This is a genomic window from Cerasicoccus frondis (assembly GCA_031296915.1).
In the GTDB taxonomy this organism is placed as follows: Bacteria; Verrucomicrobiota; Verrucomicrobiia; order Opitutales; family Cerasicoccaceae; genus Cerasicoccus; species Cerasicoccus frondis.
Map to the genome: position 1 here is coordinate 1 of JAVDPC010000013.1, position 170,725 is coordinate 170,725.

110 protein-coding genes and 2 tRNA genes are annotated in these 170,725 nt (G+C 54.3%); 54 read left to right on the forward strand and 58 right to left on the reverse strand.

Annotation, left to right across the window (positions count from 1 at the left end):
- The first annotated feature begins 1 nt into the window (after position 1).
- Both RBB63_RS11485 and RBB63_RS11490 read left to right on the forward strand, forming a co-directional pair.
- Positions 2–73 (forward strand) — tRNA-Glu (locus tag RBB63_RS11485).
- A 108-nt stretch (positions 74–181) separates the two neighbouring features.
- Positions 182–259: transfer RNA gene (locus RBB63_RS11490), tRNA-Glu, on the forward strand.
- Positions 260–1,317: 1,058 nt separating this feature from the next.
- Here RBB63_RS11490 and clpX read toward each other — a convergent pair.
- From clpX to tig, 3 genes are all read right to left on the reverse strand, one after another.
- Complete coding sequence (clpX, locus tag RBB63_RS11495) at positions 1,318–2,655, reverse strand: ATP-dependent Clp protease ATP-binding subunit ClpX (RefSeq protein ID WP_309384308.1); 1,338 nt, start codon at positions 2,653–2,655, stop codon at positions 1,318–1,320.
- Positions 2,656–2,729: 74 nt separating this feature from the next.
- Complete coding sequence (locus RBB63_RS11500) at positions 2,730–3,326, reverse strand: ATP-dependent Clp protease proteolytic subunit (RefSeq protein WP_309384310.1); 597 nt, start codon at positions 3,324–3,326, stop codon at positions 2,730–2,732.
- Between the two features lie 26 nt (positions 3,327–3,352).
- On the reverse strand, positions 3,353–4,696 hold the full coding sequence (gene tig / locus RBB63_RS11505) for a trigger factor (RefSeq protein ID WP_309384311.1): 1,344 nt from the start codon (positions 4,694–4,696) through the stop codon (positions 3,353–3,355).
- A 438-nt stretch (positions 4,697–5,134) separates the two neighbouring features.
- On the opposite strand from tig, the gene RBB63_RS11510 reads away from it, so the two are divergent.
- Complete coding sequence (locus tag RBB63_RS11510) at positions 5,135–6,100, forward strand: acetyl-CoA carboxylase carboxyltransferase subunit alpha (RefSeq protein WP_309384313.1); 966 nt, start codon at positions 5,135–5,137, stop codon at positions 6,098–6,100.
- 56 nt (positions 6,101–6,156) lie between these two features.
- Positions 6,157–6,903 carry a class I SAM-dependent methyltransferase gene (locus tag RBB63_RS11515; RefSeq protein ID WP_309384315.1) on the forward strand — a complete coding sequence of 249 codons (747 nt, stop codon included), beginning with the start codon at positions 6,157–6,159 and terminating at the stop codon, positions 6,901–6,903.
- Between the two features lie 7 nt (positions 6,904–6,910).
- Here the strand turns inward: RBB63_RS11515 and RBB63_RS11520 are convergent, their stop codons facing one another.
- Genes RBB63_RS11520 through RBB63_RS11530 form a run of 3 tightly spaced genes read right to left on the reverse strand, consistent with a single transcriptional unit; the run spans position 6,911 to position 10,794 of the window.
- On the reverse strand, positions 6,911–9,268 hold the full coding sequence (locus RBB63_RS11520; RefSeq protein WP_309384317.1) for an alkaline phosphatase family protein: 2,358 nt from the start codon (positions 9,266–9,268) through the stop codon (positions 6,911–6,913).
- Complete coding sequence (locus RBB63_RS11525) at positions 9,265–10,143, reverse strand: hypothetical protein (protein ID WP_309384319.1); 879 nt, start codon at positions 10,141–10,143, stop codon at positions 9,265–9,267. The genes RBB63_RS11520 and RBB63_RS11525 overlap by 4 nt, the downstream gene beginning before the upstream one ends.
- 21 nt (positions 10,144–10,164) lie before the next feature.
- Positions 10,165–10,794 (reverse strand): hypothetical protein, encoded by a 630-nt coding sequence (locus tag RBB63_RS11530; RefSeq protein ID WP_309384321.1) that lies wholly within the window; start codon positions 10,792–10,794, stop codon positions 10,165–10,167.
- A 176-nt stretch (positions 10,795–10,970) separates the two neighbouring features.
- On the opposite strand from RBB63_RS11530, the gene RBB63_RS11535 reads away from it, so the two are divergent.
- The 4 genes from RBB63_RS11535 to RBB63_RS11550 all read left to right on the forward strand — a co-directional run bounded on the left by RBB63_RS11535 (position 10,971) and on the right by RBB63_RS11550 (position 16,364).
- The gene (locus RBB63_RS11535) at positions 10,971–13,523 is read left to right on the forward strand and encodes a DEAD/DEAH box helicase (RefSeq protein ID WP_309384323.1); all 2,553 of its coding nucleotides are present in this window, start codon (positions 10,971–10,973) and stop codon (positions 13,521–13,523) included.
- 134 nt (positions 13,524–13,657) lie between these two features.
- On the forward strand, positions 13,658–14,398 hold the full coding sequence (locus RBB63_RS11540; protein WP_309384325.1) for a DUF2062 domain-containing protein: 741 nt from the start codon (positions 13,658–13,660) through the stop codon (positions 14,396–14,398).
- Positions 14,399–14,403: 5 nt separating this feature from the next.
- Entirely contained in the window at positions 14,404–15,651 is a 1,248-nt protein-coding gene (locus tag RBB63_RS11545) for a DUF1343 domain-containing protein (protein WP_309384327.1), read from the forward strand.
- A 131-nt stretch (positions 15,652–15,782) separates the two neighbouring features.
- On the forward strand, positions 15,783–16,364 hold the full coding sequence (locus RBB63_RS11550; protein WP_309384329.1) for a response regulator: 582 nt from the start codon (positions 15,783–15,785) through the stop codon (positions 16,362–16,364).
- Between the two features lie 108 nt (positions 16,365–16,472).
- Here RBB63_RS11550 and RBB63_RS11555 read toward each other — a convergent pair whose 3' ends face one another.
- The 4 genes from RBB63_RS11555 to RBB63_RS11570 form a co-directional block, all read right to left on the reverse strand.
- Complete coding sequence (locus RBB63_RS11555) at positions 16,473–18,164, reverse strand: ABC1 kinase family protein (protein WP_309384331.1); 1,692 nt, start codon at positions 18,162–18,164, stop codon at positions 16,473–16,475.
- 3 nt (positions 18,165–18,167) lie between these two features.
- Positions 18,168–18,470, reverse strand: a complete 303-nt coding sequence (locus tag RBB63_RS11560) for a phasin family protein (protein ID WP_309384333.1) — start codon at positions 18,468–18,470, stop codon at positions 18,168–18,170.
- A gap of 61 nt (positions 18,471–18,531) precedes the next feature.
- The gene (locus RBB63_RS11565; protein WP_309384335.1) at positions 18,532–19,395 is read right to left on the reverse strand and encodes a hypothetical protein; all 864 of its coding nucleotides are present in this window, start codon (positions 19,393–19,395) and stop codon (positions 18,532–18,534) included.
- A 5-nt stretch (positions 19,396–19,400) separates the two neighbouring features.
- Positions 19,401–20,237, reverse strand: a complete 837-nt coding sequence (locus RBB63_RS11570; RefSeq protein WP_309384336.1) for an SCO family protein — start codon at positions 20,235–20,237, stop codon at positions 19,401–19,403.
- 44 nt (positions 20,238–20,281) lie between these two features.
- On the opposite strand from RBB63_RS11570, the gene RBB63_RS11575 reads away from it, so the two are divergent.
- A complete protein-coding gene (locus tag RBB63_RS11575) occupies positions 20,282–21,334 on the forward strand; it encodes a COX15/CtaA family protein (protein WP_309384338.1) in 1,053 nt (350 codons plus the stop codon).
- Positions 21,331–22,263, forward strand: coding sequence for a heme o synthase (gene cyoE, locus RBB63_RS11580; RefSeq protein WP_309384340.1), 933 nt, complete (start codon positions 21,331–21,333; stop codon positions 22,261–22,263). The genes RBB63_RS11575 and cyoE overlap by 4 nt, the downstream gene beginning before the upstream one ends.
- Before the next feature lie 22 nt (positions 22,264–22,285).
- On the opposite strand, the gene RBB63_RS11585 is transcribed toward cyoE, so the two are convergent.
- Together RBB63_RS11585 and RBB63_RS11590 are read right to left on the reverse strand one after the other, a co-directional pair.
- Positions 22,286–22,504, reverse strand: a complete 219-nt coding sequence (locus RBB63_RS11585; RefSeq protein ID WP_309384342.1) for a hypothetical protein — start codon at positions 22,502–22,504, stop codon at positions 22,286–22,288.
- 18 nt (positions 22,505–22,522) lie between these two features.
- Positions 22,523–23,320 (reverse strand): PEP-CTERM sorting domain-containing protein, encoded by a 798-nt coding sequence (locus tag RBB63_RS11590; protein WP_309384344.1) that lies wholly within the window; start codon positions 23,318–23,320, stop codon positions 22,523–22,525.
- Positions 23,321–24,006: 686 nt separating this feature from the next.
- On the opposite strand from RBB63_RS11590, the gene RBB63_RS11595 reads away from it, so the two are divergent.
- The 4 genes from RBB63_RS11595 to RBB63_RS11610 all read left to right on the forward strand — a co-directional run bounded on the left by RBB63_RS11595 (position 24,007) and on the right by RBB63_RS11610 (position 38,965).
- On the forward strand, positions 24,007–33,564 hold the full coding sequence (locus RBB63_RS11595; protein WP_309384346.1) for an Ig-like domain-containing protein: 9,558 nt from the start codon (positions 24,007–24,009) through the stop codon (positions 33,562–33,564).
- A 98-nt stretch (positions 33,565–33,662) separates the two neighbouring features.
- Positions 33,663–37,301, forward strand: coding sequence for a malectin domain-containing carbohydrate-binding protein (locus RBB63_RS11600; protein ID WP_309384348.1), 3,639 nt, complete (start codon positions 33,663–33,665; stop codon positions 37,299–37,301).
- A 149-nt stretch (positions 37,302–37,450) separates the two neighbouring features.
- Positions 37,451–38,605, forward strand: coding sequence for a glycoside hydrolase family 172 protein (locus tag RBB63_RS11605; protein WP_309384350.1), 1,155 nt, complete (start codon positions 37,451–37,453; stop codon positions 38,603–38,605).
- A gap of 219 nt (positions 38,606–38,824) precedes the next feature.
- Positions 38,825–38,965, forward strand: coding sequence for a hypothetical protein (locus RBB63_RS11610; RefSeq protein ID WP_309384352.1), 141 nt, complete (start codon positions 38,825–38,827; stop codon positions 38,963–38,965).
- 213 nt (positions 38,966–39,178) lie between these two features.
- On the opposite strand, the gene RBB63_RS11615 is transcribed toward RBB63_RS11610, so the two are convergent.
- From RBB63_RS11615 to RBB63_RS11650, 8 genes are all read right to left on the reverse strand, one after another.
- Complete coding sequence (locus tag RBB63_RS11615) at positions 39,179–41,899, reverse strand: hypothetical protein (RefSeq protein ID WP_309384354.1); 2,721 nt, start codon at positions 41,897–41,899, stop codon at positions 39,179–39,181.
- Between the two features lie 198 nt (positions 41,900–42,097).
- Positions 42,098–42,889, reverse strand: coding sequence for an SDR family NAD(P)-dependent oxidoreductase (locus tag RBB63_RS11620; RefSeq protein ID WP_309384355.1), 792 nt, complete (start codon positions 42,887–42,889; stop codon positions 42,098–42,100).
- Positions 42,879–43,997: a mandelate racemase/muconate lactonizing enzyme family protein gene (locus tag RBB63_RS11625; RefSeq protein ID WP_309384357.1), complete on the reverse strand. Its 1,119-nt coding sequence runs from the start codon at positions 43,995–43,997 to the stop codon at positions 42,879–42,881. Before RBB63_RS11625 ends, RBB63_RS11620 begins: the two co-directional genes overlap by 11 nt.
- A 1-nt stretch (position 43,998) precedes the next feature.
- Entirely contained in the window at positions 43,999–44,802 is an 804-nt protein-coding gene (locus tag RBB63_RS11630) for an SDR family NAD(P)-dependent oxidoreductase (RefSeq protein ID WP_309384359.1), read from the reverse strand.
- A gap of 1 nt (position 44,803) precedes the next feature.
- Positions 44,804–45,745 carry an MBL fold metallo-hydrolase gene (locus RBB63_RS11635; protein ID WP_309384361.1) on the reverse strand — a complete coding sequence of 314 codons (942 nt, stop codon included), beginning with the start codon at positions 45,743–45,745 and terminating at the stop codon, positions 44,804–44,806.
- Positions 45,738–46,901: an extracellular solute-binding protein gene (locus RBB63_RS11640; RefSeq protein WP_309384363.1), complete on the reverse strand. Its 1,164-nt coding sequence runs from the start codon at positions 46,899–46,901 to the stop codon at positions 45,738–45,740. Before RBB63_RS11640 ends, RBB63_RS11635 begins: the two co-directional genes overlap by 8 nt.
- 141 nt (positions 46,902–47,042) lie before the next feature.
- Complete coding sequence (locus RBB63_RS11645; protein WP_309384364.1) at positions 47,043–47,354, reverse strand: NIPSNAP family protein; 312 nt, start codon at positions 47,352–47,354, stop codon at positions 47,043–47,045.
- Between the two features lie 8 nt (positions 47,355–47,362).
- Positions 47,363–49,519, reverse strand: a complete 2,157-nt coding sequence (locus RBB63_RS11650; protein ID WP_309384365.1) for an alpha-galactosidase — start codon at positions 49,517–49,519, stop codon at positions 47,363–47,365.
- A gap of 146 nt (positions 49,520–49,665) precedes the next feature.
- Here RBB63_RS11650 and RBB63_RS11655 point away from each other — a divergent pair, with 146 nt between their 5' ends.
- From RBB63_RS11655 to RBB63_RS11675, 5 genes are read left to right on the forward strand one after another with little or no spacing between them, the layout of a single operon-like run.
- Entirely contained in the window at positions 49,666–50,694 is a 1,029-nt protein-coding gene (locus tag RBB63_RS11655) for a LacI family DNA-binding transcriptional regulator (protein WP_309384367.1), read from the forward strand.
- Positions 50,695–50,710: 16 nt separating this feature from the next.
- A complete protein-coding gene (locus RBB63_RS11660) occupies positions 50,711–51,412 on the forward strand; it encodes an RraA family protein (protein WP_309384369.1) in 702 nt (233 codons plus the stop codon).
- Positions 51,413–51,432: 20 nt separating this feature from the next.
- Positions 51,433–52,203: an SDR family NAD(P)-dependent oxidoreductase gene (locus tag RBB63_RS11665; RefSeq protein WP_309384371.1), complete on the forward strand. Its 771-nt coding sequence runs from the start codon at positions 51,433–51,435 to the stop codon at positions 52,201–52,203.
- 22 nt (positions 52,204–52,225) lie between these two features.
- On the forward strand, positions 52,226–53,053 hold the full coding sequence (locus RBB63_RS11670; RefSeq protein WP_309384373.1) for an SGNH/GDSL hydrolase family protein: 828 nt from the start codon (positions 52,226–52,228) through the stop codon (positions 53,051–53,053).
- 51 nt (positions 53,054–53,104) lie between these two features.
- A complete protein-coding gene (locus RBB63_RS11675; RefSeq protein ID WP_309384375.1) occupies positions 53,105–55,309 on the forward strand; it encodes an alpha-L-rhamnosidase-related protein in 2,205 nt (734 codons plus the stop codon).
- A gap of 62 nt (positions 55,310–55,371) precedes the next feature.
- Here the strand turns inward: RBB63_RS11675 and RBB63_RS11680 are convergent, their stop codons facing one another.
- Positions 55,372–58,635: a malectin domain-containing carbohydrate-binding protein gene (locus RBB63_RS11680; protein ID WP_309384377.1), complete on the reverse strand. Its 3,264-nt coding sequence runs from the start codon at positions 58,633–58,635 to the stop codon at positions 55,372–55,374.
- Between the two features lie 353 nt (positions 58,636–58,988).
- On the opposite strand from RBB63_RS11680, the gene RBB63_RS11685 reads away from it, so the two are divergent.
- The 3 genes from RBB63_RS11685 (at position 58,989) to RBB63_RS11695 (ending at position 64,783) form a co-directional block, all read left to right on the forward strand.
- On the forward strand, positions 58,989–60,353 hold the full coding sequence (locus tag RBB63_RS11685; protein WP_309384379.1) for a sialate O-acetylesterase: 1,365 nt from the start codon (positions 58,989–58,991) through the stop codon (positions 60,351–60,353).
- A gap of 130 nt (positions 60,354–60,483) precedes the next feature.
- Entirely contained in the window at positions 60,484–64,065 is a 3,582-nt protein-coding gene (locus RBB63_RS11690) for a hypothetical protein (RefSeq protein WP_309384381.1), read from the forward strand.
- 10 nt (positions 64,066–64,075) lie between these two features.
- Positions 64,076–64,783, forward strand: coding sequence for a hypothetical protein (locus RBB63_RS11695; protein ID WP_309384383.1), 708 nt, complete (start codon positions 64,076–64,078; stop codon positions 64,781–64,783).
- Between the two features lie 29 nt (positions 64,784–64,812).
- On the opposite strand, the gene RBB63_RS11700 is transcribed toward RBB63_RS11695, so the two are convergent.
- Positions 64,813–65,832, reverse strand: a complete 1,020-nt coding sequence (locus RBB63_RS11700) for a LacI family DNA-binding transcriptional regulator (RefSeq protein ID WP_309384385.1) — start codon at positions 65,830–65,832, stop codon at positions 64,813–64,815.
- 192 nt (positions 65,833–66,024) lie between these two features.
- Between RBB63_RS11700 and RBB63_RS11705 the strand changes: the two genes are divergently transcribed.
- Together RBB63_RS11705 and RBB63_RS11710 are read left to right on the forward strand one after the other, a co-directional pair.
- Complete coding sequence (locus tag RBB63_RS11705; RefSeq protein WP_309384387.1) at positions 66,025–68,334, forward strand: GH36-type glycosyl hydrolase domain-containing protein; 2,310 nt, start codon at positions 66,025–66,027, stop codon at positions 68,332–68,334.
- A gap of 30 nt (positions 68,335–68,364) precedes the next feature.
- Positions 68,365–70,938 carry a GH116 family glycosyl hydrolase gene (locus RBB63_RS11710; protein ID WP_309384389.1) on the forward strand — a complete coding sequence of 858 codons (2,574 nt, stop codon included), beginning with the start codon at positions 68,365–68,367 and terminating at the stop codon, positions 70,936–70,938.
- A 210-nt stretch (positions 70,939–71,148) separates the two neighbouring features.
- Here the strand turns inward: RBB63_RS11710 and RBB63_RS11715 are convergent, their stop codons facing one another.
- Complete coding sequence (locus tag RBB63_RS11715; protein WP_309384391.1) at positions 71,149–76,965, reverse strand: Ig-like domain-containing protein; 5,817 nt, start codon at positions 76,963–76,965, stop codon at positions 71,149–71,151.
- Positions 76,966–77,044: 79 nt separating this feature from the next.
- On the opposite strand from RBB63_RS11715, the gene RBB63_RS11720 reads away from it, so the two are divergent.
- Positions 77,045–77,776, forward strand: a complete 732-nt coding sequence (locus RBB63_RS11720) for an RNA polymerase sigma factor (RefSeq protein WP_309384393.1) — start codon at positions 77,045–77,047, stop codon at positions 77,774–77,776.
- Between the two features lie 9 nt (positions 77,777–77,785).
- Positions 77,786–79,357, forward strand: a complete 1,572-nt coding sequence (locus RBB63_RS11725; protein ID WP_309384395.1) for a serine/threonine-protein kinase — start codon at positions 77,786–77,788, stop codon at positions 79,355–79,357.
- A gap of 84 nt (positions 79,358–79,441) precedes the next feature.
- On the opposite strand, the gene RBB63_RS11730 is transcribed toward RBB63_RS11725, so the two are convergent.
- The 4 genes from RBB63_RS11730 to RBB63_RS11745 all read right to left on the reverse strand — a co-directional run bounded on the left by RBB63_RS11730 (position 79,442) and on the right by RBB63_RS11745 (position 84,510).
- Positions 79,442–80,545, reverse strand: coding sequence for a M20/M25/M40 family metallo-hydrolase (locus tag RBB63_RS11730; protein ID WP_309384397.1), 1,104 nt, complete (start codon positions 80,543–80,545; stop codon positions 79,442–79,444).
- A gap of 154 nt (positions 80,546–80,699) precedes the next feature.
- On the reverse strand, positions 80,700–81,395 hold the full coding sequence (gene araD, locus RBB63_RS11735; protein ID WP_309384399.1) for an L-ribulose-5-phosphate 4-epimerase AraD: 696 nt from the start codon (positions 81,393–81,395) through the stop codon (positions 80,700–80,702).
- Between the two features lie 3 nt (positions 81,396–81,398).
- Positions 81,399–82,892: an L-arabinose isomerase gene (araA, locus tag RBB63_RS11740; protein ID WP_309384401.1), complete on the reverse strand. Its 1,494-nt coding sequence runs from the start codon at positions 82,890–82,892 to the stop codon at positions 81,399–81,401.
- A 25-nt stretch (positions 82,893–82,917) separates the two neighbouring features.
- Positions 82,918–84,510, reverse strand: coding sequence for a xylulokinase (locus tag RBB63_RS11745; RefSeq protein ID WP_309384403.1), 1,593 nt, complete (start codon positions 84,508–84,510; stop codon positions 82,918–82,920).
- Positions 84,511–84,882: 372 nt separating this feature from the next.
- On the opposite strand from RBB63_RS11745, the gene RBB63_RS11750 reads away from it, so the two are divergent.
- Positions 84,883–87,651 (forward strand): bifunctional aconitate hydratase 2/2-methylisocitrate dehydratase, encoded by a 2,769-nt coding sequence (locus RBB63_RS11750; protein ID WP_309384405.1) that lies wholly within the window; start codon positions 84,883–84,885, stop codon positions 87,649–87,651.
- A 105-nt stretch (positions 87,652–87,756) separates the two neighbouring features.
- Here RBB63_RS11750 and RBB63_RS11755 read toward each other — a convergent pair whose 3' ends face one another.
- Together RBB63_RS11755 and RBB63_RS11760 are read right to left on the reverse strand one after the other, a co-directional pair.
- Positions 87,757–89,649: an FAD-dependent oxidoreductase gene (locus tag RBB63_RS11755; protein WP_309384407.1), complete on the reverse strand. Its 1,893-nt coding sequence runs from the start codon at positions 89,647–89,649 to the stop codon at positions 87,757–87,759.
- 157 nt (positions 89,650–89,806) lie between these two features.
- Positions 89,807–91,411, reverse strand: coding sequence for a sulfatase family protein (locus RBB63_RS11760; RefSeq protein WP_309384409.1), 1,605 nt, complete (start codon positions 91,409–91,411; stop codon positions 89,807–89,809).
- Positions 91,412–91,583: 172 nt separating this feature from the next.
- On the opposite strand from RBB63_RS11760, the gene RBB63_RS11765 reads away from it, so the two are divergent.
- Entirely contained in the window at positions 91,584–92,354 is a 771-nt protein-coding gene (locus RBB63_RS11765; RefSeq protein WP_309384411.1) for an SGNH/GDSL hydrolase family protein, read from the forward strand.
- 14 nt (positions 92,355–92,368) lie between these two features.
- Here RBB63_RS11765 and RBB63_RS11770 read toward each other — a convergent pair whose 3' ends face one another.
- From RBB63_RS11770 to RBB63_RS11785, 4 genes are all read right to left on the reverse strand, one after another.
- Positions 92,369–93,892 carry a sulfatase family protein gene (locus RBB63_RS11770; RefSeq protein WP_309384412.1) on the reverse strand — a complete coding sequence of 508 codons (1,524 nt, stop codon included), beginning with the start codon at positions 93,890–93,892 and terminating at the stop codon, positions 92,369–92,371.
- A gap of 23 nt (positions 93,893–93,915) precedes the next feature.
- Complete coding sequence (locus tag RBB63_RS11775) at positions 93,916–97,263, reverse strand: sugar-binding protein (RefSeq protein ID WP_309384414.1); 3,348 nt, start codon at positions 97,261–97,263, stop codon at positions 93,916–93,918.
- A gap of 10 nt (positions 97,264–97,273) precedes the next feature.
- Positions 97,274–98,617, reverse strand: a complete 1,344-nt coding sequence (locus tag RBB63_RS11780) for a sulfatase family protein (protein ID WP_309384416.1) — start codon at positions 98,615–98,617, stop codon at positions 97,274–97,276.
- A 161-nt stretch (positions 98,618–98,778) separates the two neighbouring features.
- Positions 98,779–101,727, reverse strand: coding sequence for a glycoside hydrolase family 5 protein (locus RBB63_RS11785; protein WP_309384418.1), 2,949 nt, complete (start codon positions 101,725–101,727; stop codon positions 98,779–98,781).
- A gap of 223 nt (positions 101,728–101,950) precedes the next feature.
- On the opposite strand from RBB63_RS11785, the gene RBB63_RS11790 reads away from it, so the two are divergent.
- The 5 genes from RBB63_RS11790 to RBB63_RS11810 are packed head-to-tail and all read left to right on the forward strand — an operon-like array spanning position 101,951 to position 107,875.
- Positions 101,951–102,943 carry an AAA family ATPase gene (locus tag RBB63_RS11790; RefSeq protein WP_309384420.1) on the forward strand — a complete coding sequence of 331 codons (993 nt, stop codon included), beginning with the start codon at positions 101,951–101,953 and terminating at the stop codon, positions 102,941–102,943.
- Positions 102,940–103,821, forward strand: coding sequence for a DUF58 domain-containing protein (locus tag RBB63_RS11795; RefSeq protein WP_309384422.1), 882 nt, complete (start codon positions 102,940–102,942; stop codon positions 103,819–103,821). Before RBB63_RS11790 ends, RBB63_RS11795 begins: the two co-directional genes overlap by 4 nt.
- A complete protein-coding gene (locus RBB63_RS11800) occupies positions 103,822–104,322 on the forward strand; it encodes a hypothetical protein (RefSeq protein ID WP_309384424.1) in 501 nt (166 codons plus the stop codon).
- Complete coding sequence (locus RBB63_RS11805; protein ID WP_309384426.1) at positions 104,322–105,284, forward strand: vWA domain-containing protein; 963 nt, start codon at positions 104,322–104,324, stop codon at positions 105,282–105,284. Before RBB63_RS11800 ends, RBB63_RS11805 begins: the two co-directional genes overlap by 1 nt.
- Complete coding sequence (locus RBB63_RS11810; RefSeq protein ID WP_309384428.1) at positions 105,281–107,875, forward strand: VWA domain-containing protein; 2,595 nt, start codon at positions 105,281–105,283, stop codon at positions 107,873–107,875. The genes RBB63_RS11805 and RBB63_RS11810 overlap by 4 nt, the downstream gene beginning before the upstream one ends.
- A 145-nt stretch (positions 107,876–108,020) precedes the next feature.
- Here the strand turns inward: RBB63_RS11810 and RBB63_RS11815 are convergent, their stop codons facing one another.
- Positions 108,021–109,463, reverse strand: a complete 1,443-nt coding sequence (locus tag RBB63_RS11815; RefSeq protein WP_309384430.1) for an arylsulfatase — start codon at positions 109,461–109,463, stop codon at positions 108,021–108,023.
- Positions 109,464–109,569: 106 nt separating this feature from the next.
- Positions 109,570–110,355, reverse strand: coding sequence for a PEP-CTERM sorting domain-containing protein (locus RBB63_RS11820; protein WP_309384431.1), 786 nt, complete (start codon positions 110,353–110,355; stop codon positions 109,570–109,572).
- Between the two features lie 389 nt (positions 110,356–110,744).
- Here RBB63_RS11820 and RBB63_RS11825 point away from each other — a divergent pair, with 389 nt between their 5' ends.
- On the forward strand, positions 110,745–112,352 hold the full coding sequence (locus RBB63_RS11825; protein WP_309384433.1) for an alpha-amylase family glycosyl hydrolase: 1,608 nt from the start codon (positions 110,745–110,747) through the stop codon (positions 112,350–112,352).
- 41 nt (positions 112,353–112,393) lie between these two features.
- Here the strand turns inward: RBB63_RS11825 and RBB63_RS11830 are convergent, their stop codons facing one another.
- The 10 genes from RBB63_RS11830 to nifE all read right to left on the reverse strand — a co-directional run bounded on the left by RBB63_RS11830 (position 112,394) and on the right by nifE (position 124,608).
- Entirely contained in the window at positions 112,394–113,317 is a 924-nt protein-coding gene (locus RBB63_RS11830; RefSeq protein ID WP_309384435.1) for an ADP-ribosylglycohydrolase family protein, read from the reverse strand.
- Positions 113,317–114,144 (reverse strand): NAD(+)--dinitrogen-reductase ADP-D-ribosyltransferase, encoded by an 828-nt coding sequence (locus tag RBB63_RS11835; protein WP_309384437.1) that lies wholly within the window; start codon positions 114,142–114,144, stop codon positions 113,317–113,319. Before RBB63_RS11835 ends, RBB63_RS11830 begins: the two co-directional genes overlap by 1 nt.
- 3 nt (positions 114,145–114,147) lie before the next feature.
- Positions 114,148–117,726 (reverse strand): pyruvate:ferredoxin (flavodoxin) oxidoreductase, encoded by a 3,579-nt coding sequence (gene nifJ / locus RBB63_RS11840; protein WP_309384439.1) that lies wholly within the window; start codon positions 117,724–117,726, stop codon positions 114,148–114,150.
- Between the two features lie 33 nt (positions 117,727–117,759).
- Positions 117,760–118,218, reverse strand: a complete 459-nt coding sequence (locus RBB63_RS11845) for a flavodoxin domain-containing protein (RefSeq protein ID WP_309384441.1) — start codon at positions 118,216–118,218, stop codon at positions 117,760–117,762.
- 12 nt (positions 118,219–118,230) lie between these two features.
- The gene (locus RBB63_RS11850; protein WP_309384443.1) at positions 118,231–118,749 is read right to left on the reverse strand and encodes a hypothetical protein; all 519 of its coding nucleotides are present in this window, start codon (positions 118,747–118,749) and stop codon (positions 118,231–118,233) included.
- Complete coding sequence (locus RBB63_RS11855) at positions 118,746–119,900, reverse strand: homocitrate synthase/isopropylmalate synthase family protein (protein ID WP_309384445.1); 1,155 nt, start codon at positions 119,898–119,900, stop codon at positions 118,746–118,748. Before RBB63_RS11855 ends, RBB63_RS11850 begins: the two co-directional genes overlap by 4 nt.
- Positions 119,901–119,907: 7 nt before the next feature.
- Positions 119,908–120,216, reverse strand: coding sequence for a (2Fe-2S) ferredoxin domain-containing protein (locus RBB63_RS11860; RefSeq protein ID WP_309384447.1), 309 nt, complete (start codon positions 120,214–120,216; stop codon positions 119,908–119,910).
- Between the two features lie 97 nt (positions 120,217–120,313).
- On the reverse strand, positions 120,314–121,630 hold the full coding sequence (locus RBB63_RS11865; protein ID WP_309384449.1) for a radical SAM protein: 1,317 nt from the start codon (positions 121,628–121,630) through the stop codon (positions 120,314–120,316).
- A 129-nt stretch (positions 121,631–121,759) separates the two neighbouring features.
- Positions 121,760–123,175, reverse strand: coding sequence for a nitrogenase component 1 (locus RBB63_RS11870; RefSeq protein WP_309384451.1), 1,416 nt, complete (start codon positions 123,173–123,175; stop codon positions 121,760–121,762).
- Positions 123,172–124,608 carry a nitrogenase iron-molybdenum cofactor biosynthesis protein NifE gene (gene nifE, locus RBB63_RS11875; RefSeq protein ID WP_309384453.1) on the reverse strand — a complete coding sequence of 479 codons (1,437 nt, stop codon included), beginning with the start codon at positions 124,606–124,608 and terminating at the stop codon, positions 123,172–123,174. The genes RBB63_RS11870 and nifE overlap by 4 nt, the downstream gene beginning before the upstream one ends.
- A gap of 82 nt (positions 124,609–124,690) precedes the next feature.
- Between nifE and RBB63_RS11880 the strand changes: the two genes are divergently transcribed.
- Positions 124,691–125,047, forward strand: a complete 357-nt coding sequence (locus RBB63_RS11880) for a four helix bundle protein (protein ID WP_309384455.1) — start codon at positions 124,691–124,693, stop codon at positions 125,045–125,047.
- 66 nt (positions 125,048–125,113) lie between these two features.
- Here RBB63_RS11880 and RBB63_RS11885 read toward each other — a convergent pair whose 3' ends face one another.
- The 4 genes from RBB63_RS11885 to nifH all read right to left on the reverse strand — a co-directional run bounded on the left by RBB63_RS11885 (position 125,114) and on the right by nifH (position 129,823).
- Entirely contained in the window at positions 125,114–125,626 is a 513-nt protein-coding gene (locus tag RBB63_RS11885) for a ferritin (protein WP_309384457.1), read from the reverse strand.
- A 129-nt stretch (positions 125,627–125,755) separates the two neighbouring features.
- Positions 125,756–127,129 (reverse strand): nitrogenase molybdenum-iron protein subunit beta, encoded by a 1,374-nt coding sequence (nifK, locus tag RBB63_RS11890; RefSeq protein ID WP_309384459.1) that lies wholly within the window; start codon positions 127,127–127,129, stop codon positions 125,756–125,758.
- 108 nt (positions 127,130–127,237) lie between these two features.
- Entirely contained in the window at positions 127,238–128,893 is a 1,656-nt protein-coding gene (gene nifD, locus RBB63_RS11895) for a nitrogenase molybdenum-iron protein alpha chain (RefSeq protein ID WP_309384461.1), read from the reverse strand.
- Positions 128,894–128,998: 105 nt separating this feature from the next.
- The gene (gene nifH / locus RBB63_RS11900; RefSeq protein ID WP_343219129.1) at positions 128,999–129,823 is read right to left on the reverse strand and encodes a nitrogenase iron protein; all 825 of its coding nucleotides are present in this window, start codon (positions 129,821–129,823) and stop codon (positions 128,999–129,001) included.
- Positions 129,824–130,282: 459 nt separating this feature from the next.
- Between nifH and RBB63_RS11905 the strand changes: the two genes are divergently transcribed.
- The 5 genes from RBB63_RS11905 to RBB63_RS11925 all read left to right on the forward strand — a co-directional run bounded on the left by RBB63_RS11905 (position 130,283) and on the right by RBB63_RS11925 (position 138,732).
- Positions 130,283–131,914, forward strand: coding sequence for a sigma-54 interaction domain-containing protein (locus tag RBB63_RS11905; protein WP_309384465.1), 1,632 nt, complete (start codon positions 130,283–130,285; stop codon positions 131,912–131,914).
- Positions 131,915–132,110: 196 nt separating this feature from the next.
- Positions 132,111–132,998: an NAD(P)-dependent oxidoreductase gene (locus RBB63_RS11910; RefSeq protein WP_309384467.1), complete on the forward strand. Its 888-nt coding sequence runs from the start codon at positions 132,111–132,113 to the stop codon at positions 132,996–132,998.
- A gap of 4 nt (positions 132,999–133,002) precedes the next feature.
- Positions 133,003–133,746 (forward strand): alpha/beta hydrolase family protein, encoded by a 744-nt coding sequence (locus RBB63_RS11915; RefSeq protein ID WP_309384469.1) that lies wholly within the window; start codon positions 133,003–133,005, stop codon positions 133,744–133,746.
- 224 nt (positions 133,747–133,970) lie between these two features.
- The gene (locus tag RBB63_RS11920) at positions 133,971–138,020 is read left to right on the forward strand and encodes a hypothetical protein (RefSeq protein ID WP_309384471.1); all 4,050 of its coding nucleotides are present in this window, start codon (positions 133,971–133,973) and stop codon (positions 138,018–138,020) included.
- Positions 138,021–138,024: 4 nt separating this feature from the next.
- On the forward strand, positions 138,025–138,732 hold the full coding sequence (locus tag RBB63_RS11925; RefSeq protein ID WP_309384473.1) for a hypothetical protein: 708 nt from the start codon (positions 138,025–138,027) through the stop codon (positions 138,730–138,732).
- 67 nt (positions 138,733–138,799) lie between these two features.
- On the opposite strand, the gene RBB63_RS11930 is transcribed toward RBB63_RS11925, so the two are convergent.
- Together RBB63_RS11930 and uvrA are read right to left on the reverse strand one after the other, a co-directional pair.
- Entirely contained in the window at positions 138,800–140,383 is a 1,584-nt protein-coding gene (locus RBB63_RS11930; RefSeq protein ID WP_309384475.1) for a sialate O-acetylesterase, read from the reverse strand.
- 46 nt (positions 140,384–140,429) lie between these two features.
- Positions 140,430–143,249 (reverse strand): excinuclease ABC subunit UvrA, encoded by a 2,820-nt coding sequence (gene uvrA / locus RBB63_RS11935; RefSeq protein WP_309384477.1) that lies wholly within the window; start codon positions 143,247–143,249, stop codon positions 140,430–140,432.
- Positions 143,250–143,372: 123 nt separating this feature from the next.
- Between uvrA and RBB63_RS11940 the strand changes: the two genes are divergently transcribed.
- Together RBB63_RS11940 and RBB63_RS11945 are read left to right on the forward strand one after the other, a co-directional pair.
- A complete protein-coding gene (locus RBB63_RS11940) occupies positions 143,373–143,654 on the forward strand; it encodes a glutaredoxin family protein (RefSeq protein ID WP_309384480.1) in 282 nt (93 codons plus the stop codon).
- A gap of 566 nt (positions 143,655–144,220) precedes the next feature.
- On the forward strand, positions 144,221–145,414 hold the full coding sequence (locus tag RBB63_RS11945; RefSeq protein ID WP_309384482.1) for an AI-2E family transporter: 1,194 nt from the start codon (positions 144,221–144,223) through the stop codon (positions 145,412–145,414).
- A 159-nt stretch (positions 145,415–145,573) separates the two neighbouring features.
- On the opposite strand, the gene pheA is transcribed toward RBB63_RS11945, so the two are convergent.
- The 5 genes from pheA to lpdA all read right to left on the reverse strand — a co-directional run bounded on the left by pheA (position 145,574) and on the right by lpdA (position 150,930).
- Positions 145,574–146,638, reverse strand: a complete 1,065-nt coding sequence (gene pheA, locus RBB63_RS11950; protein ID WP_309384484.1) for a prephenate dehydratase — start codon at positions 146,636–146,638, stop codon at positions 145,574–145,576.
- 83 nt (positions 146,639–146,721) lie between these two features.
- Complete coding sequence (locus tag RBB63_RS11955) at positions 146,722–148,140, reverse strand: cryptochrome/photolyase family protein (RefSeq protein ID WP_309384485.1); 1,419 nt, start codon at positions 148,138–148,140, stop codon at positions 146,722–146,724.
- 375 nt (positions 148,141–148,515) lie between these two features.
- On the reverse strand, positions 148,516–148,752 hold the full coding sequence (locus RBB63_RS11960; protein WP_309384487.1) for a ferredoxin: 237 nt from the start codon (positions 148,750–148,752) through the stop codon (positions 148,516–148,518).
- Between the two features lie 75 nt (positions 148,753–148,827).
- Positions 148,828–149,457, reverse strand: coding sequence for a histidine phosphatase family protein (locus RBB63_RS11965; protein ID WP_309384489.1), 630 nt, complete (start codon positions 149,455–149,457; stop codon positions 148,828–148,830).
- A 75-nt stretch (positions 149,458–149,532) separates the two neighbouring features.
- Positions 149,533–150,930 carry a dihydrolipoyl dehydrogenase gene (lpdA, locus tag RBB63_RS11970; RefSeq protein WP_309384491.1) on the reverse strand — a complete coding sequence of 466 codons (1,398 nt, stop codon included), beginning with the start codon at positions 150,928–150,930 and terminating at the stop codon, positions 149,533–149,535.
- A 190-nt stretch (positions 150,931–151,120) separates the two neighbouring features.
- Between lpdA and RBB63_RS11975 the strand changes: the two genes are divergently transcribed.
- The 6 genes from RBB63_RS11975 to RBB63_RS12000 all read left to right on the forward strand — a co-directional run bounded on the left by RBB63_RS11975 (position 151,121) and on the right by RBB63_RS12000 (position 156,199).
- A complete protein-coding gene (locus tag RBB63_RS11975; RefSeq protein ID WP_309384493.1) occupies positions 151,121–152,152 on the forward strand; it encodes a DUF481 domain-containing protein in 1,032 nt (343 codons plus the stop codon).
- Positions 152,153–152,244: 92 nt separating this feature from the next.
- The gene (rph, locus tag RBB63_RS11980) at positions 152,245–152,976 is read left to right on the forward strand and encodes a ribonuclease PH (RefSeq protein WP_309384495.1); all 732 of its coding nucleotides are present in this window, start codon (positions 152,245–152,247) and stop codon (positions 152,974–152,976) included.
- Positions 152,977–153,149: 173 nt separating this feature from the next.
- Positions 153,150–154,337, forward strand: a complete 1,188-nt coding sequence (gene sucC / locus RBB63_RS11985; protein WP_309384497.1) for an ADP-forming succinate--CoA ligase subunit beta — start codon at positions 153,150–153,152, stop codon at positions 154,335–154,337.
- 36 nt (positions 154,338–154,373) lie between these two features.
- A complete protein-coding gene (gene sucD, locus RBB63_RS11990) occupies positions 154,374–155,252 on the forward strand; it encodes a succinate--CoA ligase subunit alpha (protein WP_309384499.1) in 879 nt (292 codons plus the stop codon).
- 232 nt (positions 155,253–155,484) lie between these two features.
- Positions 155,485–155,694: a ribbon-helix-helix domain-containing protein gene (locus RBB63_RS11995; RefSeq protein WP_309384501.1), complete on the forward strand. Its 210-nt coding sequence runs from the start codon at positions 155,485–155,487 to the stop codon at positions 155,692–155,694.
- Positions 155,695–155,806: 112 nt separating this feature from the next.
- Entirely contained in the window at positions 155,807–156,199 is a 393-nt protein-coding gene (locus RBB63_RS12000) for a lycopene cyclase domain-containing protein (protein ID WP_309384503.1), read from the forward strand.
- Positions 156,200–156,365: 166 nt separating this feature from the next.
- Here the strand turns inward: RBB63_RS12000 and uvrB are convergent, their stop codons facing one another.
- On the reverse strand, positions 156,366–158,408 hold the full coding sequence (gene uvrB, locus RBB63_RS12005; protein ID WP_309384505.1) for an excinuclease ABC subunit UvrB: 2,043 nt from the start codon (positions 158,406–158,408) through the stop codon (positions 156,366–156,368).
- 870 nt (positions 158,409–159,278) lie between these two features.
- On the opposite strand from uvrB, the gene RBB63_RS12010 reads away from it, so the two are divergent.
- From RBB63_RS12010 to smc, 5 genes are all read left to right on the forward strand, one after another.
- Complete coding sequence (locus RBB63_RS12010; RefSeq protein WP_309384507.1) at positions 159,279–160,523, forward strand: beta-ketoacyl-[acyl-carrier-protein] synthase family protein; 1,245 nt, start codon at positions 159,279–159,281, stop codon at positions 160,521–160,523.
- A gap of 30 nt (positions 160,524–160,553) precedes the next feature.
- Complete coding sequence (locus RBB63_RS12015) at positions 160,554–160,814, forward strand: acyl carrier protein (RefSeq protein ID WP_309384509.1); 261 nt, start codon at positions 160,554–160,556, stop codon at positions 160,812–160,814.
- 50 nt (positions 160,815–160,864) lie between these two features.
- Positions 160,865–162,346, forward strand: a complete 1,482-nt coding sequence (locus RBB63_RS12020) for a phytoene desaturase family protein (RefSeq protein ID WP_309384511.1) — start codon at positions 160,865–160,867, stop codon at positions 162,344–162,346.
- A gap of 66 nt (positions 162,347–162,412) precedes the next feature.
- Complete coding sequence (locus RBB63_RS12025; RefSeq protein ID WP_309384513.1) at positions 162,413–163,051, forward strand: hypothetical protein; 639 nt, start codon at positions 162,413–162,415, stop codon at positions 163,049–163,051.
- A 172-nt stretch (positions 163,052–163,223) separates the two neighbouring features.
- A complete protein-coding gene (gene smc, locus RBB63_RS12030) occupies positions 163,224–166,970 on the forward strand; it encodes a chromosome segregation protein SMC (protein WP_309384514.1) in 3,747 nt (1,248 codons plus the stop codon).
- A gap of 162 nt (positions 166,971–167,132) precedes the next feature.
- Here smc and RBB63_RS12035 read toward each other — a convergent pair whose 3' ends face one another.
- Positions 167,133–167,768: a response regulator transcription factor gene (locus RBB63_RS12035; RefSeq protein WP_309384516.1), complete on the reverse strand. Its 636-nt coding sequence runs from the start codon at positions 167,766–167,768 to the stop codon at positions 167,133–167,135.
- 137 nt (positions 167,769–167,905) lie between these two features.
- Here RBB63_RS12035 and RBB63_RS12040 point away from each other — a divergent pair, with 137 nt between their 5' ends.
- The gene (locus tag RBB63_RS12040; protein ID WP_309384518.1) at positions 167,906–170,602 is read left to right on the forward strand and encodes a TonB-dependent receptor domain-containing protein; all 2,697 of its coding nucleotides are present in this window, start codon (positions 167,906–167,908) and stop codon (positions 170,600–170,602) included.
- The last annotated feature ends 123 nt before the right edge of the window (positions 170,603–170,725 follow it).

The following is a 170,725-nucleotide window of genomic DNA, read 5'->3' on the forward strand; positions in this document are numbered from 1 at the left end:
CATCGTCTAGTCAGGTCTAGGACACTGGATTTTCATTCCAGCGACCGGGGTTCGAATCCCCGTGGGGACGCCACTTCCAAAACGCATGTTTTGGAGACGTGGTTTGCTTCCATGCTCAGGCTTCAGGAACTCAAATTTCTCATACAAGTGCAAGTTGCACGCGACAACCTTTTACAGGTCTGTCCCCATCGTCTAGTCAGGTCTAGGACACTGGATTTTCATTCCAGCGACCGGGGTTCGAATCCCCGTGGGGACGCCACTTCTGACTTGTGTCAGAATGCGCAAGAGCAAGAGTAAATCACTCCAAGTCAGTGACTCTGCTCAATTCGAGGTCTATTACAAGATGCCAAGATGCTTCTGGAAAAAGCCTACCTCAAGTGGGGCTATAAGCGGGAAATTCGGAACGTTTCATCCCACTGCTATTAGCGCTGAGGGCAAATTCACCGCATCGAAGATCGGTAACTGGCTCGTATCGGTGTAAATGTAGGCTGTTAGCTTTGAATTACAGTTCTCCATGAGTCCTACGCGCGTTGCGGTGTGCCCTCCACGAATCTGTGTTGTCAATTGTATAACAAGCTATTGAAGTCCAGCCAGCGCCTATCGCGCCGATGCAAACAAGGCCAATCCCACTCAGCATCAAGAAAAAAGCCATATTCGTTGCCTGTAAAGGCCCTGTGCTGAGCCTGACAGCCACGCTAATCAGCTTTCTTGACTTTGTGCACTCATTGGACGCGTGACGTTCACGCTCCGACCACTCATGTAAATCGCTCGCTGATCGCGTCTAGGTGGTCATTTAGCCTTTTTGCGACGTATTTGGAGAATCATCCGTCATGGCATCTGCAGCGAAGCCACAGCGGCATTTTTTGACAAATCGCTAAATGCGTAAGTTCTAAGCCTACGACGGCATTAATCGTCACGGCTCAGCAACTTCTCAATAATCCAGATAATCCCGCCCATGGTTCATGTAATGCCTTGCTCCAACTACGCAAACCGGGCCCATCACATTCTGAGTCTGGCTGCGCAGATTGGACCATACAGCGCACTAAGAAAGTCAGGCCAGAACGGAGAGTGGCCGCACGCCTAAGGCATTCTGCGGTCCAATTAAAGATACGGAACCGCCATGCAGCTCAAAACGGTGGCCATGCGAAAGCAGAGTGGTTCAACTCCATGCTATACCCAGCGGAATCCAAGTTGCCGGCAAATCCATAGCCCTTAGGTAGCCCACCCCAAGGCGCGGGTCACGCAAAGTAATTAACTTGGCCAAGTACGCCCATAGCCTTCAGTCAGAAAACAGACCACAGGGCCTACTGAATGACTTTAAGCAGCGTCGTTGTTCTGCGTTGTCGGCGTAGAATTCGACTCTGAGGCGCCCTCGCCTGTCGCTTCACCCCGCTTAAGCTGTGGACGATGTCCGTGGCGAACTGTGGCGGCGGTGACGAGGCATTCTTCAATGGAATCGTCCTGCGGGATCTCATACATCACATCGAGCATGAGCTTTTCCATGATGGAGCGCAGGGCGCGAGCGCCGGTTTTCAGCTCCAGGGCTTTTTCCGCCAAGGCGCTGATCGCATCGCGCGAGAAGCGTAGCTTAACGCCCTCCATGGCCAGCAGCTTGGAGTATTGTTTGACCATCGCGTTCTTGGGCTCGGTCAAAATAAATTCGAGGTCCTCCTGCGTCAGTTCGTTGAGCACGGAGACGATCGGCAAGCGGCCAATGAACTCGGGGATCATGCCAAACTTGACCAAATCTTCCGGCTGCACTTCACGCATGATCTCGTCACGCTGCGGCACGTGAGCCTTTTCGCCAGTGATGTCGAAACCGAGCACCTTCTTACCAGCGCGATCAGAAATCAGTTTGTCGAGCCCCACGAAGGCGCCACCACAAACAAACAGGATGTTCGCGGTGTTGACCTGGATGTATTCCTGGTTCGGATGCTTGCGACCACCCTGTGGCGGCACGTTACACACGGTACCTTCGATGATCTTGAGCAATGCCTGTTGGACGCCTTCCCCAGACACGTCACGGGTGATGGATACATTGTCAGTCTTACGACCGATCTTATCAATTTCGTCGACGTAAATGATGCCACGTTCGGCGCTTTTGACGTCGAAATTAGCGGACTGCAAGAGGCGCAAGACGATGTTTTCGACATCTTCGCCCACGTAGCCAGCCTCAGTTAGCGTGGTGGCGTCGGCGATGGCAAAAGGCACTTCGAGCATCTCCGCCAACGTGCGTGCAAGCAAAGTCTTACCCGAACCAGTTGGGCCAACTAAGAGAACATTGCTCTTTTCGATGGAAACTTCGCTGAACTCGGCAATCGCCACGTCCTCCGAGACTTCCTCGTTTTGCAAACGCTTATAGTGGTTATAAACCGCAACCGCCAATACCTTTTTGGCGTGTTCCTGGCCAACAATATGCTCATCAAGCCGTGCCTTAATCTCATACGGCTTGACCAGCTTGACGGCAAAATCGTTGTTTGGCGGCGGCGTCCCTTTCGATGGCTCATCCCGCAACTCCCTGTCAATGATAGTCTTACAAACATTAACACAAGAGTCACAAATGTAGACTCCCGCAGGCCCAGCAATCATCTTGCGGACTTCATTCTGCGATTTGCCGCAGAAAGAGCAGAAAGTCATTTTGGTGGATTTAGCCATATTGATAGGGTCTATTGCTACTATTTATCGACTGATCAGGCAAGTAACAAAGCCTGATACCTAAAAAACGCGAATTATTCCTTCGGTTTCTGCTTTATCACTTTATCAACAATGCCGTAGTCGCAGGCCTCATCCGCCGTCATGTAGTAATCACGATCGCTGTCTTTCTCGATTTGCTCGACGGTTTTCCCGGTCTGCTCAGCAAGAATTTGGTTGATCGTATTGCGCCAGCGGATGATTTCCTTGGCGGCAATGGAGATATCGGACGTTTGGCCGGTGGCGCCGCCCGTGGGCTGGTGAATCATCACCCGGCTGTTCGGCAAGGCGTAACGCTTACCCTTGGTGCCGGCGGAGAGCAGGACTGTGCCCATACTTGCCGCCATGCCCAGGCAATAGGTTACCACATCGCAGTGCATGAAGTTAATCGTGTCATAGATGGCCATGCCATCGGTGACGCTGCCCCCTGGCGAATTGATGTAGAGGTGGATGTCCTTCTTCGGATCCTCCATCTGCAGGAACAACAACTGCGCCACCACTGCATTGGCGACAAAATCATTAATCGGCGTGCCGATAAAGACAATGCGGTCGCGCATGAGACGGCTGTAGATGTCCCATTGACGCTCACCGCGACCATCTCGCTCAAATACAGTTGGAACTGGGTAATAACTCATCGCAAATATATATCACGTTACAGAATTTAAGCTTCGGCCGTTGCGGCCTCTGCCTCAGGTTCGACTTCTGTAACGTTCGCCGCTTCGATCAGAAAATCAAGTGTCTTCTCAAAAAGAACTGCACGTTGCAGTTCGCGAAGCTGATCCTGGTTCTTCTGAAGCTCCTTCACGATCTTGTCTGGCTGGGTGCGGGTCTGCATCGCCTGATTCATGATCGCGCGTTGCATGTCTTCGTTTTCGACCTTAATTTCTTCGGTTTCCGCAATGCGGCCGAGGATGATCTGGGTCTTCACACGCTTGACTGCGGCTTCGCCTGCCTGACCAAAGAGAGACTCCTTGTGCTCTTCAAGCTGCTCCTCGGTTGCGCCTTGCTGCATGGCCTGCTGGACATGCTGGCGGAGGATGGTTTCGCGCTCGTTATCGATAGCGCTTTCGGGCACAGGAATGTCGATGAGGCCGATCAGGTGGTCAATGAGCTGCTGGCGCTTCTGGCCGTGAGCATGCTGCATTTTCTGGCTCTTGATGTCGTCCTTGATGCGGTCTTCCCACTGCTCAACGGTCTGAACCTGGAATCCTTTGAGGAATTCTTCGTCGAGCTCAGGCAGCTTCTTTTCGCGCACTTCGTGCACTTCGATGGCATAAGCAGCCGTCTTGCCCTGAAGCTCTTCGACTTCGAAATCGTCCGCGAAGGTTTGCTCGACGTCCTTCTTGTCGCCCGCAGACATGCCAACCAGGGCGTCTACTACCGCACGCACGCCGGGTGACATTTCGTCGCCCGCCTGTTCCCAGGTATTGGTTTGGGTGCCGTAAATTTTCTTTTCCGGAACGAGGTCAGCAATGCGCTCTTCGCCGATTTTGCCTTCATAGGAGACCTTCACGTAGTCGCCCTGTTCGGCAGCCTTTTCGCACACATTGTATTCGGCGCGCTGATTGAGGATGTAGTCCTTGGTCTGCTTGAACTCGTCTTCAGTCACCTCTGCCTTGGGCACGGAAATATCGACGCCCTTATATTCAGGGAGTTCGAAGGTCGGGCGGATATCGAAGGTGAAGGCCAGCTCTGCGCCGGGTGCGCCGGGCTCGATGTCGCCACCGTCCATTTCGACTACAGCGTAAACGTCGAGGCCGGATTCTTTTACGCCCTGCTGATAGGCTTCGCCGGCGAGCTTACGGTTGAGCTCGCTCTTGATCTCGTTCTTGAACTTGCCCTGGATGAGGTTGACGGGCGCTTTGCCGGGGCGGAAGCCCGGAAGCTTGGCGTTCTTGGCAAACTGGCCCAGGAGGCTCTTGGACTCGGCGGCAATTTCGTCAGCATCAATGCTAACGTGGACTTTCTTGCGCGTATCGTTGACGTCTTCGACGGTAACTTTCACGTGGATTGGGTGGTTTCGGTGTTGAGGGCCGATCGCTTCGAAGCGGCCATAAAGGAGTTTGGTGCGGATTCCCGCGGTGAAAAGCCTTCCAACCAAACGAAAGCAGCGGGCAAGATCAAGCCCGGATTCTAAGTTTCGCCCGGAGCCATATGTGGCGATTTTATCCACGAAGCACACGAAGGCCTGCAATGCAGAATAATATCTCACACAAAGACGCAAAGGCGCAAAGTTGGTATGATTTAAATCCTACGTTCTCTGCGCCTTTGCGTGATACATCGCCTGCCGCCAATCTTCGGGCGCTTCGTGTCCTTCGTGGTTGTAATGAATCGCAAGAGTGGAAAATGAGCACTCGCAGCCAACGCCGCAAAGACGTTTCAAACAACCACCTTTGGATTTGACCTATGGCCCATGCACCGAAATAGTCCCCCGCTTAACGCTATGGAAAAACCGAAGCACACCCTCGATTTTGAAAAGCCAATTCACGAGCTGCAAGTCCAGCTCGAGAACCTGCAACGCATGTCCGAGGAAAGCGATCTCGACGTGACCGACGAAATCAAGGCGATTAAAGCCAAGATTGAGGATACCCGTAAGCGCATTCACGCCAACCTCACTCCCTGGCAGAAGATCCAGCTCGCGCGCCACCCGCAGCGGCCCTACTCGCTCGATTACATCGACGCCATTTTCGAAGATTTTCAAGAGCTGCACGGTGACCGCCGTTATATGGATGACCAAGCCATCATTGGCGGCCCGGCATTCCTCAGCGGCGAGCCCGTCATGATCATCGCTCAGCAAAAGGGCCGCTCGACCAAGGAAAACCTCAAGCGCAATTTTGGCTGCCCGAACCCGGAAGGTTATCGCAAAGCCCTACGCCTGATGGAAATGGCTGAAAAGTTCAAGATGCCGATCATTGCCTTGATCGACACCCCCGGGGCCTACCCCGGCATTGGCGCGGAGGAGCGTCACGTCGCCGAGGCCATTGCGGTCAATATCCGCGAAATGAGCGCGTTGACGGTGCCGATCATCGCCACGGTGATTGGCGAAGGCGGCTCAGGCGGCGCACTTGGCATCGCCGTAGCGGACCACATTTTGATTTTGGACAACGCCTACTACTCGGTCATTTCGCCCGAAGGCTGCGCCGCGATTCTCTGGAAAGACCGCGTGCATGCGCCCCGCGCCGCTGAAGCATTGAAAATTACCGCAGACAAGCTCGTCTCGCTCGGCGTCGTCGATGAAATCGTCGAAGAGCCTTTGGGCGGCGCCCATGTGGCCCCGGAAACAGCCGCAACGAACTTGAAAGCCGCACTGGAAAAGAACCTCGCCAAGCTCAAAAAGAAGTCGACCAAAGAGCTTCTGGATGGCCGCTACGCAAAGTTCCGCGCCATGGGTCAATTTGCCGAAGCTTAGCTTTCCGGCAAAAGTAAACATTGACCGTGCTTGAATTTGTTTTCCAATACTAGGCGATGTCTTCAAAGCCACCTCGAATAGTAGATTATGTCGCCCACGCGATATTGAGTGAGTCGGATGATTCTCCTAAGAGACACTTAGATGTGTCTGCTGGCTGGGGTCACCTGATACGAAGCCTGAATGAGGAACGACCTAATTGGAAATCCGAAGCCTGTGATTTTGAGCTAATGCCTGAGTTGGGCGACATCCCGGGCAAAACCGCAAATCTCAACACCGATGCGCTTCCTTACGAGGACCAAACGTTCGACATCGTTACGTGCACCGAGGCTTTCGAGCACATTGAGAACTATCACCGCGTTGTTCGTGAAGTAAACCGCATCCTAAAACCCGGGGGCATCTTCTTTGTGTCCGTCCCCAACATGCTGAGTTTACGCTCCCGGTGGATATTTTTTACGCGGGGCCTGTTCCTCTTCTACGATGCATTGTCAACCGCAGAAGACATGGGTAAAAACGCTTGGATGCGACACATATCGCCAATCACCTTTTTCCACTTAGCCTTGGCTTTTCTGGACAACGGCTTTGAAGACGTACGCCATTACCCCGGAAAATTGCAGAAGTTTTCCGCAGCGTTTTACTGGCTCGTTGCCCCTATCGCCAAATTAGCCACCAACAGCGCGAAAAAACGCCGAGACCGAAAGGGACGGTCAATTTCCGCCATCAGTGACGAACTCGCCGCCCAGCATCATTCCTGGAACGTAATGACTAGCCGCACACTGATCGTTTCTGCGCGCAAAAAGGCTTAAGTTGCACCTAAATCAGTAACGCGCTCAAGGCAGAATCAATGTCTTCGGGCGCGTCCTTCAGCAATGTGGCGCTAACGTTGGGCATCCGATCAAGCAACGTTAACATTTGCTGCTGACGGCTCAGTAGTAAGCATGTTAACTCCGCAGCATCTATTGCGGGGCTTAAACCATCCATGCATGACACAGCGTATTCGCCAGTGATCATCTCAGCCTTGAGCAAACAGACTATCAGGCGGTATTCGTGCTCGCGCGGCAGGCAATCGAGCAGGCCAAGCGGGAAATCGTAGACCAAACCAGGCTCCAACTGTCGGGATTCGTCGCTGGCGCCACAGAATGCTGGCCAGTCTACTGCTTCGATCTTTGCCAGCGGGTGACCGTTTTCAGCCAGCCTCTGTAAAATCTTATTTTGCCCGGCTCCTGGCAACCCCGTCACCCCGATGATGTTGGCTGGTCGCTGTCGGCGTCGGACTGACGTCCGTTGAGGCGCTGATCTGGGTTCGAAACCCTCCTTGCGATAGCGTGCGACCGCGTCCCGGTAATCTGCGACCAATTGGCGCTCTTTATCCTGAGCAAGCTCCGCCTGCAACTGCCAGTAGTCGACATCATGTGGATCGCTGCCAGCCTGCGGGCCATACTGCGTCAACCGCTGAAATGGCCATGCTCGGTTCGGCGCCTGGCAGACACAGGTCGAAAACGCCGTCATTGCCGCCGGACGATCATTCAACTTCCACAAGGCTTGCCCAAGAATTTCGTGGGCATGCGGATTGGCGTAATTCAACTCAATGGCTTCCAACGCTTCATCGCGCGCGGTCTCCCAGTGTCCCAAGCCAAAGTTCGCACGTGCGGATAGATAATGACGCTGGTCAGCCAGCATGCTCTCTCCATACGTCTCCAGGCATTTCAACACTGCCGGCCAATCCTCGAGCCACTCAAACAAGCGCGCAATACGCAGGGGGTCCGTGGGCCGACCAGAGAGCTTACCCGCCTGCGTCAGCAGCTCACGAGCGGACTGCTCATTGCCCATTGCCGCGCGCGCTGACGCCGCCAGAATGAGCGGATCCGGGTCATCTGCAGGGAATACCTCACCTGCCTCTTCAGCCGCCGCCAAGGCCTCCTGAGGCAACTCCGCGCGCAAAAGACATTCCGCGAGAATTTTGATGAGATCGGTTTCCTCGGGAAAATCCCGCGTGCGGGCGTCCGCTATCGGTAAAACCTCCAAGTACGCGCTACGCGCCACGAAAGAGCGAATCAGCGTCAGATTCCAATCCGCCTGCCAACGTTGCAAACGATGCGCCGTAAAGAGTCGCGCCGATTCCAGACCAGGCGGCGACAACATCGCGATCACTTCCTGCTCAGCCGCGAACGGATCACGCCCATCACCAGGACGCCACGACGCCTTAAACTTCCGCACGCGCGACATCACCTCTGGCTTCAGCGCTTCCATGATGGGGCGGCCCGGATAACGCATTTCCACAAAGCCAGCCAGCGCCCAAACTGTGGGCGCCAAATCCAACACACTCACGCCCAGCGTTTGGGATTGGGCGACGAAATCCACCCCCTGAAATACGATACGTCCAGGCGCATCACTAGCATGCATCGGAATGCCAGCCAGAATCACATTTGCGCTACCTGGAAGGATTTGAAATATCGCCGCCAGAAAGTCCCCCATCAGGGCAAGCAAGCCATCTGGAACCTCCCCCGCCACAGCCAATGACTGGAACTGCGCCAATAAATCCAGATGCAGCGTGGCGACGCGGTAATCGCCATCGGAAATCAGTTCCAGAAACGCCGCATGACGAGAAACGTTTTCTGCAACCATCGTGGCAACACGGACTTGGGTTTCCCGGTTATCAGACGCCATGAGCGTCGGCGCCAGCGACGCCAAAAAGTCCGCGGGCAATTCATCAGGCTGCAACCAGGCCTCGAATAAAGACTCAGCGCGCTGGCCGGAGGCCGTATCGGGAAATACGGCCGACGGCATGGACACTTGCCCAGAGCCAAAAGCAGCGTCCATGACCTGCATCGACTCCTGCTGAACAGCCGGCAGAGAGAAAGGCCAGCCAACGGCAATCGTTGGCGTCCCCTCCAAGGCTAGGCGCTCCCAAAATGCCGGGCCCCGCCGATCACCGCCATTCAGGCGTCGAAAAGCATTGGTTTCGCGATCCCGCATTTCCGGAAGCAGTACGCCATGCTGATCTGGCCAGAGGCCGGTCATCACTGATGTGAGCAGAGCCGCAGCCTTATCACGAAGCGGAAAGCTCAAGTCTCCCGCGATATGCCCTGGCAACCGAGTCGCAAACGCATCCACCTGCGTGGCAGTCGCTCCGGAAAGAAAGATGACGATTACAGACGGCTCGGCCATCATTCACCAAAAACAGACTTGGCGTCGCGCTGCAAGCGTACGCTGCTGGCGCTGCGGCGCCCTCCGAAACGCTGGAAAAGCTGGTGTGTTTCCGCATGCATTGCCTCATCGCCCCGGTAGCGCATGCGCGTCACATTGGGATGCATGACTCGACCATGCATGAGGCTATGCAGCATCAGCCGCGCGTTGACCCATGTATTCCGATGACTACGCGCGACCCAACGAACTGGAACTTCGCACACATCATCTCGAATAACCGAAATAAAAAAACCAACCAGCCTCCCCTGGTCAACAGCCAGTGAACTGGCGACTGGGCACAAGGACTGGGAACTATCGGGGGTCAATAAGGCATCTAGGCTTGCGGGGTCCGCCAAATGCTCCTCCAGAGCAATGCGCCGAACGGGCAACCCATATTCAGTGCGCCAGGATGACACCTCTTGCCCAGCTTTGAGCGGCCTTTTTGCCTCTAGTAAGGCATGCAGGCGCATCAAACGCGCATCCACCTTATCGAGCGGAATTTCGTAGACACTGCCTCGCCGCGACACCTTAAAACCATGTGATTCAAGAGCTTGCCTGCCTACGGAGTCCTCAGGCAACCAATTTCGCTGTCGCAGCGACTGATCAGGCGCCATCTGGGCGAGCTCCACAGCTATCGCCTCTTTCTGCCGCGCCTGGGGGCTTACGCTAAAGATGAAATTCAAGCCTCCCTCTGCGTCATCCCGCCATGAGAGCGCACCTAATGGTAGATCATGCCCCGGTGTTACCGCAACATATCCACCCGCAATTTGATCACCAATAAAGTGCCCCGACCATGGCATCCGCGATAGCCGGGTAACCCAACGTGCATCGACAGGACGAATGAGATAACGCTGACTCACTAATCCAACCGACGAAGGCGCTTAGGCTGCCTTGGCCTTTTTCTTGCGCATTTGGCGAATGCCAATCAGGCCGCCAGCCAATACGCCACCTGCGATTGCCATGACGGTGGAAGATTCCGGCAAAGCGCCGATAATGACCGGAGCATCCGCAATCGTGCTGAAAACGATGCGATCAATCGTCACGTCTCCACCTACGTAGTCGTACTTAACCCAGCCATAGAAATCTTGAAAAATGATGTTCGTATACTGGAGCCCCAGGTAATTGTCATTACCCGCGACAAGGCCAGTAACGGTGTCGTAAGACTGACTGCCGTCGGCAATGGCGCCCTCAGAGCCAACAAATGACTGGTAGGCCAAGGCGCTTCGAGCTTCAGCCGAAACCGGATCATCTTTATACTCATAATCCGGGCTAATAGTCATCGAGCCCGTAGTGCTGCGGTCGGAGCTAACAACACGGTCGTAGGTCAGCGTGCCCGTCCCAGGCTGAAAACTGAAAACAGCGCGTGGAACGCTTTCTTCGGACGAATCACCCGTCAAAACGCCCTCGCCACCAGGCGTTACCCAAACAAGTGCTCCTTCGGACGTTACGGTAGCTGCAAAAGCGCCCCCAATGGTGTAGCAGGTCAATTTTTTAGCGTAGTAGGTATTCATGTCGTATACAAATAGGGGGGGGAACTACCCGATGTCGAGGTAAACTTATCGATATTTTAACAAATACATAATACTCTTTTAGCATTATGACTTAAGACTCTATCGCTTTCATTCTTCAAGGAGCGCGAACTTGGGTTTGCTTTTGCCGAGGAAACCCATTTAACTTGGATTCCAGAGTGGAAGGTATCCTTAATAGTCTTCGGATTCCAGATATTTGGCAGCAAGATGCAGTAAATCACCTCCTCGCCGGGCGAGATGTCGTGGTTAACGCCCCTACCGGCGCCGGCAAAACCTACATCTTTGAGCTCCTCGTGGAGCGCGGGCTGCGAAGTCAGGCAATCTACACTGTGCCCACCCGCGCACTCGCCAATGACAAGCTGTACGAATGGCGGGCAAAGGGGTGGAACGTTGGCCTATGTACCGGCGACGTCGCCGACAAGCTCGATGCGCCATTGATTGTCGCCACGCTGGAAACGCAGAAAGCCAAATTCCTACAGGGCAAAGGTCCCGGGCTTCTCGTTATTGATGAGTATCAAATGCTTGGAGATGCGAGACGCGGCATCAACTACGAGCTCGCCATCGCCCTCGCCCCCCCCGGCACGCAGTTGCTCTTGCTCTCCGGCAGCGTCGCCAACCCGGAGAAACTAGTCAATTGGCTGCAATCGATTGGGCGTGACGCCGTGCTGGTCGAGCATAGCCAACGCCCGGTCCCGCAAGACGAAATCCAGCTTCAGGCGCTGCCCGACAGCGCTCCCAACAGCGTGCGGGGATTCTGGCCACGGATGATCGCCCGAGCGTTAGCCGAAGACTTTGGGCCGATCCTGGTGTTTGCTCCCCAACGCCGCGAGGCGGAAAACCTCGCAGCCAAACTCAGCGCCGCCCTCCCCCTCCCCGAGTGGCTGGAGCTCACCCACGAACAGCGCGAGATCGCCGGGGATGATTTGGCGAAGCTCCTCCGCAACCGCATTGCGTTTCACCACAGCGGGCTCAATTACCGGCAACGCGCCGGGCTCATCGAACCATTGGCCAAAGCCGGCCAGCTCCGCGTCATTGTCGCCACGACCGGCCTCGCCGCCGGGATCAATTTCTCCATGCGTAGCGTGCTCGTCACCGAGCGCGACTATAACCACAGTGGCCGGACATTCCAAGTCCGCTCCGATGAGCTCATGCAAATGTTTGGCCGGGCCGGGCGCCGCGGACTCGACGACAAGGGGTTCGTGCTGGTCGCGCCGGGCAAACCACGCATGGCTGAAGCCCGCCCTCTCAGCCTGAAACGAGCGTCCACGGTCGACTGGCCCAGCTTCCTGGCGGTCATGCACGAAGCCGACAAGGCGGGCAACGACCCAGTAAAGGCAGCCGATGAGCTTTCCGAAAGACTCTTTACTGAAAACCGCCTGCGCTTGGGCTTACGACGTTTGCCCCCCCCCGGCAAGAAGGCGAAAGCGGTCGCCCAACCCGCCATGCAACGCCGGAGTCTCCCCCCTGAAGAGTTAGCGAAAACCAAGTCAGGCGAGGTGTTCGAAAACGCGCTGGGGGAGTTTAATTTCCGCGAACCGGAGACAAAGAAGATCAAGGAAATGCGCAACGCACTCGGCGAATGGGAGCGGCTTCGCGCCCCGACCAAAGTTCCGCTTGAGGAAGCGATGCTCTACGTAAACGGCGAGTGGCGCAAGGCGCTGGAGACTCCGGAATCACTGCAAGGCGTCCAGGTAGGCAACCTCTGCCGCTTGAAAGGCAAAGGGCGACGCCGTTATGGGCGCCAAGCCCCGCTGGCGACCTTTCCAACCGAAGAACGCAAAGGGCGGGTGTCACTGGTCAAGTGGTTCCACCGAGCGCTGAAAGACCACTTCCTGAAGAATCGGCCGGATGACCGCCCCCCCGTCCGCCTCTGCACGTTAGAGCGCCTGGAGGAAGTTTACGCGCCTTTGCTACCCTACGTCACGCAAGGGGGCCGATTGGTCGATCTGGTGACCCAGGGTGATTCGATCACCGCGCGCTTGGACTATGGCCGAGCCATGGTGTTCGCGCGCATTGACTCCAACGGCAGCCCACTCATCAACCCGCCGCAACGTGAAGTCGTGCCCCCCGCCTTTCCGAGTTTTGCGCAAATTGCTGGTGGTGGCGGTCCAGACACCGCCAAGCGCACACCTGCGGAAATCTGGCTACAACTCGGCCTGATCGACGACCACAAACGCCCCACCCGTCGCGGCGTCATTTTCAGCTTCTTCAATCACGGTGAAGGCTTGGCGATCGCCGCCGCACTGGAAGACGCAACCTACGACCTTTACGACCTGTTGTTCGATGTCGCCAACCTGCGCGCCGGACATCGATTCGAGCATTTCGATAATACAAGCGGTCGCCTGGGCAGCCTTTGCCGCCTGACTTACCGTGGCATGACCGCGCCCGGGTATCTGGAGGGTGGCCTGCCGCCAGGCTATGGCAACGGCGCATCAGAAGTCATCGCCGCGCTCAAGGAAACGCCCGACGCCGCGCATCGCTTCCTGGGGGATGAGCTACGCCCGGGCGACATCGAACGGGCGAACCTGGAATGGCGCAGCATCCTGAACCATGTCGCCTTTGCGCCCGACTTTTACTGGGACCGCTGGATGGAGTTCAAGGAGCTGGCTCGCCAATACGTCCTGAGCCATTTCGGCATTATTCGTCTAGCCGAGCTGCCTGCATTAACGCCACAGCAGCGAACGCGCTTCGAGGGAACCATGGCGGTTTAAACTGGGAATAGGAGCGTCTCTTCAACAAGACGTCGCTCAAGAGCTAAACCGCAAAGCATTCATGACGATATTTTTCAAAGAGTATTGTCAACCTAGAGGGAACCGATTCAAAGTGTCCCTTTTCCCTATACCCTGTGACGGCGGACGACAAACATAGGAACGAGTATTTTAAGCGCATTCGGCGTGCGAAACGCTGGCTGCGTCCCCTGCCCCGCCGCGCCACCATCCACCGCTATCCAGTCTTAGGCTGGTTCGCCGGAGCCGCCCGCAAACGTTCATATCTGTGGTCGTTTCGCCGGGAAGACATTGTGCCGGCGATTTACATTGGAAGCATCTTGTCACTACTGCCGATCTATGGGATTCAAGTGCCCACGGCGTTCCTGTTGGCGATTGTGTTTCGCAGCAACCTGATGGTGATGGTCGCCACGCAATTCATTACGAATCCGGTGACAGCAGGCCCGCTGTATTTGGCCGGTTGCTACGTTGGCTTATCGATTTTCAGCGTGCTGGGAGCCGAAATTCCAGGCGACTCGGTCTACGATTTTTCCATCCTGATCACGCATAACCTCAAAGACGCATTTTTGAGCATTGTCGGGCCCAGCACCATGCGCGGCTCGATGGAGGCGCTCTCCAGCGAAACCGGCATGTCGATGCCGGAGATCATCGGCTTGGGCTTCAAGGCGACCTTTGTCGGCGGCGCGATTATTGGTTATTTCATTGGCTTCTTCTTGAGCTTGGCCTACCAATTCACGGCTCGTCGCGCGAACGCCAAAATGTTCGATCTGCGCACCCAATACCACAAGGTGCGTCTTCGCGAAGCCGAGGCATTGAAAAACGCCAAGAAATTGAAAAACATCCAACCAAAGAATTCCTGATTTTTATGCGCTTGCGCTCGCTGCTGCTGCTCTTCCTAACCGCCACGCTCTCTCTTGCCCATGCTGCGCCCATGATCGACCTTGGCATCGACACCCTGCGGGAAAGTGGATTCGCCATGCTCAAGGGCAAACGCGTTGGTTTGCTTAGCCACCCGGCAGGCGTAGATAAATACGGCCGCCCCACCTGGCGGGTCCTCCAGCAAGCCCCCGGCGTCAACCTAGTCGCCTTGTTCGGTCCAGAGCATGGCATCGACGGCCATACGCCGGCATCCCAGGCGGTTGAGCACTCGACCCACCAGCCCTCCGGCCTGCCAGCCTACTCGCTTTACGGCGATTTTAATAAGCGTCCATCCAAGGAAATGCTGGCCCAGATCGACGTGCTCGTCATCGATCTCCAAGACCTCGGCGTACGCAGCTACACCTTCATCAGCGCGATGAAGTACGCGATGGAAGCGTGCTTTGAAAATGACGTGGAAGTCATGGTGTTGGACCGCCCCAATCCTCTCGGTGGACTCAAGGTCGACGGCCCTCCCCTGGACCCCAAATGGAAATCCTACGTCGGCGAATTCCATGTTCCCTACGTCTTTGGCATGACCATTGGCGAACTCGCCGTAATGTGTAAAAAGGAACCCGGCGTATTGGAAGTCAGTGACGAAGTTCGTCGCAAAGGCCGCCTGATGGTCGTCCCGATGAAAGGCTGGAAACGCGACATGCTGTGGCCGCAAACCGGGCTCAATTGGGTTCCCACCTCACCGAACATTCCCGATCTTTCCGCCGCCATGGGCTACTCGATGACCGGCCTGGGCTCTCTTGGCGGCAACTGGGGGCATGGTGTGGGCACTCAATACAGTTTCCGCATGATCTACTTTCCCGGTCGCTCCCCCGAGGCCATAAAGCGCATGCTGGAAACGTATAACATTCCCGGACTGGGCTACGAATTGACCGTCGGTCAAAACGCCAAGGGAACCAATTTCCCAGGCGTCTATTTGTTGGTCAATAACTGGGATCAACTCGATCCTTGCGCGATCAGCTTTTACATGATGCGCCTAAATTGCATGTGGAGTGAGCAAAATCCCTTCGTTGAAATGAGCCAAAAAGATCGCAGGTCGTTCCTCATTCACGTAGGGGATCCAGAGTGGCTGGAGGAACTGCAAACCCGGGGCGCCAATGCCCGCGTCGAGCTTTTCCTGCAAAACTGGAAACAGCAAGCGCTGGCCTTTCAACAAAAGAGTCGCCGCTATTGGTTGTACTAAAAGATAAAAATGAAGAATAAGCCCATAACCCCAGGACAAATGAACCATTCACCTTGTAATTGGCATGTAAAAGCATGATCGAGCCAAAAGGCTACTTGATTTAGGGCTAAACAGTGCTACTATAACAAATTGTGAAGATTCTTTATTGGGATGATTCTGAAGCAGTTCTCGAGAGTGTTACCAAAAAACTCGTGAAGCTTTGCCACAAGGTTGTTACCGCCCGAACCCTTGAAGATTGCAAGATTGCCCTGCAAGACAAGGAGGCTCCGATCGACCTCTTTATCGCCGACCACAAAATCGACGAAGCTGATGGCATGAACTTCATCATGGGCGCCAAAGCGGCCGATCCAGAGTTGCATGTCGTGGTCTTGACTCCAGCCATACTGCGCTCTGAGTACAACCAGTTGCAAATGTGCGGCATAGAAGTGCTTAAAAAGCCAATTCTGCTCGACCAGGTGGTCAGGCCGTTTCTCAACCCGGATAAACGCCGGAAGAAAACGCAACCGCCGATGCAGGCGCCCACCGCCACGAGCAAGAAAGTCGGTCTGCTGGGAATGGAAGATGCAAGCGGCGAAACAGTGGTCGCAGAGGTTGCCCCCACTCCACCTGCCGCCCAAAGCCGCCCCGAAGGCATGCCTCCTCCCCCCGGGTCAGCCGAAGAGGAGCCCCCTAAAAAGCGTAAGGGTCTCACTCGTCTCTTTGCCCGTTCCTAGCGTAGAACAGGGTTTCCGCAGGTTTTTTAGGGTGTCTCTTGTCAAGTTGCGCACGGAAATCAAGTGCTGTGGCGCCGTGTTTAAAAGCTATCGACAGGTTGGGCGTTGTTATTTGTGACGACCGTGGCGCACGATATCCCAGATAATCCAACCGCCGAAGAGTATGCCGATCTTAAAACCAAATGCGGCCAGGAGCGTGACCACATTTGTACTATAGATTTCGCCCAAAGTAGCGTTCGGCGGAGCCATGGTGCCCACCACGATTGCTGACGACAAGATGATCGCCGCCGTAATGATCGCCATCGTCAGACGATTCACTCCCATGTCAAACACGTCGCCCACATCATTGAGGCCCTCGTGCTTCATGGTAACCTTGATCTCGCCGTCCTCCAGGTGACGGAAGAATCGCTGAATGTCACCGGGTAACTCACGCAGCTTATGGACATGCCCCTGCATGTTCCACCAAATACGTGCGGCAACCGAGGTTGGATTCCAGCGCTCCCACTCCAGCTTATGGAGGAAGGGCTTGCCAACGTCGCGAATGTCGAATTTCGGGTCCAGCGTTTGGCCGACTTCTTCGATGGAAATGATCGCCTTGGCCAACAACGAATAGTCGCGCGCCAAGTGAATGCCGTTGGAACCGAAGACAAAAAGCAAGTCGATCACGATCTTACCAATGGCCTCGTTCTGGTCGAATTTTGAGCGGTACTGCCGGAGCACAAAGCTGACCTCCTGCTCTAGCTTTGTCTGATCAATGCGCGTCTTACCCTGGGCCATGAGCATTGCCACACGGCAGACTTTTTCCGGATCACTCTTGGCGATCGCACTAAACAGATCCGCCAGAAAATAACGCATATCACGCGTTAACTGGCCTGCCAGCCCCCAGTCAATGAAGCACAAACGGCCATCATCCGTAACCAACAGATTGCCACCGTGAGGATCGGCATGGAAAAACCCACTGATCACGATCTGCTGGAACACGCTCTTGCCTCCAGCCCGGGCAAGCTTCACCCGGATATCGTCCGGGATGGTCGGATCCCAGGGAGGACGACCCTCCACCCATTCAAACACCGTCACGCGCTCGTAGGTAAACTGGTCGTAGACTTTCGGTGCGAAGACGTCCTCGTATGGATTGAGGGCTGCAAAAAGCGCGGCGTTATTGGCCTCAATCGTGAAGTCCAATTCCTGTAAAATGCCGTTGCCAGTGGACTCGACAATAGACGGCAAGTCGTAAGGCCTCAGTTCTTCCACACGGTCATGTAGAAGCTTCACCAGCCAACCGATAATTTCGATGTCCGACTTAATCGCTTTCTTGATGTTCGGGCGTTGCACCTTGATCGCAACCCACTCTTCCTCGCCTTTGAGGCGCGCCTTGTAGACCTGCCCAATCGAGCCAGCAGCAACGGGAGTCGTATCGAAATCGTCGAATAGCTCAACATAGGCTTCGCACCCCAACTCCATGCAAAGCAATGGCTCAATCTCATCAAAAGGAATGGGCTTAACCTGACTGCGCAGGTTTTTGAACTCGGTGATCAAGCCCTCCGGCAGCACATCCGGCCGCGTGCTCAGAACCTGCCCAAACTTGACAAACGTGGGCCCTAAGTCCTCCAAGACCAGGCGCAGGCGTTGCCAGACGTTGAGATTCGGATCAGTCGGCGGAACAATTTTCTCCACCCAGCCCTTCGGCACGCGCACCACATCGAGCAAATCACCAAAGCCATGCCGCATCAGCACCGTGACGATTTCTCGACCACGGGTGGCATTGCTGATGAAATCCAGAGTCCTGAATGCGCTGGCCAAGGTCTATGCGCCAGTTTTTTCCACAGCTTCCAGCGCAGCAATACGCGCCTCAAGCTTGGCGATGTCGGACTGGGTCGCGAACTTGCCCTTGTGCAGCATTTCTTCGAACCAATTCTCCATCTCAGAGCGGACCTTCTCGTATTCAGCCTTGCCGTCTTCAACGATTTTATCCGCTACCTCCTTGGCATCGCTGGTGGAGATCTTCCCCTTCTCAACGAGACCGCTCATTGCCTTTTCGGCGCTTTCCTTAGTGACTACCGCGGCTCCAACCCCGGCCAACATACTCTTTTTAATAAAATCGATCATGGCAGTCATATTGAATGCACATCCCCACGCAGGCACAAACCAAATCGCGACTTTATGATGATTAATTAACCCTTACGTTGAATGGCATAAAACGCTCCACCCCATCCACTTTGATTTGGGCCCAGACGCGATAGTCGCCTGAGATATGCGTGTTGAGCACAAACTCCAGTTGTGGCGCATCGTCTTTTTCACGACCGGTGTATTTCGGGTGCAAGTGTGCAAAACCGGACACCCCTTCATCAAAGGCAACCAAATGAGCGTAGGCGCCCATCACCGGCTCCAGCGTCGCTTTGGCGCCATCGGCTCTGGCCAACTTCAAGAGCAACCGCGCCTCCTGGTTCACCGACGGCGTCGCAGGGTCGACCACCAGCTCGGCCGTCCAGTCCTCAGGGAGATCGACAGGCGCGTTGTCCGTTGATTCTCCGAGAACCTCAATTACCCCATTCGCAATCACCACTTGTTGAGTGCGCAATGGAACGAATTCCGCAAATACCCGATAAGGTCCGGGCCGTTGCGGCGTGAATTCAAACTCCCATTTTCCCGACTCTCCTATCGGCTGAGGGTGAACGTGATGGTAGTCCTCACGACCAGGATCGACCACCAGAACGTGCATTAACTCGGTGTGCGTAACGGCCAGCTCCATCGGCGCCAGAGGCTCTCCCTCTTTCGCACTCACCTCCAGCAGCACCTTAACTGGCTCACCAACCCGCAAATTCGGTCGCTCCGGCGACAGTTTGAGTTTAACCGGATACTGCAATGAAGCCACTTCGATAAAAACTGGCTGATCATCCCCACAATATTGAATGCCGTCACCATCCACCACGGGGGGATCATAGTGCAGAAAGCCGCATTCGGTGTCGGGCAACGACCTCAGCCCGGCAAAAAGCCCGACAGCCGCAGCCGTAATCAAGGCAACCTGAAGCATGCGGTTCACTGGTTGTCCCCTTGCTCGCGTTTAGCCAGACGATCAAAAAAGTCCTGTGGCTCCCACATCGAGCCATCTTTGCGGTAAACAACCATGCCATTGCCATCGACTAGGATCGTCGCCATGGTGTGGTTAATCGTGCCATCTTCCTCAATGGTCAATATGCCAAACTGCTTCATCAAGTCCTCAATGGCCTGCGGGTCCCCGGTAAGCAGGGAGTAGTTGTCAAAGTGTGCCCCACGCTGCACACCGTATTCGTTGAGAATGCCAGGCGTGTCATACTCAGGGTCGAAGGTGACCGTCACCAAATGAGCATCCTTCAGGTCCGACGCGTCCAATAGTTTTTGCAGCTTGAGCGTCCGCGCCGTGGTGGCCGGACACATCGCCGGCATTTGACAGCGCGTAAAGATGAAATTGTAGACCACGTTCTTGCCCCGAAACGTATTCTTGCGCACAAACTCGCCATTCTGGTTGTAGAGGGCGAAGTCGGGCAAGTAATCGCCCAGCGAACGAAACGCTTTGCGCCCCTGCAGCATCGTGTCGTTATGGAGTTTTTCGTTTACAGATTTTTCGATGGTTTGGTTCACATCGTCCATCGGCCAGATCGCGTAAAGCGTTGGCGGCTCAGTCAGCGGTTCCAGTTCACCCTTGATTTTCTGATTCACGTAGCCAATGCGGACATCCCCCGGTCCAACTTTCACGACACGTCCGTCATCCAGAGTCAGCGTTTGAGCCTCAGCGTCAACGGCGGTTACGGTAGCCACTGTCTCAGCACGAAGCCCGGAGATGCAGAGCATCCAGAGCGCCGCGTGAAAGAAGATTGTCCTATGCGTTCGAAACATCCTTAATGACCAGTTTAAGCATTTACGTGTAGAAGCAACCGAGAATGTTCCCCTCGCCCACCAAACGACAAGACCGATATCAGCCTGCATTATTCTGGTTTGCGCTCTTTGCACTGTGCTGGTCCCTGCTCCTGCTCTATGCCGGGGCCTACACGACCAGCATCCAGGCCGGCATGGTTTTTCTGGATTGGCCGCTCTCCAACTCCTCGGTCATGCCAGATGGCTGGTGGGAAGACATCAACATGCGCGCCGAACACAGCCACCGTTTGCTGGGCGCCAAGCTGGGGTTTCTATCGATTGCGCTGGCAGTCTGGGCTTTCCTACGTGAGGGCAACCGAACAACGCGTCGCCTGGCTTACGGATTACTCGCATTGGTCATTGCCCAGGGCTTGCTGGGCGGCATGCGGGTTATGTTCGACCAGCAAAATACCGGGGCTGAAACGAACGCCGTAGGCTATTTATTTCGGATCATGCATGCGCTCGGAGCAGAATTTACCCTCTGCTGGCTCGCTACGCTCACCCTGCGTCTCTCCCGCTGGTGGCGCGAAAAACAATGTGGGCTCACCCGCCCGGTGGCGAGATCAGTCCGCTACTGGGGGCTCGCGGCATCGGCAACGATCATCGTGCAAATCCTGCTCGGCGCCTTGATGCGTCATGCGGGCGCTGGCTTGGCGATCCCGACTTTCCCCCTGACGCCCGATGGAGGCCTGCTGCCTGCAATCTGGACTACGCCAATAACCCTCCACTGGCTGCATCGCCTGGGCGCAGTCGTCGCCAGCATTGCCCTCCTTGGCTTCCTGGGCATGCTCTGGGGCAGCGCCAACACACGCAAGGCGCTCATGCCCTGGATTCTCCTGATTACTGGCTTATTGGCCATCCAGGTGTTTTTGGGCGCCGCCACGGTGTGGACCCACAAGAACCCCGTGATGGCGTCTAGCCACATGTTAGTGGGGGCCTTGCTATTAGCAAATGTTTGGATTGCTACAATAGAAACTTTCCGCTTGCCCCTGTCTGCCAGTGAATTAACGAATAGAGGTTTCAGCTTGGAACAAACTAATGACTCTGCGGATTCCTCGTCCGCGCAACTTACCCAATGAGATCTTCCCCCAGTACGCCCGGCATTGAACGCGTAAGCGCTACCCCTTGGACTGAACGCTTGGCCCTACGCGAATACTGGGAACTGACTAAGCCACGTCTAAGCCTCCTATCCGTCATCACAGCCCTGGTTGGCTACATGGCGGCAGACTCTCAACGTGACGCCGGCGTATTCATTTCACTGTTGGTCGGCACGTCACTCGCTGCGGGAGCCGCTGGAGCGCTCAACCAATGGTTGGAGCGCGAGGTAGATCGCCGCATGGCGCGCACACAGGATCGCCCCTTACCCAGCGGAGCCGTGTCTCCACAAGCCGCCCTGACCTTCGGGTTACTTCTAGGCATTGTCGGCAGCACCCTTGTCTGGCTGGGAACCAATCCCTTGGCCGGCGCACTGACCGTAGCGACGTTGATTTCTTACCTTTTGGTTTATACGCCGCTCAAGCGTGTGACTTCACTGAACACCCTGATCGGCGCCGTGCCCGGCGCACTTCCCCCGCTTATTGGCTGGGCAGCCGCCAGCGGTCAAATCGACCCGCTGGGCTGGATATTATTTGGCATCCTCTTTTGTTGGCAGATTCCACACTTCATGGCCATTGCGTGGCTTTATCGGGACGACTATGCCCAAGGCGGATTCGTGATGAGCACCGTGAAGGACCCCAGCGGCCAAATCGCCGCGCGGCATTCGCTCGCACACAGCGTCATCCTACTCGTCATTAGCCTGTCACCCATGTTTTTTGGCTATACAAGTTGGTTGCTATACGGCGCAGCAGCTCTGGTCTGCGGTTTAGCATATTGCTGGACCGCATTCAGGTTCTGGCGCGCCAGCGGCCCTGAGCGCACAATGGCCTCAAGGAAAATGTTCCTCGCCTCGATCGCTTATTTACCGCTCCTACTTGGAGCCCTCGTGCTCGATCGCTGGTTGATCGGGTAAGCGGTAGGCCTTATCGGTTGTCTCAAAGAAAAGGATCAACATTGAATGCCTCGGGGCGCGCCAGCAAATTGGCTATGCTGGTAGCGGATAGCCACATCAGGCGCTTACAACCGATCCGCACGACGTCCAAGACCATCTTGAATCGCGCAAAAATAATCAGCTTACGTGGAGAACTTGGCTCAGCACGATCCGTCGTGAACCCAATAAAAAAGCCGCCTCTTACAAGGCGGCTTTTAAGCATGAAAAGATATCGAGCACCTTATGAGCGATTGCTCACGCGACGTCGTATAAACATAAGCCCCAAAACACTGATCCCTGCGAACATGGCGTAAGTCGATGGCTCGGGAATCGCCACCATGACATCTTGCATCGTTGTCCCTACACGCAGTTCGTCAATGCCGAGACCATTTGATTGGTGGCTGTATACGACCAAGTATTGAGCTTCGCTGATGAAGAAAGCGCCGCTGGATACAGAATCGGGCGTAATACTAGTCAAATCATCGTCCAGGTCCGGATTGAGCCAAAGCGATACATTCACCGAATCAGCCAGCGGCACCTCAATTCTGGCGACCAAAAAATTATAGCCCGTCGTTTCCATGAGCGCCTCACTACCGTATCCGGTTTGGATGCCACGGAACATCGCACTAACGCCATTATCGGAACCAGCATTTACGTTTCCAAAGCCAGCCCCCTGATTTTGCTGCGTCGTGCTTTGCGAAAGCGTCACTTGCCATCCTTGGGTTAGTGAAGATGCATCTACAAGGAGACTAATCCAATACTCACTGCCGGCAGCTCCACCACCGGGCAATGCGATCTCGCGGTAATACATGTCGACGCGCTCGGCGCTAACCTGAGCTGCGCTACCCGGCAAATTAGCCAATGACTCACCTTTACCATCAGTGTAGGTAAAGGTCGTCGAACTTGGGCGTATTCCATCTGGATCATTCACTGTGTCGGAATTATCCCACACGGACCCCCAGCCGGTCCCAAACCCCTGACCATCGAGGTCAACACCGACAGTGTATTCAGAGGAATCAAAGCCATCGTATGCAATCAAAGTCGCATTAGCCTGAGTGGAGAAAAATGCGCATCCTCCAGCAACCGCAGCGACAAGACTATGAGAGCGAAACGGATAAAACTTTGCGGGCGCTAAGTTTGATAATGAGCGGAGATTCATATTCGAGCCTTTCATATTTTGGAGTAACGATATTTGGGGATTTGCAGGCAGTTCGCTGCAATAAGTGGGTTAAGATCACGATCGATGTTTAACGATCACGCATTTACAATCTAGTTTAGACCTGCTCAAGTCAACCTAATTCTAAACCAAAATTTGGAGTAAATATGTAGGTAGGCCAACTCCATAAAGAAAATACTCACCAAAGAGAAAACATGCGTCATTGAGGCCAATAACCTTATAAATAAAGGGATCTTTCTCTAACTCCCGGCATCAAAATGAAATTAACAACTCACATCCACCACCTTTTTCATGCCAGAGCTAACCAGTTTATCTTGAAAAACTTTAATGTAGAAAGAAAGAAACGAACCGAAAACTACTTGATTCTTCGTACGTGAATGTTATATCTGACATCTAAACACCCCTGACGCATACCCCACTTGCGTTTTCGTTACCCAACGCTGATGCCTCCTCTGACATGAAGCGAGCATCGGTCAACATCTATCCCTATGACTCGACATCTCGCCCCGCGAAGCCTACGGGCTTTGCCGTATCTTGTATGCGCCTCAATGCGCATCCTTTCGAAAGCCTGGGCCAACTCGGCAGCCTGTTTCGTACTGTTGGGCTATGCCCTGCTAAGCTCTCAACTGAACGCCGCCGGTGAAAAAGTTCTCTTTGTCGGCAATAGTTTCACCGCCGGTTCAGGCATCGATAGTGTGGTCCAAGCCGGTGGTATTCCGGGGCTCTTTGAGGACCTCGCCATCGCCGGTGGGCAAGACGCGCCGGAAGTAACCGCCGTCATCTCCGTGGGCAAAGACTTCGGCTATCACTTGGCGGACAGTTCGGGCGCAGTGACTGCGATCAACTCCGACGACTGGGACTACGTTGTCCTCCAAGAGCTGAGCACCGGCCCCACCCATGTCGGCTCCGTGGAAGACTTCGAGACCAACGGCACGGCGCTGAACAACCTCATCAAGACCAACAACGCCAGCACGGAAACGGTCTTCTTCCAGACTTGGGCGCGCGAACGTTCGCACGCGCTTTATAAAGGCGTCAATGCGCAGTTTCCCGGCGGCCCGGCGGAGATGATGGCCGAGCTTCGCGAAAACATTGGCGACCTGGCCGACACCCTTTCCGCTACGGTCGCACCCGTTGGCGATTCCTTTGAAAAAGTCCTCGAATTGCTCCCCTACACCGACCTCTACGCGACCGACGAATACCACGCCAATGCCAACGGCTGCTACCTCGCCGCGTGCGTTTACTACGCGCTGATTTACGATGACGACCCGCGCGGCCTTCCCGCATTGGCAGGCGTGACCGATGGCGAAGCAGCCATTTTTCAGGCCATCGCCTGGTCCGTGGTTAAGGACCTGCCCCTTGAGCTGCCTGCCCATCCACACCCTGCGGCGCAGATGGAAATCTTCAGTAACCTGAAACTGGTCGACGAGATCAACTGCGGCGATCCACAAGACCCGCATGACTTCTTTGAGTATCCGATCGACACGAGCGAGGTCGATGTCGTGCTTAACCGCGACGTCCGCCTGATCCCGAACGATTCCGACCTCCCCAAGTATTTCGCCTACCGTATCGGTGAAGCCCGCGGTCTCGTGGCCGGGCGCGCCTACGTGCTGGAGATTGATTTCCCCGACGACATTGACCGCAGCATGGTCGTGCTCAATCACGGCGGCGAGCTCGTGCGTGGCATCTATACGGGCAAGTCAACGGGCGACGGCGTTACCCAGCTTTACACGCCTAGCTCGCGTGCCGAGTCACTCGAAGTGCCGCACACCGGCGAGTTCCAAACCTACCAAATGCTGTTCCACCTGCACGACCGCTTCCCGGATTTCAAGACGCCGCTCAACCCCGGTGAGTATCCGCGCGACCAACTGCCCGAAGACGGCTTCTGGGTCATCATCGCGCAGTTTGGTAACAGCCGTGATCCGCTTTCCAACGGCGCCGCAGTGTCGTCGATTCGCTTGTATGAAGCGCCGACGTTCAACACCTACGCGCAGGATATCAACTTCCCGCCCACCGAGCTGCCGCGTCGTTATTTGTTCAACCGCGAAGAGATCGGCGACAACGTCGTCCGCAGCACCGACACCGATGAGCGCGGCGTTGCCGACCCGACTGACTGGTTCGAATACAAGGCCATGCGCATGCGCTACTACGGCATGAATGTCTTTGCCAAGGACCTGCTGGAGTTCGGCCGAAATCAGGGCTTCGACACCACCGTCGGCGGCGGCAACGACTGGTATGCCGCGCATGCCTTTCCTGACCGCTGGGCCAACATCCTGTCGATGTTGCAAAACTACGATCTCGATATCCTGCCCTACTATGAATACGCGGGCGGCAACGGCCACACCGGCATTTCCACCAATCCAACCTACCACCCCAAGCCGTTGACCGGCTTTGATTATTACACGCCGACGCAGTGGGTCGAAGACAACTCCGTCGACATTCTGCACCCCGAAGTCCTCGCCGATGTCGAACTACTGCTCGACGCCACCATCGCACCCTACACCGGTAGTAACCGCATTTTGGGTGCCTGGTTCCGCAGCCGTCGCCAAACGCCGATCAGCTTTTCCGACTACGACATGGCGCTGTATTCTACGGAAAATGCCATCAGCCCGGCCATCGCCCGCACAGACATCCAGGAATGGGAAAAGATCGACGGGACCTGGACCATCATCCACGAAGACGAGCCCCTCTACGACGATTACAAGGAGTGGTGGTTCGACAAGCGCGCAGATTTTCTCAACGACATCAGCACCTACCTGCGCAGCGATCTCGGCGTGTCCGACGCCGTGCTACTATATACTAGCGACGCATCGGAGTTCGGTCGCGGCATCCCCACCTACCAGTCTGAAATTGTCACCGACGACGTCGCAACGTGGGAAGCGCTTGCCTCCGTGTCCAACGTGATCGACTACGACTACGCCGTTGCCAACGAGCTTCACGCCGCTGGCCTCGTCGAGCCGCGCGCGCACTTCGGCACGGCGGAGTGGCATCACTCCGACCCGGAAAACGATCCGGCAAACTACACCGCCAATGACTACATTTCCCTGACCTATTCTTACAGTCGTGGCCACATGGCGGAGAACGACGCCGGGCTGGAGCTGTTTCGCACCGGTAACGGCCTCGCCATGGTCCGCCATCACAACCTCAACGAAAAGCTAATGACCGCGCCCGACGAGGAAGAGCTGCTCGGCTACTTCGTTGCCGACATGGAACGCACCGGCCCCTACATCATGATGGCTGAAGCCCTCGCAATGGCGAGCGGCGACCCGCGCTACATCGGCTACCTCACCGCGACCAGTTACACCTCTGGCTCGCCGGGTTATGTGCGCGCGTTCAACCGCGCGTTCCTGGCCTTGCCTGCGCTGCCAAGTGAAGTCGAGACCGGCGCGGCATCCAACAGCAACGTCGTCGTCCGCTCGATCGACACGACGGGCTACGGAACCTATCTGTCGGTCGTTAACACCAGCTTCGACGATGTGACCGCCGTCACCATCGACCTGCCCGCCACGGGCTCAGTGATCGATGCGGCCACTGGTGAATTACTCGTCGCCAATGACAACGAGATCACGCTCGATCTTTACGCCTTCGAGCTGCGCGCGCTTCGCCTGAGCGAGCTGCCTAGCGCAACTAATGATACCGGCGTTACCGTGGATGAATTTGAAACCGTCATCATCGACGTGCTAGCCAACGACACCGACCCCGACGGCGGCCCGGAAGCCTTGAGCATCATCAGCCTCACGCAGCCTACGCATGGCTTCGTTGAAGTAATCAGCGGCGAGATTCATTACACGCCACATGCGGGCTACAGCGGCGCGGACAGCTTCACCTACACGATCAGTGACGGCCAGGGGCAAAGCACCGCAACGGTCAACCTCACGGTGTCCGACACCACTTCCGCCAGCAACTTGGCGTCTGCCGGATTAAGTGGCACGAACCTCGGAACCAGCAGCGGCGCCAGTCGCATCTTTGGCGATGACGACTACTGGGCGCTCAGTGGCGATGGCGTAGGGCTCGGCGGCAGCAGCGATAATGTTCGCTGGGAATACGACACGCAAAGCGGCGACTTCCAGGCCAAGGTGCGCGTGCGCGGATTGCACAGTGACGCCGGCTCGCCCACGGCGGGCATCATGCTGCGCGATGGTTCCTCAGCGGGCGCGCGCATGGTTAGCCTCGGCATTGCCGAAGGTGACGCGGAGCACGAATGGTTCGCGCGCACCTCGGCAAGCAGCGGTGCCAGCACCGACAGCTCAGGCCAGGCATTTGCGTTGCCCGACACTTGGCTGATGATCGAGCGCGATGGCGACGACATCAGCATCGCCGTGTCGAGTGACGACAGCGTTTACAGCAAGGTCGGCGAGTTCACCTTGAGCAGCCTGTCCTCCAGCGTCCGAATTGGCCTCTACGCAACGAGCGGCACGACCCCCGAAGACGGCGTGGCGGTCTTTAGCGATTTCACGATCACCAGCCTCGGCAGCGGCGTTTCGCTCAACCTGCCTCCCGTTGCGGTGAGCGACAGCCCCTCGGTCGATGAAAACCAAAGCACGGACATTAATGTGCTCAGCAACGACAGCGACCCGGACTCCGGCCCGTCTTCGCTCACGTTAAGTTCCGTCACGCAGCCGGCCAATGGCTCGGTGGAAATCATCAGTAATCAGGCGCGCTACACGCCCAATGCGGGCTACTACGGCTCGGACAATTTCAGCTACACCGTGAGCGATGGCGCGGCCGTCGCGGTGGGCTCGGTTAGTGTCACCGTGAACGACACCTCCACCGCGTCGGACCTCACCTCCGCCGGTCTGGCGGGCGGCACACTCGGCGGCAGCAACGGCGGCGCGAGCCGTATTTTGGCCACCAGCGATTGGGAAATCGTTGGCGCTGGCGTCGGCGCGGCGGGAGCCACGGACAGCCTCTATTACGAGAGTGACACCGTCACCGGCGACTTCCAGGCCACGGTCCAACTCAAGGCGCTGACTGGCCCACTGACGGCTAACTCCGTCGCCGGTATCATGCTGCGCGAAGGCCCATTCGCCAACGACCGCATGGCGCTAGTTGGGCTCAATGGCAATGGCAACTTGCTTTACTCTCTCCGGCAAAGTGCGGGCATCTCGGCCGCGGAATACACCACGGATAACGCGGTGACCTTGCCCGACTGCTGGCTGCAAATCGAACGCAAGGGCGACGTGGTGAAGTTTGCCTTCTCGGAAGATGGCGACGACTATTTCGTGCTATCGACGAAGACCATTGTCGGCATGCCGGAAGACATCGAGCTTGGCCTGTTCGTCGCCAGTGGCAGCGACACGCAATCGATCCGCGCCGTGTTCGATGACTATGCCGTCACCGCCCCGTCGCCGTTTCTCGATCTTGATATCGGCTCGGTCGTCATCCCCGGCAATTCGACTTACAACCCGACCGACGGCTCCTTTGTCGTCACGGCGTCGGGTGATAATATCTGGGGCCGCAACGACGGTTTCCACTTCGCCTACACGGAGATAGAAGGCGACGGCGAAGTTATCCTGCGGGTCAATTCGCTCGATTACAATGGCGGCACAGTGCCAAAGCTCGGCATCATGCTACGCGAAACGCTCAATGACGATTCGCCCTTAGCCTACGCCTTTACGTCAAACAATGTCGCGGGCTTCCATCGCCGCAAAGAACAGGCGCAGGAAATGGTTCCTAACCAGGTTTCCAACAGCAGCTACCCGTGCTGGATTCGTCTCCAGCGCAGCGGTAATTCCATCACCATGTCGCGGGCGCCGGATGTTTCAGGGGCACCGGGCACGTGGGTGAACATTCCGTCCAGCGGCGCGGATACCGTCGTCATGCCGTCGCGAGTCTATCTCGGCATCGCCATGTGCGGCATGGACAACGGACGCCTCGCTACGGGCTATGTGGATAATTTCAGCTACACCTTCAGCGACGCCAATCGTGCGCCGGTGGCGGTGACGGATTTCCACCTTGTCGACGAAGGCACGGTGCTCACGGTGGATGTGGTCGCCAACGACTACGACCCCGACACCGGCCCCAGCGCACTCACCTTGATCGACGTGGACAACGCCTCGCATGGCATCGTCTCCGTGGTCAGCGGCGAGGCGCGCTACGAGCCCCTCCCCGGCTTCTACGGCGAGGACTCCTTTACCTACACGGTGTCCGATGGTGAAGACGTCGACACCGGCACCGTTTACGTGACCGTCAACGATACCTCCATCGTGCAGACGCTGCTGGAGCAAGGGCTGACCAAGGAATGGATCGGCCCTGATGCCACCGGCGGCGCGCGCCTGCTCGAAAACTTCGACTGGGAAGTTAACGGCTCGGCCACGGGCATGGGTGGCGTGCTCGACAGCACCTACTTCGAGCGCGGCTGGATCTCCGGCGACTTCCGCGTGGAAGTGCAGATGAAAGACATCAGCGGCAACGGCGTGCAACCCCGCGCGGGCCTCATGGTGCGCGAAGGGGTTTCTCCCTACGGCAAGTTTGCCTACGTCGGCGGCGCCAACAGCGATCACTTTCTCTACGCATCACGCGAAGCAGCAGGCGCCAGTGCTACCATCACCGAAGCGGCAAATACCTTCACCTTCCCGAACGCGTGGCTGGCCATCGAGCGCAGTGGCGACTCGCTGACGCTGGAAGTCTCCACCAACGGCTCCAGCTACACGACGGTCGACACCATCGACGTCACGGACTGGTCGCCCTCGCTAGAGCTGGGTCTGTTCTCCGAGAGTGGCTCGATCGGTGTCTTCACGCGCGCCGTCTTCAAGGACTACACCATCACCCTGCCCGCCTCGCTTAGCGATATCGACATCGACACCACGGGCACACCGGTCGGCTTTGCGGGCTACTCCGATACATCGACTCCGGGACAAGTGACCGTCCATGGTTCCGGCACCAACGTGTGGTATGGCGCCGATGTGTTTCACTACACCTACGCACCGATGTCGGGCGACATCGATTTCAGCGCCCGCATTTCCGGCAACGATCCGGGCTTCAGCATCAAGGCCGGTCTGATGATTCGCGACAGCGTGAGCAACGACGCAAAGAATGTTTTCGCCTTCATCAGCGGCTCGCCGAAAGCCTACATGACGCGGCGCACGACAACGGGTGGCAGCACTGCAAATTCGTCAGCAACGCTTGGCGGTTCGCCCTACTACATTCGCGTCACACGCGACACCTCGACGAGCTCGGACACCTTCCGCACCTACCATTCGACGGATGGCTCGAGTTGGAGCCAAATCGGCAGCGACCTCACCTTCGACATGTCTTCGGAAGTGCTGGTTGGCTTCGCGGTCTGCGCGCAAAATAACAGCATCCTGGCGCATGCAGACTTCACCGACATCAGCGGGCTTAACGTTGGCGGCGGTGGCAGCGGCGGCAACCTCCCCCCCTCCGCGGTAGACGATTTTGTCGTCACCAATGAGTCCACGGCCATTACCATCGATGCCTTGCTCAACGACGACGACCCCGACGGCTCACCCTCGCCGCTCAGCTTGAGCTCCGTGACGAGCCCGACGCCGAATGGCACGGCCAGCATCGTCAGTGGCAAAATTGTTTACACGCCCAACCCCGGCTTCTTCGGCATCGATACGGTGACCTACACCAACACCGATGGCGATACGAGCGACACAGGCATGATTCGTGTGCAGGTTAATGACACTTCGTCAGCGCACGACCTCGTGGCGGCCAACTTCAGCGGCGGCGCGATCGGCAGCAACAGCTCCGGCGGCAGCCGCACCTTGGCCAACGGCGAACTGGAAATCTACGGCAGCGGCGACGGCGTCGGCTCAACGGCGGACTCGCTCTACTATGAGTCACAAGAGGTTTCCGGCGACTTTCACGCCGTCGTAAATCTGCGCGAAATCTACAGCGACGGCAGCGCACTGCTGGCCGGCCTGATGCTCCGCGAGTCCACCACCGCAGGCTCACGCTACGTGATGATCGGCGGCCCCGATCAGTCGGATAATTATGATTACGGTTGGCGAACGACAACCAGCGGCAGCGCGTCTGGCAGCAGTGCGACGGAGACCTACACCGTGCCCAATGCCTGGCTGTCGCTCAAGCGCGTAGGCGATGTCGTAACCCTCTACGCTTCGGATGACGACGAGACGTATGTCGAGATCGATGACGTCACGCTGAGCAGCCTGGCGGCCACGCTTGAGATCGGCCTCTTCGCCACCAGCGACTCCAGCGGCACAACCACCGTGGCGCAGTTTGACGCGTTCCGTGTGAACCAGGTGTTCGACTTCACCGAGACGCAAATCGGCTCCGGCCTGACCGGCTCTTGGACGCCCAACACCTTCCACGGCGAGCACGTGGTCGAGGGCTCCGGCAGCCAGGTTTGGGCTAGCAGTGACCGTTTCCACTTCGTGCATTTGCCGATGACCGGCGATGTGGAAATCACCGCGCGCGTGAGCAACATCTCCGCCCCTTCGTCCACACCGAAGGCCGGCATCATGATCCGCAACGGCACGACGACGAACGACTACCACGCTTTTGCCATGGTCAACGGAACCAAGGTGAACATCTCGCGTCGCGACGGCAGCGGTAGCGCAAACGACTGGGATTACCCGCACGTCACCACGCCTGACAACCCCTATTGGGTGCGGCTATCCCGCGTTGGCGATGTGTTCACCGCCTACCACAGCGCCACAGGAGACGAACACGACTGGGAGCTGATTGATGATCCGCTAACCATCAGCATGAGCACCACAGTGCAAGTCGGACTCGCGGTCTGCGCGCAGGACGCCAGTAACCTTGCCACAGCGACGTTCGACTTCGTGCGCATTGGCGGCGTCAGCAACCGCCCCCCCGTCGCCGTGGATGACAACGACACCATCACCGAAGACGAAACCGCGACCGTCGCCGTATTAAGCAATGATAGCGATCCAGACTCTGGTCCCAGCGGGCTCAGTCTGGTGAGCGTCACCCAGCCGGCAAACGGCTATGCCTACGTGAGTGGCTCGAACGTCATCTACGAACCGGCCGTTGGTTTTTACGGCGTGGACACCTTGACCTACGTGGTGAGCGATGGCGCTTCGACCGCTGTTGGCACGCTCACGATCACCGTGACCGATACCGCCAGCGCGCATAACTTCATGGGCTTTGGCTTGATCCACGACTTCGTTGGACCGTGGGGCTACGGCTCAAGTCGCGTCATGTCCGACGGCGATTGGGAGATCAACGGCGTGGGCACGGTCATGGCTGGCGTTTCCGATTCCGGCTTCATGGAGCAGGTCTTTGTCACGGGGGATTTCCAAATGTGGATGCAGCTCAAGACACTTACTGGCGGCAGCGATGCACGCGGCGGTCTGATGATGCGCGAGGATACGACCAACGGTTCGCGCATGGCCTTCGTCGGTGGTAGCGCCAGCGGCGGCAACTACATCTACGCTTCGCGCACAATCGCCGACAACCCGCTGTCGATCACGACCACCTCAACGAGCTACACCTTCCCGGATGCGTGGGTCCTCGTCGAGCGCGATGGCAATGACATCCTGCTCGCGCAATCAGCCGACGACACCACTTACACGGAGCTGAACACCATCACGTTTAACAGCTTGGCCGACACGCTGATCCTCGGCATATACCTGACCAGTGGCAGCACGGGCGCAGATGCCCGCATGGAAGTGGATGACTTCCAAGTCGTCGCCGATACCGACGTCGTCGTGGCGATCAACTGCGGCGGGCGTGACGGCTTCACCGTTGGCGTCGATGGCACGGTTTACTACGAGGAGGACGCGCCGCAATACTACACCGGCGGCTCGCGTTTCGAGTTCGACGACGATCTGGAAATCACCGCCACCGACGACGATCCGATCTACCGCAGCTTCCGCTTCAATGCGCACAGCTACGCAATCGATCTGCCCAACGACGATTACGAAGTCACGCTCAAGTTCGCGGATAACGCCGCCGCAGGCGCGCGCCAGTTCAACATCGCCATTGAGGGAACCACCGTCGAAAACGACTACGACATCCACGCCACCGCCGGGGGCAAGCACAAGGCCGTCGATGAGACTTACTCCGTCACCGTATCCGACGGCGTGCTCAATATCGACCTCACCAACGGCAGCGTCGATGTCCCGAAGATCAGCGGCATCGTCGTGAAGCTCGCGCCTTAACCATCTCAGTATCCCATCGCTAAGTAGCCGAAGCAGACTTGTCGCATTTTCACGAGGCAAGCGCTGCTTCGGCAATCTTGGCAAACCATCAACAAACTATGTTACCAATACCTCATACCGACTCGACACCCGCACGAAGTGCGCCCAGAAAACAAGCCTGCCGGAAAACGTCGCCTCTGTCATTCCGTGGCAAAGCCGGAGGCGCCCTGTTCATTGCCGGGCTGCTCACCGCCTGGGCCTCCCCCAACACCAATGCCGCCGTCTCGGACTTCATCGATGTCACCTACGATTACAACAGTGACGGCGCCGGCAGCGGCGACTTACCCGCGCGCCTTTATGTGCCGCCCAACGCAGACGCCAATACGCCGATTGTCATTTTTTTCCATGGTTCGGGCGCGCCACAGGGCAACAACAACACCGACCAAGTCAGCAACCCGCAGATCAACAATCTGCTCGCCGCAGCCAAAGACAGCAGCAATCCGTTTTACCTCTTGGCGCCCCAGCTCTATGATGGCGGCAATGCGTGGAACCCAACCGTGATCGACGACACCATGCGCGTCGCCGCGGGCCTCATCCGCGAGTATAACATCAACCCGAACAAGGTTTACATCACCGGTCTCTCGCTCGGTGGCGGAGGCACCTGGACAGCGCTTTGCCGTTACCGCGATCCTATTGCCGCCGCCTTCCCAACGGCATCGACTGAGGGGATCTTCAGCACCGACACCCTCGTCGGCAAGCCGATCTGGGTCTCCCACAGTCGTGCGGATAATCTGGTGACTGCCGCCTATGATCGCCAACACATCAACGACATCCGCGCGGCCGGAGGCCTGAGCGCATGGACTTTTCCGAGCAGTGGGCAGGGCCTGTATTACAACTACGAAAACAATCTCCACTACACGGAGTATGACTCGTCCAATCACGATAGCTGGAGCCCTTTTTACGGGACCACAGCGCTCTACACTTGGCTGACGGCCCAGGCCATCATTCCTGCTGACACCACTCTTCAGGTTGGCGAAACGATCCTCTTCGACTTCGGCAACCAGCGGCTCAGCACCACCAATGTCGAATTCCCCGATAGCCAGGGCCGCATATGGAACGCAACTTATGGCTCTCTGATGCGCACCATCGCCTCCGTGCTGCCCTACCTGATGACCGAGGACGGTCGGCGCACGTCGGTGATCCTCGATCTGGACGAAGCTTTCCACAGCTACGATTCCTACACCGCGACCACGCCCTACGACAACCCGATCGGACGCGATGGCTGGTACACGCGCTATGGCAACGTTGCTGAGCTGCGCTTGCGTGGCCTGCATCCGGGCGCGGACTACGAGCTAAAAATCTACGGCTCCAACGATGCCGACCGCGAGACGCGCTACCAGATCGGAACTGAGTATCACGATCTCGACGTGCAAAACAACGCCAGCCAATACGCGACTTTTAGCTCCGTGTCGGCGGACGGCAACGGCGAGCTTCTGCTCACGATTACCGGCGCCCCCGGCAGCACCGAAGGGCAAATCAACGCCATGGAACTGACGCGCCTGGGCACGGGCGGCGGCAGCGGCGATACGATCAATCCCCTCGTGGAAATTACCTCGCCGAGCACGGGTGCCACGTATTTCACGAACGATGTCAGCATCGACCTGTCGGGCACGGCGTCTGACGCCAGCGGCGTCGCCTCCGTTGCCTGGGGTAATGCGGCCACCAGCGCGAGCGGCGCGGCCAGCGGCGCCACTGCCTGGAGCGTAACCGGCGTTGCCCTCGATCCCGGCGACAACGTCATCACCATCACCGCGACGGACTCCTCCACCAATAGCAACACCGGCGCCGACGTCATTACCGTAACACGCAATGTGGCCCCCGTCGTAAATGTCGGCGCGGACTTCAGCGCCAGCCAATTAACGAACGTCGCCCTCGACGCCACCGTCACCGATGACGACGCGACCACCGTTCTCTGGACGCAGGTCAGCGGCCCGGGTACGGCGACCTTTGCCGACGAGGGCGCCGTCGATACGAGCGCGGACTTCACCGACGCGGGCGCCTACATGCTGCGACTCACCGCCACCGACAGCGGCAGCTTGACGGCGTATGACGAAGTCACCGTAACCGTGTCGGCCAGCAACGGCGGTGGCAGCGGCGCGCTCGTTGCCGCGATCAACTGCGGCGAGTTCACCACGCCCTACACCTCGGCAAGCGAAGGCGCGGAGTTCTCTGTGGATGATTATTACAGCGGTGGCAGCGCGACCGGCATCACCACCCCAATTGCCGATACCGACGACGACACACTCTACCACCGCTACCGCTGGGGCAACCACAGCTACGAAATCCCGGTGAGCACCAGCGGCGATTACAACGTCACGCTCTTCTTCGCGGACAATGGCTCCGTGGGCTCGCGGGTTTTCAACGTGACCCTGGAAGGCACGACAGTGTTGTCCAATTTCGACATCCGCGTCGAGGCCAACGCCAACACCGCGCTGCGCAAAACGTTCGCGGTCAACATCACCGATGGCAACGCATCCATCGCATTCCAAAACGTAACCGGCAATGCGAAGATCAACGCCATCCTGATCACCGAAGCAGGCAACCTCGAAGACTTCGGCCTAACCGGTGCCGCCTTCGGCACGGGTAGCGGCAGCAGTCGCGATCTAAACGGGAACGACTGGGAAATCTATGGCGGCGGCGCCGCACTCAACAGCACCGCCGATGCAGGCTTCTTTGAGTGGACTGACCAGAGCGGCAACTTCGAAGTCGTGGCCCGCATCGACGAGCTAACCGGCGGCGGCAGTGGCAACCTGGCCGGCCTGATGATTCGTGAAGGCAACGCCGCCACGGACCGCATGGCCTTCCTCGGCGCTGGAGCCAGTGGCGCCTTCATTACCGCCGAGCGAACTGTGACCAGCGCCACGGCCAGCACCGCAACCACGGGCAGCTACACCTACCCCGATGCTTGGGTAAAGCTAACCCGCAACGGGGACGACATCGCCATGGCGACATCCACCGACGGCAGCACCTACACCACTGCCGACACCGTCACCCTCAGCGGCCTGGCATCGTCGGTGAAGGTCGGTCTGTTCGTGTCCAACGGCGGCGCGTCAACAGCGGCCCGCAGCGTCATCAGCGAGTTCCTGATCACCATCGAATCGATGATCGACTATGCCAACTCGCTGGACATCGGCGCCTGGGACGTTGCGGGCAGCACCACGTTTGACAGCCTGAATCAAGCCTACGCGATTACCGGCTCCGGCCAGCGACTGTGGTCTTCCAGCGATGGCATTCACTTCGCCTTCACTCAATGGAGCGGCGACTGCACGGTGGATGTCCGCCTCGCTGGCATCAGCAATTGGGAAGTGCAGAACCGAATCGGCATCATGATGCGCCATTCACTGACGGCGACCGACCTGCATGCGTCCGCCGTGAATGCCGGACGCGACTACCAGGTCGCCTTTCTCTGGCGCGACTCCAACGCAGGCACCACGCAGAATACGAATTCACTGGGCACCATCAGCCCGAGCATTCCGCCAGTCTGGCTGCGTCTCGTGCGCATTGGCAACGTGTTCACTGCCCGCTATTCGCTGGACGGTGCCACCTGGACCACCTACGCCAGCCAAACCATCGGCATGACCGGCACGGACTTCTACGTCGGCCTGTTCGTGTGCCGGGGCAAAACCGATGGGCTGACCACCTCCGCAACGTTCGACAATCTCGACATTCGCGCAGCGACATCAGCCGACCTCAACTAGCTTGGTAGTCTACCTTTGCAAAAGCGCCCGCGGCCAGTGCCCGGGCGCTTTTTTAATGCGAGGACGGAAATCACTTGTCCAAGTTAATGTGAACGTTATACCTCGATGCTTCAATCCTCCAACAACGAACCCCCGATCCGTTTAACAAGATGAATTCATTCAATGGCCTCGGCCTTCATTTGGGCAACCTCTCCCTGCTTTCCAAAGCCAAAACGCGCTCGCTATCTCCCGAGAATCCCAATGGCGAAGTCGCCGGTGGTGGCCGCGCCGTGCCCGAGCTCGATGAGCACGGCAAACCCGCCGGGCCCGCTCGCTACCTGGGCAAAGGCTGGAAGGTCCGCCCGTTCATCGAGATCCAACCCGGCGAAACCGCGGAGATCGCCAACATCGAAGGCCCCGGCGCCATTCAGCAAATTTGGATGACCCCGACCGGCGTCAATCGCACCTCGATTATCCGCTTTTACTGGGATGACCAGGAGCAGCCGTCCGTCGAGTGCCCGGTGGGTGATTTCTTTGCCAGCCCCTACACGAGCTTCAACGTTTTCGCGCAAGTTACCTCGCTGCCAGTCTGCGTAAACCCGGGCAATGCGTTCAACTGCTATTGGGAAATGCCATTCCGCAAGCGTTGCCGCATCACGATTGAAAACCGCGACGTCAATACGCCGATCAAGGTCTATTACCAGATCAACTACACCCTGACTGACGTTCCCGAAAACGCCGCGTATTTCCACGCGCAGTTCCGCCGCAGCCGCCCCGTGATGGAGGGCGAAGTTCACACGATCCTCGACAACATCTCCGGCGAGGGCCACTACGTCGGCACCGTGATGGCCTGGCAGGTCAACCACAATGGCTGGTGGGGCGAAGGCGAAATCAAGTTTTACCTCGATGGCGACGCGAAGCCGGAAGTCTCCGACGGCGAAGTCGTGGGCGGCTCCACGGGCTACCCGACCATCTGCGGCACGGGAGCGGAAGACTACTTTTGCGGCTCCTACAACTTTGAGAACAAAGAGACCAAGCAATACCAGGAGTTTACCACGCCCTACGCCGGCATGCCACATGTCGTGCGCCCGGACGGTGTTTACAACGCCAACACCCGCTTCGCGCTCTATCGCTGGCACGTGATGGACCCCATCCGCTTCGAAGAGGACATCAAGGTAACGATTCAATCCCTCGGCTGGACCCGCCGCGGCGACTTCCTGCAGCGCCTCGACGACATTGCCTCGGTCGCATTCTGGTATCAAACCCTCCCGACCCCGGCAACTTTCCCTGAGCTGCCCAAGGGCATCGCAATCGATAACATCTAAGGTGACGCCTTTGAACTGAGGCACAGCAGTCACCAGCTACTTGGTTGACCGCAACGATCCGAATTAGCATTGCTGGCGGGCGCTGCCTTGTCGTCTCCGTTGCAAGGATAACGTGCAGCGGTGACAGAGCACCGCCCTCCAGTGAGCCGCTATAGCGTGACTTAAGGCACGACGCATGCCCGTTGCACCGCCTCGGCAAACAGACCGTAACACACGGGTATGTCGGACGAACACAGCACCGGATGCATCACCAACACACGAGTAGGCTTTGCTCGAAGCGTCGCCGACGCTTCACAGAACAGTCGCCGATACTTCGTTCTACAGTCGCCGACGCTTGGTCGCACGGTCGGCGACGCTTAATGCAGCATTCAGAAGCGTCGACTCAATGCTTGCGGTCCTATTTTTCCGCACAGCGCAACAAACTTCACCTGATGAATAGCCGCTCATTTACTTAAATTCAGGCTATTCAATTCGCACAATGTGGCAAGCCCCTTGTATATTCATTGCCACAAAAAAGGCCTCGCTCTGCAAAGCAAAGCGAGGCCCCTACCCTACAATTATCGATTGAAAAATCTAGCGAACAAGGACCGTTTTCAGCTCGGCCGGGTCCAGATCCACACGGATTGAATTGGTGCCCGAGGCAACGAGGTTACCCGTGACCGCGGCATAAACATCGCCGGACTTTGGCATCTCGATGCGAATGTCCTTCAGCGGCTTCAGGCCGGTGTTAACGATCGCCACATACGTGCCTTGTCCCGGCGTACGAATCGTTCGCACCACGACGCCTTCTTCCTTGGTCGCATTTTCAAAGACCTCGCTGGGCAGCGCCGGCAGGGCCAGATAATTGGCGTTAAAGCGGCGCACATATTCCGGAAATCCGCGGTTAAAGATGTGACCGCTGGTGTAGCCGATATACCACGGATCGCCGTTCGCGACGGCCAGCGCCTCGGGCAGCATTACATACGGGCCAACGCGCTCAAAGTCGGTGACAAAGTAGCCGGTGATGCCCTCCATCGTGTCTTCATTCAGCGGGAAATGGCGCACCATCGCCAGGCCAGCTTTGGTCCGATAGGCCTCCATCGCCTTGGGATCGCTGACGGTGTATTTGCGGTTAAAGGGATAGGCGAGCATAATGCCGTCCGAGTCCTTGTAGTGCTGTGGGTCGGCCTGCGGAATCGCGTGCTGCCACTCCCAAACACTCCACGTCGGCAAAGGCGACGTAATGCCGGTGAGATACATTTGCTTATCCAGCACTTCATCCTCTGAAAGCACGAGCAGGTGGGAATAATCCTCGCGTGACTTTACGATATCTTCCCACTGCGACTTGTTGTCAGTAACGATGGATTTTTTCGCGCCCGGAATGGGCAGCTTGGGCACGGGCTCCTGGTGAACCGGCATAAAGATAACCACCGGGTCGCCATCTTCGCCCACGCCATTTTCCTTCAAATATTCATAAATCGCATTGAGGAAATCTTTGCGCTTGCCGAACCACCACTCGTAGTAGTCTTCGAGCAAGGCTTTATCGGCCTCGACGTCCTCACGCACCATCGGCTTGCGACCGGTCTCTTCCGCGAAGCGAGCCAAGGTGTATTCCGAGAAGCTCATCGGCATCTGAGAAGTGCGGGAGCGAATCCATGCGCCCAGAATCTCGCCCTTGTCCTTGTATTTCAGAATGGTCAGGTCGAGCACGCGCTTGAACTCCGTAAGCGTGTCCGGATCGGTAATGTCCACTTGGTTTTTCTCCGCCCAGCGCACATGCGTGTAATACTCGTCAGTCAGCGGCATGACACGCTTTTCCAGCTTGCCGAGCTGGCCACGCCCCTGGCGACCGGTGCTGCCCGCATACTCATAATACGGCAGCAGACTAAGCCCGTGCTTGGTGGCCTCTTCGACAATTTCGCCCCACACGTTGGGGAACTTGTGGCTGTTATACCAAGACGGATTCTCGACGTCCCAATGCTGCGGGTGGCCGAACTCCAGCAAGTCCTTGGCAAAGGTGTTCATGCCGAGAAACTGCATCAGCCGCATGTGGTAAACATACCAATCGGTCGGGTTGCTGACCATGCGCTCGTTTTCGTTGACCGAGTTAATGACGAGGTCCGCCATTTCTTCACGATAGAATAGATGGCGGTGCGGCAGCCCCTCAGGCAGTGGCAGCTCGGCATTAAATTTTTGCGGCTCCGGGACCTCAAACAAACGGATGCGCGAAACGGCAGCGCCATGCGATAGCGGAGCCTGCTTCTCACCAGCCTGGCCAATGATCACAAAGAAGCCGCCGATGGACGAAAACTTGCGCTCTTCCGGCGTGCGGTTTTGCTTCAATTCGTCGAAGCGGTCGTTTAGCCAAAAGAGCTGCTGGAACGTCATGTATTCCTGTGTCTGCGGAATGTCCAATGACTCAAGATTTGTGTTCGTGTAAGTGAAAATGACGTCGCCGAGTGCTTGGCCGGTTTGGATGCCGCGCGTCATCTCAGCACCTCGATTAGTCACGTAAAACGTGCGCGGCTTGTCGTCCGGGAAATCAACGGTCAGCAGGTATGCTTTGCCGGGCTCGATGTAATGGCCCTCACCCATTCGATAGGCAAAGTATTTGGCGTCCTCGCCTTCATTGGGCAACACCCGCGCCTTCTGGCCCAGAATGTTTTCCACCTTCGAGACACCCTTCGGCATTTCCTTAAAAGTCTCTGGTGCCGTCTCGCCAGTCAGGATTTCATCCACCAACGGCAGCTTGCCAAACAACGTGCCCGACTCGACCAGCGGACGCTGACCGATCTCCTCCTTGGCCTGGGCGACGCGCTGCGCCAGCAGCTCGGCTTGGCGGCGCTCTTCCATTACCTGGGCCGAGCCCTCGGGAGTGTATTCAAAGACCAGCATTTCTCCAAAAGAACCAGCCGGGCTTGGCGCCTTCACCTGCAGGTAGCGCGTCTTAACATCCAGACCGTCATGCACCTTCCAAACCTTCATGCCCACGCCGTCTTCCTGGACGATTTCCTGCCAGTTGCCAGGAGCGCCAGCAGAGACAAACACATCGGCGTGGCCATTCAAATCCCAGAACATGATCTTGCCGAGATGACATTCTTTTCCGAGATCGATAACGAACTCCGATGGGCCTTTCCACATGGTGTTCGCGGAACTCATTAGCGGGTTCTCACCGACCGACTGTTCGTCGAACAAATTCGTAGGCGGGGTCTCGGCCTGAATCATGCCAGGCTCGATTACAACTTGAGCCGCGGGTGGCTCCTTAAGCGAATTTCCCCAGGCAACTGAGGAGGCGGCAATGGCCAATGTAGCCATGCAAAATTGATTAAACCGTTGGGGGAGGTTTTTGGGTAGTATACTCATAAGACAGATCAAAAGTGAACGTTATAGTTTTAAATTGCAACCATTCTATTGAATAATTGAGTAACGAAAAATGACGCTTAGTTGGGCATCGTGCGCCGGAGAAAGCACCCTTCGCAGTAAGACAGGCGTAGCGGGCGAATGTGCCCGTGGCTAGTCGTCCTGCATGAGCGCCGAGCGCCCACCGTCGACCATGAACGTTGTTCCCGTGGCAAAGCTGGCATACGTGCTCGCCAGAAATGCGCAGAAGGCGCCCATTTCCTCAACGCTGCCCAAACGCTTCACCGGGTGCAGCGCCTCAGTCCGCTGGCGCTCTTTGTCCGGGTCTGGAAAAGAGCCAAACCAGTTCTTGTTTTGGCGGGTGTCAATGAAGCCCGGAGCCAAGCCAACGGCGCGAATATCCGGCCCCCATTCGATCGCAATGCTTTGCACGAGGCCGAGTAAACCAGCCTTCGTTGCACTGTAAGGGAAGCAGCCCGGAATCGTGGAAAAGGCGTGATTCGAGCCCATGATGATGATCACTCCCGCACTCGCTTTGAGCAGATGCGGCTGACTAAGTTGGGCTAACCGCCAATGCGAATTGAAATTCAAATCCAAGTTGGCTTGCCAGTCCTCTTCCGAGCATCCGGCAACACCTTGAAAGACCGCTGCGCCCGCATTGGAAATAACGATATCCAGTTGGCCAAAGGCCTTCACCGTCTCCTCAACGAAATGCGCCAAGTCTTCGCGCTTAGTGACGTCGCATGGCACGTAAAGCGACTCAGCGCCCTCGCCTTTGACCAGCGCCTTAAACTGCTTCGCGCCTTCGCTGTTTTCATCACGGCGGCCACAACCCGCAACGCGGCAACCAGCGCGCGCCAACATCTGCGCCACGCCCTGGCCAATCCCGTCCGTCACCCCGGTCACCAAGGCGACTTTATTCTTTAAATCAATATCAAGAGACATAGCTTGCCTGCGGTTTTTTAAAATGTTCAACGGCGTCGAAATCCCACTCAGAACCCGCGCCCAAGATTGAGTCTGCGGCGACGAGTCTACCATCGCGCCAGTGATGCGCGTCAGGCGCGAGATGGTGAAAAGCTTCAATATCACTTTCCGGCAGCATCGTTTCGAGCCACGCGACCGAGGGGCATGCATCCGCTAGCTGCTTGTGCAACGGGTGAAATATATGCGTCGCCACCGGCACACCGAGCTCAGCTGCACGCTGTGCGATTTTCACGAATGCACTGACGCCACCACAAACCGTCGCATCAAGGCGTAGCACGGAAACACCGGCCCGCAACAAGCGTTCAAAGGCGCGCAAGCCACTCTGCTCATCGCCAATGGCCAGCGGAAAATCCAAGCCATCGGCCAGCAAGCGCACGCCATCATAGTCGTCAAACGCCAATGGATCTTCGATCCAACCCATGTTTAAATCAGTCCAAGTGGATGCGGTTTTGAGAACTTCCTGCGCCGAGTCAAAAGACCAGTAGCAATCGATCATCAGCGGCGTGGCGTCCGGCAGCACTTCACGGCAAGCCCGCAAGCGCGCGGTGTCCTTACCAAGGTCGGCGCTGCTGGCAATTTTTACACCCAACGGTTGAAACTCCTGAAACAACTCCATCTGGCGCTGTAGCGATTGCGGTGTCTCGTCAGCCACCGGATAGCCACCAACGATGACCGTTGGCACGTTGCGCGACTGCCCGCCAAGGTATTGCCCCAAGCCCATTCCCGCCGCACGTGATTGCAAATCATAAAACGCGCAATCAACCAAACTCAACGCGCGCCAAAACAGACCATGTGTGCCCAGGCAAACATTCGCCTTCACGCACTTCGCGTAGATCGCCTCATGCGCTTGCGGTTCGGCATTTTGCCAGAACGGCGCGACGCAGCGATGCACCACCTCTGCCACCGGCGCACCACGCGCATGCCCGAGCGCACAGCCAACATTGCCGGCATCATCCGTGAGCCGCACGAAGACATACTCGCGGTCGCGAATTTGCATTTCGCCCAACCGCAGCGGTCGCCCGAGCGGAACCGATAAATGGAAAGCTTCGATGGAAATAATTTGCGCCATGCTATTCGATCCCCGCGTGTTCATAGGCATTGGGCGCCCCGTAAATGGTGTAGCCACCATCGACCATGATCGACTGCCCGGTGATGTAGGACGCCAGCGGTGAACACAGCATGACGACCGCGTTGCCAATGTCACCCGGCGTGCCCAGGCGGCCCATTGGAATACGCCCACGAATCACCTCCGGGTCCAGCACTCCTTTGTCGACGTAGTCCTTGAAAAGCTTGGTCTCGTGATAGCCGGGGCAGACCACATTCACACGCACGTTATACGGAGCCCACTCCGAGGCTAACCCGCGCGACATCCCCAGAACGGCGGTCTTTGTCGTCACATAAACGGAGCGGCGCGGCATGCCGAAAAAGCTCGAGATGCTGCCAATGTTCACAATCGACCCCTCCCGCTGCGCAATCATCTGACGCGCCGCAAGCTTGGACATGAACATCATGCTGTGGACGTTCACCTCGAACACACGACGCCAGCCTTCGTCATCCATTTCCGCTGCATCAGCATGATATTGAATGCCCGCATTGTTCAACAAGATGTGCAAACCGCCCGCCTCCCGAACCACGTGGTTGACTACGCGCTGACGATCCGCATCCGAGGTCACATCGCAAAAAAGCGCGCCATGCCCTTCGCCCGGGAGCGATACGGCCGACTGCTGCGCAAGCGCTTCATCACGGTCTGCAATAAAGACGCGCGCGCCGTGCTCGGCCAACTTTTGCGCGGCAGCAAAGCCAAGGCCCTGCGCACCGCCCGTGACGATCGCAGCCTTTCCCTTGAACCAAAATTCCGGTTGTTCGTAGCTCATCTTAAATAGATTTCAGGTCACATTGAATCCCGTGCTCGCGCAGGTAGTCCAAATAGCCAACCAAGGCATATTGAAAGTGCGCGTTCTCACTTTCAGCCCAACACGACTCGCGTGCATTGAGTTCCTCCAGGAGTTCCTCAAAACTCGCGGGCGCGTTTAGCCGGTTGACCAACCAAGCTAGGTGGCGCGCAACGACGCGGCGGGATGTCTGAATAAATTCACGCAACGCTTCGGCATTCATCGCAGGCCAGTGCGCGAAAAGCGCATGCTGAATCGGCAAGGCCTCCAACAAGCAAAGCGTGCTTAAATAGTCGCGGATAAATTGATGGGTCGGCGGCATCGACGGCGCACCGGAAGCATCAGGCGGCCCGTCGCCTAAGACGGCGTCCCCCCCCAGAAGGACGCCGTCCGTAGACGAGTACAGCCCAATATGACCTAGACTGTGACCGGGCAAATGCAACACACGCCAAACAACACCACCGATAGCCAGTGTATCGCCAGCATTGAGCAAACAGGATATCTGAAAATCGTCGCCACAGGCTGCCCGAAATGCATCTTGAATTTCTATCAAATAGCCAAAGCCATATTGCTTCCGTGCACATCCATAACGCTCTCTCACCAACAGATCATGATTTGCACACCAAACACAATCCAAAGGATGGCAACAAACTTCGCAGTTTGGAAAGCGCGCCAATAACTCTGCAACACCCCCGATGTGATCCGCATCAGCATGTGTCAGGATAACCCGTGTAATGCGACCTGGTAATTGTCCCTCATCCAGTACACTGGTCACATGTCCGGGCAAACCGCAATCAATCAGAGTCCACTGCTCCGGACCATCTTTCATCGCGAAGAAGCGTACGGTTCGCACCCCCATCGGAAACGTAAAGCAACGAAGCCCAAGGGTATCCTCAACCAGATATGCGCTTCCTAGCTCAGGCATAACACTCAGACTTAATCTCAGAAAGCCGCTCAATAGTCGCAGACGCCGTTACTTCATCGTCCCAGCAAAGTTGCAAGATACGACCGATCTCCAACTCTAACCAATGAAATCCAGGCATGCGAGGGCGGGTGTATGCGTGCGCCATCTCATCTGCCAAGGCAGAATAAAATCCGTTAAATTCCTGATCAAGCTCTGGGTCTTCCCAAGCCGCCAATCCTGCTGGCTGTCCTGAGTTACTCGGGAATAAATGCGCCTGAACTTGGTCCGAAATTAAATAGCGGGCGTACTCCGTTGCAAGATCCGTGTGCTTGCATTTTTTGAGGATGCCTAAACCAACTCCGCCCAGTATCGGCGTGCTTCGCTTAGTAGCGAATCCGGGAGTTTCCCAAAGGCGCAATGCGTTCCCACGCCCTTCCGACGAGAAATAGTTGACGTATGCAAAGATCGACGGACTATAAGCAGTATCATCACTTTCGCATAGGTAATCATAGATATCCCAAGGCCCCCAATGCGTAGATCCGGGCGGGGTGAAATCCAGTAATTCCAGAATGGTTTTCAACACCTTAGCTGCCGCGTCTCGATCAAGGCGAACTCCCCCCTCACGCACGTCTATTGGATGACCAAGTGACGCCATCATCGAGAGAAACAAACAAGAACCCAATACCCCCTCGACCGATAGAACCAGTGGATGCCTTAGCCCTGTTTTTCGCTGCCTAGCCGCCCAAATCGCCACAGTATCCCAACTTCGAGGCAAGTCTTTAGCTTCAACCAAATCACAGCGAAACAGACCCGCATGGCAAGCAGCATCCAGCGGAATTCCCCACTGTCTCTCATTCCAGTTATAGCTATCATACGAAGGCGCTACCGTGCGGCTACGCACCTCGAGCAATTCCTCTGCAGGCATCAACTCATCCCATGGATGCAATGCGCCGCTTGCCGCCAAGCTGCCGGTCCAAGGATGGTCAAACATAACGAGATCATAATCCTGTCCAGGATTGGATAGTGCAGACATCAGCGCTTCCTCAAACGCATACCAAGGCTTGGCCTGCCACTCGATAGAAACTCCAGAACGTTTAGCGGCAAACTCGCGAGCACTCGCGAGCAGCGGACGTTCACCACGTGGGTTTTGCCATGTTAAACCAGTTAAAGTCTTCATATGAGATACCATTCAAACAAGCTTCCATGAGATATCCGATGGTTGTGGCCGTATACTGATTAGGTGAGATCCCATTGGCGAATCCCCAACAGTTTTAGCATTAAAGTAAATATGCCAGTAGACTACTGCACCGCATAGGCTTCACTTCAGTGGGCTCAGATCTGTGGGTCTGAGAAAAATCGCTTCCTGGCTAACGTAGTGCGCGCGGCAACGCTCCAGGTAATCCATGAAACCCGGATGCTGCAAAAGCTGTCGTCGCATTTCGTTGCGATGATTCATGTCTTCAAACTCCCACAAGCTGTAAATCTGATTACAAGTACCAGACTCAGAAACCCATTGCCCTTTCAAGTTAAAGTACGGCGCCAGCATCTCTTGCCCCTCTTCCTGCCACATCGCCAAAACCTTCGCAACCGCGCCAGGATGACATGTATAAATTCTCAATTCATAAATCATAGCATCAATCAATAGTGAACCAGGTAGCCCAATAATCCTTGCTCCAAAATCTCTCTGCCAGCAGTTAACGCCAGCACTCCATTCGCCCACTGAATCGATGCCTCTTCCTCAGCATCGACGCCTTCCTGCTCCAAGACCGCAACCACACGCTTGGGGCGACGACACTCGAAACGCAACTCCCCCATACCAACCGGAATGAAGGCTACCGTTGAGCTATCTCCAATCGATGCCTGATCTTGCGCAATAATAGCCCAATCGCCCGACCATTCAAATCCACTAACGGGCGCCTCCCCTGCTTCAGGTTGGCAATCACCCCTCAAAGCTAAAGCGACCAACTCATCAGTGCCGTCAAATCTTTCCAAGCGGCCCCAGCAGCGCATTTCCGGATCGCGGTTACAGTCGCCAAGGTGGCTGTTCAGCCAAAGCGGACGCCAGCCAACAGTTCGACGAAACCACTTAGCCAAAGCCCTCCGCGGGCGATACGCAGACTTGGGCGTCTCCAATCCTTTTTTATAGAATAGCGGCAAAATTCCACCCGGTGCGCCGATAACCGCCGAATTCAAAACGACATCCCTCTCTGCTCCCCAGTCGTAGCCACTCGATCCATTAATCGCCCTGCCGCCACGTCCCGCAATCGTCGCCCAAAAACTCCATTGACCATGAGCAGCGGCTTCACGACCAGATGCATCACCAAGATCATCCAATGCGACGAGGTGCGTATTCTCGCCGATGAGCGGATGAAGCCCATAGCAAAGAATCGTAATGTCCGGTCGAATTCGGCGAGCTTCTCTTGCAATGATGTTGATGAGTGCGATGCCTAGTTTTTCGCCTCGGTACTGCGGATCCCGAGGCACAGCAACATCCGGCCCGGGCAAGCCATAGTAGAAATCAAGTTTCAGCAACGACGCCGGATACTTTGCAAGCACCTTCCGTGTTCGCTCAATTAAGAATTGCCTCGACTTTGGAGAACTGGGGTCGAGCGCAAAATGCCGCGGCCCTTTATCGAATGGATTAAAGGACCAAGAACTGACTCGCGGCTCACCATCAACGCCACAGAGTAGATCCTCCCGCCCCAAGCCAAACTCTTCCGGTCGGTCCAGCCAACCAACCGAATGCCAAAAACCGACCTTTAATCCAAGGTTAAGCGACTCTTGCACCGACTCATCAAAGTCTGGAAATCGCTCGTAATTAGTGTCTCCGCTTGAACAAAACGTCTCCCAGGGATCGTCATAAATCAAGATATCGACTCCGAAATCTCGCCGGGCGCGTTCAGCAGTGAATTTTAAATCGAAAATGCCTTCCTTGAAATCCCCCCATGTGCTCCACATCGATAGTTGGTGGGGGCTTGGCTCCGTGGGTTGTGGCTCTGGGTAATAGAATTGCGCATAGGCGTCTACAGCTTGCTCTGCCCAGCAGATGTGCAAAAAGTCATTCCACGTGCGCACAGGCTCATCAATTGGTCCCCACAAGTCCTCGCGGTAAAGTATTTCCAAGCAACCGCAATTAGCGCCAGTAACAAACGAAAGCGCGCCATCCGGCGCTTCTTGAAATCCGAAAACCACCCAACCGGAGTCACCTCCCATACCGCAGGCCAGCAATGGCCTCGGATAAGCTGCCCCGTAGGGCGAACCCATTGCAGGCGCAAAATTCCCTAAGCCTATCCTGCTATGCCCCAAGTCCCACATGCGGACAAAACTTTGAATTGGCCCTGTTTTAATGGTCGGAATACAAGCGCCAAACGCCCTCCAAGCTGGCCAAAATGGGCGATCCAGATTCGGAGCCATGTTGCGTTCGTCTTTCCCCATCTCAACCGCGCCAACATAGATCGAAATGATCTTCGGCGCTTGATCGAACCAGCGTATTGAAAAGGCGCCCAAGTGAAGCCGATCCGCTTCAATAGCAAACGACAACTCCCCATCGGCAAGCCCGGGGAAAACCAGATCCAACTGCCCAGTATCTGTGTGCTGATCAACGCTCCGCACCTCAGCCTTAACGAACCTGCGCTGCCCACTTGCGTCCAAAATCCACAAAGCGGGCAATAAAGCGCCTTGCCATATCAACTGTCTCTTATCCGAGCGGTGAATCTCAAGCAAGTCTGACTCGAGATCCCAGTGACCAGAAAATCCATTATGGCTCCAAGAGAGGTATAGTTTATCGTTAACCATTGATTGGTAAATGCTCAGGTCAAAAATTCAACTTTTCAAGCATTTTAACAGAATTTAAAGGAACTATATCGTTAAATATTTGTTGATTTCGACAGAGTTAACGTTCACGCTAGTCCAAACAATAAGCAATCCCCAGGAGCCCCACCATGATCACAACAAAATCACGAATTACGCTGAAAGATGTGGCTGATGTAGCGCATGTCAGCGCCACGACAGTATCCCTAGCCCTTCGCTCAGACCCCAGACTCCCCACGGACACAACCGAGCGCGTACGGTCTATTGCCAGACAGCTGGGCTATCAGCGCGACCCCTGGCTAAGCTCTCTTTCCTCATACCGCAAGAGCCAGAGACGAAACCCTGGTCACACAATTATAGCCCTACTGACCAACTGGAATGAGAAAGACGATTGGCGGCGCCGTGAGACATTCCGAAAATACCATGACGGAATCAAAGATCAGGCTGAGGCAATTGGATTTCGGACCGAGGAATTCTGGCTACCCGAAAACGGTGGAGCGCGCCGCACTGCAGAAATCCTATACCATCGCGGGATTAACGGTGTGGTTGTCTTCCCCTTGCCTGCTGAAGAGGATAAACTGGAGTTCAACTTTAGTAATTTTTCCGCAATCCAGATTGGGCGCTCACTACACACACCCCCACTCCATTCGGTTTCCCACAACCACTTCAAGGCAGTTGTAACAGCCCTTGAGGAGTTGACTGCCCTGGGTTATCGGCGAATAGGTCTTGCGATTCCTAAGGCGCATGACGACATCCAGTCGGCTCGCTGGTCAGGAGCATTCCTGGGACAACAGAAACATTTCGGCGAACAAATTGGCAATGCACCCATTTTCCTCGCCGACAATTTTGAGAAAGCATCCTTCATCAAATGGGTAAAGCGCCACAATTGCGATGCGGTGTTAAGCACGGAGGACTGCGCCCACCAATGGTTAGTCGAAGAAGGATATCAAATTCCCAAGGACATCGGTTTTGCCCACTTAACCATGGACAATGCCAAGCAACTTTCCGGCATTCTCCTAAATTCCACCCAAACAGGCGCGCAGGCGATCAACCTCTTGAATACATTCATCACCAGCGGACAACGCGGCATCCCCCAGACTCCGTTAACTTTGGTCGTCGATGGAGCCTGGCACCCTGGGAATACACTTCGCCCCCAATAATCCTCACAATATTTTAATGAATACAAGCGATCACTGGAAAACACTTTCTGACACTGAAAAATTCTCATTAGCCAAGCAAACACTGTTCACGGCAGTGGTGGGCGATGTCCTCGATGCAGCAGGCTATTTGCACCAATTCCTCCCGCCGCACATTCGCCCCCTCGACCCTAAAATGGTCACGATCGGCCGCGCCATGACGGTCCTTGAGGCCGACTGCTTCGAGCAGCAAGTACGTGCTGAAGGCAAAGCCAAACCATTCGGCCTAATGTTCGATGCATTGGATGACTTAAAGCCGAACGAAATCTACGTTTGCACCGGCTCATCTCATAACTACGCCCTTTGGGGAGAATTGATGAGCACGCGCGCGCTAAGGCTCGGCGCAGTAGGCGCGATTGTCGATGGCTTCTCCCGCGATACAAACGGAATTCTCAACCTCGGTTTTCCAACATTCTCCAGCGGAACTTACGCTCAAGATCAGGGCATGCGAGGGCGAGTCATTGACTATCGCTGCACACTGAGATTTAGCAATAATGTACAAGTCGAACCAGGAGACATCCTATTCGGAGACAGAGACGGCGTCGTCGTCATCCCGAAAAAAATCGAAAACGACATATTGGCGGCAGCTTACGAAAAGGCCACTGGCGAGAACAAGGTCCGAGACGCCATTGAAGCAGGTATGTCAACCCGCGAGGCTTGGGACACCTTTGGCATAATGTGACCCCACCCCCAACATCACCAATGCTTCCAACACAGATTGAACAAGCTTTTTCTCTCAGCGGACGCGTCGCGCTGATCACTGGCGGTGGGTCCGGTATAGGACGAGCAATCGCCGAATGCTTTCATGCCGCCGGCGCTCACGTGATCATTGCATCCCGTAACCGAGATAACCTGAAAACCGTTGCTGGAATTTACCAAGAGCGATTCGACTACGAGCAATTTGACGTTTCCTCATCCAACACGGCAGAAGGCCTCATTCAAAAGGTCATCCAAAAGCACCAACGACTAGACTGCATTGTCCATTGCGCCGGCATCCACCTCAAAGCGCCAGCCTTAGAGACCAGCCCTGAGGAACTGACTTCCGTCCTGCAAACCCACCTGATTGGAGCACATGCATTATCAATAGCAGCAGCAGCCCCCTTGCGCAAGCATCAGGGAAATCTGCTCTTTATTGCCTCGATGGCTTCATACATCGGCCTTCCCAACGTTTGCGCTTATGCGAGTGCAAAATCCGCAATCCTGGGATATGTTCGAAGCCTGGCCTCCGAATGGTCGCCTCACGGGATTCGCGTGAACGCGATTGCCCCTGGCTGGATTGAAACGCCCATGCTGCAACGCGCCCTCGAAGCGGATCCAGACCGTAAAGAACGAATTCTCCAACGCACCCCCCTTAAACGACTAGGCGCAGCGAGCGAAATAGGATGGGCCGCGCTATATCTTTGCTCGCCAGCCGCCTCCTTCATAACCGGCACGACACTTACCGTGGATGGCGGCGCATCCATCGGGTTTTAATTAATCAAAAATATAAGATTACATGCATAATAGAAAGCCACCAAGCAATTACGGCCTTAACGGAGCCACTAGAATTTTACTAATACTCACCCTAATACTTTGCAGCACAAAGCTAACCCAAGCAGGAAGCCCAGAGTATCTATTCATCGGCAACAGCTTTACAATCGGCTCAGGCGACCCCGATACGACTAAATTAAATGGCGTGCCCGGCATGGTTGCACTGCTGGCGGAATCCGCTGGCCATGAAAAGCCCTATGTCGAGAAGTGCACGCAAGCAGGTTACTCCCTCCAAGACCACTTAAAGGATTCCCGGAAGTGGAATTTCCACATCAACAAAAACAAATGGACCGGCGTGGTGCTTCAGGAGTTTAGCACGGTGCCAACCAGCGCCGACAGTGGCGACCACGGCAACAAAGACACATTCTTTGAATGCGTTGAAAAGATCGCAAAGATCGTCAAAAGCAACAATCCCAAGGCCAAGCTATATCTTTTTCAAACCTGGGCCCGAGGTCCAACTCACAACATTTACTTCAATCAATTTCCCGAGGGGCCCAAGCAAATGTATGCTGAACTCCGCGAAAGCTACCAAGAAGCCGCCAATCTAATCGATGCGACATTAATCCCAGTTGGTGACGCTTGGGAACTCTCACAAGAGAAACGTCCAGACTTCAACCTATATGCTAAAGATCGTTACCATGCTCAAACTCGCGGCAGCTATTTGAATGCACTCGTCATCTATTCGGTCATTTACGATGCAGACCCACGAGGCTTGCCGCCTCTATCCACAGTCAGCGAAGAAGATGCAAACTACTTACAGGAAGTCGCCTGGCAAACCGTAAGCGGAGAATAGCACACCGCGCGACTCAACTCATAAAGAGCGGCAAACAGCGATCAGCTAACCATGAACCACGCATTAACAAAAATCCCATTCCCCAGTTCTCCTACTTGGATCTGGTCCGATAAAACCCACCCGAATCAGACAATTCTCTTTCGGGCAAAAATTGATCATCTAGATTCGTATGAACAACTATCATTTCAATTAACCTCGCAAACAAGATACTATGCTTGGTCCAATGGGAACTACCTCGGACAAGGACCGTGCCCAACACCTTGGCCCGATAACGCCGTCGATGGATACCAGGTAAGCGCCAAGGGCGGATGCCTTACGCTATCGGTCATCGTTCATTATTATGGTGTTGCCACCCAAAGCCATCCAAACCCAGACGCTGGACTCTGGGTTCGCCTTATCGGACAGCGCAATGGCGACTGGACACCAATTGACATACCCGCAGAAAACTGGCGCTACCTTCCTCAAGGAGGCTGGCTCCATACTGAACTACGCCGCACCTGGGCAACTGGATGGATGGAACAATTTGATGCCAGCAAGCATCCGACCAATTGGCAAAACCACGGCTTTAACGACGAAGCATGGCGACAGGCGGCTACAGTAAATCGCAATGCAGCGACTCTAACACCCAGAAAAACACCGGCTTTGCGCGAATGGACTGAACCAGCAAAGAAGTTATTGGCGGTCGCTAAAGTTTCATCCAAGGCGCCGATCAACGACACTGGCGAAGGACAGCTCGGTAAAATTCTGGATGAAGAGCCTTGGGAGATGATTGACATTGCCCCTTACCAAGTCGCATGGGACTCAGGCAAAGGAATAACAATTTCACCCAGTGACGGCGGACTCGCTCTAGTGTTTGACCTCGGCGAACAGATGGTCGGCCAAACTGAATTCACCATTGAAGCTAAGTCAGGCATCGTTGACCACTATGGCGCAGAATTGCTTCGCGATGGACGCCCCTGGGCATTTCGAGGCAACGCAGAGTATGCGACAAGATGGTTCGCATCAGATAATAGCAGCGAATTTAGAACGCTGAATTACAATGGCTTTCGCTACTTGCTCATCGTGTTGCGTCCGCAGGAAGACCCAATACACTTAAAGAAGTTCGGCGTATGGAGAAGACAGGCGGATATCACGCCCTCGGTGGTATTTCATTCTCAAGATGCAGAACTGCAGCGACTCTGGGACAATAGCATTCGCACCATTCAAGTTTCGACGCAAGAAACCTGCACTGACTGCCCCACTCGAGAGCAAGCTCTCTTCATTGCAGACGGTTTGTGGAATTCGCTCTGGATCTACAAATTATTTAATGAGCCATCCTTTCTGGAGCATTTTTTGGAAGCAACTGGTAAAGCGCAGTGCGATAACGGCTTGATGCCATCAGCGGTATTCTCAAGCCTTCTCCCACCTCATTTTCTACTCGATTTCTGCCTGATTTACGTTTGGGGTGTCGATATCTATCGCCGCGTACTTCCAGAGCGAAAGGATGTTGTCTTGAATGCCCTACCTATCGCAGAGCGCACCCTAAAATGGTTTCAAAAATCGATTAACAGCTGTGGCCTGGTAGAGGCAGATCCAACCGTTCTGGAAAATTATCCCGGAGGGAATTTTCAAATTACTTTCATTGACCACCCTGGCCTTTGGCATCCGTTTTCCCATCCCGGCCTGGAGCGCTCCAGACGACAACTCGGGTTGAATGCCTTCCTCATTATTGCCATCGAAGCATTTATCAAATCTGCAGAGTCTGTTAACTACCTGCATTCACTCGATACATCGATCCTCGATAGCGCGCGAATCCGTAGTCGCTGCCACGAACTTTACTGGAATGATCAAACCAAGTTCTATGCTGACTGCCTGGATGATGAAGACGGCTCATTAAAAGGATGGAGCGCGCAGTCACAAATACTTGCGATCCTTAGTGGCATTACAGACGGCAACCATGCCAGAGAACTCATGACCAAGCTCGTCGAGCAACGCCATGATCCGAAGCTTTGCCAATGCACCCCCTACTTTTGGACATACTACGCCGAAGCTCTCGGCATGACCGGCCTTGACGACCAGATATTGCCGCTGATCCAAGAAGCTTGGTCTGGCATGAGCAAAGACCCAGATACAACAACTTGGTGGGAAACATTTGAAGGCAGCCCGAAGGATACACGCTGCCATCCGTGGGCAGCCTTACCCGCATGGCATTTACAACCTGCGGAAAATATTATGCGCTTGGTCGAGCAAGATGTGGAACTTCCGGCCAACCCATGACAACTTGAATATAAAAGTTCAGGCTAGCCCCTCTTGTCGCAACGAGAGGGGCTTTTTTTAAATCAATCATCCGCCATGCGTAAGTTCACTCGCATGAAACAGCGACTTGACGAATCTGGCATACCGACGGAGGACATGACTGTCACCGTCCGCATAGCGCCATTGCTGGTATCCCCAATGACATTGCCACCAGTTATGACCATACCTTGTATCGTTGAGACAACATCCCAGTCTATCAAGTTCGAGGATTCAGCAAACTCAACAACCACATCGTCCACTTCAGTATTGTATGTTAGCTGAAGTGTAAGGTGACGCAAATCGTTCTCATCATAGACCTCACCAAATATTGTCCTTTCACTCTGCAACGTTGGATCACTATCCACCAGATATTCTTCGATATTCATGAGGCCGTCATGATCTGGATCTGCGGTCGGCTCTCGGTCGCCACCTTGCAAGCCATAGCCGTCCAGCCAATCAGCCATGCCACCTTCCTGAACGGGCGCCGCCCGTGCCACCAGTATCGCGTTTATTTTACCATTACCAGTTACATTGCGTAACTCTATGGAAAGGAAACCGTCATTAACTGTTGGTGTGAACGTTTTGCGCAGAGCGGTATTGCGTTCGACCTCAGCGCGAATGTCGAATCCATCCAATACGGTTTCGCCTTCGATCAATACGTCAAAGACCCGCGTCCCGGCAGAGCCATTATCCGAAAAGAATAGAGTGACAGTATACTCGCCCCCATCGGTGGCAGGTATCTCGTAACGGTGATTTCCATATCGATACCGATGAAAGAGAGTATCATCTTCCGTATCGGCAATATCGGCAGTCACCCCAGCAGCGCTCCCTCCTTCATAAAAGTCATCGACTGAAAACTCCGCCAGCTCTGATTCCGAAGCATATGGCGTATTAAATTCTCCACAATTAACAGCAGCAATCACTTCTCCTGAAGCGCCACTCTGGCGTAGCGAAACAGTGATGGTATCCGAGCCACTCAACTCGCCATCACTAGCAGACAAACGCAACACGTAGTCTCCCGCAGTCGGAAAGGTAACGCTGCTTTGCAGCGATGCATCATCCGCAAAGGTCACTGCTTCTGGACCAGAAACCTGAGTCCATTGATAAGTCAATACACCATCATCGGGCAATCCATCATCATTCAAGACACCACTCAGCGTAGTCGACATCGTCGGCAGCAGAAGGACAATATCAGTGCCAGCGCTAACAGATGGAGGCAAATTTGCGACAACTCCGCCAATCCCTACTTCACGAATTGAAAATGCGCTAAGCATTGGACCTTCAAAGATTTCGCCAACAGTGATATCCAAAGCTCCATCTGCCACGGAAACAGTGTAACGCTTGGATGTGGCAACCCTGATGCCAGCCTCACTGGCAGGACTAAATTCCGGCAGCACTAACGAACCCTCTACAAAGAGATCAAACATACGCGTTAAGCTGGCGTCGGCAAAATAAAGATCGACTACGTAGCTTCCTGGAGCCACCGGCATGCTGTAGGTAAAGTCGTTATAGCGATATCGTCCATAGAGCACATCATCCTCTGTCCCCAAAATATCCTTATAGAGATTCCCGCCGTTACCGCCACTCACAAAGCTGTCAGATTGAAAAACCTCGCCATTTATGGCGGTATATTCATCTCCAGCGCAATTAACTGCGATGACCAAGGCGCCTGGCGCCGGTTGGACTACGACTTCAATCTGCGCCGAATCAGACCAGTCTCCATCATCGACCAGTAGTTGCAGAATATATATTCCCGTCTCCGAAAAGGTTACATCCGTCGCCAAATCGCCAGGTGCGGAAAAACTAACCTCGCCAGGCCCACTGACTTTAGACCACTGAACTTGAACAGCAGTGCGCCCGTCGTCAGCCAAGCTTCCCTCAATAGCCACTGAGTTTACAGGTAAGTATACTTCCATTCCATCTCCCAATGATACCTGCGGTGGTTGATTGGATGGGGCGCCGTTGTCGATTACGATATAAGCGACGCCAATATTTCCAGCTGAGTCAGTCGCAAATACCGTAATGACATTCGATCCTGTAGTGATTGGGACATCCGATACAACCCAATCCTCAAGACCCGTTGCAGCACCACTGCCACCTCGATTATTTGACCATTCAACTGCCGTTACACCGATGGCATCCATCGCTCGCCCCATCAACTGGATGCTACAGGAAACCCCTTCACATACCAAACTCCCAGTTGCATCATTAATCACAACGTCCGGCGCCTGCTCATCATTGGACGGATCCGACGCAAAAACCACATCCACCGCCGAAAAAGTCGTCTGCCCCCCACGGGAACTATTATAGCTGGAACCTGTGGCGATGTACTGAATCAAGTTCTCACCTCCATATCGAAGCGGAATCCCACTCGCAGACCACACGCCATCACCCGCTGCACTCAAAGAGCCGCCTCGATAGTTAATTACTTCAACTGATGCAACCGAATTGCCATCTTCCACATCGTAAGCCACACCGCTGCTATCAAAAGCATTCCCCGAAATATACTTCGGCTCTCCGGTTGCCTCGTCAATCTCGACACGAGGAAGGTGGTCATCGGTAGGCGCTCCACGCCGCTGAGCAAACAACCACTCACGCATTAGAGTTGTCGAATAAGCAGAACCACTAACGCTGTGTCCACCAGAAGCATAACGCGTGTAAATCGGAGTGCCTCCATCGCGGCGCAGGAAATCGATCATTGTGTCAGAATTACCGACGCTCACAACACCATCGTCAGCCGCATGAAAGCACCAGATCGGAATGTGGGAAAACTTTTCCACACTATCCCCATCTCCCAACTTACCCCCATAGATGGGCACGGCAGCAGCATAGACTGAGCTATCATACTCCAAGCAAAGCCAAGTCCCCTGTCCACCGGCCGAGACCCCAGTCACATATACACGGTCCGGGTCGATCGGAAACTCCGCTTGGAGCTCCACTGCAAGCGCAGCGATATCATCAACATAACTCCCCCACCAGCCTTCACCTCCGGATACGGGCGCGATGATAAACGTTGGATTATCAGGGTCTTCCGCCAGTCGGAAATAGCTCTGGTTACCGCTAACAGGCTGCGTCGGATTGCGTCCTCCTCCCAATCCATGTAAATATATAACCAGAGGGTACTGATGCTCCGGTTCAGGCGCATCGTCGCCATAAGGCACAAATAAATTATAATTCATGCCATTACGCTCACGCAGCTCAAAATCACTGCTACTAACGCCATAGACAGTAGCGCCGCCAAACAGAACTCCCACGGAGAGGATTATAAGGCGAAGCGTATGTTGCACACAGGGGATATTAAAAGCCATAAGATATGGGGTTATTCAATTTGCAGGGTAAAAGGACGCTAAATTCGTTAGACCCGTTTAGTCACGCCAGCCAACGAAAGCTCATTTTAGCATTAAAGCGTTAAGAAGATATGAATTCATTTTAATGGTAAAATTGGGCCTCGATTGTCATCGACGTGAACGTTAAAGTATTTCATTGTTCTGTGACAGACTTATTTCGAATGAAGTTATCAATGCCCCCACTTAGCCCATCTAACAGAAGTCGCCTCTACCACAGCACGACTGGTCTGCTAGCATTAGCATTCACCTTTCCCCTATCTGCGCGCATAGAACTACCTTCTCTATTTAGCGACGGGGCTGTGCTGCAACAGCACATGCCAGCGCCAGTCTGGGGCAAGGCAAGCCCACAGGAGAGCGTTACAGTGGAGTTCAACGGGCAGACCCTGAAGACGGAAGCTGATTCAGAAGGCTCCTGGAGTGTTTGGCTCGAACCGATGCAGGCTCAGGACGGCAGCGAAATGCGCATCACGGGAGAAAACGCCATTACGCTAAAGAATATCGCAGTAGGAGAAGTCTGGCTTTGCGCAGGGCAATCCAACATGGAAACTTACGCGTTTCACGTGAGGGACAAGGAGGATCCCACCCTACTCGATGACTTAAATTATCCGAATTTTCGCTATTTCCGTGTCGGTAAGGAAACTCCCCCTGAGCCAATTTTTGACGCATCGGGCAGATGGACTCCAATCGTAGCCGATAACCTGCGCGCAATCAACAACATCTCAGGAATTGGACTCATGCTCGGGCGCGATTTATCCAATGAACTAGATGTCCCAGTTGGAATCATTCAAGTAGCCTGGGGAGGTTCACGAGTCGAGGCTTGGTTACCCAAAGAGGTATTGGAGAGTCGTCCTGAGTTTCGAATAATTTTAGAAGAATGGGCGGACCGCATGGAGGCGCTTCCCGACAGCTTCGAAGCCTTCAAAAAGCAGCCCAAAGACAAAGAGAGCAAAAACTACGTCCGCAACATCCAAGAAACTCCAACTCGCATTTATAATGGCATGCTCAGCCCGATTATTCCCTATGCGATACGCGGCATAGTCTGGTATCAGGGGGAAAGCAATGCATACCAACCCGAACCATACGGAGAACTCTTTCCCGCCATGATCACGAGTTGGCGAGAACGATGGAAAAAGCCAGATTTGCCCTTCATTTTTGTTCAACTACCTGCCTATCGTGAACCATCTAAACAGCCACAAGCCAACAGTTTCTGGGGAGACCTTCGCAACTCTCAAGCTGCTGCGCTAGCCCTGCCCGAAACCTATATGGTCGTCAGCATAGATATCGGCGATGCGGACATTCATCCGAATAACAAAACACGGCTGGAGCCAAGGATTTACAAAACAGTAGCCGGGGGCGTTTACCATAAGGACGTCCACTTCAAAAGCCCGAAGCTGGACACCATCAGCATAGATGGAAAGGCAATCATAGTCTCATTAAAAGACATGGACGAGCCTTTATCCACACCCGTTGATGAACCAATTAAGGGCTTTGCAATCGCTGGTGAAAATCAAAAGTTCCACTGGGCAGAAGCAGCGATTCAAGGGAATCAAATCAAAGTCTGGAGCGACGAAGTTAGCAGCCCCGTAGCCGTCCGATACGCCTACGGTGAATTCCCACTCAACAATCTAAAAACCGAATCCGGCATTCCAGTAGCCCCCTTCAAATCCGACAATTGGTAAGAATTAGCGACACACCTCAAGGCGCCCAAAGCGAAATTTGGATGCTCCTTGACGAAAACAGATATAACGTTAACATTCTAAACTGAGAAATATAGCATTTGCGGCATCAATTGCCTCAACCCCCAATCCCATGCTTGCCCAAAAATCCACCCCCAAGCCACGCGCGTTCAAAAAGCGTAGAGGGTTTAGTCTGATCATCGCAATGACGCTGATGAGCCTCATGCTAATCCTCGCACTTTCCATGGCGACCTTCACCAGCGTCGAACTGAGCACGACAGAACAAAAGGAGTCCCTCGCCACAGCAAGATCCAATGCATTACTGGGACTACAAATAGCACTGGGCCAATTGCAAAAAGAAGCAGGGCCGGACCAACGCATTACAGCATCTGCGGATATCATTGGAGCCGACCGCGAAGTGCGAAATTGGGTAGGCGTTTGGGATACAACCATCACCGACCCGGAACTCGATATTCCAGTTTGGCTAGTATCTGGTGACATGCAACCAGACGAGTGGACACCATCCTGGGACCGATACGGCGAAAGTATTTCAACTAACGACGCCATCTTAGTAGGAGCAAACTCTGTCGACCTGGACATTGACGAAAATGACAATGAACTGCCCGATGACCTCGTTGGGGCGCCCAAGGTCGACATTGAGCGAGATGGCATTTTGGTGGGAAAATACGCCTATGCCGTCAGCGACGAAGGCCTGAAGGCTCGCGTAAACCTTGCCCCTACTCAGTCTGGTTGGTCTTCTGCGCCACAAACGTCCGAAGGGCGGATGAATCTGAGCACGGTGAACGTAAACGGCTTCAACTCGCTTAGCGACTTCTCCAGTGTCGATATGGACGATGCCGACACCATTGGGCGCATCGAACGTTCTCAAATCTACTCCGACCTCAGCTTGGCAGTTGCTGGCAACTTGCCGGACATCACTTCCTCGCGCAAGCACTACCACAATCTCACAACCGTATCTCAAGGCCTTCAAACCAATGTGGTTAACGGCGGTTTGAAAAAAGACCTTTCCTTGGTTTTTGAGATGGATGACGCCAACTTTCGTCAATCAGAATTTGCGGACGACTTAACCATCCCAACCGCCACTGACGTCAGCTTCCTTTACGTCGAAGAGTATCCTGATGATGGCGCGCTGGTCCGGGGACCGACCTGGGACGTGCTGCGGAACTATTATAGACTCTATAAAGAAATACCGTCTCGCACACTGCAACCAACCCTGCGCACACAGGGCATGCGGCCTAATCGAATCGAAATTGGCAACAAGTATAATTACATCACCTTAATGCCACTAGACGGTAATGGAGATACACGCCGCAACGATCATTTCGTCAACAGACTACATCAGTATGGCGCCGTCCCCTTTCCAGTCGAAATGCAGATCAGCCCCGTCATACAGCGCTTCATGTTGCTCTTTACCCTAACCAAAGACAGTTCCGGCAACCTGAACTATGTGATTAAGCCAATGGTAATTCTGTGGAATCCTTACAATGTCGCGCTGGAGTTTGATTGTATCGCCGTCCTTTTCAATAAGCTCGATTTCCAGTTAAACACAGAACTAACTTTTACCGATGGCGATACGGACGAACAATCGACGTATTACTTTAAGCCTGCCCTAATGAGTGGCGGCAGCAGCGCAAATGCAGTCACCACCTACATGCGTATGTATATTATGGATGGCGATGAAACCACCATAAACGACCCCACAATCCTCGAACCAGGTGAATCCAAAGTTTTTTCGATTGCAGGCAATGAGCCGCAAAAACTTAAAGAATCGTCGCAAAACCGTTTTGTCCCTCGCATCAACTTGGTCGAGGGATGGAATCCGTTTGGCGGCATCAGCGCTGACCAATTCATGCGAAAACGCATCTCACAAGAAGCCGATGCAGATGGCGTTATGCAAGATGTTGAAAACATAACCTGGGAAACAATTGCCATGTCAGACATTGAAAATGGTGTTGTCCAAATGACTTTAGGCACGCTCGATTCGCCTAATTTCGCCCTACAGATGTATCACCTGACCGAAGGCTCAGACCTCGAGGACGCCTACGATGGCCTTTCCGACTCCAGCATCCACGACCACTTGTATAATATGCAACCTTATGTTAATGTTGAAGGCATAACCAATGTTAGCGATGTGTTCGAAGAAGTTCCCATTACCGCAACCACATTTCCATCATCATCAGTAGAAATACCTCTCGGGCTATTTGATATGTATACCCGAACGGTCGAAACCGCTGCCAGACCAACGAATCTAGGCGCCACACTTAACATAAGAGGTCTCCTCACCAACCGCAAGTTCGCCAATCAGCAAATAGCCAGTGGGGACGAAGTCTTTCTCGACACCCGCATGAGCACCCCTGGGTCCATCGATCTCAGCGATAGCAACATCCCAGACGGAACCAACGTCTACTGGGGCTCATCACTCGACGCGAGCACTGGACACACCCACACCCCATTCTTCGACATTCCAACTACCCCCCCTCTCTCTTTGGGCGACTTGAGACATGCCGACATATCCCCGTCGTACTTCACCCCAAGCCTTGCGATCGGAAATTCACGAGCCTCTCCATTAATCAATCGCGAACTCAAAACGGATCGTTCAGGCGTCGGTCGCTACACCCTATCCGACGTCTCCTACCTCGCCAATGAGGCGCTTTTTGATAACTATTTCATGTCCGGAATCGTGCCCGAAGTAAACTATGGAGCATTGACCTATGCAGAAACTCGCAGTGTCGAAGAAGTCATTGAAGATCATTTCGATAACGGCTCAAGGCTATCTCTGAACCAACGTATCGTGACCAATATCGACATTGCGGGCGACGACCTCAAAGACGAACTAGTCATTAACCACCGCTTAGCCGATGACGCCTACCTCAAAACTGCCGCATTACTTTCCGTCATCGGTCAGTTCAATGTTAACTCTACCAGCGCCGAAGCATGGGCAGTACTCCTACACAGTCTTCGCAACCAAGCAATCGCCCGAGTCAATACCGACGGATCCGTTACCGCACTAAGTAGCGATCCACGCTTAGACAACTCAGTCTGGTCACGCCTTTCGATTCCGCTCAATATGGACAGCTTCTCCGATTCAGACGCCAACCCCTGGAAAGGTTGGAACAATTTGACCGACGACCAAATTAACAACCTCGCAGAGGCAATTGTTCAACAAGTCAAGCTGCGCGGCCCCTTCAAATCATACGCCGATTTCGTCAACCGTAAACTCATTGACGAAGATGATGACATCGACAACCTCGGGCTACAAGGCGCTCTACAAGCTGCAATCGAACTGGCAGATATCAATGCCGAAGTTAAGAGCAACGCCGGCTCACAGCCAGAACATGAACGTAATTACGTAGCTCCAGACCACGCCTTCGATGAATCTGCCGCCGGCATACCTGGCTTTCTCATGCAAGGCGATCTCCTCGCGCCCTTGGCTCCCATTCTGTCAGTCCGCTCAGACACCTTCATCATTCGATCCTATGGCGAAACAGTTGACCCGTATACTCACGAAATAAAAGCGAAAGCCTGGTGCGAGGCCGTCGTTCAGCGTATACCTGAATACATCGAAAGTACGGCTCCCGATGGAACAGAACAAGAGCCCTGGATCGCACCCGAGCTACTCTCCAACGAAAACCAAAACTTTGGGCGACGCTTCAAAATCCTGTCATTCCGCTGGCTGCAATCCAATGATGTCTAAGCATTATCCTATGATTAAATACATCGCCTTATTCTTGCTCATTTTCACCCCACTCACCTCATTCGGGCAAAGCGATGCGACTGCGGGCTACCACTATCGTGCGATTTCCTGGGAAGGCAGCATTAAAAATGAGCTGTATCGTCGAGAGGGAGATCACTACGCGCCAATCAATTTATATTCCACCGCAAGGACCGAACCCTTCTGGCACGCCGGAGGAAATCCAATCACCTTTTACTCGAAGCAAACGGGCGCAAACAACACGGAATCCTATACGCCAGCCGTAAGCGCCAATGTCCCTGATTCAATCAAACAACCACTCTTCATTTTCACAAAGAATCGATCACAAAACGGAGGCGCTTCCTATAAAATTTTGGTTCTAGATGACAGTGTAAACACTTGCCCGCCGGGATCATATCGATTCATGAACTGGACGGACAAAAACATCGCCGGTCGCTTAGGAAAGCAAACTTTCACCATCGCCCCTAAGGCTGGTAAAACGATAGACCCAACCTCCACACCAGATCCCAGCCTGACGATCCAACTAGTCGAACTGACCGATCCGGAAAACAAGAGGCTCTACGCGTCTCGCTGGGTCAATCAAGCCAATGCTCGAAAACTTGTGCTAATGGTCCCACGGGAAGAACTCGGCCGATCATCCGTTCGCATAAAAATAATTGCGGACTACACCGATCCCAGTGTGGCGACATCCACGAACTAGAAACTCAGCCTACAGACCAGCGCGAAATCTTATTTTGGCCGAGGCACTGGCCCCAGCGTATCACGAAGCACCAGCTCACATCGCAAAGATGTATACTGCGGAGGCTCCTCCGCATCCTCCATCCGCGTCTGCAACATCTGTAAGACCTCCGACGCCAATGCCTGTCTGTCCATACGAATCGTTGACAGCCCAATGAGCTTTGCTTCGGCAACGTCATCGCTCCCTAACAAAGAAAAGTCATCCGGAATCGATAGGCCTCGGTATCGAGCTTCATAATAAATGGAACCAGCAGTATAATCGTTATAAGCCACCACAACAGTGGGGTGGCTTTTCATCCGTTTCCAACGATCTAGCGCGACCGCCCCAGCCTCCTCACCATCCACATTGAATACAGAGTGCTTCTCATCGAACTTCATGCCAGCGGCCTCGAGTTGCCGCAGCAACACACTATACTTACCAAGCGGCTTTGTGCCTGGCGGAATCTGCCCAACATAGGCCACCGACTCATGGCCGACATCACGCAAATATTTCAATGCCTGCGCCATACTGTGGTCGTATTCAAAGCCAATTCCATCAAAATCGCCCCCCAAGTTTCCATAAAGAAACAACAAGGGATACCCCCATGACTTCACCTTCCGGTAGATATCGATATTCTTACTCGCACGCGTGGGATTAAGCACCAAAGCATCAGTCTCTCCCGCAGACCAATGGAGAATCGTGTTTGCCTCAACCTCCATATCATCATGCGTCAACGCCAGTATGGACGATGAACCGCTTTGCGAAATCACTCGATCAAGCTGCTCATAGAGCTCAGAGTAGTTTGTGTTACGCAAATTGGGCAAAATAATCCCGATGCGGCCACTGTAGCCTCGTTTGAAGTTTCGGGCTGAAGGATTTGGATAATATCCAATCTCACGGGCAGCCTTTAAGATTCGTTCGCGCGTGGCGGTGCTAATTCCTTTTTGCCCATTAAAGGCGCGAGAAATTGCTCCGTGTGAAAAACCGGTCTTGGTGATCAGGTCTTTTAGTGTTGGTCGCTTTTCAGGCATGATTGAATCAGGGCGGGGCTTGGTCAGCAGAATACACCTGAGTGACTTACATGCAATTAGCAGAGTCTAGACTAGTCAAGCCGTGATCGTAACCCCAATGCGGCTCCGTCACCAGAACCAGACTCATAACTCAAATTTGCATTTCAACATTTTTGACTAGATATAACGTTCAACTTATGCTTCCATAAACACGTGAACAATCAAAAAGATAAAACCTCAAATACCCTTTTAAATAAAGCGATTAAAGAAATATCTGTCGAAAAATGGGGATACTTTAACATTCCAGACAAAGAATTCATCCTGACCACTCCGTGCTCACCAAAGCCATGGAAAAACATACTCTGGAATCAGCACTTTAACGCTCAACCAACGCAAGTTTCCGCTGGCATCTGCTATACCCGTAAGACTTCAGGCGAAAACATCCTCGTAAACTGGAGTGGAGTGCGACATTTCTACCTGTATAACCGAAAAACGGGCCAATGCTTTAACCCCGGCTATTTCCCGATCTGCCATGCAGATTACCAGGACTTCTCTTGTCGCTTTGGCCTGGGCTACCTCACAACCCGCATAAACTGCCTGGGCCTGATTGTCGAAGTGACCCACATGGTCGACCCAGAACTCCGTCAAGAGTATTTCAAGCTAGATATTATTACGGAGAACACTGATGACAGCGACTGGGATGTCATTTTCTACAGCGAATTAGACTTAAGACAAAACGACGGGATTTTTAGCAACAACCCACACTTCGTTGCTAATACTGCTGCTGATCAACGCCAAGCGACTCTCGTCAACCGCTCAACCAGCACCGACGAATACACTGTAACCCTCGGCTCATCTATCGCCTTCTCACAGATCTGTTTTGAGCGCAATGATTTCATTGGCGCCTATGGTTCCCTTGCTCAGCCAGTTGCTCTGGAAAAGACCTGGGATAAGCCGTCAACCGCCATCGATACGCCAATCTTTGCGGCAAAATGGCCAATTGCCAATTGCTCACGCCAACCGCTCATAATCTGTCTCAGCAATGAGCCAGGATCCATCCAGACCAGCGTATTAAATACCGAGCACTTTCATGCGCTCTTAGCCACTCAGAAAAAACGTTTTGCCGATGCATACGCAAAGCCTTGCATGGAAACACCGGACGCCACGTTCGACCTCTACGCCAACACATGGATCAAACATCAGCTGAATTACTGTGCGCACTGGAATCGCGGATGGGGTAAGGGCTTTCGCGATAACGCTCAAGATGCCTGGGCCTATTGCCAGCTCGCCCCTGAGCATGCGCGCAGGATGTTAACAGACTGCTTACCCTTTCAATACGCGGACGGTAGCACCGTAAGGCGCTGGGCGCCAGTTGTCAAACACCGCTATAACGATGGCGGCGTCTGGCTGGTTCTTGCCACCCACGCCTACCTTGCTGAGACAGGCGACGTAAGCCTGCTTAATGAAACGGCTCCGTTTTTTGAATCCAGCGAAAACGGCACAACCTACGAACATCTACAGAGAGGGCTCAACTACCTCTGGGAGCAGCGTGGCTCCAATGGCCTTTGCCTCATGCCATTTGGCGACTGGAATGACCGACTAACAGGCGTGGGCAAGGATGGTCGCGGCGAGAGCGTGTGGACCACCATGGCCCTCGCAGAAGGTTTGCGCAGGCTAGCTCAAATTGCCGAATTCACTAACCGCAATGCAGATGCAAAAACCTACAGAGCTCGCCGCGAAATTATCATCGAAAAACTGCAGACTGCTGCTTGGAACGGCGAATGGTTCAGTCGGGCTTTCAAAGATGACGGCACGCCACTCGGAGCTCCTGAAAACGAAGAAGCCTTCATCTTCCTTCTGCCACAGGCTTGGAGCATACTTGCAGGAATCGCGACCGATGAACAACAGCGAACTGTTACCCAGGCCACAAAACAACACTTGGACACAGTGCATGGCTTCCGCCTGCTGTATCCTCCATTCACACGCTACGACGAAACTGTTGGACACCTCAGCGCCGTTCCACCGGGACGCCTGGAGAACGGTGGCAATTATTGCCATGGCAGTTTCTTCATGATCTACGCGCTTTGCGAATCCGGTGAACTGGATTACGCGCTGGAGATGTTCAACCGCGTCTTGCCCATTAACCCTCTCAATCCACCCTCGCATTCACGCCAAGAACCCTTCTCCCTGACAAATTCATACGCATCACCCGAATCTGGTGATCATGCTGGACGCGCTCAGTTTCCCTGGCGAACTGGTTCAGCTGGTTGGGCGTTGAGAACCGCGACCGAGGGAATACTGGGTGTCCGCGCCACACTGGATGGACTGATGATTCGCGGCGAAATACCTTCAAGCTGGAAAGAGGCTTCACTCATTCGTGAATACCGCGGTTTCACCCTTAACATCACATGGCAGCGGACAGGCAATCCAAGCCGTGAACTGAACGGAATCCCGTGCAGTGATGATCCGATAACGGAATCCTTGCTTCGCCCTGGAGATAACGACTACGCTATCACGCTCTAATTCGTTCACTAAAAATTTGCCCCCTCTCCTATGTCGTTCGATTCTCCAATCGTCCTGAACGGTTCAGGCGTTCGCCATCTACGCGGTCGCAACAATATTCAAACCGCCTTGCCAATTGGTGGCCTTGGCGCCGGCTGCATCTGCATGAATGGCCAAGGCGGCCTGCAGGATTTCGCCATCCGCAACCGACCGGCAACCACGATGTTGCATGACCACAACGGATTCGTAAACGATGTGGGTTTCGGCGTGATACATTGCAAACATGCATCCAACGAACGACGCACCCTCGTCGTTGAAGGACCGATGCCGCCGGAAAAAGTTTATGCATTTGGAACTCAGGTAATGGGGCATCGTCGAGGCGGTATTGCTGGACTCCCACGATTTGAAAGTGCGGAGTTCACCGGCAGCTTCCCCTTTGCCCAGGTAAAGTTGAGTGACGACCGTTACCCAATACAGGCGACAATAACCGGCTGGAATCCATTCATTCCCAGTGACGACAAAGCATCAGGCACACCGGCAGCAATCCTCGAATACTGCCTCACCAACAAGAGCAGTGAACCTGTCGATTACGAGTTCTCCTACCACCTCTCTAACCTAGCGCAAATTCACCACGCGCCCAGAGATACAACCAGTCGAAACGAGGTCATTCCAAAGCGTGGCGTTCATTTTTACAATACCCACGATACGAATAGTGAAGCATATGGTTCGGCCAGCCTGATGTCCCTTGAGCATGAGCCAGAAATTAAGGCCATGTGGTACCGCGGCTTTTGGTTCGACAGCATCACTCTACTATGGAAGGAACTCACGGAAGGCAATTTCCAGCCCAACGACGGCGCGAATGCACAGAAATGCAAAGGTTGGAACGGCGGCTCTCTCCTCTTCCGAGGACAGCTACAGCCTGGTGAATCCATCACCTACCCCATTGCCATCACCTGGCATTTCCCCAACGGTCACTTTCACGCTGGCTACGATGAGGCTACCAAATTACCTGCGCCTCCATGGCGAACCTGGTATTCCACTCAATGGGCTAGCGCGCTCGAAGTTGCAAATTACCTTCAAGAGAACATTGCCCAATTGCGCGAAGATACGATTCGTTTTCGCAATGCCCTGGCGCACTCCACCCTGCCCGAAGTGGTGCTTGACGCAGTGTCTGCTAATCTCGCAATACTCAAATCCCCAACTCTATTGCGACAAGACAACGGTGACATCTGGGCTTGGGAAGGCTGTGGCGTGAGTTATGGGTCATGTCCCGGTTCATGCACGCATGTCTGGAACTACGCGCAGTCGCTGCCACACTTATTTCCTCAGTTGGAAAGAACACTTCGTGAGCAGGAGTATCGCCATGCCATGGATGAGCACGGGCATGTCGTCTTTCGTTTTGCACTACCATCTGGCCCCACTTCTGGGCACCACAGTTATGCTGCCGCGGATGGTCAACTCGGTGGTCTGATAAAGCTCTACCGCGATTGGCAAATATGTGGTGACCGTAAATGGCTTGAATCGCTCTATCCACTTGCGCAAAGAAGTTTGGAGTATTGCATTCGCACATGGGACCCTGAGGAGCGCGGTAATCTATTCCTCCCCCATCACAATACCTACGACATCGAATTCCATGGCCCCAATGGCATGTGTGGCTCCATCTATATCGCCGCCCTGTCAGCAATGGCCGAGATCGCCAATGAATTGGGCGACGAAGTCACATCCAAGCGATATCGTGCTATTGCCTCTCGCGGGGCCAAGTTCATGCGAGAGCAATTGTTTAGTGGCGAATATTTCATCCAACGCGCAGACCTTGCTCAAATGCAGTCCAGCGAATCGAAGTCTGCTGGTTTCTTCCAAGACTCTTCTCCCGATGACCCAGAGTACCAAGCGCTGTTGGCCAAGGAGGGCCCCAAATATCAATATGGTCAGGGCTGTTTGTCTGACGGCGTCATTGGCGCCTGGATGGCGCACACAGCAAGCCTAGAAACGACACTCGACCACGAGTTAATTCAGCAATCGTTACAGGCTATTCATCGGTATAACTTTCGCCAATCCCTAACCGACCATGTGAACCCCGAACGTCCGGGTTATGCCCTGGGCAATGAAGGAGGGCTGGTTCTCTGTTCCTGGCCTAAGGCGCAACGCCCTTCGCTGCCTTTCGTTTATGCAGATGAAGTCTGGACTGGTATTGAATACCAAGTCGCCAGCCACCTGATATTTGAAGGGCTAGTGGAGCAAGGGCTGGAAATTGTGGCCGCCACTCGAAAGCGCTATGACGGCTACACACGCAATCCATGGAACGAATATGAATGTGGTTCCTACTATGCGCGGGCCATGGCAAGCTACGCTCTGCTACAAGCTTGCACTGGAATCACCTACAACAAAGTAGCTCAGTCGCTCACAATATCCCCGAAATTTAGCGAACGGCCATTTTGCAGCTTCTTTGCTTTTGATGGCGGTTTCGGAACGATCGCCCTTGATACTGACACTATTTTGGTCGAGCTAATTAGAGGAGTCATTGAACTAGCCCAAATAGAAATCACAACATCTGCACGTGAATGTGCGATCGTTCCAGTTTCGATTAAGGTGACTCCTCAAATTCCTTTGAGAATGCCCTATTAATTTAATAGCGATATTGCTCTCGAAAGGCAGGGCTGTACAAAACCTCCATACCTTAACCCATTATTAACAATTCGTGTGGTATCATTGAGGCTAGATTTGTCATAAACCGCAATTGGCAATGTATGCGCGCCCTTGCCGTAATCTTCAGGTTTATCAGATGAAAAGAGAGCCCAGCAGCAATGCCGGGCTCTCTCGTTGCATAAGGTCAAACTATTCCGGCTCCACATTCAGCCGGTAAAAACGCGGCGACGACCAATCGACAATATCCTCTAGCATGACCATCCGGATCGGGCCCGACTCTTCACTGATAAAGCCCGGCCCACTCGGTTCTTGGCCATTGACCGACTCCGCTAATATTTCCCATGTTTCGAGGTCGTCGGTCGCTTCAATAACCCAGCGATAGCCACGCGCCATAGCATTGCGATGCAACTCGATCTGTGGCACTCCTCCAATCAGGCTCAACGTCATCGGTGCGAGTGGTTGGTCAATCATTTCACCGGTCGTCAGGTAACCCAGCAAGCCGGGCAAATCATCCGCGCGGTGCTCCAGTGGCGTATCGAAAACTAGCGGATCGGCCAACTGCTCCGGCGTGAAATGACGCGCCAACCAAACCGAGTAGCTCTCGCCATCGGAGGGATAATCCGAGCCGTCTCCCAAGAGTCCACTGAGCGACGTAACGGCCAAGGGGCTCGCGTTGCCCCACTGCCCGGTAATGTTCACAGCAGCCAGCATATCCTCAGTGATATCTGGGCTAGGTCGATGCACTCGGAAGTAATCCACGTCAGCCACAACATCGGGATTGCCCGCCGAATCAATGACCGTGCGGTTGTGGTGGAACTCCTCCAAAGCGCCTGCAGTCGGCCAGTCCGTATATGTCGTCAGACCAACTTGCAGCGTATCCGGCATATCGTTGCGAACGAAGCGATTTTCGATGATCCACGGGCCATCACCATGACGACGCAGTAGCAGGAAGGTCGAGCCGCGACGAATGATTTGCAGCGTCGCTTCGTTTTCATTCACCGGGATTCCTGTCTGGACGCCATAGAGCGTGGAAGCGCCGTCGATCGTGGTCTTCACTTCGCAGGACCAGGTATCATCAATGGTTGAAAATGTCGGCGACGTGTAGCCATAAGAAAGGAAAATATAATTCTCAGTGTCACGCTCCCAATCAGTCGTATAATGGTTGGGTTGCCCCTCCGCAGGCGCTGGCCACGGCAGCACAACTCCAGGACCCGGGTCCGGCGTGGGCGCGGCATCACTGACGTCGCGTGGCGTGCGCACCATGATGCCCGCCAGACTAAACTGAGAGCTCGGTCGCCCCGCTAACCCATTGCGACGGTTAACCTCCAGTCGCATCGTCACCACGAAGTCGCCGGTAATTTCTTTAAACGCATAGGCGCCCGTCCAATTCTGGAACCACGTGCTACTGTATGGCATGGCGCGCATGTGGCCTTCGCGCGAGACAGCGATATCCCATGTTTCAAGTTTGTTGGCGCCATCGCCCCACCCTTCGACCTGATAGTTGCGCTGCCAATTCGCGATGCTCGTAGGGTCGTCAAATTCATCGGACAGCAGCGCGAGGTCGTCGGCCATCACGTGAACCAACTCATCGAGTTCCGCCACGAGGTTAGGCAAACCATCGTCGATGGCATTCGCGCTGTGTGCAGGCAGTTCAACCGTGATCGCACCATCCTGTGTAAAGCCAGATAAACGCAAACGGTAATGCACTCCCTCTTCGATCGCGTAAAAGCCCGCCATCGTCGACAGTGCATTGTCCGTGATTAGCAAGTCCTCATATTCAAAGCCTGTCACGGGCTCGGAAAAAACAATGTCAAACTCCGCGTAAGGCAGCATCGACTGGTCCCCCTGCACGCTCATAATCACGGCCGTAGGATTGGCCGGCTGAACGTTGCCGCTGCCGTCGATCTGCAGTAGGAATTGCATGAGCGCTTCGTAGTCAGCTTCGTCCAACGCGAGCGCGCTGCGGTGTGTTGCGGCAGCGCGATCATCGGCATTGATGACGACCATTTCATCGAAGCCGTTTTCATTTCCCGTGCAAGTCACGGTGATGGTGTTGGAGGCGCCAGCCGCCAGGTCCACGTCTTCAATCCGCAGGCGGAACCAGTGATTCATCGACGACTCAAAGCCCAGTGGACGCTGTGCACTCACGTCGTAATCGACGCCGTTAATATTCGCGGTCACCGTACCTGCCGTGCCATAAAATGAAATCATCCAACGGAGTTCTAAGTCGCCTAAGCCGCCACCCCCACCATCAACATTGCTAAAGGTTACGCTTTGACCAGAGCTCACGTAAACCATCTGGCCGTGCATTGAGCTGTCTTCGTTGATACGGGGACCGCCCGGCAGGTAGGCTCCGCCGCTATGCGCAGCATCTTCAGCCTGATAAATCTCTCCCCCAGCCACGCGGAACACTTCGTCAATCGTCAGCGCCGAGCCATCGTGCAAATATGGCGCTGTGGTCCAAAGTCCATTCAAGCTTGGCGTGTCAATGCCCGTCAAGACAGCGCTCAGGCGTTGGCCCGAGCTCGCGCGCAACGTACCGACATCGTGCAAGGTCGCCACGCCAACCGTGCTGTCGGTGCGATCCGCGCCAGAGTGACAGCTCGCGCAGTTGAGTTCGTTGAACACTTCCTGGCCACGCAGTGCTGCTGATCGCAGCGTGCCATATGGATTTCGATATGGGCTACGCGGCAATGTCTCCGTGCCGAGAGAACTCACGTAAGCCGCGAGTGCATCGAGCTCCGTCGAACGCCCAGCATTGGATGCCCCGAGTGACGGATTCGGCGACTCGCCTTCGGGCAGTAAACCATCACCACCGCCAAACTCGTTGACGATATCGAGGATGAAGTCCTGCACTTCGTCGAAGTTTCCTGTCCAGTGCACATTGCCCTGCCCCATACCAGATCGGCCACGTAAATCCGTGGTGTTGCGCAGCCCTTCTCCGCGTTGAGTAAAGTCCCACGTACGCCCGTCATGCGAACCATCCACGTGACAGCTCGCGCAGGAGATGTATCCTTCGAGGCTCATCGACGGTAAACTGGTCAGACCGCTAGCATCATCGGCGAGGTAGAATATTTGTTTCCCCAATAGGACTTCTGGCGCCAGTGCTTCGCTCGTTACTTTGGAGATCGCGAGGCGCTCCGTAGCGCGTGAACCAAAGCTTAAAAAGCCATCCAGGTCATGCGCCGTCACCGATCGACCCATAAAGTCCGCGCTGAAAATCTGGTTCGTCACCGAGTCAAACACAAGGCCCTGAGGAGCCAGTCCGGTTGCAAAACGTCCTTTCGAAGTCTTCGCCGTTGGCGCCCGGGGAAACTCGCGCACGAGCAGATCATCAAACACGGCGAAGTGATTATTCCCCTGCAAACTCACAAAGAAGTAATCGCCACGCGGAGAGAAAACGATGCTCGTTGGCGAGTCGCTGTTATCGATGTCGACGCGGTAATTTTGCGCCGTGCTGATGAACGGCTCGCTGTTATTTGACAAGTTGATGCGCCCCACGATCGCACGCACGGTGTTGTCTGAGTCTAAAGGGTCGTTCGTGCCAACGCCTTGATTGAAATACTGACCGCGCTGCGTGTTCGCCTTTACGGCGGTGTAGTATGCGTAGTCGCCAGCAGGCGATATCGTGATGCTGCTAACGTAGTTCGGCACACCGCGCCCGCCCGAAGCGCCGTCCGGCGTGCGGTCGCGTTGAAGGTTGATCGTGTCGGCGAGCGCCATTGCGGCAGCGTCAATTTCCCATATTTCACCGTGACTTTCCTCGGAAATAAACCGCGTCACGAACACGCTCGCGCCATCGGCCGTGATTGCCAGCGCACGAGGCATCGGACCAAGCGCCAAGCTACCCGTTTCAGCACGCGTGACGGTGTCATAGCGGCGTAGTTCCCCGGAGCCCTCCAGCGTGACATAAGCTGTCGCGCCATCCGGCGTGATCGCAACCCCCATCGGCGTGTGTCCGTAGTCGTAAAAAATGGCGCCGGCCAACGAACCTGCTGGACTCAGCACCGCAACGCAATTGGCGTCACGACACGTCACCCAGGCATTGCCCACACCGTCGATGGCGACATTGCGAGGATCGATGCTCCCCGCGAGACTAAGCTGCACATTCAAATTAATCTCCTGCACAAGTGTGCGCGCATCCGGATCAATAATGCTCACAGAGTTATTATCCGGATTCACGACCCACAGTTGGCGGGACGTTTCGTTGAGTGCGATCGGCGATGAGTGTGTAGGCATCGTTGCAGGCGGCTCAGCCGCGATGGTAATGGCGCCAGTTTGCGAAACTGTCGACAACGGCGTGCCAGTGCGAACATCGCGCACTTGAACTTTGACGCCGTAGTGACCAGCGTCGGTGTAAACATGGCTCGCGCTGGCCAATGTATCCCAATCACGCACCATGCCACCGTCGCCAAAGACGAAACGGTACTCCAGTTCGTCTAAATCTGCATCAGTTGCGCTTGCACTAAACGTCACTTCGCTGCCCGGCTCGGCTGGGGAAGGCGTGGCGTCAAAACTCGCAATAACCGGCGATGCATTACCACCCGCAACACCGTCGCCGGTGGAAAACGTAAACGTGTAAGGTAAGATTCCGTTGCCGGAAACGTCTTTAATCCCGTCGGCAACGATCTCCACTTCATAGGTCGTATCGGGCAACAAGTATTCGTCCGGCGTGATTGTGAGCACATCGTCGTAGGAAAAGCTGACAATTGCATCAACGGGATCACCGCCCAGCGGACGTAGGATGACTGACTCTCCATTCACGATGGTGTAAGACTCGAGCGTCTCATGAATGAGCAGGCTAATTGGCGCACCGAGCGGGAAATTTGTCTGCCCGGGACGTGGCACATGGTAGCCCACGTAAGGCGCATTCGTATCGGGCGAGGAATCGTGGAGCCACACGCCCACACCATCGGCCCCGCTGATGCTGTAGCCGCCGGTGATGAGCAAATTACCGACGGGCAACATACGCTGGCTGGTGTCGAGTTGTCCACCGATACTGCCAACCGGGCGATTCGTACCCACTTCGTCAAATTCCAGCACCGGCGCAAAGGTGTCCATGTCAATTTTATGACGGTCGAGGAATACGAAATTATCCTGACATTGAATGTAGCCGAGGCCGTTGTTCAGATCCTGCGCTGGGTCTCCTGAACAATCAATAGTCGTCACGTGTTGCAGATTCGTTGGGTCACTAAAATCCACGATATCAACCAGCCCCGAACGACGCCCAAGCACTAAGTAGTGCTCCCACGGAGAGGCAATGTAGGAGCCGAGCGCACCCGATAATTTATCGAGCAGCACCGGCGGTTGGGCTGGTGTTTCGAATACCGGAGAAATGTCGTAGGCAAGAATTCCCATGTCAGATTCGTCTGATGTAATGAACAACAGGTTGCCGAGCAGTAGAGAGTTGCCCGCGACGCCATGCTCCGCAAGCGCGGGCCATTCGATCAATTTTTCCGTACCCCGATAGAGGAAACCATTACCGACGGAGGCCTCATATTGAATCCAGTTAAACGGCGTGCCCCATGGATAATACATACGTGAAATACCATCGCCGGGTTGCAACACCTCGTTATTGAGATAAACGAAACCAGGCATGGCTTGCAGCACGTTAACGCCGTCACTCTGGCGGCGGATTTCCATACCGAACTGGCCCCCCAGCCAGTCACCGACCTTAAAGTGACCATGCGTGCCGTGATCAGAAAACGGCCCCACGCCCGCGCCAGTCTGTTGGATCGTAAATGTCGATGGATCGTTAATGTCCGTAAACAACCAGCGACGGGGATTGCCACCACCAACCTCATGCGTATAGATGAAACCATTGTGATAAGCAATATTCGTGACACGGTTGAGCCCGATTTGGCGGTACAACAGCGTCCCCGGAGCGCCAGTGAGGTTCGTGGGGAAAGCGGGCGTTACGTCCGGAACTTGCCCCCTAGCGGCCAAAGCAAAGAACAGGAAAATTGTAAAAGATGTAAAATAATAAGCAGATTGGAGTTTCTTCACACATGTATATTGGAATTTCCAATTGCCTGGTTACGAAAAAAAGCATGGAAAATGCGATTTATCCATCAAAACATTAAATATGCCTGAGAGTGACGCCAACATGCGGAAGTTTCGCGCCACGCGCTGGAGCATGGTGCTACGCGCGCGTGGCGAGGGTCCTGAAGCCAGTCGGGCACTGGAAGATTTCTGCCAAGACTACTGGTTTCCGCTCTACGCTTGGTGTCGGCGCAAGGGCCTTAGCGCTTCCGACGCCGAAGACATGGTGCAAGGTTTTTTTCAAAAAGTTATCGAAAAGCGCCTCTTGGATCATGCCGATGTCCAACGCGGCAAGCTGCGCACCTACCTGCTCACGATTCTCAACCGTCACATCAACGACGAACGTAAAAGAGACCTCGCCGAACGACGCGGCGGCGGCAAAGTCATTTCCTTTGACGGCGAGGAAGCGGAAAATTTCTATGCCGACCAACAAATCGAGGGCGAAAGCGATGAGCATCTCTACGACCGCCAATGGGCGCTTACGATGCTCAACCACGCAGTCGCGAAACTAGAGATATACTACACCGACCGCGGTAAAAGTGAACAGTTCGACGCCATGCGTCGCTTTCTCAATGAGGAAGGTAGCGCGGAAGAGTATGTCAAAGTAGGCAAACAGTTGAAGATGACCGAGGGCAGTTTAAAAATCGCCGTGCACCGTATGCGCACAAAATTCCGTGAGTTGCTGCGCACAGAGGTCTCCATCGGACAACCCGAGGGTGTCGATGTAGATGAGGAAATTGATTACCTCGCCCAAGTTTTGCGTAGCCTACACTAATCCGATCGAATGAGCACCCCCCACCCCAAGCGATCACCGCACGGCCATTTAGCAGGGCTCAATCCCGCCAATTTGATTCGCCTGGGGACGCCTACGCTGCCCGAACTGCCCGGCTATCAAGTGATTCGTGAAATTGGTCGCGGCGGCATGGGGGTCGTTTACTTGGCAAAACAAGAAAGCCTCGACCGCGAAGTCGCCATCAAACAGGTCACAGTTAATATCGATGTCGACGCATCTATTTTGGAACGCCTTGAGCGTGAAGCGCGTATCATGGCGCGGCTGAGTCATCCCGGAATCGTGTCCATTCACCACTTCGAACGAACGAGCAACCATACAGCAACCATCGTTATGGAGCATGTTGCCGGTGGTAGTTTACGCGAACAGATCAACCAACACAAACAAGGCGTTTCGATTGAAAAAGCGATTCAATGGCTACGAGAAATCGCCGAAGCGTTGGCCGTGGCGCATGCAGCCGGCATTGCTCACCGTGACATCAAGCCAGAAAATGTGCTCATTTCCTACGACAGCCGAGCACGACTCACAGATTTCGGACTCGCCCTATCGATGGATCAGAATAGCACGCGACTGACGCGTACGGGATCAACGGTTGGCACGCTGGATTACCTAGCGCCCGAGGTCTTGGAAACGGCAGACTGCGACCCGCGTAGCGACTTGTATTCACTTGGTGTGATTGGCTACGAACTGCTCATAGGCAAAGTCCCGCTTGCCAGTTTTGCCGCTCCGCATGAAGTGCGACCAGATACGCCGCAGTGCATCAGTGAACTCATCATGTCTACACTGCGCCCTGAGCCCGCGCAGCGCCCGCAATCAGCAAATGCATTTGTCGCGAAACTGTTAGAAAAGCCATCTAAACCAGCCAAACTGGGGCGCCTGATTTCACTTGCTACGGTGGCGTTGATTACGGGCTTGGCATTCGCCGTGTGGTCAACGCCCACATCGCCAACCCCTATGGACAATACGCCGCCAAAAGCCCTGACAAGTAATGAGACAGCTCCAAACACACCTGCCGACTCCAACATTGGCGAGTGGCAAAATCTTCTCGAAAAGAGCAATCCCAATCTGCGCCAAGTATCCGGCCACTGGTATCTCGCTGATGGTCATGCCGAAAGCAATGGCGACATTGCCATTCTCGCTCTAAGGCAAACCACCCCATCTGCTTACGACGTGGAGCTAACCTTTACTCGCATGTCTGGCCGCTATTCCATCGCCCTCTTTTTCGCGGCCAATGGCAGCGTGGGCACGGTGGACATTGACGGTTGGGAAGATCACCTTTCCGGCGTTCAAAGCCTTGACGGCGTGGACTTGCGTCATAGCCGTAATTTCAGTTTTCCACTCAAGAACGGAACCTCCTACACCCTGCTGGTGCAAGTGCGGTCAGGTGTCGTCACCATTTTCATCGACGGCCATGAATACATCCGCACAAGTATCGAAGGCCGTCGCTTGGGTGTAGTCTACCCATGGAACTGGTCGCCTACAAGCGACGCCTGCTCGCTCGCCATTGGCTCCTATCAAAGCCCAACGATATTCGAATCAGTTCGCTGGCGTGCAATCGAAGAATAAAAACGGCTGACTCCACTCAGTGAAGCCAGCCGCGAAATTGCATTTTGCGTAATGCACAAGCTCTCCGATGCTACCGGAGATTGCCTACCAGACGCCGTGTTCGCCCTTTTTGAGGCTTTCGGCGAAGGCCACCAGAAGCTGGACGGTGTATTCGATATCCTGCAGGTCGACGACTTCGCTCGGCGTGTGCATATAACGCAACGGAATCGAAATGATCGATGCAGCAACACCTTCACGAGCCATCTGAATCGCGCGAGCGTCAGTCGGTGTCGGGCGCGGCTCAGACTCGAGCTGATAGGGAATGTTGTTCGCTTCGGCAACTTCGACCAAACGTTCAAAAATGAACGGGCTGATGTTCGGACCGCGGCCAATAATTGGCCCCCCACCCTGTACTTGGCGACCGTGCTTGCGCGGGTCGCAGTCTGGGTGGTCCGTGGCGTGGCCTACGTCCACTGCAATGCCGAGGTGTGGGTTTACCTTGTAAGCAGAAGTCGTCGCACCACGGGTGCCGATTTCCTCCTGCGTCGTCGAAACAGCGACCACCTTAGCAGCTAGCTTTTTCTTGGACTTGGCTAAGCGACGGAGGGTTTCATTAACCACATAGCAGCCTGACTTATCATCAAACGCACGCGCTGCGCCAACGGTGCCATGAATCAGTTCGAAGCCCATGTCGTAGACCATTGGGTCGCCAATCGCAATGCGCTCCAGGGCTTCATCACGAGTTTTTGCGCCGATATCGATCCACATTTCGTGAAACTCGGGCACCTTCTTGCGATCTTCGGGCGACATTAAATGAATTGCGCGCTTACCGGTAACACCTTTGACGTCGCCATGCTTCGTCATGATCGTGACGCGACGACCAGAGATCATGATCGGATCGTGCCCGCCCAACGGATCAAAATAAACGAAACCATTTTCGTCGATGTATTTCACCATCAGCCCCAGTTCGTCCATATGACCAGCCAGCATCAACACCGGATCTCCCTCAGGGTTGATCGTCGCATAGCGGTTGCCCAGAGCATCTTTTTCAAAAATCTCCGCCACCGGCTCCACATGCTTGGCCAGCACGGCCTGCGCCTCCTGCTCGAAGCCAGTCGGAGAACGGGCGGTCAGCAAATCAACCAGAAACTCTGGCGGGGTGAATGTATCGTTTTTCTTCTTCGTGGATTTCGCTTTTTTCTTCGGCATGACTCCACTGCTAACTGAAGCCTTCACTAAAACCAACCGTTTTTTAACTGGGAAATTGGGCGCGTCAGTAAATCGGCGCCTGGATCACCATAACCTTGAGAAACGTCCACCTTCTATTCTGATTGCAATTAAACCAGCATCACGCCAACTCCTCCTACTGCCCATAATATGCGTTCTTGCCATGCTTCCGCAGAAAATGCTTATCCAATAAAACAGAATCTACAGGCGGCTGCTCTGGAGAGATTGAGAGAGTTTTGAGCGCCATATCGGCTGCGACTTCAAGCGCAAAGGCATATTCCACCGCCTTGGAGCCGGAAGTGTTCCAAACAAAAGGCCCATGGTCATTGACTAAAACTGCGGGCACATCCATTGGGTTTAACTCTTGGAACCGCTCCACGATTACGTTCCCAGTTTCCCATTCATAATCTCCGTTGATTTCATCCGCAGTCATCTTCCTAGTCACCGGAACCGGTCCATAAAAGTGGTCAGCATGGGTCGTCCCCAAGCATGCAATTTCACGCCCTGCTTGGGCGAAGGCCACTGCACAGCGTGAGTGGGTGTGAACAATGGAACGCACGCCATCACCAGCAAATGCGAGGAACAGACGGCGGTGGGTTGGCGTATCAGATGAATAGCGTAGTTTCCCTTCCACAACTTCTCCATTTAGGTCAACGAGCACCATGTCTTCGGGGCGAAGAACGGCATAATCCACTCCGCTGGGTTTAATGGCAAAAACACCTGCATCCGCATCCAGAACACTCACGTTGCCAAAGGTCAGATCGACCAGACCTGTCTTGGGCAGCGCCAGATTCGCCTCACAGCACTCTTCTCTTATTCCTCGGTAATTCATGGATTAGATCCCCCGAATTCCGTAGTAAACCTCGCCTGCACGCAGATCCTGTTTGAATCGACGCATTTCTGTCGACTCGTCGACAAAGACACATTCGACTCCTGCGATCTCCGCCAACATTTCAATCTGGTCAGCTGTGACATCAAAGCTGAAAGCCGTGTGGTGCGCGCCTCCTGCCTGAATCCAGGCTTCAGCAGCAATCGCCAAGTTAGGCTTGGCATCCCAAAGAACACGGGCAACCGGCAACTTTGGCATCGCTTGAGGAATCGCAACGCTCTCGACTTCATTGACCAGAAAGCGGAATCGGTTTCCAAGATCAACGAGAGAAACATTGATCGCCTGACCAGTGGCGCCATTAAACACAAGACGCACCGGATCGGCCTTGCCTCCAATACCGAGTGGATGCACCTCGACACGGGGTTTTGTCGCCGCAATAGATGGGCAGATTTCCAGCATGTGAGACCCTAAGCAACGGGCGCCAGCGGGATCAAAGTGGTAGGTGTAATCTTCCATGAAGGAAGTGCCACCTGTCATACCTGGCGACATCGCCTTAAGCACACGCACCAACATTGCGTGTTTCCAGTCGCCTTCGCCTGCGAAACCATAGCCGTCCGCCATGAGGCGCTGTACTGGCAAACCAGGCAATTGCACCATCCCATGTAAATCCTCAAAAGTATCTGAAAAAGCGCCATAACCACCCTCTTCCAGGAAGCGGCGAAGACCAATCTCGATACGCGCTGCTTCGCGTAGCGAGTCGTGGCGATCGCCGCCCTTGCCCAATTCTGAAGCCAGCTCATAAAGGTCAGCATACTCCTGACAGACCTTGTCGATCTCCATATCTGCGCTTTCATTGATTACCGACACCAGATCGCCGACTCCATGTGTATTAACCTCAAAGCCAAATATCCGTTCAGCCTCTACTTTGTCACCACAGGTCACTGACACGTAGCGCATGTTGTCGCCAAAACGAACGATTTTCAGGTTGCGCATTTCGTCCCAACCCAACGCAACGCCAACCCATTTGGCTAGTTGCGCCCGGACTTCCTCAGCCTGCCAATGCCCCACCACCACCTTCCGTGGGATACGCATGCGCGTCAGCATGTGGCCGTATTCACGTCCACCGTGCGCCGACTGATTCAAGTTCATGAAATCCATGTCGATGCTATCCCAGGGGATGTCGCGATTGAACTGCGTATGTAAGTGGCAAATCGGCTTGGTCAGCGCATTCAATCCGCTGATCCACATTTTGGCCGGCGAGAAAGTGTGCATCCAGGTGATCACGCCGATGCAACGGCTATCGCTACTGGCCTCAGTCAATGTCGACCGGATTTCTGCTGGGGTGGTGACGATCGGCTTAAAGACGATCTCCACGGGGATTAAATCGTCCGCGTTTAAGGCATTGGCAATCGTTTCCGCATTAGCCGCAACCTGCTTCAAAGTGTCCGGCCCATAGAGGTGCTGGCTGCCGGTAACAAACCAAATTTGTTTAGTCTTCATAAAATCGTATGTTGGTGGTATTGAATTAATGCATTGCTTCAACAGCCGCGCGCTCGATGGGGAGTCCACGGTGATAGCGCTCGAAGAATCGATTGAAGCCAGTAATGTCTTCAGGATCAGGCTCAATGGCATCTCCCATGCTCCCGGCAAAAACTGGTTTCAGGAATTCAGGAAGTGTGTTAGATGCATCGTCTCGGATCATAAACGACGCCAGTAGCGCGATGCCCCAAGCGCCTCCTTCACCGGCAGTATCCAGTGTCGAAACAGGAGCACCCGTAGCCGCCGCCATGATGCGTTGGCCAACTATCGGAGTTTTAAAAAATCCACCATGCCCACGGATTTCGTCTACCTCGACTCCTTCATCGATCAACAAAACGTTCAAGCCAGTACGCAGCGCGCAAAGCGCAGTAAACAGGTGCGTGCGAATGAAGTTGGCCAAAGTAAAACGATTGTCCGGCGAACGAACAAAAAGTGGCCGACCTTCGGTGAATCCCGTTACGTGCTCACCTGAAACATAACCGTAGGCCAAAAGTCCGCCACAATCCGCATCCCCAGTTAGAGCGAGATTAAAGAGGCGACCGTAGAGTTCATCAGTCGAAAACTCCGCCCCCATTGTCTTGGCGGCCTGCCCCAAAATTCCGACCCAGGCATCGATATCTGACGAGCAGTTATTCGTATGCGCCATACCAACAAGCTTTCCATCCGGCGTGGTAACCAAATCGATTTCGTGGTGAGCTTTGGAAAGCTCTTTTTCTAAAACCAGCATCGCAAAAACCGACGTCCCCGCAGACACGTTGCCAGTGCGAACTTCAACGCTGTTAGTCGCCACCATGCCAGTACCGGCGTCACCTTCAGGCGGGCACAACGGAATACCCGCCTCCAGGCGTCCAGAGGGATCGAGTAATTTCGCGCCCCCTTCGGTCAATCGTCCTGCGACTTCTCCAGCAGTCATCACTTGAGGCAGCAAATCCTTCAGCTTCCAACCAAAACCCTTCTGCGACGCCAACTCATCAAACTGCGTAATCATGCCCGCATTGAAATCCTGAGAGGCGATATCGATAGGGAACATGCCCGACGCTTCGCCAATCCCCATTGTTTTTTGGCCTGTGAGTCGCCAATGAACATAGCCAGCAAGCGTCGTCATGTGGACGATCTGCCCTACGTGCGACTCATCATTCAGCATCGCCTGATAAAGGTGCGCAATGCTCCAGCGCTGCGGTATCGGATAATCAAATAACTCTGTAAGTTTTTCGGAAGCAGTGCCCGTAATGTTGTTGCGCCAAGTTCGGAAAGGAACCAACTGCTGTTCTTGAGCGTCAAAGACCAAATACCCATGCATCATGGCGCTGAACCCAATGGCCTTGACCTTGGTCAGCTCGACTCCGACCTCTGCCTGGACCATCTGCTGCAGTTCCGCATAGCTCGCCTGTATCCCCGCCCAAACTTCGTCCAAAGAATAAGTCCAGATGCCATCTAGCAATTTATTCTCCCAGCCGTAACCACCTGATGCGATTGGTTGGTTATCCGAGCCGATCAAGACCGCCTTAATGCGCGTCGAGCCTAACTCAATACCAAGAACTGCGTGACCATTCTCTATTTCTGATGCGTAATTTTTCATAGGGGCTTATTAAACGCTGGAGCCATGAAGCTTCAGACTGGTTTTCTGCAACGTCGCCAATGGCATCCGTAGTAGACATCATCCTACGTTCTAACTTCACACTGTAAATCGGGCCGACCCTTGACAGTAAAGTGAGCCCAAAACACACGGTAATCGCTGTGACTTACTCGATACAGTGGCCAGCTGGCATGTATTTGGCTGACAACAACGTCGCTTCGCCAATTGTCATTCTGGCGCTGAATGAATATTCTTGAGCTGATTGACCTGACGGCAGTAGATTGAAATGTTGCTTATAGGCTGCTATTTTCAACGACTTGCTAACGACATATTTTCAAATACTTGAGCTTTAACCGACATCCGTATACGGGACACATGAACTTATACACCGACTACATCAACGAGATCGAAGAACGTAAGAACCAAGGCTTGCACCCCAAGCCCATCGACGACGGCGCACTGCTCGCCGAGATCATCGAGCAAATCAAAGACCTTGATCACGAACACCGCGAAGACTCCCTCAAGTTCTTCATCTACAACACGTTGCCAGGCACTACCAGCGCGGCTGGCGTCAAAGCCCAATTCCTCAAGGAAATCATTCTGGGCGAAACGGTCGTTGCAGAAATTTCACCTGAGTTTGCCTTTGAGCTGCTGTCCCACATGAAGGGCGGCCCGTCCGTAGAGGTGCTCCTCGACTTGGCGCTGGGCAACGACGAAGCGATCGCCAAGAGCGCAGCCGACGTCCTCAAAACGCAAGTCTTCCTCTACGACGCCGACAGTGATCGCCTCGCCGACGCCTACAAGGCGGGCAACGCGGTCGCCAAGGACATCCTCGAAAGCTACGCCAAGGCCGAGTTCTTCACCAAGCTGCCCGATGCCGACGAAAAGATCGACGTGGTCTGCTACATTGCCGCCGAGGGTGACATCTCCACCGACCTCCTTTCGCCCGGTAATCAGGCGCACTCCCGCTCCGACCGCGAGCTGCATGGCAAGTGCATGATCTCCGAAGCCGCCCAGAAGGAAATCCGCGAGCTTCAGGCCAAGCACCCCGGCAAGCGCGTCATGCTGATCGCCGAAAAGGGCACCATGGGCGTGGGTTCCTCCCGCATGTCGGGCGTCAATAACGTTGCGCTCTGGACCGGTAAGCAGGCCAGCCCCTATGTCCCGTTCGTCAATATCGCCCCCATCGTTGCGGGCACCAACGGCATTTCTCCGATCTTTTTGACCACCGTCGGCGTGACGGGTGGCATCGGCCTCGACCTGAAGAACTGGAAGAAGAAGCTCGATGAGAACGGCAACCCGATCCTCGACGACAACGACGATCCGGTGCTTGAGCAGGCGTATTCCGTCGCCACGGGCACCGTTCTCACGATCAACACTAAGCAGAAAAAACTCTTCAATGGCGACCAGGAGCTGACGGACATTTCTTCCGCGCTCACGCCGCAAAAGGTGGAGTTCATCAAGGCCGGCGGCTCCTATGCGATTGTCTTCGGCAAGAAGCTCCAGACCTTCGCCGCAAAAACCCTGGGCGTGGAGCAAACGCCGGTCTTTGCGCCGTCGAAGGAAATTTCGCACCCCGGCCAGGGCCTCACCGCCGTTGAGAAGATCTTCAACAAGAACGCGGTCGGCGTAACCGATGGCCTCACCTTGCATGCGGGCTCGGACGTCCGCGTGAAGGTTAACATCGTCGGTTCTCAGGACACCACCGGGCTCATGACCATGCAAGAGCTGGAAGCCATGGCCGCCACCGTGGTATCGCCGACGGTTGATGGCGCCTATCAGTCGGGCTGCCACACGGCGTCGGTTTGGGATAAAAAGGCGCAGGCCAACATCCCGCGCCTGATGCAGTTCATGAACAATTTTGGCCTGATCACCGCGCGTGACCCCAAGGGTGTTTACCACGCGATGACGGACGTCATCCACAAGGTGCTCAACGACCTGACTGTGGACGAATGGGCGATCATCATTGGCGGCGACTCCCACACCCGCATGTCCAAGGGCGTAGCCTTTGGCGCGGACTCCGGCACCGTCGCGCTCGCGTTGGCCACCGGCGAGGCCACCATGCCGATTCCGGAATCCGTCAAGGTGACCTTCAAGGGCGACCTCAAGGACCACATGGACTTCCGCGACGTCGTCCACGCTACGCAGGCGCAGATGTTGCAGAAGTTCGGTGAAAACGTCTTCCAGGGCCGCATCATCGAGGTCCACATCGGCACCCTGCCTGCCGACCAAGCCTTTACCTTTACCGACTGGACGGCCGAAATGAAGGCCAAGGCCTCCATCTGCATTTCCCAGGACGACACCCTGATCGAATCGCTGGAGATCGCCAAGAGCCGCATCCAGATCATGATCGACAAGGGCATGGACAACGATGCCCAGGTCCTGCAGGGCTTGATCGACAAGGCCAACGAACGCATTACCGAAATCCGCACCGGCGTAAAGCCCGCGCTGACGCCCGACGCCAACGCCAAGTATTTTGCCGAGTTCGTCGTCGACCTTGATCAGATCGTTGAGCCGATGATCGCCGACCCGGACGTCAACAACGAGGACGTTTCCAAGCGCTACACCCACGACACCATTCGCGCCCTCTCTTACTACGAAGGCACGAAGCACGTGGACCTCGGTTTCGTCGGCTCCTGCATGGTGCACAAGGGCGACTTGAAGATCGTTTCGCAGATGCTGAAGAATCTCGAAGCCCAACAAGGCAAGGTCGAGTTCCATGCACCACTGGTGGTCGCCGCGCCGACCTACAACATCATCGACGAGCTCAAGGAAGAAGGCGACTGGGACATGCTCCAGAAATATTCCGGCTTTGTGTTCAATGACGACGCCCCGAAAAACGCCGCGCGCACCGAATACGAAAACATGATGTATTTGGAACGCCCCGGCTGTAATCTCTGTATGGGCAACCAGGAAAAGGCCGCCAAGGGCGACACCGTCATGGCGACTTCGACGCGCCTCTTCCAAGGACGCGTCGTGGAGGACTCCGAGCGCAAAAAGGGTGAATCCTTGCTCGCATCGACACCCGTCGTTGTGCTCTCCGCGATCCTTGGCCGCACGCCAAACTTCGAGGAATACAAGGCCGCCGTTGAAGGCATCAACCTGACCAAGTTCGCTCCGCCGATGAGCGCGATGAGCAGCTAGCGTTTGTATGCCACATTTGTTTCCCTTCTAGCCCGAAGTGAAAACACTTTTAAGCTCAGACTTTGTCAGCCACTTTCATTAGTGGCTGACAAAGTCTGATTTTCATCACCATACCTTTGATGGATCCAGCACATCAAAATCCTCTTCCGCAAAGGTTGGCCACTCTCGGTTGATCGCAGCTTCTGGCCAGCCAATTCGATCCATCATGCAAACCATCTGATACATTAGGTCCATTTTCCGTGAACCATGATTGATGGTATGAATGTCCCGCAGCACATCTAGGTCCGTTCCAACCTCTTTGATCTTGCGCATCACTTTTTGCATCATCGGGCGATGCCGACAACTACTTTGCTGCAAATCCACTCTTAGATGACGAGGATCCCCCGGCCAAATTCCCGTCAGCGCTAACAATTGCCCAGCTTCGAAAGCAGGATGTTCACGCGTTAGATCTTCATACCAATAGAGTGGAATCCCAACGCCAAGCAAGCGCCGTTGGTAGGCAAATAAATCCTGCCCTTTCAGGTTTGGGTGAGCAGGCCTGCGCTCTAGAAAGTATGCAGCCAGTTCTCCCGCAGCTTCGCCAATTGCCCATTCGGTATTGTGCAACCGATATGCACCGTTCGTAATCTGGGTCACCCCGATTCCTTTATTTGCAACGGCAAAATTCTTTAACTGAGGACTGACCAACGCGCCAAGTGGTATCTGATACGGACGAGTCATTTGCACCATTCCCCCTCCCCCTGCTGAACGGCAGTGAATGTCGATCATGTAAGCTCCCAATCCAACTGAATTGGCGAACTGGCGAGCACGCGCAGTTGAGTTAAACTCAGTGGACAGGTCTTCCTCGACGACGATATCGCATCCCCGAAGTCGACGACCTTCACGAACGTACGGGCCTTGGGCAATACCGTCGACAGTGCCAGTCGCTTCAGGCATCGGACGAATTTCCGGATAACCAAAGCCGCCATCATCGCGCGGCGCCTCTGTTTGCAACCAATACAGATAGGCCCGACTGAGAGCACGCGCACTCGTCAAATGCTGCGCTGCATCTGGATTTTCAATAAAGCCTCCGCCCTTGTAATCATTGCTGCCTACATTGATGACTGCTCGGGATGTAGTTAGCGCTGAATCAGCGAAATTCTTATTGTCCACCAGGCAACGGTAATACCAGAAAGGCACAATACGAAGACCAGTTTTATGATGAAACTCGAGTTCAAAAAACTTGCCTGGTTGATCCTTTTGCCCCCCCAGATTTCCAAGTTTGAACGGCTGTCTATCTCGCAGTTCTTCATATCCCTCTGGCTTCTCAATCGTGAAATTGCCACCAGGTACAAATTCAACAGCGATGCAATAGGTATATGACTGTACGGCAGTCCGATTTGCCTTATCCGGAGCATGCTTCTCGCCAAAAGTAGCCTTTGCTTCTTCGCCTAATCCATAATCAATATTCAACAATGGATAAGTGTCTCCGGTTTCAGTCCCATCGAGAAAGAAATCGGCTTTGAGACTGATTATACTTGCTGCATTGTCGAGGTGCTGACAATCGACCGATACTATTCTTTCTGTTGCTACTTCAGCAGACACTGGCACGGTGCGCGTGTGGATCGTCAACTGCCCGCTTTCAACGTAAGGAGTCAATAGGTCCATAATGACCTTGTAGGCAACATGAGACTCTGCCGTCACAGGCGCACAAGCAGCATTGCCTGGGCAAAAGTAAATTTGATCGTTACCAATCGCTGATAGCTTATAATTCTCTCGGTAATGGTTTCGCAAACGCTCACGGAATTCCGAATATCGTGCATTCATCTGCGTCTCGCCAACGGGATCATAAAATTCATCCATGACGCATAAAGCCTGACTCGTAGCCTGTCCTCCGATCCAATCAAATTCATCAGTCATGACGACTTTTAAGCCTCGTTCCAAAATCGCCCAAGCCGCTGCAACTGCGCCAAAGCCACCGCCGATAATCGCAACATCAGATATGTGTTCAGTTTTCATATTCAATCTCAATCGTTATGTTTATATCACTAATATAAATGTCCTTAAGGTATCTGGTAATAACTCTTTATCGCATCGAACTTCTTGCATTCAAAACAAACGATTTTTCTATATATAACGAGTTCCTTCATTGATATCATAACGATGCCAGGCACCTTCAACTTACTTCAATATATAGCTCAGTAACCTCGCTACTTTCATAGCCAATTCGTTCCGCAATAACCTTCAAATGATGGCTTCCGACAGGCAACTTAATCGGTCCGCAATACAAGCGCCAACGATTCACTAAATCACTACTGAAGCGGTAGACAATCGATGCGCCCTGTGTCGCACTTTGCAGAATAATTTCGGCAGGTCCATTTACCGAAACAGGGCCATCCATCACGTCAACACCGAGATTCGCATGGTTCACACAAATACCGATAGCCTTGTGCGTCCTTGGCTGAACACCGCCTGGATACCATTGGTTGAGCATTGTTTCTTCAGAGACCTCGGCCATGTCTCCTACCTCATTTAAGAATTCATCGAGGGCGTCGCTTAGTCGGCTTACATCATCGGCATGATCAGTATCGTTCGCCAAATTGACTATTTCATGAGGATCTGTCTCGAGGTCATATAATTCTTCGACAGGCCTAGTGCTTGCGAAAAAGCACCTTTCTTGTACTTCAGAAAGCTCATTGCACAGATGTAAGCGCCAAATTTCCTCCATCATTGGATGGCGACATAGATAGCTATTCCATGTGCTTCGGCTTAGGTTTGGATAGTAATTTCGTATGTATTTATAACGCTTATCGCGTATGGCTCTAACCCGGTCATACTCACAGTCGTGCCGATCACGAGTCGCATAAACAAACTCACGTTCTGGAGATCGGTTAGCGCCAATAAAAACCCTACCCTGCATATGAGACGGAACATCGATGCCCGCTAGAGACAGCGCCGTCGGGCCAAGATCAATGCTGCTGACCAACTCGTCGCGGACTTCTCCAGCCTCCAGTCTTCCAGGCCAACGGACTATCATAGGGATATGAATGCCCGAATCGTATGGCCAACGCTTGCCGCGAGGGAGAGGGCCGTGATCGCTCCAATGAAAAACAATAGTGTTCTCTGTAAGACCATCTTCTTCCAACTGCGTCAACAGTTCGCCCATCATTGCATCATTACGCGCGATGTTAGAGTGCATACGCGCCATTGCCTCACGAGCCTTGGGTGTATCAGGAATATAGGGAGGCAAGTCAACGCTGCCGGGGTCGATCAGCAAATCTTGTTCATTACTTTCCCACATTCCGCTCTCATGCGTTCCTTCCAGATTGAACACCGAAAAGAACGGCTGATCTGGGCTTTCGCGTTTTCGCCAATGTCCCTGCTCGCTTTGTTCGTCCCATGCTGAAAGTGGAGGCTTGAATTGGTAGTCCGTCTTCACATTGTTAGTGCAATAGTAACCTGCCGCACGGAAATACTCAGGAAGACATTTCACATGCGGCGGCAACACCGCACGATAGGGCGTGGGCAATCCAGGCATTGAAGGGTCCTGATGCATGGTTCGGTGATGACAAGTTCCAATGGAAATCGCATACATCCCGGTGATGATGGCCGATCTACTTGGCGAGCAAACTCCCGATGTCGAAAAGGCGTTCGACCAGCGACAACTCTCCGTGGAAAATCGATCTAGCACCGGAGTTTTCGCAACCGAGTCGCCATAGCAGCCATAGTAGGGACTCGTATCCTCAAAAGAAATCCATAGAATGTTAGGGCGCTCTGACATGGGTAATACAACAAGAAATATATTAGAGGGAAACGACTGCTACATCGAATAGATGCATTCAGTTGGGGCATACATAGCGATTAATTCTTTTCGCTCTCAAGTGATTACTCGCTTAATATTAACTTGCAACTTAATTGCTTCGCCAGCCGATTCGCAACTAAGTTTCTGAAACATGTTAAAACCCCTCCAGCTAATCCTCATCATCAGCGCCATGGCCTGCGTTACCGTATTCGCTCAGAAATCAGTAGGCGCGAACGAAGGCGAAGATGATACAGACTCCGCCACAAAGGATAATCCGGCTATGGCGCCTATTGTAGATATACCTGGATTGCCACGAGTCCTGATTATCGGAGATTCCATCTCGATTGGATACACACTCCAAGTCCGGGAGCTGCTTAAGGGAAAGGCAAATGTGCACCGTGTTCCACAAAACTGTGGCGCAACCAACAAGGGCTTCGCTCGCACGAAAGAAAAGTCGACTTGGGGTCTGGATCAACCATGGGATGTCATACATTACAACTTCGGTATTTGGGACACGAAAATCAGGCCCAATACAGGCAAAGTGACAACAAGCGACGAAGCCTATATCAAGAATCTCACTGCGATTACAGAGCGACTTAAAGAAACCGGCGCCGAACTAATTTTTGCCACGACGACACCAATTCCAGATAACCTACTCGTTGCTGCAGCACCCGATGCAAAGCTCCCCCAAAAGAGTCGTGTTTTTCTGGATGTCACCGAGAAAAACCAACTTGCTGTAAAAAGCCTCTCACCGATGGGAGTACAAATAAATGACCTCTACACAGTAGTCTATCCCCAAAGGGAAGCATGCTGGCGCCCTCAGGACTTGCACTTTAATCCTCATGGATGTGATGTATTAGCTGAAGCAGTCGCCACAAGCATTAGCGACGCCTTAGACAAACGCCAGAATTCCCAACCTTAAACATGAAAGCCAACCTAAGCGCCATTTCGCTCTTCCCACATACTTTCAGGGGGCGCAGAGGGTATTTTCGCTTCCCACTTAGCAAGCTGACAACGTAATTCCTTTTCAACTTCAAGAAGCACAGGATCTCCGATTCGATTGTGCATTTCATAGGGATCTTCGACACGGTCGAACAGCATGTCATCCAATCCATAAAAGTTTCGATGAAAAGCGCCTCTAGTCTCTTGCCAAACGCCTAGCTTATAGCGCTCAGTAATAATCGTGCTTTGTACAGCATTCTCCGTGATCACAAAAGGTCTTCCCGATTTTTTACCATTGAGCAGATCATAGGCTAGCGATTGCCCTGCCAATGGGAAGGGCGTATCCGTGGGTATTGGGACTCCGCATAAATCAAGTAGCGTGGGATAGAGGTCAACCAACTCGACCAAGCTTTGATTCACCCGCCCCTCTGCGATATGATTGCGCCAGTGGAGTATCAGTGGCACGCGGACGGTTTCTTCATAGACATTGTGCCCGGCCGAGCATTTTTCCACCATACCATGCGCCCCAACAAAATCACCATGATCCGAGGCGTAGATGATGATAGTGTCATCAAATTGCCCGCTATCCTTTAGAGCTTTCAGGATGCTTCCAACATGGTCATCGATCTCTTCGACCAAAGCGTAATAACCAGCTATGATATCTCTATAAATCTGCTCATTTTTACGCGCCTGATCGACGGGCCAAACCTGGTTGGATCCACCTAACAGTTCCCGAAATACTGGCGGCATAGTCGCAGGGTCCTGGCGCATTGAGGCAGGCATCGCCAACCCATCACCCTTATTGCGTCCACTCCCCCAATGACTACGGTCAAAGCGATCATAGAATTCTTTTAACGGCGTATAAGGCTGATGTGGACGGTAGAATGACGCCCAGCAAAAAAAAGGCTGATCTTTACCTGATCGTGAATGAATAAAATCCACCGTTCGTCTCCGAGTCCACGCCTCCATCGTCGTCTCTGGAGTTAGCTCAGTCACGTGCTGAGACATAGGAGAAATGGGTAGCTTCTTCGTCTCGGTAACCCATCCCTCGGCGCCATGAGCAAATTCCGCTCCCCAATCTCGGTCAAATGCCTCCCCTAACCCCTGATCATTAATCCAAGACACATAATTATCGTCTGGAGATTCTTTGATGAAATGGCTGGCCTGTTCAACCCATCCGGCATCACACCCACTCTCAAGGTGCCGCTTTCCAAATGCAGCAGTGTGGTATCCCGCACGTTGGAAAGCGGCAGGCAGGGAAACAACCTCCTCCATTACCGAGCTACGATCCATGTTCATGTAACAACCTAAAGTACGCGGATAAAGTCCCGAAAACAGCGAGCTGCGAGAAGGGACACAAATCGCGTTTTGGCAATAACCACGAGTAAATCTTGTTCCTGAAGCCGCCAGTGAATCGATATGCGGCGTGCGTATATCAGGATGTCCTTCACACCCAAGCACAGAGGCTTGATGCTGGTCACTAAATAGGAGTAAAACATTAGGATGTGATTTAGCCATCGTTCAAATTTCGATCATCGTTCCTAAGGCATTAGAATAAGGTCACCGACGGTAACTACATCCTTGTTATGCGCGCTTCCAAACCAGGTCATAAAAGCGTTTCTCCCTTCGCCGTCGTCTTCATTCACAATTAGCGTAAAGCCAAGATTTCCACCAACCTTTGGCTCGAATGGGGTAAGTCGCTCCCAAGGAATCGCAACTTCGTAGGTCCGATCATTACTCGTTTCGCTATCCCTATGAATGGCTAATTGAACCGAATCAACTAAGCCAACCGGCACAGTTGTATCTGCTGATAGTGCGCACCACACCTGAGCCCCTTTTTTTCCATCGGCTAAGGTATATTCGTACTTACCAGCTTTACGTTCGTTGACTCTCATAGGATCGATGAGCATCTGCAGGCTATCCAATCGCCAGAGGTCCCGACCTCCAAATTTCAACTCCCCGGTAGCATCATCCTTCACCGTGACTGCGACGTAGAGATAACGATCATCCCAAAGATAACGGATTTGAGCTGAAAGGTCGTCGACACCATCCCAAACTGGGGCAGCCAATCCAGGGTTTTCAATCGCATAGAAATGACTGACTTCATCTAAAGCTTCAACATGTGCTCTAGCCCAAGAGTCTTCGTCCAGTATCCCATCAAGAGTGATGTCCGTAGTAAGTCTCTCCACCGGCACGAATCCCGCAACTGGACGCTCAACTGAAATGGACTTTCCATCTACCCCTCGAATTGAAGCACTGACATGATATACGGTCGCTGGCAGGGAATCTACAATCGGCAAACGCAACTCAGTGCTTGAATGCGGCAGAACAGTGAGCTCCGTATTGTCCATCAACGGGAAGTAGGCATTCGTCGATAATATTGGCGTATACTCTCCCCCACGAAGTATCTGCTCACCATTGATCGAAGCTTTCCAATGTACTTTTTGTGAAGTGGATCCAGCATTTCTAATGAGCAGCTTGACTCCCGGTGAATCTTGTTCCCCAAGGGGTATAGGTAAAAGATTGAGTGATAGTTTAGCTTCAACTGGAAGTCGTAGCGATAGAACACCATTAAGTACACCTACCTTTTCTTGCACCAGGACTTGTAACGACGCCTCACGGACTTTGCTATCCGTAGCAATCTCCAAGCTGATGCGTGCGCACGGCTCGCCTTGAGTTGTCTTCGCTAATTCTGACTGTATTCCCCAGTAAGGAGGCGCTTGAATGGACACTGTCTGATACGCTGCTTCGTTCGGCAACACAACCTCAATGATGTTACGCACATCGTGCTTCAAGGCGCCTGGATATTGCCCCAAGCGAATCGGCGAATTAGGTAATTGCTCTGGCAATTTCCCAATTCTGTCTTCAAATGTAATCAAAACTGGATCAACGCCAACAGTTAAAGCTACGCCACCATCTTGCGCTTCTAAAGCATATGTCCTTCCATCGATATGTGTCAGTCGAACTTTGCCAGCTCCGTCATACGGTAAGAAAATATCATTTCGCGCAGAATCCGCATAGGCAATCAATGCAGAGCCATCCTCTTCATCTTCGAAAAGGTATAAGTGATAATCATCGTAGGATTTTTCTTCGACGAAACGCTTAGCCGCGATGCCATTGACAACATTATAATAGGCAATTGCATCCAGTTTCGGCGCGTACCTCTTATAGTGTGAAAAAAAGGTATTGTGAGCTTCACCAAAGCTGCCAACCAAACGCGCCTCCGGGTCGGGGTATACAAGCCCAAACCAGGAAACATTAGCTCCTCCAGATGCAAAGAAAATTGCGATTTTCTTATAAACCGAGCTGGCCACAGAGATGCGCGACATCCCTTGACTATTCAGTCCAATCTCGGTCGACCAAATCGGCTTTTTGTAGCCGTATTTTTCAAAAAGCTCAGGGTACTTTTCGGTTAATATTCTGCGGAGTTCAGCGGGATCTGAATACGTATGAAAATCATACGCATCGCACCACTGGCCCAGACCACGCTTAAAATACTCTTCATCGGGCCCCATGGAACTCCCCACTACAAAGATATCCGGATCGATCTTTTTAATTTCAGTATAGGCGATCCGATACGCATCGATATCTGCATCAATATCATCACCTTTGTTATGAGGCTCATTTCCAAGATTTACGTATAAAGGCTTCAAGTCTCCATACTTTGCAAAGAAAGTGCGAATCTCTTCTCTCATTAGCGCCCCATCATTGGCCAAAAGCATCTCCCATCCAGGCTGACGACGTTCAACGCTTAGCGCAGGTGAACGAACCATTGCCCCCATACCGAGTGCGTTGGTCTCATATATTTGAGCCGCATTAATCTGAGCTGGATCCGTTGAATAAATCCCCCAAGCATTACAAATTCGCACACCTAATCGATGAGTCAATATCGGGCTCTCTCTAGTGTTCTGATTCCACGTTCGACTGGTAAATGGAATTTCTTTAGGGCTAAACTGGTTGGCATGTGCTTCGGGTAAAATTGCAAAAGTAGAGTAATCAGCAAACGGATCGGCACTTTGACGCAAGATTTCGCCATGCACTTCATAATAGCGACCTACCTCAAGCGGAAGCTGCTGAAGATCGATAGTCGTCTGGTATCTGTAGTAGTTGCGACCTTGCACTAAGCCCTTGGGCTCGAGTCTGCTAAGAATGGGGATATTCTGCTCGCCCCCCCAGTAGTCGCATACCGTCACTTTAATCCTTGTCAGCGACTCAGGCAGCTCTTGAAGAGACCATACCTCGATGGTCACCGTTAGTGGGTCTTCTGGAAAAAGGAGATGCCCGTCAGCCGGCATAGTAAACAACATACGACGTAGGCCATCATCAGGCTGATCATCTTTAAGTAGCTTAATCGACAGGGCATCGACGATAAAATATCCCTCCGTTTCTTTGTGTAATTTCACAAGAACTTGTGCTGACACAGCATCATCTGGCACCTTCAAGCGCTCAACACGGAGGCGCCACGGATTTCGCTTATACCAACTTCGAACATCATGTATGCCGAGTGACTTGCCTTCACTATTGAAGAACACAATACTGAGTGATCCTCGATATGAATTGTCCATCGAATCCAAATCGCATCGACCTGCAAATTGTATCTCCAGTGTGCCAGCTGAAACGGAGAAAACTTGGCTTTCCGCACTCACCGTTTCACGCAACGTAGTTTGATCCTTTGATAAACGAAGCGCACCTTTTCCTTCATAGGTGACCTTGCCGGTAATCTCTACCCCAGCTTCTGTTGTTTTCCAGTTACTTTTCAACGCATCTGGATTCTCGAAGTTTTCGCTGAAGACCTCATTCGCTGGAGCGCCTGTTTTTTCTTCTGCCATCAATGAAGAAAATACAGCAGTGAATAAGAATATGATAAAAGCCTGTTTAAATAGTTTCATTTTAGAATAGTTAAGCCCTCGGATTAATCTGAACGCCAACAGACCGCTGAGGTGCTGGTAAAATCACAGGCGCATCTTCACCACATTCGACCATTCGGAGTATTAATCGTTCTGCTAAACTGTCGCACAGTTCCCGATGATTGACTGAGCCCGCCAAATTGAACAATTCATATGGATCACTGGCCAGATCATAAAGGTATTCTTCTTGATAGATGTCAGCACAACTATTGGCGACAGGATCAAGGCCCTCGGCCGACACTGCATATTTCCAACGCTTGGTCCTAATGACCCGTCCGACTTCACTTTCGCTGATTTGTGCAAACACTTCCTCGGGCCATTCTGCTTGCTTTCCATTTAATAATGGCATGATTGACCGGCCTTGCAGCGTTTCGGGCATTTCCAAGCCAGCTGCGTCAATCAGTGTCGCTGGTAGATCCACCAGACTGACGACTTCCTGTATCTGACCACCGCCATTGAAACCAGGTCCACAAAATGCAGTTGGCACGCGCAGAGATGAGTCATGACAGGAACGCTTAAACTCTCGATTTCGGGTAGCAAAGTGATTACCGTGATCCGAGGTGAACAGCACAATCGTGCTCTCGCTCAGCTTAAGACTCTTAAGCGCATCCAACACTCGACCGAGCGCCTCATCCAAACGCTTCACCATCCCATAATAGCCACCAATATGCCGGTGAGCATTACCGCCGAGTTCAGCTAAGTCTGGCGGTAGCCACCGTCCCTGATAGCGCTCTGCATATCCCGGTGGAGCTGGAAAAGAATTCGTCCAATTTTGATGGTGTGGCTCGATATATGAGCTGAATAAAAAGAAGGGCTTATCTTTATTCTGTTGGATAAAACGAATCGACGCATCTGCAATCGCATCTACTCGGTATCCCGGCAAAAAGTGCTCCTTCTCTTCCTCATCGTATAAATGCACTTCAAAAGCATCTGAAGTGAATTCCAGTATATTGCTTGCCAGCCACTCTTGATAGCCTCCGCGCTGTGCTGGACGAACAGGGCCACGTGAATTCTCATCGCCCAAATGCCATTTGCCAATGTATCCGGTACGGTAGCCAGCCTCATTAAAACTCTGTGCTATCGTAGGGACATCTTCTGGCAGTGGTATACCATTTCGATAACAACCTGTTCTAGTCGCATATTGTCCGGTTTGAAAGCAGGACCTTGCAGGGCCACATACAGGCTGACAAGTAAATGATTGGGCAACATGAGTTCCCATCCGCGCCATTCGATCAAAATTAGGCATCAACTCCAATGGGTTTCCGTGCAGACCGGAACAATCCCAACGCTGTTGATCTGTAAAAAACACGACTACATTTGGAGGGGTTTCAGACATTAAACTACTATCTTAGAATCTATCAAATCCAGATCTACAAGGCCTACCAATTAATAAACGCAACCAATCTTCACTAGTAATCTCTGGCTAGTGCGATTAACGCATTCATAGGAGTATGATTGAAATGCGACTTAGGCGCTAAAAGCCATCATTCAAACTCGCTAGTTAATCGTCGAAAAGTTAGCAAGCTGAACTGCCCCGGTAGTAGATCCATCACTTGGTGAGCTGACGCTCAACTTGAGCTGCTGAATTGGAAAATGAATCTTCCCATCGTTAGCGCCCCCCCAAGACTCAAATTTTCTGTCAGCAAGGATTTTGAAAGACTCCCATTGCCCTGTGCCCTTCGGCTTTATCCTGGCTTGTAGATTCTGCTTAGTGCTATCGACAAAGCGAACGGTGATAGACTGCTGAGTCGATGCGAGCACATCCATATTGAACTCATTAAATTGAGGAATGTCTGTAGTGGTAGTCGCAACCAAATTACCCTTTGCGCCAGGTTGAAAGTCATAGGCAACAACACCAACATTATTTTCGAGCGAAATGCTGCCGTCGCCCTTGTTCTTCTTCAGCTTCCACTTCGCTCCTGGAGCGAATAGGTTCAAATCAGAGCCGCTAATAGCCGGCGCTGCAGCTACGGAAATTGGCGCTGAAGAAGCTGCCGAGGTTGTTGGCGCTGGCTGAGTGACTGGAGTCGCAGATGCTTGCGGCGTCGATCTACTGTCACTACCGGTAGTTGAAAAGCCCGCAAACTGAACAGCGCCAATAGTCGTCCCATCAGAAGGCGCATTAACACCCAATTGAATTTGTTGAATAGGAAAATGAATCTTTCCATCATTGGCCCCACCCCAAGACTCAAACTTCCTGTCGGCGAGTATCTTAAATGGCTCCCATTCTCCCGTCCCCTTCAATTTAATTCTGGCCTGTAGGGTTTGCCTCGTGCTGTCGATAAAACGAACTGTGATTGACTGCTGAGCCGAGGCAATCGCATTCAGGTTGAACTCCGTAAACTCAGGAATGCTTGTATCAGTAATCGCTACTAGGTTGCCCTTTTTCCCCGACTGAAATTGATAGCTCACTACGCCAACATTATCTTTCAGCACTATACTTCCAGTAGCGTTATTCTTTCTCAATTTCCACGAGGCTCCAGTCGCAAATAAATTCAGTTCTGAACCATGGCTCGCCGGCACAGTAGCAACCTGCACCGATTCCTGTGCTCCAGACGATCTAGCCGAGGCTTGTGTTCCGTCCGAGCCTTTATTGCCTGCTGCAGTGATTAAGTCGGCCAACTCGACTTTACCGGTTGCGCTTTGATCAGTCCGAACAATCCCAATTTTAATCTGCTTGATTGGGAAATGTATCGTACGATCATTAGCACCGCCCCAGCTTTCAAACTGCTTATCCAACGGAACAATGATTGGCTCCCAATCACCTGTGCCTTTGGTTTTTGTTTTATGCTGTAAGTTTTGTCCTGTGCTGTCGATGAAGCGAAAAGTGATCGGTTGGCGAATTGGAGTGCGTGCATTTAGATGGAGTGCACCAGCTTCAGCGGAAATATTCGTATCTACTTGGGCCATCAAATAGGCTGGCTTATTGGGGGTGGAATTCGTGAAGTCGTAGGTGACTATGCCAATTGGATTGTTTCCATCTTTCCCCAATGCGAAGCTGCCATCTCCGTTGTTTTGTTTCAGTTTCCATTCGTTACCAGAGGTGAAAAGGCCCAAGTCCTTACCTCCGACCTCTGCAGCAGAAGTAATCAGCTCACCGGTTTTCGGTTTTTGCATACTGCCGGGAACCACGCTTGAACCGTTCGGCGCAACGCCATCGGGCAGCACAATGTATTGTGGAGCGCCAGTGACAGCGAGCTCCAAAGGGCTACCGCTGACCGTCGATTGATTGCCGTAAAGATCAACCCGTGTGAAAGAACCGCTGGCGCCATCCAAAGTAATGGAATGGTCAAGTGTCTCGTCCGGAGAGCTTTGCGGCGGAGCCGACGTCCAGACAACAAGTTGACGCTCTCCTGCCTTGCTTTCCCAAAGCATCACGAAGTCACGTTCGTTATCTGAGGGAAGACGCTTAATGTATTTATATCCAGACAACTGCTCGTGCATGGCCTTAGCCGCATCCTCAACCGGCACTTTGAATCCCGGTTTAATGCCAAATTTATCACCGTCCCATTGATACCATACAGTAGCTCTGATGCCATACATCTGATCCATCATGTATTGACGAACATAGTGCCAAGCCTGATACACGTGCGCCTTATCAGCCGAGCCGCCAGACCACCCTTCACTTGGTATCTCGCCTCCTCCGATATGCTGTTTGATAGAGAAGCCACGCTCAGTATCAAACATCAGTAAATTAGGTTTTCCGTATTTTTGCAGCAGATCACGCGTGATTGTGTGTCCAACGGCAAACTCCTCAGGTGTCTTAACACCGTATGGATGCACCGACCACCCCTGAATCCCGCAGTCTAAAATGCCTTTCTGAAAGCAATACTCCGTCCACTCGTAGCTTGGTTGCCAATAGTTGGAAACGGACCCCGCAATCACAAATGCGTCAGGAACTTTCTTGTGAATTGTCTTTGTCGTTTCAATCACAAGCGCCGTGTACTCATCGGCATAAGGCTCGGAGTTATGCTTGCCATCTTTGCGCCAAAAACTCCGAACATTCGGCTCGTTCCAGATTTCCCAAATTATAGGATAATCTTTAAAATGCTCTGCCGCAGCCGCAGAGAAGTTGGCGAAGCCCTTACGACCAGCTTCTGTCTGAATGCCACCCTTGCCATCATCTTCGTAAAGTGGATTTCCTCCGAAGAGGGAAACGCAAATCCTCATTCCTTTGGCTTTTGCGTGATCAAATTCTTTTTGCCACGCAGAGAAGTCGTAAACACCTTTTTCAGTCTCCACTGCATTCCAATACATACCTCGACGAAAGCCTCTAAAACCAATGTCATAGACTTCGTCAATGGTCTCCGTAGAGAAATTATGAGACTTCAACTGTATATAGACAGGATCCGGGAAGTATGGACCAGGCACAGCCTGAGTGGTGGCAAACAGCGGGGCTTGCAAGATGATCGAAAGAACTCCAATCGCGAGGTTAGGGAATTTCATGGTTTTCAAAAATACTAAAACAAGTCGTTCGATTAATAGAAAATGCAATTGTTTCAGCTTAGTCACTAGATTCGCAAATAAATCCAAGCTTAATAATAAGTTCGGTCATCCGGAGACATATTTGACATAGCGAGTGCCGGAACCGAGATTAATAGCTTCAGCAATTCTAAGCTCTTACCCTAGCCCCACAGGGATTACGCAGCCCAACCTCTAAAGATATAATATGACACGCGAAGAACTCGATGCCCTTGGTGAAGAAATCGCTACCGCCAGTAGTAGCCTATCCACCATTTTTGAAGAAATATCTATTGTTGTTGTTGGCCAACAGCATCTAATCAAAAGACTCTTGATCGGCCTTCTGTCCAACGGACACGTACTGCTCGAAGGCGTCCCCGGCTTGGCCAAAACGACGACGATTAAGGCGCTCGCAGACTGTCTGCATGCACAGTTCAGTCGAATTCAATTCACACCGGACCTATTACCATCGGACGTCGTTGGAACCATTATCTATAATCCAGACAAGAATGAGTACTTCGCCAAAAAAGGCCCAATTTTTGGCAACCTTCTTCTAGCGGACGAGATTAACCGCGCTCCAGCAAAAGTACAATCTGCGCTACTTGAAGCGATGCAAGAACGACAAGTAACGCTTGGAGATGAAACACATCGCTTGCCCGACCCATTCCTCGTATTGGCCACCCAAAATCCGGTTGAGCAAGAAGGGACTTACCCTCTGCCAGAAGCCCAACTCGACCGCTTCATGATGAAAGTAACAGTCGATTATGGAACTGCCGAGGAAGAACGACGCATACTGGATCTCATGATCAGCTCCCAGAAAAAAGCTGAATGCCAACCTGTGTTTGATTTGAATCAACTACGCTACCTGCGCAACCTCGCAGACAGCGTCTATGTTGATGAGAACGTGCGAGATTATATTATTGGCCTGGTTATGGCTACACGTAAGGCAACTGACCTAGATCCTAAAATGGGAGCCTACATCCGCTGTGGTTCTTCGCCTCGAGCAACTATTAATCTCACTCACGCTTGCAAAGCCCATGCACTCATGGAAGGGCGTTCTTATGCCACGCCCTACGACGTCAAAGCAGTAGCCCCTGAGATTTTAGGACATCGAATTCTCCGAACCTACGAGGCCGAAGCCGATGAAGTCTCCTGCGCCCATATCGTTCAATGGGTTCTCGATACGGTTGTGGTGCCATGATTTTATCGAAAGATCAGCTTTCCAAGCTACGACGCCTGGAGCTAAAAACGCGTAAGCTTGCCGTGGAAATTTTATCAGGCTCCTATCATTCCGCATACAAAGGCCGTGGATTGGATTTCGAAGAAGTGCGCGCCTATCAACACGGTGACGATGTTCGCACAATTGATTGGAACGTAACGGCTCGAACACGCACGCCGCATGTGCGCCGCTTTCGCGAAGAGCGTGAACATGCATTTGTAATCATGGTGGATATTAGCGCATCCGGCCTCCTCGGCTCTGGTGAGCGAAATAAACGCGAACTTGCTGCGGAAATCGCATCTACACTGGCCTTCAGCGCTCTTAGCAATAACGACCGCGTTGCCCTGATTCTCTTTTCAGATCAAGTTGAAAAGTTTATTCCGTTAGGCAAAGGCCAGGCTCACGTCTTCAGGATCATCAAAGAAATCCTTTACACCGAACCTCAAAGCCCTCGCACCAATATCGCAGAGGCTCTCAGTTTCCTCAATAATGTCTTTCCCCGACGCTCGGTAACAATGCTTATTTCCGACTTTTTGGATAACTCCTATGAGCGACCTTTGAAAACAACGACTCGTCGCCACGATCTGCTAGCCATCCATATTTACGACCCACACGAACGCGAACTGCCTAACGTTGGGTGGATCTGTCTACGTGACTCTGAAACAGGCGCTGTGGTTGAAGTAAATACTTCGGACCCAATAGTTCGCAGTCGATTTGCTCGGCAGACTGCCGAAAGCTGGGAGCGAGTTCACACCCTCCTTCGTCGCACCAAGACTGATTACATCGAAGTTTCAACAACAGCGAACTTCCACATGCAGCTCCGACAATTCTTTGACCGACGCGCTGCCCACTCCAGATAAATGAACGCCCCTCTCGAAATCATTGAAGACTACACGCTGGTCGATCCTCCCGGCATTTTTAGTAACCCCTTTGTATGGCTGGGAATATTCATTGGAGCGATCGTGATCGGGTTCGTTGCATACAAATTGATGCGTTACCGACAAGCCACCTTAAGCGCACCGCCACCACCAGAAAAGAGCGCAAGACAAGATCTTCAACTATTGGCCAGCGACATCGACCTACTCAGCGCACGTGAATTCGCATTGAAAATCTCGTTGATTCTACGCGTCTACATCGAACGACGATTTGACCTCAATGCACCCAAATTTTCGACCGAAGAGTTTCTCTATCATGCAGCACATTCACCGCTGCTTCCTGAAGAGCAGCATGACTGGACAAACAAATTTTTACTGCGCTGCGATCAGACCAAGTACGCCTTGGCCGATATGGAGCGACAAACGAAACATGAGCTCTTCGATGCGGTTCAGTCCTTTGTTAAAAATACAACTCCCCCTCACTAATGACGCCCATCTTAACCATGTTCAGTTTCGGGCAACCTTGGTGGCTATTGCTACTGTTGCTACTTCCACCACTTGTCTGGTTACTGCAAGGAAAGGGCAAGCCACCTTCGGTAGGCTACTCATCAACTGAGCTACTAAGGAAAAGTAGCCGAACCGCTCGTCTAGGCCCACGTGGCTGGCTTTGGTTCATACGCTTAGCGATACTCTGCTTCGCAATCATCGCCTTGGCTCGGCCACGGCTTGAAAACAGTGAAACCAAAGACCAACGCTATGGCATAGACGTTGTTTTAGTGTGCGATATCTCAAACTCAATGCGCTTACCAAGTTTCGAGAAAAACGGGAAAAAGCTCACCCGAACAGAAGCATTGATTGACGCCGTGGATGCATTTGTTGAAGAGCGTCCGAAAGACCGAACGGGATTGGTCGGGTTTGCAGCGCATGTTTACCGGCTAACCCCGTTAACAACCGACGCCAGTTGGCTTCCCGAAGTGCTACGACAGATAGAAAATCAAGGCGGAACAGCCATCGGAGAGGGCATGCTGGAGGGGATCCGCATGCTCAACGAAAGCAAAGATGCAGAATCTCGCGTAATGATAGTCGTTTCAGATGGCTATAACACATTGGGCATCGATCCCGTTGAAGCCGCTGAACTTGCCCGAGAAGAAGGCATCCGCGTGCATTCGATCCGCATTACCGATTTCCAAAATGTTGCCGGCTCGAGTGTTGGACAAGGCACTCTTGAAAAAGTTGCGCGCACCGCTGGCGGGATATCCGCTTCCGCAACGAGCGCCCAAGGATTAATCGATATCTATAAGCAAATAGATCGCCTGGAAAAAGGTAAGATCGAAACCAAGAAAACACGCCTATTTGACGAGATTTATAGCTGGCCACTGACAATCGCCAGTTTGCTGGGACTGTTTGAACTCATCGCTATGTCAACCTTCTGGATTAGATTACCATGATCATTGCTCAACCATACTTCCTCTGGACGCTCCCTCCCCTACTCTTAAGCGGAATAATATTCTATCTATGGTCACGACGCGTACGAAAGAGGCGGCTTAGCCTGTTCACCACTTTTGCTCAAACAAAGGAACTGCTGCGTTCGCCTCAGGAAAAGCTCAGAATCGCCAGCTATTGCTTGATTCTCCTTGGGCTGGCTTTCTTTGCACTGGCTCTTGCCCGTCCACTTAGCGATCCCAAACAAAGCGAAGCCAAACGCGAAGGCTTGGATATACTTATCGCGGTAGATGTATCCAAAAGTATGCTAGCGAACGACACGTCTCCCCGTCGTTTGGAGCAAGCTAAAGCAGTACTGAAAAACTGGCTCAAACATGCGGGTAATGATCGTATTGGCCTGATTGCATTTGCCGGGGAGTCCTTCCTTCAACTGCCATTGACCAGTGATCGAGTAACCACAAATACATTTCTAGATTCTTTACGCCCAACAGGAAAAGGCGGCAGTGACTTGGAAAAGCCAATACGCACCGCGATCAATGTCTTTAACCGAAGTGAAAGCAAAAACCGTGTGCTCTTGCTCGTCAGTGATGGAGAAGACAATTCCGAGAATCCTGTCCTTGCTACGGTAGATGAAGCGAACCGTGAACATAACATACGCATCTATACACTTGGCGCAGGCACTCCAGCCGGTGGCCAAGTGCCTAATTTCACTCCTGGGGGCAAGGTTAGCGGACGCATTAAAAATGCATACGGGCTTCCTGTTATCTCGAAACTCGATGCACATCAACTAAGCATGATCGCACAAGCCGGAAAAGGCGCTTACTATCCTATCCAGAGCGAGTCGGATCAACTGGATGAGCTAAGAATAGCGTTATCTACTTTACCCCGCGAAACGCGCATAGTCGAAGCAACAGATTATCAGGAATGGTTCTTTATTCCGCTACTTTTTGGCATGCTCTGTCTAGTTGCTGAACGGTTTCTGTTTAGACTTCATATGCCGATCCCCGCCAGTGCTCCGGGTCTGGTAATATTAGCCCTAGGCTTTTTCATCGCTTTGCCAAATCAGCTATCTGCGGAGTCAAACCCAAAGCTAGACTTCGACTCACAGAACAAACTCATAAAGCAAGGGCGTGTAGAACAGGCCCTTGCTGAGTTGGAGGCAATGCTCGACGAATATCCAGAAAATCCATACCTACTTTACAATATTGGCGTGACCGCAGCTTTAGCAAAAGAATACGAACTATCCGTAGCTACATTTGAAGCACTGATTTCGCTCCCTGATGACATCATGCGGCCTCAAGCCCTTTACCAACTAGGCAATGTTCGATCCAGATTGGGTGAAGAGCTGCTAAAACAGGGCGATCAACTAAAAGCAATCAGTCAGTTTGAAATGGCGTTGTCTTGCTATGAAGCCCCTGGCGCAGCAGGAAAGGGTTTAGGTCGTAACGGCTACATCATAGCCGAAGCCTACTTGGAAACCGTAGAAGACTTTGCATCGGATTCCCTGGAAAAGGCAGACAGCGCTGATTCAACCAAACAGCAAATACGAATTCTGCAAAAAGCATTATCGGTTATGGGAGCTGCAATGTCACGCGCTGACAAACGCGAATCGACTAAAGCCCTGAACGAGAAGATTCGATACGATCTCACCGGAGTGCAAATTGCTGCAGGGGAGGAAAAACTAAGTGAAGCTCTTGGATATGCACAAAAGGATTTCAAGAAGGCATATGCGTACGCAATGGATGCCGTTTCGCTGGCAAGCGAGGCGGTCTCACTTTCACCTCAGGATGCCCGCGCTCAAGAATTCGCAGCAAAGGCGCGCTCAACAGCTTCTCGCTTGATCACTGAGCAGATGAAGGAGGTACTTCCCGAAACTCAACTGAACGATAAAGTCTATGAAAGAATAAGTGAGTTAAATCGAATAAAAGATAATTTGGAAGAGGCCTTGTCACTATCACCTGAGAATCAAGAAGCTGCATCCCTACTTCGAGAAACAATGCAAAGCATCGCCCAGGCAGCTATCGAGATCGGCGATAAAAATGCTGAATCTGCCAGTAAAGTCAAAAAAGTTGAAAAGCAAGTGGCTCTACTGAGTAACGCGATGGATCAATACGAGAAAGCACTCGATGCCGACCCTGGTAATTCTGATGCACAATCACGGATAGACGAGACGGCTCCCAAACTAGCAGAGACTCTCCCGAAAATGGCTCAATCTGAGATCGATAAAGCAACTGATAAACTAAATGGCGAGAAGCCATCTCTGAGCGACCTAGAGGATGCGCGTAAGCACATGGAAAAAGCAGACCAAGCCATCAATAAGGCGGAAGCAATGGGCAATGCCCCAAGCAAAATGGCAGACTTAAAAAGACAATCTGAAGAACTTAACAAAGAGCTATCCAAGCAGATGGCAAAAGTTGAAGGTGAAGCTAAAAAGCCTGATCAGGGTGGAACTCCTGGTGAGGATAAGCCTGCTCAAGAAGATCAACCAGGCAACCCCCAGGAAGGAGAACAGTCGACTAGCACTGTTTTAGGATTTGCCGATATCCGAACTTCTAACCACGGATCGGATGCTGCAGAAGTGGATCAGGACTGGTAATCACATGCACATCTTAGAGCACTCTCACTTTAAATTGTCCACTCAGGTGGAGAGGGAATTGAAAGCAGCGCAAGGCGTAGCCGATTGAGCTCGCTTCTGAGCAAAAAACTTTCGGAGGAGCGAGGCGAAACGGATATCGGTCTTGTTAGCTATTTGTCTGTTCTTCGAACAGGAAGACATCTGATTCAGTCCGAGCGTTTTCCATAATATCTCCGATCTCCTTAACGATATCAGGATGCTTCGCCGCTACATCAATCTGCTCACCGGGATCTACATCCAGGTTAAATAACTGTATTGGGGCATTCGAGTTATTGAGGACTCCATAACGAACCCCCTTCCACTTGCCCATGCGTACGGCCACACGTCCATTGCTTTCATGGAACTCCCAATAAAGATATGGATGCGTTGCCTGCTTCCCTTTACCTAAAAGAGTAGGCGCTATTGAGATACCATCTGTATCCACTGGAATCGCAACTCCGGCTAATTCATTAAACGTTGGCGCCATGTCCCAAAACGCGGAAATGTGATCCGATTCAGCCCCCGGAGCAATGGTCCCGGGCCAATAGGCGATCATCGGAGTATGGATGCCACCTTCGTACAAGTCACGCTTGTAACCTCGAAATGGACCGTTGCTATTGAAGAATTTAGGATCAGCCCCACCCGCCTTATGCGCGCCGTTGTCCGAGGTAAAAATGATGAGTGTATTACCGGCAATTCCTAGTTCCTCGGTTAATGCAACGATCTCACCCACCTGATCATCGAGCAAGGTAATCATAGCCGCAAATGCCGTGCGCGGTTCGGCTTGTGCTTCATACCCCCCACGTCGATAATGTGGACCGGTGTATCCCTTGAAAGCTTTGGGCTCTTCAAACTGTCCACGGAATTTAGACATGTAAGCTTCTGGCGCAGCCAATTCGGCATGGGGTATAATCGAAGCAACATAAAGAAAGAATGGCTGATGCTGATGCTCTTCGATAAACTGAAGCGTTTGCTCATGAATTAAATCGGGTGCGTAAGCACCCTTTTCTCTTCCCGCATTCGCATCTAGCATCACTTTCTGCTCATTCGACCAGAGGTGATAAGGATAGTAGTTGTGCCCGAGACGCTGGCAATTATAGCCATAGAAAACGTCAAATCCTTGGTGTAATGGATCTCCTTCAGACCCTGGATAGCCCAGTCCCCATTTACCAAAAGCGCCACTGACATACCCTGCCTCTTTCAACATCTCAGGAATCAAAACTGTCTCCTCTGGAATCGGCAACTGCCCCTCTGGTTCTAGCTCGTAATTTCCGCGGACATATGTGTGGCCAGTATGCTGCCCCGTCATCAGTGAGGAGCGAGAAGGCGCACACACAGTGCTACCCGAATAGTGCTGAGTGAAGAACATCCCATTTTCCCTTAAACGGTCGATGTTGGGCGTCTCAAATTTCTCTTGCCCAAGAAAGCTTAGATCACCGTAACCAAGATCATCAGCAAGAATGTAGATAATATTTGGCGGGGCAATTGCCTGAGTCGCTGGCTGGCCACAGAGGGCCTTCGTTAATCCCAGCAAACAACACATCGCGGTAAGAAAACTCGATATCTTCATCTAAATCATCTAAGAAAAGCTACACGCGTCATTCACTCAACACGCATATTGGCGGTTTAGGAAGGAAGCTCCCAAACTAAGGCGTAAAAAGGAAAAAATACTTAGCTTATTTGCGACGCCGCACCAAAACGACACCGAGACTCAGCAGGCTAACCAGGATCGCGTATGTGCCAGGCTCAGGAATTGTAGTGCCTGTAAGAATAAAATTATCTGCAGCAAAGGCTTCCGCTCCCCCCGTATATCCATCAATCGATATGCGCAGGTCCATGCTGCTGCCCGTTCCGCTTACAATTGTGGTGAAAGTCTTGAGCGTCGTACCCAAATCGTCGACACCGGCAGTTCCTCCGACTAGGCCCATAACACCGGGAGAGTTCGCATTGCCCTGAAAATCCAACAATGTAGACCAATCGGTTGCATCATCTATTCGATACTCGATCGTAAGGTAATCGGTAGCCGTCACATTGGTAGTGCTGCCAAGTTGACCAGAAAACTGGATATTGGTGTAATCAGCGATATCAATGTTAGACCACGTAAGTGTGTAGGGAATGATAAGGTCGTTGTCGTAATGTTCCCCTTTGATCGCATCCAGATCCTCTCCTGCAAAAAAAGTATTATCATCTGCTAAGGGAGTGACTCCATCCACTGCCAACCAATCATCGAGCCCAACTGGATTTGATTCCGTGCCGCTCTGATCAAAATCTGGATTGGCTCCGGCAAGACCAATATAGTCTGGAGATGAAGCTACACTATCCATATCGAAAGAATTAATGCCACTGCCATCGGCCTTAGTAAAGCCGTTAGCATTGTCGAATGTTTCGTTCAAGATAACAGCTGCATTAGAGCAAACGGTGAATGCAAAAAATGCAGAGGCAAGAGTCGTCGTCTTTTTCATATTTGGAGTAGTTTTGATGAATAAGTTCCTAGGAGTTTAAACAATACGGTGCACCTAGTAAAAACACTAGGGCAGCAGATTTGATTAAGAGCATACACAGTGCAAGAGAGCAATAACTTAATATAAAGTAGAAGCAGAACTGCACTAACTTTATATTAAGCCCAAAACTCATTGCTGGCCCTAGCAACACCCAAAACAATTTCATGCAGTCAACCCTAATGATCGCACATCATAGAGGGCCGATTTCTTACTCACCATACTTGGAGTTTAGTTTCACCAACGTGATCCGGGCAAAAACTAAACTCATCACAACCGCTTGATAGCATCATATAACGCTAGGCCAATGATGTGCCATTGATTCCATTGAGACACCACTAACAAAAGATAATATGAAACAGGGACCCGCTTGGCTTAAGAATGCAATTTTTTACGAGATCTACCCCCAAAGTTTTCTGGATACCGACGGCGACGGAATTGGAGATATCCCGGGCGTCATTCAGAAACTCGATTACATCAAATCTATCGGATGTAACGCTATCTGGCTTAACCCTTGTTTCGTGTCTCCTTTTGCCGATGCTGGCTATGATGTGAGTGATTATCGAACCGTAGACCCTCGTTATGGCTCCAACGAAGACCTGGAGAAACTCTTTATTGAAGCGCATAAACGTGACATGAAGGTCACCTTGGATCTCGTTGCAGGACATACATCAATCGAACATCCTTGGTTCAAAGCTTCTTCTCAGCCAGAGCCCAACAAATACTCAAACTGGTATGTCTGGACAGACTCTGCCTGGACGGAAAGCACCAGTGAGACACCGTTGATACGTGGGTTCAGTAATCGCAATGCCGCTTACATGCCAAACTTCTTTCACTTTCAACCAGCGCTCAATTTTGGTTTTACAGAACCCGATCCCAATAAACCATGGCAATTACCCACGAATCACCCCGATGTAGTAGGCTTGCGTGAAGAGATGAAGAATATCATGCGATTTTGGTTGGATGCAGGTGCTGATGGTTTCCGTGTCGATATGGCCTCATCGCTCGTAAAGTCCGATCCCGAAATGAAGGGAACCATCGCATTATGGCAAAATATACGGTCTATGTTTGACGAAGAGTATCCAGAGTGTGTCCTCATTGCAGAATGGTCCTTTCCTAAGCATGCACTACAAGCGGGCTTTCACATGGACTTCATGATCCATTTCAACACGGAAGCTTATAATTCGCTTTTTCGTGATGAAGAGAAGAGGGATTGCTTTCTAACGCCAGGAACGAAATACGGCCATAGTTTTTTTGATCGTGAAGGAAAGGGAGACATCACTCGTTTTCTTCGCCATTATATCGAACATTTCGAAGCCACAAAAGACATTGGCTATATCTCATTGCCCACTGGGAATCACGACCTCACCCGAATTTGCTGCCACCGCACCCCGGAAGAGTTGAAAGTGATTTACGCGTTCTTATGGAGTATGCCCGGTATCCCCTATCTCTATTTTGGCGATGAAATCGGCATGAAATATATAAAAGGTATGACTTCAAAAGAAGGCGGATTCGGCCGTGTAGGATCTAGAACGCCCATGCAATGGAATAACACTCGCAACGCAGGGTTCTCCACCGCGCCGTCGGAGAATCTATACCTACCATTAGATCCAGCGACAAATCGCCCTAATGTTGAGCAAGAAGTGAGCGATCCAGACTCTCTGTTAAACCATATAGTATCCATGGCTTCTTTGCGTCGCCAATATCCAGCCTTACAAGCGGATGGGAACTTCACTGTTATCTACGGGGAGAAAGAACAATATCCTTTTGTTTTTCTAAGATCCACACCTGAAGAAAGAATTCTCATTGCGATTAATCCGGCTGATCGCGAAGTAAACGTTCAATTGCCAGAAAGCTATAGCTCACTCTGTCCACTAAAGTCGTCCGGGGTTACTTATTCCAAAGACACGAGGCAATTGGCGATGAACCGAATTTCTTACTCAATATTCTTAGTAGAATAATATAATATCATAGCATTTTAAACCTAATATAAAAAATTAGATCAAACATCCAACAAAAGGCCCAGTGTAATTAGCTGATCTTGTCCTTGCAACTGGTCCAACCAGCGCTTCGGAATGCCCGCCACGCCGTAGCGGATACCCGCAATGCCCCCCGCCAGACAGGCCGTGGTGTCGGTGTCGTTGCCCAGTGAAATCGCGCGGCGAACGATCTCCGTATAGTCACTACCTTCACACGCCCAACGCACTGAGTGCAGCGTATCCACCACGTAGCCCGAGCCTTGGCATTTGGGCCGGTCGTAAGGTTTGATGTGCTGATCGAGCTCTTCCAGAAACTCCGGCTCGTCGTGGTAAAGACGCGTCAACGTCGCCACCGCACTACCCCACGGATTCACGTGCCGTTCGATCTCGCGACGCGCCCACAGGCAATACAGCGCGCAGCAAATCTGCGAACGCGCATGCTGGTGAGTGAGCCGGGACTGGCGTTGCGCGTCGGTGACCAGATCCGCGTCGTTGCCGCCATGCAGCAACGCCAGCGGCAGGCAGCGCATCAGCGAACCGTTGCCATTGTTGCGCGCGCCCTTGAGCCCGGAGTCCGAGGTGATGGCGCCACGCTTGAGTCGCAGCAGCGCTTCACTGGTCTGGTTGCCGATGTCGAACACGTAGCCCTTCACCGCCATGTAGCCTTCGTCCCGCCAACGCAACAGCCGGTTGGCGAAGTCATGCCGGTGGTAGGCGCCGCAAGCCATCATCGTGGCAAACAGACAAAGCGCCTGCGCGCCGTCGTCCGACCAATAGCCCGGCGGCACGTGCTCATAGCTCCGGAAAAATCCTTTGGGCGGCGTCATTTCGATTTGCTCGAACGGCGGTATCTCGGCGGCGCAGTGAAACTCATACGGCACCCCGCAGGCGTCGCCCACCAACAGGCCGAGCATCCCGGCGCGCACCGTTTCCCAATCCTCTCGCATTAAAACAATAACTCCTTCACCCAGTAATGCCCTCCGATCACCAGGTATTCGTCTTCACCTTTCAGCAAGCTGTCCGGCAAAAGACCGCTAAAAAATACAATTTTGCAAAACGGAATCTGACTCTTCCAAACGGTCGATCCAAACTCCCACGCCTTTTCCCGGTCCGAGGTGAATGAGACCAGGTTGTTTAAACGTACGCAGCTTTCGCGCTTGCCCCGGCGGTCGATCACGGGGTGCTCTTCCGGGTCGTTCGTGCCACGGTAGAGCTCCCAGTGCAGTTGCCCCGGCCAGCGGCGATCGAGCTCATACTGACAGTATTCATAGAGCAAATCCAGTTGCGAGTAGATCGCGTTGGTCATGGCTAAGCCCTTCATCCGGTCGTAGGCAAAACGCGCGTCCTCGGCGCCATCGTGGTCGTTCGTTAAACGCCCCCGATGATACGTCGGCCCAATGCCGAAACGACTTTGCACCCAGCTCTTAAGTACGGCGGCGGCTTCGCGGTTGCTGTCCACTTCCCATCCGCGCAGGTAGCGAAAATAGCTGTTGCGCAAGCTGCTTCGAGCCTTGCCCGCGTACTGCTCCCACAGGTGCAGCCCAAAGGTGACGGCCAGGTAGTCGTGGAAGAGTTGCCCGCGCTGCTGCGGGTCGTCCGTGTCACGAAGCTTAGCGAAAAAGCCGCGGTTCGCAGTGCGAACCCCGGCGATTTGAATGGGCGTCGGGTTGGCGTTGAACTCCTCCGAGGCAATGAGCCACGGAGAAGTATCGCACAAGTTTAGAGCAAGCCCACTTGGCTTAGCTGACTGTTCGGGGTAAGGGGCTCCTGGCATGGATTACCCCCAACCATCGTCGTCGTCATCCTCGTCTTCGGCTCCAACTGCGGCTAGCCGCTCCAACTGCTTCCAACGCTCGTCCACCTGGGTTTGCGCCATGGTGAGGAGCGCCCCTGCACGCTCGGGATCGGAGCGGAGCAGTGAGCGGAAGCGGTTTTCCTGCTGCATGAATTCGGAAACCGGCGTGGATGGTTCGAACGAATCAAGACGCATCTTGGGCAAGGCGTTGGCGCCGTTGCGCGGGTCGAAGCGATACAGCGGCCAGTAACCGGTGTCCACTGCGGCCTTCTGGCGGGCCGGGCCGTGAGCCAAGTCGATACCGTGCGCGAGGCAGGGACCGTAGGCGATGACCAGCGACGGCCCGTCGTAGCTCTCTGCTTCGCGGAGCACATCGAGCGCTTGTTGCTCGTTTGCGCCGAGTGCGATCTGCGCCACGTAGATGCCGCCGTAGCTGATGGCGATCTGGCCAAGGTCCTTCTTCGGCATCTCCTTACCCGCGGCAGCAAACTTAGCCTGCGCGCCGATCGGCGTCGCCTTGCTGGCTTGGCCACCAGTGTTGGAGTAAACTTCAGTGTCGAGCACGAGCACGTTGACATTGTGGCCGCTGGCGAGAACGTGGTCCAAGCCGCCGTAGCCGATGTCGTAGGCCCACCCGTCACCACCAACGATCCAGGTGGACTTCACCACGAGGTAATCCAGGTGCTGCAGGACGCGGGATGCCATCGGGTCATCAACGCTCTTCAGCGCTTCGCCCAGCTCTTCAACTTTGCCGCGCAAAGTAATCACGTCGCCCTTGCCTTCGAGCACTGCGTCGCAGAGTTCGGTGTCAACTTTGCCACGCAAAGCTTTCAGTGCGGCGCGGGCCATGTCGGTGCGGCGCTTGGAAGCCAGGTGCAAGCCGAGGCCGAATTCCGCATTGTCTTCGAAGAGCGAGTTTGCCCATGCCGGACCGCGACCATTCTTGTCGGTGCAGTAAGGCGTGGTGGGCAAGTTGCCACCGTAGATCGAGGAACAACCGGTCGCATTGGCCATGAGCAGGCGGTCGCCAAAGAGCTGTGTGAGAATCCGCATGTAGGGAGTCTGCGTGCAGCCCGAGCAAGCGCCCGAGAATTCAAACAGCGGCTGGCGCAGAGAAATACTCTTCGGGCTGGCCTTCTTCGGATCGATGACTTCCTCGTTGATCTTCTGGAAGAACTCGAGGCTTTGCTTTTCCTCTTCGAGGATCGGCGGCAGGTCTTCCATTTCGATTGCGCGGCGGCCATTGGCATCCTTTGCAGGGCAAAGTTCGACGCAGGCTTGGCAACCGGTGCAGTCTTCGGGGAAGACTTGGATCGTGAAGCCCTTGCCACCGGCGTTCGGTCCCTTGAAGTCCGTACTGCGGAATGCGGCGGGCGCCCCTTCGAGCTCGCTCTTGTCGTAAACCTTCGGGCGGATCGCGGCGTGCGGGCAGAAGAGGCTGCACTTGTTGCACTGCGTGCAAGCCGTGGCGTCCCACACGGGGATCTTCGAGGCGATGCGGCGCTTCTCATATTGCGAGGTAGCCGACGGCCAGGTGCCATCCACGGGGAATGCACTGACGGGCAGCTGGTCGCCTTGGCCGGCAAGCAGCGTGCGGGTGACGCGTTGTACGAAGTCCGGCGCATCGTCGGGCACCCACTTAACTTCGAACGGCGCGGCAGTCGCAATCGGCGGCACCACGACGGAGTGCAGATGAGCCAGCGCGCCATCGACGGCGGCGCAGTTCATTTCGACAATCTTCGGACCCTTGCGGCCGTAAGTTTTCTCGATAGCGCCCTTGATCAGGCCGATGGCCTGATCGGTGTCGAGGAGGTCGGTCAGCGCGAAGAAGCAGACCTGCATGATCGTGTTGATGCGGCGGCCCATGCCAACCTCACCCGCGACCTTGTAGGCGTCGATCACGTGGAACTTCACGCGCTTCTCGATCAGCGTTTGCTGAACTTCGGCGGGGAGTTTGTAGAAGACTTCGTCCGGCGCGAGCGGCGAGTTGAGCAGGAATACCCCACCCTCTTTGATCTGGCTGAGCATGTCCACACGGCCGAGGAACTGTGGCTGATGGCAGGCAATGAACTCGGCTTGGTCGATCAGGTAAGGCGCCTTGATCGGGTCGGGCCCGAAGCGCAGGTGCGAGGTGGTCAGGCCGCCCGACTTCTTGGAGTCGTAAACGAAGTAAGCTTGCGTGTGCAGGTCGGTCGCTTCGCCGATGATCTTAATGGTGTTCTTGTTCGCGCCGACGGTGCCATCCGAACCCAAGCCAAAGAACATCGCTGCCTTGGCGCTGCCGGATTCGATCTTCCAGTTCGCATCCAAGGGCAGCGACGTATCGGTGACGTCGTCCTGAATACCCACGGTGAAGTGGTCCTTGGCGCGCTCGGCGAGCAGGTTGTCGTAAACCGCCTTGACCATGGCCGGCGTGAATTCCTTTGAGCCGATGCCGTAGCGACCGCCGACGATTTCCGGATCGATTTCGCGGCACTGGTTCGGGCAGCGCACGCCCTTGCGCATGGCCAAAGCCACATCCAGGTAAAGCGGTTCGCCGATGGAACCGGGCTCCTTGGTGCGGTCGAGCACGGCAACGTTCTTCACCGTTTTCGGCATGCACTTGAGGAATTCCGGAGTCTTAAACGGACGATACAAACGAACGGCGACGACACCCACCTTGGCGCCCAGCTTTTCGTTCATGTAATTGCAGGTCTCCACGGCGGTCTCAACGCCGGACCCCATCATGACGATGACGCTCTCGGCTTCCGGGTGGCCGTAGTAATCATACAAGTTGTATTGGCGGCCGGTCTTTGCGGCGAAATCGTCCATGACTTCCTGCACGATGGCGGGCGCATCCTTGTAGTATTCGTTAACGGCTTCGCGCGCCTGGAAATAAGTGTCCGGGTTTTGCGCGGTGCCGCGAACGGTGGGCTTGTCGGGCGTTAAGGCGCGATCATAAAACGCGGCTAGGCATTCTTCGTCGAGCAGCGACTTAAGCACGTCGTCGGCGATGGGCTCAATCGAGTTCAGCTCGTGCGAAGTGCGGAAGCCATCGAAGAAATGCAGGAACGGCAGGCGTGTTTTCAACGACGCAGCGTGCGCAATGGCGGCCATGTCTTGCGCTTCCTGAACGGAGTTCGAGGCGAGCATCGCAAAGCCGGTTTGGCGGCAGGCCATGACGTCACTGTGGTCGCCGAAGATCGACAACGCATTCGTGGCGATAGCGCGCGCCGAGACGTGCATGACGGTGGGCGTCAGCTCGCCGGCCAGTTTATACATGACCGGGATCATGAGCAGCAGGCCCTGTGACGCAGTGAACGTCGTGGACAAGCAGCCGCCCATCAAGATGCCATGATAAGAACCGGCAACGCCGCCCTCACTCTGCATTTGGACAACCTGCGGGGACTCATTCCACAAGTTCGGTTTTTCGGCGGCGCTCCATTCATCGCAGAGCTCAGCCATCGGCGTGGATGGCGTGATCGGATAAATGGAGATGAGTTCGCTGAGACGGTAAGCCACGGAGGCAACCGCCTCATTGGCGTCCACGGTTTTCCGCGAGGCGGTGACTGCGGCGTTCATGATCGTATGTGTTTAAAGGTTAAGTTTTGAGAGTTAAGCGGCCACGCCATATACCTTGGCCATGGTCTTCCAGAAGGACTTGGACCAGCCGATGTAATCGACCAGGTAGTCCGCCCCGAGGTCCTTGCGCTCGAGCACGCACTCGGCGCCCAGCTCCTTGAGCTTCGCGTCGACTTGCTTGCCGCATTCGCAGAACTGCATGTATTCCTTGTCGCCGAGGGCGAGCACGCTGTATTTCATTTTGGAAAGATCAGCCGAGCTCTCGAGCAAGGAGGATACGAAGGGAACGCACTTGGGCGGCGGAGCACCTTCATCCCAGGTGGAGATGATCACGAGCACGGGGTTATCAATTTCGGCCAGTTGATCCACCGTGTAGTCGGCAAGATCCAGGACATCGACATCCACGCCATTCTTTTGGCCCTTCTTCGCCACCTTTTGGGCGAGGCCTTTGCAATTTCCGGTTTCGGTTCCGTAGAGGACTGTAAGTTTCATGAGATTCGTTGGTTATTTGGTTAGCATTTCTGCCGGTTTTTGAGTGGAGGGACACACGGCCGCGCCGATGTCCATTTTGGGCTTGGCCCAGAAATAATTTCCTCGGGTCGTGCCGCCCGTCAGGCGCATGGCTTCGAGGCTCTGTCGCGTGCGATCACCAGGTGTAATGGTAAAGTCTTTCTTAAATTGCTGAGCCATCGTAGTAAGCTTGCCCTGCTCCAGAAGCTTGCTCGCCAAGACGACTTCGCTTTCGTCGTATTCCGATGAGCCTTGAATAAAGGTCACGCGGAAGAGGCAGACTTCGACGAGGCTTTCCGGCATCATGTCAATCGCGATGACATGCTGCTTCGGGTCGAGCTCCGGCGCGGCCAGCTCAATTAACTTTGCATCAGAAAGTTGCCAGGTGAAGGGCGTGTCCTCTTCGTGCTTGGACTGCAGAAACTTCGCGAGAACGCCCTTGGAGCTAGTTAGCTTCAGCGGAGCTACTACGCGGTAACGATCACCCTCTTGATGATAGATGTAAAAGCTCATGCAATCCTCGAGGTTAGGTGGTTAAGTGTTACGTTCAGCAGGTTGCGAAATTCGAGGTTAGACAACCCCCGTCCAAACTCTTCGGACTTGCGACGCACTTCGGGCAAGAGAGACTCGGCGATGTCGCGCGGAATCGGCATGCCCATTTGAGCGGCAACATGCGCCAGGCTGGCGGACCCACTGTGACGGCCAATGATAAACTCCGTGGCGCCACGACCGACTTCTTCCGGAGAGACCGTTTCGTAGGTGTCGCGGTTTTCAATGAGACCGCGGCAGTGGATGCCGGACTCATGCAAAAAACTCGCTTCCCCCGTGATCGGCTTGTCCGGGCGCAGGCGGCGGCCCGATGCATTGGCCACGCGCTCGCTGAGGTCCGTGAAGTATTTAAAGTCGAGCGGCAGGGTAATGTCCGCCGAATGCTTCAGCGCCATGGCGACTTCTTCCAGCGCGGCATTGCCGGCCCGTTCGCCTAAACCATTTACGGTGACGCTGGCGCAATTGGCGCCGCCCAAAAATGCACTCACGGTGTTGCCCACCGCCATGCTGAGATCGTTGTGCCCGTGGAACTCGATATCGATGTCCGTCGTGTCGCGCAGCGCCTTGAAAAGCTCGAGCGTGGTCAGCGGGTTGAGCTTGCCCACGGTGTCGGCGATGCGCACACGCTTTGCGCCGCAAAGTTCGACTTCTTTTAAGAACTCGCTCAGGAAACCGATGTCCGCGCGGGAGGCGTCTTGCGCGCCGACTGAGAAATATTCGAAGTGGTGCTTGGCTTCTTTCGCCAGCTCGTGCAGCGACTTGAAGACCCAGTCCTTACTCTTCTTCCAAGCTTTGAGGTGCGCCTGACTGACCGGCAGTGAAAAATGAAAACCGTGCGCGCCGGTGCGGGCGGCCGCCGCAAGGTCGATCATCGACGCGCGGCCCCAGGTCAAAATTTTGCACGGCAGTTGTTCGTTGACGATGATCTCGATGTGCGAAACTTCGCGGTCGCCCATCGCCGGGATCCCGACCTCCAGCTCGGGCACGCCCGCTGCGGCTAACATGCGGGCAATGCTCAGCTTCTCGGCCAGAGTGAACACAACGCCCGCCGCCTGCTCGCCGTCGCGCAGCGTTGTGTCAATCAGGTAGGGGCTTGTTGTGTTCTTAACTTTCATGGCGAGATTAGTCTTCGATGAGGTTGGTTTCGCAGACTTCGCCGTCTTCGATGGCGTCGAGGATCTCGTCGATCAGCTCTTCAGTCGCCTTCTCGTAGAAACGGCCGCTGGGATAATCGATAACAACCGGACCTCTGGTGCACATGTTGAGGCAGCCGGTCATGGAAATTTCCACGCCGTTGAGCATACGGTCCTGGACTTCGCCCTGAGCGTAGGAGAGGAGATTGATCGACTCCTTGTTGCAGCAAACTCCCTTGAGCTCGCCCGAGGCGCGGGCGCTGCCGCAGATGAAGAGGTGGTGTTCTGGTTTGTTCATTGTAAGTGCTTTGGTTCTTGGTTCTTAGTGCTTCGTTAATTTGGGAAATGTTCAGTCGTTGGCTTTCATCATTCTGAATTCGTAATTCATAATTTCTCTAGCCGCAGCCGGTGCCGTCGCCGCCGCAGGTGATGCCCATGCCGCAACCTTGGAAGCTGCGCTTGAGGCTCGGCGGAAGTTCGGCGCCATGGAAGAGGTGCATCAGGCCGGCTTCGATCATGCCTTCCATTTCGATGACCTGGATGCCGGTGTCGCTCAGCGACTGCTTCGGTGTGGAGCCAGCAGCGCTAACGAGCACTGCACGGCAATCCTTGAGCGTTTCGCCGAGGCTGGCCCAGCGGTCATCACGGCCACCGGGTGCCGGCGCCATGCGGGTATCCACCGTGATGAACTCTTCTTCGTCTTCCGGATCGATCGCGAACAGCGTGAACTGGCGCGCTTCGCCGAGGTGCTGATTGACCAGCATGCCCTCGCGGGTGGCCACCGCCACGTAGGGGCGCGACTCATGCGGGTTGAGCGGCAGGCGGGCGCAGCTGCGGATCAGGTCTTGAATCTCTTCGGTGTTTTGCTGACCCAGGCGACCCACGGCATCGGCGCGGCAGCGTGCGCAGTGAGTCATTTGGTTCATGTGCTCGCCACACTTAACGCGGAGCGCGAAGCGCATCTTGGCGTCGGGCTCGGGCAGGTGTTCGAAAGCGGTGTCTGCGGTCGGCAGCAGCGGAATGCAGTTCATGATGTCCGCGCCAAGGTCAGAAACGGTCTTCGCAATTTCCGGGATGTGCGCTTCGTTGACCGTGGGCACGATGATGGAATTGACCTTGGCGATCATGCCGTACTGCTTGATCCACTTGATGGCCTGCAACTGCTTTTCGATCATCAGTTCGCCGGCTTCGCGGTTGCGATAGATGCGCTTGTTGTGGCGCGCCCAGGCGTAGACCTTGCCCGCGATTTCCGGGTCGGTGCCGTTCATGGTGATCGTCACGTGGCTAACTTGCAGCTCGGCAAGTTCCTTCACGTAATCTTCGGTCAGGCCCAGTCCGTTGGTGGACAGACAAAGGATCATCTTCGGGTAATTCTTGCGGACGAGGCGGAAGGTTTCCATCGTCGCCTCGGGGTTGGCAAATGGGTCACCCGGTCCGGCGATGCCGACCACCGCAATGTCGTCACGCGAATCCATAACCTTACCGAGGTAGGTCAGCGCCTGACCTGGTGAAAGCACGCTGGAGGTGACGCCCGGGCGGCTTTCGTTGACGCAGTCAAAATCGCGGTTGCAGTAGTTGCACTGGATGTTGCACTTCGGCGCGACCGGCAAGTGAATGCGGCCGTAGCTGGAACACGCGTCCTTGTTAAAGCACGGGTGGTTGTCGAGGTTAATTTCGGAGGGGCTCGGCGACTTGGTGCTAACAGTGTTCATGTGGTGAAAATGTTTGGTGTTGTTATTTTAATGACGAATTAAGAAGTCCGAATGAGGAACGGGGACCGCAGGTTTGAAGCTGTTCTAAACTCGTTGCATTCATCATTCGCGCTTCGTCATTCGTCATTGTTATAGGTAGCTGTATCCGGTTTCTGAATTCTCCTGTTTGCTTTCCATCAGCGCGTTGACGACCATGTCGAAAAGCTCCAGCGCGCCGCGGTAACCCACGCTCAAGATACGCTGGCCGCCGAAGCGGTCGTGGATCGGGAAGCCGATGCGCATGAGCGGAATTTTAAGTTCACGCGCCAGAGGGTAGCCCTTGCTGGAGCCAACGAGCAGGTCGGGCTTCAGTTCGCGGGCGCGTTCAGAAATTTTAGCGTGGTCAGCGCCGTGGATCGTTTCGACGTCGTTGCAGCCGCCTTGAATTTCCTGTGTGACCAGTTCGCGCCAGCCTTTGACTTTCGCGCCGGTCGCGCAGATGACCGGGCGCATGCCGATCTCGCTGAGGAAGGACGCCAGGCCGATGACCAGATCGGGCTCTCCGTAGATCGCGACCTTCTTACCGGCGACGTATTTGTGCGCGTCGATGTAAGCGTCGACTAAGCGGCCGCGATCGAGCGCGATTTGGTCGGGCATCGGACGGTTGGCGATCAAAGACATGGCCGCGAAGAACTCATCGCTCAGGCAAATGCCGATTGGCCAGCCCACGGAGTCGAGACGCACGCCGCGCTCTTTTTCCATCCAGTGGCCAGCGCTATCCTTGTTGTTGGCTTGCGTGTGGCCGATCTCGAGGGTGGCGGTTGCAGCGCCCATTTCCTCAATGTCGTTGATGGTCACGCCGCCGGGCGAAATGCGGTGATACATCTCCCAGCTTCCGCCTTCCAGCGTGGTGCTGTAGTCGGGCAAAATGGTGGCGTCGAGCTCATACATGGCGCAGACTTCACGCAGGTACCGGAGGTCTTCGCAGGACATCATGGCCGGCAGCACGTTGACCAGGCGCGGCATCGTCACCCGCAGCGGCTTCACAAAGTGCTGCAGCACGGCCTTGATCGCCGCGTAGTAGCCATCGCTATGCGTGCCGGTGTAGGACGGCGTGGAAACGTGCACCAGGGGCGGGCCTTTACCGGCATGCGTGTCCTGGTATTTCTTAATCATGCCGAGCATGTTGTCGCCGATGGTCTCGGACAAACAAGTGGTGCCGACGCCGATCATTTCTGGCTGATACTGACGAATTACATTCTCGACGCCGGCAGTAAAATTCTTTTCGCCGCCAAAGATCGCATCGTCTTCCGAGAAGCTGGAGGACGCGATGTCCACCGGCTCGCGGAAGTGGCTGATCATGTAACGACGAATATAAGTGGCGCAGCCCTGGGAGCCGTGCAGGAACGGCAAGCAACCACGAATGCCCTTAAAAACCATCGCGGCTCCCAGAGGGCTGCAAAGTTTGCACGCGTTACGGGTGGCGGCGGCGGGCAGTGCTGCTTCCGGCGAATCGCCGTCGGCTGTCATCGTGTCCGGATTGCCTTGTTTGCAGTTGCAGCTCATGCCTTGCCTCCTTCCGTAGTTGTGCTTTCTGTTGCAAAGTCACTCTGCGATGCAGAGTCCAATAGTTTTTTAACCTGCGCGCGGCGCGGGGCGAATTGCCAGACCGGGCTGCAAGCGCTGCGGGCGACTTCGTCCGCGAAGTGCAGCATGCCTTCGAAACCGGCGAGCGGGATCTTGCGCTCGTGGTTGTGGTCGCAGAAGGCGACGCCTAGCTTGAAGGCGATGGGGCGCTCTTTGACGCCGCCGATAAAGAGGTCCACATCCTTTTCGAGGACGAACTTCGCGAGCTCCAGCGGGTTGGAGTCATCGACGATCACCGTGCCGGGATCGCAGATTTCTTTGAGCTGCTCGTAGTCTTCGGCGCTGCCCGTTTGCGTGCCGGCGAGAACCGTCTTCATCCCCAGCGCGCGTAGTGCAAGCACCAGCGAGAAGGCCTTGAAGGCGCCGCCAACGTAGAGCGCGGCTTTCTTCCCCTTGAGCTGCTTCTTGTATTGCTTGAGCTGCGGCGCGTATTTCGCGATCTCGGTGCGGACCAGCTCTTGCGCGCGCTCCATCAGCGCTGGGTCACCGAAGTGTTCGGCGGCGGTGTAAATGGCGCGTGCGGTGTCTTCGAATCCGAAGAATGAAACGCGCTCGGATGGTATGTTGTAGTGCTGCTTGAGCAGCTTGGACAGGTGGGTCATCGACCCGGAGCACTGCACCAGGTTGAGCGAAGCGCCGTGACACCGGCGAAGGTCATCTACGCGACCATCGCCGGTGATCGTGGCAACTACCTGAATGCCAATCCGCTCAAAATATTCTTTGATCATCCATGCTTCACCGGCGATGTTGAACTCACCGAGCAGGTTGATGCTGTAGGGCTTGATGTCGGACGTGTCACCCGTGCCGACGAGGCGGAACGCTGCTTCGCAGGCGGCTTGGTAACCGCTCTTCTTTGTCCCCTTGAAGCCCGGCGAATCGACGGGGATCACGTCGATGCCGGACTTGCGGGACACACTCTTGCAAATGCGTTCTACATCGTCGCCGATCAGGCCGACGATGCAGGTGGAATACACGAAAGCCGCTTTGGGCTTATAGAACTCAATCAGCTCGAGCAGGGATTTTTCGAGCTTCTGTTCCCCGCCGAACACCACTTCCTTTTCGGCCAAGTCGGTCGAAAAGCTGTTGCGGTGCAACTGGGGGCCAGAGGAAAGGGCGCCGCGGATATCCCAGTTGTAAACGGCGCAGCCGATGGGCCCGTGAACGATGTGCAGGGCGTCGGCGATGGGATACAAGACCACACGAGATCCACAGAACGCGCAAGCGCGTTGCGTGACGGAACCGGCCGTACTTTTAGTGTCGCATTTAAATGCCTTGCCTGAACCTTTGGTCCAGACTTGGTCAGTCCGGTCGTCGAGAACGTGGATAGCATCAGGTGTGGTTGCGGAGTCCATGATGGCAAAAAAATGAGGAATTAGGAAATCAGAATGAGGGAAATAGGTTGATCTGGATCGGGAATAACAATTGATTGTGCGAGTGAGTGATAAACCTAGATTTGACCTTGAGGAGCGGACAGCCAAGTTTGGTGAGGCAGTGATAGGTTTCACGAGAAGTCTGACAGTAGACCCGATTACGAAGCCGTTGATTGGCCAGGTAGTTCGCTCTGGATGCAGTGTCGGAGCCAATTACTGCGAAGCGGACGATGCCCACACCAAGAAAGAGTTCCGTCAGAAAATCTCGTATTGCCGAAAGGAGGCCCGAGAGACCAAGCACTGGCTTCGAATGATCGCAAAAGCCTGCCCGGAAAAGCGGGATGATTCCTTGGTTCTGTGGAAAGAGGCTCATGAGTTGAATCTTATCTTTTCGGCGATTATTCGTAACAGTGAGGAGTGAAGAATGAGGGATTGTAGAATTCTCGTGTAACCGTCTCCTCATTCCTCATTCTCGTTTCGGCATTCCTCATTCCACCGTGAGCGGAGCTTCATTGCCCGTCAGGGTTTTCACAATGTGGCGGTCCAGGTTGTAAGAGGCACCGGAGCATTCGGCGCGACGCGTTAGGGTAACCATGCTACCCGTCCAGGCTTCTTCTTCGACTTGCTCTTCGATGAACTTGAGCAGGAGGGGCTGGACGTAGTAATCTTTCACTTCGAGCGAGATTTCGTAGCAACGATGGATCGCTTCAGTGTTGTAGCGCTCGAGGGTTTCGGCGTGCTGGGCGACATCGAGCAGCTTGCTGAAGTCTGCCTTAGGCGCTTCCATGGCGGACACTTCGGGCAAGACGCCGCGGTCGGCCAAATGTCCGAAAAACTTCTCGGCGTGTTCGCGCTCTTCTTCGGCTTGCTTGAAGAAAAACTCAGCGTAACCAGCGTAGTCCTTGTCCTGGCACCAGAGGGCCATCGCAAAGTAAGACTGCGCGGCAAACAGCTCGTGGTTGGCCTGGTCGTTGAGCGCTTTTTTAATCGTTGGGTTCATAGAATCGTTCGTTGATGGTGTGTTTACTTTGCTGCGATATATTTAAGAAAAAAGGGTTGGGGTAACGGGGTGCGGACGCCGAATCCCGTCAACGGTCCGCACCCCTTTGGCTGTATTCTTGCTTACTAACTACAGGACTAATTCAATTTCGTGGTCCGGATCTTCGCGGTCGCGCTTGTCGAAGAAGGCATCCGTGATCTTCTCGAGGATGCGCATGCCGCCTTGGTAACCAACGGTGGGGAAGGCGCGGTGGCCGACGCGGTCCATGATCGGGAAGCCGAAGCGGACGAAGGGAACATCTTCCGTTTTGGCGACGAACTTGCCGTAGGTGTTACCCATGAGCAGGTCGACCGGATTGGCCTTGATCCACTGGTGGAGGTAGTGGATGTCGCTGAAGGCCTTGATCACGCAGTCTTCGTTGACCGGATCGATGATTTCCTTCATCTTCTTTTCCCACTTTTTACCGGGGGTGCCGGTGACGACGATGGCCGGAACCATGCCGAGCTCGACGAGGAAGCTAACCATGCTGACCAGGTGATCCGGGTCGCCGAAGATCGCTACCTTCTTGCCGTGCGTGTATTGGCTCATGTCGCTCATCATGTCGACCAGGCGGCCGCGTTCCTTTTCGATCTCGGACGGGACGGAGGTGTCGCCGGCGAGACGCAGGGCGTCGATGAATGCATCGGTGGTTTGCACGCCGATCGGAAGCTCGAGCACCTTGCTGGGCACTTTGCACTTCTTTTCGAGCGACTCCACAGCGGAGGTGCTGGCCAACGGGCCGAGGCCCAAGCTGAGGAAGCTGTCACCGGTCGCCTTCAGCTCGGCAACCGTTACGCCGCCATCAGGATACATATGATATTCACCATCGAGCGGACTGTCGAGCACGTCGGAAGTATCCGGAGCCATGATGTATTCCACACCCACACCGTCAGCCAGGCGCTTGAGTTCGCGCATGTCTGCGGGTTCAACCCAGCCGGGGAAGATGTTGACTACATTTTTGGTTTCGCCAGTGGACTCCGCGAAGTAATCGACGAAGGCCTTGCACTGGTTAGCGAAACCAGTCACGTGGCTGCCGACAAAGCTAGGAGTGTTCGCGTGGATAACCGTCTTACCTTCCGGGATGATGCCGTCTTCGATCGACTTCTTAATGATCATCGGGATGTCGTCGCCGATAACCTCAGAGAGGCAGGTCGTGTGGACGGACACCACTTCAGGATCGTAGATGCTGAAGATATTGTTCAGCGCGGTCTTCAGGTTGGCGAGGCCACCGAAAACGGAGGCGCCTTCTGTGAACGAGCTGGTGGTGGCCACTACAGGTTCTTTGTGGTGGCGGGTCAGGTGGCTGCGGTGATATGCGCAGCAGCCTTGAGACCCGTGAGAGTGCGGCATGCACTTGTTGACGCCCAGGGATGCATACATTGCGCCAATGGGCTGACAGGTCTTGGCCGGGTTGACGCGCAGTGCTTTGCGCTCCCGAATTTCTGCCGTAGTTCCTTCTAACATGGGAAATGCTTATTGAATGTTCTACTCTTTGTTTTGATTAAAATGAGGAATTAAGAAGTCCGAATGATGATGAATTCTTCATTCTGTTTTCGTCATTCCTCATTCCCATTAGGCGGTGACGACTTCAGCCTTTTCGGCAGTTTCCTCACCAGTGTTGCGCCACGGCGGAGTGGCCAACTTCCAGATCTTGTTCGAGGTCATGCGGTCGATGTCCTTGAAGAAGTTAACCGCACCCTTGAAACCAGCGTATGGACCACCGTAGTCGTAGGAGTGAAGCTGCTTACAAGGCACGCCCATCTTTTCGACGATGTATTTGTCCTTAATGCCGGAGCCGATGACGTCGGGCTTGTAGAGCTCGATGAGCTTTTCCATTTCGTAGTGCGAAATGTCGTCGATCACGAGCGTATCCTTGGCCATCTGGCGCATCATGCCTTCGTAGTCGCTGAACTCGAAACCGCTCTCTTCGAGGGACTTCTTCTTGACCGGCTTGGCGGCGTCGAAGCGAGTTTCGTCGGCGGTGATGGTGAGCTCTTCGATGTTGCGGCTGTCGGCGTCGATCTTGATGTTCGGCAGCACGTCGCGGCCTTCGTAGTCGTCGCGGTGAGCGAACTCGTAACCAGCGGCGATCACCTTCATGCCCATGTCCTCGAAGAGGTCCTGGTAGTGGTGAGCACGGCTGCCACCCACGAAGAGGGCTGCGGTCTTGCCAGTGGTACGGGTCTTCACGTCTTCCACGACTGGGCGAACCTCGGCCATTTCCGCAGCGATGACTTCTTCGACGCGGTCGATCAGTTCTTTCTCACCGAAGTATTGAGCGATCTTGCGCAGGGACTTCTTCGTGCCTTCGAGGCCGATGAAGTTCACCTTGAACCACGGGATGCCGAACTTTTCTTCCATCATCTCGGCCATGTAGTTGATCGAGCGGTGGCACATAACGACGTTGAGGTCGGCCATGTGGCAGTTCGTGATGTCATCGTAGCTGACGCCGCCGGAGAGGGTGCCGATGATCTTGATGCCGCAGAGGGCGAAGACACGGTCGATTTCCCAGGCGTCACCACCGATGTTGTATTCACCGAGGATGTTGATCTTATACTTGTGATCGACTGGGGTGTCGTCGACGCCGATCATGTGCTTGAACACACCGTTGTTGGCGATGTGGTGACCAGCAGACTGGGACACACCCTTATAACCTTCGCAAGAGAAGCCAAAGATGTTGATGCCGAGCTTTTCCTTCATCTTGCGGCAGACCGAGTGGATGTCGTCACCGATCAGACCAACCGGGCAAGTGGCGTAAACGCTGATCGCCTTGGGCTTGAACTCGTCGTAGGCTTCCTGGATCGCGGCTTCGAGCTGCTTTTCCCCACCGAAGACGATGTGGTCTTCCTGCATGTCGGTGGACATGCTGTATTGGAGGAAGTTGGTTTCACCCGGCTTGCGGATCTTGTTCATGTTACGACGTGAGAGCCAGCTATACCAGCCACAGCCGATCGGGCCGTGAGTGATGTGGAGGACGTCGTAGATCGGCCCGATGACCACACCCTTACAGCCAGCATAGGAGCAGCCGCGTTGGGTGATAATGCCAGGTACGGTCCGGCTGTTTGCTCCGATTTCCGCCGGCGTGCCGGGGGTCTCGTTGACGAGCATTTGCTTGCCGCGTTTGCGCTGAGTCTTCTTGGGATAAGCCTTCAGCATCTCTTCGCGGGCCTCCGCTGCGGTGGGACCGTATGGTCCCATCGGGGAGTCATTTGTCGCTTCTTCGGACATTGAAATTACCTTTTTTTTGAATTTTGAATTATGAGTTATGAAGTATGAATTATGAAAAAAAGACCTGATGTAGTATTTTCATAATTCTGCATTCATAATTCTGAATTACTGGAACAGGCCATAGTCCATGAGGAGCTGCTCGAGCTCGTCGATGGAGAGCGGAGAAGGAATGACCTTCAGCTCATTGGCGTCGATGTTCTTGGCCAGAGTGCGGTATTCGTTGGCTTGGTTGCACTCCGGATTCCAGTCGATGACGGTCTTGCGGTTAATTTCCGCACGCTGCACGTCGTTGTCGCGGGGCACGAAGTGGATCATCTGGGTGCCGAGGCGCTTGGCGAATTCCTGGATCATTTCGGATTCGCGGTCGCAGTTACGGCTGTTGCAGATCAGACCACCGAGGCGGACGACACCGGTTTCAGCGAACTTAAGGATGCCCTTGCAGATATTGTTGGCTGCATACATCGCCATCATTTCGCCGGAGCAAACGATGTAGATTTCTTCGGCCTTACCTTCGCGAATCGGCATGGCGAAACCACCGCAAACAACGTCACCAAGAACGTCGTAAAAAACGTAGTCGAGTTCGTTTTCTTCTTCATATGCGCCGAGCTGCTCGAGCATGTTGATGGAAGTGATGATACCGCGACCGGCGCAACCAACGCCCGGCTCCGGGCCACCGGATTCTACACAAAGGCTGTTGCAGAAACCACCGCTGCGGATGTCTTCGAGTTCGACGTCTTCACCTTCTTCGCGAAGAGTGTCGAGCACCGAGCGTTGTGCGAGGCCGCCGAGCAGGAGGCGAGTCGAGTCAGCCTTGGGGTCACATCCGACCACCATGACTTTTTTGCCCATCTCCGCGAGAGCGGCGACCGTGTTTTGCGTGGTGGTGGACTTGCCGATGCCGCCCTTGCCATAAATGGCCACCTTGCGCATGATCTTTTTTGTCTTCGTTTCCGTTTCGGTTTCGAGTGATGTTACCATGATATTGTTCTCCTGTGATTTGGCGTTAATGAATTGGTTGAACGCCGAGTCAAATAACACGCCGCATGCCAACCCATCTTTACGGTTGCGCAAACTACTGTAGAACAAATGGATAAAAATTTATTTTCTAAATTTAACGATTTCTAGGTCGCCAAAATCCGAGCCAATTTTCCGACATTTACGTTATGCGTAGGCCCGAATCCTACGTAAATGTAGGAGCCCTAACGTCATTAAAATTCGTTTTTTGAGGGTCAAACTTCAGTAGAAAACCGAATGCTATAAATTTGATTCATACCCTCTGAAGTGTATCCCCCGAACAAGCACTTCATCTACTTAAACGAGCCGTTAAACTCTCTTATACATTAAGTATCCTGCATGTCTCGGCGCCCTATAAGCTATGTAATGACGGAAATGACAGATACAGTAGAAGTAGACTGCCACGAATCCGGATGCGCCTTGTCCCGCGAAGGGCCAACCTTGGAAATGCTCAACCATTCCACGGGGATTAGCTGTCGCTCGATCCAGGAGCTGAGCCTCCTCTTCGCAATCAGCCAAACCCTCGAAAAAAGTTTCGACTTAACCGACATCGTCAAGCCCGTCCTCAAGCGCATGCAGGACTTCATGGGTCTGGAGCGCGGCACGATTGCGGTCATCAACCGCGATACTGGCGAATTTGTGCTTTCCGAGGCTATAGGTATTCCCCGTGAAGTGAAGCCCGATGAGTATCTGGAGTTCACTAGCAGCCAGTTAGAGAAAGTCGTGGCAACCAAAGAACCGGTAGTCGTCGCCGACATCACGCGCTGGGCCATTAACAATGGCGCTGCCCACGCGATCCTTGAAAAGCTGAACCTAACTGAAGGCGTCGGACTCATTTGCGTGCCCCTTAAATTTGAAGACGACGTCATTGGCACGCTCAGCATCGAGCGCCGTCGCAACCGCAACTACGGCTTTGAGGCTGATCTGCGTTTGCTGTCGATGATCAGCTCGATCATTGCACAAGCCGCGCGCTTACGCCAAGACGCCGCCGAACAGATCCAAAGTCTGCGCGCAGAGAACGACCGCCTCCAAGCAGAGATCGCCAACAACTTCCGCCCCACGGGCATGATTGGAAATTCCGCCGAAATGCGTGGCGTTTATTTTCATATCGAGCAAGTCGCCACCAGCGTGACCACGGTTTTAATCCGTGGCGAAAGCGGCACTGGTAAGGAGCTCGTCGCCAAGGCGCTCCACGAAAAGAGCCCGCGCAGCAAGCGGCCGTTTGTGAAGTTTAACTGCGCCGCCCTACCCGACTCTATTATAGAAAGCGAATTGTTTGGCCACGAGAAAGGCGCCTTCACCGGCGCACTCGCCATGCGCAAGGGGCGCTTCGAAACCGCCCACGGCGGCACGATCTTCCTCGACGAAATTGGTGACATCTCGCCAACCACTCAAGTCAAGCTCCTCCGCGTTTTGCAAGAAAAGGAATTCGAGCGCGTGGGTAGCCAGGAGACCATTCACACCGACGTACGCGTCATCGCCGCGACCAGTCGCAACCTTGAGCAGATGATTGCCGACGGCACGTTCCGCGAGGACTTGTATTACCGCTTAAATGTGTTCCCGGTTTACATGCCGCCACTGCGCAGCCGTAAGTGCGACATTCTCCTGCTTTGCGATCACTTCATTGAAAAGTATTCACGTCAAATGGGCTCCAAGCCAGCCCGTATTTCCTCCGCCGCTATAGATTTGCTCATGAGCTATCACTGGCCCGGAAATGTCCGCGAGTTGGAGAACTGCATCGAGCGCGCCGTCATTCTCGCAAAGGGGCAATCCGTCAAAGCCCATCACTTGCCGCCCACTCTCTATAAGAAAGACGCCAAGGAGAGCGCCGCTGTCGCCACGCTTGAGGAGTCCGTCCAAGCATTAGAGCGCGAGTTGATCGTCGACGCCCTGAAGGAAACCGGCAGTAACATGGCCGAAGCTGCGCGACGCCTGGGCCTGACCGAGCGCAAGATCGGTCTACGCGTTCAGAAATACAGCATCTGTCTGGATCATTACCGTGGCTGAGCGCCGCTCGTAGTCCTTCGCCTCAAATTCTTGGAATCATTTTATTTCACACATTATTCTATCAATTATGCGGCGCCCGAAAGCGTTGATGTAAAAACGTCGAATTTTTGAGAAGACGCAGTTGTGCTCCGGCGCGAGTTGCGTAAGGTGGAATCCTGAATTCAAAACAGCGTAACCCCAACTCAAATTTTGACGTATGAAGGATAAGAAAATTGGAATCGTCGGCCTTGGTCGCATGGGCGGCAACATGGCTCGTTGCCTCAACGATAAAGGCTACGACGTAGCAGAAGTTTACGACATCAATGCTGAGACAAGTCGTGCACTGGCAAATGAAGTCGGCGCCAACGCGGCTGCAACTCTCGCGGACGTAACCGCTGGCTCCGACATCATCTTAACTGTCGTGACCAATGATGCAGCGATGGACTCCATTTTCTACGGTGAAGATAACCTTTTCACCAACGCTAAAGGCAAGTTGTTCATCAATTGCGCCACCCTGACCCCTGCCATTCAGGAGAAGCTGGCCGCCGCCGCTGAACACATTGGCGCCGATTGCCTCGAAGCATGTATGGCGTCATCGATCCCACAGGCGCGCAATGGAGAGCTCTTCCTGATGATTGGTGGCAAGGAATCCGTGTTCAACGCCGTAAAACCACTCTTGGATGACTTGAGCAAAGCGCTGCACCTGGTTGGCCCAGTGGGTAAAGCATCCGAGGTCAAGGCGCTCGTCAATATGGTCATGAATATCAACACTGCGGCTTTGGCTGAAGGATTGGGCATTGGGCAAGCGCTGGGTCTCGATCTAAAAATGCTGTGCGACATTTTCAGTCAAACCGGCGCCAATTCCCGTGTATTGGAGACCGACGCTGCCGACATGATCGACCGCGACCACGATTGCTTCTTCTCCGCTGCACATGCCGCGAAGGACTCCGGAATCGCGCTCGCGCTGGCCGAGGCCCAAGGCATCACTGCGCCATTGGCCCAAGCCACCCTCAATCAGTACCAGAAGATGATTGAATTGGGGCTGGGAGAGCTGGATAAATCCGGCATCGCGGAGTTGACTTTCCAAGGACGTAGCCTTGGCTAGAGCGATGGAATTCGCATTAAAAAACGCCAGTGGCGAAACCCTCGACTATACATTTCAGCCTGGCCAGGGGGAGATCAAGCCCGACTGGCTGATCGTGTTGGGGCACGGCGTTACCGGCAACAAAGACCGCCCAGTCATCACCGCCACTGCTCAAGCGCTCAACGAGGCTGGTTTTGCGACTTTGGCGATCACTTTTTCGGGCAATGGAAATTCAGAGGGCGATTTCCGCGAGGCCACCATCTCCAAGGCGGCCGCTGATTTACAATCAGTCATCGATGTCGTCTCACAGGAGTATGCCCACATTGGCTACGTCGGGCACAGCATGGGTTGCGCCGTGGGCGTAATCGAGACAGCCCGCGATGAACGTATTGAGGCGCTCGTGTCGTTGGCTGGCATGGTCGACGCCCGCACCTTTGCCCAAACGGAATTCCGCGATGTAACGCCCGACGAAGGCCTCATGTGGGATGACCCAGCTTGCCCACTTTCGAAGGCTTTTATGGACGACTTGTGCGAGACCGTCGGCAGCGTGCTCCCGCAAGCCAAGGCAATCACCATTCCCTGGCTGCTTTTGCATGGAACTGCGGACGACGTCGTGCTTCCTCGTGACACAGAATCGGTGGTCATCCTGAAAGGCAACGCTGTAAAGGCCGTCCTCATGGACGGCGCCGATCACAGTTTCACCTCCCCTGCACACATGCAATTGGCGACCAAGGCCGTCGCCAACTGGTTTACAGAACTCGTCAAGTAGGCGTTCCACAGCAGATCAAACTTGATATTGGGAACCGTTTCGGCGGATTCAGCAGCATACACTAATCCGCGATATCATGCTACGAATCCGTCATTAATCGATTGATCTAAATTGCGAGCATAAACTGTCTGGTAAAATATCTAATCAAGCGTAAGATATGAATTTTCTCGACTTAATCACTTATGTGATCTTAAATGAGAGTCATACCCACCCCCACCCCATACATGTCTCAGAAAGAAAATCGGACTTTTCCGAACGCTTCGCCTGGTTTCGCCCTCATCATTGCCTTGAGTTTGATGGCGCTGATGGTGCTGCTAACAGTTAGTGTCTCCACGATGGTTCAAGTGGAACTATCAAGTAGCACTCACCGCAAAAACGAAGACATTGCGCGGATGAATGCGCTCTACGGCATGCAGGTGGCGCTAGGAGAGTTGCAGCAGTTGACAGGCCCCGACCAACGAGCCACGGCGCCAGCCACAACGGTATTTCCCAACAGCTCGACGACGCCGAGCATGTTGCAGCTGCATGGAGACTATGCGGAAAATCGCTTCGGCTACTCAACCGTGCTCACTCCCGATGGCCGCGATGCTTACGACGCCGCAATAAAAACCTGGTGGGAAAACAAGAACCCGCATTGGGTCGGCGTCTGGGACTCCACCCGTGACCAAGGTGTATCCGACCGTGACCAACTGCCCAAATGGTTGGTCAGTGGCAACGAGCGTTTCAACATCAATTTAGCGGACGTCTACCCCAACGGCTACCTGACGCCGGATATGGATCAGGCGACTTTGGACAGCCTCTATGGTTCGGAAAATTTCGTGTATGTCGTCGATGAAGGGAGCGCCATGGACCTCGTCGAGTCAACGAGTGGCTACGACGGACGCGTGCGCGTGCTGAAGCAGGAGGTCGTGGATGCGCAGGGTTTACAGTCTGGAAACTTTGCGTATTGGGTAGGAGACGAAAGCTTGAAAGCAAACTTTGCCGTCCGCGATCCGTTTTACGACGAGACCAACCGCAGCTCACGCGATTACCGGAATCGTCTGCTGACGCCACAGCGCGTCGGCTGGGAAAATATTACCGGTTTTGAAATTGTCGGCAGTGAAGTAGATGGCGCCCCCTCCCCCAACGATCCGCGCTTGGAGATGCTCAGCTCAAGCAGCCAAATTTCCCTCATGGACGCCGATGGCAATCTGGTCGATCCGGTGCGTGAAAACTTCCACAACCTTACCGCGTATTCCAAAAGCCTGTTGACCGACCCAGTCAACGGCGGCCTGAAGAAGGACCTCACCGTATATTTTGAAGAAGGACAGGGAGCTACCAATGGGTATATCAGTGACAACAACCCAATTCCCAACCCAAATGATGCCGATCCTTTCGGCTACGCCAACGACCTGCGCCTGGGAAACCATAATGCGGGCTTCCCCGGCTCCGACGCCAACATCCCGACCTGGGGACAGTTAAAAGAATGGTATGACACCGAAGGCACCGAAACTCAAGCCATCGAAGTCAATGAGGACTTCGCGCCAGTGGTGACCTACGTCCGCATGTTCATTGGGTTTTCCTATGATTTTCTCGCCGCAGATGCGCACATAACCATGCACTTTCTCCCGACGATTGTAGTCTGGAATCCATATGACGCTCCACTGGAAGAAACAAGCTACGAACTCGATATTTCATACCCAATGATTTTCGAGCACTTCATGGTCGCGACCCCTGTCGAATTGATCGATTCCCCACACGGCGGAAGTGGCGCGGTAATGTATTACAACTCACTGGGTCAACCAACCACCAAAGATGACCCAGACGCCACCGAAAAGTATTTTGTTCACGAACTGACTTATCTGCTAAGTAGTGATGGCGACGTAGTCGACGATAGCTTGGAGAATGATAGCGACAACTACTACTTTGGACAACCGATGTATACGTTCTCTCCATGGGGCGGCAACAACAGCACCACTGACATCACCTTGCGCTTCAAAGCCAAGTTTGAACCCGGAGAAAACTTGATTTTCAGTGTTAATGGGGGAAGCGCAAAAGCTGATTTGAATGAAAGCGAGGGTAAGATTTACATCGATGTCGAAAATCTCTTTTTAGACGATAAGCCTGACTCCGCCACCATAGAGGTATTTAAATTTGTCAAATCTCCTGGGATTAATGGCAACAACATGAAGTGGATTTCCGGCCTCAACGGTCTGCAGCATCACTACGGCATTGAGCTCCGTAAAAGCAGCGGCGAGACACTCTATGAAGCGGAGAAGTTTGGCTACATGCAAAGCCAGTATACCCAAACCAACATCATCAATGGCCGTAGCAGCAGCTTGATACTTTCGCCCAATAAATACGATAAAGTAGACCGACTCGCAAACAACATCGGCGACTGGCGTAAGCTTCACGATTCTAAAACTGCACTGCGCAACGATGTAGGCAGCACCACGGACAACAAGAACAAGAAGAGCAACGACATGGACTCACCAGTCTTTGCTCTTGGCCAGGCTTACCTGCTTCCGTTCGGCACTATTTACACCGACCCCTTTGACCACCACCGTTATGTCGACCAAACGTTCCGCCACATGGCGACTCACAATATGAACGCCCGTTACCCGAGTGTGCATCCTTTGGTCGACGAAGACCGGGGCATCTTCTCACAGAATAACGACGACGGTTTCGGTAAATTCAAATACGGCATGGGCGACTCTATTCGCACCTGGAATAATACTGCTCACGTTGGGCTCCCCTGGGACGACAACCTCAGCGAATACAACATCGAGAGCGATGTGTTCAATGGCTCCAGCTTAATCAGCTATCGCTTTCCCCTCCCCGAATCCACCGAAGTCGCCGGCGCGTCCGATCTGCCCATGCGCCTCGTGCGGCGTCCGGACTCAGAGCTGGTTTCTCTCGGGCAGCTACAGCAGGTCAACCTGTCGCCATTTCTCTGGCAACCCGCCTTTCCTATCGGGAATGCCGAGGCCAGTCCCTACGTGGATCGCGAGTTGATGGCCGGCATCGAAAACCACCACATTTACACCAGTACCAGCAGTGGCCTACGCACCGTGCCCAATGATTCGGAAAACATGATGATCGACATGTCCTACCTGCTCAATGACTCGCTGTGGGACCATTACTTCCTATCGACAATTCCGCAAACCGGCAGCCTCACAATCGACGATACCCCAGACTGGCCCAATAGCCGACACCGCGTCAGTGATCCCAACGTATCTGAGGATGAACTGCGCGATTTCGACACCGCCGCCGCTCATCTCTACAATGTTGGCGCACTGAATGTGAACAGCACCTCCGTCGAAGCCTGGAAGAGCTTACTGTCCGGATTCCGCGACTTACAGATTCAGGGCGAAAGCGAATACAACCCAGACGACACTGTGCCGATTTCCAGAACGCTCACGCCACTGGATGACCCCATTTCATTCACCTTCAGTGAAGATGGCACAAACGGCGATGACTTCGGCGCAGTCGATTCGCTGCGCGACTATTATCAGCTCTTGGCAGGCTTTCGCTATTTGGACGACGCCATGATCCAGACCCTCGCCGAGCGCATCGTTGACGAAGTCCGCCTGCGCGGGCCATTCCTTTCAATGTCAGACTTTGTCAACCGACGTCTGGACGCGCCTGACCGATCCGGCGGTGATGCCTGGCTGTCCGCTAGGACCAGCAAGGGCAATGGCCGGGAGGACTACCTCCTTGGCCACATCGATACCAGCTACGACCCAATGGTCGGCATCAGCGGCATCAACGGAGCACTCCAGCGGGCCATTAATTTGAGTGGCATCAACGGTGGCGTTAATTACCCGCAAGACTCAGAGACCAACGCCGAACTAAGCACCCGCGCCATTGACCGGGCCTATGGCCTGTGGCCTCAATTGCCCACGGCTTATCAGGCGACGGGCGATTTCTACAACATTGATTCCTCACTCCACTACTACCTGGACATGGAGCACATCAGCGGCACGCCAGCCGGCGAGTTCGGCCAACTCATGTCCCACCTTCCTGGCTTTGTGACGCAAGGGGATTTACTATCCATGATTGGGCCTGCCCTGACCACGCGCGGCGACACCTTCATCATACGTTCCTACGGAGACAGCGTGAACCAACTGACCGGCGATGTCGAATTTCAGGCTTGGCTGGAAGCTGTCGTGCAACGAATGGTGGACCCCATCGAAGACACCGACGGAGATTTCGAGCCGGACATTGGAGCGACCAACGACGGGCGTCGATACCGCATCATCGCCCTGCGCTGGCTAACTGACGACGAAGTTTAAACACATGAAATTGCTTGTTACCCTATTCACCGCCCTACTCCTCGCGTCACCCTGGACCTTTGCTCAATCAGCGAGAGACAAAAATCCAACCCTCAGTCTGGAAGTCATCTACGCGTTTAATCCGGAAAACCCGCCGCCTCAGTTTTTCTATCGCAACCTCGAAGGCGAATACTCGCCGCTCTCCGTTTCGTTTATGGCGCGAGGCAATCCCAATCCCGTTCCCCGCAATTCACCCTTGGTCCTTTATCGTGAGGTCAATCAGGACGGCCAAACCATCAAATCGCCAGCGCTGCAAATCCCCCTGCCCATCAATGATGATCAGGCCATGCTGTTCTTTTATCTGGATCAGAATTCCAAGGTGCAATTTAAGCTGATCGAAGACGCGCCAAACCGGCATACCGGCGGCAGCTTGCGCGTCGTAAACCTCACCCAACAAGAAATCGCTTGCCTCATTGGTAAGGAGCAAGTGCGCCTCGGCCCCTTTAAAGATGAAGTGAAAAACGTCATGAGCGGCAAGCAACGCTTCTCATTTGCCTTTGCTTTGCTCGAACCTGAGCCTTACAAGTCGCCCGTCAAAGTGTTGCCAATGCGCTCAACGGACCAGCGATTGTTGATCATCTTTTCGTATCAACTGAGAAGCGTCAAAGGTGAAGGCGGCAGAACGAGCAAAGTGCTCGTCCCCGATGCTACCCGCATGTATGACAAGGTATAGAAAAAGCGGCCTCAACTGAGACCGCTTCTTCATGGTTGAAACCTAAAAGTAAACGCCTAAACGACGCTTACCACTCATCTGTGCGGAAGGGGGTTACCGGCAGCCCATTGCGGTCTTGTAGATTGACCACCGGGTTCATTGCCCAGCCATAGCGAACGGCAACCGGCTCTGCCACCGACTCGCTCCACACCCGCACCTTGTCCTTGCCGATGATTTCCGCATCGGCCCAGACAAATTGCTTATCCTCCCCCGCAATCGCGAAGCCAACCACCTCTTGAGTGTCAAAGGAATATAAACCTTGGGAGATGTGATCAAAAGTCACTTCAATCGCCTTTGGTTTAACCGGCGCGACAGAATCACTGGGATCAGTTTCCGAATCGGCGTCTTCGACTTCCGGCTGCTCAAGCTCCACAACTTCCATCGAAGCATACTGTGGGCTGCGGTAGGCAATGTCGTAGCCGTAGTCATTGGCCAGAGCCCAGCGAGCCAGGCGATTGGCAACGTCCTGCTTGTTGCGCGGATGGATGTCACGCCCTTCACCAATGTCGATGATCACGGCCATGCCAGAATTCTCGAGCGAATCCATTGTCTTGGTCTGGGCTTCGCGAATCAGCGGCCAACCGCCTTCGCTAGGGGCATCCTGCTCATTACTGAAGTCCGCCAGTTGCACATAGTAAAACGGAAAGTCGCCTTGATCCCACTGCTCACGGAAATTGCCCACCATCAGATTAATCAAATCCTCATACGTTTCATAGCGTCCGGAATTTGATTCGCCCTGATACCAGATCATGCCGCGAATGCCGTAGCCTACGAGGGGTAACACGCCGCCGTTGTAGATGTTGCCCGGACGGTGTTGGTTGTAACGCGGATCGCTTGGCCAACGCGGATGTCTGCCGGATTCCCCGTTCGCTTTGTACCGAGCCAGTTCCTCTTGATATTCTGCGATCTTCTCTTGATGAATTTCATCGGTGTATTCCGCAGCCTTCTGATCGTGATTCGCGATGTAGGAAGCAAACTGCTCATCCTGCTCCAAGAGTTCACGGGGAACCCACGCCTCAGCGGAAGAACCACCCCAAGCATTGTGAATGAGGCCAACTGGCACATCTAATGTCTGGTGAATACGACGACCGAAAAAGTAGCCTACCGCTGAAAAATTGCCAACTGTCTCCGGGGAACAAACCTCCCATGTCGCGTCAATATTATCCTGCGGTTCCTGGGTGCCTACGCGCGGCAAGCTGAGCAGCCGGATTTCGGGATAGTTGGCGGACAGAACTTCCACCTCCTTGTTGTTCGTGTTGTTGACAATCCACTGCATGTTGGACTGGCCGGAGCAGACCCAAACTTCGCCGATTAGGATATCCTTCAACACAACTTCATTGTTACCCTGAATCACCATTTCAAATGGACCGCCAGCAGCCATCGGCTCCAACTCAACACGCCAGTCACCGTCCGCATCCGCTTCGGTTTCCTTGCTTTGACCGTTAAAGCTAACCGTAACTTTTTCGCCAGGATCCGCCTTGCCCCAAATGGGGTCCACTTGGTCCCGTTGCAAAACCATATGGTCGCTGAACAAGTTCGGCAGCGTGACGTCCGCCGAAACTAAATTACACGTAAGTAGTAACAAGACTAACTTCAGGGTTAGGTATTTCATGTTAGACTACCCAAAACCGATTTTGGCCCGTTGACCAATCAAAATCTTACAGATATCGCCCAGTCAGCGACTCGTCGCACTTTATTAGTCCAGCTGGTTTTCCCTGATAGACAAGATTGCCGCCATTGACGCCTCCACCCGGCCCAAGCTCGATCACCCAGTCCGCCAGCTTAATCACATCACTGTGGTGCTCGATCAGGATAATCGTGTTGCCCGCCTCGCGTAGCTGGAATAGCAGGTCTAAGAGCTTTTGCACGTCTTCCCAATGCAGGCCCGTGGTCGGCTCATCGAGCAAGTAAAGTGTCTCGCCCTGCTGTCGCTTGGCCAACTCCAAAGATAGCTTAATGCGCTGCGCTTCACCGCCAGAAAGCGTATTCGCCGACTGCCCCAGCTTCACGTAGCCTAAGCCCACTGCAGACAACGTTTGCAAGCGCTCGTGAACCTTTGGGATGTTTTTAAAGAGCGCCATCGCCTCATCTACAGTCATCTCCAGCGCCTCGGCAATGTTCACGCCCTTGAAGCGCACCTCCAGCGTCTCACGGTTGTAGCGCTGGCCATGGCAGCTCGGGCACTCCACGAACACATCGCCGAGGAACTGCATATCCAGCTTGATCTGACCGTCGCCCTGGCAACGCTCACACCGCCCGCCGCGCACGTTGAAGCTGAAACGGCTCGCCTTATAGCCGCGCACTTTGGATAAAGGCGCCTTCGCATACAGATCGCGTAGATGGTCGAAGATCTTGGTGTACGTTGCGGGATTCGAGCGCGGGCTGCGGCCAATCGGCGACTGGTCAACGCGGATCACACTCTTAAAATTATCCAACCCGTCGATGCCATCATGTGCCCCAGGGATTTGCTTGGCGCCGTTCAATTTCCACGCTGCCGCTTGCGCGAGAATATCGTTCACCAGCGTGCTTTTGCCCGAGCCTGAAACCCCACAAACCACGGTCAACAGTTTCAGGGGAAAGCCAACATTGAGCCCGCGCAAGTTGTGTTCACGCGCATTGAGCACCGTCAGGCGTCCGTAGTCGGCATTGCGGTCTTTCACGTCCTTCATCAGCTTCCGCTTGCCGGACAGATAAGGGCCAGTGCGTGATTTCGAGTGCGTCTCGCATTCCTTCGGCGTACCTTCAAAAATGATCTCCCCACCGTGCGCGCCAGCGCCAGGTCCCAGCTCGATCAGCCAGTCCGCTTCGCGCATCGTGGCCTCGTCGTGTTCGACGACGACGACAGCGTTGCCGCGGTTACGCATATCGAGCATGGTCTGGATCAGCTTCTCGTTGTCATGTGGATGCAGGCCAATGCTCGGCTCATCGAGCACATAGCAAACGCCCACGAGCCCCATGCCAAGCTGCGTCGCGAGCCTTACACGCTGCGCTTCACCGCCGGAAAGCGTCGCATAGGAGCGATCCAGCGTCATGTAGTTCAGTCCCACTTCTTCGAGGAAGCCCAGGCGCTGTTCCAAACCAATGACCGCCTCGCGCGCAGGCTTCAGTTGATCATCATTCAATAAGCTTTGCGATACAAAGCTTCGCGCGTCACCGATGCTTTGCGATAGAAAGTCCGTGAAGCGCTTGCCCTTTACCAGCACATTACGCGCGCGGGCATTGAGTCGTTGGCCGTAACAACTCGGGCACTCGGACGCCACTTGATAGGCGAGCAAACGCGCGCGCAGGCCGTCGCTGGATGTCTCACGGCGTATGTCGTCAAGCAGGTCCATGACGCCATTCCACGGCAAGGCTTCAGGCGCGGCGTTGCCTTTCTTGAGCTTAAAGCTGAACAGCCGTTCGCCCGTTCCACCGAGAATCTCGTCGCGTGTCTCATGCGGCAACTCTTCCCAGGCTACAGTTGGGTCGAAAGGCATTTGCTCGGCCAGTTGCTTGAGAATCGCGTTGTGCTTAATGATCATTGCCTTTGAGCCCAGGCGGAGCGGTTTGATCGCGCCCTTCTTTACGGACTTCGTTGGGTCAGGCACGAGCAGTTGCTCGTTGAACTGGCGCGTCTGCCCCACCCCGCCACAGGTTTCGCAAGCGCCCTCGGGGTGGTTCCACGAAAAGTGACGCGGCGTGAGCGGATCGTAAACCACGCCCGACTTCGAGCCCGCCAACGCACGGCTGAGGCGGATTTCTTTCCACGGCGCATCGCGGTTTTCCTGAGCCAAAACGAGCGCACGGTCCTGTCCTTCATGGAAAGTCAATTCGAGCGAGTCGGCAATGCGCGAACGCTGGTCTTCGCGCAACACAATGCGATCGACGATGACCTCCAATTCCAATTCGCCGGGCTGACTCGGGAACTTCTCGGCGTCATTGAGCTCATAAATGGTCCCGGCAATACGCACGCGCTGAAAGCCCTTTTGCCGCAGGTGAGGAATCTCCTCGCGGATGACGGAAGCGCGGGCCGTCATCAGCGGCGCCAACAGCATGAGGCGCGAATTATCCGGCTCTTGATACACACGGCGAATGCAGTCGTCGAGCGAACGACGTTCGATTTTGCCGCCGTCGATGGGGTCAAATTGCTCGCCGCAAACGGACCACAACAGGCGCGCGTAATCGGCGATTTCGGTGACCGTCGCCACCGTGCTGCGCGGGTTGGCGCCAGCGGCGGCGCGCTGCTCAATCGCCACGACGGGCGACAGGCCATGGATGAAATCCACCTCGGGCCGCTTGACCTGCTCCAGCAACTGACGGGCTCGCGTCGACAAGCTTTCCACATACTTGCGATACCCCTCGGCGTAGAGCGTGTCGAAGGCCAGCGAGGATTTGCCCGAACCGCTCACGCCCGTGACGACCACCAACTTGTCACGCGGGATGCGCAGCTCCAAATTGCGGAGGTTGTGTTCGCGGGCGCCTTTGATGTGGATGTCCATAAAGCGCTCCATCCTTGACCGCCAACTTACGCTTGTCGAGTGTTTGCACACCCTGGAATCCGAAGTCGAAAAATCCGATTAGGGTTGCCAGCCAAGGGGTTGCGGGATTGGAATAGTATCATAATGAAACCCATCCTATACATCAAGCCAGGCTGCCCCTGGTGCAACGAGGCACTCTCATACTTCCAACAACACGGTGTCGACTTGGATGTGCGCGATGTAACCCGCAGCCGCAGCAACATGCAGCGGATGATCGAAATCAGCGGCCAATCGCTCACGCCCACTTTCGAATACGGTGACTTCGTGGTGGCGGATTTCAGCGTTGATGAATTCATCGACGAGGTCGCCGAAGAACCCGAAGTGCGCCGCCGCCTCGGACTCGCTGATCATCTGGAAGACGATTGATTCGCCCCGGATAAGACGATTACCCACATCGGAACGAGTTGGAGTCGCGCCTACAGGCCTGCGCCTCCCACGTACGGCTGATCTAGAAACGACTACAGCACTTTTCATCTAGATTGGCCGATCAGGCCGCAGTGATTTTTCGTGTTCAGCAAGGCGGCTTAAGCGTCGCAGGCTGGAAGCCTGTGAGCGAAAAGCCAACAACGCTGGCGCGGAAAAGCACTCGGTTTAGGGCTTGGGGACAGATTGGAAGTTCGCGGCGTTGGCATTTCAATCACGGGCTTCCAGCCCGCTCAATCAAAGCCGCCTTGCGCTGCATCCAATCTCTACCCCACCTGAATCGGCCAATCTAGATGAAAAGTGCTCTAGGCAGCTCGATGAGCAGCTTTATGTTGGCCTTTGCCGACGCTTACAATCGTAGCGCCATCTTGTAATGGCGACGAGACAACTTGGCGGATAATATTAGCCAATACGACTCCATACACAGCAAAAATGAGGTCGCGTCCTGTAACGACACTTCGAATAGGGCTCGCCACTGGCCATCATTCCATCTCTAATCCGGATCATTCATGACTGACGACGCTGCTACCAAGCGACTCCTCTCTCCGACACAACGTAAGATCGTTGGCGCCGGGTTAACTGTGCTTGCACTCGTTGTCGTGCTCGGCGCGGCATATGGGATTTTCATGCTGATGCGCAGCTTCGTGAACACCTTTAGCGATGTGCTGCTGCCATTGGCGCTGGCGGCGATCCTCGCCACCCTGTTGCGGCCCATTGTGCATTTCTTCGAAACCAGGCTCAAGCTCAGCCGCGTGAAAAGCATTGGCCTGCTCTTTGCCCTAGTGCTGCTGGTCATGGTCGGCCTCACATCCTACGCCGTGCCTGTGATCTTCAAGCAAAGCATCGAGCTGATCGACAGCGCCCCAAAACTCGCGAGCAACGTCGTCGATTTCGCATCCGAAAAAGCGCCCTGGCTCAAAGACTGGATTGCGGAAAAAACTGGCGGCGAGCCCATTGACGTGCTGATCAAAAACTTCGTCAGCGAACACAGCTCCAGCATCAAAACGGCGGTCGAGCAAATGCTGAAAACACTTGGCACCGCCGGCAATATCATCGTGGGGTTATTTGCCAAAATCGCGGCCTACGCCGTCGTGCCAGTCTACCTGTTTTACCTGCTCGACAGTCAGCGCGACAAGTGGAGCGATATCGAATCACAGCTCTCGTTCGTCGAGCCGAAGTGGCGCGAAGACATCATGTTTCTGATCAAGCAGTTCGTGGACATTCTGGTGTCGTTCTTCCGCGGGCAAATTTTAATCGGGATGATCCTCTCGGTGTTGTTCGCCATCGGCTTTGGCTTGAGCGGCCTTAAGTTTGCGATCCTGCTCGGCATCATGGTCGGCCTCGGCAACATCGTCCCCTACCTCGGCACGATACTCGGCGTCGGCGTCGTGCTGCCGCTGGCGTTTTTCCAGACTGGCGGCGGCTGGCCTACGGTCGGTTTCTGCGTGCTGACGTTCGCCGTGGTGCAAGTCGTCCAGGACTACGTGCTCACGCCGAAAATCATGGGTGACAAAACCGGCATGGGCCCGATGCTGATCATCTTCTCAATTTTCTTCTGGGGCACCGCGCTCGGCGGTATCCTCGGCATGATCATGGCCATCCCGCTGACCGCGTTCTTCCTCGTCTTCTGGCGCTTGGCGCGGGAAAAGTATTTGCCGAAACTACTTAGCTCCATGAAGGCGGATGACGAGGCGGTGGCGTAGCCTGCCAAAATCGCTCAATATAAGCTTCGCCTGCTCACGGTTGGAGTCCCGCCTTCAGGCGGTGCAATTTCTTAACCGGAAAACGCACGGACTCGCCTTTTTCACCAATAGACGGGCTCACCTAATGACGCCGCAAGGGATGCGTGACACCTTGCCCGATCAGTCCTTCACCGGATAGCTGCCGAGCCACTTCACCAGCGGGCAACTCACCTTGAGCTCGGTGACGGCGGCTTGGACCGCTTCGTCGTGCCAGTGACCGTCGATGTCGATGTAGAACAGGTAATCCCAAGCCTTGCGACGGCTGGGGCGCGACTCGATCTTCGTCATGTTGATGCCGCGAGAGCTGAAGGGGCGAATCGCTTTTTCCAAGGCGCCTGGCTCGTCGTTAATCGATAAAATGAGGCTCGTGCGGTCGTGACCAGTCCCCTCGCCCACGGCTTCGCGCCCAAGGACCAAAAAGCGCGTCACGCTGTTGGCGACGTCCTGGATGTTGCGCTTGATCACGGGCACACCGTACTTCTCGGCGGCAAGCTCGCTCGCGATGGCGGCGACGCCCTCTTGATCACCAGCTAACTTGACCGCCTGTGCGGTGCTGTCGGCGTCGATCTGGGTGGCGTGCGGCAAGTGACGCGCCAGCCAGTCCCGACATTGCGCGAGGGCTTGGTCCTTGGAGTGTACTTCCTTGATCTCTTCGATCGGCGAATTGGAAATCAGGCAATGCTCGATGGACAGGTAAATCTGGTTAATGATCGTCAAATCTGTTTCCGCGAGCATATCCATCGAGTGGCTGACTACGCCACCGGTGGAGTTCTCAATCGGAATGACGCCATGATGCGCCTCACCTTTTTCCACGGCGGCAAAGACGTCCGGTATCGTGGCCATCGGCTCATACTTCGGTTGACCGCCGAAATTCTTGCGCGCGGCCTGCTCCGTGTAGGTCGCCTCCGGCCCCAAGTAAGCGATCGTCAACGGCTCCTCCAGCGCGATCATCGCGGAGATGATTTCGCGGTAGATCGCGCGCATGCCAGCCTCGGACAGCGGCCCAGTGTTGACTTGCGACAGCTTGCGCATCAGCGCCTCTTCGCGGCCCGGGTGATAGATCGGCAAGCCCGCCTCCAGCTTCACCTGCGCCACTTCGTGCGCCAAACGAAAGCGTTCGTTCAGCTTGGCGATGATTTCGCGGTCGATGGCGTCGATTTTTTCACGGACGGGCGTAAGATCCATGGAGGCACGATACGCGGTCCACGCTGTGGGGAAAGGGAAAAATAACGCCTGCCTTCAAACGCCCTTTCGGCAGCGACAGGAGCCTACTTCGAGCGCAGCGCTTTGAGCTTTTCGTAGGCTTGGAGTGCGCGGTTGCGGCCACGCTTGTGGTCGACGATGGGCGCAGGGTAATCTCGGCCAATCACCACGCCACCCAATTGATCCAGCCCGGCTTCCCAAGGCTCGTGAATTTTTCCGTCAGCTACCGGCCGCAGCTCGGGAACCCATTCACGGACGTAGTCGCCATTGAGATCAAATTTCTGCCCCTGCAGGATCGGATTAAACACACGGAAATACGGCGCAGCGTCGGCGCCACAACCCGCGCTCCATTGCCAGCCTTGGGTGTTGTTCGCGAGGTCGGCGTCGACCAGCGTATCCCAGAACCAACGCGCACCTTCCTGCCAGGGAATCAGCAGGTGCTTGACCAGCAGCGAGGCGACGATCATGCGCACGCGGTTGTGCATCCAACCAGTTGCCCAAAGTTGCCGCATACCGGCGTCGATGATCGGGTAGCCCGTCTCGCCCTTTTGCCAAGCGCGGAGGAGCTTTTCGTCCATCTCCCAGGGAAAGTGATTGAACTCCTCGCGCAGCGGGTCCGTCGGCAAATGCGGCCAATGATACAGCAGATGATGCGAAAACTCACGCCAGCCAATTTCGGACAGAAATTTACGGCCGCCCTTGGTTCCATCCGAGTCATGCCGGTCAAACGCGGCAAAGACTTCACGCGGACCAATTTGCCCGAAGTGCAAGTACGGCGAAAGGCGCGAAGTGGCGTCCTCCGCCGGAAAGTCACGGCCTTGCGTGTAGCCGGAGGCGCCGCTGGCGGCGAGCTTGCCGAGGCGTTGATGCGCGGCGGCGGCAGTCGGGGTCCAGTAATCGTAAAAGCCAGTGTCCCACTTAATTTTCGGCAGGAGCTGTAGAGCTTCCAGTTCAAGCGAATTCGGCCACTGCTTGGGAACTTTGGCCTGGCGTATATCCACGCTGACCGGTGGCGGCGTATCCAGCTTCAAGCAGTGCTTCCAATAAGGCGTAAAAACCTGAAACGGCTTGCCTGACTGGTTCTTGATTTCCCACGGCTCATGCACGAGGGCGGCGTTGAAGCTTTTAACCTCGAAGTCATCTTGAGTCAGGGCCTCCTTGATTTGCTTGTCACGCTTGATGACCTCCGGCTCATAACGGCGATTCCAAAAAACGGCCTCGGCGCCAGTATCTTGGAGTAGCTGTTTCAAGACATCGCCAGACTTTCCTTGCCGAATGACCAGCCGCAAATCGTAGTCCGCCAGCTGTTCGGCCAAGTCTTTCAGTGCATGGTGCAGCCACCATTTAGAAGCGCCGCCAAACGACCACTGCCCCTCCCCTTTTTCGTCATAAATAAAGACCGGAACGACCGGCTCACCACGCTCGATGGCAGCCTGCAAAGCGGGGTTGTCTTTGAGGCGAAGATCCTGGCGAAACCATACCAAGCTGGGTGAAGATGTTGGGGACGACACAAGGCATTAAAAGTAAAACTACGCCTGAGCGCAAATGAGCCAGGCAGATTTTAGAAGTGCATTTTATTCAGCCATATCACCCACGCCGCGACCAGGCACAATAGAATGCCTCCGATGGTTAGTAGCAGTGGAACACGACTCTTTCTGTCTTTGCGAACGCGACGAATATTAGTTCGTTCGTACTTAGCAGCTTTCACTGACTATACCCTATTTATGCGACGCGATCGAGCAAACCCAAAAGCATACATCCCATACAATAACGCTTTACCTGAACAAAAGACTTCAGAGCACAAAAAAGCGCCGGAAAGACTCCGGCGCAGTTTGGGAAAAGTGATCAGGCAGAGCGACTTAGTCGTCGCCGTCGTCGCCAATGGCCTCAACCGGGCAGCCTTCGAGGGCTTCCATGCACAGGTCGATGTCGTCCTGCGACTCAGGCTGCTTGATGACGTAGGAATAGCCGCCATCGTCGCTGCGCGCAAAATAGTCAGGCGCGGTTTCACGGCAAAGATCGCAATCGATGCACTGCTCGTCCACATAAAACTTACCGGCAAGATTCTCCGGCCACTTGTCATTGATATCAGCCATAAACGAGTATTAATGAGCGCGACAACCCGCGCCTGTCAAGCGGGCAGTTGTAAAATACGCAGTCAGCGCTGGAGCCTACAAATCGTCAATCGCGCCAATTTGAGCCAAGTGGGAAATGTCGCCCCAGGTGTGCAGCAGCCAGCGCCCGCCCTCGTAGGAAAACTCGTTGAAGGCGGCGTTGACGAATTTGTAGCAGCGCGTGTGCTCGCATGGAATGCCGATTGCGTGACGCAGGAACATGCCGAGGATTCCGCCATGAGTGACGATGCAGACCGTCTCACCGCCGCAACGTTCGGCAATGGCGTCAAAGGCGTTGCCGGCGCGGTGAAAGACGTCACGCAGGCTTTCACCTTGCGGGATAATGTAGTCCACTCCACCGTGGAGGTAGCCATCCTCTTCGCGGGGAAATTTCTCCGCCGCCTCAGCTCGCGTGTAGCCCGCCAGGATGCCGAAGTCGCGCTCGCGCAGGCCCTTATCCTGCTCCCACGGCGTTCCCTCATGATGGCTGGCAATCGCACGGCAAGTATCGACAGCGCGCCCCAGGTCACTGGACACAATGCGGTCGAACTGGACGCCCTTCAGCCGCTCACCGATAGCCTGCGCCTGACGGCGCCCCTTCTCGGTCAACGGCGAATCAAGCTGCCCCTGATAGCGATGCTGAATGTTCCACTCAGTCTCGCCGTGGCGGATGACGATTAGGCGCATGGTCTTTGGAGATAAATGTGAGCAAATTAAAGTGAGCAGCTGGCTCTTTAATTTTTAATTTGCTCACTGCTCACTCTAAATATGAATCGCCTCGTTGTGGGTGGCGGCGGCGGCCTCCATGAGCGCTTCCGAGAGTGTCGGGTGCGCGTGGATCGTGCCGTGAATTTCCTCCCAAGTCGCTTCGAGTTCCATGCCCAATGCGTATTCGGCAATGAGCTCGGTCGCTTCGGCGCCAGTGATGTGCGCGCCGAGCAGCTCGCCTTCGGGCTCGGAAACGATCAGCTTGACGAAGCCGTCGGACTCCATTGCGGCAACCGCCTTGCCCGATGCGGTGAACGGGAATTTGCCGACCTTGTATTTCAATTCCTGCGCCTTCACGTCGCGCTCGGTCAGGCCGATGCTCGCCACCTGCGGCTGGCAGTAAGTGCAGCCCGGGAAGCGCGTGTAAGGACGCGGCTCGCCGTGGCCAAACATGCCATTGACGGCTTGCACCGCTTCGTAGGTTGCGACGTGGGCGAGCCAAGGCGGTCCGATGATGTCGCCTGCGGCGTAGATGCCCTTCACGCTGGTGCGGTAATGCTCGTCGACCTTGATGTAGTTCTTGAACATTTCCAGCTTCACGCGGTTGGAAAGGAGCTTGTCGGTGTTGGCTTGAACGCCGATGGCGACGAGCAGCGACTCGGCTTCGAGCTTGTCGGTCTTGTCGCCCTTGACAGCGTTGAGCGAGACCTTGCCCTTCTTGACTTCGATGTCTTCGGCCTTCGTGCCGGTCAGGATTTTGAGGCCCTGCTTGCTCAGGGACTTCTCCACAAACTTTGAGACATCGTCGTCTTCGACCGGCAGCACGCGGTCCATCATTTCAACGACAGTCACCTCGCAACCAAAGGCGTTGAGGAAATAGGCGAACTCCATGCCGATGGCGCCAGCGCCGAGGACGATGCAGCTCTTCGGCAGATCGCGGCGGTCGAGAATTTCACGGGCGGTCATCACTTGCTTGCCGTCCTTTTCGAGGCCGGGCAACATGCGGGCGCGGCACCCCGTGGCGATGAGGATGTTTTTCGCGGACAGGAACTCGCCCTTGCGGTCGCCGGAGATCAGCTCGACCATGCCGGGCACATTGATCTGCGCCTGGCCGACGATGTAGTCCACCTTGTTCTTCTTAAAGAGGAACTCGATGCCCTTGGCCATCTTGTCGGCGACGCCGCGGGAGCGCTCTACGACCTTGGGGAAGTCGACATCGATCTTGCCGACCTTGAAGCCGAAGTCGTCCGCATGCAGCATTTTCTGGTAGAGCTCAGCGCTCTTGAGCAATGCCTTGGAAGGAATGCAGCCCCAGTTAAGGCAGGTGCCGCCGGCGCGCTCCATTTCAACACAGGCAACTTTCTTGCCGAGTTGTCCGGCGCGAATAGCGCCTGCATAACCGGCTGGTCCGCCGCCAATTACCACTAAATCGTAGCTGCTTGTATCTGCCATAAGATGTGTTCTCCAATAGAAGGATCGGTCAAAAAGTCTCGCATTAATGCCCTTCCGGGCGGCTTCGTCAACCCTACGACGTCAAGAAGCACAAATATTCGGTCAACCATGCGGGATTGGCGGCGGCGAGAGGCGGATATGGCAAAAAGGCCTTGAAATACTCGCTGAGGCGCCCACTTTGGCTATTCGTATGCTACGGTATTCGACAATCCTGACCTCACTCGCTATTTGTTCACTCGCTTCGGCCGACACCCTCGTCCTCAATAACGGCGACCGCATTACGGGCAGCCTGATCAGCCAGGGCGACGGCGTCATCACTTTCCGCTCTGACCTCCTTGGCGAGCTATCCGTCCCGGACACCAACGCCACCGTTGAGTTGCCTGAAGCCGCGCCGCCCTCCACTGCGGAAGCAGCAGCCGCCGTCAATGCGACAACGGCCAGCACCAAGGCTCCCAAAAAGAAAGAGGAGCCCATGTCTGAGAAAAAGCAGGAAGAGGTCAACATGGTCACCCAGTCCATTCTGGATGCGCAAAGCTGGATGGACGAAAACGTCATTCCGGAAGGTTGGTCCGGTAAGCTTTCCTTCGGCTTCAGCTACCTCGAATCCAACACGGACACCACGGCGATCAACTTCGACCTGAACGGTAAAAAAGACGCTGCGCCCCACCACTACGCATACGATATTTACTATCAATACAGCCGCCAGACGCAGACCAATGGAGGCGTCAACAAGAACCAGGACCAATACGGCGCCGAGTTTGAATATGACTACGACATCAGCGAATTGATGTTCCTCAACACCAGCTTGAGCTACCTGCGCAATCAGGTGAAAGACATCCGTCACCAGGCTGATCTCGACATCGGTCTTGGCTTCCACGTCATCAACAACGAAGACATGACGCTGGACATCATCCCGGCCTACACCTTGCAGTATAAGGACGCTGAAGGCGTATCGCAAAAGTGGTATAACCTCGCCACGCTCAAGGAATCCTACGTCTACCACTTCAGCGAAATCGTCCGCTTCGAGCAGACCGCCTACGGCAGCATCGAGCCCGGCGACACCAACAATTACCAATACGGCTTCACCGCAGCGCTCATCAGCAAGCTCGCTGATTGGGTGGAAGCCAGTCTCGCCTACGAGCTGACCTACGACAACACCGTTGGCACCGGCGGCGTGAAGAAGGAACAGCAAATCATCGCTGGCATCGGCATTCCTTACTAAGGAGTTAAAGGTTAAGGTATAAAAGGTTAAAGTCTTGAAGGACCTGTCGACGGGCCCTTTAAACTTACACCTTAAAACTTTAACCTTTTTCTATGTCCGAAAACCTCCGCCTGGATGGCCGCACCTGCGACCAGCTCCGCCCAATTTCCTTCGAACCCGGCATCGCGCCACACGCAACCGGCTCCGCCCTCGTCAGCTTTGGCAATACGCGCGTCATCTGCGCCGCCACCATCGAAAAACGCGTCCCCGGCTGGATGAACGCCCAAGGGGTCAGCGGAGGCTGGATCACCGCCGAGTACTCCATGCTTCCCTACTCCACGCTCGATCGCAAACCACGCGACAGCTCCAAGGGCAAAGTTGACGGACGCACCGTCGAAATCCAACGCCTCATTGGCCGCTCCATGCGCGCCGTAGTCGACCTGCAAAAGCTGCCCGGCATGACGCTGTGGATCGACTGTGATGTCCTCCAAGCCGACGGCGGCACGCGCACGGCGTCCATCACCGGTGCCTGTGTTGCGGCCAAGCTCGCCATCAAGCGGCTCATGGCCGACGGCGTCCTGGCCGAAGACCCGATGGAGAAATCCGTCGCCGCCGTCAGCGTTGGGATTTGGCAGGACCTGGAGGTGCTCGACTTGCCCTATGTGGAGGACCGCGACGCCGACGTCGACTTCAACGTAGTCATGACCAGCGCCGGTGAGTTCGTCGAAGTCCAAGGCACTGGCGAGGAAGCGACTTTTACCCAGGAGCAACTCGACGCTCTGCTGGCATTGGCCAAAAAAGGCATCGCTGAAATCAGCCAAATGCAATCGCAGGCAATTGCCTAAATGCTAAATATTCATTTTTTGAACAGCCTGGCGCCAGAAGTCCTCAATCTCCTCTAAAAGGCATTAATAGAGGCATTAAGAGGAAAAAATAAGGCGGTAATTCGCAAATTAAACGTTGCCAAGGACCGGCTGAACGAAACACTCTGCCAACCCAGCCCGATTTCCTGAAACCCATGAATATCCACGAATACCAAGCCAAGGAATTGTTCACCGAATTTGGCATCGCAGTGCCGGCCGGCAAGGCCGCTCAAAGCGAATCCGAATTTGAAGCCGCGCTCAGCGCAATTGAAGGCGACACCGTTGTGGTGAAGTCTCAAATTCACGCCGGCGGTCGCGGCAAGGGAACGTTTACGGACGGTTTCAAAGGCGGCGTCAAAGTGCTGCCCCGCAGCGAAGCAATCGAGGTCGCCAAGAAGATGCTTGGCAACACGCTGGTCACGCACCAGACCGGCCCGGAAGGCCGCGAGGTAAAGACCGTTTATTTCACTGAAGCCAGCGACATCCAGAAAGAATACTACCTGGCCATCCTGCTAGACCGCGCCACGAGCAAGCCCGTCATCATCGCCTCGACCGAAGGCGGCGTGGACATCGAAACCGTCGCCGAAGAAACGCCGGAAAAGATCATCCGCGTCATCATCGACCCGGCGACCGGCATCATGCCTTTCCACAAGCGCAAGATCGCGTTTGGCCTTGGCCTCACTGAGAAGGCGCAGCTCAAGCAGCTCGATAAGTTCCTCACCGGTCTTTACGACATGTTCTGGGACAAGGACTGCTCGATGGTGGAAATCAACCCGCTCATCACGACGCCCGCTGGCGACATCCTCGCGCTCGACGCCAAGGTAAACTTCGACAGCAACGCCCTCTTCCGTCACCCGGAAATCGTCGCCCTCCGCGACCTCGGCGAAGAAGACCCGAAGGAAGTTAAAGCTTCCGACACTGGCTTGAGCTACATTGCGCTCGACGGCAACATCGCTTGCCTCGTTAACGGCGCAGGTCTGGCCATGGCGACCATGGACATCATCAAGCACTTCGGCGGCAACCCGGCCAACTTCCTCGACGTCGGCGGCGGCGCCAATGCCGACCAAGTCACCGAAGCCTTCAAGATCATCCTCAGCGATCCGAACGTGAAGGGCATCCTCGTCAATATCTTCGGGGGGATCATGAGCTGCAAGACGATCGCTGACGGCATCATCGAAGCCGCCAAGAACGTCGACATCACCGTGCCGCTCGTCGTGCGCCTCGAAGGCAACTCCGTCGCCGAAGGCAAGCAAGCCCTCACCGACAGCGGACTGGCCCTCACGTCGGCTGACTCGCTTTCCGACGCCGCTCAGAAAATCGTCAAGCTCGTCGCTGACGCTTAATTAACTCAATTTCAAACCCACAAACTTTTTAAGATCATGAGTGTCCTCGTTGGCAAAAACACCCGCGTCGTCGGACAAGGCATCACTGGTAAGGCAGGCACCAAGCACGCCCTCAACAACATCGCCTACGGCACCAACTACGTTGCCGCAGTCACGCCGGGCAAAGGCGGCTCCACTTGGGAAGACAAGCTGCCGATCTTCAATTCCGTTCACGACGCCGTCGAAAAAGAAGGCGCGAACACATCCGTTATTTTCGTGCCGCCGCCCTTCGCGGCTGATGGCATCCTCGAGGCGATTGACGCCGGCATCGAGCTGATCATCTGCATCACCGAAGGCATTCCCGTGCGCGACATGACCGCCGTTAAAGACGCGCTCATCAAGGCTGGTGGCAAGACCCGTCTGATTGGCCCTAACTGCCCGGGCATCATGACTCCGGGCGAATGCAACATCGGCATCATGCCCGGCTACATCGCCAAGCCTGGCAAGGTCGGCGTAGTTAGCCGCTCCGGCACGCTCACCTACGAAGCAATGTATCAGTTGACGGTTCGCGGTCATGGCCAAAGCACTTGCATCGGCATTGGCGGCGACCCGATCAATGGCACCAGCCACATCGACGCAGTGAAGCTCTTCAATGAAGACCCGGCAACCGAAGCCATCATCCTGATTGGCGAAATCGGCGGCAGCGCCGAAGAAGAAGCCGCAGCCTACATCAAGGAGCATGTCAAGAAGCCGGTTGCCGCGTTCATCGCAGGCACCACCGCGCCTCCAGGACGCCGCATGGGTCACGCCGGCGCTATCGTCTCTGGTTCCAGCGGCAGTGCAGAAACGAAGATCGCTGCGCTCAAAGACGCGGGCATCGCCGTTGCGCCAACGCCATCTGAGATCGGCGATACGCTACTTTCCATCTACAGCTAGCCCGTAGCCCTACGTGCTTGCTTATAAGGTTTCATGCGAGCTTGCATGAAACCTTTTCGTAATTATTGTTAAAGAAAGACACAATAGTTCCGTTTAATTAATATCGGTTAATTTAATGATACAGCTTCTCAATCATTATTAGGTGGCAGATGCAAAAATATCCTGCATAATGTGTTGCATTAGCTTCATCATATTACTACCGATAAAGGATTCTTGATAAGCAAGGAAGATTATGGCTAAAAAACAAACTCATGGGCGCGCGCCCGGAAAAACTCAGATTTCAATCAGCCTCCCTGAGGACCTGGTTGGAAAAATTGATCGTCTTGCGGCCACTGAAAACCGCAATCGGTCCAACTTCATCGCTACGCACCTCGAGTCGCTAGCCGGTGAACTTGAGGCTTCGGAGCCTCCAAAGAAATTCAAAAAGAAAGCAACTAAGTAACTGGTTGCTTTCACAACGTTCACCCCAAAATCTAAATCCCGCCCGCAACGGCGGGATTTAGTTATGCCAGCAAATCTTGCCATGTCCGGGCAGGCGCGTCTCAATGACCGGCGTGAATATCTACGCTGACTGGTTGCCCAACCATGCCTACTACGCCTTTCATTTGCTGGCGTGGCTGGGCGGCGTCATCGTGCTCCAATGGCTGGGCTTTTCCAAGCTGCTTTGGCGGCATCGACGCGCGATATTCATGCCCGCGCTCATCCTCGGCGGCTACCTGATCCTCACGGACATCGTCGCCGTGCATTTCGAGGTCTGGCACTTCGACGAAGACTACATCCTGGCTGGCGCAGTGAAATCCGCTGCCGCGCAATTCCTGCTCATGCCCTTCGGCGTGCCCATTGAAGAATGGCTTTTCTTCTTCCTGACCGCGCTCCTTGTCGCGCAGAGCTTCATCCTATTTTTGCCGGAGTCCCTGCGCACCGGAAACAAAGCCAAGACTAAGTAGCATCAGCCTTAGCTCGCTATCCATAACAAATCGGCCGCTCAAGGTTGGAGTCCCGCCTTCAGGCGGCCATGTCAGTAATGTGAGGCAGCCTGGCCGCCTGAAGGCGGAACTCCAACCCACATCAATTTAATAAATCGAACTTCGCTAAGCGCAAGCCATGCATGGCTTACCGCCCCCACTTCATGTTTTTGCCCTTCTTGGCGCGCTTGCGGCGACGCGTGGCGCGCGGCTCATCTTGACCCGTCTTACTGGTGGCGGCGCCATTTTTTAAAGCATCAATCTGATCGCGCAAAACAGCCGCACGTTCGAACTCCAGGTTGCTCGCGGCTTCGAGCATCTCTGCTTCCAACTCCGCCAGAACTGCAGCGACATCTTCGTCGCCGCCCGACGCTTTGAAGTCCACCGGATTTTCCGCCGCCTCCTGTTGATGCAGGCTCGCTTGCACCGCGCGTCGCACGCTGCGCGGCGTGATGCCGTGCGCTTCATTGTGCTCGATCTGGCGCGCGCGGCGATCCTTGGTCACTTCAATCGTCCGCTTGAGCGAATCCGTCATGACATCCGCATAAAGGATCACACGCCCCTTCTCGTGTCGCGCGGCGCGACCGGCGGTCTGGACCAGGCTCGTGTGGCTACGCAAAAAGCCTTCCTTGTCAGCGTCCAAAATCGCCACCAGCGCAACCTCCGGCAAATCCAGGCCCTCGCGCAGCAAGTTAACGCCCACCAATACATCGAACTCGCCACGCCGCAAATTGCGCAAAATCTCCACGCGCTCAATGGCGTCAATGTCGCTGTGCAAATACTCCACGCGCACATTGGCTTCGCGCAAATAGCTGGTCAGGTCTTCGCTCATGCGCTTGGTCAACGTCGTGACGAGCACGCGCTCTTCGGCGTCAATGGCGTTCTTGATTTCGCCAATCAGGTCCTCGACTTGGCCTTTGATTGGCCGCACCTCCATCTCCGGATCGAGCAAACCCGTTGGCCGCACGACCTGATGCGCGATCACCGTGGACTTCTCCAACTCCAGGTTCGCCGGAGTTGCGGAAACGAAGAGGCACTGCCCCGCTACATCCCAGAATTCATCGGGCTTGAGCGGCCGGTTGTCCAACGCCGAAGGCAGGCGAAAGCCAAAGTCAACCAGCCGCGATTTGCGCGAACGGTCCCCATGATACATCGCGCCAATTTGCGGCACCGTCACATGACTTTCATCAATAATCAACAAAAAATCTTTCGGGAAGAAATCGATCAAGCACCAGGGCCGCTCGCCCTCGACACGGCCCGATAGGTGGCGCGAGTAATTTTCAATGCCATTGCAAAAGCCCATTTCCTGCAGCAGCTCCAAGTCGTAATCCGTGCGCATGCGGATGCGTTGCGCTTCGATCAACCGACGGTCCTGCTCAAACTTCGCGACTTGTTCATCTGCCTCGGCGCGTATCGCCTCCACCGCCGTTTCGAGCTTGCGGCGCGGCGTGATGTATTGGTTCGCCGGATACAACTGAAAGTGCTGCATGCGTTCGCCCATTTCGCCGGTCAGCGGGTCCAAGCCCGTAATGGCCTCGATCTCGTCGCCCCAGAACTCAATGCGAATCGCGCTCTCCATGTAGGCCGGAAATACATCCACCACTTCGCCGCGCACGCGGAACTTGCCCCGCGTCAACTGCACATCGTTGCGCTCGTATAAATTCTCCACCAAGCGCTCCAGCAACTTGTCGCGACCGTATTCCTCACCCACGCGGAGCGGGATCATCATTTCGCGAAAATCTTCCGGCGAACCCAGGCCGTAAATGCAGCTCACACTCGCCACCACGAGCACATCCCGACGGCTGATCAACGAACTGGTTGCGGCGATGCGCAGGCGCTCGATCTCGTCATTGATGCTGGAGTCTTTTTCGATGTAGGTGTCCGTCGACGGCACGTAAGCCTCCGGCTGGTAGTAGTCGTAATAGCTCACGAAATACTCGACGGCGTTGTCTGGAAAAAAGCTCTTAAACTCCGAGTAAAGCTGCGCCGCCAAGGTCTTGTTGTGCGAAATGACCAACGTCGGTCGCTGGAGCTCTTGCACAATATTCGCCATGGTGAATGTCTTCCCCGACCCCGTCACGCCCAGCAAAGTCTGGAACTGATTCCCCGCGCGCAGCGAACGCGTCAGCGCGTTGATCGCCGTCGGTTGGTCGCCCTGCGGGCCGTACTCGGACTGGAGTTTGAAATCCACCCTGCGACGCTACACCGCGGCGCCCCGATTGCAACCCACAGGATCAGGAAAGCTGCTTCATTGATAAAGCAACTCAGCTCCGCCCGTTGTGCTGGGTTGGAGTCCTCCCTTCAGGCGGCCAGGCCAGCAAGGAGAGGCAGCATGGCCGCCTGAAGGCGGGACTCCAACCGTGAGCAGATGCAAGCGCCACCGACAGACTCAAAAAAATGAAAAAAAATTTCTGTAAAGCGTCAAAATCAGCCCATCGTGGACCCAATTTACTATTAGTCAGAGCCACTCACTAATACTGAGAGCCAGTGAAAGCTGCTCAGTGGCTTTGACTAATAGTAAAATCAGCACGCCGCTCAAAAAAAGTGGCCAACTGAGCCAATCAAGCCAACTGAACCAACTGAGCCAACCGAGCCATTTACGGTCTTCGCGCCTTCAGATATAATGCCTGCATGAATCCGAAAAGCACCACCCCCCCACACTCCCAACGCAGTTTAGTAACGACAAATCGCGCGAATGGCCGCGAATCCAACCAACGTCGCTTTGTACGACAGCCATCACGGTTCTCCGCCAATGGAATTCCGCCTGGGCGCCACCCCCTCCCCCCGCCTGTCGAAGTATCCGCGGCCATCCGCAGTATCCGTAGTTTCAAAACCTCGCGCCCCAACCTGCCTCATCAACCTGATTCGCGTTCATTCGCGCAATTCGTAGTTGAAAACAGTCCTGCCCCCCTCCCCCCTCTGCCTCACGAATCCCATCCTGGTACATGCGAAAAATTCACGCCCCCTCCCCCAATTCGAGACTCGAAACTCATCACTGAACCCATTTTTTTCTTTCCGCCGCCCCCCATAGCGGTAAGCCTTGGTGGCTTTTCTGAAAATCATGGAACGCGACCCCGCACAGCGCATCGTCATCACCGGACTCGGCCTTACCTCGCCGAACGGGAACACCCTGCCCGAATACCGCGCCAATCTGTTGGCCGGCAAAGCGCGCGTTCAGCGCATCCCCATGCGCTACATGGGCGAAGTCAACGCGGGCGTGTGCGACTACGACCCCATGAAATACCAGAAGCGCAAGGAAGTCCGCAATGGCACCCGCGCTGGCTCGATCGCCATTTATTGCTCCCGCGAAGCAGTCACAAACTCTGGTTTGGACTGGGACAGCGTCGACAAGGCCCGCGTGGGCGTCTACATCGGCACGACCGAGCATGGCAACGTCGAGACCGAGAACGAAGTCTACAACATTTCCCAGTTCGAGTACGACACCAAGTATTGGACGCACCACCACAACCCCCGCACCGTGGCCAACAACCCGGCGGGCGAGGTGACCATGAACATGGGCATCCATGGGCCGCATTACACCATCGGCGCAGCCTGCGCGGCGGGCAACGCGGGCCTGATCCAGGGCGCGCAGATGCTCCTCCTCGGCGAAGTCGACTACGCGCTCGCGGGCGGCGTCAGCGAGTCCATCCACACTTTTGGCATCTTTGCCGGCTTCAAGAGCCAGGGCGCCCTCGGCGACCACGAAGATCCGAATATGGCCTCCCGCCCCTTCGACCAGAGCCGCAACGGCATCGTCGTCTCCGAAGGCGGCGCGGTTTACGTGCTCGAACGCCTGAGCGACGCCCAAGCCCGCGGCGCGAACATCATTTGCGAAATCGTCGGCTGGCACATCAACTCCGACGCGACCGACGCCGTGCTCCCCAACCCGGAACGCCAGGCTCAGTGCATGCGCGCCGCGATCAAGCGCGCCGGCATGACCCCACAGGACATCGATATCGTCAGCACTCACGCCACCGCCACCCCCCTGGGCGACATCCAGGAAATCAAGGCCGTGCGCGAAGTTTTCGCCAATTGCCCGACGACTTACATCAACAACACCAAGAGCTTCATCGGGCACGCCATGGGCGCCGCCGGAGCCTTGGAACTAGCGGGCAATCTTCCCAGTTTCACCGACAACCAGGTCCACCCAACCATCAATGTGACCGACCTCGACCCCGAGTGCGCCGTGGAGAACTTGGTCATCAACGAACCAAAATCTGTTGAAAGGGTTGACACCATCCTGAACAACTCTTTCGGTATGCTCGGAATTAATTCTGCATTGATTGTAAAGCGGTTCGTTGACTGAACCGCTTCCATATATTAGTTTATCCATCCAATGACCAAAGACGACGTAAAGCAGATAGTGCTGGACATCATCGCCGAGATCGCTCCCGACGAGGATCTTGGTGACATCAAGCCCGAGGTGCGCCTCCGCGACCAGCTCGATCTGGACTCCATGGATTTCCTCGATATCGTGATGGAGCTGCGCAAGCAGCATGGCATCGAAGTGCCGGAAGACGATTATCCCGAGCTCGCATCGCTCGACAGCTGCGCAAACTACTTGCTGCCAAAATTTGAGGCCAAAGCCAGCGCTTAACCGCGCAGCTTACCCTCCCCCCCCCCCCCGCCCCTGCGGGAACCCCGTTCATGAAAGGTGAGCTTAGCGGCGCGCACTTTGACTGCTTGGTCATCGGCGCGGGAATGTCTGGCCTCGCGGCGGCAATTCGCCTCGCGATGTTCGATAAGCGTGTGCTCATTGTTGAGCGGCACAACGCCGCTGGCGGGCTGAACAGCTTTTACAGCATTGCGGGGCGCAAGTACGACGTGGGCCTTCACGCCATGACGAACTACGCCCCCCCCGGGGCCAAGCGCCTGCCGCTCGTTAAGATCCTCCGCCAACTTCGCCTCGACCGCGACCAGCTCGACCTGGCCGAGCAAAACGGCAGCAAAATCGTCATCCCCGGCTACACGCTCAACTTCAGCAACGACTTTGCCCTGCTCGAAGCCGAGGTCGCCCAGGTTTTCCCAGAGCAAATCGATGGATTCCGCCGCCTTGTCGAGCACGTTAAGTCGTTCAACGAGACCGCCTTGGACATTCAGGAAGAGTCCGCCGTCGCCGTTCTGCGGGAGCATTTAGCGGACGAATCGCTCATTAACATGCTGATGATCCCGGTGTGCTACTACGGCAGTGCGCGGGAGAACGACCTCGATTTCTCGCAGTTCGTCATCTTGTTCAAAGCGCTCTTCATGGAGGGCTTCGCCCGGCCATTCGACGGCGTGCGCGTCATCATCCGCGCCCTGCTGACCAAATACCGCGAGCTCGGCGGCGAGCGCAAAATGAAGTGCGGCGTCCGCGAAATCATTGCCGAAAATGGACACGCCTCCCGGGTCGTCCTCGATGACGGCTCCGAGATCACCGCCGACAAAATCATTTCCTCCATCGGCTACGCCGAAACCCTGCGCCTGTGTAGCGATCAACCCGGCGACGCCGGACGTGACAACACCGGCGCCCTGTCCTTTGTCGAGACCATCACCGTCCTGAAAAAGGAGCCCGCCTCCATTGGCTGGAAGGACACCATCGTCTTCTTCAACGACAGCGAGCACTTCGATTATCGCCGCCCCAAGGACTTGGTTGACGCTCGCAGTGGCGTCATCTGCTTCCCCAACAACTACCGGTATTCCGATGGTCGCAAGCTGGAGGAAGGCTTTCTCCGCGTCACCGCCCTGGCCAACTACGACCGCTGGGCCGCCCTCAGCGATGAGGAATATCTGGAAGCCAAAGACCAGTGGTACGAGACGCTCCAGCGCCGCGCACTCGACTTCCTGCCGATGCCTCGCGTCCGCGACAAGGAGCACACCACCCCCCCCATGGTCGCCCACAAGGCGCAAGCCCGCCTAGTCCTGGAGCAATACACCGAGTCGAAGGACATGTTTACACCGCTGACGATCACGAAGTTCACTGGCCACCTCAGCGGGGCGGTCTACGGCGCGCCGAACAAGGTCAAAACCGGTCGCACCCACTTGGACAACGTCTTCCTCTGCGGCACCGACCAAGGTTTCCTCGGCATCACCGGCTCCATGCTCAGCGGCATTTCGATGGCGAATTTGCACGTGCTCGGGGCGGGGTAGGAAACATTCCATACCAACTGGTCAAATGACATTGTCATTGCGTCTACTCGAACTTACTTTGGTCAGATGCACTCTCTCTCCCGCCTGTCCAAAATCGTGCTCTTGCTCCTATCCATACACGGTTGTGTTTTGGGGCAATTATTTGCCGACTCACTCACGCTGACAGATCAGCAGGGACGAGAAATTACGGCGGAAATTCTCGACTACAATGGCGAAAAAATAACCATCCGCCGGGAGGATGGAGCAGAATTTCAACTCCCCCTTGCAAGCCTATCGGCAGAAAGCAAAAAAGCCGTCAATACATGGCTTGAAAAGAGTGGATTGCCCATATTCACCCCGCAGGATATTGTCCGTTATCCCTTCGAAATCTCAGTCAGAGAGACCTCGAAAAAATACAACGACACCAGCGCCAGCATCCGCATTAAATCGGCGCGCGGCACGAAACCGACGTTTGAGCAAGGCGGCGAGTATTTGATTATCGGCGAATTTTACTGCCCTGATTACGATGAAGAATTTCTCTTTTTCGGCGTCGAAAATGGCAACGATGCCGATTCCAACGGCTACTCCCGCTTTCATCGCCCCAAGGAAAAAGAAACAAAATTTAAGGCGGGTCTCCGCATAAAAGGTCCGGGCAAAGCGCTATTGGGCGTTTTTTCTGACCAGAAACCCAAATGGCGCACTGTGCTGTATCTGGAAGCCAGATAAAGAAATCTTCAATATTTACGCCCAACTTATTCCCCGGTCGTTGTTAATAAATAAACGTTGCCGCTCGGGGCGTGCAGTCTAATTTTGGCAGGCTTTACACACGACCTAAGCCGCACTACGACAACTTTTCGAACCGTTCGAACCAACCAACTTTTCGAACTTTCCCACGCCCATGTTTCTCAAGGAAATCGTCATCAATGGATTCAAGAGCTTTGCAGACCGGACTGTCGTCCGGCTAGATCCAGGCGTGACGTGTATCGTGGGCCCCAATGGATGCGGTAAGAGCAACATCGTCGACGCTTGCCGCTGGGTGCTCGGGGAACAAAGCGCCAAGGCCCTCCGTGGCTCAAAGATGCACGACGTCATTTTCCAGGGCACGGACAAGCGCAAGCCCCTGCAATCCTGCGAAGTTTCCCTGACCTTCAGCGACTGCGAGGCCGAGCTGGGCACCAATTTCAACGAGGTCGAAATCACCCGCAAGGTCGACCGCGAAGGTGGCTCGGATTACTTCCTCAACGGCAAGCGCTGCCGCCTGAAGGACATTCATAACTTGTTCATGGACACCGGTGTAGGCCGCGCGTCCTACTCGTTTATGATGCAGGGCCAGATCGACCAGATCCTGTCGTCCAACCCGCAGGAGCGCCGCACGATTTTCGAAGAAGCCGCCGGCATCACCAAGTACAAGGCCGACCGCAAGGAGTGCCTCAACAAGCTGGCCCTAGTCGACCAGAATTTGGCCCGCGTCACCGACGTCATCGACGAAGTCAGCCGCAAGATCGCCAGCCTCAAGCGTCAGGCGTCCAAGGCCCTGCGCTACCAGCGCTTCAAGCACCGCCTGACCCACCTCGACCTCTCCTACAACGCCTACCACTACGCCAAGCGCGGCGCCATCATCAGCGACCTCTCCGAGCGGGCCAACGGCCTTCGCGGCATCGTCGAGCAGGCCGAGGAAAAGCTGAAAATGGAGGAGCAATCTCTGGAGCGCCGCCGCAGCGAACGCAAGGAGATGACCACCACCCTCCAGGAGGCGCAACAGACCGTGTTTGACCTCCGCAGCGAAAAGGAAAACGCCGAGTCCCAGGCCGAGTTTGCCACGATCCGTGAGCGCGACGTCGCTGAGCGCATCGAGAACCTCAAAGAGGAAGTCACCGGCCTCGAACGCCAGATCGAAGAGCTCTCCACCAAGGCGCAAACCGCCGCCAAGAGTAAGGCCGAAGCTCAGGCGCTGGTGGACTCATCCGACGAAATTTTCCGCGGCAAAAACGAGGAATTCGAACGCATCCTGATGGAGCTCAACGGGCACGAGCGCACCCTCGGCCAAGCCAAACAACAGCTGCTCGTCCGCGAAGGCGCGATCACCCGTCTGCGCCAGCAAACGACTACGCTCGAAGTCGACCTGAAGAGTTTCCAGGTGAAGCACGCCGGCCTCGGTGACACACTGCACGAGCTGAAGGACCAGAAGGAAGTCCTCGAACACCGCGCCGAGGAAGTCACCGCCGCCCAAGCCCGCCGCGAGCAAGAAGCCGCCGAAGCAGCGGAGGCCGTCGAAGCTGCCCGCGCCGAGACTCAACGCCTGCGCGAGGAGTTTCGCAACCTGCAAAAAGACATTTCCGACTGCGACCGCGAAGTCGCCCGCGGCCAAGCCCAGCTCTCCACTTTGGAGGCCCTGCAACAACGCTTCGAAGGCTTCTCAGCTGGCGCGAAGGCGATCCTGCAAGGTCAGCTTGGCGAACTCGCGCCGAAGGATAAGTTCCGCCCGCTGTCGGCCGTCGTTGAAGCCGATGACGCCTACACGACCGCGCTTGAAACGCTGCTTTCCAGCTCCGCCGAGTCGATTTATTTAGACAACTACGACCTCGCCCTGCCCATCCTCCGCAAGCTCGAAGACGAGCGCGTGGGGCGCGCGGTGTTGCAGGTGGGCATCCGCACGGACATCTACGAAAACGAGTCGCTGCCCAGCTGGATCATCCCCGCCGAGAAGGTCATCAAGCCGAAGAAGCAGGAGTTCAAGGACCTCGTGCACGACTTTTTCCAGGGCTGTTTCTTTGTCGATACGCTCGACGACTTCCTGGAATACTGGAAGGGCAACCCAGGCTTTAACTTCCTGTTTGTCGCCACTAAAAACAACGAGCTCGTGGACCACCGCGGTCTCGTTTATGGCGGCTACAACAAGAAGGGCAAGGACGACAGCTTCCTCAAACGCGAGCAGAACATCCGCAAGTTCAAGGCCCAGATCGAGATCGACAACGAGCGCCTCACGCAGCTCAACGAGCGCGCCTTGCAGTTGAATGCCGACATGGAAACGGCGGAAATGACCGTCGAAGAAAAGCGCGGTCGCCAGAACGAAATTGCCAGCGAACTCTCCAGCCTCAAAGCCGACGCACGCTCCGTGCAAAGCACATTGCAGGAGGTTTCGCAAAACGTCACCCGCCAGGAGCGCCAGCTCGCCGAGCTGGAGGAAAGCCGCCTCACTGCGGAGGATCGTCTCAACAAGGCCCGTGAGGAAATGGCTGGCGCTGAGCAGGCGATTGAGGAAGGCAAAGCCGAGATTTCCGCCGCTGAAGAATCCATCAAGCGCCTCATGAACGAGCGCGACGCGCACAAGGATGGCCTGGCCGAAGTCCGCCTCGACCTCGCCGAAAAGAAGCAGCGCCTCGAACTTTACGAGCAGGGTTTGCGCGACGCAGAAACGCAGCGTAACGAAATCAATACCCGCATCCTCCGCCGCCGTCAGGAAATCGACAACCTGACCGAGCAGCTGGCCTCGCTCAAGGCCGACATCATGGAGAACCGAGAGCGCGCGGCCGAGCTGGAGAAAACGCTCGAATCCACGTCGACGAATTTAGCTGGTTTACGTCAGAAGTCCGGCGAGCTCGAGCGTCAGATCGCCGAGTTGGAAAGCCACCTTGGCCAGGCCCGCTCGACTCAGCGCGAGCAGGAAACCCAGCTCAACCAATACGACGTCAAACTCGCCGAAGAGCGTTCGCAGTCCAGTTTCTTGTCCGACAAGATCATGGCCGAGTATGAGCGTGAAATCGACGACATCGATTGGAAACAAGAGCTCTGGAAGGCCGACGAACAATTTGAAACCAAGGTCAAACTCGACGAACTAGATGAAGACGACGACGGCGAGCTGCGCCCACAGGTAAAAAACGACCGCGGCGAACCGACCGAAGAGGACCTCGCCAACATGGACGACACCGACTGGCCTGAGATCGACAAGGAGATTAAATACCTCCGCAGCCGTATCAACAGTCTCGGCGCCGTCAACCTAGTGGCCATCGAAGAATACGCAGACGAGCGCGAGCGCTACGACTTCCTCAAGACGCAAAGCGACGACCTCTGGGGCTCCAAGGAAGAGCTACTCAAGGCGATTGACGAGATCAACGAGACCTCGCAAAAGCTCTTCCAGGACACCTTCGAGCAGATCCGCAAGAACTTCATTTTCACGTTCACCAAGCTCTTCAACGGCGGCCAGGCCGACCTCGCCCTCGTGGAAGCCGAAGACGTGCTGGACTCCGGCATCGAGATCACCGCGCGCCCTCCAGGCACCAAGCTGCGCAGCCTATCGCTGCTCTCTGGTGGTCAGCGCACGATGACCGCCGTGGGCCTGTTGTTCGCCATCTACATGGTCAAACCCAGCCCATTCGCCGTGCTCGACGAGCTCGACGCGCCGCTGGACGACGTGAACATCGGCCGCTTCACCGACATGGTGCAGGAGTTCGTGAAGTATTCGCAGTTCCTCATCGTTACGCACAACAAGCGCACGGTTTCCACGGCCAATGCGATTTATGGCGTCACGATGCAAGAGCGCGGCGTGACAAAACTCGTCTCCATGCGCTTCAACAAAAAGGGCGATGACCTCGTCTCCGAAGACGACACGCCAATCGAATTGGAAGCAGCGGGTGTAGTCGGTTAAAGACTCCTGCCGGTGGCGCTCATTGCGCCTTGCTGGACGCACAAAATCACAGCGGCCAGTATGTACAATTTAAAGGAAAGTGCTCTTAAGCAGGAAGAATAATCAACCAAACTTCGCTGAGAGCACACTCAAGCAAAACTCATGGGAGCATGACTGACGGCGTTATGTCGTCGTTTCGATATCCCAGAAGCCCTGAGAGATGCCATAACGCATCAATTCCGTAGTCGCGTGCAATTCCAGCTTTTTCATGATATTGCGCCGATGCCAGCGAACGGTTTTATCACTCAAGTTGACAATTTGGCCAATCGTCCCGTCATCCAGACCTTTTGACAACATTGGAAGCAATTCCAACTCTTTGTTACTAAGTATCTTATGGAAAGCTAGGGGATTTTTCCTAATTTCTTCTTTAACTTGGGCGAATGATTCGGAAAAATACGGTTCCCCGCGGGCGATTGCGTCCATTGCATCCATGACTGTATTCAATTCATCACTGAATTTATTCACGTATCCATGCACCCCAGATTTCAAGAGTCGAAAAACTGTAACACTATCCAATTTTGCGGACACCGCCAAAATTCGCAACGAAGACTGTTCTTCGATCAAAGTTTCCGCTACAGTAATTCCATCTGGCTCGGGCATTCGGATATCGAGCAATAAGATATCCGGCCGCGTAGCACGACACACATCCAAAGCTTCCTGCCCAGTGCCTGCTTCTCCTACAACGTTAAATCGCTCACTGCACATTTTCACGATTAACTGGCGGAATAAACTCTGGTCCTCGACAACAACAACATTCATATTTCCTTAAATATGGTATTCCTGCTGCAATACACAAGGAATTGCGCCCACTTTTTCTCGTTACCCTAATGGATTCCAAACTTTCCCTGCTAGCCTGTAATTTATTTGTGCGTGGACTACTGATCTTTACTAGCTGCTTGCCTCTATCTTTGCTAGCTGAAGACACCACCACCACTACCGAAACGCCAATCCAGGAACTGGAGCCCGTCTACATGACCGGTTCTTTGTTCGTGCCTCATGAAAACTTTTTCCAAGAGCCCATCACGCTGATCACAGCGGAGCAAATGGAGCTGATGGGCGTTCAACGCCCGATTGAGGCGCTCACGCTCCAGCCCATTATTTATGGGGCAATGAACACCTCCAACGACAGCAATGGCGGAACGGGCTCCTCCTCCCCCAACATTCATGGCGTCGGCACCCTGCGCACACTCAATCTCATCAATGGTCGACGCGCGGGCGGGAATAGCGCCTTTTACCTGGAGCCTGGCGGATTCGCGAACTTCAACCTGATCCCCCAGGCGGCCATTCATGGCATTGATATTCTCCCGGAAAGCGCCAGCACTACCTATGGCTCAGACGCGATTGCCGGCGCCATAAATGTCGACCTCATTCGCCGTTTTCAAGGCGTTAAACTCGATGCCCTTTATGGCGACACCACCGATGGGGGCGGCCAAACCCAACAGTACTCACTCACTGCCGGATTCGCATTGGATGAAGACACCCACCTGACAGTCCTTGGCAGTTTCTACGACCAGCAAGTAATCTGGGCGCGCGACCGCGCACTCTCCGCGACGACCGACTTCCGCTCCCGTGGTGGAACCAACCGAGGCAGCAGCACCTTCCCCGGACGCGCGGATCTCCAAGTCGGAGGCTCCAGTCAGCCCAGCATACTGGCCCCTGGCGTCCCCTTCCCCACCAGCGGCGCCAGTTATGTGGCCTACAATCACAACACCGACGCATTTAATTACAATGCTTACGCGCCAGATATACCTGCCTTGGAAATTGCCAATGGCTATGCCGCCATTGAGCATGACCTCACCGACCAAGTGACGCTCTATGGAGATGCGCTCTACGCCTTTAGCGACCAAGCCAACAGCTTGGCTCCAGCGCCGTGGGGCGCATACCGGTCCATTTTCGGCGGACCGAACTCACCACTTTTTGACGCAATCATCAACAGTCCACATACGCCAGTGCCTGCGGCAGACATCGATGGCGTATCCTACCGCAGCTTTGAACTGGGCAACCTCACGACTGATTTTAAACGCAACGCATTCCGTCTGGTGGGCGGCGCTCGTGGCTTGGTGGATAACCGCTGGGAGTGGGACACCGCCGCACTCTACACACAAACCGATATGAATATGAAGGTAGGCGGAATTGCAGACTCAAGCTTGCTTATCCCCTACATCAACAGCGGGCTTTTTAATCCCTACGCCCGGGCAACGACTGGCGTCAACAACGGCGTTGCCTTCGATAACGCCGCCGCTCTGCAAGCTGCCGCCGTGACTGCCGAAAACGATTATTACGAGAACTTGTTTTCTTATGACGCCAAAGTGTCCGGAGACATCATTGACGTGCCGGCAGGTAAGCTAACCAGTGCAATTGGCGGTGAGTTTCGCTACGAAAGCATCGACGTGAATCCAGATGACATCTGGGCCACCGGCCAGAATCTGGGAGGAGGCGGCTTTACCAGCCCATTTGATGGACAACGTGAAGTCTTCGCGATCTATAACGAAACCAATATTCCGCTAATTTCGAGCCGTCAAAAGATCTTCGGCATCCATCGTATGGATTTAAATATCGGGCTCCGGTACGAAGACTTTACCGACCATGGCGTTGACCCAGTTTCACGTGTGGAAGCAGACAATGACTACAGCAACTTTTCCTGGGACGCCGCTTTAAGCATTCAGCCAGTTGAAAGCCTTACCCTACGTGGCGCCTACAGCACAGGCTTCCGCGCTCCTACCCTGTTTGAGTCTTACGCAACCGACATTTACGACTATCCAATTCTGGTCGACCCGACGGGACAAACGCCGCCCGGCACGCCGATCCCCACTCTGGTCCGCGGCAACCCCGATCTTGAGCCCGAGACATCTCAAAGCTGGAACGCCAGCGGAATCTGGAAGCCCAAGCCCGTGCCTGGACTGACTTTGCGTGTCGATTACTACTACGTCAATGTCGACAACGCCATCGCCAACGGCGCTCAGTTTACACTCAACCAAAACACGTTTCCCGATGTGATTCGCTATAACAATGGGAGCGGACCGGTTTACCTCGTCACTTCGCAATTCTTCAATGCCTCCAGCCTGACCACGCAAGGCATGGATTACACCATCGAATACGAACGTGAGCTGACCGAAGCTGTTACAGTAGTCACCACCCTGAGCATCAACCAGGTAATCAGTTACGACGCCGTCGTTCCTGGCGTGGGTGAGCTCTCCTTTGCCGGCAACTACGTTGACAAGCGTTCCAACAATCTAAGCCCGGGAGCGATTCCCAAATGGCGCGGACTGGCCACCGTTTTTGCCTACATCTACGATGCAAGCGTCGGCGTCACCGTACAATACATTGGCCCCTACAACGACGATCCCAACTTCACCGCAGGCGGCCAACCGCGCCGAGTCGATGACTATGTCTCAGTCAACCTCGTGGCGTCCTATGATTTCAAAAACACTGGGTATCGCTATTTGGATGGAACCAGCGTAACGGTTGGTGTAGATAACATCTTTAACACCAGCCCACCCTTTGCAGCAGGCGCTTTTGCCGATGGTTATGACACGTCGTTGTATTCGATTCGCAATCGATTCGTCTACGGCGCAATCAGTAAGAAATTCTAGAGCACTTTTCATCTAGATTGGCCGAGTCAGGTGGGGTAGAGATTGTATGCAGCGCAAGGCGGCTTTGATTGAGCGGGCTGTAAGCCCGTGATTGAAATGCCAACGCCGCGAACTTCCAATCTG

Excerpts from the sequence above, each read along its gene's own strand:
- clpX (WP_309384308.1), bottom strand. The coding sequence starts at position 2,655 with ATGGCTAAATCCACCAAAATGACTTTCTGCTCTTTCTGCGGCAAATCG.
- RBB63_RS11500 (WP_309384310.1), bottom strand. The coding sequence starts at position 3,326 with ATGAGTTATTACCCAGTTCCAACTGTATTTGAGCGAGATGGTCGCGGT.
- RBB63_RS11510 (WP_309384313.1), top strand. The coding sequence starts at position 5,135 with ATGGAAAAACCGAAGCACACCCTCGATTTTGAAAAGCCAATTCACGAG.
- RBB63_RS11515 (WP_309384315.1), top strand. The coding sequence starts at position 6,157 with ATGTCTTCAAAGCCACCTCGAATAGTAGATTATGTCGCCCACGCGATA.
- RBB63_RS11520 (WP_309384317.1), bottom strand. The coding sequence starts at position 9,268 with ATGATGGCCGAGCCGTCTGTAATCGTCATCTTTCTTTCCGGAGCGACT.
- RBB63_RS11530 (WP_309384321.1), bottom strand. The coding sequence starts at position 10,794 with ATGAATACCTACTACGCTAAAAAATTGACCTGCTACACCATTGGGGGC.
- RBB63_RS11545 (WP_309384327.1), top strand. The coding sequence starts at position 14,404 with ATGCGCTTGCGCTCGCTGCTGCTGCTCTTCCTAACCGCCACGCTCTCT.
- RBB63_RS11560 (WP_309384333.1), bottom strand. The coding sequence starts at position 18,470 with ATGATCGATTTTATTAAAAAGAGTATGTTGGCCGGGGTTGGAGCCGCG.
- RBB63_RS11565 (WP_309384335.1), bottom strand. The coding sequence starts at position 19,395 with ATGCTTCAGGTTGCCTTGATTACGGCTGCGGCTGTCGGGCTTTTTGCC.
- RBB63_RS11570 (WP_309384336.1), bottom strand. The coding sequence starts at position 20,237 with ATGTTTCGAACGCATAGGACAATCTTCTTTCACGCGGCGCTCTGGATG.
- RBB63_RS11575 (WP_309384338.1), top strand. The coding sequence starts at position 20,282 with ATGTTCCCCTCGCCCACCAAACGACAAGACCGATATCAGCCTGCATTA.
- cyoE (WP_309384340.1), top strand. The coding sequence starts at position 21,331 with ATGAGATCTTCCCCCAGTACGCCCGGCATTGAACGCGTAAGCGCTACC.
- RBB63_RS11585 (WP_309384342.1), bottom strand. The coding sequence starts at position 22,504 with ATGCTTAAAAGCCGCCTTGTAAGAGGCGGCTTTTTTATTGGGTTCACG.
- RBB63_RS11595 (WP_309384346.1), top strand. The coding sequence starts at position 24,007 with ATGCGCATCCTTTCGAAAGCCTGGGCCAACTCGGCAGCCTGTTTCGTA.
- RBB63_RS11600 (WP_309384348.1), top strand. The coding sequence starts at position 33,663 with ATGTTACCAATACCTCATACCGACTCGACACCCGCACGAAGTGCGCCC.
- RBB63_RS11605 (WP_309384350.1), top strand. The coding sequence starts at position 37,451 with ATGAATTCATTCAATGGCCTCGGCCTTCATTTGGGCAACCTCTCCCTG.
- RBB63_RS11610 (WP_309384352.1), top strand. The coding sequence starts at position 38,825 with ATGTCGGACGAACACAGCACCGGATGCATCACCAACACACGAGTAGGC.
- RBB63_RS11615 (WP_309384354.1), bottom strand. The coding sequence starts at position 41,899 with ATGGCTACATTGGCCATTGCCGCCTCCTCAGTTGCCTGGGGAAATTCG.
- RBB63_RS11620 (WP_309384355.1), bottom strand. The coding sequence starts at position 42,889 with ATGTCTCTTGATATTGATTTAAAGAATAAAGTCGCCTTGGTGACCGGG.
- RBB63_RS11625 (WP_309384357.1), bottom strand. The coding sequence starts at position 43,997 with ATGGCGCAAATTATTTCCATCGAAGCTTTCCATTTATCGGTTCCGCTC.
- RBB63_RS11630 (WP_309384359.1), bottom strand. The coding sequence starts at position 44,802 with ATGAGCTACGAACAACCGGAATTTTGGTTCAAGGGAAAGGCTGCGATC.
- RBB63_RS11635 (WP_309384361.1), bottom strand. The coding sequence starts at position 45,745 with ATGCCTGAGCTAGGAAGCGCATATCTGGTTGAGGATACCCTTGGGCTT.
- RBB63_RS11640 (WP_309384363.1), bottom strand. The coding sequence starts at position 46,901 with ATGAAGACTTTAACTGGTTTAACATGGCAAAACCCACGTGGTGAACGT.
- RBB63_RS11645 (WP_309384364.1), bottom strand. The coding sequence starts at position 47,354 with ATGATTTATGAATTGAGAATTTATACATGTCATCCTGGCGCGGTTGCG.
- RBB63_RS11650 (WP_309384365.1), bottom strand. The coding sequence starts at position 49,519 with ATGGTTAACGATAAACTATACCTCTCTTGGAGCCATAATGGATTTTCT.
- RBB63_RS11655 (WP_309384367.1), top strand. The coding sequence starts at position 49,666 with ATGATCACAACAAAATCACGAATTACGCTGAAAGATGTGGCTGATGTA.
- RBB63_RS11660 (WP_309384369.1), top strand. The coding sequence starts at position 50,711 with ATGAATACAAGCGATCACTGGAAAACACTTTCTGACACTGAAAAATTC.
- RBB63_RS11665 (WP_309384371.1), top strand. The coding sequence starts at position 51,433 with ATGCTTCCAACACAGATTGAACAAGCTTTTTCTCTCAGCGGACGCGTC.
- RBB63_RS11670 (WP_309384373.1), top strand. The coding sequence starts at position 52,226 with ATGCATAATAGAAAGCCACCAAGCAATTACGGCCTTAACGGAGCCACT.
- RBB63_RS11675 (WP_309384375.1), top strand. The coding sequence starts at position 53,105 with ATGAACCACGCATTAACAAAAATCCCATTCCCCAGTTCTCCTACTTGG.
- RBB63_RS11680 (WP_309384377.1), bottom strand. The coding sequence starts at position 58,635 with ATGGCTTTTAATATCCCCTGTGTGCAACATACGCTTCGCCTTATAATC.
- RBB63_RS11685 (WP_309384379.1), top strand. The coding sequence starts at position 58,989 with ATGCCAGCGCCAGTCTGGGGCAAGGCAAGCCCACAGGAGAGCGTTACA.
- RBB63_RS11690 (WP_309384381.1), top strand. The coding sequence starts at position 60,484 with ATGCTTGCCCAAAAATCCACCCCCAAGCCACGCGCGTTCAAAAAGCGT.
- RBB63_RS11695 (WP_309384383.1), top strand. The coding sequence starts at position 64,076 with ATGATTAAATACATCGCCTTATTCTTGCTCATTTTCACCCCACTCACC.
- RBB63_RS11700 (WP_309384385.1), bottom strand. The coding sequence starts at position 65,832 with ATGCCTGAAAAGCGACCAACACTAAAAGACCTGATCACCAAGACCGGT.
- RBB63_RS11710 (WP_309384389.1), top strand. The coding sequence starts at position 68,365 with ATGTCGTTCGATTCTCCAATCGTCCTGAACGGTTCAGGCGTTCGCCAT.
- RBB63_RS11720 (WP_309384393.1), top strand. The coding sequence starts at position 77,045 with ATGCCTGAGAGTGACGCCAACATGCGGAAGTTTCGCGCCACGCGCTGG.
- RBB63_RS11725 (WP_309384395.1), top strand. The coding sequence starts at position 77,786 with ATGAGCACCCCCCACCCCAAGCGATCACCGCACGGCCATTTAGCAGGG.
- RBB63_RS11730 (WP_309384397.1), bottom strand. The coding sequence starts at position 80,545 with ATGCCGAAGAAAAAAGCGAAATCCACGAAGAAGAAAAACGATACATTC.
- araD (WP_309384399.1), bottom strand. The coding sequence starts at position 81,395 with ATGAATTACCGAGGAATAAGAGAAGAGTGCTGTGAGGCGAATCTGGCG.
- araA (WP_309384401.1), bottom strand. The coding sequence starts at position 82,892 with ATGAAGACTAAACAAATTTGGTTTGTTACCGGCAGCCAGCACCTCTAT.
- RBB63_RS11745 (WP_309384403.1), bottom strand. The coding sequence starts at position 84,510 with ATGAAAAATTACGCATCAGAAATAGAGAATGGTCACGCAGTTCTTGGT.
- RBB63_RS11750 (WP_309384405.1), top strand. The coding sequence starts at position 84,883 with ATGAACTTATACACCGACTACATCAACGAGATCGAAGAACGTAAGAAC.
- RBB63_RS11755 (WP_309384407.1), bottom strand. The coding sequence starts at position 89,649 with ATGAAAACTGAACACATATCTGATGTTGCGATTATCGGCGGTGGCTTT.
- RBB63_RS11760 (WP_309384409.1), bottom strand. The coding sequence starts at position 91,411 with ATGTCAGAGCGCCCTAACATTCTATGGATTTCTTTTGAGGATACGAGT.
- RBB63_RS11765 (WP_309384411.1), top strand. The coding sequence starts at position 91,584 with ATGTTAAAACCCCTCCAGCTAATCCTCATCATCAGCGCCATGGCCTGC.
- RBB63_RS11770 (WP_309384412.1), bottom strand. The coding sequence starts at position 93,892 with ATGGCTAAATCACATCCTAATGTTTTACTCCTATTTAGTGACCAGCAT.
- RBB63_RS11775 (WP_309384414.1), bottom strand. The coding sequence starts at position 97,263 with ATGAAACTATTTAAACAGGCTTTTATCATATTCTTATTCACTGCTGTA.
- RBB63_RS11780 (WP_309384416.1), bottom strand. The coding sequence starts at position 98,617 with ATGTCTGAAACCCCTCCAAATGTAGTCGTGTTTTTTACAGATCAACAG.
- RBB63_RS11785 (WP_309384418.1), bottom strand. The coding sequence starts at position 101,727 with ATGAAATTCCCTAACCTCGCGATTGGAGTTCTTTCGATCATCTTGCAA.
- RBB63_RS11790 (WP_309384420.1), top strand. The coding sequence starts at position 101,951 with ATGACACGCGAAGAACTCGATGCCCTTGGTGAAGAAATCGCTACCGCC.
- RBB63_RS11795 (WP_309384422.1), top strand. The coding sequence starts at position 102,940 with ATGATTTTATCGAAAGATCAGCTTTCCAAGCTACGACGCCTGGAGCTA.
- RBB63_RS11800 (WP_309384424.1), top strand. The coding sequence starts at position 103,822 with ATGAACGCCCCTCTCGAAATCATTGAAGACTACACGCTGGTCGATCCT.
- RBB63_RS11805 (WP_309384426.1), top strand. The coding sequence starts at position 104,322 with ATGACGCCCATCTTAACCATGTTCAGTTTCGGGCAACCTTGGTGGCTA.
- RBB63_RS11810 (WP_309384428.1), top strand. The coding sequence starts at position 105,281 with ATGATCATTGCTCAACCATACTTCCTCTGGACGCTCCCTCCCCTACTC.
- RBB63_RS11815 (WP_309384430.1), bottom strand. The coding sequence starts at position 109,463 with ATGAAGATATCGAGTTTTCTTACCGCGATGTGTTGTTTGCTGGGATTA.
- RBB63_RS11820 (WP_309384431.1), bottom strand. The coding sequence starts at position 110,355 with ATGAAAAAGACGACGACTCTTGCCTCTGCATTTTTTGCATTCACCGTT.
- RBB63_RS11825 (WP_309384433.1), top strand. The coding sequence starts at position 110,745 with ATGAAACAGGGACCCGCTTGGCTTAAGAATGCAATTTTTTACGAGATC.
- RBB63_RS11830 (WP_309384435.1), bottom strand. The coding sequence starts at position 113,317 with ATGCGAGAGGATTGGGAAACGGTGCGCGCCGGGATGCTCGGCCTGTTG.
- RBB63_RS11835 (WP_309384437.1), bottom strand. The coding sequence starts at position 114,144 with ATGCCAGGAGCCCCTTACCCCGAACAGTCAGCTAAGCCAAGTGGGCTT.
- nifJ (WP_309384439.1), bottom strand. The coding sequence starts at position 117,726 with ATGAACGCCGCAGTCACCGCCTCGCGGAAAACCGTGGACGCCAATGAG.
- RBB63_RS11845 (WP_309384441.1), bottom strand. The coding sequence starts at position 118,218 with ATGAAACTTACAGTCCTCTACGGAACCGAAACCGGAAATTGCAAAGGC.
- RBB63_RS11850 (WP_309384443.1), bottom strand. The coding sequence starts at position 118,749 with ATGAGCTTTTACATCTATCATCAAGAGGGTGATCGTTACCGCGTAGTA.
- RBB63_RS11855 (WP_309384445.1), bottom strand. The coding sequence starts at position 119,900 with ATGAAAGTTAAGAACACAACAAGCCCCTACCTGATTGACACAACGCTG.
- RBB63_RS11860 (WP_309384447.1), bottom strand. The coding sequence starts at position 120,216 with ATGAACAAACCAGAACACCACCTCTTCATCTGCGGCAGCGCCCGCGCC.
- RBB63_RS11865 (WP_309384449.1), bottom strand. The coding sequence starts at position 121,630 with ATGAACACTGTTAGCACCAAGTCGCCGAGCCCCTCCGAAATTAACCTC.
- RBB63_RS11870 (WP_309384451.1), bottom strand. The coding sequence starts at position 123,175 with ATGAGCTGCAACTGCAAACAAGGCAATCCGGACACGATGACAGCCGAC.
- nifE (WP_309384453.1), bottom strand. The coding sequence starts at position 124,608 with ATGGACTCCGCAACCACACCTGATGCTATCCACGTTCTCGACGACCGG.
- RBB63_RS11885 (WP_309384457.1), bottom strand. The coding sequence starts at position 125,626 with ATGAACCCAACGATTAAAAAAGCGCTCAACGACCAGGCCAACCACGAG.
- nifK (WP_309384459.1), bottom strand. The coding sequence starts at position 127,129 with ATGTTAGAAGGAACTACGGCAGAAATTCGGGAGCGCAAAGCACTGCGC.
- nifD (WP_309384461.1), bottom strand. The coding sequence starts at position 128,893 with ATGTCCGAAGAAGCGACAAATGACTCCCCGATGGGACCATACGGTCCC.
- nifH (WP_343219129.1), bottom strand. The coding sequence starts at position 129,823 with ATGCGCAAGGTGGCCATTTATGGCAAGGGCGGCATCGGCAAGTCCACC.
- RBB63_RS11905 (WP_309384465.1), top strand. The coding sequence starts at position 130,283 with ATGACAGATACAGTAGAAGTAGACTGCCACGAATCCGGATGCGCCTTG.
- RBB63_RS11910 (WP_309384467.1), top strand. The coding sequence starts at position 132,111 with ATGAAGGATAAGAAAATTGGAATCGTCGGCCTTGGTCGCATGGGCGGC.
- RBB63_RS11915 (WP_309384469.1), top strand. The coding sequence starts at position 133,003 with ATGGAATTCGCATTAAAAAACGCCAGTGGCGAAACCCTCGACTATACA.
- RBB63_RS11920 (WP_309384471.1), top strand. The coding sequence starts at position 133,971 with ATGTCTCAGAAAGAAAATCGGACTTTTCCGAACGCTTCGCCTGGTTTC.
- RBB63_RS11925 (WP_309384473.1), top strand. The coding sequence starts at position 138,025 with ATGAAATTGCTTGTTACCCTATTCACCGCCCTACTCCTCGCGTCACCC.
- RBB63_RS11930 (WP_309384475.1), bottom strand. The coding sequence starts at position 140,383 with ATGAAATACCTAACCCTGAAGTTAGTCTTGTTACTACTTACGTGTAAT.
- uvrA (WP_309384477.1), bottom strand. The coding sequence starts at position 143,249 with ATGGACATCCACATCAAAGGCGCCCGCGAACACAACCTCCGCAATTTG.
- RBB63_RS11940 (WP_309384480.1), top strand. The coding sequence starts at position 143,373 with ATGAAACCCATCCTATACATCAAGCCAGGCTGCCCCTGGTGCAACGAG.
- RBB63_RS11945 (WP_309384482.1), top strand. The coding sequence starts at position 144,221 with ATGACTGACGACGCTGCTACCAAGCGACTCCTCTCTCCGACACAACGT.
- pheA (WP_309384484.1), bottom strand. The coding sequence starts at position 146,638 with ATGGATCTTACGCCCGTCCGTGAAAAAATCGACGCCATCGACCGCGAA.
- RBB63_RS11960 (WP_309384487.1), bottom strand. The coding sequence starts at position 148,752 with ATGGCTGATATCAATGACAAGTGGCCGGAGAATCTTGCCGGTAAGTTT.
- RBB63_RS11965 (WP_309384489.1), bottom strand. The coding sequence starts at position 149,457 with ATGCGCCTAATCGTCATCCGCCACGGCGAGACTGAGTGGAACATTCAG.
- lpdA (WP_309384491.1), bottom strand. The coding sequence starts at position 150,930 with ATGGCAGATACAAGCAGCTACGATTTAGTGGTAATTGGCGGCGGACCA.
- RBB63_RS11975 (WP_309384493.1), top strand. The coding sequence starts at position 151,121 with ATGCTACGGTATTCGACAATCCTGACCTCACTCGCTATTTGTTCACTC.
- rph (WP_309384495.1), top strand. The coding sequence starts at position 152,245 with ATGTCCGAAAACCTCCGCCTGGATGGCCGCACCTGCGACCAGCTCCGC.
- sucC (WP_309384497.1), top strand. The coding sequence starts at position 153,150 with ATGAATATCCACGAATACCAAGCCAAGGAATTGTTCACCGAATTTGGC.
- sucD (WP_309384499.1), top strand. The coding sequence starts at position 154,374 with ATGAGTGTCCTCGTTGGCAAAAACACCCGCGTCGTCGGACAAGGCATC.
- RBB63_RS11995 (WP_309384501.1), top strand. The coding sequence starts at position 155,485 with ATGGCTAAAAAACAAACTCATGGGCGCGCGCCCGGAAAAACTCAGATT.
- RBB63_RS12010 (WP_309384507.1), top strand. The coding sequence starts at position 159,279 with ATGGAACGCGACCCCGCACAGCGCATCGTCATCACCGGACTCGGCCTT.
- RBB63_RS12015 (WP_309384509.1), top strand. The coding sequence starts at position 160,554 with ATGACCAAAGACGACGTAAAGCAGATAGTGCTGGACATCATCGCCGAG.
- RBB63_RS12020 (WP_309384511.1), top strand. The coding sequence starts at position 160,865 with ATGAAAGGTGAGCTTAGCGGCGCGCACTTTGACTGCTTGGTCATCGGC.
- RBB63_RS12025 (WP_309384513.1), top strand. The coding sequence starts at position 162,413 with ATGCACTCTCTCTCCCGCCTGTCCAAAATCGTGCTCTTGCTCCTATCC.
- smc (WP_309384514.1), top strand. The coding sequence starts at position 163,224 with ATGTTTCTCAAGGAAATCGTCATCAATGGATTCAAGAGCTTTGCAGAC.
- RBB63_RS12035 (WP_309384516.1), bottom strand. The coding sequence starts at position 167,768 with ATGAATGTTGTTGTTGTCGAGGACCAGAGTTTATTCCGCCAGTTAATC.